Source organism: Paenibacillus guangzhouensis, assembly GCF_009363075.1.
Classification (GTDB): Bacteria; Bacillota; Bacilli; order Paenibacillales; family Paenibacillaceae; genus Paenibacillus_K; species Paenibacillus_K guangzhouensis.
The window spans coordinates 3,287,270-3,517,955 of record NZ_CP045293.1; the positions used below are offsets into that span (position 1 = coordinate 3,287,270).

The window sequence follows — 230,686 nt, forward strand, 5'->3', positions numbered from 1 at the left end:
TCAAGCGTACGGTGCAGACTATCGTATATTTACCCCACTTTATGTCATGGGTCATTCTGGCCGGCATTATGGTCAACATTTTCTCGCTCGACGGCATCGTCAATCAACTTGCCGGATTGTTCGGCGTTGAGCCCGTCATGTTTCTGGCCAGCAATACATGGTTTCGCCATATCGTGGTCTGGAGTGACGTATGGAAGGAATTCGGCTTTGGCACCATCGTCTATTTGGCCGCATTGACCGGGATCAATCCATCGCTGTATGAAGCGGCCGAAATCGATGGCGCTAACCGGCTGCATAAGCTTCGTTACATCACGCTTCCCGGCATCATGCCAACCATTATATTGTTGACGACACTTAGTCTTGGCAATGTGCTGAACGCAGGCTTTGATCAAATCTTCAATCTGTACAACCCGCTCGTCTACTCGTCCGGCGACGTCATCGATACGTATGTCTATCGTCTTGGTCTCGTTCAGATGCAGTACGGCTTAGCTACTGCCGTTGGCTTGCTTAAATCGGTCGTCGCGATCGTACTCATTGCGATCTCGTACAGATTAGCCTATACGTTCGCTAACTATCGTATTTTCTAACCATGAAAGGAGTGTGGCTATGGTCAGGTCGAATACATTAACGAGCCGGCTTGTCGACGGCATCATCTTGCTAGTATTGGCCATCATTGCACTGACTTCCCTCTATCCGTTGTGGTATACGATTGCGCTCTCGTTCAGCGATCAAGCCGCAGCGAACGCAGGCAAAGTGACAATATGGCCAAGCGGATTCAATTTAACCTCCTATCGGATTATTCTCGATGACGAGAAGTTTTTCCGGGCATTCGGAGTCTCGCTCAAACGGGTTCTGATTGGCGGGGCAGTTAATTTCTTACTAACCGTCATCATGGCCTATCCCTTGTCGCGAAGCGCCAAGCAATTCCCCGGCAGAAACATTTACATGTGGTTCCTCGTATTCTGCATGTTGTTCTCCGGAGGCCTCATCCCCTTATATATAACGATCACGACACTTGGGCTCCAAAATACGATCTGGTCGCTCGTTCTTCCAGGAGCCGTACCGATCTTTAACGTGATTCTGATCATGAATTTCTTCCGCAGTCTTCCGAAAGAATTGGACGAGGCCGCCGTTGTCGATGGCGCAGGGCCGTGGTATACACTCTTGCGCATATATATTCCGCTGTCGGTCCCTGCCATGGCCACCGTTACGCTGTTTAGCATCGTGGGACATTGGAATTCTTTCTTTGACGGGTTAATCTATATGAGTAAGCCCCAGAATTATCCATTGCAGACGTATATTCAACAACTGGTCGTGAATATTACACCGGACTTGATGAAAGAGATGACGACAGAGCAGTTGATTGAATTAATGAAGGCATCAAACAAGACCTTGAACGCGGCCAAACTGATGGTCGCCATGATCCCAATCTTGCTCCTATATCCGTTCTTGCAGCGGTATTTTGTCCACGGTATCGTATTGGGGTCGGTAAAAGAATAATCCATTCAACAAGGAGAGGAAAAAATCGTGGCAGCCTACAAAAGAGTTCATGTCATTTTCAAAACCCATCTGGATATTGGCTTTACCGATTTAGCGAAGCACGTCGTCGAGCGGTACATGGATCGATACATTCCACAGGCATTGGACTTGGCCGCGCAATTAGCCGCGGAAGAAGGAAATGTAAAATTCGTATGGACGACCGGTTCGTGGTTAATCCACGAATACTTGCGCACGGCACCTGTGGATGCTCGCAGCCGTATGGAGGAAGCAATACGCCAAGGCCGAATCGCGTGGCACGGATTGCCTTTTACGACGCATACTGAATTGATGGACGCCAAGCTGTTTGAATTTGGCTTGTCCCTTTCTAGGGATCTTGATCGTCAGTTCGGAAAAACAACCATCGCAGCAAAAATGACGGACGTTCCAGGGCATACTATCGGCATCGTCCCCATCTTGGCCAGACACGGCATTCAGTATTTGCATTTAGGCGTTAATCCGGCTTCCAAAAAGCCTCATGTCCCTGATGTTTTTGTGTGGCGAGCCGCCGATGGCTCCGAAATCATCGTCAATTATGCCGCGGATTATGGCAAGCCGCTAGAAATCGACGGACTGGAAGATGCCCTTTATTTTGCCCATACCGGCGATAACCACGGGCCTTCCAGCATCGAAGCTGTACGCGAATTGTTCGTTCAATTGCAGCAGGAATACCCAGGTGCGGAGATTATCGCTTCTACCTTGGATGCATTTGCAGAGAAGCTGCTCGCATTGAAGGACCGCCTGCCGGTCATCCGAGAGGAAATCGGTGATTCATGGATTCATGGAGCCGCTTCCGACCCATGGAAAGTGGCGCTGTATCGGGAGCTGCTGCGTTTAAGGGACAAATGGGTCTCTTCCGGTGCTTTAGATCCGGACAGTGAAGCATACGCCTTATTTTGCAACCGGTTGATGCTCATTCCCGAGCATACGTGGGGGCTGGACGAGAAGATTTATCTGGGCGATTACAGCGCCTACGCTGCGGCTGATTTCGCCGCTGCAAGAGTAAGCGATGCAGTCCAAGACACCAATACGCATAAATTTGCTTTACTGCAGCACATGGCAAAGCCGGGACGGACGTTCCGCTTTTTCGAAAGCTCGTGGCAAGAACAACGTGAATATATGGATCAGGCTTTGTCTGCATTGCCCCAGGAGCTGGTGCACGAGGCGCTGGCTGCCTTCGAACAACTGGCTTCGGAAAGCGGCGCCGCTTCGGATCTCAACGCGGAGAAGCTTGAATGGAATACTCGTTATGAATTAGGTTGCTTCCACGCCGCCTTCGCTCCGGATGGATCGATCCATCAATTGGTCGACCGGAACGGAAAAGTGTGGGCAAACGACGCTCACCGGATAGGAGCCTTTCGTTACGAGACGTTCGGCCAAGAAAATTATGACCGGTTCTATAAAGAATATTCTAGAGATCTAAGACTGCATTACATCTGGGCAGAACCTGATTTTGGCAAACCAGGCATGGAGTATGTGGAACCGCGACCGGAGCATACAAGTTACCAGGGGGCGCCGAGAACGATACGATTAGAGAAGCAAGCGGATCGCGATATAGTCCGTATCGAGCTGGCCATGGATTCGATCGTCTGCGAGCAGTACGGCGCACCTCAAAAAGTAATGATGGTCTATGCATTCCATAAGCAGAAACCACTAATCGATGTTGAACTTCACTGGAGCGGTAAATCTGCATGCCGATTGCCGGAGGCAAGCTGGCTCTCCTTCGTACCGCTCGTAGATAACCCAAATATGTGGAGGATGGATAAGCTGGGCGCTCTCCTCTCCCCATTGTCTGTTGTGAAGGACGGCAATCGCAACATGCATGCGGTTGAGACCGGACTCTACTACGAGGGCGCTGACGGAAGCTGCACGATCCGAACGCTGGATGCTCCCCTCGTATGTCCAGGCGAGCGACGGCTGCTTCAGTTCGATAATACTTTTGCTTCCCTCGACGGTGGATTTCATTTCAACCTGCACAATAATGTGTGGGGAACCAATTTCAGAATGTGGTTCGAAGACGATATGAAGTTCCGTTTCCAATTGGTATTGCAGTCGTTCAGTATGTAGTTTTAGGCGTTCACCAGCCTCCGTTTTAGGAAACGGCCTCGACATGTTCGAGGCTTTTCTTTTTCATCGACACATCTGCAATTTGGGGGTGTGACCGAAGATCGAAGCATAATATTTCAAAAATGACATTTCGTTTTCATGCGTTTGTAACACAATAGCTTTCAGATTTTACTATGATATAGGATGAGTTTTTAGCTTAAGTTTTGATATAGAAAACATGTGGTTCATACATGGTACAAGGAGAGGATCCAATATGAAGTTTAAATCTGTGAAAAAAGTTTGGGCTACTATTGCAGTCGCAGGTGTTGTCGGTCTTGGCGCGGGTTTGACGAATTCTCCGATTTTTCCGGCACATCAGGTAGATGCCGCGGCCGCAAACCAAGATAACTCCGCTTCCGAACATGCGCTCCAAACGTTAAAGAGCTTTTATAAACCCGCTTTGAAAGGCGAGTTTCCGGGAGCAGTAAGCAATCTTACCGTAGGAAAAAGCACCCGGAAAGAAGTCATTAAAGCGATCGGCGAACCCGAACAACCTAGAAAAAATGCAAGCGGTTATGACGTGTACAGCGCCAATATGGGCAATCCCGGCTATGCCATCACCTATAATAAATCTGATAAAATTCGCGAAATCCGTTATTTCGGTACCAATGTCGAGCGACAGACCAATATCGGCGGCATTACGATGAGCATGGTGAAGCAGCATTGGTTGGCCCCTAATTCCACAACAACGATCAAAAACGGAAAAGCAAAGCAAACCAAGTTCACATATATTCGCGGAAATTATAAAGTGGAGTTTATTTTCAACAGCAGCACCGATTTGGACCATATTAATTTGTTAGCCAAATAACCCTGTAAAGGGACTGATCCAGGGATCAAAACACCTAGCAAAGATAAGATAAAACCAGTTGTCGATATTGTATCGGCGACTGGTTTTTTCCGGATTCGGCAATCCAGTTAACAACAGGTACGCATACACCAGATAAAATGATAACCCGCCACAAGGACGGGTTATATGACGAAGACAGACAGCTTTATTATTAACTAATATATAAGCGTTTTAACTTTGAGGCGTTAAAACATAATTATTAAATTTATTTCATTTCCCAACTTGTTACCTTGACGATGGCAGCATCTGCACCTTTCAGATCTGTTTCACCTTGGCTCAATAAAGTACTCCACTGTTTAACACGATTCTTCCCATTAGGAGGTTGGTTGTAATCATTTGTATCTACAATCAAGGTACGCTTCGCGTAAAAATTAGTCATAAATGTCTTTTCATTCGTGCTGCTTCCGGACTTCGATAGAAGACCTTGAAGACTATTAGAATCGCCTGTAGCTCCATGATTCAAGGCTGCATCAACGAATGAACCAATGGTTAGTGCAGTATTAAAACCCCGTTTATTGGCTTGCTCAACACTGTATTTAATATAGACATTGTAGAAGGTCTTCCACATCGCTTCTCTCCACGCGGGATCATTTTGCAGCGCATTAATTTTCTTAATGAATACACTATCACTGTCTTTGATAACCAAGATGGAGCCATTCATGGAGCCATTAACGCCAATCCGCTTCAAAGCACCACTAACTGATGGATTGGATGCTCCTTTTACGCGGTCATATTCTATGAAGAGTTCAGGTCCATCCGGCCCGGTATCATTTGGACCACCCGTAGTTGCCCCGAATATACCTATGGTAAAGCCGCGTTTATCAGTTAGTCTCTCAGCATATCCATAATATTTGGTCCAATTCAGGTCATCCTGCTCCGGTTTGTTAATCAGTTTCATGATGTTATTCCATTGTTCACCGTCAAGCCCTGTTTTTGATTGTAAAAATTGGAGAGTTGCTGGAGAAAAATTGTCATCTGGGTTCGCTGCCGCATAACTTTTTGTTTGGAGTGGACTGGAGTATAGGCTAATACCAATGATAAAGCTCAATACGACCAATAAAGAAAATTTTAATTTCTTAGAACCTCTTTTAGTCATTAACAAATGAATCACTCCTCATTAAAATTTAAGCGCTTTAACTTTTAGATAGCAAGTTACCTCCTCATTTGGGAATATTCTACATCAAAGCAATAATTCCTTTTTAATTATACATATCACAAAAATATTATTTTATTCCATAATGAGGTATTTATAATTACTCTAAAAAAACTCCTACCAGATGATAAGATTCTCTGATAGGAGCTTATTGGATGAATCGTATTCAGGTCATCAGGTATGCTGGCTAGACAGATAAGAGACTACGGCGGCTTCGGCTTCGTCCAAATTACTTACGTAACCTTAGCTCCTATTCGTCCCGATCATCCTCAAAAAGCTACGCTGCATCAAAATTCTGACAGTTTGAATATCGGCCTCAGAATCTTGCGAATCCCAAAAGCAAATAAAGTCATTAATCCCGACAGATGTCCTCCGTTGTACACGACGATACCGACCGCCAATGAGCAGAAGCTCATTAGTAGCAGCCAATACTTCGGCGAGTAAAGCAGTGAAGATCGGCGCTCGTGACGAATCTTTTGCGGTTTCATACAGACATGTTACTTCAATGAAAAAGGCAGCTGACCGTTTGACCAACTGCCTCTATTTCATGATTCAACTATCGTGTCCCGTTAGCTTAACAATACTTCATCTAACCGACCTTCCATAGTTTTTGGTTGAATGATCTGATGCGTTTTTTGCTGCATTGTGTTTGATACCTCCAAGAAGAAACAAACTATTTTTCCACTCCCGGCTGTTCCGGCAGTCCCGGGGGCGAAGTCCGTTAGTTGAGAAAAGGCTGCCATGTGGCAGCCTTGATGCAAATGAACAAAAGTGTCCCATTAGAGCGGATCACCTTGTACGGCGCGACTATTTCTCCAACTCATAGTGGGTCGCGATAATGCCCGACTTGAGCGTTCGGCTGGACAGCAACTTGAGCCTGATTCTTTCGACGCCGCCGTCGAAGACCGATTTTCCGCTGCCTAGGACAACCGGACAAATCGTCAGTAGGAATTCGTCGATCAGGCCGAACTCAAGCAGCGTCTTCGCAGCCCCCGGGCTACCGAAGATAACGAGATTTTTACCAGGCTGCTCCTTAAGCGCCATGATTTCCTCTGCGATTTTGTCCTTGATCAGCATCGTATTGTTCCATTCCACCTTGTCCATCGTGCTAGAAATGACGATCTTCTTAACATCCTGCAGCCATTTAGCATGCTCCATACCGTGCCTCGACGCATTCGGATCATCCAACACAGTGGGCCAGTAGCTCTCCATCATCTGATACGTCGTACGTCCGTAAACGGGAGATCCGACTTCGGCTACGACCTCCTCGGCGTATTTCTCTAGTTCCTCGTTGTACGGAATCCAATCCAGTCCTCCGGTCGAATCTGACGCATACCCATCCAGCGACACGTGCATGAACAATACGAGTTTTCTCATGTCTGTTTCTCCTTCGATTTCGAATTAATCTTGTTCGATTTTTTGGCCGTTGTCCTGTGTTGTTTCCTGCTGTTACGTACACTATAAATCATTACGTTACGTAAGGTTCAAGGGGAAATCCGATTTTTTTGCAGACAACAATGTTACGCAAAACTGCCCGTTAGTTTAACAAAAAAAGGAGCTGCCTCCAAACAAGCTCCTATCGTGTCCCGTTAGCTAAACAATGAGCTTGTGATTAATTTTTATCTGAATCAGGGTGAAATTATTTTCGATGACAAAGAAATGATTGAAAATTCCTACTACACGTATTTTATTGTTCTCGTCCCCAAAAATGTGAGAATCCGCTGTCATAAAAATAGACTAGATGCGTGAACTGTGACGCCAACGAATCATTCTCAGTATGGAGGTAATTCGAACTTTCGGTAGGCACACAGTTAAGCCACTTGGACATTTTGCAGATACATTTAATCTTAAGAACTTGGCTTTTGTAAGAGCCATTACGAGTAATAGCAGAGTGATAAAAACTACTACATATCTTTTCTTGATAATCTCTTACACCTCCTAACAGAGTTCTCCCATTCTTTATGTAGTAGAACATAAAGCCAACTATAACTGCGATTAAAATAATATTCTATTTTATAGGTACATCTTTGTGAAAAGAAGTCTCTTCTCAGGTTGTAAAATTATTCCTTGTCATCTAAATTTATACTCACAAATATACTAATTCTCGATATGCTGTTCCGCCCTCATGTACAACCGAATCGGTAGCAAAGCGTCGATAATAGTCTACAATGTTTTCGTTCGGGTAAGCTTCCCCAAGGTAAATCGGCTCCATCTTGAAGCGGCATCGGCAAATGGAAATCCAAGTAAAGATCTGTTTTTGTTTTAGGACAAAGACAGGGGGGATGTATCCACGGCAATTACTGAATAGAAGCATACAATAAAAAAAAAGAATTTGTCTAGAAGGAGGATGAACAAATCGTTTATGAAGAGACAATCACAGTCAACAGCCACATCTTCATCATCACGTAAAAATAATTATTATCAGTTAGCATTTGTTTCAGCAATATTGCTCCTTATTTCTGCAATCATTGGCGTCTACCTTGCTTATCAAGATTTACAAGGTAATGCAAATGTAACTATCGTTGCATGAATTCATTAACTTTGCTTTGCGATTTCTCTTCGAATAATGATAGGTTTTGGAAAGCAGTATCATGATCTGCCGGTGTTGGATTTTTATTTGCCGTTGAATGGATATCGCTACGTTGGAATGCTACGGAAAATACAGAGCTGTCTAAATGTGAAAAGACCCTTGCTCTCAAGTGTTCTAACCATATTTTTTCATTACAAATCTTCAAGCTATCAAATCAGAGTAAAGGGAATAAAAAACCGCTCAACATATTCGTTAAGCGGTTCACTATTTCATTTTTCATTACTGACTGTTTTTCCCCTTCAATTGCTGATTGGCGATCCCTAGTCGTGCCAGCATCGGCTTGATGGTCAGCCCCTGAATGATCAAAGAGAACAATACGACACTAAAAGTGAGTACCAAGATCGTGTCTCTCCCCTCATAAGAGTGCGGCAAACTTAAAGCGAGTGCAATCGAGAGGCTCCCTTTTAAACCGCCCCAGTTCAGAACCGCGCTCCACTTTCTTGGAAAATGCCTCAATGGGAGAAGACTAGCGTAGACCGCAACTGTCCTACCTAACAGGACAATGACAATCGCAAGAATAATCGCTTGCCAAGTATTCGTGAAATCAATATTTTTAATTTCAAGCCCGATCATTAAGAAAATTAGAGAATTCGCAATTAACGTTATAACATCCCAGAAACTATCAATATTCATTCTCGTCGTATCTGACATCCCGATCTTAGCTCCATAACTCCCGAATATTGATATGAGAGGGTAGCTCCTTTGGAAAATCGTAGATGGTCTAAGACATTATTTTTAAGTTTCCACTGAGTGGGGATCCTGCTGCCCATCAATGTCGGCAGCCGTGTTGTAGTATTTATTAGTTATTGTCTCCCTTACCTTAAGCGTATCGGGGAACCAATTTTTATATCTGAGGCAACTTCGGTTTCATCAGTATCCGTTGTATCAATAGGTTTCTTTATGGCTCAAGGTTTAGCCTTCCCCCATTTTTGGAACAACAAAACTGACAATGGTGCCTTGATTCGGAACACTTCGGATTTGCAAACCTTTGCCTTTGCCATATAGTTGTCTCAATCTCTGGTTCGTATTGAACAAGCCGATTCCTCTCCTTACGTCCAACCGGCTGTTCAGGACGCGCCGCACCGTTTCCTCATCCATCCCTATACCGTTATCTGCAATCGAAATTTCCGCTTCATGTTCATTTTCGGTAATTTGGATATGGATTTCCCCACCTTCATAACGACTTAGTAGGCCATGTCGTATTGCGTTTTCGACAAGAGTCTGGATGCTGAGCGGGGGGACTTGCAAATGTACCCTTGGGTCAACCTCCCAGTGAATGTTAAATCTGTTCCCAAACCGTACTTTTTCGATATATAGATATGAGCGAACAAGACCAAGCTCATGCTCAAGCGGAACAAGCCGTTCCAAGTTTCTAAAGTCAAAGCTTGCCCGCAAGTAATGGCCGAATTCCTCAAGCAACGTGCTCATTTGATCATAATCGATTTCGCTGAGCGCAGCTATCGAGTTGAGTGTGTTGTATAGAAAATGCGGTTGAATTTGCGCCTGAAGCCATGCCGCTTCCATGCGTAGCCTTTCGCGTATCGATTGCTTCAATTCAGTCAATGCCCGTACTCTAGATTTCAATTCTACCGCATCAACTGGCTTCGTCACGTAATCATTGGCCCCCGAAAGGAACCCGATCTCTATATCTTCCGGTCTGCTGCGAGCGGTCAGGAGCAAGATGGGAAGCTCCGAGAGGGAAAATCGCTCTCGAACCAATCGGGACAATTCATACCCAGACATATGTGGCATCATAATGTCGGAAATGATCAAATCCCATTCTCTGGTATCCAGAATGGCAAGCGCGTCACGACCGCTTATAACTGTGACGACGTTATAATCTTCCAAAGCAAGGAGATTGCTCAATATATTTAAATTAACCGCATCATCGTCTATGACCAAAATGTTTGGCAGGTCCGAATCGGTCGTAGATTCCATGTCACAGCGAATACCAGAAACATCAGATACTGCCGCTTCAGTATAAACGGTCGATACCGAAGCGATCATTGCAGTCTCGCATTGCCTCCTGGATGCATCGGATATCTGCAATGTAAAGCTGAATACTGAACCTTGGCCTGGAATGGAGTTTACCTCCAACGTGCTTCCGTGCAGCTCCACCAGCTGCTTGCATATACTTAACCCGAGCCCGATCCCGTTTCCAATCGCCGTTATGCCAGAGTCTCCCTGCTCGTAAGGTGCAAACATTCTTTGCTGTGTCTCTAGATCTATTCCGATGCCAGTGTCGGTGACGATAATATTCGCCTTACCCTCCTTCACCTCGGCCTTAATTGTGATATGTCCTTGATCTGTATATTTTACCGCATTATGAAGCAGGTTGAACAAAATTTGAGTAAGCCGGTTTTCATCGGCCATGACACTAGAAAAGTTGGCCGGAATGTCGTTAACAATACGAATCGGCTTGCCTTCCGTCATGAAACGAAGCATATCGGTTACACCGGCTGCGACTCCCTGAATGCGGACACTCTCAATGTGCAGGCGAATACCATTCTCCTGAAGCAGTGTCATGTCAAGCAGATCATTGAGCATATATGACATTCGCTTGCCTACGGAAATGAGCAGCTTCATGTTCTCCCTATTTGTGTCGTCTTGATCGTTAATTCCGGTATCCAGAACGGTCTGGGCGATGTTAAGTATGCCATGCAGTGGATTTCGTAGCTCATGGGATGTGTTAGCCAGAAAATCGTCTTTCAGTTTGTCCGCTTTCTGCAGTTTCTCGGCGAGCTTCATCGTTTGGACGGATAAAAAGAAATAGCGTTTGAACCAGAAAGACGAAAAAGCGAGGAACGCAACGATCAGGTCGATCGGGTAATAGCCTGTAGCGAGCGGACCCTTAAGATAGCCCCCAATGATATTTGTCAAAATACAGATTAGACCAAAGACCAAATAAATGGCATTCTTATCACTCTTCAAGGTTGTATGTATCGAGAATATCAGAAGATACAAACACGCGATCAAATTAATACCGTAATATACTGACAATCCACTCAGGGCGTATCTGAGTGGCAGAAGCACAATTAGCAACACAGCAACCACACAGAAGTAGGAGAACCATCGGAACACCCTGTTCCCCGCATGTTCCAGCAAGATACTTTTGGTAAACTGCAGCAGAAAGGCGCCTACTCCAGTAAAGGATAGAAGGATCAGCTTAATGGACCACTCGTAGTTGATGATCGGCAGCCAATCCAGCAGAAGTTTATCGTCATCGAGCAGCGTCATAACAATAGCACTAACAACGAGCATAAAGAAGTAGATCAAAGATTTATTCCGCGTTCCGATTAAGTACAAAATAAGCACATATAAGGCATGCATCATCAGAACGACAAATACGACTAGCTGCATGTTCATGGAGAACCCAACTTCTTTTTCCACTGCATGTTCACTGCCGAACCTGATCGATCCTATCAGACCGCCTCTTTTACTGTTGTCATAATTTGCGACTTGTACGACAATATCAATTTCTCCTGAATCGGCTTTGAAAATAGCGGTGTAGGGCTTGCTTCGGGCAGTATACTGCTGCTTGTTCTTCGCCGGCTGGCCATCGCTCGCCAAAAGACGATCGTTCACATATAGTTCAGAAGATGTAGGCACGTTCGGAACGCGGATGCCATAATTTAATTCGTTATCCGGGTTGACCTTGACTCGCAGACGATAAGAGCCATAGCCGTAAGGCGAGTTGGCGGATAAAGATGAGCTCCAATCGCTTGGAACCTGAATGAACCTCCCCCCCTCTCCGGATGGGTTTGCGTTCGGCTCACTTTGTATCAAAAACTTGTCAGGATAAAACTCCCAATCTCCGTCTAATTTGATCGTGCGATTATTGGAAAAGTTGATACTGCGTAAATCTAACTCTCCCCGAACCGCACGAGGGTTATCAGGCGACGCCTGAAAAAAAGCCCAAATGATTCGAACTAGGATTAAGGTGATAAAGAGTAACCCTGTAAAAAAAACCACTTTTCTTTTCATCATCATAATCCTATCTATTTCGACAAAAAAAAGAAAATTCCTCTGGTTATAGCGATGTTGTTCTTATTGTATTGATCGTCGTTTCCTACGGGGGTAAATCAATCATCGAAAAGCCCATTCCATTTCGAAATAGACTCATTTTTTTCAGTTAATTGGTCCTGATCAAATTCTCTTGGAAGCCATAAACCTAACCTTGTATTTCCACCAACATATAGCCAAGTAGCCCAGACCTCTTCCTCATTATTATTAAATTGCCAATTATGATATCCCCATTGTTCCACAATCGGAAAACCCAGTTTCACATGCCAGAATTCAACAGCCAGACCCATGTTTTTCACTTCAAGCACTGCTTCTGATATTCCTTTAGATTTAATTTGCATGTTTTGACCGCCTTTAATTATCATTTCTCGCAGAATAGTATAATACCTGTTTCTCTAATGTCCATTAGCAATCCCCAAAATTTGTTATTTACTCAATCATAAAGGATTTTCATGAATAGAGAATCCGTACAATGCAGTAGGAACTTCTACAACTTTAGTCTAACGACCAGGTTAAGTTTTACTCCACTATCGTGCCCCATTAGCATGAAAGAATAAAAGAGGGTGCGTGGTGGCTACCGGCTAAATATTACCATATACAAATGAGGGATTAAATTACAGTCCGTAAGGAATGCGAGGCTGATGTGAAAGAATGGGGCGATTAGCACCGAAAGACTCGCCTCCGATTCATCCATAACCCAAAAAAGCCTCGGAGCGATCCGGGGCTGTCATATCAAATTTCTTAACGCATCCTCTGTGCCAAATTAGATAAATTTACTCAACCTAATTTTTAGCATATTTTAATTAGATAGGACTCTAATAAATTGTAAAGTGATGGGGACACCATTTTCTTGAACGCTATTTATTGTCAGGATACCTTCAGATACTTTATATACATTAAAGGGCTGTAGTATTCCGTTGATAAATAAATTCATGTAAGATACAGTATTCGGGTTCAATATTACACTGCTATCAAACTGAGTTAATCCATCCAGATTTGTGTAAGTATTCTTTACTCCATCAGACACCGTAATGTATTGGAATGTCTCCACTTTGAGAAACCCAGTTGTTGGTGGAGGTTGTGTGCTAGGAAATATGATAGAACAACCCAGTGGAGGGAATATCGAATAACTGGGAATACAGGAAGATGCTTCAGCATTATTTCGTATCCACGGCTTTGAAGTAATCCGAATTGCGCCACTTATCTCATTCATCTTTATGATTTACCTCCTAATGCTCATTAAAATAATCCATAATCCATTACCATCACCACATGATATGTATTTTCCTGTCCTTGGTTCTGTTTATGTAAAAATACAGGCTGTTCTAGGGGTAGACAAGCTACCCTAAGAACAACGCTTGTCCTACATTAATTTACAACAAATTCCACCAGTACTGGTGTTGCTGGATCAAGAACATCCCCGCCTGGAATTGTCAACGTCGTAGTCGTTGCTGTTGAAGTATTACCCTGTTGGAGCACACCATTAATATAAAGGTTGTAGTAAGAAGGCGAGGCAGGAAATGCCGTTGCAGCGACTCCTGTGTCATCTGTAAATGCAGTAGCTGCAATCGCAAATGTAGGCCCCGTTCCTGTTCCTGATGCTATTGTTGATGTAAATCTTCTACTCGCCATAAACGGTTTAATAATTGCCATTACTCAAACAACTCCATTCATTTGTTTTTACAACTCATCGAATGAAAAAACATTCAATAGACTTGCATATTATAGTAAATGCTAATCGTTTATGAGATGCTACTTTATTTCACAGGGTAGATTTATGGAATTTAAGAGCTTTGCAGAATAATGAAAACAAGTGCGATCATCATTGCCATCTTGTTTCTGCCAAAGAAAAACTAGCGAACCGATTATTGTGAAGTAGGTGTCATAAATCATTATGAAGCCATATTTACGTAAGTATGAACTTGCGGCTCGCCTAATGTAAACAGACACACCATTGGGAATTGGATCAGTGACTTTCGGGAATTTATACCACATTCAGCTCTGAAATCACATTTAATTGTGAATCAGTTTGTTCGTCTAATACGTCCATTATTAAAAGCCCTCCTGCCTTATCAATGAAAACAGCAGCTGATCGTTTGACCAGATGCCTCTATATCATGATTCAACTACAGTGTCCCGTTAGTTCAAATTAATTATTTAATTCTTCAGCAAGGAGAGAATATATTAAAATATCAGTAAATAGAGTACCGAAATAGTACGCTCTTAACAGACCTTCTCTTCTAAAATTATGTTTGTTCAATAAACTTATTGATGGATCATTTTCTGGCATTACCATGGCTTGAATACGATGCAGACCTAAATTAAAAACACTATGTAACAAATGAAAACACCATATAAAAAGATTGTTTTAATTCGTTCTCGTTTAATCTTAATACCTCCATTTTTCATTTCATCCCTGCTTATTCTCTGACTTTCAGTTTATAATATATAAAGTTCACTTAGTGAAAAAAATCATTATTAGTGCTAATTTCCTTCCTCATTTCCATGAGGATTACCACGTTATCCTGCCCGTTAGCGCAAAACGCGGCTTCCGAATTGTGCCGGCAGCCGCGTTGCAATATTTTATTAAGCTATCGTGTCCCGTTAGTTTAATAAACGACGCATACACAAGCTTATATCGGTAACCATTTTCCGTTGTACAAGACTGTCCTTCCCACGGGTTTTCTCACATGAACTCAGTCAAATTCTACAAGTGTTATTTCATAGATTAGACTTGCATACCGCTTCGCACCAAAACCACATGTAAAATCAAATTTCCTCATTGTCTACTTTTCCATTCTGTGACTGCACAGGGAATTCCATGACCGCTCTTAGGCCTCTTTGGTCCGAGCCACTTGCAAGAATGAGGCGCCCATGATGCGCCTTCGCAATCCTTGCCACCATCGGAAGCCCCAGGCCGTGACCTTGCTGATCAGGCCGTTTTCTCCTTGTTGAGTAGTGCAATTCGGTAATCTCCGCCAATTGCTCCTGTAGGATTCCTCGTCCACTATCTCTTACGATAAAGAGATAATGGGATCGGTCATTGGATAAAGAAGCTTCTATGATGATTTTGCAGCCCTGCGAGTTATGACGCACGCTGTTCTGGACAAGATTACTGATTGCCCGAAGAAGCAATTTCTCGTCCCCCTGGATCTGAACCGCTTCATCGGTCAGTTTCAATTCAATCACATAGCGGTCATCCAATCCGTTATTCAAAAATTCCGTGACAACCTGTCTTGCCAAAACCGATAGTCGGATGGGCTTCAAATGCATAGGCTGCATTTCATACTCGAGCATGGAGACCAAATTCAGGTCACTTACAAGTGAGCGAAGTTTCTCGCCTTGCCGCCGGATAATACCGGCCTGATGCCGCTGCTCCTTTGGCAAGTCTGAATGATCCTCCATTTCACTTGCATAACCGAGCACGAGCGAGAGTGGTGTCCGAATATCATGAGAAATCCCGGCAATCCAGTTGGAGCGTGCTTCATCCCGAGCTTGCAGCGCAGCTGTCTTGCTCTGAAGTATAGCTGACGCGGAATTAATGCTCTGGGCTAAATCACCGAATATACCTTTGGCATCCAACTGAACCGATTCTTGCTCCCTGGCTAGATTGTGAACGCCATCCACCAGAGGGCGTATCTTTCTTATGAGACGCGTGCCAATGACAACAGATATCAGCAGAGCCAAAGCTAAATTACAGAGTAGCAATAGTACAATCCGCAGAGGCAACGAACTTATCCAATCTGGAAGAAAATCCAATTGATATTTCCAGTGGCTTTCCTTGGGATACCCTACCACCATCAGACCATCCTTATGTTCCGACGTATAAACCGGATAATCCATAAGGTAATACCGCGAGAACTTGGCTACATCGACTAGACTGTAGGATTTAGGAACATCATGAGGTAGATGGTAGTCCCATCTCACATGACCTTTTTCACCGAGCAGCATGGCCCAGGCATCATTCTGCTTCAGAAGCTCGGTTGCCTGCTCGTCCAGTTGAAAGCTGTCATCCTGCTTCTCCAAGCCGTTGGCCACTTGCTTAACCATGCCTTCTGGGGACGGATGCTGGTAATTTTCTGTGAACACCAGCGTGCCCAAGAGTACGAAATTAAAAATAAGCAGAAATATCGAGATAAAAATGGTCGTGGCGACAAACCGGCGTAATATGCGAATAATTCCCTCCACTTAACGTATCTCCTTCACCAGCAACTTATATCCCAGTCCTCTGACGGTGAGAAGATGGATCGGTTTGGAGGGATCGAGCTCGATTTTTTCACGTACCCGCCTGATATGGACCATTAATGTATTTTCATATCCGTAGCTGTCATCTCCCCAAACGGCCTGACATAAGGCGTCACTTGTGACAATGCGATTCTGGTTTTCGTACAACTTTACAAGAATCGCATGTTCCTTTGCCGTCAATGGCAGCTCTTTATCATTCCTGTGCACAACAGCGCTATCCAGATCAATGATTTGTTCTCCCAATCGAAAAGCAGACAAGCGCTCCACCACGGGAGAGGAGAAGACCCGCTTTAGTATTACCATAAGCCGTAATACCAGCTCCCGCGGTAGAAACGGCTTCACAATGTAATCATCTGCCCCCAAACCTAGTCCAAGCAATCGGTCTTCATCCTCACCCCGCGCGGAGAGAAAAAGAATAGGAGTTTCCGAGAACTGTCTAATGGAAGACAGAAGCGAGAATCCATCGCCATCAGGCAGCATGACATCGAGAATCACGATATCCGGCTTGCCTGTGTGGCAGATCGATAGAGCTGAAGCACAGTCGGCTGCTGTGAAAATGCGGAAAAATCCCTCTTTTCTTAAAAATCTTTCTATCATAATTCTGATTTCCGGTTCATCATCTACAATTAATATTTTTTTGTCTTTTAAATTTTCCATGCTGCACCACCTGAATTTATTATACATGAACAGAGGGATTAGCTGTGTTTTTCAGATTCTATTTAAGGTTGGCGTAAGGTCTTCTAAAGATTAAGGAAAGGTAGATTCCTTACTGTTAAAACAGAGGGAAAAATTTAAAAAGACTTGAATGGAGCTGACTTTCTATGAGCGCATTAGCAATTGTGCAAACGCAAAATCTGTCCAAAACGTATGGGGAAATTCACAGTGTGAATAAAGTTGATTTACATGTACAGGAGGGAGAAATCTATGGGTTTCTGGGCCCAAACGGAGCGGGGAAAACGACTACGCTAAAAATGCTGCTCGGACTCATTAAGCCTACTGAAGGGACAATTAACATTTTCGGGGAAAGCATAAGCAAACATCGACCATCCATACTGCAACGTACCGGATCACTGATTGAATCTCCCTCCTACTACGGACATTTGACAGGGCTTGAGAATATGAAGGTCATGCAGCGCCTGCGGAACGTGCCAGATAAAAACGTAGATGAGGCGCTTCGTATTGTACGGCTGGAAAATCAGAAGAACAAAAAAGCTGAACAATATTCGCTAGGAATGAAGCAACGACTGGGAATCGCAATGGCCCTGCTGGCCTTTCCCAAGCTGTTGATCCTCGATGAACCGACGAACGGTCTTGATCCCGCAGGCATTGGTGAAATTCGGGAGCTTATCAAATCGTTACCCGAACGCTATGGAATAACGATATTGCTCTCCAGCCACCTTCTCTCGGAGATCGAACAGATCGCTACCTCAGTAGGCATTATCAGCGAAGGGAATCTGTTGTATCAGGGCAGTATGGACAGCCTGCGGCAAAAAAATAGAAACGCCATTTTTATGAAAACGGGAGACAATGCCAAAGCGGAGCAGCTACTATTCGCGCAAGGATACCGTCCAACACAAAGCGGAGGCCGGCTTGAGCTTAGCAATATTCAGGATTCGGAAGTGGCGGAAATGAACAGATTGCTTGTTGAGCATCAAATCGCTGTCACACGGATCGAGGAGCAGAAGAAAAGTCTGGAGGATATCTTCCTTGAGTTGACAGGAAAGGAGCGGAGCTTGTGATCAAGTTATTAGGACTGGAATATTTCAAAATCCGTCGCAAAAAAATATGGATTATGATTATCTTATTTCTTGTCGTAGAGATGCTGTGGGCTTTTATGTCCATTAGCCGGTCCATTGCGAGCAATCCGGATCACGCCGTTTGGGAATCTATTTTTTTTAGTATATCCTCCATGAATGGCTTTTTTATGCCGATTATTTCAGCCGTTGTTGTCTCGCGCATTTGTGATATGGAGCATAAAGGATCGACCTGGAAAATGCTTGTTGCTACCAATGTGGGACGCAGGCATCTCTACGCGGCGAAGTATATTAGCACCAATAGTCTGCTCCTGTATGGCATCTGTGTACAAGCTTTATTCATCATCGTGTTTGGGGTCATAAAGGATTTCCACGGTACGCTTCCTATTGATCTACTATTCCGGTTCATTGGGGGGACCCTACTGACAACTCTTGCTGTCACAGCACTTCAGCAATGGATTTCTTTTGCTATTAAAAATCAAGCGTTTGCGCTGTGCATGGGCATGCTAGGCAGTTTCATCGGAATGACCGCCGGATTATTTCCGGCTGCGATTAGACATATTTTTATCTGGTCTTACTATTTGGATCTCAGTCCGGTTACTTATCGATACGCCGAGTATGCGGGCGCCTATCTAGTACAGCCATTAAGCTTTGGAATTGTAGTGGGGGCGTTGATAATGACCGTCCTGTTCTATATCGCCGGGAACATCCATGTAAGCCGGCAGGAAATCTGAGGAGGAAAGTTGATGAAACGAAGTATTTCTGCTGAATGGCTCAAACTGCGTCATTCCCGGATCAGTCTTGTCATCGCTGTACTTCCAATCATAAGTCTGTTGATTGGATGTGCGAATTATTATTTGAACCAGGGCGCCCTGCAAAATGGTTGGTATAGCCTGTGGACCCAGGTCAGTCTGTTTTACGGTGTGTTTTTCCTACCTATTCTCATTGCCATCTGTTGTTCCTACATATGCAGACTGGAGCATTTAAACCGAAATTGGAATATGGTCATGACCTCTCCTGTATCAGTTACCAGTGTGTTTCTTGCCAAATGGATTGTCGTTAGCATTTTAATCTTGTTCGCGCAAGTGCTGTTCTTGGGACTCTACTGGCTTGCAGGTACCTTACTCTCCTTACCCGGGCCTTTCCCTGTAAAGACGATAGGTTGGACGATACGTGGATGGTATGCATGTATGTCTATTAGCGCTCTTCAATTGGGACTTTCGCTGCGGATCCGCAGCTTCGCCACGCCTATCGGCATTAGTCTCTGTGCGGTCTTTATTGGTCTTGGCATGTATATTGCCAAGCTCGGAATATTGTTCCCGTTCTCATTGCTCAACATTGGCATGCGTGTGATGAGTCAGGATAAGTTGACTGATCTGCAGATCTTTCTATTTTGGATGATCAATTTAGCTTTCATTATTATTTTTTCGTCGATGTCTATTCGCCGGTTGAAGAATAAAGATATCGTCTCATCCTGATTGCGCTTAGGAGGAATTTATAATGAAAAAAATGTTGCTAGTGCTGGGACTCATCATTGTGATTGGGACATGCTTGTGGATGTTCTTCTTCAACCCGGAGAAGCTGAATCCTGAGACTTCTGCGGGAAAAACAATCTATTATGCGATGATAACCGGACTTGGTGTGCAAGATGAGAATGGGCGTTATAAGTATGAGCTGACTTCCTATAATGAGGGAGGGAATGAAAAGAAGCTTGGTTTTTCGGCAGGAAAGCAATTGAGAGAAGGAGCTTATATTCAGCTATATCACACGTTGATTCGGGGCGTAACATACTGGGAAGAGGTTACCTTCGCAGAGTTGCCGAAGGCGGTTCAGGAGCAATATCAACAATAACAAGTTTTTTTGAGGCTGCCATAAGGCAGCCTTTAGTCATTCAACCAACGTTCTCCGTTAGCTGAATAAATAAAGATATTGATTCATGCCAGAACGTAGAAAGACCCACAAACGATGGTTTGCAGGGTCACTCCTCTTTCGTGGACTATTTCTCTTCGATTGGCGTATAAATCTCTAGCTCACTTTCAGGTGAAGTCGGATTAAATCTTTCGTCCATCAACTCCACTACCCAACCTTTACTATGTTTGTAGCCATTCTCATCAATCCAACGGTTAAGAGAACCATAAGCATCACCTATTTTCCAAATCTCACCTTTGTGCGTATAGACAGCATAAGTGCACACAGGAGTGGTCTGGCTTACCATTCCTTGTGGAATAGAACCAATCTCTGTGACTTGAGCGGTTGTATAGTAGGTTCCAAGGTTATCAGGTGCATAATTACCCGGTTCGTACAGAGCCAATTTTTCACCAGTTCGATTTTGGATTTCCTCCATACGACTTATTAAAGAGTCAAATGATTGCGGAATTACGGTTGGGTATTCTGAATACTTCGCTTCATGCCTGATTCCAACTGCTGAGAATCCTCTTTTGACCACTCTACACGTGTTATCTTTAACGCCTAGTTCGCTCATTTCGTTTCTCCTTTCGGTTTCATAAAGGCATAAAATAACATTTCGATTTATATCCATATTTTCCCTGCTAAAGCACATTTGATTCTCCAAAAAACTTGCCGTTACTTGTGGTACGGTTCACCGAGTATGATCTTTAGCTAACCTGCCCGTTACTTAAATGAAATCGTTTGACCAGCTGCCTCTATATTATGATTCAACTATCGTGTCCCGTTAGTTGAATCACTTGCTCACTTCATCGACTTTGCCAGCTTGACCATCATCTCCTTGTCGCGCTTCGATTCCGTTTATGTTCATTCTTTCTCTTCTTACATCAAATTTAAATTCCTTTATCTGTACTAGTATGGTTACGAACCAGAAAGCAAAACAGCGCCGATCGCAATGCCGGAAGAAGTGGCATGACGATGGCGCTTTTTTGTTATGCTTATAATTTATGATTTGCTTTGATAAATGAGTAGTGCATTGCTCAATTCACGACCAGGAGATGTTAGATAAGAACCTTGATAGTACAAACCGCTCGATGCCCCACCATCTAGTCCCATCGCTTGATACGCACCTGCCTGCAGCATCACTTGTGCCAGTTCCGTCACTTTCGCACCCGGTACGGTTACCAATATGAGTTTATGGTCTTTTGTTACCCCCACTGCACTGCGAGCACCGCTGTTGGTAAGAATCTTTGGATCCCTGAATCCTTCTGTTGCTGGATCAACTGTAACTTTTCCGTTTGTCACAAGCCGCGGACCCGCCTGCAGGGCACCATATACTTGTTCTTCCTTCACACGTATCTGAAAGTCTTTCCCTGACACTATTTCCACTTGATTATCTTTCGTGAACACCAAAACAGATCGGTTATCACCTGGACTCTTATTTACTACAGTTCCATTCTGCACGATATATCCAAATGGATTCTGTATCCCTGTGTTAGAATACGCAGCAAAATACGTTCCATTCATTGCTGCCACAGCATTATTAACTGTTGCCATATGCTTTAAAGAATCTACTGTTCCAATCTTGTTGTTAGCTACAGCAACACCTAACTGAATATCCTTGCTCAACAGATCGATTTGCAGGATCGTGGCTTTTATCTGTTTTTGACCGACATTGAACGTTTGCTGTTTCTTCGTTATTGGCTGTGACGATACCACGCGATCTAGTGAAATAATAGGCAATTTCGAGGGTTGTTCACCATTTTGAAAGACCAGCGTAGAACCAGATTTATCCCATTCCAAAGGTAGGTTCATCGCATCAATCATGACGCGAATCGGTACATAGGCAACTCCTCCGCGCACGAATGGTGCAGCATCTACCTGAATCGTGTTATCATTCCAAATTGCCGTCTTCTTTCCTATTGTGAGAATGATCTTATTCTGTTCCTTACTTACAGTAATCTCTTGAGCTTGCTCGTTCCAAGCCACACTATACTTCAATTGCTCACTCAAATAGCGGATTGGTACATAAGTTCGATTGGATTTTGTATCCATATAGCCATAATTTCGTATTCCCCCTGCTTCAGCGACTTGCTGCCACGGTCCTCCAGCCAGTAACAGCGTTACTCCCAATAACACTAGCCAACAGTTCTTTCTCATCTCTGTGTCTTCAGCTCCCCTTGCTTTCGATATACCCCACAATCAACAATATAGGTAATATTACTTATATCGACATTTGGAGAACATCTATTTATGCTCGACATAACGAAAAGCACCCCCTATAGTTTCCTTCGGTTTAAACAACAGGGTGTTTTTCCAATGTCTACTATAAGGGGTGCACTTCAAAAATGTCTGGGGCTTTTTTTGAATGGCGACATTCACTTCCTCACAAGCGCAGAAAAACAAATTCTAGCCCACGAAAAAGAGCGACACATACACCAATTACGGGTCGCTCTCATCCTAAATCCATAAACCCGCCTGGAAAACCCCATTGACCATTATCAGAACGTTTTTGCATCAGCACTCGATCTTCTTTATCAAAAACAAATGCACCCGCAACAACCATAATTACCTTCTCATTTCCTACCATTGACCTTAAATATTTTATGTAATCCATTTAAACAGCCCCCATATTTTTGTAAACCCCTAATTAAACAAAACTGCCCGTTAGTTGAACAAACTCAAAATTATTACTCGTTGTATAACCTAGACAATAAGTTAAATGTCGGACTTACTTCCCAGGTTTCATACGGAATAAAACATTTTGCACGCATCGCATCTAGTGTACGAGATTTTTGGTTTGGACGGGTTATATATTGGTCTATATTCGATTCATTTAACTCAACATATCTGGCTTCTATAATCTCTTCTGGTTGAATTTTTATTTCTCCACTCACATACTCAGCCTTAAAAACAACTGATAAAACATGCTTCGTTGCATTATAGTACACACCCGTAACCCCTAGAGGGCGGATTACAATCCCAGTCTCTTCAAGAAACTCCCTATAAACTGCTACATCTAAAGGTTCGCCAACCTCAACGTTCCCCCCTGGCATTTCCCAAGTATCTGAACGCCAATGTGTCCGTAGTAATAATACTTCACCTCTCTCATTCATAACGTAAGCGGAAACAGAAACAGTATGTTTTGGTTGTTCGTGTACCATGTAGTATCACCATCCGTTTAGAAATTCGTAAACAATTCCATATGTAGGGTTCGCGATACTTTTGAGCTATCCTGCCCGTTGGGTATCGTTGCTCTATCTTGCTCCATAGTTGAGAAAAGGCTGCCAAATGGCAGCCCTTTTAGTCTTGGAGATGAATTCATTTTTGAGCATACTTTTAGCGAAATTGACGACGTCCGATTTTACACCCTCAGCCCAAATCGAATAGCGCACTTGATTATCCGTATCCGTCCAATCTAAGTGGTCCTTCCCTTTTAACTCCGTTGTATAAACACATTCGATGCCACCGATTTCAATGGTTTCTGTTATTTTATTGGGATTGGAATCAGGAACAGGTGTCCCGTTGGTCGGCTGCGACTTCATCACAAATGTCGAGACAACCGAGACCTCTACTTTGTCTTTTACATACATGAGAACCGCACTAGATGCTTCGCCAACCTCTAATGACTTCGTGTACAAAGATTTGTTCCCTTGTGCCGCTTGTGCCTTCAACTCTTGATCTAACTTTTTATACAATTCTGATGATTCATCGGGGTTCTTGAGATATAGAACTCCTGTCTTGAACTTGTAACCTTTCGGCAAGTCTTTGGGCTTCGTGAAAAGAGGTGCGTTCATCTTCTTAGCTTTGGCCATATATTCATTGTAGTCTTTGAGAACATAACCCTTTCCTGCAAAATAAATCTGATTGAGCGGGTTAAATTTCTGATCCGCCACATAATAGGCAATGACTTGACCTGGCTTAAGACCAACATATAGCTGATTGATCTGATCTTGTATTGTCGCAGGCTTTTTATCCGCCGCCTTGATAAGTGTAGCAGAGACCCCATTATACAATTCTTTGTGCGCATTTGAGGGAGTCGATGCGTATACACTTACCGTTCCTGCAATCATCATTACCGCAGCGAGCGAAATAGCTGCTTTCATTTTCTTTCCTACCATATAAGTTTGAGCTCCTTTCGGCCATAAGGCCTTGCATTATAGGTTGCAATACATATAACACCCGATCAATCGGAAAAAGGGACATTTAGAATTAAAAAGAACAGAAACGATTTCTCTGCAATGTGAAACATTCCTACATATTGATTCGTTTATTATGGATGTATGAGATTAGATACGAATGGAGGAACTATAGTGAGAAAATGTTATCCGTTTCTTATTTCCGCTTTTCTACTGTCGGTTCTTGTCGTAGCGCCAACAACGATATTCGCTGCAGCGCCGGCAACATCACTAAACGTGTATATGAATGGGAAGCAACAGGAAGAGGTACTATTGTTGCAGGGTCGTACACTTGTACCATTGCGTGCCTTTGATGATCCGGCTCGGCTTAGTTATACCTATGATGCCAATTCGAAGACGGTCAAGATTACAAACAAGGTCAACAACGTGAGCATTCAATTAAGTGGTGGGGCTCAGGAAGCAATGATTAACGGGAAGAAAGTAAAGCTTGATGCGCAAGTAACCTTTAAGGGTGGTCGTACCTTTGTGCCTTTACGTTTCTTGTCTGAGAACTTGGGTGGTAGCGTTAGTTATGACAAAGTGGGCAATAAAGTCGTCGTTCGCACCCCTTCAGAGCAAGAACGATTCAAAACATTGATGAGCGGAGACTTGACGGAGGCACGAAAGATTGCTATTAGCCTTCCTATCATATATGGGAAGGACGCTCTTCAACCACAGGGCGAAGGATTTTCAATCAAATATACGTTTCCTAAGGGAGAAACTCTCCGTTATTATGAACAATATAAAGGGCTAATTAATTATGTTGAAATTAATGCGGATGGACTTGCGGAAGTAAAATGGCAAGGAGATGATCCACAATCGAATATAGGGCACCGCGAGAAAGGAAACAAACCAGCCGATCTAGGGGAAGCCGTCTATTTCATGGATAGCGTAATGTCCGATTACACGTACTATGGTACGATCGACAAATTGGGAAAGTCAACCGAACTAGGGCAACTCGACCGATCAAAGGAAAACAATAAAGGCAAAGTCATTGTCCCAATCAACGAAGAAAAAAGAATCGATGCGAGGACAAAATAGATTACATATCCTCGCTAGCATGCCAGCCCCCGACTGTAAGAAGTCGAGGGGTTTTCTTATTGGCTGTTCATTCCATTTCTGCCTAGATCAATAATAATCCCTATACCCTACAAATCATCAATTTGTTTCCATCAGGATCCTTCACGACGAACCAATGATCGTGCTGTATATCCGTAACGAGCTCCACACCGAGTTCTTTCATATAATCTAGTGAGCCTTGAAGATCTTCTGTTAATAACATAAAGGCTGGGGTCTCAATTGATGGTGCTCCGCCCGGCTGGTCGCCACCCCACATTGGCATGGTATCCAAAATAATCCCCGCCCCGTCCATCATTGGGATCGGGCATAGGTGACCATTCATAATTTGCGCATCCGCCTCATTCAGCCCTAGAACCCGGCAGTACCAGCTTCTAGATTTTTCAATATCCCGAACCGGGATGAAAATGCTTCCCACTTTGTTCATAACTGGGCTAGTTCTGGTCATTCCATCATTCATTTTCTGTTGCTCGATCATTGATTTCCCTCCATTTATCATTTTTAACGCTTTTGGAACCCCAACCGGTCGATAGTCTTCAATTAGTTCTTTACTTCTAGGCAATTGTCTCATGGTCCATCCTCCATTTTTATTTTAAGTAAATTGATGGGTACAAAGCACATCACTGTAACCGCCCACTCCATGTCCGTTTCCGATAATCCCTCTCCATCTTCACCAGAATCAGGTGGTATATAGTGGGCATACCAAGACCGTTCTCTATCTAACTCGTAATCGGGAGACGTAACAAGCCAGCGGTAAATCCGCTCGAGAACACCCGACATTGAACCGTAGGCTCCAGTAGTTAAGCATGCATACAGTCCGCCTTCCAAACTGGTAATTTGGTTCTCGTTCTCCTGAGAGAGCATAAAATCTTCCGGTGGAGCGATGTAGACTTCATATGTATCGCATTCATTCGTCGGCATGCCATAACTACAACTCATAAATACCTGAAGGCGTTTATCGCCAACAAACTCGTTACGGGCTAACCAATCAAGTGAAGCCTCATCGGCCCGTGCCACGCAGTCCACACCTTGGGCTCGAAAAGACACCACCCTTACTGATGGTCGTACCATTATTTGGATCGTCTCCGTCTTCTGTCTGCGCTTTACAGGAAGGTAAAGTTTCAAACGAACAATCTGACTGTTACATTGCTGGTACTCTTCCAAAAAACCATGCTCCCCGAGTTCGAACGTACTAAGTGGTAACCATTCCGATAATAGTCGGTTCCATGCAGCAACGATTTCGGAACCGGAACCTTTCGGTATACTTGTTACAGCATAAAGACCGCCCATTAGTCTAAAAGGCTGTATACCCTGGTGTTCCGCAGGGTACACTTTTTCACTAACAGCAACCATTTGGTAACCGTATGGATTCGCGCCTTCCAGATTGACATTCCAGCCAAACAGCCTCATTTGGCTTATGTCGAGCTTTGATAAATTGGCTCGGAATTCAGATAGAGAGGATTCTTCCAATCCATCCTCGCTTGAGGCGGAATACAAATAGCCGATTCCCATCATCGGGGCGAGCCGAATGACTTTTATGGATGGGAAGCGTTCGGATATCTCCCTTTCCTCTAAGTAGGTCACACGCTCAATCAGGCTAATCCGTTCGAAGCTGTAAATGAACTCGGCTCGCCGGTATAGGCCTGGAGTAAGGCCTGTGTTTCGCTTGAATGATTTTATGAAGGTCTGATAAGTATCAAAGCCACAGCGGAAACCGATGTCGATCGTTGTGAGATTGGTATGACGCAGGAGACATGCTGCCTCGCTTATTCTTCGCTTGCGTATGTATTCTTTGATGGGGTGACCTACTATGGCATAAAACATGCGATACAAATTGGGCACCGACATCACAGCTGCCTCGGCTATTTGCTCCAGCTCAAGTGACTCGACAAGGTGTTCCTCTATATAATCAATCGCACGTTGAACAGTTTCGACAGTATACATATAGACCCCCATGAATCTACTAACATTGAAGTGAATGTTTCCTTACGCTGAATTTATCATAGCAAATTGTTCCAATCATGAAGTGTATTTTTTTATCATTTTCTATTTTTTGTATCCGCATGAAAAACAAAGCGACGATAATTTGTGCGATCATGACGATAATATTCACCAAAACATGTATCATTTACGGATTGGGCTGTCAGCTTAAAGTGCGAGGAATGATGTTAGTTAGAAAAGGCAGCCGACGCAATGCGGTGACCCCTAAAAGTAAGAATCACTTAAGATTGAAGTAATAAAAAAGACAGGAGCTTTTGTTAAAGTTGAATCAGGTTGACAAGAGGAGTACATGTATATGACCTATATACTTCGTACCCATCAGTTAACAATAACCTATCATGGAAGAAAGTCGAATTGAGTGTCAGCAAGAAGAAGTTTTGATCTCATAAAGAAAGGACTGTCATTCAATGAAAAGAAGAGTATTACCATTGATACTCGTATTTATTATTGCATTTCAATTTCTACTTTCAGGCTGCCAAGCCACAGGAAGGACTGTAGAAGCAGCAGAAGTACCCACAAGACCTTTATCTATTACAGAGGTTAGTAAATTTGTAGAACAATTTTTACAGCAGGATAAAATCAAAAAGATGAATGTACCCGGGGGAGCTGTAGTTGTAGTCCAAGGGGATAAAATCTTATATGAAAAAGGATTTGGTTATGCAAATCTTGATAAAAAAATAGCCGTTAACCCTGAAAAAACGGTGTTCCTAATGGCCTCTACGACAAAATCGTTTACTGCCACCGCGATCATGCAGTTCGTTGAACAAGGAAAGATTGACCTAAACACAAATATCCAAACCTACTTAAAGGATGTCAAAATTGACAATCCATATAAAGAACCCATTACTGTGAAAGATTTACTAGATCATACAGCTGGATTTGCTTCAAGTGAAACACAAAAGGTTGATTTTGAAGAAGATTTAACAAAGATCCATCCCATGAGACCTTTTTTGCAATCAAATATGCCTCCAGTTGTGCGAAAGCCCGGGGAAGTGTACGTGTATGATAATTTTAATTATACTTTGTTGGGTTATATGGTCGAAAAAGTATCAGGTATGCCATTTGAACAATATATGAAAACACATGTATTTCAACCCTTGGAGATGAAAAATACCAGTCTCTATTTATCCCCTGAAATTCAGAAAAAACGCTCCCTCGAATATGACCCAAACGGCCATGTAATCCCTCCCTATACTTGGACACCTACGATTGATGGAGCGGCAGCGCTCAATGCAACACCTGATGATATTGCCCATTTTATGATTGCCCAACTGAATCGTGGCGTTTTCAAAAATAAACATATTCTTCAACCAAAAACTGTTCATGCGATGCAAGAATATCAATCTGAAATTCATCCTGCATATCCAGATACAACACTAGGGTTTGAAAATTCGATACTCACGCAAGACCACCATAATCAGCTCGTCATTTCTAAAGGAGGCGATGGGGAAGGTTTCAGCAACTTACTAACACTGCTACCTGAACAACAAGTGGGCTTCTTCATTGTAGGAAACATGCCTTCTGACATACGCCAAGAGTTTTATAAACAGTTCATGAATCATTTTTTTCCTACCAAGAAACAGCCAACGTATTTGACAACCCCTCAGGAAGAATTGCAGCGTTTTGCAGGAACTTTTGTAGATTTGCGTAAAGACTTTTTAATCACTCATATTACGCCACATGGTGATGGGGAGTTAGTACTTGAAAATAATATCTCTTTCATTAACGGCAATAATATTTATAAGCAGATTGATCCACTACTATTTATCAACGATGAAGGGCAGATGCTAGCTTTTAAAGAAAATCCAGATGGTTCGATTGCGTATATGAAAAATCTATTGTCTTATGCTCAAAAAAGTAAACTTCCATATTTCTCTGATGTCCAAAAGGATGATGCTTATGCACAACAAATCCGTAATGTGCAAGTGTCAAAACTGTTGCCTTCAACTTGGAAAGATCGGTTTGAACCGAATAAACCTATAACGTGGGGAGAATTTATAACCATGACGATGCTAGTACTAGAAGTCTCCCCTACGATTGAACCAGAACAAAGAAAAAATGGATCAATCACAGAAGAGGTACAAAAAGCAAAGGACATCGGGATTATAAACGCCCCTATCACAATAGATGCGCCGATCCAACGACAAGAAGCTGCAACTATTTTTATGAAAGCAGCCAAAAAACTTAGAATGCCAGAGATAGATATGTTAAATGCTCAGATAACAGGAGAAGTAAATGACTCATCGAAACAGGGAGTTAAGGCAATGGTAGCACTAGAATTATTTGGGCCTGAAGTTACTAAAACCGAATTAGGTGTCGATTACCATGCCAAACAAAAGATGCTTAGAAAAGAAGCCGCTGCATTAATTTCTGAAGCTATTTATAAGTTAGCGCCCTGATCACAAAATCAATCTCCAGAGCTCAATCGAAGGGAATACTAGAAAAAGTCACCAACATCTCATCCGAGTCTAAGGCTTATCCTCGATGAGCTTCCGGTTTTTCTCATTACTTTGCCGTAATTTCTCGTTCATGATATTGAAGCTGTCAGGTCAGTAAAGGGGTGTTTATACACGGTTGCAGCATCGGGATAGGTACCGGTGAGCAGGCCGATGTACGATGTATATCCTCGTATGAAACAACAAATAGTCCCTATCTTGTAAGAGAATTGGGACTATTTGTTCACTTTCTGGATCAACCATTAAGATGTCACTTTTTATTCCGCTTATTCCTTTTATTCTTACTTATTAGGAAAATAAGATAGACAGCTGCACCCAATAATACCACCCACATGCAAGCAGTTTTGACATAACCTACATCACTCATAAATAAGTTATTTCCATAATAAGTAGCCGAAAAGGCTAAGCACATCACACCGACAATCATAAACAATGCAGCGATCAACAGGTCTATTTTTTTCATGTTTATTCCTCCTGCATCGTCCGGAGAGCGAATTGAACTGTAAAACAAGTACCAATCCCCTCTTTACTGCTTACTTGAATCGTCCCACCCTGCAGCTTAACTAATTTCTTCACGATGGAAAGCCCAAGCCCAGTTCCACCTGTTTCTCTTGATCTTGACTTCTCCACCCGATAGAATCGATCAAAGATGTACGGAAGCTCATCTTCTGGAATTCCGATTCCTGTGTCTTCAACTGTGAAGGATACAGTATCAAACGTACTTCTCATATAGATTTGAATAGTACCCTGTTCCGTATAACGTATCGCATTCTCTAATAAATTTAGCACGATTTGCTCCACTTGCATGCTATCCCCACGAATTATCGAATCAGATGCAGATGGATGAACAACAAGTTCTAATCCTTTATCCTTCGCTTTCAAGGCTACTTTTTGTACCGCAAAGGTGATAATATCCTTCAAGTCGACTCGATCCATGTATAGACTGACCTTTCCCTCTTCCATCTTGGCCAGTTCAAACAGATCATCCACCAGATGTTGAATACGTATACCTTCTTGATAAATGATATCTAAATAGCGATCCTTCTCTTCTTCAGTTTCATATAAATGGTTTTTCACTACTTTTGCGTAGCCTTTCAAATAGGTAATGGGAGTCCGGAGTTCATGAGAAATGTTGGCGAAAAACTCTTGTCTTGTATCTCGGTACCGTTGTAAATCGGATGCTAAGTTATTGATTGCTACAGCTAGATCACCAATTTCATCTTTGCTATGAATCTCTAAGCGAGTTTCTAACTCTCCGATGGCTATTTTTTTCGTCGCTTTTTGCATAAGAATTAAGGGACGTGAAAAGAGTAGAGCCATAATCCAAGTGATTCCTATGGCGAACAAAAACGCTCCAATCCCTGAAAGGATCAGAAGATTGCGAACAGCAGCAAGGGATTTATCCATGCTTTGGGTTGAGGCCATCACATAAATAGCTGAAGAAACTGTATGATCTTTATAAATCGGTTGACCAATGACAAAAAAACGATTGCCTGACGGATCTTGGTGCTCTAAGTTAATAGACTGCCCTGAAAAAATCTTCTTCAAATCTTCTGAACGAATAAATGAACGATCTTCTGGATTATGTCCACCGGAATGAAGAGTTATCTCACCTACTCCGTTGATATAGAACATACTCACATTTGAAAAATCTGCAAAGGTAAGTATCATTTCCTCGGAGGAGTTCTCCGTAGTCTCTGCCATCGTTATGAAATGAGAGGTCATCTCCGTGACTTCCGTCCTCATTTCCTTGTAATAAAAGTTCGAAAACATCTGATATAGACTCACACCAAGAAAGAAGAGGACAATAAAAAAAACCGAAGCGATGACTAAACCTAGTTTCATCCCAATTCGATTTCGTCTCATTCCTCCCCTCCCTGCGCTGCGAATTTATAGCCAACGCCCCAAACCGTTTGAATAGGATTATAGCCAAGTCCTGAGCGCTGTAATTTTTCTCGTATATTTTTGATGTGCGTATCCACGACTCGTGCATCTCCCGAATATTCATAACCCCATAAGCGTTCAACTAACTCTTCACGTGAAAAAGATCGTTTTATATTTTGTGCCAGATAAAGAAGTAAATCAAATTCTTTAGGTGTAAAATCAATGCTTACATCATGAATATAGATTTCTCGAGCTTCAGGACTTATTCTAAGGTTTTGATGTTCTATCATCGTTTCTTGGAGTTTATTTAATTGATTGATCATGGAACGTCTCAGTAACGAATAGACACGTGCCAATAACTCTTCGGGTTCAAAAGGTTTCGTTAAATAATCATCTGCTCCAATACCTAGTCCGAGCACCTTATCCTTTGTTTCTGTTCGAGCAGTGAGCAGGATGATAGGTATGGTTTCTGTTTCCCTAATTGTTTTGCAAACCTGCCAACCATCCATACCAGGCATCATGACATCTAGTAATATCAGATCAAATGAATACTGCTTCATCATTGATAATGCCTCATAACCTGATGAGGCTTCCTTGACCTCAAAGCCCTCTTTCATGAGATAGATACGGATCAAATTCCTCATATTCCATTCGTCATCAACTAGGAGTATCTTAATTTTAGACAATATTTTCACCTACTTCTTATCAAATCTGTTCCCAATGTAAACCATTCGTAACATGAATTCAAGGTAATGTGTTTTTTATCGCTTAATATCCCTCTCATACTTAACACACCCGTTACATAAGCGGAAAGCCGTCAGCCACATTCGTAGGCAAACGGCACTCTGTTCGATTAATCTGGTGTTTTCTTATTATTTAATCTGTTTATCATTGGCATAAGAATCATATGCGATAGAGGACATATTAAGAGTAGACCCATCAATAGATAATTCGTTGGATTACCTTGATATGAATTAATAAGTACGATTAACATCACAAAAATGAATGGGAGTACACAACATAACTTCAACATCCAATTGTGTGATTTAGATCCATGCTCAATAGCATTCTTCGTACTGCTGTTTCCTTGATTATGATTTCCACAACAACTCATATTTCACACCACCTTTTGATAACGAACTTATCTTAATTTCTGAATATCAATTTTCATTTGCTCATTCTGAGCTTTCAATTCTTCTAACTCTCTTTGCATCTTCTGCGTCTCTTCTTGATTTCCTTTCCGCTGTTCGCCACTTCCATGTCCATGACCTCTACGCATGCTGAACATCATCACTATCATCATCAGTGGACAAGCTAAAAATAATAACCACGACCAATCCATCAGTATACCCTCCATTTCCAAAACGTAATCAATAACTGAATTGTAAATCAAGGTTGTGTAGAAATCGTGTTGATTCCATGGAGAATGCATGAGGTTGAATTCTACCTACACGATTCAACAATTGTTGGTCCTACCTTTTCAAATGTAAAAAGCCGACCACGAGAGTCGGCTCTTCTGAATTCGAGATCAGATTTGATATTTTAATAATTAGATTCGAACAATTCCTTTAAATCGATCCCAATTTAGTTTTTTGCATCATGGAGTTATTTTTCATCTTACCTTGGTTATTAGAATTTCCTCCACTTTGATGACAATTGTTGTACATCTGCTCTAACTCGGTATCATTGTAGTTAGGATGCATTTCTTTCATGAATGGAAGCATCTCTCTAAAGTTCCCTGGGCCAACTTCTGCCGCATAGGCAGCAGTTCCGATACCAAGTGCCAATACAGACGCACCGACGATAGCGATAAGTTTGGTTTTCATGGTGTTCACCTCCTTTCATAAGTACATATTGAGACGAAATCATACTTCATATCATCCCACTGTCCATCTACGGATGGAACGTTTTTTCTGGACAATCTGACTCCACCACTTCGATGCCGTAATCACGAACTCTAAGCAAGTCATAACCTCTATTCGTATGAATCTCAATCCACTGCGTCTCCTCTGTTAGCTTGACTGTTTTGTGTACTTTTCCATCTAATTGAATTTGTGCATATGTTTCCCCTTGGGAAATCTCTTCAGGGAAGAGTTGTAATGTACAGATACCGTAAATAATCGCTGCGACAATTAGTAGAATGGAGATGAAGATAACATCTCCTTTTTTAAATTTGATTTGATTCAACTTGCTCACATCACTTTATAAATCTCGACACCTTCAAGTTTTTGTTCTTTCCATTTACTACACATCAATCCACTCATAAAGAGGATACTAATAACGATAACAGCCATACTTGTCCATTGAGCTGCCGTCCATCCTAGAGTATACTTTGGCGTATCGCCTCGCATGAATTCCAAGAAGAACCGTCCAGCGCTGTAAAAGATATTGTAGGAAAGAAAGATAAATCCTCGCGGCCACTTTACATTTTAAGGCTTATTAAGATTGCGAATACGACGATATTCCATTGCATTTCATAGAGTTCAGCCGGCCATAACGGTTGAGACCCATACGTATCATAAGCCAGAGTACCTTCGGGAACAGCCCCGCAAGGAATCCACCGATTAACCCACCTTGAATGGAAAGACCTCCATTCCAAATTTGAAAAGCTTCAAGAACATGTTTGGCGTAATAATCTCCTTGAAAGAAGAGCACTTCCCACAAACGAGCCCCTACAATCCCACCTACGATGATATAGATCAATAGGTCAGAAAGGTGCTTTCGATAGACCGTACCCCGAGCAAGATAATAAGCAACGCATGAAGATAGAAAAATGGCGACTGCAATCATAAGACCGTATGAACGAATAGGGAAATTCCCGATATGAAATAAAATAACCTGCACGACTCGTAATCCTCCTAACTTCGATTCATGTCAAACCGTTGTTTCAATCTTACATAAAAAATATGTTGAATCTGTGAAGGTAGGAATTTTTATCATTTCGTCACATAAAACAGAAGCTTAACAATATAGACAAGTCTCTATTTGCTGATTATCTTTAGACTCACCTCATGGATAGGCCGTAAGATTTCAGAGAAACGATGAAGAAAATGTGTGGATTTATATGAATAGGATATATCTAAAAACTCCTGTAGCATAAATACCTACAGGAGTTTCATTTTAACTATTCTGGTTTGTTGCCCACACTCGGGTCAGGTGTATAGTTACTTTGGAAGTCTTTATACATGACATCGGTTACCATCCCTGCAGATGCGTGGTGCAGATCGTGGCAATGGAACATCCAATCCCCTGGATTATCCGCCTCGAAAGCCACAACATATTGTTCGCCTGGCTTTACATTAAGGGTATCTTTGATGACAGGCGTCCCTTCAAGTGGTATGCCATTTTTGCTTAGAACTTGGAAGAAATGTCCGTGAAGGTGCATTGGATGATCATCGGTCTTGGATTTATTCACAAAGGTAACCTTCACCTTATCCCCTTTCTTAACATTAATGTGATCTGTATTTGGGAATACCTTTCCATTTATGGTGTAAACCATCTCTCCATCCTTCATTTCGGTATTTAGATTCAGTAGCACGTCTTGATCAAAGGTTTGATTCAAGGAGAACTTCGTCTCGGCTTGTTTACCATATTTCATGAGATCAAATAGAGGTAACTTTTCAGATGCGTTCGATGCATCGGACTGTACGGTTGAACCTTCATATGCAATAATGGCTCTCATGTTTTTCACTTTATCGTCGCTTCCATGCTCTTCAAGCAGCCAAGTGCCAGGATTATTCGCTGTAAATTCTAAGTCGTATCGCTCACCTGGAGCGATAGCAATTCCTTGATCTGTAATGACAGCAGGACTATTCACAGGCTGTCCGTCTGAGGCAATTACCTTGAATTCATGCCCGTGAAGATGCATAGTATGTGTGATGTAACCCGCATTAATGAGGCGAATACGAACTTTGTCGCCCTCCTTAACAACTAGCTTCTCTACTGCATTACCGCTTTTCCCGTTGATCGTATATAGATCGTACATGCTCATATCGTGACCTTCCATACTTCCCATTTCACTCATGTTCATTTCGCTATGATCCGCATCATCATCTGTACCCATATTCATTTGACTATGATCCATGCCTTCCATGTTGCCCCTATCCATGTTGCTCATGTTCGTATCACCAGAGCTTACCCACTCATCAAGCATTAGCGTGTAATCCCGATCGTAGCTCTCGTTCGGATCTTCCACAATTAACGAACCGTATAGCCCTTTATCGAGCTGATTAACGCTATCTTGATGCGAATGATACCAGTAGGTACCTGGAATGGTGGCCTTAAATTCATACGTAAACGTTTTTCCAGCCACAACCGCATCTTGTGTTACCCCCGGAATCCCATCCATGTTATTCGGAACAGGATAACCATGCCAATGAATTGAAACAGGTTCCTTCAGTTCATTATTCAAATTAATTTTTACCGTGTCGCCTACTTTGACACGAATCTCCGGTCCGGGTACAGAGTTATTGAATGCCCATACAGGCAATGTCTTATCATCAGATACTTTCAGATTGCTTGCTTGTGCGGTAATGGTATACTCTTTTCCATCCACTTTAGGTGTTTCTTTCGTGAGCATATTGTTATCTGCAATGGATGGACCTTTTGTGGTATTCTGAGTGTTGCTCATATTCATTTTGGAATGATCCATTCCTTCCATGTCGTCCTTACCACTAGAATTCGAACATCCTGTTATTACGATGCTTATCGCACCGATCGCAAGTAATATTTTTATCTTCCCTGTCATTATCATGAACCTCCACTTCATTTTGATTGTTTGTTTACTTTAAACAAAAAATGTGTGGAAACGATGAAGAAATCCCAATTTTTAATAATTTCTATTTGAATAACTCATTTTATAATAAAAAAGTGAACTACCCTAAACCCGATTGGCTATCAACCCCGTCATTCGTATGTATATATCATAAAAACCCTGTACATATGTACAGGGTTACATCCGCGGCTGCCGATCCATGTCGGTAGCCGCGTCTTAGTTTCTATTAAGCTATAGTATCCCGTTAGTTTAATCTCTCTTCTCTGTTCACTATATGTTTAATGCCTTCAGTAAAATCTAACTCTTTTAACTCTGGAACAACAAACTGAGGAATTATTCTGTAATTATCAAGTTGTTCTAAGAACAGAATTTTGTTGTTGTGGATAATGGCAGCATATGCACGCCGGATCCCAGGGGCAATCGTAAAGAGGAATTCCTGCATGTTTCTGCGCCGGAGTTGTCAATTTTTTAAAATCTCCTTGCCTTTAGGTAGATATACGGTAAATATAGTACCTTCATCAGGCTGACTCGCAACGCGGATGAAACCGCCATGGGCTCTTACAAAATGATGGACGATGGATAATCCAAGCCCCGTACCGCCTGTATGCCGCGAGCGTGCTTCTTCTACGCGGTAAAATCGATCGAATAGGTGGGGCAACTCCTCCGCCGGTATTCCGATGCCGGTATCGATCACCGAGACACACGCAAAGAAAGCATTCCGATCAACGACCCGGTCTTCGATTTTAACCGTAATCTTCCCTCCACGAGGCGTATAACGAATCGCATTGGTCAGCAAATTAATGAAAACCTGCGTGATCCGTCTCGCATCGACCATCATGGTAACCGGTCTCGAATTCGTACAGAGGCGAATATCCAATCCGTTTTCTTCCGCTTCGTATCTCACGTCATCCACAATTCGTTCCAGGTGTGCAGTCAGATCGAGCGGTTTGTGATCGAGCAACAACCGGCCCGCTTCGGCGAGCGATAAGACATGAAGGTCGTCCACAAGCTGGTTGAGCCGGATGACCTCGTCATGAAGCCGAAGCAGCATTTCCGGCGAGATATGATGACCGGCCTGCTGATAATTTTCCAGTTTAAGCTGCATAACGGACAGCGGCGTGCGAAGTTCGTGAGCGACATCAGCCACCAACCGTCTTCGGGCTTCTTCAGCTTCACGCAGGCGCAACGTCATATCATTGAATGTTTGGGCGACTTTTCCGTACTCATCTTTCGTATCTACAGGTACTTTGACTTTCAGGTCACCCTGCGCCACGCGCTCTATGGCGGCTATAAGCTTCTTGAGCGGGTGGGTCAGAATCCCCGATAACCAAAAACTGAAGATCAACCCGATCGCGCCAAAAAAGAGCAAACGCATGCCATGCGTGGCTTGAAGTAGTGCGTCCAGCCGCGTGTTGCCAAGGAAATAAGATTTAAAGATTTCGAATTGCTCTTCCGGCGCGGAGCTCAAATAGTCGGTATAGATTTGTTCCCTTTGAAATTGATCGATCAAGTCGGCTGTGTAGACTTGCGTTGTCAGAGAGAAAGTGAAGCTTATAATGAGCACGAGCAGTACCATATAGGCAAATATTTTCATGCGGACCGTCATCTTCATGAACAACCACCGAATCGGTAACCGAAACCGTATACCGTTTGAATATAACGGGGATTGGCCAGATCATCTTCCAGCTTGCGGCGAAGATTCCGGATATGGGAATCCATCGTTCTTTCGTATCCCATGTACTCATCCTCCAAAGCAGCCTTTAACAATTGCAAACGGCTAAAGACAATGCCGGGATGTCCGGCCAGCATCAACAAAATTTTGAATTCGGTAGGTGTTAATTGGATTTCCTGACCGTCTTTGAATACCTGACATTTAGCCTCGGAAATGATCAAGTTGTCTCTTTCCAAGAACATCGACCTATCTTCAGGTCCGCGTAAGCGGCGAAGTAAAGCTCGGATGCGCGAAGCCAGCTCGCGCAAGCTGAACGGCTTCGTCAAATAATCATCCGCGCCGATTTCCAGACCGACAATTTTATCCGATTCATCCGATCGTGCCGTGACCATAATAATGCCACAATGCGAGGTTTGCCTTATTTCGCGGCATACGTCGATTCCGCTTTTCTCCGGGAGCATCCAATCAAGCACGACGAGATCAGGCCGTTCAGACCGGGCAATCATGAGCGCTTCCTTGCCGGTACAGGCGGTCAATACCCGGAACCCTTCACGTTGCAGATAGGTCTGCATCTCCTCCAGCATGCCCCGTTCGTCCTCCACAAGCAACAATTTCGCTTCCATTCCCATCACATCTTTCCCTTTAGTCTGCTTCCATTGACGAGAGTTATATCGCTTATCGAAATTATACCGTGATTTGGTAGGTCCTTAAAGAAATTCACGCAAAAAGAGCAAGATCTGCATAAGTTCTCGACATTTGTTGTGTAAACTGAATGTGAAAGGAGAGAAATCATCGTGAAAATAAAACTCATTTCATTCATTATCCTTTGTACATTTCTACTTGTGCCAACAATCGCCTTTGCTGAAGGGACTGGTGTTAGTTATGGTAGTATCACCCCTGGGCGGCTCTTGACTTTCGCGGCTGTGCTGATTGGGCTAAGCAGCGCACTTGTTGCTGGGATTGCTCTTGCCCGTCCAACCAATCGTTTTGCCACTGGTCAATGGCCTGTTCTGTCCATCGTGTTGGGTCTATTTTGTGTGCTTCTCTCCATGTTTCATCTAGCCGTTACGCCTGCTGGTTTTGGTGCTGGCAACGGGCGTGCTGGAGCGATCATAGCGATCGTGATTGGGCTGATCGGATTGGTGCTCGCTGGAATGGCTTGGTTCCGCTCTCTTCGTGACAAATAATTCGAATATTTTTTCTGATTCTTTTAAGAACGTGAAGTTAGTTTGTAAACTAATCATGAAAGGGAGGCTAGGCATGAAAATTAAACTCGTTTCATTTGTAATCCTTTGTACATTTTTACTTGTGCCGACGATTGCCTCAGCTGACTCAGCTGAACAAGTCTACGATTTTACTCCCGCACGAATCAAGATCCTCATGACCGCAGTGATGGGGTTGGGTAGTGTGGGCATCGCTTGGTTGTCTTTGGCCCGAGCCTCTGATCGTTCTGGCAAAGGTAATTGGCGAATTGCGACCCTCGTGGCCATCGCGTTGGCTTTGATTGCCTTTTTTATCGCTGGGCCGCATTTTGTTTACACTACCGGCGATATTGGTTCCGGTAACGGGCGAGGTGGTGCCGCCTTTGCCGTCATACTGTCGATCATCACGATCGTCCTCTCTGGAATGGCTTGGTTGGCCTCCCGATATCGCGCTAGCTGAACCGAAATACAAGCCATTAACCAAATAAGGGCTTGAAGTTTTACAGCATACAGGCCTTTTTTTACGCATGAAGGAATGAATAGTACGAGTTTGAAGCTCTCTATTATGAAGTGCCTCTTATTGTCATCCCACAAACCTCAGATCAACCTTTGGTCGCAAACCGATTGGAGGAACTTCATGCTGGCTATCGAATTGATCCGAACGAAGTGAGTGTAGAAAAGCTACAAGAAACAGTGCAAACAGTATGCAAGAGTAAAATAAACGTATCCATCAAGCCCCATCCAAGAGCATGGTTTTTGTTTTCTCTGAAAGAAATCCATGCAAAATAGAGGAAGATCTGCATAAGTTCTCGACATTTGTTGTGTAAAGTGAAAGCTAATATAGATTCAGTTTTGTAAAAACAATAAAGAGGAGGAATGAGCATATGAAAATGAAACTAGTTTCATTCGGAATACTCTGTGCACTTCTACTTGTACCAACGATTGCCTTTGCTGAAAATAAAGTCGGATATGTAATCACGACCGGGCGAATCTGGTCCACGGTAGTCGCGTTTGTGGGGCTGATGAACGCAATCTTTGCTGGGCTGTCTCTATCCCGCTTCATCCGTCGTATTGGCAATGGTGGGCGAAACGGGGCCATCTTATCCGTAGTGATGGCGCTGATCGTCATTGTCTATGCTTTAATTCATATGACCATGTTCCCTGGTGATTTCGGCACTGGCGACGGAAGAGCCGCGGCTGTCATCGCCATCGTGACGGGGATCATTAGCATAATTTTTGCTGGTACCACTCTGATCCGCTCCCGCCGTGCTGGCTGACCTAAAAGGGTTTGAATATCTTGATCTGAATTTTTCCTTAGGTAAAAGGTTATCTGGTTAATCCAAACCCAGATAACCTTTCTTTCTTAGAAGGCCCTCACAACGTATTGAATGAATAACAGATTTCAATCGATTTTTCACTACTCTCCCATCACTTTAAAGAAGTCCACGTAAACGGAGGAAAATCTGCATAAGTTCTCGACAATTGTTGTGTAAACTGAAAGCTGATATAGATTCAGTTTGTAAAAACAATAAGGAGGAGGAATGAGCATATGAAAATGAAACTAGTTTCATTCGGAATACTTTGTACAATTCTACTGATACCAACGATGGCTTCTGCTGAAATGGTTGGGGTGGTGATGAAATGACCATCGAACTACTCAAGGCCATCGTGGTCGTGGTAATAGGGCTGATCAGCGTAGTCATCAGTGGGGTGGCTCTGGCCCGTTCCATCGGTCTTTTCGGCAACGGCAACATACGAAACTGGGCCATCGTAGCCATCGTGATAGCTCTGTTCAGCATCTATGTCGGCGGGCGGCATCTTTTCGACGCCACTGGTTTTTTCGGCACTGGCTACGGGCAAGCTGGGTCCATCGTAGCCATCGTGTTGGGGCTAATTGGCGTGGTTCTCGCTTGTCTGATTCTAGTCCGCTCCCGTCGTAAAAAGCTGACCTAACACTATTGGATTCGGATTATTTGTTTCCTTCCCGGAATGGGGATAAGCCGCTTTGTTGTGTATAAGCTTGGAATATTATTAATGCGGCAGCACGTGATGGGCATTCAGGTTTGATAAGGAAATGTAGGCAAGCATCAATTATTGCCCACCCAGGTCCAACTTGATAATGCAGATCTATTATCAAAAATTTTTTGGTTAGTAACCAATATGGGGTGATGTGATGAGACTTATTGAAATAATACTACTGTTTGCCAATTTACTGGCTTTTTTTGCCTTGGTAATCCCATTGCAACGGCCAATACGGTGGGTACGATATCTGGCTCTCGTACCGTTGCCAATAACCGGTATTCAGGTACTGGTGGAGGGTTCGCGCTGGGGGATGATCCCAGCTTATATCATGAGTGGGATACTCTTCGTGGCCTGTCTAGCTAAAAATATTGTGCGAAAGCCTAAGCTTGGCGGAACAAGTATGATTAGGCGACTTGTTTCCGGTTCTGCTACTGGTCTAGGAGCACTGGGACTGATCGTTTCTTCCGCTCTACCGATTCTTATTCCTGTATTCCACTTACCACAACCGTCAGGACCTAACCAAATCGGTACATTGACCTATCATTGGGTAGATAAAACTCGCTCGGAGATTTTCACAGATAATCCCAATGATCGTCGTGAAATCATGGTACAGATTTGGTATCCAGCCAAAGGAAATCTATCATCGCCTTACGCTCCTTACATTCAGGAGACGGACTCCCTAGCATCACTTGCCCACTTGTTAGGTTTTCCGGGATTTATCTTTGATCAATTTAAATACGTTCAAACTCATGCTATTCCTTCTGCAACTGTGTCGACCGATGAGTCTAAATATCCAGTACTAATTTTTTCAGCTGGGCGTGGAGGTTTTCGTCAAGAAAGCACCCATATGTTTGAGGAATTGGCGTCACATGGCTACATTGTGGCTTCCATCGACCATCCTTACACCTCTAGCGGAGTCGTATTTCCTGATGGTCGTTTGATATCCCTCGACTCTCGCCTTCTTCCCGGGGCTCAGAGTGGTATACCAGCTGATCGCGAATTCTTTGACAACATTGTTATACCCTATCTCGCTAAGGATGTTATTTTTGCACTTGATCAACTCACCGCCTTAAACCAATCTGATCCGAGAAGAATCCTGACTGGACGATTGGATCTTAAGAACGTTGGTATGTTTGGACCTTCAATGGGTGGTCTTGTAGGTGCCGAAGCCAGTTACTTAGACCCTCGTTTGCGTGCCTTCATAGCAATGGATGTTCATATGCCTGCCAATGTGGTTCGTTCTGGTTTAAAGCAACCAACCATGTTTATCAGTCGTGAAGCTAAGTGGATGAAGATGGAAGGGTGGTCGAAAGAGGATATAGATAAAACTCAAATAACTATGAGGTCGGTTTACAAGAAACTGTCGAAAGACGGTTACTTAGTTTTGATACCTGGCACTTTTCACGTAAACTTTTCCGATGCGCCACTCTTCTCACCACTGATGTCGTGGGCAGGCCTAACCGGACCAATCGATGGAGATCGGGCAAACAATATTATTGATTCTTACACATTGGCGTTCTTTGATAAGTACCTAAAGGATATACCATCAAAACTACTTGATGGACCACCAAAACAATATCCTGAAGTGCACTTTGAAAAGAGGTGATTCTAGGTGGCACTAGGAAATCTTCTTGATCGCCTGATCGTCTACATGTATTAACGTTGGTCGTTCGGATGGAGGAAATAGGGGAGAACTCAGCAACCCCAGTTCATGATTATTATTTAGTGGCATCTGATGCAGTCAGTAAGCCGGAAAGCGTTAGACTTTAATTTTGTTATATCTAGAAAATCAGGACGAACATAGTTGGGTAGGTTGTCGAAAATGAAGGAGCGGATGGATGAGTTATTAAAATAAAAATATTAACAAATGTAGCCTGGCTATATTTGTTAATAGAGCGGATAATAAAATATCTGCTCTATTATCTTTACACTCTTCTGAAAAAATCAGTTATCCGGTCTTATGTTAATCAAATAATGTTCGAGTATTTGGTTTTATTTTTAGCGTTAATCTACCTGTTAGCGCAACGACGGCAGCCGATCGTTCTGGCCGGCTGCCGTCGTGTCATCATTGAGCTATCGTGTCCCGTTAGTTGAACAAACTGACTACAGCACCCAGGGGAGGTCCATTTTTATAATATGCGACCTAGTTATCCACATGATTATTCATTCAAATACGTCATTACCCTGTCCTGGATCAAATTGCTTACTTCCTCCGCCGACTTCTGTCCACTCATGTAAGTTCGTAATTCTTCCAAGACAAACGATTTAATCTTTATATCTCCTGCTGTATTTACCCCCGCTTCCTCCAGGAACCTTTTCAGTAGATTGATACGCTCATCCAACAATTTCTCGTCTGATCCATCGGGGAGCTCGATTTGACCATCCTGGATTTGTTGTTTCACTGTATTGAGCTCCTTTTCAGTCACTGCTTTATGAAGAGGGAATCCACTCATTTCAGGGGATGACTGCATTTCCTCCGACAATAAAAATTTCATGAACTCCCAAGCTTCTTGCTGAACCTTCGACTTGCTGTTAATCCCGAATGTTGAATATGAATCGAACGAACCTCCTCGAAATGTGCCGCTTTTGGTCGGTTTCCGCAACAGCTGCGTATTAGGCTTAAGAAGTTTGGGTAAAGATTCTTTCGGACTATTAAGATTAAGGTCGGTGAATAGCCCTTTATCAAGATCTGCAAGCTCTCCGTTACTAAGAATTCCCTCATCGTACATGGATTTGACTTGTTTCATTTTATCTATGAACATCTTAGAATCAAACTTCGCTTTGTGCTCTTCCGGTTGAACCAACTCTGAGTAGTTTTCTTCAAAAAAATCGTTCAGCAATTGCGTCGGAAATGCACTGATCATCCCGAAATAATCTGAATCGGCTTTCTCATTCACCTTCAATGTAAAGTTCTTGAAATCATCCCATGTCCAGGACGTATCATTAATGGATACGTTCGCTTTCTCTAGCAGATCGGATTTTCCTTGCATGGCGGAGGTTGAGAAAGAGACCGGCATCGCATAAAGTCCATCACCGGTTTGTGAAGCTTCCATTATATTTTTATAATACTGATTTTTATCGAACGCCGAATCTTTTGACATTAGCCCATATAAATCGACCAACATGTTTTTCTGAACGAACTTATCGACAGGTAGATATCCCATCGCGATGATGTCTGAAGCATTCCCTGCAAGAGCCTCAGTGGTAACCGTTTGAACGTATTTGTTCAAATCAATGTTCCCACCCCCTTCCGGCAAGCTAAGGTTTTCTTTGAAATCAATGTTAATATTCGGATGTGTCTCCTCGAACTTAAGTGCTGCCGTTTCCAGGAAACGATCCTTTTTCATTACGGAAATCGTAACTGTTTTCTTCTCACCCGAGACATCCTTACTTGACTCAGAACTGCCGCTTGCGCATGCTGACAACAATAAACATGTACCTAACAAAATAATTACGAATCTCTTCATATCGATCATCCCTTTCAATTCAATCGTATTCGATTACCATCCTGTAATGGATCGCTCGATTCTACAATGATGTCTTCACCAGGTGATAGTCCGTCAAGAATAATGATTTCATCCTCATTCTCTTCTCCTGTCTGCACATATACCTTTTGCGCCGTATACGTATTGCCGAGCGAACTTCGGTTTGCGTGAACGATAAATAGATAGCTCCCCTGTCCGTCCTTTTTAAGCAGGTTTTTGCGAATGAGAAGACCTTGCTCCTTCGCTTGTTTCATAACTTTCACGCTTGCCTGCTCGCCTCCTTGCAGTTTCCCTCCTGATACATCTACCTTGATGGACGCTTGCGTCAAGGTTCCGTTACCACCGGTTTCACCTCCCTGGCTACTTTCTTGATTACCACTGTTTCCCGACGGACCTGATTGAATGTCGGCAATCGAGCCTTTCAAGCGCTGAGTTTTGTTTCCCTTAATTTCAATGTCAACTTTATCCCCTATTAGCAATAGAGCGGCTGCATCTGCATTCGTCCCGAACGTGATTTGAAATCCTTCCTTACTATTGACAAGACTCAGAAGCGGCTGTCCTGGAGAAGCGCTCTCGCCCTTCTCAACCTTAATATCTTCCACTTTTCCGTCGAATGGAGCAGTGATTGTCCGTTTGCGAGCGATATCCCTTTTCATGCTTTCAATTTTACGCTGTGCCATGTCCCGATCCACTTGATCGATTTCTAAGTCTCGTTTAGCTTTACGTATCTCCTCCTCGTTCCCACTCCGCTGTGCCAAAACAAATTGCTCTTTCAACAAATCACGGTTCAAGTTCTGTTTCTTCAATTGATCTTCCGCATCGAGCAGCAGTTGCTCCGCCTCTGCACTGTCGAATGTAATAAGCACCTGTCCCTTTTTTACGGTGTCATTGTCGTGGACATGCAGGACAGCGACCCTTCCACCGCTGTCACTGCTCAATTCCTTCATCCTCCGTGGAACAATTACCCCGTTGCCTTCAATGCTATTGGATAATGCTTTCATTACTGCTCTATCTGTCGTTACTTTTGGCAGCGCCACCGTTTGGAGCGTATTGCTGAGCAGCGTCAGCAGCAACAGCACACTCATAAAAACCCCAAAAATGACTGCAATTACCCGATTTCGCTTGGCAGCATTTTTTTCGTTATGAAACTGCATCTCGTTCCCCCTTACCCTTTAATTCCCGACAACTGAATGCCTTCAATGAAATAACGCTCTGCGTATAAAAACAGCAGCAGCATCGGCATCATGTACACAACGGAAGCAGCGAAGGCTACACCACGTGCATCTGCACTAATCTTCGACAAGTATACTGATAACGGCTGCTTGAGATCATCTTGCAAAAAAATTAGCGGTTGTTCGACCATATTCCAATGATCAACAAACAAAAGAATAACGAGTGCTGCAAACGCTGGCTTTACCATCGGCATGATAATAGATAAAAAAATCCGAGCCTGACTGGCTCCATCAATTTTAGCCGCTTCGATATACGAATAAGGAATATTGAGCATGAATTGGCGGAGCAAAAATACGCCAAACGCTGCAAAAATCCCCGGCAAAATGATAGCCGCATTGCTGTTCATGAGTCCGAGTTTATCAATCACGATATAGTTGGGTACCAATGTCACTTGGAACGGCATCAGCATCGTAAGCAAATAAACCAGAAACAGCTTGTCCCGACCTCTAAACCGCAGCTTGGCGAACGCATAAGCCGCTAATGAGGCAACAATCGCTTGACCTGCTATGATCGGTACGACAAGAAGGACGGAATTCCAGAACATGTGTAGAAATGTAGATGTATGGATTAATACTTTTCCATATTGCTCTAGTGATACCCAATCTGGAATCAGCTTAATGTTGGCGAACTGATCGGCAGCATTGGCAGTCTTTCCAAGCGCGTCATAGTTCAACCTGATTTCCTGTTCCGTCATTAATGAATTGGTTACAGTCAACACGATTGGTGTAAGAAGAATAAGCGCAAAGGTGACTAGAAAAAGCGTCTTCAGTTGCTTGATAAGCATTGGTGCAATTTTCATAAATTCCCCTTTCGCTACCCATCCATGAAATTTCGAAATCTGCGTTCCATGGCAAAAAGTACACTTACGAGCAACAATATACTGCCAGCCGTTACAACGGCAGCGGCGGTCAGCTTCTGTATGTCCAATGATAAGAACATATTGTTCATGTAGTGTTGCAGCATATAGAGACTGTCATGCGGATAACTCCCGGCAATCAGGTAAGTCTCCCGGAACACCTTAAAGGAGTTCACAATGGACATCAGAACAACAAAGATAGTCGTTGGTAGCAGGTAAACTAACGTAATATTCGTGAACTTGCGGATGGTCCCCGCGCCTTCCACGTCAGCCGTTTCATAATAATCGTCTGGTATATTTTGCAATCCGGCTAAAAATAAGATGATATTATACCCAATATTCTTCCAAATGTAGACAACAATGACCACACCACGGGCCCACTCCGACTTCATCCAGTCAATGCGATCAATCCCGAAGCTATTCAAGATGGCGTTGAGCGTTCCATTCCAATCAAACAGCACTTGCCACACGAGAATAATGGAGGCTACTGGAACGACAAGAGGCATGACATATGCCGTACGCAGCCAATTGCGAATGTACACGTTATGATTCAACAGTATCGCGATAACAAGAGAAATGATAAGGATTAGCGGTACGCTTATACCGGTGAACCAAAGCGTATTGTTGACCGCTTTGTTAAATGATGCACTAGCGAACAATTGTTGATAGTTCGCAAAACCAGCAAAGGAACCGTCTGTATTAGCGTCCTGGAACGAGTACATGACGCCCATTCCAAAAGGAATCAAGTAAAAGATCGAAAAACCAATCAAGCTTGGTGCCAAGAAATATAAGGCGGTCGCTGTATCCTTGCTAAGCCACTGTCGAAATCTCATGCGAACCCCCCTTCTTTTTTTCACAGATGATGTTTCTTTCTCTGGGTAGTGTTATTAGCATAAGGGATCAACATGGAATTCATATGGAGTATATCTGGAGTTTATGTGGAGTCCATTTCAACATAAAAAAAGAGAAGCCCTAAAGTCAGGAATCTTCTCTTTGAAACTTCATTTGAAACAAAACGCCTTTTTCCGTATTTGTAATGGAATATTCAATATGGTGTACGTCCAAGATCTGCTTCACGATATATAAACCAAGTCCACTTCCGCCGGTATTGCGGTTTCTGGATTTCTCAATTCGGTGGAATGGTTCAAAGATTTCGCTTAGCTGATTACTAGGAATCGAAGCGCCTGTATTCAGTACTTGAAAAACAACATGATCCCTAACACTCTCCAAACGTATGAACACTCGCTCCCCGGATGTTGAATATTGAATAGCATTCTGAATGACGTTCGTTATTGCTTTTTCAATAAGATTGCGGTCTGCTCGAACCCATAAGGAATCCACGATATTCGTTTCAACCACCATTGATTTGTCATTGCTCGCATATTCAAGACGACGCATACTATTCTGTACGAGGTTCGATACATTTACTAACTCTAATTGGGGTTCGAATCCAGCGGATTCCAGCTTGAAAATGTTCAGCAGTTCATAAACGAGCTTCTCCATATCTTTCATAATGACATACGAACGCTGCAAATACTTGTCTCGATCCTTGTAAGCACCAATGTTATGAATCATCCCCTCAATTTGTCCCGAAACAGCAGTAATCGGTGTTTTCAACTCGTGGGACACCGTGGCGATGAATGCGCTGCGCTTGCCTTCTAATTCTCGCACCTTGTCAATCTCGATGGACAATTGTTGATTCGCTTGCCGAAGATCTGTCATCGATTCCTGCAAATTACACGACAGCCGGTTCAAGCTGCGGGACAGCTCGCCGATCTCATCATCGGAATCAATCGTACTGGTGCGTGTAAAGTCCAGATTGGCCATCCGTTCGGCCACGCGATTCATGTTAAGCAATGGTCGGGAAATCAATCGTGAATATATCGCAGCTCCAATTATCGAGATCAACAGTATGAGTACCAATACATAAGGCGCGAACTGAACCATCACTTGGGAAGCCTCATTTATGGGCTGAAGCGTGGCAGTCATGAGCAGCGTATATGTCCCCTCTTGTAGGGAAATTTGTCTTTCTTGGCTATAAACATCCTTGGTATGCTTTATTTTATCGATATTTATTGCGAATTTTAGATCCTCATCCCCAGTTACAATAGAAGTCAGAGGGACTGAATCAATATCAATGTCGGATTTTAGATTCTCTTCCCCAGTCAGAATAGAAGATAGAGGGACTAAAGGGAGATAAACGATACGATTGTTTTCATTCACCACGACTAATGAAACATTCTGCTGCATCGTAAAATTGTCCAGATCCTTTTTTGCATCAAGTAAGCTTTTCTTCTCCGTTTCCGAAATCAATTGATCCAGAGCCTTATTGAGCGTGTTCACTTTATACTGATGATAGAAAGTAGGAAGAAAGTAGTAGAAAATGACAAAAATGAGAAACGTACTTGCAATCAGCAACGCATTTGTAATAATAAATATCTTATAGGTAATTCCTTTGCGTCTTACTCTACTCATCAAATTTATATCCTATTCCTTTTACTGTTTTAATGTATGGAACCCCTATTTTTTTGCGTAAGTTTTTGATATGCGTATCGACGATCCGATCGTCCCCTAAGTATTCGAGTCCCCAAGCCTGATCCAGTAAAGCTTCCCGGGTAACAACGCGTCCATTGTTATCCAGCAGAGAACGAAGAATTTCAAATTCTTTGGTAGTCAATTCAATTTTTTCGCTGCCTACTAACACAGTATATCCATTTCTGTCTAACGCTACTTCTTTAAATCGAATAACGTCAGATTCGTTTACATTTGCCCTTCTTAAAGCGGCTTCCACTCGTTTGATAAGTATATTAAATGAGAATGGCTTTGTGATATAGTCATCTATTCCCAGATCAAAGCCTTTGATTTCATCGTACTCATCAGCAAGAGCCGTCAACATGATAATCGGCACGGATGGCGACTCGTTCCGGATCATTTTGCAAACTTGATACCCATCCATCTTGGGCAGCATCACATCCAATAAGATAAGGTCATATTCATGATCTTGAAATATGCGAATTCCATCCAGTCCATCGTCTGCAACGTCTACGATGTAATTTTGAGCGTTCAAAAACTCTTTGATCAGTTCCTGAATATCAAAATCATCTTCAATAACTAGTATTTTATTCATGTTTCTTAAACACCTCTACATCCAATTTCCATTCATGCATTCTATTATATATGCAGCCATTATAGTCCCTCAACTTAGCCAATAAATAGATTTTAACGTCCTGTAACAAACTGTTTCTTTAAATACGTCAGACTCTTTATATAAAAATCGCCCCAATAATAAAGACATAATAATTATGTAATAGTTACGTTATCCTGCCCGTTAGTTGAGAAAAGGCAGCTAAATGAATGGCTGCCGTTACTCTGTCTATTATTGATCTATCGCTCCCCGTTAGCGGAGTAGTCTTACATTTTACCTTATCAACCGAAAAAGAAATCAAGAACATTCGAACCGGCCGAAGATTGTTTATTGTAAAATTCGGAATACCCGCAATTTACGCAGTACACGACTACAAATTGATTGTGCTGAATATCGAACATTTTGGAAAGTCCTGTGCCGGTCATTGCTACTTCTTTCGTCCTTGCGTCTTTGCTTCCGCATTTAATACATCCCTTTTCACTCATACATCTATCACTCCCTAATGTTATTTTTCTTTTTACGTATCCAATGCTTGGAAGGTTGTGTAAATAAACAGAATAAGTTTAGGTGCTAAATCCAGAAAATCCGGTAATTTGATCGGCAGCCTCAATGTATAGTTATTGAGTTCTTAATCCTGGGATGGATCCTCATCCATGCCGACGGTTGAATCAAATACACTGTCCTGCGGAACGCTCGTTAGATCTAGCTTTCGCTTCACCTGGTCGTTGATCTTCCCATACCAGGCCTTAAAGGAATCATCTAACTGCTCCTCTCGATTACGATCCTCGTTCACATCCGAATCTACTTCGATATTATTACCTAATACCCCGTAGTTGTCTTTAGGATGAATCATATTTTACTTCAGCTCCTTCGTATATGGATTGAATTAAAATCCCCTGCAAAACCAATTTTATACATGGTATTACTTTTCCAGCTTCGGTGAATAAATTACTGTAAATCAGCCCTTCTGATATTGAACTATAGTGTCCCGTTAGCGTAATCCTCGTTCGTGCAGTGCCCTCAATATCTCATGTGCGATTACATTACAATCATTAGATTTCTTAAAGTCCTCTTCAAAGGCTTGGTAAAGTATATTATTTATTTTAGACGCAAGTTCTTCCGCATTGGTTGTGTAAGAGAGAGCCGTAACAATTTCACGAATTTCGCTTTCGTATTCATCATCAGGACAGTGAATTGCAAGTAAACCAATGGGGTCCCAATTGTCAATTATTTCTTTAACCACTGTAAACAGATTCATCTTTAACTCCCCCAAACCAAATACGCCAGCATTATTCACATACCATACTATAATGTGGCTGCTTTAATTCCGTTAACCTGTCCGTTAGCGCAACGCGGCTGCCGATCTATGCCGGCAGCCGTGTTTTAGTATATCTATTGAGCTATAGTGTCCCGTTAGTCATCTTAAGATAAGGTGTTCCCCGTCATTTTCATCTCTTATCCTCTCTATAACGGTGGAGCAGTTTTATATACTTTTTACTTGTTTTTCAAAGTACTCATTTTGCAGAACCCCCATATGAATTATGTCATGCCATTCACCATTTCTAAATAGACTTTGCCTACTATTTCCTTCCTCTTGAAAACCGATATTAGTGTACAATCGAATAGCTTTATCATTAAATGAAAATACTCTAAGGGAAACTCGATGAAGATTCATTTCGTAAAAAGCGAAATCCAGCAGTAATTTCACCCCCTCTGAACCATAACCTTTTCCCCAATATTCCTTTTCCCCGATGTCGATAATAAATTCAGCATTTCTATTTTTATAATCAATATTGACTAATGATACAATGCCAATTGGTGTTTCATTTCCTTTTTCAACCATGATGTAGCTTTTGGCTGTTTGAGATCCCAAAATAACATGATCTACAAAATCTTTAGTTGCATCCATCGGATAAACATCCAAGGATGGATTGGTGGAATGCATAACTTCTATATCATTTCTCCACTTGTGGTAAAGTTCTGTATCTTCCTTTGTCATCTTTCTTAATCTCACTCTTGATGATTCAAACAACATTACGATCACTCCTTATTTTGCGGATTTGGATTAATTAATTTTTCTAATGAGAAAAGTAAGACGGATAATTGATCCTTTACTTTTGTTTGTTCATGTCCAAGTTGAAACGTGTCCAACATTAAACCGTTTATAAACGATATGAGATACCTCGCAATAGAACGAGTAGATTGTTGAGGTCTAAATTCTCCTTTACGTATACCTTCATTTAATAATTCTTCTATAGCTTCAGTAGTTCGATTGTAGCGTTCAGAAATGTAAGGGAAATCATCTTTGTCATTTGCGTAATTAGATGATAAAAAGAATCCCGCCATTGCATAGAGTAATGTTTGGTCTATATTTTCAATATAAAATTGCTGTTCTTCAACCCAGTTTTTTAATTGTAGCCATAGTGAAACTTCATCTGATGGCACAAAATATTGAATGTCTTTTTGGTCATTATATTTTAATACCTCGATAAAAACGTGTTCAATATTATCAAAGTAACTATACAATGCACCTCTTGATATTCCAGCTTTGTCCATAATATCTTGCATAGATGTATGAACAAATCCTTTCTCGATAAACACCTTCTTGGCTGATTCCATCAATTCTCTTTTTCTCTCTTTTTTATATTCTTCGCTAACTTTTGGTGCCATAAATCCACCTCCATAACGATTGACAAATGGTATGCAATAAAATATACATCATTGTCGTTTTATATCATGAATTATACCGACACCAGTGTATATTTTCAATCTTCTCGAAATCATTGAGCTATTCTGCCTGATCGAGTAGGAGGCTACCCATTAGTTGAGTAGCCGACCTCTCACCCCACCGTACGTACCGTTCGGTATACGGCGGTTCAACCGTTTAAGTGCAATTGACGTAGTCGCTCGTACTGCGCAGGGAAGTCATAATACCCTGCCTGTGCGAGCTTTTCATTTGTAATAGAGCGATGCAGTATCGCGCTTCCAGCAATTCGCCAATATCCCAATCGAGTATTCCCCCATTGGTATGCTTGCCCCTCCGCTACCCCCAGCTTTCGCAAGTTCTGTACCTTCGTTCTCGGCTTCATCCACTGCTTCCAGATGTACATCCGCATTCGTCGTCGTAGCCATTCATTCCAGCTTTGCAGGATTCGCTTCATATCGGCTACATAAAAGTATCCGATCCATCCGCGTATGTAGACCTTTACGTTCTCCATAACCTGTCTAGCGTTCCTTCCTTGGCTTCGGCTTGTTAGCACTTTCAGTTTCTTCTTTGCCTTTGCAAGAGATTGCCTATGGGTACGGATATAGACACCGCTCCCGTTCTTCCCTAGAGCATAGCCAAGGAATTTAAAGTGCTTCTGGGCAAGTACGCTGACGACCTTACTTTTCTGTGCATTTATCGTGAGCTTCAATTTGTTCTCTAGGTACCTTCAACTGCTGAGCAATGGCTTGCTGGATAATGCGATCCACCACCGTAGGAATACCGAGCTTTCGCACGCCACTCCCATCCGGTTTAGGGATTTCTTTGCGCCGTACCGGGCTCGGTTTGTATCTCCCAGCCCGGATACTTTGTAGTAGTTCGTCTCTATTTTCTTGCAGCCACGAAAGTGCCGCCTCGACGGTCATTCCGTCAATCCCTGGCGCTCCATGGTTGCTCTTGACTCGTTTGTAGGCTTTGTTCAGGTTGTCCCTGTTTAGTATCCTTTCTAGCAAGTCCATTGCACCGTCTCTTTCTCTGCTTTCCCGAGTATCGATGCTCCGCGCTCCTGCATACTCTTCGTGTTCCACACTATCCCTTTGCAGGCAGCCCTTTCGGTATTCTGCTTTCATCGCACCAATTCTCCTTCGAGTAGATATTCAAGACTTACGATTGTTCAGCCCTTTCCGAGAAAAAAAACTTCCCGGTACTATGGCCTCTGCTGACTTCTCACAGCAAGCTTTACTCCGTCGTTCGGATTTTTTTTCCTACTCCACGTCTGTGAGATCTCCCCGGGTAAGAGCGATAACCTTCCCCTCATCTATCTGCCATATCTACATCATGGGATTCGGGCAGTATTGGACTTTGCTTTGGTAAGCAAGCTCGTCCGTCCCACGATGCCTTATATATGATTTCTGTTCGTCAGACCGAGGGTTTGCCTCCGGCTTCCTTCAGATTCCGCCTCACGGCGGACACCCTTGCCTTTAGCTAACAGTTCCTACTGCCAAGTCTGTAGCGGATTTTCACCGCCAAGTTATCGCCCATGCCGGGCGCACTTAGCACAACACGGCTGCCGATCCATGCCGGCAGCCGCGTTTAAGTTATTTTATTGAGCTATAGTGTCCCGTTAGCTTAATGTTCGAGCGCCGGACATCTACACGACGGGATTAGTAAGGACTCCTGTTTGTATGAAATTAGAACTTGAACTCCCATTTCAGTTTTTCATGCCAAACAACGCCTAATACCTGTTATGACTCCCGCATGACACGTTAGCGTAATGTAGCGTATTGCGACAGCCGCTCCTTATTCTATTGAACTATTGAAGTAACGGGTAGTTGTTCATATAAATGTATATTATTGGAGGAAAGGTGATGAAGGAATTTTCTAGAAGAATATCGAAATCCTAAACTTCGACTTTTAGTAATTTACACTGGGTTTTACCGCTTGGAAAAAGACCCTGAGCGGATTTTTATAAAATAGGATGAGGTGTCTAAAATGGCTTACAAATCAACCCACACGTTCGTAAACTTACCAGTAAAGGACTTGAACCGGACTAAGGAATTTTTCAGCAGTATTGGGTTTGAATTCAACCCCCAGTTCTCCGATGAAAATTCGGCGTGCCTAGTAATCAATGACAACACGTGTGTGCAGCTGCTAACGGAGTCGTACTTCCAGACATTCATCAATAAGCCGATAGCTGATGCCACCTGTGCCGCTACTGGAATTATCGCGCTTTCCGCGATTAGCAGAGCACAAGCGGACGAACTCGCGGATAAGGCACTAGCTGCAGGAGGCAAGCAGTCCAAAGAACCGGCAGACCATGGCTTCATGTACGTGAGAAGCTTCGAGGACCTAGACGGGCATCTGTGGGAAATTGCCTATATGGATATGGGGGCTTTCTCTCAGGAGTAAACATTTTGGTTAAAGGCTAAGCGATACAAACGATCAGCCTTTAACCGTGTACGCATGGCGAGTAACAGGGAGATCAAAGTAAACTGGTGTATCCGTTCAAAATATGTCGAGTGACAAAAACCACGCCCTCTGGACTCGAGATCTACAATTATAACCCTTTAAATTGAGGTTCTTCATTCTCCAATTGCTGTACGCGAGATGATACTTGTTCTACAACGCTTTGTGTTGTTTTTGCCGCATTCTCGAACATGGTTTTAGCTTCTTGGTTTTGCGTTTCAAGCGCAAATGATTCTAGACAAGCTTGAGCGCTTTTCAAGATTGCTAATGTTGTTTTTACTTGTGATCCGACTGTCACTACATCCTCCTCCATATTGCACATACCACACTAATTTATCCTTTTTAGAGGAATATATTCTTTTGTAGCAATCATCTATTGATCGCATATATTAAAAATGGGTCTCCCCTTCGAAGCATAGAAAACCTTATATGTAGCCATCAAAAATGCATGAACTCCGCGCCCATGCATTTTTGATGTGTTGATTGTGATTTGAACATCAAGGTGAATCGTTTTATATAGCAAAAAGATTAAAAGATTTGCAGGTGCTTTTTCGCATTCGGCAACTAGAGAAATTGCTGTACTTCGTGCATGGCTGAATCAGGAGTCCTAATTAATTCTTTCGCGTAGCAATTTTCCTGAATTGATCTGTTTTTCCCAAAATGCAACTCCCCTTTAGTAAGTAGGTATCACTACCTTTCCATGTATGAGATTTTTTATTTTTTCTTCTAATTTGCACATAATTATACGGATTTGGCGCATATATTTTATACCCTTTACCCCGACATCTATTTAAAAATGAGACATCTTCTCCTAATGACACATGAGGAAAACATACTCGATCGAAAACACGTCTTTTAAATAAGATGGTCCCTCCGGCAATTAAACTAACGAACTTATTTTGTTGTTTGGGAAAGCGAAGGATGAGCAGCTTTTCTGCTTCGAGATACGCAAGATATGCCCGTTTTCCTACAATATCAGCGTTAGATTGATGCAAAACCTTCATTTGTCCGGATAAATAATATGGTGAGTAGAAATCGTCATCATCAAACTTTGTGATGAACGGGTATTTCGTTTTGCTTACAGCAAAATTAAGACATCTACCTAAAGATTCTTTTTCCGGTATCTTATAGACGGAGACATTGTTATATTTCTGAGCAATTTTTCGATATTTGGCTAATTCCACGTTTTCTTTATTCAAGATAATAATCAGTTCTTTTACCGGATAAAGCTGATTATTGTAATTCTTAAGAATATTATAGAAGAAATGTGGGCGGTTAGTGCTTGTTATAATAGATACCCCTTGTAACCCGTTAGCAGCCCGACTCATCTCACTCACCTCCAAGTCAATCAATAACGGTATATGTTCAACCGATTAATTGTGCTTGTTTGTTTGTTACTGTATATAAAGAGATTTCTAACGGACGCGACGACTCTTTCTCTACTTTACAAAATAAGACTAAAGTCCGGCGCTTGGCCTTAAGCTAACGGGACACGTTTGTGAAATGGATAGATGGTTCAGACGCCATCTGAATCTCTATCTATTTATTTTTTTTGTTTAGAATAAACATTTTGCTCATGAGTCACAGCGTCATGCATTTCTCATTTCATTTTAAGAAAAGTAGGGTATATTTTAGTGAACATAACGATAGGGAGGATCAACATGAATATACGGGAAAATAAGAAACAGACGTGGATCCCAGCCAAAGAACAAATATGGGTGATTGCTGCAGTTACAGCATCCATATTGATTGTACTATGGGGACTCTGGAGCATGTTACATCTCCCGTCTACTACCCTCCACAACCGCCGATTCGAACATACGTTTAAGAACTATGGCTCGATTGCAAGATTAGCTTTATTCTTTGTGTTAGCTAATTATGTGCTTCTACTTATCGTCAAGCAGCATATATGGGATCGTATGGGCACCATAAAAAAATTGATCGTTTCCTTGCTCCGATTTGTTCGAAGGTGGCATACCCCTGTTGCAGTACTTGCCATCGCTTTTATTTTACTACATGTGGTTGCTGTCTTCATTTATGGTTTTAAATTTAATTTCACTGATATAAGCGGATTGATTGCGTTTTTAGTCTTACTTCCAGTGCCGATTTCGGGGTTGTTTCGATATAAGAGGCTAGATCGAAAGTGGCATCTGCGATCGGGGCTTGCATTTGCTGTTTTATTTTTGATTCACGCTTTTTTATAAGGCTATGTTAAATCCTATTGTTGATATAATGAATCAATGAAAACCGCCTTTGTAAAAAGGCGGTTATTTGAACTATCGTTATCCGTTAGCGTAACAAGAAAAACCAAGTCACATCAATTGAAGATCAAGAAGATCCAAATTATCGCGAATGAGGATCATTTTGTCCTTATAGTCCCAATGGCCGACCAAGTTAGGCAGCTTCGTCAGATTGTAGTCTTTATTCCACGCCAACAAGTTGTGGATACCTTCGAGCTTCTCGCGCTTCTTACTTTGAACAATGCCCGCAATGCGTTCTTCATAACGCTTCCAGATTCGCTCCTCCTGAACGGACAACGGCGTCATCAGTACGACGATCTTATCTGCAGCGGCATAACTCGGCTCTACCCACGACCTGTATACGCCTTCTACGATCCACGAATCGAGACCGATGATTTCTCTGAGCCGGCGGTCACGCTCATCCTCCGGTGCCTTTACGCCATATTCGTTAGATTGATGTTCCCAGAAAATATCGTCTAGATCGTAATGCGGGATCCGGAGCTTATCGCTCAATAACGCCGCGATATAAGATTTACCGCTTCCTGAGCCTCCGATGATATGGATTCGGATTGCAATCACCTCTTTCTTTCAGATTCTATTCGTGGAACTACCTATGTTGAGAGTATTTCGTCGTATTGTTAAAACTATCCTGCCCGTTAGTTGAAAAAGACAACCGATCACAAGTAGCCGGCTGCCTTCAAACTCTTTATTGAGCTACCGTGTCCCGTTAGCGTAATGATCAGCAATTCTTCTTAATGATACGGTTCGCGAATTATTCTAAGCACAAAGTTTTATATATTGAAATTAACCTATTATAATACTTAACGAGTTACTGTTATAGTCAAAGACTGTACGCCTAAGTTAGAGCACTACCTTGTGTACATTCATTTATAACTCCTGCACTGATGAATGGAGCTATCGACACCAGTGCTCTTTCACCTTCTTTCTCGAAGGCTTTCTTTGCACATTCGTCAATTACATCTTCACTTATAAATGGTGCTATTGACACCAGTGCACCTATACCTTCTTTTTCAAAGGCCTTTTTTGCACATTCGTCAATTACATCTTCACTTATAAATGGTGCTATTGACACCAGTGCACCTATACCTTCTTTTTCAAAGGCCTTTTTTGCACATTCATCAATTACATCATCACTTATAAATGGTGCTATCGACACCAGTGCATCTATACCTTCTTTTTCAAAGGCTTTCTTTGCACATTCGTCAATTACATCCTCACTTATAAATGGTGCTATCGACAGGAGATCGCTTGTTTCAACTCTGTTCTTTACATTCTCAAAAAATTCATCAACTTGCTCAGTTCTGAGTAATGGTGCAATTTCAGAAATCTCTTCGAAAGATATCTCAGTATGTTGTAAAAAATCCTTAGTTGTATTATCTAGCATATTTTGTAGTATTTGTGTCCCCTTGCCTTCGTCCAAAATCTCATCGATACTTACATCGAAAATTTCTTTGATCAGAGGAAGCTTAGAAATATCAGGCATCGTTTCTCCTCGTTCCCAATTACTCACTGCTTGATAACTGATTCCAAGTTTATCAGCTAGACCCATCTGGGTAATTCCCATTCTTTTCCTTAACTTCGCAATATTCCTGCCTACCTTTGACATATCAAACACTGCCATCACCCTTTTGTTCATGATACTTTTAGTGTATATATCACTTTCAATTTTGTATATCAAGTGATGCTTGAGTTACAGGACTCTCTACTGCTCGTTAGCATAATGTAACGTCGGCCTCGTATTTAGATTTCGAAATAATTAATTTACGCTCTGCCCTCATTTCCTCTAACAGATCATTCAAATCGCTCTCAAATACTTTTAATCTCGCGGAACAAAACCCGAACCATACTTATCTCGCATCTTCTTTTGAGTATCAATCGCCTCTTCATAAGAAGAACCAGAAACGATTAATAACGACAATTTCTTATTTTCTCCCCAATTACTCACAATATTTATATGTTCAAAATCGTCATCAAACCAGATCATACTTACAGTGACAATTTCCCCTGGCTTTGAGGGTTTATGATAAACAAGATTTCCCGAATGGATCCCATTATTTTTATCAAGTACATAGGTATCGAGAGTTCCATTCGCTTTAGTAAATTCTAAGTCATCAATCGTTACTGTGCCTTTGAATATATGTTGTTGAAACAAAGGTCGGTTCAATGTTCCTGATATTCTTATTGAAGTATTCTTGATGGAAGAAGGGTCGTTTTCGTAAAAACTTACAGCAGGGGAAACTAGATCCACCTTCTTAGGAAATTGATAGAAAACTAAAATGAGTGTTGTTATTATTCCTAAAACAATTATCAGAGATATTGTTACTTTAAATACTTTGGATCTCATAAATGCACCTTCTACTTTCAGGAAAATTCAATAAGATTTGTGCGAAGTCATTGGAACTAATCCTGTCCGATAGCGTAATTTCTTCTTAGCATGAGATCAATGAATCCTTAATTCTTGTATCTTATAACGGTCCCTGCAATAAGGTCATATACAGTTTGTTTATTTTTGCTCCATAATGGACTTATCAAATAGATCAGTACCAAAACGTAGACCACTCCCAATAATAAATAAACTAATGATTCCGGGTAATCAGAGGGAATTACCATGTGCCAAATGGTGAAATGGGCTAGTTCCCAAGGGACGAATTTAAGGGCAGAACGAAAAAGCGAAGAACCTAGTCCGATTGAGTGACCGTTAATTCCAGTCACCATAACCCCCACTTTTCTTTTCCCCCATGTCGCGTGTGATTTCGATCCCTCACATATGGCGAAATAAAGATATACAGGCAGTGTAATGAATAGAAAGCCAGTGACCTCGGCCAACAAAGGATTTGTCGTAAACAATGGAGTCAACAATGGCCGTATAAGAAAAGATACACCGATTAGCAGGATGATGTAGCCCGTAATGATAACATAATCCCATAAAAAGGCGATAATGCGGGTGCCTACAGATACACTTCTTAACTCTCCATGCGTATGCACAACTCTACCCCTCCTATACAAAATAAAGAACATAACACTATTTGTTTATTCGGGGTTTTTATTCCACTATCCTGCCCGTTAACTTAACGAAAAAAGCAACCGATCGATAATCGGCTGCCTTCTTGTTGCTTTTAAGCAATAGTGTCCCGTTAGCTTAATAATTCTGCGTATTTAGGAAGAGAATATACAACCCAATTATTTCGGGATTATGTCTTTCTTTATTGAACCGACCCACACATCTCCAACTTGAACACTATACGTTTTATCTTTTTCTCCAGAAAGATGAATTGATTCGACTTTGTAAGCCGTCCTTTTAATAGCTTCAAATTCACCTTCACTCATCCAGCCTTTCCCAATATTATCAATAAGGTCGCTCTCTGTGTAACATCACAATCAATATGTTGTTGCCAATCGAACATTTCTAATTTCTCTTTCAGGTACGTGTACTTATGAAAAGGAAACTGTTTTTCCCTCCTTGAAGACTGCCTAATTATTTCTACCCGTTAGCAAAACGCGGCTGCCGATCATGCCAGCAACCGCAATTTAATGATTGGCGATGTGTTAAAACAAAGTTGAAATTAAATAACTTTTACGGGAAGCCATTTTGACTTCCCTTAATTCGCTTTTAAAGAAATTTATACATCAATCATTTTTTATTTTCATTAAACGTAAATATGTTTTTTCAGCCATTGTCTGAAATACTGCAACTGTTCCTCAGAATGGAAATAGTGTTCTCCATTCTCCATTACTTGCAAATTACAGTTAAAACGTTTTTGAAATTCAGATACAACGTCAAACTCACATAAGTTATCTTCTGAACCATAGAGAATTGAAGTTGGATTATTCCAAGCAACAATGGGATGTTCTTTCACATAACAGTAGTAATCCCAATAGAGAGTTTGTCCAATAGGTGTAGAAATTTCTTTCTCTATTTTTAGTCTACTCTCACTTACGTTAAACCATGTCATCATATTATTTATGATACGTTCCATATTTACCACAGGAGAGAGAAACAAGCACTGCTTCAACGGCTCATGGCTATATTCTAATAGGCTAAAATATGCTCCCATGCTACAAGCAAAAATGCTTATATGATTTGATAACGATTTTGCATAGGTCATAATTGTATTAAGGTCTTGAACACAGTTTTGAACTTTGCAAGGATAAGTATCATCCTTACGGTCGCCATGTTGAGGCAAATCAAAACTAAGCACTTGATATCCTACTGCTGTTGCTTCTTCTGCAAATACAATAATCGAGTCATCTGCCTTATTTGACATGTTACCATGCACCACCACAAATAACTTATCTGATTTGTCACCCCACAAAATTGCTGGAATGTTTTCTATTTTAATATTATTTTTTATCATTACGATTTATCCTCCATGAAATGTATATATGGCTTTATTATAGTATATCTTCTATTTTCAACATCTATTTAAAACAATAGCCTGGTTGTGTCGAAATAATCTCTATACTCATCTCCAACGATCTTGTTTAACGAGAACAAGACGAGTACCTTCAAAGTCATTATTCTCTTGGTTCCCGTAAGCTTAATAAAGATTTGTATGTAAACTTGTACAATTGAATCGCGTCTCTCCCATGGACTCTAACTAATTTAGGCGGCTTAGCATAAACAATACCGATTTTTTCATCAACTTCGTTCAGGTTCAATCCTTTTCTCATCATAGCATTCTTCAAATGAGTCTCTCTACTGCTAGGGAATATTACGTAAGCAACACTTTTATTATCTGTCTTCAAGAGTTCGTCAATATCACTTGCCAGAATATCAAGGCTAATATCAAACGGCGGATCGCATACCACAATATCGAATTTCTTCATATATTTATTTTTCAACAGCTTCGTCAAACCTTTTTTTAAATCATACTTCACAAACTTTAGACCTCCATTTTCTCTAAAACGGCTATCCCGTTCGAAAAGTACTATGTTTTTGTTCAAGTTATGTGCGTACCGTGCTACGGATGGAGTCACCAAGCATGCAGTATAACTTTCACATAATTCAGCTAATCTTGCAGTTGTCTCGACCGAGAAAAAATACTGCATAAACTCGGAATGTTGGTTTAATAGAACATAAGATTCCGTATTGTTATAGGATAGCTCTACATATGGAAATCTTAAGTTATTTCTATGTGCATAAAGTCTGTCTATGTTGTTTGTATTCATTAATGATATAATATTTTTCTTATGAAATTCCAAGTCCATATCTTCATTTCTCTTCACGAATCTTAGCCATACGAAGCTGTTAGGAAACCTGGTGCTGCCAATATAGTAATGGTAATAATCATACTCCATCTGCAATCCTAAGTCTTGAATAAGGTTCCATAGCTTCAGGACCCAGCCTGGTTTTGAAAGAATCACTAATCTCCCGTCTTTTTTTAACAATTTGCTTGATTTCAATAATATTAGCTCGAAGTAATTAAACTCTTCTCCAACTTCAAGTATGAAACGATCGTCTGGTGCTTCCCATGAGCAATTAATCAGTTTTGCAGCATAACCTACTATTGCAGCATCAAAAGACTCTTCCCCATATTCTATAGGATCAGCATCAAAATCAGAGTAAATAGGCTGGGTAGATCGATAACCCGACAGTAGTTGATTTATGTTTCCCCATACCGAATGATAGACGTCGTTGTAGGGTCCTGTTGCTTCTATCACTAGCTTTTTCGGTGTGTAAAGATATGATACTAACAATGCTGCGACGCCCAAATGTGAGCCTATAGCAATCACATGGTCCGTATCCTTAATACAACCAAAGTTAACGAAAGATAAGGCTGCTTTTAATCCAAAAACATCTGAAGCGATTACATGTAAAGATTCGTGTTCATACATGATTTCCAATGCACTGATTACTTCTTCTTCATACGCATTTCTCCATACTTTATCCATTTGTTTAGGCCTCCTTTAAGTACAAGGCCTAACCATCGGTTTATTCATTTTTAAGAACAAAAAGGACTTCAAGCAATATCGCTCTTGTAGTCTCCCTAAAAATTCAGATATTAAATCATGAATCATTACGTTCTAAAGAGGTATGTCTTTTCATTGCTACCCTAAAAAGAAGTACACAAATAAACCTAATGGCTAGGCGTGTTTTCTTTGTCATTTTCAAATAAGAAAATGGGTTAGCAATGATATAAGATCATCGTGTACCTCCCTAGAAAAATAAATTCAAGATAATTCAAGTATAATAAGGGAAACGATAAATAATATTCCCAATACAATTTAGAGTCTTTCTTTACATAAAAAGAAAGCCACATCAGAATTTAGTCTAATGTGGCTTCTATCAATACCCAACGTATCTTTATTAAGCTATTGTGTCCCGTTAGCTTAACCGATATTACGCGCCAGGTCCGACTTACTTAGATTGTAATGGGGCTTGAACCCCGAAGCGTAGATACGATGTTATCTGATTACCTCTTCCTTGAATATCTTTTAATGTATCTTTTTTCACAATTCTTCTTTCAAGATAGCGTATTGATACGTATCCTGCCAGACAGGCTGTCCGTTTCCTGTTGTTTTAAAAAATACTTCCTTCATGAAAGTTCCTTCACGGCGCATCGATAGGCGTTCTAATAGTCTCCAGGAAGCAATGTTTTCAGGGTTACATAAAGCGATCACCCTACGTGCCCCTAATTCTTCAAAGCCGTACTTTAATATCCTTTGGCAAGCTTCTGTCGCATATCCTTGTCCATAATAATCAGGATTAAAAATATATCCAATCATCCATGTAAGGAATTCTCTGGGATCTTTCTGACTAAAATATACATGTCCAATCATTTTATTAGTATCTTTCAAACATACAGCCCAAAAAAGGTTATCCTTTGATCGTTCCTTCGCTATACTTTTGTAAATACATATGTAGGGTATTCGCGAAACTTTTGAACTATCCTGCCCGTAAGCGCAACGCTGCTGCCGATTCATACAGGCAGCCGCGTTTTATTATTAAGCTATCGTGTCCCGTTAGTTCAGCGACTGGTATCAATAAACACATTATATACAGTGCCATCGATGACATCTTGTGCTATCTCATTTAGTTCCTTTAAAGTAGTGTCATAAAAAAATTGATTATTTGATGGAGAAGTTTCCATTTTATTCAATAAAAACAAAGAGCGTTCTAATGATTCGATATCCCCCATCCTCTTTAGACGTTCTATTAATTTATCTTTATCTGCTCGTAATATTATATATCTTAATTCTACATTCAAATCGGAAATATGTTTACAAAACCAATCAAGTTCATCTTCAACTACAAAATCAATAACTACATTTAAGTCATTAATGATAAAATTCCTTGTTAATGCAAGGATGTTTTCCCATGTTTAATTCAATCGTTCTTCCCATGAAGGTTGTGATTCCCCCATAAACATATTAAGTAAATTATCGCCCTCAATAAGAACACATTGCTTGATATTTCTTGCAAGTTCTTTCGATGTCGTTGTTTTCCCAACTCATAATGGACCCGATATGAGATAAATGAGTTTTTTGTTTTTCTCTTGCAATCAAGTATCCTCCCAAGCAAAAAATTAATTCTTCTCTCTTTCAAAAAACATATTTCTGTTCCAAATTCTAGTGATGATTACACAATATTGTTTACGTTATCAATTACTGATAGGTTTCGAATATATCCATCCATATCCAACCCATAGAATCCTGCCCGTTAGCTCAATGACTACAAATATCAAAAGAACGACAATCGGATCATATTCTTGGCACTTATCGACAATCGTTACACTTTCTTGTCACTCGACATTAATTATGTCTTGAACCCGACGACTACAACTTATTTCGCAATTCTTTATAATTTCTAAGAAAAAAAGCCGAATGGAACGTTCTCATCCACTCAGCTCACAGGGCTATTTTACAATAATTTCTATAATATCACTTGCCGTTGTTCCACTTCCATTCACAAACTCACCGCGATATTGATAAATGCCAGGTGATTTCCCTGAAATTTGTGTAATGGCCGATTGAGCACTTGGCGTTTGTGAAGCTAAAGATTGCGTATCAATAAGCTCACCATTTTCATATAATCGATACTGTGCTGCGTTCGTGCCCCACCACATATTAGCAGTAATGGTATAGTTCCCATCTTGATCCCAGTTGTCACTGTACAATACTGGTTTGCCAGGATTCGCATCAGTCACGTTGACGGTGTGTAAATCACATGAAGTCGTTCCATACAAATTCGATAACTCACATGTATACACATAGGTTCCATTCGGCTTTCCTTGAATAGGAATCATGGAAGTCTGGGCAGCTGGCCAAACATCGTCCAGTGACTTCGTCTGGATCAATTGGCCATTCTCGTACAACTTATACATTGAGCCATTGTTGCCCCGCCACATATTCATCGTAACCTCATAATTGCCATCATGTAAGCCTGTCGCAACACCGCTATTATTCGAAAGTGTCGGTCTACCTGGCACCCCATTTGCAAGCTGCGCCCGACTATCGGAATGCCGTTCGAACTTGACTGCATCAGCCCTCGTGTAGATCATATCGGCAGGTAGAGTTGGCGGATCTGTCGTTGTCGGAGTAACCCTGGTTAATCGAACATACTCGCTACCGTCGCCAATAAAGTCGAATGTTCCTAGATTCACCCAACCCGATGAGCCGACGGTTGCATCGATATACGTGACCTCGGTAACCGACTGATGCTTCACTTCCACTTTGACTTTATTATCGTTCGCCGTCGTATGGACGAGCTTGTAGATGGAGACCGTATATTTCCCCTCTGGAAATTGACCTTTCCACGTCGCTGATGATCCTTGAACGATAGAGTAACGGGATTTAACACCAATTTTGTATCCGGCTAAATTACTCTGGCTCCAAGACCCTTCTGTCGTGTATAACCCCGTCGTATTCGTGCTGTCGACAATAACCGTTAGGTCCCTGATCGTTATGGTCAAAGTCGGTGTTGTTAAAGTCACCCCGTCAATCGTTACTGTGGCCCATACCTTAATGTGATCCGTTTCCCCATCGAGACTTAGAAGGGTCAACCTACCGCTGCTGTTCACTTCAGCGAGATCGGTTCGATTAACGAAATACTGCACGTTTGCTTGTGTCAGATCACCAATCAGTCCGTTATCCAAATAGCCGGTTACGCTCAGTTGTGCGGTTTGAGTCATTTGAAGTTCATCCCGATCCGACAGGATCACCGCAGACGCCAATTGCGGCATCTTGTTCGGGTCCACCCACATTATCGCATCGGCAACGACCCGTGACTTGTTGGCCTTATTGGTTAGTTCAACGTACCCGCTATCGCCTGCAGCAAAAGGATAATCCCCTAGGTGCACCCAAGTTCCATTCACTGTTGTCTCATCAACGGTAAACGTCTCGGAGCCCCCGTTATAATAAACGGTAAACGTGGCATTCGTTGCCCAATTTTCACTCGCAGCGGTAATTTGCGGAAGCTTGTAATACACACTGTAAGTAACGCTTTCCGGCAGCTCAGGCCGCCATCTCATTTTGCTTGTCGCTGTGCCGGCTGTCGATTTGGCATACACATAGTTATCATAGTAATAGTCGTTAGCCGTTGTATCCCGTATCCAGACGCCCTCTGTCTCCGCCTCCGTATTATCCACTATGATAGCTGAACCATCCTGCCAATCCGGTTGAACTGGCGCTGCCGTTACCTGATCAGACAGATAGAGTGTTCGCTTGCGGGTCTGTTTCCCGTCCGATTCCACATAATACGTGAAGGTTTGGGATAAATCGTTCACCCGTATCGACCATTCCATCGGATAAATTGTATCTGGGATCGTCGTATACGTCGCCCCGCCATCCAGGGAATAATGGATTGTCGCTGGTTTCGTCGTTTTGGCTTGCACATAAGCATCATAGGCCGTTTCGTCGGGCTTAACGATCAGCATGCCTTTAACCGCATCGATTGGACTGTGGATATCGAAGAAATAGCTTGCATCCGATGTATCAGCCGTTCTGACCTGGTGCAGCGGCACATCAATGTTGAGTCCTTCTACAATGATAGCGGTTATTCCCTTGCTCGAAACCGTGGCTTGAATGATTCCGCCTCTCATAACTGCTTGTTCTGGTGTGCCATTGTCGCGGATAATGGTTACGGTATAATCTTGAGCCGGGTTGAACCCAATGATTTGCGCATTCAATTCGATCGGAGTCTGAACTTCAGCTGATGATGCGTTGCTTAACCCGATGTAGAATTTATTTCCGCTCTCGCCCGTTATCCAGTTCAATTGAGGGTGGTTGGTCTGAATAATCCCCTTGGGCATCCAGAGCCAAACGTCGGAATTACCGTAGAAATAACCTGGTTTATTTCCATAAAGGTGATATTTGAACCATAAAAAATTCGTCTCGAATACGGAAGGAAATGTAATACGCCCGTTCGATTTCAACGATTGTTCGCTGATCAAATAATCCATTGTCTGCCCGAGCTGCCCCGGCATATGGTGATAATAGATGGATGTAGCCCCGCTTGGACCTTCCAGAGGAAACTCCGGTTCAAGTTGGCTAACGGCGAAGCCCTTATAGTAATAACCTGGATAGCTGGAATAACGTCCAATGATCGCATTATGAGCGATATCCTGCAGCAGTTTATCCCCTGTATAGAGCGACAATCTCAGCATGAAAGGAGCCTCCTGAGCATTCATCCGATAATAGCTGGTTGTACTTCCTGCTTCAAACGTCAATCCGCTCGGTGAAACAAGCCAACGCTCCGCTTGTACGCCTCCAGCTACATCTTCAGGGAGCTTGCTCCTCGGATATTGATATTTACCGCTTTCCGGCCAATGGAACGACTCCGCGTAATTATACGTCTCCGGCTGCGGAATCGTAACGGTACCTTCAGGAACCGGACGAGCAACGAACATGGTCGCGTACCGTTTGGCTTCCTTGTAAGCGGCATTCAAGTATTTGGGATCCTTCGTTTCCTCGTAAAGCTCCAAGATCTCCATCCACAGCTTGCTATAGTAATAAATGAACTCATTTTTACTCACATTCACGGATGCAGGCGTATCGATATGCTGCATGATATAGCTGTCGGCTGCATCCTTGGCAGCTTGCAAATACTTCGTCTCTCCCGTCATACGATACATCATCAGGGGCTGAATGACAGGACCCCGGTCTTTCTGGTCAGGATCACGCACGAGGTACTCTTCCTGTGCCAGCGCCTCAATTCCTGCCGAAGTGCCCATCATCTGATTAACAGCGGCAACGCTTGATACATCGAACGGCAGGGTTGCCATTTTCCATAATGACGGCACGCCGTACACTGACTTCTGCGTCGGCGACCATCCGATGCCATTTCGCGATACGCCATACTGGATGGACGGCAATGCTCTCGTATCGTAAAGCTGGTCATCCCCGGTCAAATAGTAAGCCCCGAGAAGAACCGCATTCGAGCTTGTTCGAACGCTATCTTCGTTCTCGATATCAATAAAGCCCTTGGCACGGCTCCACCATCCGCTAGGTGACGGGACAAAATTAACAGAGTCGTCCCCTTGCGGCTCAATCTTAAGCAGATCGATCATATTGAACATCGCGTCAGTAAGCGACTGATCGGCGACATTTTCTCGGTATGCCGAATAACCGTATTCATTGCGAAGAATATCCGTGTAGGACTCATACAGATTACTTTTTTGAGCGATAAGCCCCATATGAAATTGATATGTGCTTCCTGCGGTCATTTGCGAATAAGTCCCCAGCTGAGGAGCATAAAGAATCGGCTGAACGCTGCCTTCGTTGTTGACAAGACTCATCCCAAGCCGTTGTTGCGTAATGCCTCCCGTCGGTTCAAATTCAACCGGAAGCTCTTCCGACGGTACAAATACGCCATACGTCAAAGCGTTCCCCGCGCCGTCATTCTTCTCAACCAGACTCATCGGAGCGCTCAGCTCCCGCAAGCTTGTTGATTCCACTGTACCTACCATTTTGGCATGCGACCTGAAACCATTTAACACTTCATTGACGCCAGAGAGTAGCTCTGTTGTGAAGGACTGATATCCAATCACATAATTGCCATCCCGGCGAGGTGTAAAGGCGAAGGAAACATCTGGTTTGTCCCCTGCCATGGACCAGTTTACTTGTAAATCGTAATCGCTTCCATGCGAAGAATCAGTTAATACTGCCGTGTGAATGTCGGGAAAATGAATCTCGTCAAATGTAATCCAGCGTTTGTTCATCGTATCATAGTAATTGGTTCGACTCCCCGCATTCCCATCCAATAAAACCCATTGTTCTTCAAGTCTTTCCGCCACATTATTTATGGGTATCCAGTTCCCCGTGTCCGCGCTCTTGTAGAACATATCTCGAACAATGGATTTGCCTCCATCCCATGTAGCTTCATAGAAAGTCGCCTTATAGTTAGCGTTTTCGATGCTGCCTTTTTCCGTGTAACTGAGATTCGCCAATGTGCGGCTGCGCAGCGGAGGCAACGGTGGAGCTTGCTGCCGGATATTTCCTTCGAACTTGACCGCATCGGCCCGAGTAATAATCATGCCCGTCGTAGGTTGCATTCGAGTCAGCCTGACAAATTCGGTATCAGAACCGCTGAAATCATACTCCCCCAAATCAACCCATCCGACAGATGGGCCCGACGAGGGCCTCAGATCCATAAACATGACATCCGTAATCCCGTTGTGAACAATCTCAATCTTTACATTACTATCTGCTTTATCCGCCCAATCAAGCTTATTGAACGATATTCTCGCCGTTCCTGCTTCCAAGCGTGGATTCCAAGTGATGCTTCTTCCTACAGCATCCGTATATTGGGAACTGGAATTATTATATCCCTTCACGCCCGTACTTGTGGTCCAATAAGGAGCGGAATACCCGTTATTGGCATTACCTGAATCAACGGTGACGACGTTATCAACCGTGATGCTTCCATCATCAATGATGATCGTCTTATGCGGCTCCTTCTGCTGAATATTCCCATCGAACTTGACCGCATCAGCACGCGTAAGTATCGTGCTCGTGGTGCTGGTAGACCGAGTCAATTTAACGAATTCTTCACCAACCCCAGAAAAATAGTACTCTCCCAAATCAACCCATCCCGCTGGAGCGCCAAATGAAGGTCGCAAATCCATAAAGAGAACATCCGTTGTTCCATTATGAACGATTTCAATTTTTACATTGCTATCTGCCTTATCTACCCAGTTAAGCTTGTATAACGATATTCTCGCCGTTCCCGCTTCCAATCGTGGATTCCACGATATCGTTCTGCCTGCTGTACTCGTATATTTGGAACTGGAGTTATCATACCCCTTCACCCCTGTACTTGTGGTCCAATTCGGAGCCGAATATCCGTTGTTCTCGTTACCCACATCAGGTGTCACAACATCATTGATCGTGATGCTCCCGTCATCGATGATAATCGTCTGATACGGTAAGGCCTCCGCATAAGCGGTCCTTATTCCGACTAGGCTAAAAGGAACTACTATCGTCACGATGAAAACGATTAAGAAAAACAGCTTCCTTTTTATCATTCAACTCACAGCCTCCCTTAGATTGATAACGCTTTCAAAAAATATTGCCCTCCTTTGTTCGAAGATCGTGAAGAAGCACTTAGCCTGATCCTTCTGGCAAATCCCGCTCCGTCGTATTTATCATACATGTCACATCTCCGTGAAATTTCTTTCATTTCAAGAATTTCTTATAAGATTATAAGTAAAAAAAGAAACCTACATCATAACTAACCGCTCAACTGCAGTCAGATATGATGTAGGTCTTCCAAGTGGACAAAGCTTAATCATCCATTATAATGGCGGCTGCACCAATAACAACTTCCCTAGCTGGACCACCGTTTGATCATACCAATCTGGATGCTGCCGAACATGCTCTTTACTTCGTTCATTGCCGCATGCCTCAAACACGGCCGCTTTGTCTGTCTTCTCGGTATCGATTTCGAAACGAACCGTATGTTTCCCATTCGGGAGCTCCGGCAAGAATACATACTGATTTCGATTATGATCGTTGTAAAGTGTGAATCGATCGACAACAAAGGGTTCCCCGCCATCCACCGACACCTTCAATCTGCCAGAATCAGGCCCCCCGATATCGAATAGCCCGATATGGGTGCCCTCGAACTCCACCGTGATAGCCTCCCCAGGATCGACTGCTCGCCATAGGCCGGGGAACAACCAATTGTACTCGCGCACTAAAGCAAAATCATCGGGAGTCATGTAAGACCATCCTGCGGAAAAATGAGTAAGACGATCCAGTGACAGCATGGTCGCGTACTCCCAAGGATTAGCCGGGACCAACGGATTCTGAGGCAAGTGATGTTCCAACCTTCCCAGATGATCTCGAAGTTCGCTCATTTTCTCAAATGACCGGGTGATCGTATCCGTGTAAATCTGGTGTCCTTCGGGAATAGTCGGATGGATCGAATCATGCGTAAAAATAATGGCTCCTGGATTGGTCTGGTCTGCACTAGAGGTGAAAATGAGCTTTCCCTCGGACACCAATTGACTGACCGCTACGCCTAGATGAATCGAAGGAATACCGTAATAATCGGCCACTTCATCTTGCATGAGAGCCCCCTTCTGGTATTCCCCAGACTGAAATAGGGGCACATCCCGCTCCTTCAGCGTATAAACGAACAGGATATCGGTATGCCGGCTCTGCTTGCGGATCTGTCGGACAATTCCTTCGATCCGTGCCTTGGATTCGGGATCTCCGCCATCGTTACCAACAAATTCAACAAATACTAGATCAGGCTGATGACGCAGTACATCTGTCTCCAAACGGGCACAGCCGAGGTCCGATCCTGTCCCAGAAATGCCTGCATTCACAGAGCGGATATCCGCATTGGGATATTGCCTTCGAAGCCAATCCGCCGTCATGACCCTGTATCCTTCAGAACGCGTATTACTGCCGCCAAAATAGACGATTGTTACTGTATCCCCATTTTCCAACTTAGGAATGACATTAGGCAGCCCTCTTCGAGGGAATAATTCCTTCATCGCGACTTCACCTGACCTCACTTATCGTTTTAGGAGCAAACCATTTTACAGCAAACACTTCATAATAAGGAGAACCATAAGTTGCGCAGAAATTTATCCGGATTCGGGTTACACGTTTTGCATCCAACTTATGTTTATTCAACGTGAGATAATTTCCACGGATAATGATTTCACTCTCGGTTCCGTCTTCTAAAGTCAAGGTCACATCATAATCTTGGATAAGTGGCTCGATAGGATCGTCGAAATGCTCCAAATCCAACTGTGAATTGAAAACAAGATGAATTTCGTCTACATTTTTGGGGCTTGCAAAACAGAATTCCAACCATTCCTGTCCTTCCGTACGTTCAGAAATCCAGCCGTTCGGCAGACCATATGGTCTAGAGAAGCCGTTGACGACATTCTCAGGATTATACATATTCTGGGATGGTAACAGATCCTTGAAGCAAATGCTCTTATTGAATTTCTTTAGCCTGGACGGCTCTTCCGGCCTATAATGGAAGCTGACCGCTCCTGTCAATTTCTCTTCATTGCCGTATACGGCAAGGCTCGCTGTACCTTCCAATACGATGTAGATTTTGTCGTCAGCCGGCTTCTTGCAGCCCAAGTCTAGCATAATCCAGTCGTCATGACCGGCTGCAATAACCAAGCGGTAATCTTTCAACGCACTGGTGGGAATGTAGTTTTCCTTCCGTTCCCCGCCAAACAGCTTCACATGCAGCGTTTCCGAATGCTCGGACATATTTTTAATTTTGATCCGTACGCTTTCAGCCACGGATGTCTGAATCGGCAAGACCAAACATAACCCTTTCTCCAAGGAAATCTCTTCGGTTGGATGAAGATTGTCATAGCTGCGCTGAGACGAAGCACGAATAGTTAATCCGTCAGCGAAGTAAGGATCCAATTCCTCTTGAAGCCCTACAATCGTTTGCCCGTCTCGAAGCAGCATCGCCTGCAGCTCCCCCATATGAGCTTCGACGATGGCCGCGGGGTCTACCTCATATTTCAAGCATAACGAAGCAGCCGTGCCAACCGCCTGCCCCATACAACCGCAGGTTGCCATGACCCTTGTAGATCCGAAAGCCACATGGGTAGCACTGATGTTGCGACCAGCGAACATGAGATTAGGAATATTTCGTGAATATAAACTGCGGAAAGGGATATTGTACAATCCAGGCACGAAATTCCATGCTGTAGCCGGCCCCTCATCGTAGATGCCCTTATTCGCATGTAAATCCATATACCATCCTCCGACGGATACAGCATCTTCGAAATGCGGCTTTGCTGTAAGATCGTTCTGTGACAACATGTGTTCCCCTATAAACCGCCTCGACTCTCGCTTTCCCGGAATCGGACATACATAATCCAAGATGAGATTGTCTACATCATCAAATTCGCCGCTATTTTTGATATAATCCCAAATCCCATACACCAATTTCCGCAGTTCCAATGCGATGTCTTCATTATTCTTGATAATATCCAGATGTCCGCCGTATTCCAGCCACCACAATCCGCCAAGCCCGTTGATTTTTCTTGGAAAAACACGATGGTTTAAGCCTTTTCTAATACTATCGAAAAAGGGCAACTTCGTAATATCATACGCAAAGCCAGGCCTTTTGTATGGAACGGAATAGTCTACGTCACGGGCTTGAAACAAGATCGTATCGCCCATGGTGTAATGGTCCGCCACTTCAGGAGCCAATTCTTCGTTGTATTCATGCTTCGCTTCTCTCCCCCATCGGAAGTGAGCACCAGCTTGATATCCGACAATTCCATCTCCGGAGCAATCGATGTAGGTTCGGCTTTCAAAACGAAATTTTCTTTCGGAAGCCAATTGAAGGCCCTCCACCCATTTAATTCTACCGTTCTCCATGCCCGTTTCATGCACGCATGTATTCAGGAATAGAGAAATGTTAGTCTCATCATAGACCATATCCAACAAGACCGTATCCGAGAGTGAAAGCATAAGCTTCTTGTTGTATAACGGATTATAGTGAAAAATCTTCAACTTGAGTTCTTCCACTAACCCGCCCTCGCGTGCATAATAGGATGGACTGTTTCCAAGATATGCCGACCCGTTGATGTGAACCCTGACCTCGCTGCTCGCATTTCCTCCAAGAACCGGTCGATCATTAATAAGTGAAACCTGCAGCCCTTGGCGTGCGGCAGCAATGGCAGCGCATATCCCAGCAATACCTCCGCCTACGACGGTTACATCTGCTTTAATAAGCTCCATTTTGATAACCTCCATGATTAGATCCTTCTATCATGGTAATCTTTTTGATCCCCTATTTTTTACATGATTTAGCGAAAAATTCATACATTTTTTGCAACTTTATTTGGATGCATACCGTGTCATTTTTATCCGATATTGCTTAGGCGTATCACCCGTATATTCTTTAAATAATTTACAAAAATAACCTTCATTGACGATTCCCACTTCCTCGCACAATTCCAATAAAGAATAATCCTGAACATTTAACAGTTCGAGAGCTAATTGAATTTTTTTACGGTTGATGTAGCTGATCACGCCTTCGTTCATTGTTTTTTTGAATAAGCTGCTAAAATACGATGGTGCTAAATTCACTTCCTCGGCAATCGCCTCGAGCGTTAATCGCTGTTTGACGTTCTTTTCTATAAACTGCATGGCACTCATGATTTCTGCACGATGTACAAGTTGGCCAGCGTGTACATATTCGAATGTGAAGTCACCAATATAGGCAAGCTGCTCCCGAAAAGCCATAAAATCGATCGGAAACTCTGCTACTTCCGTAGTCAACTTGTTCCCCGATTTAAACTTCACTGTAATGTCTCTGTACAAGTCTCGCAGCATGGGTGCCATGATGGACTTATGGATTTTATGGTCCGTAACAAATTGGTTCCAATCAGCAAATTCTTTCTCCAGCTCTTCTTTGGAAACCTTTCTTTTCACCCAAGCAAGAAAATCAGCCAGTTTCTTCTGAAAGTCCTCTTTTCTGTCATTATGGTATTGGAACCGATGCACGGGCGTTTTGACTACTTTCTCGGTATGATAATAGAAATCGTCACTCACATTTTTAGCTTCCGTGTACGCCTGTTTGATAGATTCCCAGCCTCGGTGCGGACCTCCAAAAGCGACGGATACCTTTTGATTCAAATATTGATGCAAATGAGAGATGATCTGCCCCCCCAATGACTGGCAAGCATATTCTGTTTCCATATCACTGCGATTATTTTCCCAGGAAAGAAAGCCAATAAAACGATTATCGGATAGCTCCGCAGCTACACCCATGCCATCATTCATCACCGTTTCTTCGATGATATTCGTTATCGCATATTTCAAGATGTTTTGATCAGCGGCTGCATATTCGTTACGGAAACTTTCATACAGATTCATTTCAACAATGAAGCAGCAATAGTTGGCTTGAAAGAAATGGAACTGCATGCGATTGGCAAAATCCGATGCCCGATGAGAAGGAATTTCGCCTCTGATCAGCTCGTTAAAAAATTGCTTACGGACTCTATATTTATTTTCAAGCACGGATACGTTTAATGATTGAAATTCCGCTTCTTTTTTCTTAACCTCATTTAAAATCCCGGCTGCCTTATCTAAAGCTCGATTCAAATCCGCTTCCCTGAGCGGAACCTTTACAATGTACTCCAATACGTTGGCTTGAATAGCTCTCTGCGCGTATTCAAAGGATGAATAGGCGGTCAAAAGAATGTATTGGGTATGGGGAAGCTCTGGCTTTAGCTGCTCAATCATAGAAATTCCATCCATTCGCGGCATAACGATATCAGATATCACGATATCCGGCTTAAGCTTTACGATCTCCTCGATCCCATTCAGCCCATTATTCGCCTTTCCCACTAAAAGAAATCGCCTATCCCTAAGGGAGAGCTCGTTAAAAAACAATTCCAATCTCTGAATGATTAGATCTTCATCGTCCACAATGAAGCAGGTATAGTTTCTCACCATCATGCATCTCCTCTATACAAGTCTGCTGGGAATAAAGCGCGAACACGGGTTATTTCCTTAGGTATGCTTATGATTTGGAGCCCGAACTGTTCTCCGTAGTGAAGTCTTATTCGGCCATGAATATTATTTAATCCGATTCTTTTCCTTTTCACTTCCACATTACTCGGTTCTGATTTTAAAATATGTTTTATTTTATCCGTTGGAATTCCCTCGCCTTGATCTACGACTTCTATGATGACGATGCCGCCCTCTCTGTACGCATGAATCGTGATAGGGCCTTCGATCCCCCCTCCGTTATAACCATGGAAGATACTATTCTCCACAAGGGGCTGCAGCAGCATTCGAAAAACCGGAAAATCTAGTAACCCTGCTTCGATATTCTCAATCAATTGGAAGTTTCGGTTATAGCGGATGTTCTGGATCTCGATATAGTCCGATACATTTCGCAATTCCTGATGAAGTGATACCTTCTCCGAAGCGTCATCAATCCCGTATTCCAATAATGAAATGAGCGACCCAATCACCACATCTACTTTCTCTATTTGTCCGAGGCGTATAACATTGCTGATCGAACCAAGCGTGTTATACAGAAAATGAGGATTAATTTGAGACTGCAGTACTTGGATTTCCAGCTTTCGCTCAAGTTCATTATGAAGCTCCCCTCGCCGAATCAGTTCTACAATTTGCTGCAGCATACGATCGAAGGCTCGGGAAAGATCACCAAACTCATCGTTTCGGTTAATCGTTATTGTAGTTGTGAGAAAGCCTTGCTCCACCCGCTTCATTTTTGTTTTGAGCGCATAGAGTGGGGTCCTTATATATTTGGCAATAAAAAAGGAAATGAACAAACTTAAGAGAAGACCTCCAGCTAGAAGCTCGAAATAATAGGTTTCCAATCTGGACAAAGCAGCTATCAAGCGTGATTCATCATTGATCGAGATGATGGTCCAGTTGAATCTCTCCATCGGTTTTTTCAGCAGGGTGACCGGAATGCCATCCTTGGTATGCAGTTGAACGCTTGTTTCTGTCGTATCCAGAATTTGTTCCGCTGACGTTTCCCCGATTGAAAAAGTACGATCTTGATTATTCAGTGGTCCTTTATTTTCAGAAAATCCGGCAATGATTTTACCAGATGCGGTGATCATAGCCAGATTCATTTGTTCTTGTTTATTAATCTTAAACAAGGTTTCTTCCATGGCATTTAGATCCAAATCTACCGCAATGGCCATAGGAAACGGAGTGCCGTTCAGATATCGAACCATCGTAACTGTCCAGCCGGAGTACTTAGACTTGTAAGGATCACTGACAAATGTAGTCCTTCTGTTCTTGTCAGCCGCATCAAACAAAGGTTCTCTTTCCGATAAAGGTTCATCGAATATTCGGGTAGGTGTACTTCCGCCTAGAATGGATAAATCGCTTTTGATCAAATAAATATTACTGACGTAATTACTGTTGAGTTCATACAGCTCTCTTAATTGCTTTTTAATCACTTCCGGATTGTCAATATTGGCTTTCACCGATGTTTCGACCGAGAACAGGATCGTCTGGAAGGAAGAGAAATTAACCGTGAAATACTGATCAACCTTGTCAAGTATTTGATTGGTGTAATAAATATCATTAGTTCTTATTTCCTTTTGAACATAGCGATATGACAATTGGCTTATCAAGACGATGCAGCTTAACACAAACGCAAACACGATAAAAAATAATTTTAAAGGCAAGCTGATTCTTCTTCGCATCCATCATCTTCCTTTTAATTCCGTATTAAACTAAGAATAGCATATGACAATAAAGAGAGGGGCTACGAATAGCCACTCTCTTCGTTTATTTTACTTGATGATGCCGGCTTCTTTAAATTGCTTGATTGCTGTTTCCTTATATTTCTGCATGTCAAACTTAGTATCCAACGTTTGGAGGAAATTGTCCCAGTTGGAAAGCGGCTCTTTGCCCGTCATAAATTTGACTAAGCTTTCATTAATGAAACGTGTGCGGTCAGCTGCCAATGTATCGTTCGGGTCTTCAGTCAATAAATTCCCGGGCAAAGTAGGCGCCACGTATTTCTGATTGTTCTTAAAAGCTTCTGTCGTCTTAGGATTCTGGAAGCTGAAGTACTCCGCATCATCACCACGGCGCGGCATTCTATAATGATCGACCCACAGGTACTTTTCTTTCATTTCCTTCGATAATTCGGAGGTTTTATTTTTGATCTTGCCGTCTACCACATCCCAATGAATCCCTTTAATTCCGTATGCAAAATTCGGATAGGCTTCTTTGTCCGTAAAGAGATAATTCAGCATGGACAAGATCCGAATGATTTTGTCCTTATCCGCTTTCGCGGATATGGCCCATGAATTGCCTTGGAACGATTTTCTCTCTACAATTTGATCACCGTAAGGACCTTTCATTGGAGGAATGACGATCCATTCCGGCACTTCTCCACTAATTTCTTTCATTTTCTGCTGATAGTCCGGTTCCAGCCTACGGGCATCTCTTATCATGAAGCCAACTTTACCCTTAAATAACTTTTGGTCCAACAAATCAGGCGTATTCATCGTCACCCAGTCGGGGTCTACCACATTGGCTGCCATCATTTTATGAATGTATGCAAGCGCCTCTTTCATTTTAGGATCGATAAATAGGAATATCGGTTGATTATCTTTCACCTCAATGGCCGAGGGAGGATTGACGCCAAACATCCACATCAAGCTATCGAACCCATAGGTTTGCAGATTGCCTTCTTTATTCATACCGCCGATGAATCCGTACGTATCGTTCTTGCCATTACCGTCCGGGTCTTTCTCTGTAAAGGCTTTCATAACTTCAAAGAGTTCGTCAGGTGTCGTTGGCACTTCCATATTCAGCTTTTTCAGCCAATCATTGCGGATGAAGAAGCTTCGACTAATACCGTTTACATTATCATAACCTGGAACTCCAATCGTTTTTCCTTGGTAGGACATCGCCTCCCAGGAGTCACTACTAAAACGTTTCTGCAATTCAGGAAATTGATCCAGATACGGTGTCAAATCCGCAAGTACGCCTTGGTCATAATATTGCGCGAGATCAGCCCGACTCTTCAAAAAGATCAAATCTGGAATATCCCCGCCTGCAATGAGCGTATTCAGTTTGGTTGTTGATTGCCCAGCTTGAGGAATCATCATATCCAAGTCGATGTCCAATGCTTTTTCTAACTTTTGCCGTTGAATATCTTCTTCGCGTGGAGGTATCGGAGCAGCAGCATTGAAAGTACCTTGGTTAAACATCGTGATTTTCATTTTGTTCGTAGACTTACTAGCCTCGGATTGAGGACTGTTCGAAGCTGTCGGTTTAACTTCTTCTTGGTCCCCACATCCTGACAATAGCGTTCCCAGCCCAACAATAGCAGTCAGAACAAGTAATGAAATCTTTTTACGTTGCATATTGACCTCTCCTTTAGCTTGTATATATATTATCACGGTGTCCCGTAACAACCTAGATAAGAATAGCCTTTTAACCTTTAATCGAGCCTAGGAGCACACCCTTCGTAAAATGCTTCTGCATGAAGGGATAAACGATCAAAATCGGAACCGTCGTCATGACGACAGCGGCCATTTGCACAGCGAACTGGCTAACCGCACCGGAATTGGCCATCGAATCCGCGCTTTGTGTTGCGACGTTAAGCAGAATGTTGCGCAAGACAACTTGAAGCGGCATTAAGCTCGAATCATTTAAGTACACAATCGCATCGAAATAACTGTTCCAATGGCCCACGGCGTAAAATAAGGAAATGGTGGCAAGGACGGGCAAGGAAAGGGGTAAAATGATCCTCCAGAGCGACTGAAGTTCACTTGCGCCGTCTACCCTCGACGATTCCTCGATTTCAGCAGGCAATTGCTCGAAAAAGCCTTTGATGATCACCAGATTAAATGCGCTAATCAGATGCGGAATAATCAATACCCAAGGACTATTTAGAAGTCCCATCGAGCGGACTAACAAATATGTCGGAATTAACCCCCCACTGAACATCATGGTAAACACAATGAATATTAGAAACGGACTGCGTCCCGGCAAATATTTTTTGGATAACGGGTACGCCGCGAGTACCGTAAATAGCACATTTAACGCAGTACCTACAATCGTTCGAAACAACGTAATTTTATACGCCTGCCCTATGCCATGAGAAATGAATACTTCTTTATAGGCTGCAAAGGTAAAGGATTCTGGTAGAATAACAATCCCTCTTCTTAACACTTCTGATTCTGGTGTTACCGAAACAGCAACCACATATAAAAAGGGAAGTAAGCAGAGCAGTGATAGTAGAATAAGAATCGTATAAACGGCTGCTTGCCATACCTTTTCCCCGATCGTCAGCTTAATCATAGCTCATACCACCTCACCAAATTTGCCCATCGAATTTTTTGGCGATCTTATTCGCAGCCAACACTAAAATAAATCCGATGACAGCTTTAAACAACCCCACAGCAGTAGCCAAGCCAATCTTAAGACGCTCCAGCCCTTCACGGTATACCCAAGTGTCGATAATATCGATCTTCTCCTGGTTAAAACTGTTGGCAAACATGAAGATTTGGTCAAAACCAGCGTCCAGGATGTGGCTCAATTTAAGAATCAGCATCAGAATAATGACGCCTCGAATGCCGGGTAATGTGACATGCCAGAGCTGTCTCCATTTGGAAGCGCCATCCATTCTAGCCGCTTCATATAAGCTTGGATCAATCCCTGCTAATGCAGCGAGGTACAGTATCGCTCCCCATCCAATGTCCTTCCATATTTCAGATGAGATGACCAGCAGTCTTCCCCAAGCAGGTTCCGTTAAGAAGGAGATAGGTTGAACACCATTTTCCTTCAAAATCATATTAATAAGGCCATCTCCTGGGGCTAATAATGCCACCATCAATCCATAAACGATAACCCACGACAGAAAATGAGGCAAATAAGTAATCGTTTGTACGATTTTCTTGAACCATTGGGTATAAACTTCATTGAGAAGCAAAGCGAGTACGATGGGAGCGGAGAAACCGAACAATAACTTATACAGCGATATAATAATCGTATTTCTCATGATGTCCCAGAAATAAACGCCGTTAATAAAATCTGTAAAGTTTTTGAATCCCACCCATGGGCTATCCCATAGTCCCAAAGCCAGGTTATAGTTCTTAAAAGCAATAATGATTCCCGCCATAGGAATGTATTTGAATACGGCAAAGTAAACTAATGCCGGGAACAAAAGAATATACATCACTTTATACTTTTGTATCGTTCTTATCCATGAATTCCGCTTTTGGGAGCGGGGAATGGCGTCCGCTGCCAATTTCGCTTGCATATCCTCACCTCTTCTCTATTTATAGTTGTATAATAGCACCCCCCTATTGGATAAATTTCTGTAATTTCAAGAATTTCTTATAAGATATTAAGTAAGTACAGCCTTGGAAAATTCCAATACAATAGGCATGAAAAAACGGACGAGCGTGTCGTCACCGTTACTAGGCGATATCACTTGTCCGTTAATTATGTTTCATATTCACAGCAATCCAGGTAGGTTTGACACGTAACAATCAAGCCTACAGGCAAGATAAAGTCATTGTTCTATCTAACTGCCTGTTACATCAATGAAATCGGCAGCTGATCGTTTGACCAGCTGCCTCTATATCGTAATTCAACTATTGTACCCGTTAGCGTGACCTGACAAGATCTCCCCAAGGCGCATCATCGACTAAATATCGTACATCCGCATATGTTTGCCATGTTTGCCACGTTCCTTCAATCTGACTTGTAACAGGCGGGCCGATTGTAAAAAGGCTTGGCAGCTTCTTTTGTTTGCCTTGACTTATAGATGCAATCAGCATGATCTTTTTAATGCGCGGTCCGATCAATCCGTCGATCATGGCGACCAAGAGCAGCGATAAAAGGACCGATATATTAAGCCACATTTGAGACAACCCCATCTGGGTTATGATCATTAGCCAAACCCCAGTAATAATAAGTATGGCTCCACCAATTTTAGGCAGGATGGCCCCTGTAAATTCGACAATTGAACATTTCTCATCTAGTTCAATAACTTGCTGTTTTTTGTTGCGTAAATCCTCAAATGACGTAATTTGAACATGTAATGAATCAACAATCTTACTTAATGTCCACACAGTTCCACCGGGTTCCTCATTCCATTCAAACTGAGTCTTTGAAACAGGGTATGAGCTGAGTTCAGGAATAAGTGCATTCAGTGCCTTTAACATGTCATCAAGTGCATCGGTAATATAGCTTGTTGCGAAATATACGGTACTAGAGTTCATTTCAATACATCCATTAGCCCAACCAATTCCGGTTAGTTCATTTATTTATTATCCCTTTACACTGCAGTCTCTTCCGTAACTTCCCTTATTTTGAGCTGTTACTAGAGATTCAAACTGCTCAATTCTGCCACTAGGAATTTCAATTCGCTCTTGTTTATAATTTAAGTCTTGATAATTTCCTTGCTGTTTTTTCTGTTTCGATATTCAGCAATACTGCCCGTTAGTTGAGAAAAGGCAACCGATCACAAGAAGCCGGCTGCCTTCAAATGTCTTTATTGAGTTATAGTGTCCCGTTAGCGCAATCAATACCTCCAATTTAACTTACGTTCTGAGATAAATAACCATTACTTATTATCCACATCGTGAAGATATTGATTAAGCTCATTCAAATTATCTGTTCGAAATATTTCTTTTTCTGTATCGAATATAATATACGTGGGTAATTCATGAATATTTAAAGTTTGTAGCTCAACATCATTTGGTGTTCCGTTTTGATAGTAACCAGATATATTTTTGATATTCTTATCAAACACTTGTTGGAATTCACTTTCTTGTTCTTCATTGGTTCCTAATACAGCAAGATAATACTTACCTTCTTCAACAGAATGCATGGACGAAAGGTTTAAAGAAGGTGAAGGTTCGTTGCTTGCTTTACAACCCGATAGAACAATTATTGATAATAAACACAATAAATAAATTTTTTTCATACGGTACACCTCCTAGCCTAATTGGGACTCACACTTAATTCACCCAATATTTAGGACGTTACTATCTAACAAAGGTTGCGTTAAACTGCCCGTTAGCTTAACGCCTCTGATCAATCTGCATCATTTTATTATTGATAATCGTCCTCATTTACATAATACAATATATGTTCTTGTCTTCAATCGGCAACCGATATATGTTCTTGTCATTCGTTTTTGACAAGAACATATATCGTTAAAACAAAAAAAGCCGTTAATACGCGGCTTTTAAGCATACATGTTCTTGTCACCCGACAAATGCCCTTACAGGCCGCTGTCATACATGGCAATGATCTTGTCTTTGTCTTGCACGCTATTAATATCTTTAAAATCAGCGGCAGAAGTAAAGTCTTGTCCGGCCAAGCTGAGAGGCAGGGCAACGGCAGCGGACAGGGTAATGATTTTGGACGGCTTTCTCATAAATATCACCCTTTTGAAATAGTGTGTTTGTCAAACTTGCCATCATTGACGTACCTCCACTCAAAAAGGTTTATCCAAATGAAAATATCCATTTCATCTCCATTTGTTGTGATTCTTCAACCTAACCTAAAAGAGATTGATGGTGCCATAAATAATTGGCCCCATATTCTTACCTAAATTTAAATTAAATTATTCCATGCCCTGTTATGGTTTTGATTTCTAAACATTCTTCAATTCCATACTCGCCATATTCCCGGCCAATTCCTGATTGCTTATACCCACCGAAAGGTGCTTTCATTTCATGAACGGCTCCATTAATTAGGATGGTACCAGCATCAATTTTGGAAGCAAGTTCGTTTGCTTTATCCAAATCTCCGGAGTGTATATAGGCTGCGAGACCGTAAGCTGTATGATTAGCCATCTCAATGGCTTCTTCTTCAGTTTTATAAGTGAGAATCGCTTGAACAGGTCCAAAGATCTCTTCTTTCGCTATGGTCATATCTTCCGTTACATTCGCGAACAGCGTCGGTTTTACGAAATATCCACTTTCCAAACCATCGGGATGACCAAGTCCTCCAGTGACCAATTCGGCACCTTCGTCAAGTCCGATTTGAATATACCGCTGGACATTCTGGTATTGTTTTTCAGTAATAATTGGACCTAGTGTAGTCTCCTCTTGTGAAGGCATGCCCACTTTCACGGCCTCAAGTGCGGCTTTTGCCAACTGCTTGACCTCTTCCAAACGATGCTCTGGAACAAGAAGACGAGAACCGGAAATGCAAGCCTGCCCGTTGTTCGTAAGGGCTTGGCTAACTGCAATCGGAATAGCTTTGGCAAAGTCAGCATCATCCAGTACAACGATCGGGGACTTGCCCCCAAGCTCAAGAGTGACCCGTTTCATCGTATCTACCGCACCCCGTCGTATCTCCTTCCCAACACGAGTTGAACCTGTAAAGTTGATCATGGCGATGTCCTCATTACGGGTTAACTCAGCTCCGACCGTGTTTCCATAACCATTTACTACGTTTATAACACCTTTTGGGAGACCTGCTTGATGGAATGCTTCGACGATCTCATCAGTCTGTATAGCACTTAGTTCACTTGGTTTAATGACAACCGTACATCCGGCAGCAATAGCGGCAGATAATTTAGCTGTAATTTGAGAGTAGCTTGCGTTCCACGGGGTGATAATACCGATGACACCTATTGGCTCCGAAACGATTTTTGCTGAAGCGATATAGCGCGTGAACTCGAATTTCTCCAATGCTTGTTTGGTATCTAGGAAGTTATTAGCTGCAAGCTTTACGCGGCCAACAGCCATTTTTCGGGGTGCGCCATACTCATTGATGTTGGCCTCTACCATGCTGTCTATGTTGGCAAGGATAGCAGCATGTAATCTCTGAAGGATCTCAAGTCGTTCCTGAATGGATGAGAGTCTGAATGTCTTAAATGCTTCTTTCGCAGCGGCAATGGCTTTCTTTGCATCCTCTTCATTGCCAAGGATAACTCTGCCGATGACTTCTTTGCTCGACGGATTAATTAACACTTGCTCATCTGTCCCTAGGGGCTGAACAAAATCTCCGTTTATATAAATTCGATTAATATTTCGCATAATCGTATTCCTCCTGGTTAATTATTTTGACTCCGCAACTCGTGCTACTTGTGGTTGAACTCTTTTGGATACTAGAATCGATACAATTACAGATACTCCTAACAGGATGGAGATAATTAGAAACGTATCTCTTGTAGAAGAAAATCCAAAGAACGACGGCACTGCATTCATGAAGATTGGACAGATGAACTGGAAGGTATAAATACATGCCAACAAGATTGAAATTGCTGTTGTTAACCGCTCTTTAGGTACCAATTGAGCTGTTTTCGTAAAAGATATTGGGAAAAAGAACCCTTGAGCAAATCCTATTAAAAGTACAGCAATTGCAATCATCCATACATTTGTTGCATAACTTTCAACTAAAAATCCTAAACCATAGAGAACGATTCCGAACGTTACAATAAAACGACCGAATATTCGAGTTAACATTGGAAAGGCAAGTCCTGCAAGAAAAATGCTAAACAAGGATATTGCGGAAAAATAACCTACACTTGAAGCTGTACCAACACCAATTTCAGCTAAGTATAAAGACATGCTCGTTGGAATTGTAAAATAAAGTAGTATGTGCAGCCCACTTAATAAAGCAACTAGATAAAAAACAGCAGGAATCTTAGCTGTTGACGTGTTTTTCGTACCTTGAACTTGAACTGGAGGGAATTTCGGGAGAAATAAGACGACAAAGATCAGCAAGATAATTGCATAAGCGTAGCTTAAGAAAACACTTCTCCATCCAAATGAGGCTACAAATCCTCCAATCGATAGAAAAATAGCTCCACCAATTCCATTAATCGCAGTGACCCAACCATTCATTTTAGTCCGCTCATCGCCATGAAAATTCTCAGCTATGAGAGCATTAAATGTTGGAGAAATTATACCTATACTTAATCCAAGAATGGCTCTAAAAACCAATATGACAGGAATGGAGTTCACAATTGATGGTCCAATTCCTCCGATAATGTAAAGCACTAAACCTACAATAAGGATACTTTTTCTTGAAAATTTTTTGGCCAAAGTACTTGCGAAAAGTAACGTCGGCATAATAAATAATGAAGATAAGGTAACTACCCATTGAATGAGCAAGGAACTCGTATCTGGGAAGACGACTTTTAATAAATTGATTGCTGGAGCTGCTAGCATTGGTGCAAATGAGGCCGTAACTGCCAAGAAAAGTAAAGCAATTCTCGCACTTCGTTTCAATGTTACTCTTCCTTTCTCCTTGAAGTATGATTCCTATCCAAGACCTATAAATTTTTGATGTGTCATCCTCCTTCTGAACCTTTGGACTTGAAATGCACTGCCAACATGATTCATTATATACAAAAAACATCTATTTTGTCTATTATTAATATTTTGTATAAAATGTCTCGTTTAGCTTGAACCCATTTTCAGCTATCTATACTTCTTGTTTAATTTTAAGGGAATGATTTCGAAGGTGATAAGCGGTAATTGATCCAGTTATTCGTAACGGTGAGTTTGAAATCAGCGGTCAACAATCACTGTTGACGATTTCAAGTATCTTTATGGATTTAACAAAATGGGCGAATAATGTCTTTTTTATATTCAATGTTTATTGTATGGCTTCTGTCGTATATAATATAAAGAGAGCTTCAAAGGAGGAAGAACCGTGACCAAACCACTCTTGAGTCAGCAAGATAAATCGAAGATAAAATTACTTAAAAAGCTAATCTCCTCTGTCATGAAAGATGGTTTTCAAAATTTAAGGATGGATGATATTGCAAAGCATATGGATGTTAGCAGAGCAACGATGTACAAGCATTTTTCATCAAAAGAAGAAGTGATCGAAGGCGTTGTTGGGGTTTTTGTTGATTATATTAACGAACTTGAAGATCCCCAATTAGAGAATGACGAGAAATCTTTCGGAATCTGGTTTCAACAATTGTTTGAACAATCCATATCACTTGTTGGAAAGATTTCGGATGTGTTTCTAAAAGACCTTCAATCAGCTTATCCGGATTTATATGATTTGTTGAAAGGCACTCTAAATAAGCGCGAACAGCAAACTCTGAAGTTTTACCAATTTGGGAAAGACAAAGGAATTTTCAACCAAATTAATGAAAAATTCATTTTACTTCAAGATGATGTATTGCTTCGTGAGATCATAAATATTAAATATTTACTTTATAATCAAATATCCATTCAACAAGTTTTGCAGGATTATTACCAATTCAAGAAGGTTCAATTATTCAAACCAGAAAAGATGTCCATCATAGATGACTCTAACATACATCCAATCATCGACCACATTGTTGAAAAGTTTAATCGGACATTATGACAGGAGTACTTGTTATTTGATTGAAGTTTAATTATTTTCCGCAAATCATTTCATTTATGTATGTCTAAAAAGAGACTTGATTCAAGGTCTCTTTTTGATTTATAGATTGATATAATATGGATCCATTTCATTTAGAGCTATCCACGTTCAGCGAGTGTTTTATCTATGATAAAAAACAAAGCGCCCCGTAATAATACGGAACGCCATTATCCCTTCATCGCTTCGCCTTATAAACTCATGATACAGCTTCATGAGAGCCCGCTTCTCAATCCGTGACACATAACTCCGTGAGATCCCCAATTCCTTCGCAATCTCTCGCTGCGTGCGCTCCTCACCACCGGCTTCCCGTTTATTGGATATGTATTTCTATTCTACGACTTAGACTTTTTACCTTTCTCGATTGTATTAAACTGCCCGTTAGCTCAATAAAATGAGGATAAAAGATACAATAAAAAACCTGTTTTTTTAATCACTGGTAAATGACTATAAATTGTCTTTTACTGAAGGAGTGTTAAGAAATTTAGTTCCATCATATCTGATGTAAAACCTTATCCACTCCAGCTTAGTGCTATTGAACAGAGCAAGAGTGATCTTTGTGTTCTCCGTTTCCCACTTATAGTCATAAACGACGTTACGATTTTCGATAGCTTTAGCCTGACGGATATATCCGATGTTTCAGATGTGACCCATGTATTATTATTGCTACAACCAGAAAAAACCGTACCAACTAGCAATAGAAACAGCAAAAATTTCTTTTACACAGCGCACCTCATTAACTTGATTAGTAATATGAACATTTCACCATTAATGGTGAGTTTGGACATGTAGCATATATCATCGTGTATTTTCATTCTTGTCAGATATAATTCAATAAAATCTGTGCTCACACGGGGGAATCTTATGATTAAAAAAAGGGCTGTAGTCATCTCGTTCATAATCGGGAGTATCCTTTTATTTGTACTATTAATCCAGATAAATCAAGCCCAGGAATCAACCAAACTTGCTAGATTGCCGAATTATACAGAAATTCGTGGCCAGATCAATATTAAAGAGGGTATCAACTATGATAAGCAGCCATACATGGGGGCAAACGACGCTAAGGTAAAGGTAGTAATGTTTGCAGACTATAAATGTCCTGCCTGTAAGAACTGGGAACTAAATTTCCTAGATCAATTTAAAAGGGATTTTGTCAATACGGGAAAAGTAAAGTTGTACTTTATGAATTTTGCTTTTATTGATCGCGACTCAATTATGGCAGCCAGTGCCGGTGAAGCAGTTGCCAAGCAGAACATGGATCTATTTTGGCAATACCATCGAAAAATCTTTGAACATCAAGGGGATGAAAGCAAAATTTGGGCAACACCTGAGTATTTGCTTCAGTTAGCGGAGGGTATTAAAGGTATTGATATTAAGCAGCTCGAGCAAGATTTAAACGAACGTACATATATGCTTGACGTAAAAGAAGACTTTAAGATCGCCGGTTCACTCGGGGTAAATGGGACTCCTAAATTTATTATAAATGATGTATTGTTACCTACCTCGGATTATAATTACTTGTCTGAAGCAATCGAGTTGGAAATTGCAAAATAATAAACAACAAAAGAAGAGATAGCTGCCCACTAGCAATCTCTTCTTCTTTTTTTGTTATGAAGTTTTCTACATGGATTTTATTTGTTAAGCTTTTTGTTAGTGCTGCTTCCAGTCACCTTTATTTGACCCCTAATGTTAGCAATTAATCGACCACTCTAGCCCACTTTTTGGACAGACCTTAAGCCAAGCATTTGGCAAAACGCTCCGTAATTTGGATGCCTTTCTGCCAATCCGTTCCTCCATCTTCTAACGTCCAGCATGCCTCAAGCACGCCGCGTGCCACGCCCCACATTGCGATTCGCCGAGGGTCCAGGCTGAGGCGATCGGCCATAATCGCAATTCGCCTCCGTAGAACCTGCTCACAGTCTCCGCCTCGATCCTCATAATTAAGTAGATACTGAATAGTATCAAAATGGATGTCACCGATGATGCCTTTGGGGTCAATGACAACCCATTGATCTTCGAATTGACGAAGGATGTTTTCATGATGCAAATCGCCATGTAATAAGAAGCTCTCACTCGTGGTCGAAATGAGATATGCAAGGCATTCTTCCGCATTTTCCACCCAGCTTGCAGGCAGTGGCGCGGCAATGTTCACTTCGGAGAATCGCTCGCGGTATCGTTCAATTGCCACAAAGTGCTGCTTCAAGGATGGGTATTGACTCCCGATTGGTGCAGGAACGTGAAGGCGACTGAATACTTCGCAAAATATCTCCGTCGCACGCGTATCATCCTCAATTGTCGACAGTGGTGTACCAGGGACGGCAGCCTCCAGCAGGGCCACACCCAATATCTCGTCTTGATCTAATACATTGATCGCCCCCCTGCCCTTATAGGCTCGGAGCACACTAACTTCCCTAAAAAGTTCGTCCTTCATGAAGGATGATTTTAGGACTACTTGCTTCCCGTCACTGCGTTTTGCGCGGAGCACGAAGTTATAGGATAAATTAGAAAATGGATCCTCCGGGGTAAAACCGAAGCGGTTTGCACAGTCGGTAATCAATGCAGGCAGTGCCTTCGACCATGCAACGCCCTGCTTACCATGGAGTTCTTTCATTCTTTCAATAAAAGCATCAGGAATGACATTCACGCCGCATTGGCTCCTTTCAGCAAGTAGTCTACATCTTCACTTCTTTCGATATGAGAGATACAAAATCCTGTTTCAGCTCCTGCATTCCCCTACGTAATTGTAGCCACCTTTTCTAGGGAGTAACTCTTCAAAGTCACAAGCTGCAACAGCATTTAAACCGCTTGACCATAGACTCTCAAGAAACAAAGAAATAGACATAATGTATCTTTGAAATTCAACATTTCTATTTGGTTCAACTTCAAAATAATACCTTGAATGTAAAAATCCATCAGGGAAATCTAATCTTTGGATAGCGTCAAAATCATCGTTTTTTATTAAAGATAAATCCAATGTTTCATTCTTAATGTCGCGCCTCGTTTCGTCATTTCCATTAACCAATTTTTTGATTAAATGATACAAATACTCGTATTGCTCATCAGTATCAATAAAGATTTTACAGAAGGTGTCGTTCTCGATCATTGTATTGGCGAATCCTCTTTTATATATTTGATTATTAAATAATTCCATCAACTTCCGGAGTATCCTCCCCGTTAGTACAACGCGGCTGCCGATTCATGCCAGCAGCCGCGTTTATTTAACTATAGTGTCCCGTTAGCGTAATGACCTAGCCTGGTTCGTAGGAAATTTTTAGCCCAACACTAACTCAAAACGAGCGAAAATATCTTCTTCATACCACATCGTGAAATTAGTTCCCCATGTTGTGTTCAATAGTGTAAACGTAAATTTATTGTTGTCTTGATGGTATTTGTTGTTATAACTTAGATTGTTATTTGTTCCGATTCCCAAAAGAGGGGCATCAATAGGTTTAATATTGATTTTTTTATCGCTACCATCGTAAATTAACTCTTCAATCATGTGTTGCAACTTATTTCCGTGACCTACCACTTCAAAAGGTGAAATAACGGTTTCAATTTTACGAATCTTAGTTAAGTACGGCGAATTCAAACGTGGTGTAATGTCAAAAGAATAAATTTCTGGATAACGAATTGCATCTTTATCCTTTAATAAAAGTGCAATTTCAACTTTATCTCCAAATTGATATTTAACCTTTACAACTCTTGGAGCACCATACTCCTCCACAGCTCTTTGGCTATACTTTAAAGTTGCAATAATCGAATCATCTTCCTTAACTAATTTCACAACATGTGGTGTGAAATTTTCATTCAATTGAATACGTTTTTGAATTTCCATTCCTGGCTTTAAGAAGTCAATTGCCCACCAATTATGTTGTAATTCACGCAAATAGTTGTAACGTAGATTATCATAGTCATTTTGCCCAGCAATTGTATAGCTCAGAACCCCGAGTTTGTTGTCCTGATCAAAGTAAAGTGTTCCATCCTTTTCTAAGTGATTAATAGAACCATCGCTAGCAAACATAACTTGATACCCGTTTACCGAAATCAATTCTTCCAAACCACATTCAATACCTTGGTTTTCAAAGATATGATATGGAACTTCGATTAGTTTTTTAATGTTATTTTGATCTTTAGGCTCCAAACAAGCTATTGCACGATCAACGTTCTTGCGTTGTTCTTTCCATGAAGACTCATAAAATTTGTACGAACGATCCGTCCACTCATTATAAGTGAATTGCATTTCGCCAAGAGTTGCCTCTTTCACAATACTATAAGCGTAGGTTAAATCAAGATCGGTAATTTGGTCTGCACGACGTGCTCGCTCAAAGTCTTTCTTTTCATAATTCATATAGTCACTGAAATAGCGTTTGATATCCATTCCCCACGTATGCTCTGGCACTAACATCGCATAGAAATTCGCATCATCATTTTCTATTTTGTTATCACACATGTAATTCGTTAAAATCCGATAATCACGAATGATTTTCGGATCAGACATCAATCCGTGAATCCATGTGTCCCCAATCTCCTCTGTAATCACTGGGAGTTGGTCACGTACTTCCCAAATTTCATTTGCAAACTGATCCATTGAAGTCATTTCTAGCTCATAGTCTGGATACGTATCCGCCATTTTTGACAAGAAAGCGTTAATTTTCTCTTTGGTTCCAGGACCACTATTATCATGCGTATGCATAAACGCCAGCTTGTTATCCATGCAATCAATTCCGATTATGCCACCATAGTCGTCTGAATAAGAGACAATGATCTCACTTTCGCCATTCTTCCATAGAAATGTATCTGGCACTTCTGGAATGGAGCTCGAACCATTTACACCAATGTGTAGGAATTTAATTCCTTGACGATATAACGCATCAACAATCCCGATCGTATGTCCTGGAACGTCAGTCATCTTTGCGCTTGTTGTTTTGTATCCATAACGAGCATCTAACTTTTTGGAGATGGAAGTCATGTAATGTAAAGTTTGAGGTGTCATCGCTTCAGATTCAAACGTACACGGGATAGCATGCCAGCGAATGTAACCTTTCTTGATGGCGTCGTCTAGCTTTTTACAAGCTTCTTCATCCATGGTTTTGAAGTAATATTCTATAAGAAAGCTGCCTGTTGTCCAAACAAAGTCTTTGCCCTCTTTTCGTAAATCTTCAGCTAAAGTGATTGCGTTCTGAATGTACTCATGGCAATACTTGTGTAATACATTTTCCGCCAAATCAGTAAAACCAATGTCAAAATGAGTTTTGTTTACCACATAGATTTTTTTCATTTCTATAATCACGCCTTTCTTAGTCATAATACGTCGTGTAATAATTGCTTTCAGGCTTTTACTCCACTTTTGTTTTTACAAGGTTCGGCCATCTCCGCATATTGTGGGGTATTCTAAGTAATAATAGGTCATTCCATAAGTCTAGTATTTATTTTATAAGGACACATCTTTATAAAATCCTGACATTTTAATGTGTCTACCACCTGTTTCATACGATAAAATCTGATAAAACCAAATCAAACGCGAAAAAGTCATTCATACTCTAATTGAATTGTTTAATTAAACTGTCCGTTAGCTTAATCAGCGCCGAAAAGGAGGATCCGCGCCGTCTCCTTCTTCCGCATCCATCGTACCACGGGTGACTTTATAGATCATTCGGCACGAATACTGTCATTCAATTCGGAGTCCTTCAACGATTGCAAAGTACAGGCGTTTCTGTTCCGCAAGATGTTAGCTTAATCGGTTCGGGATTAACCGATCTGGTGAAGGTAAGCGTTCCTCAATTAACGACTTATTACGTGGAGGATAGCGCGAAGACAAGGATCGTTACGATGTTGATCGACCTCATCAATCACCCAGGTTCGGGAAAAAGAACTTACAACTTTACGGAATTCTCCCGATATGAAGGCGGAACTGCGTCGGCTAGAAAATCGTAAGTCTTATATCCCCTAGTTCGGAGGATCGCGAATACCTTTACAGTTGCCGCGTTGTGAGAAATCGGGGAAACCGACTATGTCGCCTATGAAATCCGGAGATATTGGGTTCCAATGCTCGATATCGGGGCAACCTCGTTCTAGGGAAACGTTCGATCCATCCCAAAGCGGCACCGATAGAAAATAGACAGATGACGTATTATAAATAAGGCCTCCATTCCCACTGCGTTTAAGTGGCAATGGAGGCCTTATACGTCAAGTCAGTTTTGAGATTCTGTACTGCCAGCACTGATTTTCTATACCAAATGAAAAATTCCTGTCATATCATTGATCCACCTGATTACCATGCCCTGTAACATATGTATCTCGGCTGTGCTTTTCTTGTCTTCTCTCTTCGTGCTGTCTCTTTTAGACTATCCTAGTACTATCACATTTACCATTTTTCATTAAACTATCCTGCCCGTTACTTCAATGAATAGAGGGACAGCTACTACAGTAACTGCTCTCTGGGTATTCAACAAATGTAACTCCGTTGGCTCAGTTTCTTAGTAGTGTGATTTTAAGTGACTTCAGCATTAGTATTCCATGTAAAGAACCTGGCACGACCAATTTGAATATTTTCTATTTAAATCCTCAAGAAGCTTTTTCATAATTACTGAATCCCTTGGCAGTACTTTCTTTACATTAGACCAACCAATTATTCATAAAGCTTTAGGCACCAAGAGTCTCTTTTAGGATTGTATGTAGTTCTTTACTTGTCTGAATTACACTTAAATCCATTTCAATTAATGCTGTTCGTTCCTCCATATTAAAACACCTCACTTTGAGTTCACTCAAAAGTCCTCGTTTCCACTATTTAATCCGTTAGCTCAAACCTTTTAGAAGCTATGTTCCATTTCATAAATAGATTGATATCATTGATTTGAATCCACTATTTTCCAGTTATATTCATGATTCACTAAGTACGATTGGTTTAACTATGTGTTTTTCCAACTGTCCTTTTGTTCTTGCAATATACGCAAGTCCTAAAACAGCATTGGCTCTAACAGCAGAGGATTCATGGCCCGCGAGTCGAGCGCAAACGTCTTGGGCAAATTTCCAATTAGAATGATTCTGTCCTACTGCAAGGGGAGGTTCTGTAGCTCTTCAAGCTGATTTCTATTTAGAATGTCCATCACTTCTTCAGTTGAGAGGTCATCGAGTGGTTTATATGTTCGTTTTTCGTCCATATATCTCATCCTATCCTTGAAGCTGAATAAATTCTCCTTTACAGTTCACTTCAACTCCTGTCCGTTAGAATAACGAAAAAAGCAACCGATCAATAATAGGCTGCCTTCTTTCTTTGATGCTATTAAACTATCGTCTCCCGTTAGTTGAACTAGCCTCACCAATGTTTTAACACTTAAATATATATAGCAGTTCTTATCTTACTAAGTAGCTATGCGAGCCACGGTCTCGAATTCAAAAAACAACATTTAATTTTCCATGTAGCATAAAGAGTACATTTCATAATTAATAAACAATAGCTTATCCCCTACCAATCCATAATTTCATATTTTGAATAATCAAAGGGAAAGGAGACGACTCAAATATGAAAATCCCAATGTCACTCTGTAGCCGATTAGCAACAATTTTAGGTGGTAAAGGAATGTCTGACGGTAAAAGTTGTTCAATTACGATCGATAGAAAACTGAACGCCAAAGTTCTTGGAAGAAATTATCAAACCGAACACGAAGTCACCATTCAATCGCTTAAAAATGGTAAAACACTAAACACGGCGGAAATCACCTTATTACAATCTGAAGTTCAACGTTTTAATGATGCCGCTAGAAAACGTAATTTTAAAGTAACTGCAATTCACAACCATTGGTTATTTGATAAGCCTAGACTGATGTATCTTCATCTTGAAATCATTGAAAATCCTATTGTATTCGCTCGAAAATTAAGATCAGCTTTAAATGTTCTGAAAAAGTAAACAAGTTGCTAGGCGTTCGGATTTAGTCTGAACGCCTCTTTTTTTTCGATCAGATAAATTAACCTTAACCTCTGCGCGATATACATTTCATTTAACTTTGCATTTCAGAATGCGAAACTGTTATACCGGAGACTTTTGGGTTCTTCCGCTATTGATTAACCAAAGATGAACAAAATACTCGATCACGGCTAAAAGTGCACCAATCAAAACAGCGCCTAAAAAGGTTACATATGCAGTAGTGAACCAGTTTGAAATAAAATACACAATAAGCACGGTAGCTGCAAAATCCATTAAGGTGCTAACCCACAATGTTCCCTTTTTTAGAAGAATGTACTCCATGAGTACTCCCACGATTGCTAAGATCAACCCTACGGTAACGGGCTGATAATAACCACTATATTCTATACCTGGAATTAACCAGGCAGACAAAATCATACCAATGGGACATATAAAAATTTTCAGTAATAAACTGGACATTTAACTCTCTCCTAATTCGTTATGGTATAAGTTTCCGTTTTTGACCTCATCATTATGATTGTGCTGGGGTAGTAATTGATAGTCATTATTTGACTAATAAATTGTTTTAATGCATTATTGACAAATTACGAAGCCTTATCAGGTTGTATTTTTAAAAAAACTAACAATCCTGCTAGGGCGTCAACTACGCTCATGACACCAAAATACCCATAAATCCTATCCATTTCATTCGTTGTTTACTTTTTCCAATTATTTTACCTCCGATAAAGGAAGCGGTACACAATACCGCAAGTGGAATCGCAAGCACTAATCCTTTGGTGACCCCGTTTACGTGATATTTACTTTCTAATTCTTCCGACAAGTAAAAAAGTATTTAGGAAACCGTGAATAGAATTACTTTTTTAGTATTTCTACCTTAGGGCCTTAAATTCAGGAAGGAATTTATATTCTTGATGTACTGAACCTTCGTATAGAACAGCCTCTATCACGATCTTTTACTTTAAACTGTTCAACAAAACTAGGGCTTCAAAACGACTTTAATACAATTGTCTTCTCGATTATTAAAGATCTTATAAGCATGATCCGCTTGATCTAGTGGCAAACGGTGCGTAATTATATCTTTTGGATCAAAGACGCCTGATGTAATTTTATTGAGTAGCTCTGGCATGTAATGTATCACGGGGGCTTGTCCCATCTTTAAAGTAATATTTCTTGCGAAAAAAGCCCCGAGCGGGAACAAGTTGTAGTTTCCTCCATAGACTCCGGTAATCTGTACCGTTCCGCATTTACGAACTGCTTTCGTAGAGATTTGAATGGGACCAAGTGTTCCGCCCTGCAACTTCAATTTTTGCTCTATATATTCGAGTGGTGATTTTTTGCCGTCCATACCAACACAGTCAATGATAACGTCGGCTCCTCCGCTCGTTATTTCCTTTAAATATTCCCCCATATCATCGTGTTGTGTAAAATCAAAGGTTTCAACATGATTTAATCGTTTTGCATGATGAAGCCTATATTGTAAATAATCTACTGCTATGACTCTTTTTGCTCCCTTCATCCACGCGAATTTCTGTGCCATCAGTCCAACAGGCCCGCATCCCAATACGATCACGGTGTCCCCTGATTTTACACCTGCATGATCAACGCTCCAATATGCTGTTGGAAGTACATCCGACAAGAAGAGTAAAGATTCATCTTCGAGTTCACAGGAAGGCGGAATCACGAAAGGTGTAAAATTCCCATAAGGCACTCGCAAAAATTGTGCTTGTCCCCCTGGATAATTACCGAACTTCTCTGAGTATCCGAAGTAACCTCCTGAATCATAATGTGGATTGCTATGATCGCATTGGCTCTCCATATTATGTTTGCAATAGTGGCATTCACCGCACGATACGTTGAAAGGGAGAACAACTCTATCCCCTTTTTGGACCTTAGTAACCTCAGGACCAACTTCTTCTACAATTCCCATCGGCTCATGTCCAATGATATAATCTTTTGGTAACGGGAAGTTCCCTTGATATAAGTGTAAATCCGAACCACATATCGCTGTCGATGTAATTCGCACTAAGATGTCGTCTCTTTTCTCTATGGTTGGATCCGGAACTTCTTTGACAACAATTTCTTTAGGACCCTGGTATGTAACAGCTTTCATAAATAATGCACCCCATTGTATTGGTATTTATCTTACTTTGTAAGAAACAACGTAATAATATACTCTCCTTTTATTGCATTATTTAACATGTGTATTTTCACTTTGCTTCAACCACTCTAATTATGGATTTAAAATTAAGAGGAGGTAACAAAAATGCCGTATCAATCTACTCAACAAATTAAAAACACAATTCAACAGCTAATTCATCAAACGGAGCAGGCAAGTCAGAATTACCAACGCTTGCTGCAACAGGAACAGCAAAATGCTCAGCAGTTAGAACAATTGGCTCAACGCGAAAGACAAGCAGCCAATACGATTCAAACGGCCCTTCAAGGACATCAGGTTGCTATCCAGCAACTACAATCAATGATCCAAGTCTGTAACCAACTCGAGAGTAACTCTAATAATTTCATGAATAACAACACACATATCGGATATAACCAGAACTATGCAGCTCAAACACATACAGGTTTCGGTTTCAATAACCAATTTTCTGATCATCGTTAAATCAAACAAAAAGAAGCCCTGTTGTTTCAGGGCTTTTTATCTGTACTTTGACTTACATTGATAAAGCTCGATGTGCATTTTGTACATCAGTTGCAAGCAATTCTATGCCGAAATCATCCATATTAGAAAAAAGCCTCGGATCACTCCAAAGTCATAATTTAGTACAATATTTAACATTTATTTTTTTTATTCTTCATGTTATTTTATTTAAGAAGATAGTTTCTTTCTTCATAACCTTTTATTCTTCTCCAGATGTTAATTCATCTGGAGTTTTTTAATCTAAATTTTGATTAATCTAATCAACGTTGTGTTGATTCACTTTACCTCGTCGCTGTCACATTGAACCAGAACAGAATTACCATTGTTAATATAATTATTACTTAGCTCTAATCTGTTATCGGCTTACAACTAATCCATTTAACTCCGTATCCTAACCACACCAAACTGAATAGGTTGAATGACCTCAGTTGAAGGATCAAATGTGATTAATATATACACCCCAAACTCCTTACCTTCTTTGCTTCTCAGCCATAGCTTGAATTTCTCTACTTTTTTGGCGTGAGTTCAGTACGACCAATGTGCTTATAATCAATTATGTCTGCTTTATATCGTTTTTGTGTTTCTTTTACTACCACTGTACCCCATTTTGCGTATTCAGGCGCCGCTTCCAACGAAACAGTAGAAGTAATAAACAGTGCTATTAGGCATTTCATCAATCTTTTTATAAGACAAACCTCGTTTTTAAACTATTCTGCCGGTTACCTTCAATGAAAACAGCAGCTGATCGTTTGACCAGCTGCTGCCTATCCCTTCTCTTAAAGCACACGAACAGCACACTTGAGGATTATTCAGTGGTAGTAAGGTTTATTGTTCTTCTGGTCTTTTGATTTGTAAAGGGGGAGGAATAAGCCAACCTTTTTCTTTATTCATTTGTAGAATACGACCACCTAATGCAGTTTTGGTGAGATGATATTTGGCAAATAAAGCGCCAATGTCTTCTCTAATGGATTGCCCCATGACTGTACTACAAGCAACAATACCCATAGATGTATCAGCAGCGATTTTTGCTGCGATTTCTGGGTCAGTGAATCTTGCGCCAATAGGAATATCTTCAAGGTTGGCTGGGGGTCTAACAGGTAATACAGGTGCAGGCGCAATTCCGTTATCAGTCAGTAATTTATCGCATTCTTTGATTTCCAACTCTGCTTGATTGATAAGATCTTCCAAGATTTTTTTAAGATCTTTATCACCAGCATGATAAGAGAATGCTTGGTAGCAAGATACAGAGCCGCGCGCTGCTACAGAAGCCATCCATACATTATAGATTTCACCAAAGTGCATTGGTTCATCTTTTGGATTTCCACTTAGAATACCCATTTATCTAACTCCTTTTTTTGTAATATACATTCTGACTAGGGGTGAGGAGATACACAACGATATTATCGACAACCACGAAACGTTATGTACCACAATATAATAACCTAAAAAAATTTAAGTATTCATATGTTGAATAAGCTAGGGAGGGGAAAGCCAGATGGGATTAAAGCAAAAAACCGGATTATGTGAGAATATAATCCGGGTACAATTTAAGATAATAGAACGTACAACAACTCACGAAATCACTTGTTAATTTTGCTCACCGAACAATACCATTGGGAATATTGTTCGGTGTTATAAACACAAAACAAATATCTAGAACATGACATCATTTATTGTTTTGTGACAACTATATGATACCCAATTTCAATTGAAATTATCATGATAGCAGGAAGTAGTGGGTTGGCTAGTGACAGAAAGACGGCTTTATATAAGATGGCTAATTCATGCTTCTTCGAAAGAAATATGGAATTTCTACACTTCTTCGAATCAAAACCAGCATTTTAGTTGAACCACAAAAAAAATGCGTGGAGACATTTAAGTTCCATGCATTTTTTATGAAAATCAGCATTGTAGATGGAGGACCCGCATCTTTTATATGCAAAAAGGAGGACTATGTTAAAACACAAGCCTCGCAATCTTTTCAGGAGGCAATCCTAAATTATTTTATCACGTTTTTACTTCTCAAAGTGGTTAATTGCTCGAATTGCTCTGGCAATGTCTGGAAGACTGTTAGCCAACGCATCTTCAGCACGTTCAAGATTCCCACGGGCAACAAATCGCTTCGCTGCTTTCAAATCCCGAATTGCTCCGTTGATCGCTAAAGTGCAGCTATTGCACGATGGGGCGGGGGCCGTCGCTCTCATTTAGAGTCCTCCTTTTGATTTGATTCTTCCTTTTCTTATATGACCTACCCTCGTTTTCCGCTCCGATCACCGCTTACTCAGTTTGCGCTCAGCGCGATTAATTCCACGAATTGCCTTGGCGATGTCAGGAAGGCTATTTGCAATCGCATTTTCAGCACGTTCAAATCGCTTTTGTGAAAGAAAGCGCTTTGCTGCTTGCAAATCCTTAATTGCACCATTGATTGCTGTGACTTCGGGAGTGGGGGGAGGGGGAAAGATATCCTTTACGGATACTGCCCTCTTGTTCTTTTTACATGAACACGCCATGAAATCTGCACCTCCTTCTTTTCGTTAACAGTAGATGCAGATTACAGGAATTTGGAATGGACGAAGTACATGTAGACAGCTTAAATTCGGTACATCTTTTTTCCTTTTGCCATCCTCCATTTCTTTTCATCTTATACTCGATATCAAAAGCGTTTTTTCACTTACGTGATACGAACCTTGGCAAGTGAAGTTAGACTAGCATATATTGCTTGACAAAGGAGGTGATACTATGCATTCTAAAAACAGTAAAAAAGTTAAAACACGCAAAGATAGTGTGATCATTTCGCAGCCAAGACCACCGTTTTGCTTCGAGTGTTCACAGTATGCCCAGACTGCAATCAATGGCGCTATAAAGGATTTACGAGCAGCAAAGCGATTTCTTTCCCTTGGGAGATTTGAGCGGGCTGAAACTGCTCTAGCTAATAGTCTCCCTGACATTGCCAAAGCAATTCGTAACATTAACCGTATAGAACGCCATTAGAAAAAGACGGTTTGCTTACTTATGGTAAACTGTCTTTTAAAAGGAGGTTTTTGACAATCATACCTCCATTAAGAATAATCCTCCCATTAGTATAGCTCCTCCCCCTAGGGACGTCTTTCGACGCCCCACAAGCAGTTTAGATCAAAAATTTCGCCTCACTTGTAGTGATGCAGATATAACTTTCTTATAAAAATTAGCGGGCTTCCGAAGCCTACTCGAAAATTGAAATTCAACTATCCTACCCGTTAGCGCAACGCGGCTGCCGATCGATGCCGGAAGCCGCGTTTTTGTATATTTATTAAGAGCCTAGCACCGTCACTCCACCTCTTCAGACGAGCACGAAGTACAGCAATTACTCTAGTTGCCGAACGAGAAAATGCACCCGCAAATCCTTTAATCTTTTTGGACTACTCGTTCGTTCTTCTTTTATCTAATATCTCATTTACCGGCTATATACGTTCTTATTTTAACTTAAGCTTAAATCGTTTGAATTATGAGAAAGGTACCATCGATATTATCTTTTACAAAATCTTCAAGACGCCGTAAAGGGTGCAGATTTCCCCTGCACCCTGGTTTACTACACTAAATAGTGGAACTAGTCCTGTTTATCTTGTTCATTTCCATTATTATCAACGGTATCGCCTACTTTATTACCCAGCGAAGCACCTACAATACCACCTACAACGGTTCCCACAGGACCCAAAGCTGAACCGACTACAGCCCCCATGGCACCACCACCCACTGCTCCTACTGCCTCCCCGGCACCTACATCAGAATCATCGTTTCGGTTACGGTCGTTGTTTTTAGCCATTTCTTTCACTCCTCATTTTGTGATATGCAACGCTGCTTAGCCTGCGTAACATCCCAAAACAAAGCTTTCCCTAACCTATATAAAACGATTCACCTTGATTCTAATTACTATTTCAACAGATCAAAAATGCATGGGCGCGGAGTTCATGCATTTTTGATGGCTACATATACGGTTTTCTATGCTTCGAAGGGGAGACCCATTTTTAATATATGCGATCAATAGATGATTGCTACAAAAGAATATATTCCTCTAAAAAGGATAAATTAGTGTGGTATGTGCAATAAGGAGGTGGATGTAGTGACAGTCGGTTCACAAGTAAAGACAACATTAGCAAGCCTGAAAAGCGCACAAGCCTGTCTAGAATCATTTGCGCTTGAGACCCAAAACCAAGAAGCTAAAACCATGTTCGAGAATGCGGCAAAAACAACACAAAGCATTGTAGATCAAGTATCATCTCGCGTACAGCAATTAGAGAATGAAGAACCGCAATTTAAAGGGTTTTAATTGTAAGCGTGATACAAATCAAAACACCTTCAAGTGGAATCTACTATGTCGTAAGATATAAGGACAATCTTGGAGGTGTTTTTGCCGTTGCAGCAAGAGTGAGTTATTCAAAAGAAATAAAGATGAAAACTATTGAGATGAAATTGGCTAGTGTTCCAGTGAAAGAGGTAATAGAGCGGTTCACTGCGTATGATATTAAACTATCCTGCCCGTTAGTTGAGAAAAAGCAACCTATCACATAGCAATGGATTGCCTGATTATTAATATCGAACACATTAGTTTTATTTTTTTTAATGAGCAAATAAAGTGCCGCGTTAGAGCAGCTCCTATGCACATGTTACCCGTTAGCATACCTTCTTGAAACAATTCGACAAAGTTGCACACTAATTTCTATAACAAAGGGAACCAAACAAACTACAAATACATATAGATGCCTATCGAGTTTTTATGACTATGTACTTGTTCGGTGCAGCTGTCGAGTCAATGCTGAACTTTTTTAGAAAACAACTTCTCTATCTTCCATGAACAGGATGCAAACATTTCCGCAAGCTTATGCTGCGAGGGAGGTAAGTAATTTGCCGTTTAAACCACATCCCAATAATACTGCTATTGTAATCACAGACCCACAAAATGACTTTATGAGTCCTGGGGGAAGAGGCTATCATCTGACTAAAGGAACTATTGAACGAAACAATACTATACAAAACCTTGAACTATTAATGAGAACTGCCATGAATAAGGGATATAAACTTTTCATATCGCCCCATTATTTATACCCTCATGATTATGGCTGGCAATTTACAGGAAATGAACAAAAGATGCTATTAGGTCTTAAAATGTATCAAGTGGCAAATGCGTACACACCACCGTCATTTGGAGCTGATTTTGTTCATTCTTTCAAACCTTATATTTTTGATAGAAGAACCGTCATTGCAACGCCTCACAAGGTTGCCAGCCCACAAACAAATGACTTGGAATATCAGTTACGACAACATAGAAAAGAGAAGATAATTATTGCAGGGGTGCTTTCCAACGTTTGTGTAGAGTCACATATGAGGCATCTAATCGAAACTGGTTTTGAAACAGCTGTTGTATACGATGCCACGGCAACAATTAGTGAAGAGGATTTTCAAGCTGCCGTTACCAATTATAAAGCATTTGCCAGTGCTACTTGGACGACACAGGAGGCTATTTCAAACTTATAAATCAGTATCCCCAATGGTAATTTCCTATACAACTTGTCCGAACTGTCACCAAGTGGTTGCTTGGTCAGAATAAGGGCTTGAAATAACGGATGAATTTAGATAGCACAACCCCCTCTAATCTGTTCGGAGGCTTATTCTTGCTTTGCACAAACATAAAGGAGCCATTTCCATTTCTTAAACTATACTCTGCATTAGTCATCAATCCTATCTCTCTAATGTGGATTATATATTTTTAGAATATCCATCAACACAGAAAGTGTTAAAAAGTCCAATAAGTATTGAACTACCCTACCTATACTTCAATGAAAACGGCGACTGATCATCTTGTCGGCTGCTGACAAGATGATCATATCGAGAATGTAATAAAGTTCTTATCATTAATGGTCCAGTTCTATGGAGTCTATATGCTTAAAATGGCTTCCTTACAACTTTGATGATGCGAGCACCACCGCGAATAAGTCTATTTGCTTGTTCACGGTTGATTCTTACTAGTACAGAAACATCAGTCGCATTTTCAACGTCAAATACCGAAAAAATTCGACCATTAGCGAACAGTACGCCTTTTAACTCTACTTTCTTAGTACGACTCGGTTTTGGAGGAGTTTTTTTAAATATCGTACGCATGACACCTGCTTTTATGAGACTTGCTGCTTGTTTTGCAGTCGTTCGAACACCGAATACCGGATCAATTTCAACTCCAGGTGCTTTTGCCTCCACCTCAACAATTAGAAAAAAACGATTCCCAATCTTTGCAATACTATTCGCTCCAATGGTTATCGGCGGTGTTTTTTTCGCCAAATTATATCACTCCCTCGAACTATCATATGGAGGGCATAATGTATTGGACCTAGACAATCGCCCAAGTATCATAAATTCTCGATCAGACCGTATTGCTGCATTAACCTGCACGTTTCTTCAGTTATTTCTTCTCTTTTTTCCAATCGAGCAAATCAATAATAATTTCCATTCAACATCCACATTTGTCCCCTTCATCCCCACGTCGTCCAACGTATTATGGTTACAAATATCAGAAGGAGGAACGATGATATGGCAGTAGTTCAAAATCACACCGTATCTAATCGCATTTCACTGGCAACTTTTGATAAAAATTGGAAAAGACTAGGTGTGTCGGATGGGCATGTAGTTTACCTTTCAACTGCGAACAAAGCAACTATTGAACTCCTTGTGAGTGGTATGAAACAAACAATAAAAAGAACGTTCACGAAAGGTTCAAGGATAATTGTTGTAAATGGGACATTCCACTTTCCACCCCATACACGAATGTAGAGAACGGCTTCCTTAAAAGTAATCATCAAGTTCACGGTAATCGAAAGCCAGGTACCATTCACTAAGAATGGAGTACTGGCTTTTGTTTGTTCCACTATTCTGCCCGTTAGCGTAGCGAGGCTGCCAAACGTTGCAGTATAGAACTAGTTCTTTATTGTTGCTTGGCCGAAGTCATGAAAGAAACACCCGACTACAATAGAGTGGGTGTTCCTATCCTCACTTGCCCTTCAACCACTGAAACGGTGTCGTATTGAAAAAAAGGTTCGGATTGACCTGCACATTATGCGCCCAAAAGGTGAAGTGCAGATGCGGACCTGTCGAGAAGCCTGTGGTGCCTACGAGACCGATGATATCACCCTGCTTCACCCGATCGCCCGCTTTTACGCGTAGTTCGGAGAGATGGGCATACTGCGAGAAAAGCCCCATTCCATGGTCGATGTAAACAGAATTTCCGGTTAGATACATGCTTTCGGCCAGTACGACTATACCGTCGTTGGTCGCTTTGATCGGGGTGCCTTCCTTCGCAGCCAGATCAATAGCCATATGGGCTCTGTCGTACTTCCCGTTCACATAACGGGTGTATCCATAAGGTGTCGTCAAGATCCCTTCAACCGGCTGGACGAAAGGGCTGTTAAAAAGAAACTCCGGCTCCGACTTGCTGCGTGCAAGATCGATTTTCTTATGATCTGCCTGAATCCGCTGCGTATCCTGACGCATGCTCTCCATTTGCTGTGTTACTTTCAGGTATTGTGTCTCGAACTTCTTCGCGTGAATCGTCAGCGTTTGATCGCCGATCGAATACTTCCCAGGCTTAGCCTCAATGGTTAAGGGAAGATAGGTGAAGTAACCGTCTCCAAAAGGCTCCAGGGTATACGTTTTACCCAACCACTCAACCTTCCCCGGCTTGTTATGGCGAACAAGGACGACATCTCCTGGTGCAGATGTTTCCGGCAGGAGTGTCCACTCCGAGTGGATTACGGATTTGGCGATATCGGCTGAAGCGTACATAGCCGCCTCCTTTTTCATACGAAGAAGCCGATCTTTCTCTTCGATCATGCTTGCACGAATGCCCGGTGTGACCTCATTGCTCCAGGTTTGTCCTCCATCTGCCGTCACCAATAATGGAGTCTGCAGCTCCTTTATATCCTCAACGAGTGCCCACCCGATCCGGTCCGTCAGAAATTGTGATTGTTTGACAAGAAATGCTTTAGATCCAACCGTTAGTGTGTCAGGCTGTGGATGCTTGCGCAAGTCAAGTAGTCCGAGCGTCACTGCATCTGCGACCACATTACCCTCAGTCGGATCGTTCGTCATACTTGCTTCCGCCTCCTGCCAATGCCCGCCTCCATCATCCGTCTTCACCACGCCGTCTTTATATCTCACCCAGCCATGTTCGAAGTCAAACATATGAAAATCAAGTACATTTTGATGGATAAGCTCCGCTGATTTCTGGTACATGGCATCCGCAGGATGTCCCTCTTTCTGATTAAGCGTTGGTGTCAATCCCGACAGATGTCTTCCGTTGTACACGACGATACCAACCGCCAATGAGCAGAAGCTCATTAGTAGCAGCCAATACTTCGGCGAGTAAAGCAGTGAAGATCGGCGCTCGTGACGAATCTTTTGCGGTTTCATACAGACATACTTCCCTTCACATGAGAGTATTAATGGTATCATCTTCTCCTAATCCAATTTTTAAGAGTCATGCTCCAATTCTATCATATAAGTAAATTCATGGTAATTTAACTATGCTGCCCCTTTAGCGGAACGAGGCTACCGATTCATGCTGGTAGCCTCGTCCTTTTTGTTTATTGTATTATCGTGTCCCTTTAGTTCAACACCCAAACTACATATTCAGCCCCGTGCCAAAGGGATAAAAAAACGAAGATATCTGCTCGATATTTCAATGGCAGATGTCTTTTTGGTTTTTTAAGGTTCGGCTTGGATGAGAAGCGTTAGTTCTTCAGTGGCCCTATTACCGAACAGCGCATTGTCACCGTTTTGTTAAAATTATAGCCCTATTGAGTCATGCTAAAAAAAGAATACAGACTAGGGTCCAGTGGCCGCCCCAACGATAGGCGAGTCTCTCTACCGAACCACAGACAGATGATTTGTTCATCTTAATTAGTTAAATTTATGGGTAAGCAATCTATCTTGAAGGAGTGAAGCAAGTGAAAACTGTATTACGCATTATTATCTATCTCATCGTTTTTGTCGTCGTCGTAGGGGGGATAGGCGCGGTCGGGTCCGTCAATACGATGAATGCCGGAATGTCGGTTTACGATAAAGCCCCCCTGCATTGACGGATTTGCAGGTACCGAAATATGACTCTAACAAACCGACGGTAGCCGTGCTTCTGGCGAACGAAGTGACAGAAGTGTTCGATTTTCTCGTCCCATACGAGATGTTTGCGATGACTGAAGCTTACAATGTATATGGCGTTGCCCCCGATCGCGAAATTAAATCACTAACCGGTGGACTCGATGTCGTCCCACATTATTCGTTTGACGAAATGGATGCGATGCTCGGCAAAAGCCCGGACATTATCGTCATTCCGTTTATGCCGATTTTGGATGAGAATAAATATGTGCCTGTCCGTGAATGGATTCGGAAGCACTCGGATGCCAAGACGACATTGATCTCCATTTGTAACGGGGCTGAAAACCTAGCGGATACCGGCTTGCTGAATGGTAAATCGGCCGCGACGCACTGGGGAGACATTAACAGGCTCATTAAAAAATATCCGAATATCCAGTGGGTGAATGACCGGCGCTACGTCCCACAAGGCAATATCGTATCTTCTGCCGGTCTGACATCGGGGATCGACGCTACACTATACGTCATCTCCAAGCAACTGGGCGAGGCGGCAGCGAAGAAAGTGGCGAAAGAGATGAACTATCCCTCTTTCGAGTACGTGACAAACCCGCAAATGAAACCGTTCGTTGCCGGGTTGAGCGATATAACGTACGTACTGAACAACGCTTATCAATGGAACAAAGTAAAGGCGGGCGTGCTGCTATATAACGGCGCCGATGAACTGGATTTGTCCGCCGCATTCGATACGTACGCCGCTTCCGGTACGACGACGACGTTAACAGTTTCTAGCGCGAACCAACCAATCGTAACGAAGCACGGCCTAAACCTAGTCGCGCGTTATCAGATAAAAAACGTGCCGAAGCTAGAGAAAATGATTGTCGTCGGTGCCGATGCCGAATCTGCAGCCGACGAAGACATCAACCAATGGAAGAACAGCGGCTACAGCACGAAACTGCTGTTCCTACACCGCGACGCGGCGGATCGGTTTGCAATGGATCCCGCATTCGAGGACTTGGCCGAGCAAGAGGATATCCAGACGGCGAAATTTGCCGCCAAGCGGCTCGAATATCGCGCCACCGACCACCTGAAGTTGGAAGGTAGCTCCTTCTCTTTTGAAGCGTTTGGCGTACCGGTTTTACTCGGCGTCTTGTCCTTAATCATCGCTTTTTTCATCAATCGTCGCTTCATCCGTAGGAAATAGAAATCGTCTGCAGATGATGAGCGTCTCGAGGGATGATTGAGTTTGTAAGACTCTGCTATATCGGGATAATCGACAATAATTCACTAATAACTAGACACGATAGAACAACGACAACAGGCTACCGGCTGAACGGTAGCCTGTTCCGCAACTATCCTGCCCGTTAGTTTAACGAGAAAAGCAACCGATCGATAATCGGCTGCCTTCTTGTTGCTTTTAAACTATAGTACCCGTTAGTACAAAAAATTAAAATATTGTCGGTACCAATCCACCGTCCATGCGGATCGGAGAACCTTTGAAGGCGGAGGCCATCGGGCTGCAGACGAAAGCAGTCAATCGGCCGATCTCCGCAGGTCTTATAAACCTTTGGATTTCGGATTGAGGCAGGTTCTTCGTCATAAAGTCTTTTTCTTTAGCCTCAAATGTCATCTCTTCGTTCAAATAAATGCTCTCGATGATCTGCTGCACGTTCTCAGAGAGGGTTGGTCCCGGCAGGATCGTGTTCACGGTAACCTCCGCTCCGCGGGTCAGCTTGGACAAGCTCTTAGACAACGACAACAGCATGGATTTGGTCACGCCGTATTGAGGCATCTGTCCAGAAGGCATGACGGCTTCCTCGCTCGCAATAAAGATAATGCGGCCGTATTCGCGGTTTAGCATAGAAGGCAAATAAAACTTGGTTAAGCCGTTAGCCGCGAGAACGTTCGTGCGGAAGTACTTCTCCCATACGGCATCGTCTACGTCGTTGTAGGACATGATCTCATAGATGCCCATGCTATTGACGAGAATATCGACGTGGGGGAACTTCGCGATTAGAGCTTCTCTTTGCCTCGCATCGACGAGATCGGCCGTTGCATTCCGAGGTTCCGTCTCCGGGAACATCGCTTGGATCTCCGCGACCGTGTGCTCTACGTCATCGTTGTTCCGACCATTTATGAGAACGTGAACGCCTTCTCTGGCAAGTTCAAGGGCAATCGCTTTTCCTATGCCTCTGGATGATCCCGTTACTAGAGCAGTCTTATTCTTCAATCCCATATCCATCTGTCTGCACTCCTTATGTCTAGGATAGAGATAATGATACTTAATTTCGCCTACTCGGTAACTAGCGAGGAGCGCCAATTCTCTTGCGCGACGCGCCAATTAGCGGGAGTCTCCCCTTCCCATGAGCGGAACGCGCGATAGAACGAATTCTGGTCCTCGTAGCCGACGAGAAAAGCGACCTCTTTGATCTCCAACGACGGGTCTGCCAAGTAAGCGAGGGCCTGCTCGTGCCTGGTTTGCGTCAGCAACTGCTTGAAGCTTGCGCCTTCGTCCGTCAGCCTGCGCTGTAAGGTACGATCGCTCATCCCCAGCTCGGAGGCTACGGTTTGAATGTCGATTCGCCCTCTCGTTAGGCATCGAGACAAGATCCACTTCACTTTATCGCTCATGGTGAGCTGGCTCTGTCGTTCATCCAGCGTACGTTCCAAAGCGGGAGTTAGAATCTCGAGAAGTTCTTCGTTGTACGACACGAAAGGACGGTCCAGATCGTCGCGATTCAACGTTAGCCGATTGCGGTCCGCCCTCGTCCGAACGCGGCAACCGAAATAACCTTCAAGGGCTTGAACGTCGCCCATGGGGTGTATGAATTCAACAGAGCGAGCTGTCAGATGACGGCCGGTACCCCGGCGCCCTAGCTCAAGCAGGTAGGCGAGCGTGATGCCGATAAGCACCGGCGGTCCGGGTTTCTCGCTATGCTGACACTCCAATTCAATTGAGCATTGCTCGCCTTCTTCCCGAATTTGCAAGTTTTCCGGAGGGCACATTTGCTTATAGCGCGCCATTCGGTTCAGCGCGTCCCGGTAGTCGCGAGCGTGGAAGGTCGCCAGGGCGGCCGGCGGATACTGAGCCGTCTTGTACGCGGTCGCAAGCTTGACAATTCCCGTAGCGGTGTCTCCGACTTGTTCAGAAAAGGCTTGCCAGATCGAGTAATATTGGGCAGTCGTGACGAACGGTTCGTTGATGACGGTTAGCGGTAGACGGGCTTGGCGCGCTACGTCAAGTGGTTCTACCCCTATTCCTCTCAGGCTTGTCCAGAAGCCTGACGCGATCTTGATACGGTCTGCGGAAGGAGCGTTCATGGCTGTCAACCTCCAAGGATAATGTCCATTGCAAATGGTCCACGGAGCCCGTGGACCATTGTTTCTTCTGATTATAGCTTAACCGTCAAGCAGCGTCATCTGTTCAATCATTTAACGCGTGCCATGAACAACATTCTTGGGGCTGACCTGATCGATTCGTTCAAGGGCCTCCTTCGTAAGAAGGACATCCGCCGCGGCTGCGTTTTCCTCTAGATACTTGATGCATTTCGTTCCCAGGATCGGCAGCACCCCATTCCCGTAAGTTTAATCGACATTTCGCGCTTGGGATTTATCCTTGTTTTCCAACTCCATAAGAAAGGATCTAGATAGACTAATTATTTGTTCTTTATAAATATCTAGCTTTTTCAACTTCTCCTTCAATGCATCTTGATTCCAAACTTATATTCAATCGGGAGTGGAATATCTAGCATTTCAGATAAATACCCATCAAAATCATAGGGAATAAAATCATATCCCGAAAAGTATAAACCTGATAATTCACGACATCCTTGATTGACTGGAATTGCTTCGTTTATGATGTCTCTTAATACTCTTCTAATTCTTTCATATGTTATTTCCTCAGAATATGTTTTTAACCATACTTCTTTTAATAAACTTTTCAAATTGTTCTTCGCATCTTTTTGTCTAAAATTAAAAGTTATTAGTTCATTAAAAAATGGGCTGGTTTTATCAGAGTCATAATTAGAGATTATATTGTAAAACCACGTTTCGATCTCAAAGAAAGAAATATCATCGTATATGAATCGATATACTTGCTCTGAAATATCGCGACCAGTATTCTGCAAAATGTTCTCCCCCAGAATGAAAATTATTGAGGATTAACTAATTTAGGAAAGAACTATTCGTTAAGCTATAGTGCCCCGTCAGTTGAAGAAATTAGGCACTTCGACTCGCTGCTGCTGTCACGTTATGATCTACCGATGGGGTACCCAACTACAACTTTTTTGCCCACTTTGTCATAAATAAAGTTCCCTCCTAGGTTCTCAGACAAAAAACGCAACGGCACAAAGATACGACCATCTTTTAAGGTTACTTGCGCATCCAGGTTCACTTTCTTTCCGTTAATAGTTGCTTCCTGCGCCCCGACACTTATCTGTATGCTCACTTGGTTGACCTTGTTAATAATATTGACTGTCTTCGATATGTAATCGAAGGTATAAATAAACTGAGTTGGATCATCAAATGCACGCAATGGCACTAGTGTGCGGCCCTTCACCACTAGCACATTTTCCTGTTGTTCCCCATTCACATAAACGTTAAGCGGTGTTACCGGCACTGCGGCGAATAACAGTATGTGCGCAGCTACAATAACCGTCATTATAAATGCGGAAATAAGAAACAATTTTCTCACTATAATTCCTCGATTCATATCTAATCTTCATACAACCAAGTCGGATTCATAATTAAAAAATGAATTGTACGTAAATCAACTTTTTCTAGGAGGACCTCCTCCTTCAATTCTTTGTGCTTCTTCCATCATTTCATTTACAACTGTACGACTATTGTTTGTGATTAGATGACTATCTGGTTGTGTTTCATGTATTTTCTTATCCATGGAATAACACCGCCACTATAAAAGATTCAGCAACTTCATTATACCATATATTGGAGCCCATATTCGTTGAATCGCTTCTACGCGAAGTCGGTCTATTGAAGTAACTACACGATTTTGAACTATCCTGCCCGTTGCTTCAACGAAGAAGGGAGCAGTTGCCACGGCGATCTGCTCCCTGTCTAATTCAACTATCGTTTCCCTGTTAACTAAATTTAATAGTCTGAATACACATATACCAAGTTCCCGTCTGTATCATAATATTCAAACCATCTCCCACATCCATCATCAGACTGTTCATTAGTTCTCACCCAATTGTTCCTAAACACAGAATAAGGCAACTAACTTGCGATGTTTAGTTTACACTTCTCCCAACATCCGAGTTTAAACACTTTTTTAAATTTGTAATTTTGTTGATATTTACTTTCTACGTGCTGATAGGGATCGTAATGTTTTGGCTTATCCGGACTGGGGAAGCATCCCGATACATTTCAATTTCATATGTTTCCTGCTTGGGAGCGAAAACCCGTACTTCATAGTAATCGTCCTGTTCGCTTCTCACTCGTGCTTCCCCGGAATCTATCCCAATGCCTTTATCGAAACGCTCCTGCATTTCGTGATTTGAAATTCCGTTGCTTCCGGCTTGCATTGCAAACAAAATGCCCAAACGCTTGTTATGATTGGAACTTTCCTTTTTAATTTTCAATCTCAAATAGCCTTTTTTGTAACCCGCCCCGGTTATCGTTAACTCTTGGTCTTTAAAGCGGACTTTCTTCGGATAAGATTCGTCTAACGTAAGGGTAAACGATCCGCCTGGGCTCTTTTCCGTTAACAACACTTGATCCAAGTGTAGCGTAAGAGATTTCACTGACTCGTCGAAGTAAGGGGACCCGGTAAACGTAAGCTTATTGCCATTCATCCGTTAAATACGGGGCTGTCCCGGAAAAGATGGTGAATATCCAGCGACATGACGCATTTCAGTAGTTCGGCCCCCCTCTCTTTTTTCAATACTGCTTCCAGCGGTGTTTTGTGTACGTCAGGAAGCTCTAGCTCGTCGATATTTCCCGAAACATTGGCGTGCCGGGACCTTTGTCTGACCAGATCCAATGCACGACAGGCCGCCAAATGATTGAACCAGGATTTGAAATTTCTTATTTTTTTCCTTTGATAATGGCTTGATAAGCTTCGTTCAGCGTGTTCTGTACTGCATCCTCAGCCAAGTGATTTGAGCGTAAAATAGCAGCGGATGTGCTATAAACTCGGCTCAGTAGAGGTTCCACCAGCTTGAAAAAAGCATCTTTATCGCCTTTCCGGCACAACTCAAACAATCGTTCTTCACTTTCCATTCTTTCAACTCCCAATAGTACTATACTATATAGGCGAACAGAGTGGAGGTTCGGTTCAGTGTTTGCGCAAAAAAACAGAAACGGCTCTTATGACCGTTCCTGCTTCCTGCACATGGTGGTTATTACTGGAGCTTAACCTTCATCTCCAGCTCGTTCAAAAACGTAACGGGCGTCATTCGCTTGGTCATCACCTGAAGCGGCACTTTGCGGTCAACCGCCGGGAATTCAAGCTCGTAGTGGTAAACGCCGTTTTTCACGCTGATCAATTCCTTGCGGCTGTAATCCATGGCCTTCCCATTTTCCAGAAGCCATGTTCCGACGTTTTGAATTGAGGCCGTCTTCCCTTCGATCGACAACGTAAGAACGGTCCGTTTCTTTTCGAATTTAACGTCCGTTACAGTCATGGTGCCGATCTTGCCTTGATCCAACTTAACCGGATAATTGTCCGATAGTTTCGCCGTTACGCTGGCTTTGTCCGAATACTTTGTACTTTTATCATCATAATTGCCTCCTACATAGGGCAAGATGATAAGTTCCTTCGGTTTGCCTTTTAAGGCGCCCAGTTTCTCTTTATAATAACGGTCAAACGTGCCGTCCGGCTTTTCTCGTCCTTTGTCTTCCGCCTGAATCCGATCGTAAATCCATCCGTTGCTGTCCATGACGAGATAGTTCATGATCATCAAATTGCGGTCAATTTCTGGATCCAGAGTCTCGGGCATGATCCGTGAAATGAGATATTCCGTCGACTGCGGCGTGGTCGTTAAAGATTCCAGTTCAAATACGGCTCCCCCGTATTCTTTTGTTATTGCCGGATTCAGCTTGAAGCCGGAGCTCACGGCACTTTGCCCGGCTTCCACTTGGGAAGCCGCTTGAACGGCATGCGACGACCAAGTTCCTCCGATTAATAACGCTGCACTTAATAATGCGATGGTTGTTTTTTTCATGATCATTTCCTCCTTTATCTGATGAGACGAAATACACATCTTGCTGCGCTTAGGAAGCGGACCGGGCCCGGAAAAGATGCGCTTGTTTCTTACACTATATAGGCGAAACAAAATGATATGAGGTTCATTTGTGAGGGATTAGTACCTGGTATGTGGAAGAATAAAACGGGTATTTCACTTGATATGCATAAAAAGAAACGGCCCTTGGGACCGTTTCTTCTTCCTCCGATATTTCAAATGATGCCTATAGCGGTAGCTTAACCCTCATCTCCAGTTCGTTCAAAAACGTAACGGGTGTCATACGCTTGGTCATCACTTTCAGCGGCAATTTACGGTCAACCGCTGAGAATTCAAGCTCGTAATGGTATACGCCGTTTTTCACGCTGATCAATTCCTTACGGCTGTAATCCATGGCCTTTCCATTTGCTACAAGCCATGTTACAACACTCTGAATCGAAGCCGTCTCCCCTTTGATCGACAACGTAAGAATAGTCCGCTTCTTCTCAAATTTTACGCCCGTTACGGTCATGGTGCCGATCTTCCCTTGATCCAGGGTCACCGGAAATTTATTCGTCAGCTTGGCCGTCACGTCATCTTTTCCCGCCGACTTTATGCTTGTACCTCCCACATAGGGCTTAAGAATGAGTTCCTTCGGTTTGCCCTTTAATGGCCACAGTTTCTCTTTATAATAACGGTCGAACGTGCCATCCGGCTTTTCGCGCATTTTGTCTTCCGCCTGAATACGGTCGTAAATCCATCCGTTGCTGTCCATGACGAGATAGTTCATTTCCATTATATTGCGGTCAATTTCTGGATCCAGAGTCTCGGGCATGTTCCGTGAAATGAGATATTCCGTCGACTGCGGCGTGGTCGTTAAAGATTCCAGTTCAAATACGGCTCCCCCGTATTCTTTTGTTATTGCCGGATTCATCTTGAAGCCGGAGCTCACGGCGCTTTGGTCAGCTTCCGATTTGGAAGCCGCCTGAATAGCTGGTGACGATAAGGCTCCTCCCAACAATAACGCTGCGCTTAATATCGCAATGGTCGTTTTTTTCATCATCATTTCCCCCTTATTTGATGAAACAGATACACATCTAGGCCCCGTTATATATTCGCACACCGGGATGATGTATTTTTTTGTTTCTACACTATAGGCGAAGAAAATAATTAGAAGGTTCATATATGCAACCAACGACATGGTAAAAAATGAAATCGTATTGACGACTTTACCATTGAACTTGCCAAAAAAGTTAAGCTATCCTGCCCGTTAAATCAATGAAAATGGCAGCTGATCGTTTGGCCAGCTGCCTCTATATCGTAATTCAACTATCGTGTCCCGTTAGCGCAACGACTTACTCTGTTGAATTTCGTGTTCCCCAACATAAAGTGGCATCAGAGAAGGCGGATCGTACCTTATCGCGGCCTTTAAACGACAAAATGGTGCCGATAGCCATAGCCCCATAGCCGCAACGAAATAATGAGCCTAATCCGACAGTGCCCGCATGATGTTGGATTTCGCCTCTGCCACAATCGCTTCATTCCCGTCATCGACCGCTTGCATTAAGATCAGTATGGGGATGTATACCGCGATCAGCCGCGCCAGCAGCTTCGTTTCCTCGTCCGCTCCTCCGTACGTTTCGAAAAACACGCCGCGAGCGTAAGGTGGTAAAAAGCTATAAGCAACGCTCAAATCGCAAGCCGGATGGCCTACGCTCAGATCGCCCCAATCAATGATGCCGGAAACGATCCCGTTCTCATTCACAAGCATATTTTTGAAATGAAGATCGCCATGTAGCAGTGCATTCACCGCCTCGACACGGTCCTTTTGCAGCCTGCTAATATACGCTTCGATCACACCGGACTCCTCCGGCGACAAGTGTTCAACCACCTTCGATAGAAAGCCCTCCAATTTCACTTTGCGCGATGCTATGTCCGTCAAGTTTCGATGATCTTGCTGAACTCCGCACTTCAGCGCCGCCTGCACCGGAAACTCATGCAATCTCCGCAAAAATTTCGCCAGCGTCTCTGCCGATAAAGCCCGGCGTTCTTCCGTCAAACCGATTGGGAAATCTCCTGGCACGTAGGCATAGCCAAGAAATGGTGCCGGGTATTCGTCACTTGCTTCGCCATAAAACAACGGTTTCGGATAGGGGATGGTCATATATGCCTCCAGCTTCGGCAGCAGCTTCCCTTCCATACGAATCGAGCCAACTGCAATCGTTCTTCTTGGAAACCGGAACACGTACTCGTCACCGATGAGAAAAACCGTATTGTCCCAGCCCCAGCCCAATCGCTTCACTTGCTTCGATGACAGCTGAGGGAATTGTCTGCCGATCAGCGTCCGCGCCTGCTCTTCGTTAACCTCCCACTCCGCATCCCATACATTCGTTCCTCCCATGAATTGTCTGCCTCCTCGTTCCTTACGTTATTTAGATGTTTACATTCCCTGGAAGTTACGCATAACTGACCGTTAGTTAAACAGGCTGCCGATCCATGCCAGCAGCCGCGTTTGAGTTATTTATTAAGCTATAGTGTCCCGTTAGCGTAATGAACACTACAATTAGTTTATATCGCCAACATAGCAAAGACTTGGTTTATTTCCGCTGGCGATTCTAAGTAATTGAGGGGCTAACTGCTTTGGATAAAACCGTAATTTTTCTAATTGATCAACCACAACCCATTCTATCCCGATCTGGTCTGGATCTGGATTTGGGGGAGTTAGAGGTATATCATTCTCGGACTGTATACTGCATAGAAAAATAGGGCTGACTATGTGTATATTTTTATTAGCTTCTGCATTCTCATGATTGGCTCCAATAAACTCTCTAAGGAATAATAACTCGTCAACGTTGACTGTTATACCAACCTCTTCGAATACTTCTCGGCACACAGCTTGCTCTATTGTTTCTCCAAACTCTTGTTTGCCACCTGGAAGGATGTAAGATACATCCCCGTCATCATCCTTTTTTTTGATAGTTAAAATCTTATTATTTTTTATAATGACAGCTTGAACACCCACGCTAACCTTCATCGCTCTCCTCCTAATTTCTTCTTAGTTGTAAACACTTCGTGGCAAATACATAAATTCCTTCGTAAGTCCTTATCCCCCTGTTTGTTGAGCATGTCAGCCTGTTATTTATATGAAAACTGCAGCTGATCATTTGACCAACTGCCTCAATATCGTAATTCAACTATCGTGTCCCGTTAGCTTAATGACTTGTGGCAACGGATCCCTGTATCATTTGATGAGTCTATGCCAACAAAATAGGACGAATAAGAGATCCGGATCCATTTTTGATTTTCAATGGAAGTGCTATAAAAATCCCCTAGAACACAATTTCAATCCATGCAAGATTTCTCAGCAGCCGATATTTCCGCTATTTGCTTCTTATTTTCTTTTAGGTTTTAATGATATACCTGTACTAAAAGCGGGATGGTTACCATCTCTATCAGATGTAATAATTTCCACTCCATCACGTCCGATACAGATAGCTATTCCCGCCATTGGGAAACTCAACTTTGTGGATGGTATTTTCAGTTCATTAATGCATCGAAAGTTTTACTTTCAGATTTCTGACACGCGCTTACAAGAACGGTGAACAATAACAAAATCAAAGCTTTTCCGATCCGTACCATAAGTGCTTGCCCCCTTAGACCATATCCTTTTGAATTTGACTTTTATTCGAGTTCACCTGTGAGTTTGTTTTTTTAATGATTGATGAAAACCCGCGTAGAAGAAATGCTGTATTGCTTTTCCGGAATCGCTCTGACGGAGAGCTTTCTTTTATTAATATGACAATAGATGACATAATTGAGATCTATAATGGGTGGTAGATTAACGAAAGGAGCAACAAATCATGAAGCGAAAAATAATTTTAGATTTAGCTGTTACTTTAGATGGGTTTATTGAAGGAAAACATGGTGAAGTTGATTGGTGCATTATGGACTCTGAGATGGGGTTTAATCATTTTCTAAATCAAATTGATACCATTTTGTATGGAAGAAAAAGCTATGATTTATGGGGACAATTTACTCCGGAACTTGAACATGCTGATTCTGAAAGAGAATTCTGGGAATTGGTTCATAGTAAAGAGAAATTTGTGTTTTCCAGGACGAAAAAGGGGACGGATAATAAAGCAATATTCATAAATGATAGTATTCTTGAAAAAGTAAATGAATTAAAGAATAAGCCTGGTAAAGACATCTGGCTATATGGTGGAGCAAGTCTTATTACAACTTTTATCAATTTAGGACTTGTTGATGAATTTAGATTATCTGTTCACCCTGTTGTTTTGGGAGAAGGAAAACCGCTGTTTGTGGATATAAAACAGAGATTGAATTTAAAAATCGTTAATACAAAAACGTTCTCCTCAGGTGTGGTACAACTAATTTATCATTTAGATGGGAACTAATCATATTGCACATTCCTATTATAAAATCGTTAGTTTCAGACTACAGCGGCGGCAAGTCTAAGACTTTTTTCCGATCTTCGATCGCCGCTTTTTCATTACACCGAAAGCTTAAAAAATAGAAATCCGAGGTGGCGAGGCTATGAAAGCCAATGATATCGTAATTGAAGGAGCACGCGAGAATAACCTTAAGAACGTGAATGTCCGCATCCCGAAGCAAAAAATCACGATCTTCACCGGCGTCTCGGGCTCGGGCAAATCTTCCCTGGTTTTCGACACCATAAGCGCCGAAGCTCAGCGTCAGCTTAACGAGACGTTTTCCGCATTCATCCGCAATCGGCTGCCCCGGTTTAGTCAGCCGGATACCGATCGCATCGAGAACTTGTCAACGGCGGTTGTGATCGATCAGAAAAAGCTCGGCGGCAACTCACGTTCGACTGTCGGCACGATCACAGATATTTATGCGATGCTCCGGTTGCTGTTCTCCAGAATCGGTAAACCTTTTGCCGGCAATTCACATGTTTTCTCGTTTAACGACCCGGCCGGCATGTGCCCGGAATGTTCCGGAGTTGGACAGGTGGTGCAGTTCGATGTGGATAAGCTGCTTGACAGGTCCAAGTCGCTGAATGAAGGCGCAATCCTGTTCCCCGTATTTAAGGTGGGGAGCTGGTACTTGAATACGTATATCCATTCCGGCTTGTTCGACAACGACAAGCGGCTCGCCGATTTTGCGCCAACAGAATGGGATACCCTCCTCCACGGCAAAGAAAGCAAGATCGTCTACCGAACCAAAGGCGGCGATATCAAATCGGATTATGAAGGTCTGCTGCCCAAGCTCACCCGCCTATATTTGAAGCGAGACAGCAGCGAGATGTCAGATGCCAAACGCGAAACCCTTAATCACTTTCTAACCTATAGCGAGTGCGACCTTTGTGGGGGAAGCCGGCTTAATCAAGCGGCCTTGGGCTGCCGGATTAACGGATACAACATTGCCCAATGCGCGGCGATGGAGATTGGCGAGCTCATACCTATGATTGAAGCCATTCAGGATCCCGTTGCCGGCCCGATGATTGACGGGATTCTGACACGGCTGAATCATTTGGTCTCCACCGGGCTGGAGTATTTGAGTCTGGACCGACAGACTGCAACCTTGTCGGGCGGAGAGTCGCAGCGCATCAAGATGGTCCGTCATCTGAGCAGCAGTCTTACCGACATGATCTACATTTTCGATGAACCGAGTGTTGGGCTGCATCCGCGAGATGTCCATCGTCTGAACGGCATGCTGGGCCAACTCCGGGACAAAGGGAATACTGTCCTCGTCGTCGAACACGACCGCGAAGTCATGGAGATCGCCGATTACATCATCGATGTCGGACCTCATGCGGGATCCAGCGGCGGAGAAATCGTCTACGAAGGCGACTTTGCGGGCTTACTCCGCGCGGATACCTTGACAGGACAATACTTGAAGCAAAGTCTACCCTTGAAAACTTCATCTAGGGTGCCCAAAGGTTGGATGACTGTAGCCGGAGCCAGCCTGCATAATCTGAAGGATGTGACAGTCGATATACCCGTAGGAGTGCTGACCGTGGTAACGGGGGTAGCTGGCTCAGGCAAAAGTACGTTGATTAACGGAGCATTCCTGCCGTCGCATCCGGAAGCAATTGTCATCAACCAGTCGGCCGTGGGCATATCCATCCGCTCCAATCCGGCCACTTATACGGGGATGATGGACGAGATCCGGCGGTTATTCGCAACCGCCAACAAGGTGAGCACATCGTTGTTCAGCTTCAACTCCAAAGGAGCCTGTTCCAACTGTCAGGGTCTCGGGGTGATATACACGGATTTGGCCTTTCTCGAGCCAATAAGGACGACTTGTGAAATTTGCGCGGGCAGGCGGTTCAGCGATGAAGTGCTAGAGTATAGGCTGAACGGGAAATCCATCAGCGACGTCCTCGCCATGACGGTACGGGAAGCTTCAGAGTTCTTCAGCGGGAAGGAGCTGCTCCGTCAATTGCAGACGCTGGGGGATGTGGGACTCGGATACGTGACGCTGGGTCAGCCTCTGAGCACCTTGTCGGGCGGAGAATGCCAACGCATCAAATTGGCCGGGGAACTTCACAAGGAAGGCAGTCTCTATGTAATGGACGAGCCGACAACTGGACTGCATATGTCTGATATCTCTCGTCTGATGGACATTACAAACCGCTTGGTCGACAGGGGCAACACGGTGGTGGTCATTGAACACAACCTGGATGTGATAAAGAGCGCAGACTGGATCATTGACATGGGTCCCGAGGGCGGTCATCAGGGTGGTCGAATTGTATTTGAAGGCACCCCTGTCCAACTCGTCGCTGCCGAGCATTCGATAACGGGGGTGTATTTACGCAAGGCAGAAATCGGCAAAGGAGCCTCTTTCTGACGGGGTACGTTGTAACGGACCCGATCAAGGATCGATTAAGCTCGGATAGATAGTATAATCATAAGATTAGAAGTAGGTACCGCGGCGACCTGCTCCTGATCTTTGAACTGGCAGGATAACGCAATGACAAGGATCTTGGGCTAGATGGCGATGCAAGCTTTTTTCAGTATGTCATATCAATTATCTAATATATTGATAAAATATGGTATAACGAAAACATTTATAATTAAATTATCCTGCCCGTTAGCTTAACAAGCAAAAAAGAGCCGACTCCAAGCAAGCTCCTCAATTCACGCGTCCCATTATAAACTAATCTATACCCTAGCCGCGCTTTTTTCTCTCTTTCTAACAATTGAGATGATGATAAAGTTAATCCAAGTAATTACGGGGATTGACATTACTAATATATATCGATCATGAAAATCAATTCCAAACAATCCTGATTCCTCGTCTAAGTGGTAGAGAAACCAGGAGACCATTCCCAATATTATCGCGTTAATAACAAAAGCAGAAAGCATACCTAACCATTTGTATTTTTTATTCCTCATTATCATGATAGATAAAGCGGTTGACATGATAAAAGAAAAAACAATAACAATGAAGTTCAACATTTTATTGTACACCTCCTACTACGATATTGGGTCGCCTATATAACATTCACGTGGTCGGCCAATCTCACAATCCAATAATACCATGTTTTGGAACTATCCTGCCCGTTAGCGCAACGCGGCTGCCGATCCATGCCGGCGGCCATGAGTTGTTTATTAACAGATGTATTTTTTGAATCACGCCCTGCTTATATAACCTTAAATCAAAAAGCCCGCTAATTATGCGGACTTTTATGCTACTCTATTTATTCTTCATATTAATTTTAAAACGATCCCCCTTATTACCACCAAAAACGATCATCCCACCTTCAGGTAGGACTACCGAATGATTGTTCGTTACCTTTGAAAAGTTCACAACCATTCCATTCGCGTCATAAACGGCAAATCCCCCACTTACCGGAGTCTCAACGTTCATGACTCGATTGGCTGATTTTCCATCAATTTTATACCATACAGCCTGACCACTTACTGGTATGCTGCAGAATGAATCATTCCCTTCATAAATGGGTTGAATCGCATCTTCTCTGATATAGGATTGTCCATCGATCACTAAATGCTCTGCATGGTTCACGTTATAGAAATTCAAATCAAAAGTATCTCTTCCCTTCATAATAGGAATACTCATTACGTTTATTGCTTTATTCTTATCAACAATTTTAGTACCGGATGCGTATCCATGGTTGATATCAACGGATATATTTTTGGCCACCAGTGCTTTAGTAAGATACATGCCTGAAGTTATCTTTTCATCCAAGGCGTAGTAACTTTTTCCATTTCTATCTTCCCATACCGTTTTAGTTGACTGATTTAGAGAATTAGAATCTAACTTTTGATATTCATACATCACCATAACCGTCTGACCGAGTCCTGGAATATTGATGTAAGCGTTAAGCTTTAAATAGGTTTTTCCATTCTTCGGTTGGTCAAAGCTTAGAGTTACATTCCCATCGTTGTTTTTGAATTGTCCATTGCCCGTATATATATATATTTGAGGCGGCAGCAATCCATTTCCTAGAGCTGGTAGATCAATCTCTCCGTTCTTTATCTCTAGATTTACCGTTTTACCTACGGCACCGTATAGTCCAGAGTAAGCAATCAAATCCGTTGGCATATCCACTTTCAATGGAGCTTCAAATGTTTTTTCAGGTAGGATCTCTTTAATGATGCCCTTGGCTCTTGCATATTCCAATAGAACATTCGATGCAAGCATACTATTGTACAAAGAACTCCCGCCCGATGACAGCACAGCTATAGAAATATCATGTTCGGGTAGGGTAGTCAAAGCCGCGTGATACATCAACGTATCTCCACCTTTATATAATGCGGTTATTCCGTAATCACTAAACGGTGCTAAACGGACGGCATCCCAACCAAGACCATAATTAACGGTGTTTGTCTCTTCAGAAACCCACACCCCTTTTCTATACTCATGACTTTGCATGGCCTTTGCTGACTTCTCAGATAAAATATCTGTTCGATTCCCGATTAATACTTCTGCGAACTTACTTAATTCCTCAGCTGTGGAGTAGATGCCCCCTGTCCCAAGGAGATTGGCATTCTCAACAGGTAAAGACTGGTCGATCCCTGAAAAATAAGTTTTTGTGAGCCTGTCTCTATCAAATGAATCACGTTGTGTTTTGGTTGAGGTTAATTGAAGAGGTTTGCTAATATAAGTTGCAAGAAATTCGCTATAACTTAGACCGCTCACTCGTTCAATCAAGAGTTCAAGCAGCTGAAAACCATTATTACAATATACCGAAAACTCGCCGGGGTTTGACTTTAAGTGTTCTGATTGTAATTTGATCAATAATTCATCATGATTTTTCGCATCTTGATCATCAAACAATACACTATTCGCATAGTGACTACCGTAAATTCCTGAAGAATGATTCATCAACATGCGTGGCGTAATCTCTTTATATCGTTCATCTGCCATTTTAAAGTCCTTGATATACGTGGTTAGCGGTTTATCAATATCAATTTTTTTAGAATCAGCTAGTATCATCGTTGCAACAGACACATACGTTTTACTTACCGAGCCAATTCCAAACATCGTGTCTTTGGTGATCGGACTTTTGGTCGCTTTATCGTATACACCAGCGCTATCGGATAGAACAATGGATCCATTATCCATAATTGCATATTGCAATCCACTTACACCATAATCAGACATGATCTTCGAAGCCAGCTCCTGTGCCTTTTCCTTTACAGTATCATGGTTCGTTTGAGCAAAAGCAGGGGTGACCGGTATTGCAATAAGTATAGCGGTCATGAATACAGAAACCATCTTCTTCATTAATAATTCCTCCTCGAATTCTTTCTAGATGTGACTTGCTGAATTCATCATACAAGGAAGAAGGCTGTTATATGAAAAATCACCCTGAAACGAAAAAAACAATCCCTAAACAACATGTTGTCTAAGGATTGTTCGTTTAAAATGGCAGTAGGACCATATTATGAAATACGTTATGTTTCGTCTCAATGGTCATATGACCACCGTACTTGTCGCAGATTCTAGCTATGTTTGTTAATCCAATACCATGAAATTCCGGGTTTGGTTTGTGGCTGTATAAGTGGGCAACTTCATTCTCCATATGATTCAAGATGTGAATGAGAAGGGTAGACTCGGTAGAATGTATTTTGATAAGCATGTACCTATCTTCTGCGATTTTCAACTTTTTAGAAGCTTCTATTGCGTTATCTAGCATGTTTCCAATGACAACACATAAGTCATAACGGTCAATAGGGACTTCTTGTGAACATAAGTTAAGCTTCGTATCTATTCTTATGCCATTGGCTTGTCCAATATTAAGCGTATTCGTGACAAGAGCATCGATAACCAGATTCCCCGTATTCACCCGGTGATAGGCTCCCTCGACTTTATTTAATGTCGTCTTAATATGTTCCATGGCTGCTGATAACTCATTTCGTTTAATACACTCTTCAATATACAGAAACTGTTGATTCGTATCGTGAATGATTCTTTTAATGGATTTGAAGCTGTGAACGACTTTTTCATAATTCGCATCCTGATAGTCCATCTGATGTTGCAACTGCGAATTCTCATGCATGAATTGAAATTTCTCAACGATATGATCAAAAATATAGACAATCATAACGTTTAAGAAAAGAAATCCAATAACGGAAATGAAAGAATAAACGTCCTTATAAGTTAGAATACTCAGCTGGTATATACTTACGATAGGAATAACCAAGAATAATACGTAGTAACGATTATCCAAAGATAAACTTCTGCGTTTTGCAACTAGTCGTATGATCAGAATGATCGCAAACATGATCACACAACCGAGTAAAATAGCTTTCGTGTTGGCTATTTGATCTTGTTCATTGACAGGATCAAAGCTAAAGTCAACTGAATCTATGGTATAAAAAAGATAAAGGGATAAAAAATTAGTGAGAGATATTAATACAGCGTAAAGTATTGAAAAAGTGAATATGGTTTTAAATTCTACTTTATAAGATAGCGAAAAACTAAATATCATTAGCAAGGTGAGAAACGAAGATAAAATAGGAGTGACGGGAATAACTAAATATAGGTAATCGAGCAACCCAAAGATAATGAAGTAAATGAATCGGTTTTGTTTTTTAGCTGATTTATCGAAAATCGAGTTGAAGAAAAAATTAACTTGAATACCCATCAGAAGTACAATGCTACAGACTATAAGAATATTATTTTGAATCATATCAATCGACCTTCATAATCATAAATTTGGTGTAAACATCTTTAACCTCTTTAATTTTAGAACGGCCTATGGGTAATTCCAACCCATTGGACATTAGAACAACTCCGCTAGCAAACTTCCTCACATGAAGCAAGTTAATAATGATGGAACGATGGATTTGCAAGAAGTTACAGTCTTTTAAGGCCACAGAATAATCTGAAATGGTGCCTTTGCTTTCATATGTTTGGTTCGTGGTCGTAAAATGCAGTTTGCTTTTTATGGTTAAACTCTTGGCAGCTTCAATACTAATAAGTTCATCATATTTTAATACGACTTCTTCATAGCCTGACTTGATGACCATAAACTTTTTATCAAGTGCTTGAAAGTACTGGTGCAGCCTGATGATTTTCTCTTCCAAGACCGAGGGTGCAATGGGTTTTATCAAATACTGGAATGTCATGACGTCAAAACTTTCCACCATATATTCGGGGTAGCTTGTCAGAAAGATAATTTGTTCATCCAGGTTATTTAGCCCTCTTATCTTATGGGCTGTTTGAATCCCGTTCATTCCAGCCATTTCAATATCCATAATTAGAATATGGAATGGAGTGTCATGGCGCTCATAATAGGATACCAATTGCTCTCCCGAGCCGAATAATTCGATTTCAAATTCTATATTTGTCTTTATCGACAAAGTAATCAGGATGCTTTTAACAAGCTCTCTTTGTTTCTCCTCATCATCGCAAATAGCCACTCTATACATAAATGATACACCCCTCATTTCCATTACCTTTATTCTAGAACTCTAAGTAAGCATGATACAACTTTTTGACTCTGTATAGATAACTTTTGGATGAAATGCAAATTTGAATCCCTCAATCACTTCTCACGTGATGAATGCCTAGAGACTTAACCTAATTTGTCTCAGAGTGGATCACAAAAAAAAAACCAATTCGGAGCATGATGTCCAAAGTATCTATGGTATGAAGGATGATCTCACTTTGTTTGGATGGTAGTACTAGTGTTATTTCACTAAATTGGAATCAAAACAAACATCGTCTAATCCTCGGTGAAACTAAACTGCCAGATAATAATAAAATGGAATTCTGTACGACAACTCCACAATCTTGACAGTTAGTGCAAAGAGGCTGCCGATCTATGACGGCAGCCTCTTCACCTTACTTAGTACTTTATCTATCGAGTAAATTGGTTATCGCTTTTGCAGTTTCGGCGCGAGTTGTTGTTGCCTTTGGATCAAATTTGCCTTTGTCGCGTCCTTGCATGAATCCGGCATTGACAGCCTTATTGACTTCTTCATTCGCCCACGAGGAAACATTTCGGGTATCCTCAAAATTGGCTAGCTTATCTTTAGATTCCAGTAAAATACCCTTCTTAAACTCATAAGCTCTTACAAGAAGCACAGCCATCTGCTCACGAGTGATCGTGGCATTGGGAGCAAAATGCGTGTCATCCATTCCTTGTATAATCCCAGCATGAACAGCCGCAGCTATTGCCTCAGAATACCATTGTCCTTTGGTTACATCGATAAAGGACGATTGTACACTTGTATTTGGGATGCCTAATGCACGAGCTAGCATGGATACGAATTGCGCTCGTGTTATAGGCTCAGCAGGTCCGAACTCTTGGCTTGCAACGCCTTCTATCACATGCTTCGCGCTTAGTACTCGAATCGAGTTATAGGCCCAATGAGTGGATGGTACGTCAATGTAAGTTTTATTGTATTCGAGTACCGCATATTTAGAATTGTGTGTTAAATCCGCTTCAAGGGTACCATTCGCCGCATTAACATTTCCTCCGATGTACTCCCATTGTTTCAAGGATTCGTTAAGGTTGTAAATGCCGAGCAGAGTAGTGTCAGCACCATTCAATTCCAACTTAAATCTTAATGTAACAGGTTCGTTAAAAACGACCAATCTGCTAGATTTTCCATCTTTGGTTTCGATCGTTAAATCAAACTCATAGAGAACGCCATTTTGCTTTATCAACGCTCCGCTTGCATGATTAGCAGCATCAATTAATGTATTTGTAACCGAAGATTCGATGCCCTTTAAAGTTACTCTAATCTGTGCATCCTTTGCCTCATCACCGCTTAATAGCTTAGAAAGGGCGATCAGAACAGAGGACGGGATCTCAATAGAATATCCATGGGCAGTAATGATGGCTCCTTTATTTACTTGCAAAAGCAGCTCGCCAGTATTCCCAGGCAGGTAAATGTAATCATTTTTGTTTAAGTCAACGGTAATATTGGCAGATGTTTCTGATTGTTTGATAAGATCATTCAACCCATTGGCAGATAACTGGTTGATGGATGGAAGGATTGGACCGATGGAAGGACTATTCGTGTTGACTATAGATGAAGATCCCTGCGTGCTGACTGTAGATGAAGGCCCATCCGTGCTCCTGCTACCGTTCGGAAGCTTAGCTTCTACTTTAAAGGTGTAAGTGGTATCAGGTGTTAGAGCCATTACATGGAAAGTATATACGTTGCCCGTTACTGTGGCTATTTCATTGGTCCCTTCATAGATTTTATAATCCAGAACTCCGCCATTAGCAGGTGTCCAATTCAAGTCGAGACTTGTTGTTGTCACGTTCGTTGCCATCAGGCTGCTGCCTTCCGGCCATACTGAACCACTGCCAAGGTCAACCATAAACGATGATTTCCATTGCACGGCATGATTGCCCGTAAGATCCGTGACATCAATCGTTAAAGAATGGCTGCCGTTTGTTAATGCGTATACGGAAGCTGTTACAGTCATGTTCGCTTCATTGTAACTATACGACAAGTTCTTGTTATCCACCTTGACGACAATCGAAGCTGGATCAATTCCGGAACCTACTTCTGTAAAAGTAGCAGATATGTTTGGCGACGCTGTCGTTACTGTCGCCCCGTTTGCCGGGCTCACCAATCCAATAGCCGGAGCTGTTGTAACAGGAGCTATTGCTGTTTGTTGCGTTGCAGCTGGTCCATTCGTAGTCCATGTGCCATTAGGGAGTTTAGCTTCTACTTTAAAGGTGTAGGTAGTAGCAGCTGTTAGATCCGTTATATGATAAGTGCTGCCTGTTACAGTTCCTAGCTCATTCGTGCCATTAAAAATTTTATAATCCGTCACTCCGCCGTTAGCAGGTGTCCAATTTAAATCGAGACTTGTTGTTGTGACGTTTGTTGCGGTTAGGCTGCTGCTAGGCGTCCAAGGCTTAGGGACTTCGACGATGAGCGCGTCGAGAATCGCAATCTTACCCATTGTTGCGTACGTTGATTGATTGATAACCTTGATCGTGTGTTTACCCCACGATAGACCGCTTGCGCGAAAGACCTGTTGCTGCGCTAGGCGGGTCGGTGAATAACAGTCGACTGACTTTTGCAGCATGCCATCGATGTACACGTCGATAATACCCATGTCGGTAAATTTCTCCGTCACAATCGCAATACCCGTTCCTTCGAACGTATATTCGAAATAGTCGCCTTGGGCAACAAAATAATGGATGTCATCCCCATAATCCCCGAGTCCTCGACGACTGTCCGTGCCATAATCCCCCACGTAAATAATGTCCGAATCTGTGTCATTAATCGTTATCAATCCGACACTCGGATCCGTAACGTCTAGCGTGTAGCTGCCCGACTGCCCTTCAAGGCTGACGGTCAACACGGTCATTCCCCATTTCAACGCCGTTACCCTTCCGTTCGCATCGATCGTTGCCACGGTCGGATCCGAGCTGCTGTACACGGCTCCCGTCGTAACCGGCTTTCGGCTGCCGTTCATGTAGACTGCTTCCGCGTTCAGTTGCATCGTTTCACCAACCTTCAACTCGCTAGCTCCCTGAAGCTCGATCGCCTTCAAGCCGGCGGTTCCGGCTGTTAGCGTAAACTTGTCGAGCAGCATACCTTTACCCGTCGGTTGACTGTCATATACGATGCGGAAGTTATGGATTCCTGCCGTTAATTTGATCCACTTGGACGAATTCACGAAGTTGCCGTCTCCGCCTGTATCCGGTACAGTAACCGAATTCGGCTCGCCATCCACTTCGAAGCGGAACATCTGGACTGCGTCCGAGGCAACCCGGAAATCGAAGAGATATAGACCTGTGTAGGGCACATACACGTTCTCATATCTGATGTAATCCTCTTGATTAAATGTACCTACGGCCGTTACTGATTGCTCGCCATCCCTGTAGGTACCTACTACAATACCAGTATCTTTTCCTGCCCATTCATATTCCTTATTCAGGTTCCACTGCATGTTATAATTTTCGGCTTCGATCGTCTTGCTGAAGCTACCTTGCAGGTTGAACTTCATCCAGTTCCAGACAATATTCGAATGGGCTTCCGTCCAGACAATCTTGATAGAGTGGCTGCCCGCCTCAAGCGATACATTAAAGTCCGACGTCTTCATTTTTTTCACGCCACCCGTATCCTCAAGACTCAGCTCCCCCGTCGCATCGACTCCGTCTACGAGCACCTTGAACTTCAGAGTGTCTGAGTTAACCGTGGAATACCTCATTTGGAACAAATAATTTCCAGTTCGCGGCACCTGTACCTGATCGTATTGAAGCCAATCTCCCGTGTCGATTACGGATACGCCAACCGTACCATCATCATTTATGGCATCGTTCGCAAACAGCCAAGTCCCATCCTGAAGGCTCGGCAATTCCGCCTGGATTTTGATCTCGTCGGGGTTAGCCAAAGTAAACCGCATCCAGTTCATAAAAAACCAACGGCCATCCTCTCTGACGACCTTCATCGTGTGCCTGCCCGAAGTAAGGGTGATTTGCCTTTCCAAGGTCCGGTATTTATTGTAGCCTCCCGAGTCAAGCGTTGTTATCGAACCGGTTACATCAGTTCCGTCTACCTCCACATGGAATTTATTCCCTTCTTCCGTTGAATATCGAAACTCGACCGTATAAGTGCCGCTAATTGGAACGTCTACGTTGCTATACTCTGCCCAATCTCCTGCATGCTCCATATATATGGCGCCAAATTCACCTTCCGGAGGCGGCGAAACTCCATAGGCCCCGCTAGCACCCGTGTAATCCTCGTTTTCCAACCGGAACTGGGCTCTAGGTGCCGGATCCTTATACGAGTCGCTGGAAGAAGCGATATTGACTGTTCCAATTGTATAAAATTTACCGTTTCCGTTCGGCATAGCTAGCGAGATTTTGGGGTTTCCAGCGAGATCGACCATGGCGATTTTCACATCGTAAGTACCTAGAGCCAACCCCTCCGGCAAAGTAAAGGAGGAAATGACATCATGATAGTCCCCTTTAAACCATCTCGTCTGGTCTAAAGTCGCATCCGTCCCGCTCCAAACCACGTCACCGGTGGATGGATGCGTGAAATTGACTTTCAGTGCATAAGACTTGGGACTGAATCCTGCCCCGTTATTGACCCAAGTTTGGGATAACGTAAAATTTCCGCCTGGTTTGACTTTGTCATTATAGGTGGCTTTCGGCATGACAAACCGGTATCCGGAATATCTGGCTAATGTAGTAAACCACTCGCCGTAAGCTGCCTTCATATTGTTCCAATCCGCAAAACTCGTATTGTTGATTCCCTGCAGATTCGAGTGGTAAGCTTCAATAGCGTTTTTCACGACCATACGTGGATTGTTCAGCATAATACCACTATCCCAACCTCCGCCTTCGGATACCTGTATGTGATCGCGACGCAATAAGCGGTTAATCCATACATTCTCGCTAACCGTACCGTAATCCATCCAAGGGAAAGCACTATTCACGGTATCGGACCGGAATCCCCAATTCTCGTTAGCGGCTGCATACTCAAACCCGAACGCTGTATAGCGCTTTGCTTGCGTATTCGCATCGGAATCAGAAGGGACTACGGCAGCGCCGGGATTCGGCATCATGACCATCGTGTTTGTGAAAGCATTTTTATAAATATCGATAATGCTTTCTAAGGTACGCTTCCGAGTGGCGCTGTCCGGCCATGGGAAGTTGGACGAATCATTCCAACCTGACCATTCGCCGAATAGGGAAAACGCTCTAAGATCAACCCAGGCCATGCCCGGGTTCGTATCGTATCGAGCAGCAAACGCGTCAATCGCTTCCTTAAGCTCCGTCAGAAAGATAGGGTCATAATAGATCGGCTGTTTGGCGGAATAGATTCCATTGTAAGGAGCCATTCTGAACGAAGCTCCTTTAACGTCAAAGAGCCATGCTGGCGGATAAATATACGGAAAAACACTGGGGTCGTTGGCGACATCCGGACTTTCGGACATCAGCAGTTGAAACTCTACCGTTTTCCCCTCGGCATTGATTCGGTTCATGAATGCGTCCAAGCGGTCCCAACTAAAACCATTGTCGGTCGGTTCAAAATCTGCCCAAGCGATCTGCAACCGCACGATATCCGCATCCGCCGGTATCTGCAGAGCCCCATTAATATAATCCGTTATGGCCGGGTCATTCGAGAATGTGTAGCCAGGAGATCCAGCAGGCTTAGGAGAATTGATATCAAAGGCTGTCCCGGTATAAGGATTTCCGTGAAGCACTTCGTGGGTGTCGTAGAAATATACCGTTTTTTCGGCAGCGTTTGCCTTATCAGAGAAGATCGTTAAACTAAGAGCACACATGCAAAACAATAGTAAATACCCGAGTTTTTTCATTCCAATCACTCCTCATTTGGGACAATTAGATGATCAAATCTTGATAACGGATGAGGCAGCCAAATTCCTCTCCAGAAGCAACGTACAAACGATTTCCCACGGCTGTGTGTAAAATGCATGAAATATAATGAATACTAGCCCACTCCGAGTCAATATTCTTCAAGCTTTCCGTCTCCTTGTTGACCCGCGGTCTGCCCAGATCCCTCAACCCTTCTCGAGGTGAGAAGGCGAATACGTGCCCGGCATCTTTCGGACCTCCGTAAATACCGGCAACCCGGTCTCCCGATATCCGGATCAATCCTCTTAACTCTCCTGTGGAATACAATCTTCCATAGCAAATCACGCTGGTTCTATCGGCTGAGAGGGTGTATAAAATACCATCGAATGTACCACATACAAGTGTTCCGTCGTCAAGCAAGGCAGATGTCGTAATCGTGGATTTGAATGCTCTGCCTTTGATGGCTTGCGAAAGAACGTCAAGTCTCTCCACATGCCCTGTGGATACCCTGTATCTGAGAATTTCGTCACCCCAACCGGACAAAATAATCTCATCCTCATTTAACTTGACAAGATGGCTCCAAACTTCCTGCAGACTGATATTCATAAGCTCGTCTGTTTTTGATTCAACAGGGTCGAACACGTATAATTTACCGTCCGAATCGCTTATGAGCAGCTTATCTTCTTGGATTAGACAATGAATCCTATTTAATTTTTTGTTTTCAAGCGCGATCACCTGTACGCAAGCTTTCTTTAACAAGTCCACTACAAGCAATCGATGATCGGAAGTCATGACGAGAATCGTATGATCATATCCATCGATACAGGAAACCGTACTACCTTCCGCATATAGCTCCTCGAATAATAAAGGCTCCGCGCATTCGAAGTTCATCTGCAGCAGATAAACGCTCTCGCTCCCCGTTATGCCATATACACTTCCATCCGTACCTTCTTTCATATGCTTCACTTTGGCGTTCTTCCATGAAACGAATCTATGTAATGGAAAAGTACTAATTACGTCCGCTTCCATATGCAGATCATAGATTCTATCATTATTCATATGCATATTGTGCAAGGTAATCGGTTTGATCTTAGCTAATGGCGCATCTTCCCCAGGAACCTGAATCCGTTTCGTATCAATGGCTAAAATATAGGGAGAGTGTTCACCGCATACCTCTACCATATGCAGCAGCCCTCGACGATCAAAGTGCATTTCGCAAATGTAGTAGGCCTGTTTACCGGAAGGTGAAATCAATCCAAGATTTTCAGGTTCCCCTCCCCCCAGAATATCCCACCTGACCAATCGCATCAATTCCGCGTCATGATAAGATTCCAAACCGTAATAGAGCACAAAGTTTTCGTCCGCCGCTAAACCTCCTATTGTATGAGTTAAATAAGGAGCCCTAGGCTGCTCCGGCCTTAAATGCACGAATCCATGCCTTACCGTCTCAAGGGTCTCGGGATACAGCTCAATGACATCACCATCGATATTAGAAATAAAAAGCAGGGTATCTCTAGGCGTGTTAAGTCCGAAAATAAGCATTCTCCTGTATTTGTTCCCAAATTCGGAGTGAAAGCTGACTTTCAAGTCTTCGATTGCATCCTTTTCGGGATCAAATCTCCATAGCTCACCCGTGTAAGCGCCACCATATATACGACCTTTGGCATCCTTAATTAGCCTGCAGGAGGCAAATTCACTGATTTTACCGTAATCTTTTACTTCGTTGGTTTCCAAATCTAGTCGGTAAAAATGTCCGCGCATGTACCCTGTGAAATAATAGTAGCGTTCATCATTACCCAGAATCCCGCCATATATGCTTTCCCTCGGAACAGGGATTCCCAATACACGGACGTCGTTCGAATCTGGATCGACAATCATTAGGATTGACCCCGGATAGCCTTCCCAAATATCTTCATAGTGTTGTTCAAACAGCCATCTCTTATGATTGGGAGCCGGTGCCGTATTGTGTGTAGCCATGATTAGCCTTCCGTCCGACAGAAAATCTAGCGACGTGTGAATTTTACTAGGTGGCATTTGTGCGGGATCAACGATCCATGCTTTGGCTACATCGCAAATCTCTCTTATATTCCCTGTATCCGGATAGTACTCGTACAGGAGAGCCGATACCGGGATGTCACCCTCACCGCATACGCTTACAAAGAATCGATCGTCCTTGGAGCGGCAAAAATCCCATGAGGCGTTATGGCCTTTTTCGTTCGGCAATTGCGTAAATCGGGTATGTTCATCCGGTATACCCGCCAATAAATTATGTTTCATTTCCTTGCAGCCTCCGATGCTCTCCAATTATGGAGGACCCGCATTGTGCGAATCCTCCCATGTTCTCACGGATATGAGCTTCTATTTTTTTCCTGCCCTATAAGCAGAAAATTGCTTTTGTAATTCCGAATAATACTTATCCCAGCCAGCTGCAGCCATTTCTTTTTTGGCAACTTCGATTCCTTTGTCATAGCTGATAACCCCTACCAAAATCGGTTTGATCCGCTCGTCGTATACGGAATCCAGCTTCGCTCTTTCCACTTTGACTGGTTCCATGTTGGGTGTAAAACCAAACGCCTTAGAAGGTATGGCACCGTTGTCCCATGTCTTGTTGATGGTTATGAAGCTATCTGGCACCGTCGTTTCATATCTCGGGAAATTCACGTTGAACAGCGCCCATTGATAGAAAAGCTCATCTTTATTGATCCTCTCCACTTTGTCATTTACGAGCTTGTAGTCTTTATCCTTGATCCCATAGGCGAAGAAATCGAAATTATCCAAGTTCTTCTGCATCAGATTCAGCACCATTGCCACTCTTTCGGCATTCTTGGAGTAGGCTGGCACCATGACAGCCGTGCTGGAGTAAGCGTTTTTAATTTTCGGCTTGTCAGGAGCGAACAAGAAGTCTTTAAGTTTGGCGTTCGGCACGTTCTTTTGCAAATTTGGCAATACCTCAACGATGTTGTTGCCCCCGCTTCTTCCCTGCATCCACATATATTTGCCAGAAGCGAACAAGTCCTGCGCAGCGGCCTTATTGGTCAAAATGTCCTTTGCCAACAAGCCGTTCGTATAAAGCTTGTTGAAAAAATCGCTCTGCGTCTTGAATTCCGGACTATCGATGAAGGAAACTAACTTGCCTTCCGATGCGTTCTCATCTGTCAAGAAATACTTCAGCCCCTGATCCCACGTATAGTTCTTGTCGGACAAACCTCGTAAATAAGGCTGTACGAAAGAAACCGTATTCGGCGTCGCATACATGTCTGGATGTTTTGCTTTGACAAGTGTGGCGAATGTATAGAGATCATCCATCGATTTGATTTCGCTCATGTTGACTTCTTCCAACAAATCCTGCCTAATGCTGATTGAGTAAGCGTTAGCAGATAAAGGAGCATACCCCATCGGGATCCCATAAAGCTTGTTATTGATCGTGAATTCTTCAAAATGCTGGGGTGTAAGATTCTTTTTCAAGTCCGGCATATATTTGTCAGCCAGTTCAGTCAAGTCGTAAGCTTCTTTCTTCTGTACAAGTTGGTTCAACCAGGTTGGATCTGTAAATGTGAAATCGAAATCTTGACCGGCGGCGAGCATCAATTCAATTTGTTGACCGGAGCCGTATGCCGACCATGGCATATACTGAACGGTCAATTCCGTGTTCAATTCGTCCTTCAGTTTTTTATTGACATCCGTCATAAAATCTTTCATCCGTGGAGATTCATCACCAAGCGCGACCATTTTAATTTTTTTAAATTCTGCCGGTCTGCCAGTACCGGAATCTGACGGTTTTGTCGATGATTGCGCTGATACACTCGGATTGCTGCTCGTGGGCGTATCCTTATTTGTCGTGCTACAGCCGACTGTAAGTAAAGTTAATACGGCAAGAGATAGTGAAGCGACAGCTATCTTTTTCATAAACGGTTGGCCTCCTTTTATTATCTTTCTAAATAAAAAACAAGTTGATATGTTAACATCGCAACTTTCGCATTGAATGGCGAGCTAAGGAATTCTCCGTCCTCCTTTGTCATGGGGGTCAATTTTACCGTAGCCAGCTAGCCTTTCACAGCCCCTATCACTACACCTTTGACGAAAAACCGCTGCAGGAATGGATAAACGAGAATAATTGGACCCACTGTTATGCATGTCAAAGCCATTTTCGTCGTCTGCAGGGGAACCTTGATTGCACTTGCCATGGCAGTGCCTTGATTGTTGCTAAGAAAATCGATATTAGACAGAACTGTGTATAAATAGAACTGAAGGGGATACAATTGTTGATTTGTCATGAACATCATTGCCAGGTAGAAGTCATTCCAGAAGGAAAGGGCATAGAACAAAGCAATCGTAACCATACCGACCCTTGCCACCGGGATGTAAATATGAAATAAGATACTGATATGCCCAGCTCCGTCAATTTTGGCCGCTTCGGCAATTTCAGGAGGCACGGTACTGAAAAAATTACGTAGTAGAAATACATAGAACAGATTCATGAGCGCTGGAACGAATAGAGCGAAAAGGCTGTTCGTCAGATGATAATATTTGGTTAGCAGAATGTACCAAGGCAAGATTCCGGCATTAAACACCAGAGGAATATAGGCAAGCACATTAAGCACATTTCTGTGTTTGAAGCCTCTCACCGAGGCCGCATAGGCATAGGTCGTCGTGACCACCATACAGGCGGCCGTCCCGACCACCGTGACGAATATCGTCACCAGATAGCCTGACATCACTTTATCGCCAAGTGAGGTGAAGATGTATTTATAAGCATCCAAGCTAAAGTGCTTGGGTAGAATCGCATATCCTTCCGCTACCACCTGCTTTTCGTCGGTAAATGACACACCAAGTACGATCAACAGTGGGTAGATGAAAAAGGCAGCAAACAGCACGATAATCATATACATGAATGCAACAGAAATCTTGTCAGACAGATTTGCTTTCAATGTAACGCCACCTCCTAGAAAATTTTATAGTCTTTATCGAATCTTCCTGCCACATAATTGAAAACGATTACAAGCACAAAACCGAAAATAGATTGGTACAGCCCTACGGCAGACGCCATCGCAAACTCACCGTTCTTGATAACTGACCGGTAAACGAACGTATCGATAATGTCGGTCGTCGAGAATAAAACCGGATTCAGATTCGTTAACCCAAGCATCATCGTTAGATCGCCGTAAAAGATTCTTCCTACCGCGAGCAGTGTCAGGATGATGATCGTTGGGCGAAGAAGCGGTAGTGAAATGCGGACCATTTGCTGCACACGGGTAGCGCCTTCAACAATGGCAGATTCATAATAGGAAGGATCAATGTTCCGCAAAACGGCATAAAAGATAATTGCATTATAGCCTGAAAACTTCCATATGCTGCTAATTGTCAGAATCACTGGCCAGTACTTCGGCTCCGAAAAGAAGTCGATCTTGGCAAACCCGAGCCATTGAAGCAGCTGTTCGACTGTTCCTTTGTCGTAATCGATGAGTGTAAGCAGCAAGCCGCCGGCCACCGCCCACGAGATAAAGTAAGGGAAGAAAGAAACCGATTGTGCCACCTTCAAAAACGTTTTCCCCTTGATTTCATTAAATAGCAAGGCCAGAATAAGTGAGATCGCTGTGCCAAATACGATGTAACAGCTGTTCAGCAGAACCGTGTTTTGCGTTGCTCTCCACGCTTTATCGAAGCTGCTGAAAAAAAAACGAAAGTTTTCGAAGCCCACCCAAGGGCTGCCGAATATCCCGTCCATGAAATTGTAATTTTTGAAGACGACCACGAGCCCCGCCATCGGCAAATAACAAAACATAAGCAAGTACATCAGGCCAGGTATCGCCAGTATATACAAGAGGCCATTCCCACCTATTTTGTTTCTTGCTTTACCCAATGCAGGTGCTTGATTCATTTTGGGCTGACTTCCTGTTTGCGAATGCATCGTCCACTTCCCCCTAGGTTAATATTCGAATATCATTGCTAGCCCCTTCAACCTACACGTCCTGCTTCTTTTTGACAATATCACTTTTTTATAATGCTTATAATTTTTTGACATTCACAGCTAATAATTATTTGACATCCTATAGAAGTCGCTGCAGCTACTTTTCGGACGCCTTCGATCTCTTGTATACTGATTGTCAGAGCGATATGTCGGGCAAAGGAGACCATTATGATCAGAAGCTATATTCCTACGGTCAAAGGGAACATCGTATTGATAAAGTTGTTTTTAAGTATTCTGAGCATTTCCACTTTTGCAGTCATTCTGATTGCTATATCCATTTTCTACTTATTTCAAAACAAGACGATTGAGGATCTGAATGTCGCAGATAACCTCGCCCTAACGAATATCCAGACACTATTGCATAATTACATCGACACGACCGAAAAAACGATCATCAGTACCTATCAAAACCCCTCCGTCAAGAAGCTCATTTACGAAAACAACACCGAATGGAACGATACGATGATCGCTACGGTCAATAATACGCTGGGTACGCTTTCCGCTTATTCGTTTATTAATTCGCTCTACCTGTTCGGAGAAGGCAATATTTTATTCAAGGCATCCAACTCAGGAATCCCGGAGGAGGAGGAAGGACGCATAACGAGAATGCTATGGACGGAAACCCCGGGGAAACCGATCCCCTGGACGTTCAAGCGAATGTCGGGAGACGCCCTGCATATCATATCCATCTTTATAGGTGAAAGATCGACAGGTAATCAAGGATATGACAGCGCTGTCATGATGAATGTCAGTATGGATATGATCCATCAAGCCATCTTTCCTGCAGCCTTATCCAAAGGCCAGGAAATTTACGTAGTCGATAAGAACGGAACTGTTCTTCTCCATAATGACATGGATCATTTCAATGCCGACGTTTCTCAAAAGCCATATATCACAAAAATGATGAAGGACAACAAGGATTCCGGTCATTTTACGACAACCGTCAACGACCGCAAATACAATTTGGGCTACATTCGTTCGCCGGAAGGCGATTATTATGTCGTCCACATGATGGAATATGAATTAAGCGTTCAGAAGCTGACTGGAGCGAGGAATACGATCCTCCTAATCGGTTTTCTCGTACTGTTGCTGGTTCTCCTGACATCGCTCTATATTTCCTATCGCATCTACTATCCCATTCATACGATTTTCAACCGAATTAGAGGGTTGTTCGGCGATATCCCACAAGTTTCTTCCAATCGTAACGAGCTCCAGGCCATGTCTAATGCCACAGCGAAAATCATCGAGAGGATGAACAGCTATGACAAGCAAGTGGAAAACAAGGCGGCGATGGAGATGTTCAATCTATCCCGAACAAGCATGAAAGGCGAAGAGATCGAAGATATTCTCAGAAGAATGAATATTTTAGCACAAATGGGCACAGGAGCCCCTCATGCCGTCATCGTTCTGAGAATAGGCAACCATCGACAATTCGAAGAAAACAACACCATACAAGCCATCGATTTTCAGCTTCATTCAATCGGCAATATCGTTTCGGAGTACATACAAAGCTGCGCTAGCTGCCATGTCTATGTCATTAATACCGAACATGCCGTACTTCTCGTTACGGGAGCCAAATTCGGCGAAATAGACTTGAATGCACTCCTTGAAGATGCTTCCCAAGCCGTTTATAACATACTCGGACTTGATATCACGATCGGAGTAAGCCCAATAACCCACCAGTCAACCGATCTTCCTGCACTTTACAAAGAAGCATACAGACTCACAAACTACCGTTTGCTGTTCGGAAAAAGGACCGTCATTTACGCTCGCATGGCGAATAAGGAGATCACAAACGAATCGCTGTCCCATTTATATATGACGGTAACCGAAGCTCTAAAGAGAACCTCGCTTCCTGATTACCTAGAGGCGCTGGATCGTTTATTCGCAGCCTGCAGCCTTTTGCGTTATGAAACGATTATCAGCCTACTGTCGCAGTTAGCCGTCGACATCGCCAAAATCCCCCAAGGCATTGGAGCCAAAAGCGCTGCCGATAACAATCCCGATTATTACGAGCTCTATGTCAAATTCGAAAAATTTGAGGATTTCTCTGCTTTTACCGATGCCTTTACGGTGCTGTATGAAGAGATATCCACCGTACTTGCCAATCTCAATAATACGAATATGCGAGACATCGCATCAAAAGCGATCGATTATATTACAAGCAACTATCATAATCAGGATATGACGGCTAACCTTATGGCGGAAAAGCTGAATATTACCCCATCTTACTTTAGCAAGATATTTAAAGAGTGTACCCGTACGACCTTTCCGGACTACGTTGCCAGCCTCCGGCTCGAAAAAGCCCGGGAACTGCTTCTTCAGGACTACAGTCAGGAAATCGTCGATATATCTGCCAAGGTGGGCTACACGAATGCTTCCTATTTTACGGCAGCTTTCAAGAAAAAGTACGGTATTACGCCTTCGAAGTACAGGGTGAACGTTCTCTATGATAGAGAAATAAATTCTAATTAGACAATTAATATTCAATTGCTCGGCGATTACAATACTCCGTTCAATCGTGCAAAGCTCTAATTCATGATAAACTGATTGGAATGAAGTCATGGGAATGGGGCATTGAAACGTAATTAGATTTTAAGTGGAAGCGGTACGAATCGGAGGTTATCTTGCTACGGTTAGTGATTTAGTAGAGATGATGGAAGAATCCCCCCATTCACCCCATTATATCATCCTGCCCGTTAGCCTAAACAAAAGCTGCCGGTCTTTTGCCGGCAGCCTTAATGGTGATTTTTGAGCTATCGTGTTCCTATAAATTGAAAACGTCGGGACTAAAATCCATTATCAGTTTGATTATTATTTAGTTCCTGCAACCAAATTTCTATTGTATCTCTTATTTCAAATCTGTCTTTGGATCGCTTTAATTTATATACTTTCCAGTTTTCATCGACCAGAACTAATTTATATTCGCCATTTAATCTACTGTCTGGATAACAGTATCCGTGAAATGATTAAGCTATCCTACCTTTTAGTTAAGTAACAGTTTACATAGGTACATTTTATCTTTTTATAATATAAAAATCCTAAAAGAACCGGCGGTAGAGTTCTCGTCGGCGTTCCCCACGCAGCTGGGCATAAATTTGAGTGGTTGATGCTTTTTCATAAGGCTTTAAACGGATTAATAAGGGTTGTATGATTACTTTCACCTCATATAAAAAAAAGAGTGAAGCACTTTATTATATTAAGCACTCCACTCTTGTCTTCATATAAAGTTACCCGCAGCGACTATATCCGCAATTCGTGCATGTCTTGCAGCCCTCGACATTAATCAGAGATGCCGAACCGCATGATGTACAGAGGTCACGCGACGTGTAAGCACTCGCATCATGAGCATGGTCAGCTTGCGCTGCCGCTTCCGGCTCTTCGACCGCAATTGTCGCCGCGATTGGCGCAATATGTTCCGAAGAAGCTGCGAGCTCATTACTCTCAATATGCGCTTCGAGCGCTTTGGCTACCGCATCGGCGATCGATTCTACGCGATTAACACCGAAGCCGATCGCACCGGATCCGCCAATACCCTTCAGATGTTTGATGAGAAGAGCTTCCTTCTGACCATGATCCCCGTACCGCAGGAACAAGGAACATACGCGGCCTAATGCTTCCGCCATCGCGAAGACGTCGGAGCCCGCTTTACCCACGTTCAAGAAGATTTCGCTCGGAATCCCTTCATTGTCGTTAATGGTAATGTAAGCCATACCGAATGGCGTATTAATCTTGTACGTCGCCCCACGCAATACTTGCGGGCGGCTCTTGTATTGTTTATCAAAGACTTGCTTGGTGCCCGCATCCACATTCACTGCAAGCGATTTGTCGAGTGTCGCAATCGCACCCTTCTCTTCCTTGGTCGCAGCTGCTTCTTCTTGCGTTGCTGCTTCTTTCTTCTCTTCCTTCTTCTCCGTCTGCAGCACCTGTACATCACGACTGCCGTCGCGATAGATCGTTACCCCTTTGCAGCCAAGATCAAAGGCCAGCTCATAGAGACGTTTCGTATCTTCAATCGTGAAGTCTGAAGGACAGTTCGCTGTCTTCGAGATGGAGCTATCCACCCAGCGCTGAATCGCTGCTTGCGAACGGATATGATCCTCCGCAGACAAGTCCATCGCCGTTACGAAGTAATCCGGCAAGGTCTCGCCTGGATGAGCATCGATCCAATCCTGCGCGATCGGTACGAACTGCTCGTCGAAGCCAAGACGGCTCTGGCGGTAGAATTTAAACGCAAAGTAAGGTTCGATCCCTGTCGATGTACCAACCATGGTCCCCGTACTTCCTGTCGGAGCTTGCGTGATGACCGTTACGTTACGCATACCTTTCTCGGCAATCGCTGCACCCACTTCAGGATAGACATCGACGATATTTTTCATGAATCCGCTCTGCATGAACGGTTCAAGGTCGAACGCTTTGAAAGAACCTTTCTCGCCGGCAATCTCTGCCGATGCGAGGTAGGATTCTTTGGCGATAAAGCCGTATAGTTTATCTAAGAATTCTAACGATTCTGGACTTCCATAACGAATCTGCAGCTTAATCATGAGCTCTGCAAGTCCCATCGTTCCGAGACCCACGCGGCGTTCTTTCTGCTGATTTTCTTTATTTTCTTCGAAATGATAAGGGGTCTTATCAATGACGTTGTCTAGGAACCGTACAGAGTAACGTGTTACGCGGCCGAGCTCAGCCCAATCGACGTCATGGTTCGCCTCATCATAGAACTTCGAGAGGTTCATCGCGGACAAGTTACATACACCCCAGCCTGGAAGACCTTGCTCACCGCACGGATTCGTACAAATGATCGGGTTGAAATACCAGCTGTTCGACATTTGGTTGTAGTATTCCATGAATACGACGCCTGGCTCAGCCGATTTCCAAGCCGATTCCATGATCGTATGCCATACGTCGCGAGCACGAACCGTATTGTAGTGGATGACGTTCTTGCCTAGCTTCTTCCACTTATCCATGTCGCCGTCCCAGATCTCATTGTATTCCGGATCCGAAGTATCCGGGAAGACCAGATCCCAAGTCAGATCCTTCTTCACCGCTTCCATGAAGCCATTGCTCACGCATACCGACAGGTTTGCATTCGTCACTTGCCCCATTGTCTGCTTGACGGTAATGAAGTCCATAAGGTCCGGATGCCAATCATTAATCATCAGCATGAGCGCACCACGACGACTTCCGCCTTGCTCGATCAAGCCTGTCGTGTAGCTGAACAATCCGCCCCACGATACCGCACCGCTCGACGAACCATTTACGCCGCGAACTATCGCGCGACGCGGACGCAGCGAGGATAAGTTAATGCCAACACCGCCGCCGCGTGCCATAATCTCTGTCATCTCGGACAATGTCGCCATAATGCCGCCGCGGCTATCTTTTGGCGAAGGAATCACGTAGCAGTTGAACAACGTTAATTCTTCACTTGCGCCTGCACCGGCTGCAATCCGTCCGCCCGGCACCAATTTCCAATCATCTAATATATATCTGAAGTTTTCCGTCCATTGTTTTTGTAATGCTGGAGTTTTCTCCACCGATGCCATTGCCGCTGCAAGACGATCCCACATTTCCTCAGGCGTCTTCTCAACGGTTAGAGTCAGCTTCTCAACTGTCGATTCGACCACTTCACCGCTGCGAGTTCTCACAGTCACGGAACGGCCTTCCCGCTTGATCACTTCCCCAACCTCTTTAGCTGGAAATTTCGGATCATCTTTGGTTAATACGAGGACGACATCTCCGACCTTCGTCTCGTTCGTATCTGCATTTTTCCACGCGTAACGATCCAAAAATATTTTCTCACTTAATCCTTCCAACCGCTGCTTATGCGTCGTACTCAACAAAAATAACCTCCTCTAGCATATTAACAATCCATAAACCTATGATTCCGCACAAAAACGCATATTTATTGTATGTAAAGTTTACAATATATTGTGTGCGTTAATCATTATACTATACCACATATTGTACTTTCTAATGGTGTGATGTGGAATTCCTGCCAAGAATCCGCAGCATGTCCCTTCAAGCTTCTTTTTTCTCTATCGCACGCTCTATTTCTAGACTTGCAATTCTTAATCCTTCCATTTGGAGAATATTGTAACCCAGTTATGAAGCCGCCCATTTTCGTCCATACTAACCAGAACAGTTCATGAATTTCTATAATTTTTTGCACATCATCACGAAGGAGCTAATCTCATCATGTCTATAAATTCTGTCAATACGTCAAGGGCCAAACCATCGCCTGTTGAGATGGAGTTCGATCGTGCCTGGTTCTCAGAATTAGAAGAACGCACAGCGAAGAACGGTCCTTGGGACGACTTTACGTTATTCAGTCTTCATTATGAAGCGGAACAATCTCAGGTGGTCTCCAGCTTCGACGAGTTGCAGTGCCTCACCCAATTGAACAATCTGAGTCCGCTCCCTCACCAAATCGAGACAGCGACGAAGGTCCTTCATGAAATGCGCGGCAGAGCCATCCTTGCGGATGAGGTAGGTCTTGGCAAGACCATTGAGGCCGGGCTCATTCTCAAAGAATATCTTGTTCGCGGCCTTGCACGCAAAGTGCTCATTCTCGTACCTGCTTCTCTCGTCCTTCAGTGGGTTCGCGAGCTGAATCAGAAATTCGGCATCGCTGCCGTTGCACAGAAAAAAGAGTACACATGGCACTATGACGTCGTCGTCGCGTCGATGGATACCGCCAAGCGCGATCCACATAAGGACCTGCTCCTGCAGAATGAATACGACATGCTCATCATTGATGAAGCCCACAAATTGAAAAACAAGAAAACAACCAACTATCAATTCATTACCCAATTGCGCAAAAAATATTGTCTTCTGCTGACAGCGACACCGATTCAGAATGACCTCAGCGAGCTCTATAATCTCATTACGTTATTGAAACCAGGACAGCTCGGCGGTGTCAGTGATTTTGCCGCGAACTTCATCGTGGATAAGCGGCTGCCGAAGAATGAGGACCAACTGCAGAGCGAATTGTCCAAAGTGATGATACGCAATCGGCGAAGCGATGGAAATATCGGATTCACCAGACGATTCGTCAAGAATGTTCCGTTAACGCTGTCCGATGAAGAAATGGCACTGTATAACGGCGTAACGGCCTTCGTCAAGGATCGCTATAACGAGCTTAACGGCGATATGAGCAGCATGCTCTCCCTCGTTACGCTGCAGCGTGAAGTATGCAGCAGTCGAGATGCCGTGTTCTTGACCCTCATCAATCTATCGAAAAAAATGCCGGAAGACTCTCCTGTCCATGCGAAGATCTGGGAGCTTGTGAATATGATCCGGCAGATCAAAGCCAATACCAAAGCTGAGAAAGCGCTCGAATTGATTGAAGAAATGAACGATAAAGTGATCATCTTCACCGAATACCGACAGACGCAGGATTACCTTCTGAATTTCTTCCGCAGCAAGAATATGGTGGCTGTTCCCTATCGAGGCGGTATGAATCGGGGCAAAAAGGATTGGATGATGGATTTGTTCCGTAACCGCGCGCAAGTGATGATTGCGACAGAAGCTGGCGGCGAAGGCATTAACCTGCAATTCTGTCACCACATGATCAATTTCGATCTGCCTTGGAATCCGATGCGCGTCGAGCAGCGAATTGGCCGCGTCCACCGGCTCGGGCAGACAAATGATGTCAAAATCTATAATCTCTCCACCACCGGAACGATCGAAGAGCATATCCTGAACCTGCTCCATGAAAAAATCAATTTGTTCGAGCTCGTCATCGGTCAGCTGGATGTCATCCTTGAACGGATGGAGAAGCAGGATTCGCTCGAGAAAAGGCTCTATAAAATGATGTTGGAGTCAAAATCGGATGAGGATATACGGGCGAATATGGAATCGATCGGCAAATCATTCCACGACATCGCCAAAACAGTTGCGGACAATGAGCCGTACATTCAAGAAGTACCACAGGAGGAAGCAAATTAAATGGTGATGAGCGCGAAGCAAGTCCAGCAATATGTTCTTCGCTATTTGGATGCGACGAACTGCCATTTGATCGAGAAGTCGCCGGGACACGTCATCGTGAAGTTATCGCCGCAGGCAGACCGTGAGCTTACGAATCGCCCATATTACTGGGGGTTCGTCGATCGTACAGGGACAGAGCCGGAGACGATGAAGTTTTGTTTTATTTTCGATAAGGACAAGATGCCCCCGCTGCCGCCAGATCCCCCGCCAGGACCCGGCTATATCGCCCATCGATTGCTGAAGGAAGAAGTCACGTACGGCAGTCGGAGATTGGATCAATTCTTCCAAGCTGCGAAGGCGGGCGGCTCTTATGTCAATCTGTTCGAATTGCCGACAGCAGAGCAGAAATCCTCCAACTTCTCGACCCCCTATGAGCAATGGCTTGGGGTGAATATGAAGGTCGAATTCGCTTGTGATATGAAGCGTGAAGAAATTCATTCGCTTGGGATCTCGATGGTGACAGGTGAGATACGTGAGCATTTCTGCGACGACATGTTAATACGTAAAATGACCCCGCGACTTCCGGCCAATGTTCACGTCCTGCGCAGCGCTCTAACCTTAACGAAAGCACGGAATCAGCTTGAGAGCTTCATTGAGAAGAAGATTAAAACGTACGATGACGCTTGGGCGATCGAGGCCAGAATTCGATTCGATGACGAAATTGCGCGGATTGACAGCTACTATGAGGGATTGCTGAAGACAGAAGACGAAGAAGTAAGGAAATCTGTAGAAGAACAATACGCTAATCGCAAGCAAGAACTGACATGGCAATATGAACCGAAGATCCGAATTTCCGTCATGAATTGCGGATTCTTTCATCTGCGGTCCTTCGCGAACCAATAACAGACGATTCTCGCTAAAACCTCGCAAAAATAGAACGGAGACAACGGCAGCACTGCCGACACGTTTTAACAACCTTTTCCAGGCTTGTCCGCTACAATAAGGAACATAAGATCATAATATGATAGCAAGAAGGTGATGCGCTCATGCAACCATCGCGATTTATTCGCATACTCTTGTCAACTTGTGCAACCGTTACACTGCTCATTAGCATAATTTTAACACCCGTATCGCCAGTCATCGCCGCGTCCGCTTCCGAAGTGACATCATCCGCTGATGCCGATTCGATACCAGCCATCGACCAACAAATGCTCGCTTCGCATGTAGAAGGCTGGATTCAAGATTTATCTAAGCATGCGCCGTTCACCGTCTGGAAAGGGGCGGAATATACCATCTCTCCCCTCGGTCCCGGCCTGCACAGTTGGCTCGTGCAGTTAACGAAGCAGAATAAGGAGCTCGGGTATCTTATCGTCAGTGCGACGGAGTCGCAGCAATTGACATTGTCCGAATATGGCGTCGGTCCAAGTCCGCTCTTCAGTACAAATACGCTGTACCTCTCTCTGGTGCAGCATGGTATCATTCCTTCATCGATCAAACGAAATCAACTTTTGACCACCGAACGTCTGCACATCCAGCGTTATTATCTACACCCGATGTTAGCCGTCTGGCGTGTCGAACCGCAGGATCAACCAGCGACCTATTACAATGCCAAGACCGGGGAGCAGCTCCTCATCACGGACCAAGAGTGGGACAAGCAAAAGAATACATTAAGCCAAGGATCACCCATGGAAGCTGGTATGCAAGAAGTCATTCAACCTAACAAAAATGCACAGCCTATCGCCTCCTTCGATCCATTCGAACGCATCAATTGGCTAACCCATGCTCCCCTCGAAATTAAAAACGCAGCAAATCTTTCTTCAAAGCTCGATCAGAAGGCCAGAATTACCTATGTATCGAATTGGTACCAAGACACCTATTTAATTCCGCTAGCCGTCTCGGGCTATCAGACTTGGGGGAACGTTACGTATATTATGGTTCATGACGAAGGAGCACGATGGATCCCATTCCAATCCCTAGCTGCTTACGGAAAATTCTATAAATGATCGTAGGATGAGTCCCTCGAATGGGGCTCATTTTTGTTCTATCTGGCAGACATCATACCGGACAGCTGCGCAGCATCCCTTCTCCAACGGTCGTACCACGCCGTACCACTGGTTTCAATCCCCTGCTGCAAAGTATGGAGCGTCCGCCAAGCTAACTCATACTGCTCTGACGTGATGACAGCCCGCTCTAGTGCTTCCTCCAGCTCCTCTGCATCCAAGACGATATGAACACCCGAGGGTAAGATGACAAGGTCTAAGAAGAGATCATCAAAATAAGGCACACCCTCAGACGACACGCCATTGCCTGCATGGATATCCACATAATGATGGACGAGCACACCATTCGGATCAATAACCGTCGTTACTGCGTAATTCGCATGGTTCGGAAAATATTGCAGCCATACATATTGATCATCCACGAGCCTATAGCGCTCAATCTCCGTATCCGGTTGATACCAAATCGGTTCTTCTACATCATCAAATTGGACGCGTGTGACATACCCCTGATAATCGTCTTCCTTCACAAGTATTTGACGATAGGTTACCCGCAGCTTCCGGTTCCAATCGGACAAGTCTGCGATTTTTCGCTTTATTTTCACGAAACCCCTCCTCCCTGTCTGTCCATTATATAACATGCAAGTATAAACAAACCCCGCTTTCCTTCAAATGGACGTTAACATTTCTTATCATTCAAAAAAAAGCACCAGCCTTCAACTTTTGGATGAAGGAGGTGCTTCTTCATGTACATGGCTTACTTTAAATGTTCCTTGTACCCATTTAAGAATGCTGTACGGGAGATAGCCGAACCATTTCAATACCCACGGCTCCCGTGTTTGACGATGCTGCTTACGAACATCTTTTGGCGTCTCCATATAGACAACAACTTGTTCGGTAATATATTTGACGAGCTCTTCACCTTTTTTAGCCATTGCTACCCCTCCTTGCTGAATTCCATACTCATAGCATGCTCCATTGGTACAAAAAATAAACTTAGCGCATCATTTCTTTCATTTTGCGCATCCTATGCAGGAAGCTTTTTCAAGGAGGATTTCATTTCATATGCCTATAACGAGACCATTACATCGCTTTCTTCTTGCCAGTGTTCTTGTCATTTTCAGCTGTCATACCTGGGCTTCATCTGCTGCTGCGGAACCCGCACCAATGAACGAAATTTTCACCCATCCTGTTATTGTTATTGATGTAGGACATGGCGGCATCGATGGCGGTACAAGCCACGAGAATATTCTAGAGAAGAATATCAACCTAGAGATCGGTACCCGCCTCTATCTGCTGCTGCAGAAGAACGGCATTCACGCCGTCCTGAATCGTACGGGCGATTATGCGCTAAGTGAAGATAATCATTGGCTGAACAATAAATCTAGACACCGCAGGGATCTTGCCCAGCGTCGTCAATTGACAGAAGAAATTCCGACCGAAATGCTCGTCAGCCTGCACGTCAATTGGAATAAAAATCGCAACCGCCGCGGGCCTGTTGTCCTCTATAAAGAAGAAGGCCGCAGTATTATGCTCGCGAACATTATTCAAAATGCGCTGAACAAACATTACGGCACCCATATGGAAATGCAAAGCGGCAAACCTTTCTATTTACTGCGTCGCGTCAATCAGCCTGCTGTTATTATCGAGACCGGGTTTATTAGCAACAGCGAGGACCGCCGCATGTTATGCGATCCGAAGGAACAGACCGCCATTGCCAATACCATTGCTGGCGCATTGCAATATTACTTATCGCTCTTGTGAGCCGTAGCGAATTCCGCCACTCTAACGAACTGGAACATCGATTTCATCTTCGGCAGCGAACCAGCAAGGATGGACGCTGTCGTTAAGCCTCCAGTACCAACATGGCCAATGACGATGCATTGGTCATGATTCTGCATGAACGCCTCAACTTTACGAACCTGACCTGAGATATGCTTCGCCGTGATGCTGTCATCCAGGAACATCTGGTTCTCTGCGATCGGAACCCCCAGTTCTCTGGCAATTCGCGGAGCAACGGTATGATAATTGGTATGGCTGTCGAGGAAGAACAACCCGCGTTCTTTGCAGACTTGGAGCACGACGCGCATCACGCGCTCATCCCCCGTTACTTTGGAGCCCATATGATTATTCATTCCGATGGCATGGGGGACTTCTTGTATCGCTGCCTCCACGCGTTTACGGATTTCTTGATCGGACATCGATGTCAAGATTGCTCCGGGACCTAGCCAGCTGGCCTTCCCAGACTTCGGCTCCATCGGCATATGCACGATGACATCATGGCCTAATTGATGCGCCATCTCGGCATCTTTTTTGGTTGTCGGTAAGAATGGCATGACCGCGACGGTGAATTTAATCGGCAGCTTGAGCATTTGCTCGGTTCCCTTCATGTTGTTACCGAAATCGTCAATGACGAGAGCGATCTTCTTCTGCTGCAGCGCTTGTCCTACGATATCCGGGTTTCCTGCTGCTGTGGCGGCCTGGGGAACACTATACATCACGCCTAATGCAATCGCCATGAGACAGGAAAACAGCCTGGATTTATATCCTCTACATATCATGAAGCTCCCTCCAATTTCAATGTTGAATATCTTCATTTTTTGATGGAAGCGTCCAAAGTATACAACCCAAACAAGCATCTCCAAGACTTGGCTTTTGATCTAACGGATTACCAAGAGACACGCAAAAAAAAGGCCCCTAAATTACTTATTCGTAATTTAAGGACCCGTTGATTGTATAAGATGGTGCGGTCAAGAGGACTCGAACCTCCACGATATTGCTACCACACGGACCTGAACCGTGCGCGTCTGCCAATTCCGCCATGACCGCATATGCGAATTACGTTGAATTCGGTAAGATTTATATTATCACGTTCGAACAACCACGTCAATAATTTTCCCCAATAAGGCGCTAGCGTTATGTCGATTCGTTAGCCCCGTACATGCGCCATTTTCGCCGGAATAAGCTCTCTTCGATTCGTTAGAGAGCGGGCGCGTCCTCGCTAACGAATCGAGGTGTGCTTATTCGGCCGAAATGGCTTGGTTTTGAGTTCTAACGAATCGTAAGATCGTTACTTAACCGAAATGCGTCTATTAGCAGGGCAAATAGCCCAAATAACGTTATGTCGATTCGTTTAGCCCCGTACATGCGCCATTTTCGCCGGAATAAGCTCTCCACGATTCGTTAGAAAGCGGGCGTCCTCGCTAACGAATCGAGGTGTGCTTATTCGGCCGAAATCGCTTGGATTTGGATTCTTAACGAATCGTGAGATCGTTATTTCGCCGAAATGCGTCTATTAGCAGGGCAAATAGCCCAAATAACGTTATTCGATTCGTTAGCCCCGTACATGCGCCATTTTCGCCGGAATAAGCTCTCTTCGATTCGTTAGAGAGCGGGCGTCCTCGCTAACGAATCGAGGTGTGCTATTCGGCCGAAATCGCTTGGATTTAAGTTCTAACGAATCGTGAGATCGTTATTTCGCCGAAATGCGCCTATTGGCAGGGCAAATAGCCCAAATAACGTTATATCGATTCGTTAGCTGCGTACATGCGCCATTTTCGCCGGAATAAGCTCTCCACGATTCGTTAGAGAGCGGATGTCCCCACTACAAGAATGAACGAACGCCGCCCCATGAAGAGACGGCGTCATTTTTTAATCAAACAGGTCCCCGAATACGTCCAGAACCGATTTTTTCTTCTTATGCTTATGATTATAATGTGGTTGATTGTGTTGGTTATATGGGTTGTGCTGGTTGTGCTGCTTATGCTGGTTGTGCGAATCGTGTCGATGTCTGTCATCATAGTCTCTTCGATCATGATCGTCGTGCTCATCATACCACTGATTGAAAGCTGGTCTGATTTCTCGAACGCCGCTTAGCAGCTTCTCAAGCTCTCCCCGATCAAGCCATACTCCTTTGCAGGTAGGACAGATGTCAATTAAGATCCCATCCTTCTCCACTTCACGCATTCGCGTATCATGACATACTGGACAATTCATTCATACACTCCCTTTCAATGCCTGCTCACACGCAGGGTTAGAGTATATTACGTTGTCCAAATCCAGCGGTTTCATTTATTCAAATGGATTGATCCGCTCGATTGTAAAGGGTGTAATCGAGTAGTTGCGGTCGAGCTTCACAATACGTTTATTCGGCCGTCTGATCATCACGGTTGCGTCATCCCAAGCAACAACAATCCCAATCACATCATTGATCTCGAGCGCATCGCGGACGACACGAACCTTCGTACCATCGAGCCGGTATTGATTCAGTTGTTCATCTGTTAGTGCTTCCATGTGTATTCTCCTTTGATATAAAATCCCATCATCATAAGAAAAAAGAGACCGAACAGCAAGCTGTTCCGTCCCTGTAGGTATAGGATCATTATTGTTCTACATGCTTCTTCAAATCATTCGTCTCAAACCAGTAATCTAATACCTTCGACGACATCACCCGATTTCTGACGTATGACACTTGATGCGGTGTGAATTGGTTGTTCCATTCATATCCGAGCTCATCGCATAATTTCACAATGGTGAGCAATTCCGACCAAGCAACATAACGTTTGTACCAGAAAAATTGAGGGTGTTCAATCATATAGGGATAAAGATCGTCAAATTCGGTATGCTTACAATCCAAGGCACGTTCAAAATGGACTTTCGCGTCAGTTAACTTCTTCATGAAAAATGCTTCAGAAACCTGTTCGTTCCCCATAGTTGGTCGCCTCCCTTCCCATATTCCTTATTATAAGTCAAAATCAACAGGGATGAAAGAGACTCTTTCGCCCAGGATTAATGAATTTACTCTTGAAAATGAATCTGCCCGTTCTCGAGAGAATTTATTTTCACGAGAGCTTCGAGCCTTACGCCTTGTTCACGAATCGATGATGCGCCATGCTGGAAGCATTTCTCGACCACGACGCCCATGCCTACGAGGGTAGCACCTGCACGCTCAACAATTTTGATTAGCCCACGAGCAGCATCGCCGTTCGCAATGATATCGTCAATGAACAGAATATGATCATCCGCATGAAGGAATTGACGCGATACCATAATATCCGTTACAATGCCCTTGGTAAAAGAAGGAACACGTTCGCTGTACGTCTCTGTATCCCCGACGAGCGTTTTCTTCCGACGAGCGAATACGAGCGGAACACCGAGCTCAGCAGCAACGACGAAGGCGATCGGAATGCCTGATGATTCCACCGTCATAATCTTTGTTACCTGTTGATCCCGAAACCTTGCAGCAAGCTCCTTCCCCATAACCGTGGTTAGCTGCGGATCGATTTGGTGATTGAGCATCGCATCGAGTTTCAATACCTGATCGGATAAGACAATACCTTCTTCTAAAATTCGCTGTTTCAACGATTCCATACGTTATACCTCCGAATGCGGATTATGTAAGTTAAGTTAACATACGTTTGAATTTCATTCAAGTAAAAAAATTACCCTATCATCCGTAACTTTTAGAACGAGATTTCGTCTAATGAAGTAGGACAGATACATAAATTTTCACTTAGGAGCATACCCAAATGAAAATACCGATAAAATGGATGTATGTTGGATTGATTATAAGTCTTGCCATTCTGCCTTCTTGCAGCAACATGATGGATTCCGCCTCACTGCCGACGGGTCAGACATCAACCAAAACACAACCTGCAGCAAACCAAGCAGCCGCAGGATCAACAGATCCGAATCAAGAATCCGGTGATCCGAATGATGCGATCGATCAACCAAGCAAGAAGAAGCTAGAAATCTCATCTTCCAAAGATTCGAAGGATTCGAAAGATAGCAAGGATTCGAATAAAGCAGCGAAGAAGCAGGAGGAGCCTGCCTTCGATCCGCAGAATCCCAAGCTAGTCGGCATTGCGCTATCCGAGTCTAAGTCAAAAGTTACGAACAAACTTGGCAAACCAAGCGATCAATATACAATGGACGATGTCGATGAACCGATTGAAGTCTATGAATACAATGGATTTTCCGTCGGATTCAATGTTTCGAACATGGTTGAATTCATTGAAGTGTATCAAAAAGAGGTCGCAACGGGAATTCGCGGGATTCGTATAAACCAGCATGCTGATCAAGTCATCAAAGCACTCGGCAAACCCGATCGCGAAACCGACTACGTCATTAGTTATAATGCCAAAGACGCTCTGCTCAAACTCGATGTTGATCCAATGACACATCTCTTACAATCAATAAAGTTGTTCCAGGTAACAAAAGCTGAGTAGATTAAGATCTACGCAGCTTTTTTTCGTCTAACGATTATTAATGCAATGACAAGAACAAGTATTGCAACAATCGAGATACTGTGAACTAAATGATGCCGCACAAAACGGTGAATCACAGGCCAATTGGATCCAACAAAACGGCCAAGGGTAACGAAGACGAAACACCAAATGATGGCCCCGCTCCCCGCAAAACATAAATACCTCATGAACGGTACGCGCGTAACGCCTGCAAAATAGCACGTCACATGTCGAATGCCTGGAATAAAGTAACCGAAGATAATGCTTAGACCGCCATATTTGTGGAACCAACGCTCAGCTTTGGCAAGACGTTCTGGAGGCAAATGAACCCACTTCCCATAGCGCTGCAAAAGACTGCTCCCGACTTTCCTGCCGACGGTATAGCTAATTAACATCCCCGTCATACTGCCTAGAAAACTCACAAGCAGAATCATGCTATATGAAAAATGTCCGTGAACGGACAAGCCGCCCACCGCAAGCATCAGGGTCTCGTCCGGCACCGGAACACCAACGATCCCTGCCGCCAGTAGTAGATACAAAGCTATATATCCATAGTCACTTAGAAAATGTAATGCTCCTTGCATGAGAAAACCCCTTCCATTCCCCATCCCCTTCATCTTTTCGAGTCATGTCCCATCGAAGCTCATCATAGGCTTGTAGAGAGGGACAAACTGCGTCATTGGAGGCGGAAGCTGCTTGAGAAATATCATCAAAGTATTACAAATTGCTTTTACGTACATCGGAACCATTGTCGGCGCTGGATTTGCAACGGGTCAAGAGATTTTGCAATTCTTCACGCAATACGGAAAATTCGCTCCCTGGACCATACTTATTGCGACAGTGCTATTTGTATGGCTTGGCACGAAAATTATGCTAATTGCTCACGAAATTCAGGCAAATTCCTATGAAGATCTGAATAAGCATTTGTTCGGACAGACGGCTGGGCAAGTCATAAGCTTATTCTTAATGATCGTATTGATCTGTGTGAACAGCATTATGCTCGCTGGAGCAGGCTCACTGTTCGTGGAACATTTTAATATCCATTATCAGACCGGGCTGCTCCTTACACTCTTCGCTACATTCCTGCTCCTGCGCAAAGGGATGAGCGCCATTCTGACCCTAAATTCGATTGTAGTACCGTTAATGCTCGTGTTCACGTTCTTAATTGTTCTAAATACGCTCGATTCCCCGTCGGCGAACCGTTGGATTACGCTCATTGTGGACAAGAGCTGGACAGCCACCTGGGCTGCCCCTTTTCTCTATTCTGCCTTTAATCTTGCCATGGCGCAAGCCGTGCTCGTCCCACTTGGGGCACAAATGCCCTCTCGCGGAGTGATTCGCGCAGGCGGCATCCTAGGTGGAATTGGTATTGGGTTTATGCTCTTATCGGGTCACTTTGCCCTCTCAGCTTATATGCCAGGCATTACACAATTTGAAATACCGATGGGCAATATCGCTTACCAACTTGGTCTATTCGCTCAAATGGTCTACCTATTATTAATATTCTCTGAGATCTTCACCACGTTCGTCGCCGATGTCTATGGTGTTACACTGCAAATCCAGCAGCGTATGCGCCTCTCGACACCCGTCATCACGCTGCTGCTCATGATTATCTCGTATCTCATCAGTCAATTCGGATTTAGCTCACTATTGTCCGTATTATATCCGCTATTCGGATTATTCAGCCTGGTCTGGCTTGTCATGATTGTATTAAAGAAACGATAAGTTCGCTTGCTCTGATTCCATACGCTGTATATCGGCATAAGGAAAATGCCTCTTCACGGCATCAACAATATGGGCATGACAAGTCATCAGAATAAGTTGGTGACGACCTGCAAGAGATTTCAGTATCCGCAAAGTCCGATCCAATCGGCCAGCATCAAAGTTCACGAACAAATCATCCAATAACAACGGCATATGGGGACGGCTCGCGAACGTCTCTGCAAGAGCGAACCGCATGGCGAGATACAATTGCTCTGCAGTCCCCCGGCTGAGCAGCGCACTGTCGATTAGTTTCCCTTGGGCTTGTTCAACAAGCATCCGTCGTTCGCCAAGCGGCGCGATGACCTTTACATATTTGCCTTCCGTCATTTCTGCAAAATATTGTGATGCAAGTCGAAGCACCTGCGGCTGCTTCTCGTCTTCGTAGATCCGTCTTGTTCGCCGCAAAAGGGTGTTGCAAATTGCATATACGGCATATTCCTCTGTGATCGATCGCAATTCAGCACGCTGCTCCTCCAATCGCTGGAGTGTATCCGCATGTTCGCTGCGCTGTCTAATTGCGTCAAGTTCATGGAGAAGGCGGCCTCGTTGCTCTTGCTTCTCTAGATAGATAACCTCATCCTGCTTCATCCGTTCTTCGGCATCCTGCATTCGCTGATCAAGCCGAACAGGATCATCGATCGTAAGCAGTTCAACCAGCTCTGCAGGGTGTTGCTCTACTCCCCCGCCAAGCTGATCTGAAAGATCACGATGCGTGGTCAGCAGATGTTCTCTGCGTTCCACCAGCTTCACATGGCGACGTAAACCTTCTTCATCCTCTGCGCCTGCTTCCTCGAACAAGAACCTCAATTTCTGATCGAGCTGATCTGTGCGATACACCAAATCCTCACGCATGGAAGTCAACTCTGCGAGCTGATCCTTTTTCTGACGCCATAGCCATTTTGCTTCAGCATAGCCATCCAATCGCTGTTTGTACGACCGCAATGCATACATCCGCTCTTCCGTACGATGCTGTGCGGATTCTTCGATAAGCGCTGCAATCGACACATCGTACGCGATGAACTGGTCTGATATATCTCTGCCTTTCAGTTGAAGGCGATCCATTTGCTGCAGCAAGGCCATCCCTTGCTCCGACCATTGCAACACTTCAAGCACCGCATCGGGAGACAACGATATTGGCAGCCCTAGGCTTGTTAACCAAGCCGACCAACTTCGGCGATGCCCCTCTTCCTCCTCCAGCTTCTGCTCCATGACCTCTTCCGTCTCTACCAATTGATCGCGTAGACGCTGCTCAACACGAAGATATTCTTGATATCTTTCAGTAAGATGTTTCTTCTCCTGAATCCATTGCAGCCAAGGTTCAACAGATTTCTGTAACTTGTCCATCTGATGCTCAATGTGTTGTTCCAAATCAAGGATGGTCGTAGACTCGGATGCGACCTGTGATGTTCGATCGGTTGGCGCTGCGATAAAGGCTTGAATCATCGTAAGAATGTTCATGCCGTGATTCCTTATTTCCGTATCGGAATCCAAACCTGATGACGCCATGTTGCCAGGGCGTAAACGTCCCCTTGCATGCCTCCGAGCCTGCTTCGATCCCCCCTGCATACTGAACAGGAGATACCCATCCAATATCAGAAGCATGACAAATGAACCGATAGCAAATGGCCATTGCTGTGCTATGACAAAAAATAATGGAATGGTAATGGTAAGAAGTAAGGCTCCCATTCGTATTTTAGCTTGTAATGCTCGCAGCTGCTGTGAAGAATGCTCCTGTGCTTGTTCTTCTGCTTCCCGCTGCGCTTGTACTGTTCGCCATGAGAGAAACATTTGATGCCATTTCTGAACGTCATGCTGCAGCTTGGTCCATAATCGCTGAGCCTCTTCCATGGATGTCGAACGCAAATGTGAATACTGTCTTCCACCGAGATCTTGATGAGCATCTAATTGCTGCTGAGCTGTATATACATCCGCCGATGCTGCTTCGAATTGCCGGCCAAGACGCACATTATCTGCATGAAGACCTTCTATGCGTCGGTCCGAAGCTTGTTGTCGTTCTCGCTCGGTTCGAACCCGCTCTCGCAGCTCAATCGTAGGCGCGAACTTCCTTAATTGCTCAAGGGTCCAGCTTGAATTAATCATCCGAAGCAACCGCTTAAGTTCACGCTCTGCTGCGTCATATTCCGATTGTATCTCCCGATATTCCAATCGCTTTGCATCCATCGACTCCGCCATATGAAGCAGCCGCTCAGCTTCGGGAAGATCATGCAATCGCTCGTCGTCGAAGACAAGTCCTGACATCTCCTCCTGCAGCTTCAGCATCGTTCGATCCGTCTGCTGCATCTGAAGCTCTAACGCATCACGTTCTATCGTAAGCTGCTGGGTTCGATTGACCGCATCCTCTGGAAAAGCTGCGAATACAGGCAATTCGGCAAGCTCCCGCTCAATGATTCTTGCTCGCTGCCATTGCTCACGCATCCCTTTTGCTCGCATCATGAGCGATAACTCCGCTCGACTTGACTCAAGCCTACTCGCAAGGTCTGCAATTTCGGCATCTGCTCGGTCCAACATCAAGACATGCTCATTATAACTCTGCAAATACGATTTACTTTTCCGAATATCCTTCTCCAGTTGATCCATCGCGAGTAGGAGTTTATTCATATCTTGATTCCGGCCCTTCGGACGGAACAGCTTGTCCATCTCTTGCGTTAGATTACGCTCTGCCTGCATCAGACTTCTGCCGCCGCCTATGCCTGCGTGATATAGGAATCCGCTTAGTTCCTCGGATTGAAGCGTTCGAAGCTCCTGCAGCTCCGTCAGCGATACGGCGAATAAACTACGAAATAGATCCGCGGATAACCCGCCTAAGAGCTCCCGTTCCAAGTCTTGCTGTGAGCAGAATCTGACTTGCCCCTGTGCATCGGTTACACGAATCGAGAGATTCTGCTGCTTGCCTTCCCCAGCAGCGCCTATCGGGGCATTGCCTGCGCTTGTGCGGTCATACCGCTCAATGACCCATTCCTTGCCCTCGGAATCCTGTAACATTAACCTTCCGCCGTGAAGACCGCCATACGCAGGTTCGTAGCGGTCACTCATATACGTACGCGAAGGAATGCCATATAACATCGCTCGAATAAATCCTAAGAGCGTACTTTTTCCAGCCTCATTATTACCATAAATCACCGTTACATTTGAATCCAACTTCATATGGACCTGGTGCTTCGATCCAAATCCGTTCATATAGAGGCCATGAATTCTCATGAAGCTTCGCCTCCTGCCCTCGGATCGTCCTCTTCCAACAGGACCGCCGCAAGCTCACGTGCGCGTCCGATCAGTTTTCGTCCCTCGTCCGAATCCTTCAATTCCTCGATTAGTAACCTCAGTCGGGCATGGCCTTGCATGGATTCCAACGCTTGATCCACGATCTCCTCATAGAGATCTTGTTCCAGCGTGGCCTGTCCAGCCATTCGAAATAATTCGCCGAGAAAGCTCTCCTGTTCGAGGATATGCTCCACGTCCACTTCCGCGCCAGAGTCTACTAGCAGCGATTCGAGCCAGACGATATCTCCTGTCTCCGCGTCTTCGGAAGCATCATACGACTCTTCTTCGCGAAGTACTTGCAGGAGGTCTTGCACAAAGCTACTCTGCTCCAGCTTCCGATGAAGAGCTCCACGTCCATTCAAAGTCAAGCGAAGGATCGACATACGTCCTTGCGATGCTTGCCTACATTGCTCCATTTGTTGTACCACACGTTCTTTCAGACCTTGCTCAGAATGAAGCCCTTCAATCGAGATCGATTCCGAATACCACCGAACATCATCCAGCGGAACGAAAGTGAGATGCGTCTGACGCTCCTCTGTGACTTGGACGATATAACAGCCCTTCGCCCCTGCTTCCTTCACGCTTCGTCCTTGGATGTTGCCAGGATAGACAATACATGGCTCTTGCTCATGCAAAATCTGACGGATATGGATGTGGCCTAAGGCCCAATAATCCATGCCGGATTGGATCAACTCTCGCTTCGAACAGGGCGCATAATTGTCATGCCCCGGATCCCCATCGACATTGCCATGCAGCAGTCCGATATGATAGAGTGAGCTGCCTGCAAGACGTTGGTAGGTTACAGCAACATTCTCATGCAGTGCCTTATGCGCATACGAAATGCCGCAGACAGCTGCGATCGCCTCAGCCTTGGAAGCATCCGTTTGTCCGCGTCGATAGACGATTTTCGTCTCTACTTCTTGCGCGCTTAAAAAGTGCACGGTATCAGGCCATGTTAATTCAGCATGCATCCCATCCTCAGGATCATGATTGCCATGAATGATATAGACAGGGATATGCGCAGCGGCCAAACGTTGCAATTCGCGCTGCAATCGAAGCTGTGCTCGCAACGAACGATCGGCTGAATCATAGACATCGCCGCTGCATACGACAAAGTCGACTTGCTCCCTCAGGGCAAGGTCAATCAAATTCGTAAATGCCGTAAAGGTCGAAGCGCGCAGCCTTTCCCGGATCGCATCCGGCACGTGGGACATCCCGCGAAAAGGACTATCCAAATGAAGGTCTGCGGCATGAATAAATCGAAAATCTGACAATACAGCTCCCCCCAAGACGACGTTTCTATCTAACGTTACGATTTTCGCTTCACTTGCAGATAAATATTTTTGAGTTCATTGACGACGCGCGTCAACGAATATGATTTTTTGGCTTTCTCCCATCCGGCTCGTGACAGCTGATACCGATAGACTGGGTCGATCATCATTTTCTCGAGCGCATCCGCAAGCGCCGACGGTTGATCCGGCGGCACCAACAGACCGTTTACGCCGTCTTCGATCTGCTCTGCGATTCCGCCGACATTCGTCCCGACGAGGGCAAGCCAGCATAGCGCAGCTTCGGCGAATACCGATCCAAATGCTTCGGCTCTCGATGGGAGGACGAAGATATCCGAGAACGGCATGAACTGTTCCGGATGCAGCATATAGCCGTAGAAAATGGTCTCATCATAAATATCAAGCTTCGCAGCGAGCTCCTCGAGCTCCGTACGGATCGGACCATCCCCTATGATGTGCAGGACATAAGAGTGTCCACGCGATTTGAGCTCTGCACAGGCTTGCAGGAGAATATCCATTCCTTTGGCTGGCACTAGCCGGCACACCGTGATCAGCTGAGGCACTTCATTCTCGTGAGAGATCGGCTTGAACCGACGCTCATCATAACCGTTCGGAATGACGATAATACGTTCAGGGTGATTCATATATGTAGACAGATACTGCTTGAACGACTCGGATACCGTCAGTATCTGATCCATATGATATTCAAGCTCGCGGTAAATCGACGTTAGGAATTGATGCTCGATCCCGCCATCTTCAATTTTTCCGTTCAAAATGAGTTCTCGCTCGTAGCTCGAATGGATCGTCATGACGACGGGCGTATCCGGGAACAGCTTCTTCAGGACAAGCGCTGCGATCGGATGATGCGCATGAATCACATCATACGGCTGCTTCAGGCGCATTCTAGACCACCATATATAATCTCGGATAGTCTGAATATATTTTTGCACCGTCGGGTTCTCCTCGTATAGGTGCCAATCGAATGTATCAAACGCAACTTCTTCATGCCCTTTGCAGCGGACGCGTTTGGGAATCGAAAATATTTCCATCTCCCAATTCGGCTTCTGAAACCGTTCCTGAAAAAAAGGAATCATAGAAGACACTCCGCCCGGTTGCTCTGGCGGAAAGAACAGAGCTTGTAACAGTTTCATATCATTGCCCTCCCAAATATGATATAGTAGCACGTAGATTAAAGAGGTAGTTCACAAAATCATCTTAGGAATCAAAACCAATCTTATCATAGAAAAATCGATCATTAATTGGAGTGTAGATGCATGTCAACATTGGCGAATTTCTTCACAGGTACGATCGGACAAGCCTTCTCGTCATCTTGCATTATATACATAATGTTCATCATGATCCTGCTGTCCATAAGAATGTATCGGAAACAAGGCAAAAAAGCTTACCTATATCTCATTTTCGGCTTTCTCCTCATTATGACATACCAAGGTTTGAACATCCATTTTAGCATAAATGAGGTCTTAAGAGCCCCCAAGATCAGCTATTTCGTTGAAATCTTGCAGACGTTATCGTTCATCATTTTGAACTTAGCGATCTATCAACTCTATAATCGCAACTCGCGGCGGACCGTTATTTATTGCTGCCTGCTCATTATGGGCATTCTCGTCTTGCCAACCGTTCAGCTGCTGGTAGACCCGCTGTTCTTAAGCGGTCCTCCTACGGATCATTTCACAGGCATCTGGCCGCTGCAGACTTACAATCTGGTGTTGTGCATCCTCTTTGGTCTGACGCTTGGCAGACGCATCAGACAGCAGCTTAAATATTATAGCAGTCTCGTGCTATACGGCATAATTCTGGCGCTCAATTTGATGGGAACCCACCTATTGACGAAGCCCTCGGCATTCCTTGAACTAACGCTTAATCTTTTGCCGATTGTATATTATACGCTGCTCTATTTTATTCTGTTCGACCGTGTTGTCGAGCTGCTGCAATCTGTCTATCGCTCCTCCATCACGGACGGATTAACGAGCTTGTATAATCGGCGATACTTCAACAAGGTCGCATCCCACTATATTCATGAGAATTTGCGGGTCAGCGTCATCTTCAGCGATATTGATAATTTCAAGAAGTTAAATGATACCGAAGGTCACCACCGGGCTGATGGCGTCCTGAAGCAGGTTGCGAATATTATGACGGAGGAGCTCGAAGGTATCGGCATTACAGGGCGTTATGGCGGGGAAGAGCTCGTTGCCCTAGTCGTAGACAAAGACGCCAAAGTCGAAGAAGTGGCAGAGACCATTCGGCGGCGCGTCGCTTCCGAGAGCATCGTCACAATTAGTGTCGGACACAGCACGCTTCGCAAGGGCGTAACGACGGAGGAATTAGTGAAGCAAGCCGACCAAGCAATGTATCACTCGAAGACAACAGGCAAAAATAAAGTTACGGCTTATGCGGACCTGCTCGGTCCAGCCAGTAAACCAGAACGGAAGACCCGCTTGGGATCCGCATAATGACTTCGTCGTCCAATACTATGCGGGAGGCTTTCAAGCAGAACGAATAAACAGAAATGTTAAAATTACATGCAAGGAGTTCACTATCACCAATGACGATTTCTTTACCCTTCACGTATATCGAACAAATGCGCACGCTCCTCGGTCAAGACGCGGAGCGTTTCTTGCGGTCTTATGACGAGACGCGAACGCAAGGATTACGAATCAATCCCTTGAAGACGGACTTCCACAGCAAGCTCACCGCTGAACTATGCAAGATGTACGAACTGGAGCCCGTTCCTTGGTGTGGGACAGGGTTCTATTACGGAGAACATCATCGCCCAGGCAAGCACCCTTATCATGCTGCAGGCTTGTATTATATTCAAGAGCCATCGGCCATGTCTGCTGTCGAGATGTTAGATCCGCAGCCCGGTGAGGTTGTTCTAGACTTAGCGGCAGCGCCAGGCGGCAAGTCCTCGCATATCGCCGGTAAAATGCAAGGTCAAGGGCTGCTTGTGGCGAACGAAATTCATCCTGCGCGCGCCAAAATTCTAGCCGAAAATATCGAACGCATGGGTGTGTCCAATGCGATCGTGACAAACGCGACGCCAGACGAGCTCGCTGCACGCTTCCCGTCATTCTTTGACCGGATTATGCTCGACGCCCCGTGCTCTGGGGAAGGGATGTTCCGCAAGGACCCCGATGCGATTAGCGAATGGTCCGAGGACCATGTCGTCATGTGCGCGGCGCGTCAGTGGGACATCCTGGAGCAAGCGGTGAAGATGCTGAAGCCAGGCGGCACCCTGGCTTACTCGACCTGTACGTTCAATCGACAAGAGAATGAGTTGATGATTGAACGTCTCCTGGCGGCGTTCCCTGCGTTCACACTAGTGGGAACGGAGCGCATTTGGCCTCACGAGCACCGCGGTGAGGGCCATTTTGTCGCCGTGCTGCGCGCAGCAGCCGGCGATAGCCTTGCCCGCGAGCCGCAGGCTGCGGGCGACGCGCACAGCGCGCACGGCCGCCGCAAGGCGGAGCGCGCGCCGCGCGGCAAGGGCCAGCCCGCCGCTCCCGCGGCGGCGGGCATGGCCCAATTCCTCGCGTGGGCCCGCGAGGAATTGCCCGGCTTCGCGCCGGGCCAGGGCGATGCGCTTCTCTTCGGTGAAGCGCTGTATGAGCTGCCGCAAGCGGGCGGCAGCTCCTTGTCGGCCGCGCAGCTTAGCGGCCTCCGCATCCCGCGTGCCGGCCTGCACCTCGGCACGATCCGCAAGAACCGCGTCGAACCAGCGCATGCGCTAGCGCTCGCCGTCAAACCGGAATGGGCGCGTCTTCACTATGACTACGCGCCAGATGCCCCCGAGATCGCCGCTTATCTACGCGGCGAGACATTGCCCGTGCCGCCGGATCACAAAGGTTGGGCGCTCGTGACCGTGAACGGTCTGCCGCTCGGCTGGGGCAAAGCCAGCGGCGGCCAGCTGAAGAATCATTACCCGAAAGGCTTGCGGCTGCCCTAAGCCATTCGAACGCACACGAAGCCCTGTCACTCCTTTACCAAGGAACGACAGGGCTTCGTATTATTTATTCCATGTTAATCCACTTCATTCTCGAACTGGATCTCATCGATCACTTCATTGCGGAACATCAAAGTCAAATGCAGCGCTTCATAATCCAGTGATTTATCCAACTCGCGCATGAGCAGCGTGCACATATTGGCACGATCCTCCGTCGTACCCGGAATCTCCAGTTCAATGAATCCGCTCAATCCATCTTCGCCAATATCTACGGTTGCAATGCCTACCGGAACGGCGCCGTAACGTTCGTGATGATAGATCGCATAGGTCAACACAAGGTGGTCGTCTCGCACCGGTTCAATGGAATAACCACCGAAGGTGTGCTCTGTAAATGAAGCATTCACGAATAGCTCAGGCTCTTCTTCCTCTTCGTAGTCTTCGTCGTCTTCCAATAGATCTTCATGCGTCAGCGCCATCGTCTGCAACTGCATATCACCGAGCTTCATTTCCAGATGAATGGTATCCATTAGCTGCTCATCCAGGTCACGGACGATCAACGCCGTCACCTGATCCATCTCTTCTTCACTCGGCAGCCTGTCCCAACGGACTTCGCCAATCGCATCCGCGCCATATTGTTTAACGACGGAGACGGCCAATAAGTCATCTTCCAAATCATAGACTTCATAGACGGTCACATGGCGGCCCGCGCTAATGACCTCAAGCCTTACGATTTCCTCATCGTCAAATGCCTCGATTCGCTCGAGATCAGGTTCGTCATCGACATCATCATCGGCTTCTTCGAATTCGATTTCTCGCTCTAATTCTTCCGGGTACCATTCATGGACCGTCGTCTGATCTTCAATTTCTTCACTCGTGGATACAATCGTCTCGAACGGACTATACGTGACGAATACATCACACTTCGGCGCCGCTAATGCGCCAGCAAGCCCTTGTACATATTGGGTAATGAATTCTAAGACTACGGGTTTCTCCGCGCGTGACAGGGAATCTTGCTCCAATTGAACAGAACCCGCCACCCGCTCCCCTTCGCGATAGATCAGCGAGATTGTTCCGACATATTGATGATTCAAGACGATATCATGCACTTCACCGCCGGATGTCTTCAGATCAGGTCGTAGGTTGATATTCATTCCTCCGTCACTCCTTCGCATGTTTTGCTTCCATACATTCCATTTCTAGGATTCCCTCCGAGCGCCGAACTATTCGATCGCCCAATTCTGAGAACTAGGGGTAAACGTCCAATCTTATAAAAATCAGCTACATACTATGGATTATTCGAAGATGGAGATATACACCCAGCCCCCTGGATCTTCATTTTCGCAGAAACAAGATATAAAGGAGGAATAATCAATGGGCGGAGTAGGCGGTGGATTTATCACTACTGCGAGTACAATTCTTGTTTTATTTATCTTGTTAGTTATCGTGGCATGTGCATGCCTCTAAAGATACAGCATCTAAATAGATGATTCGAGCTTGCATCATGTGGATTACGCTTGATCCCATGCACACGAAAGAGGCTTTCGCATCGTAGGCGACTACAATGGAATGCCTCTTTTTCTTTGTTCTAATCACAATATCTATAATGTAATATTCATTTACTCGTACCAATATCCTTTTAGGCCTAGCAAATACACTGTTGCACTGTTGCATGCATCATAAAAAGGCTGCGCCTTTGATCGAATCATGGCCCAGCCTCTTTGATGAGATACCGTTGTACTATAACTTATTTATTAAAATCAACCTTCTCCGTTTCACCTAGCGAAATGGTCGACTCACTTGGCTTCGTCTCTGCAATGACTTCACCGTTTCGGAACGAATAACGCACCGTCGCTTGCTTGCGAATCGCCTCATATTCATTCTCAGCCGATAAGATGATGAAATTGGCAGGTTTGCCTACTTCAATACCATAGCGATCTTCAATTTGCAGCGTTCTAGCGCTATTCTTCGTGATGAGGTCGATAGAATTCACAATTTGCTCGTAGCCCATGAGCTGTGATGCATGAATGCCCATATGCAGCACTTGCAGCATGTTGCCTGTACCGAGCGGGTACCATGGGTCGAAGATGTCATCATGTCCGAAGCAGACGTTCAATCCCGCTTCTTGCAATTCCTTCACACGCGTTAATCCTCTACGCTTCGGATACGTATCAAATCGGCCTTGCAGATGGATATTCACGAGCGGATTCGATACGAAATTCAGCGATGCCATCTTAAGCAGACGGAACAGCTTGTACGCATACGCATCATTATAGGACCCCATCGCTGTCGTATGGCTCGCTGTTGTCCGTGCGCCAAGTCCGCGCTCATACGCTTCCTTTGCGACAACTTCGAGGAATCTCGACTGCTCATCGTCAATTTCATCGCAGTGGATATCCACGAGCCGATCATATTTCTCGGCAAGGTCGAAGACGATCTTCATTGAATCGACACCGTATTCGCGCGTGAATTCGAAATGCGGAATGCCGCCTACGACATCCGCGCCCATCTTCATGGCTTCTTCTAGCAGCTCCGGTCCGTTCGGATACGATAGAATCCCTTCCTGCGGGAATGCAACCAATTGCAGGTCGACATACGGCGCCATTTCTTCTTTCACTTCTAACAGCGCCTTCAGCGCGACGAGATCCGGGTCCGTAACGTCCACGTGTGTACGCACATGCTGGATCCCTTGCGCAATTTGCCATTTTAACGCCGTCTTCGAACGACGCTTCACATCTTCGGCCGTTAACGTCTGTTTGCGTTCTGACCAGCGCTGAATGCCTTCGAACAACGTACCGCTCTGATTCCACGCAGGCTCCCCTGCCGTCAATGTCGTATCTAAGTGAATATGCGGCTCAATGAACGGAGGCAATACCAGATTTCCCGCTGCATCAACCACTTCTTGTTCACGCACAGCATTCGTCGCTGGCGAGATTTTCGTGAATTTACCTTCCTGGATTTCCAGATCCCACTGTCCTTCTTGTCCTCGAAGCTTCGCATTTGTAATGATCATATTCATTTACCCCTCTCTCCATTGTATCGTAATCGATTATTTATCCCCTCGTACTGGCAAACACTTCATTCCGATGACATAAATGATTGCTGTCCCAAGTAATCCGTTTATCGGCGGAACCCCAGGCAGCACATTGGCAACGACCACGCCGCCAGCCCATGCGATCAATGCCATCCAGTTCACTTGCTTGAAGGTCATATCTTCGAATTTGCCATATTTGCCACGTTTCAGAATGAAATAATCCGCGAGCAGAATCGCACCGATCGATGGCAGGGCTGTACCGAGCACCGTTAAGAAGCCAACGAAATTGTTGTACAGCCACATCGCTGCGATCGTTCCGAGTACGCCGTTGAACACGACGATCTTGTGCTTCGCAATTTTCGTAATGTTCGCAAATCCAAGCCCCGATGCATAGAGCGCATTCTCATTGGTCGTCCAAATGTTCAATCCAAGCACGATGATCGCCGGTAAGATCAATCCTTGCGCGAACATGACATCGGATATATCCGCTTTGCCATAAGCAATGGCGCCGACTGCACCGAACAAGAACATCAAGGAATTACCCAGGAAGAACGCAATGACGGTGGATACGACCGCCGAACGAGTCGTTCGTGCGAATCGTGCGAAGTCCGGTGTCAGCGTTCCGCCGCTAATGAAGGATCCAATACAAATCGTTAACGCTGCTGCAAGCCCCATCGCTTGTGTTGGTTGATGTGCGAACAACCCTTCCAAGCCGCCAATCGTATTCGTTGCTTCCACGACGGAGTAGCTGCCTAGAATCGCAATCGAAGGCACAGCGACGATGCCGAGTATAGCTAAAGCTTTGATCCCGTAAATCGCTGTAATCGTCATCAGCACGCCTGAGATCGCAATTAGCAGATAGACGTTCATGCCCGTTACCTTCTGTACGGGAACCGCGAACATCGCTACGCCGACGCCGAACCAGCCGACCTGCGTGAAGCCTAGCAATAAGGACGATAAATAAGATCCTTTGATTCCGAAGGCATATTTCGTAAGCAAATGTGTCGATAACCCCGTCTTCGCCGCAATATACGCGAGCGCTCCCGTATAGATGCCTAGGATCAAATTCCCTGATAAGACGACCCAGATAAACTGGCTGAATGTCAGTCCATTTCCAATGGCTCCACCCGACCACATGCTTGCCGAGAAGAAGGTGAATCCGAGCATCACCGCGAGAATTTTCCAAAAACCGTTGCGATTCGCCTGCGGTACAGGCCCAAATGAGAATTCCAAATCTACTTTTTCCATCATATCCTCCAGTATTCCTGTGGTGTAATGGATACCTGAAACATGCGAATTTGTGCATCAAAAAAGGCTTATTGCCGTCTCTGACAATAAGCCTCCATGTTCATAGAGAAGCAAGGGCCTCCTCGTGCGCACACGACTCCCTTGGTTCCTACAAACTCCGCTGTCCTTGTCAGCCTCACGGGACTGAATTAAAGGTACCCTATGAAATTGTTATCATTATGACAAAAAGTCGACACACCGTCAATGGTAATTATTTACGAATATGGTTTCGTAGTATTGCATTAGAGACAATATTTCACGAGTGCCATATGCACGCCGTCTTCATTATTGCTGAGCGTAATATCATCGGCTGCCGCTTTGACTTCTACTGGCGAATTATCCATCGCAACCCCTACACCCGCGAATTGCAGCATCGTAATATCGTTATAGTAATTCCCGATTGCGAGAATCGAACTGGATTCAATCTCACGACTTGCTGCGCAATGTTTGAGCGCATTTCCCTTCGAAGCTTTTGAATGCATAATATCAATGAAATAATCTCCGCTGCGAATGATCGTAAGCTCGTGCGTCCAAGTACTCCACTCCGCTTCCAGCTCGTCCATTTGTTCCTTCGTACCGAACGCCGTCAACTTGACCATCTGGTCTGTTAGCGAGCCATCTACAGGCAGCACCGAGGGGACGATATAGAATTTGCCGTACATAGCAAGCACTTCTTCCGTCAAAATATCTTCCCGCTCAACATACAGCTCATTCGCAGTGTTCAGATCAAAATGATAATTGTGCTCACGGCAATACGCCTTGAATGGGGCCAGCTCTGAATCAGCAATAACGTACTGATGAATGATCTTGCGTGTATCGGATTCCATCGTCACGGCGCCATTATGTGTAATGACGGTCCCCACGAGTCCTAATTCCTCCAATAGCGGAATGGTACTGCTCGGATTGCGTCCCGTACACAATACGATCTCGGCACCCTGCTTCGCGACCTCGAGTATGGATTCTCTCGTCTTCGCCGTCATCTCATGATGATCATTAATCAGTGTTCCATCCACGTCCAGTGCAATCATTTGAAATCGGTTCATATGCATTTGCTCCTATCTGTTCGGTCTTGAATCTACCTTTCTATATTTTCGGGGCTATTCCCGTTCTTGCTTGAGTCCTGCCAGCTCTTCGGCTGTCAGTTCACGATATTCGCCTTCCGCAAGCTCTGTATCGAGGGTTAACGTGCCCATGGAGATCCGCTGGAGATAGATAACCTTCTTCCCAACGGATTCGAACATGCGCTTAACTTGATGAAATTTGCCCTCTATGATCGTCAATTGGATTCTGGAGATCACTTCCGCTCCTGTTCGATCATGATGAAGAATCGTTAATGCCGCCGGTTTCGTAACGTACCCGTCATCCAGTGTCACACCCGCTTGAAAAGCCGTAATATCGTATTCCCCTACATCGCCAACAACATTCGCAATATACGTCTTCGGAACATGTTTGCGAGGAGATAACAGCTCATGCGAGAGCTTCCCGTCATTGGTTAATAGCAGAAGGCCTACCGTATCTTTATCTAGTCTTCCTACAGGAAACGGCTCAAAGCCGCGCTCCTCGTCTCCCAGCAAATCAATGACCGTCTGGTCATAGCGATCTTCCGTGGCAGAGATCACACCCGCAGGCTTGTTCAGCATGAGATAAATAAACTCTCGATAGTGAACGCGTTCGCCATCGAGCAGAATGATATCTTCTTCGGTCTGCACTTGCAGCCCTGTATCTTTGACCATACGGTCATTCACCGTAATTCGTCCCTGCTTGGCCCATTTCTTAATTTCACTGCGCGTACCCAGTCCCATATGACTTAGCACTTTATCCAATCGAATCGTCTTTTTCATCGCTCTAAGTCCACCTCCACCCTGCCGGGTATTCATTCTTTAACATGCCGTCGATCCATTTGCCCCATCCAACGGAATACCCGTCAACACAGATGAGTATATATCCCTTTGGCGCAACCTGATCATGTGCTCGCTGCACTCGCTCTTCCGCGATCGACAACGTCTCTCCACGCAAATAACGAACCGCTTCATCGGAGCTTGAATCCAGATTGATCCGTCTCACCGCCTCATGCGTATGCAGCGCGGTAGCCAGCGGATGCGACGGCTCGAATCGGTTTTTCTTCAACGTCCCGATGAAAAATCCCGGTCTGACGACCTTCAATCCAGTCAAACGATGCTGTTCAACAGGCGATAAATAGACATGTTGTCCGTAACGTACAAGCTCGCCTTGCAATTGAACGTTCAAATGGTCTCGTAAGAATTGCTGCACGAGTTCCTGTTCATCGGCAGTTAGTTTTGTTTTTGGTTCAGGCGACTTGCTTCGCTTATCTTTCTTGGCAGGCGTATCCTTTATTTCACTTTGGGATAGTTCAGATCCATCATGCTGCAGCACCGCTAGGAAATGACCTTCCCCCTCGATAAGGTGCGGCCATAGTCTTCCGGTACCGTTCACGGCTTGAATCGTCTCTTCGTCGAACGCTTTCCCCGATACATCGGTCAATGGTCGAATCCATTCCCCTTGTCCGGACGCGAAGCCGCTGCTGGCCGTGATTGGCGCGACGCGGAAATCAGGGTGAAGCTCCAGAAACTCTGCGATCATCGCTTCATTTTCTTCAGGAGAGAAGGTGCATGTCGAGTAGACGATACGCCCGCCTGGCGCGAGGAGCGAAGCTGCTGTTCGCAGGATATCGCGCTGCATCAGCACACAAGCCTCAACGGAATGCTTCTCCCATTGCTTTGCCATATCCTCATCCTTGCGGAACATCCCTTCCCCTGAACAAGGCGCATCGATCAATATTTTATCAAAGGCATGTTCGAACGTACGTGCGATCTCCTCCGGCAGCGCATTCAGTACGACGGCATTCCGCACACCATACAGCTCCATGTTTTTGGCGAGAGCTTTCGTCCGATCCGCGTTGTTGTCATTCGTCACGAGCAGGCCTGTCCCGGCAAGCTTGGCCGCAATCTGCGTCGATTTGCCACCTGGCGCTGCACATAGATCAAGCACGCGGTCATGCGCTTCAACCTCTAGCAATTCGACAGGTGCCATCGCGCTTGGCTCTTGAATATAATAGAGTCCTGCATGGTAGTAAGGGTGCTTGCCTGGACGTGCGTCTTCCTCCACATAGAATCCTTCCGTCGCCCATGGAATAGCCCGAAGCGCGAAGGGCGACAACTCCTTAAATTGACCAACGGCTATTTTTAGTGTGTTCACACGAACCCCATAAAATCTTGGCGCATCGTAAGAGGCCATAAATGCCTCATATTCCTCGCCCAACAGTCGCTCCATCTTCGTCCTGAATGCGAGCGGCAACGTTATTCCCATTCTGTATCATTCCTATCATGAAGTAATCTACCCTATTGACGGTTCAGAACATGTTAATATAAACTAACTGTAAACTTCACCTAATTATTTACAATCATGTGACGTTTCACCGCGTTAAATTCCAAAAATTTCTACTCTACATGTCGATTTGCCTCTATTAGCATTCACAGCTAAGAAAACTCACCGGAATACCTCTCATCAAGAGCACATACTTCAAGATTATACACCATTCTAGCGGATTTAACCTTCAAAACTGTATACCAACCAATCGAAACCATGCTGTTCCATATCAAAATGAGGTGACTTATGAGCGAACCCACTCCAACACCCTTGCTTGAGGTCGAGCATTTGCATGCTGGATTTCGTATTCAAGGAAAGATGTATCATGCAGTTGATAACGTCTCTCTGAAACTTCACGCCGGCAAAATTATTTGCATTGTAGGCGAATCCGGCTGTGGGAAGAGCGTGCTTTCTCTATCCATCATGGATCTGCTGCCGAAAGGCATTGGTACCGTCACAGAAGGACGTGTCCAATTCAATGGACGTGATCTTACGAAGCTATCCATGGAAGAGATGAACAAGATTCGCGGCAAAGAGATCAGCATGATCTTCCAAGAACCGATGACCGCGCTTAATCCTGTTTTCACGATCGGGTCACAGCTGCAGGAGGTCCTTCTTAACCACACAACAATGAACAAAAAAGAGTCTCGCGCACGTGTTATCGAACTTCTTAAGCAAGTTGGTATCTCGCGGGCTGACCGCATTGTGGATGAATATCCGCATCAATTGTCCGGCGGGATGCGTCAACGCGTCATGATTGCGATGGCCATTGCCTGCAATCCCAAGCTCCTGATCGCAGACGAACCGACGACAGCACTCGATGTCACCATTCAAGCTCAAATTCTTGAGCTTCTCAAAGATATTAAGCAGCACAGCGATATGTCCATCCTGTTCATCACGCACGATCTTGGCGTCGTCGCGGAGATGGCGGATGAAGTGATTGTCATGTACGGCGGACAGATTGTAGAGCAAGCCCCGGTTGCTGCAATCTTCCATGATCCGAAGCATCCTTACTTGCGCCTACTTTTGCAATCGATTCCACGAATGGAGGAAACCAAACATCGCTTAGAATCCATCCAAGGGATCGTTCCATCGCTCCGGAATATGCCGCGTGTCGGCTGTCGCTTCGCCGACCGCTGCCCATCTGTCATGGACCACTGCCGCACGGTAACACCGGAACTGCTCCCGCACACGGACGGCCATACGGTTCGTTGCTTGCTGTACCATGATGCATCCGCACGACATTCGGCACAGGAGGTGAAATCATGAGTCAATCGAAGCAATCAAGCGGGGCGCCCCTACTTGAAATTACGAATTTGAAGAAGCATTATCCCATTCTTGGCGGCATTTTTCGCAGACAAATCGGCAGTGTAAAAGCTGTTGAGGACTTGAGCCTAACGCTTCAATCGGGCGAGACCGTCGGCCTTGTCGGCGAATCCGGCTGCGGTAAATCGACGGCAGGACGCACCATTCTGCGGCTAACGGATCCAACCGCTGGATCGATTCGCTTCGAAGGTCAAGACGTCACCTCGATCCGCGGGGAGAAGCTTAGACAACTCCGCCAAAATATGCAGATGGTCTTCCAAGACCCCTTCGCTTCCCTCAATCCGAAGATGATGGTTGGACATATCGTGAGTGAACCGATTCGGAACTATAACCGCACCCCAGAAAAGTCACTCACAGAGCAAACCATTCAGCTGCTTGAACGTGTCGGGTTATCTGCTGAAGCCTATTACAAATACCCGCATGAATTCTCCGGAGGGCAAAGGCAGCGTATCGGCATTGCACGTTCACTCGCGCTCAAGCCCAAGCTCATCGTTGCCGATGAACCTGTCTCGGCCTTGGATGTATCCGTCCAATCCCAAGTCCTGAATTTGCTGCAGGATTTGCAGGATGAATTCCGATTAACGTATTTATTTATTGCCCATGACCTTAGTGTCGTGAAGCATATCAGTAACCGCATCGGCGTGATGTATTTGGGCAGTCTTGTCGAGATTGCGGCTACAGACAGCCTGTATCGTTCGCCTCTTCATCCTTATACCCAGGCTTTAATCTCTGCGATCCCTGTTCCAGATCCACTGAAGCGTAAGGAACGCATCGTATTGCAAGGCGATGTGCCTAGTCCGGCCAATCCGCCAACCGGCTGCGCATTCCATCCGCGCTGCGTGCATGCGACAACCATCTGCCGTGAAGTTCGCCCTCAGTTACACCAGGCTGCACCTGGCCACCAGGTCGCCTGTCATTTATACACGACATAAACAATTATTTATTCGAAGGAGGCGTTATACGATGAAGAAATTTCTAACACTCATGCTCTGCACATTCCTCGTCATTTCGTTACTCGCTGCTTGCGGCAGCACGAAAGAAGCAACGACTGAAAAGAAGACAGAGAACACAACCGAGCAAGGGAAGGACGCAACAACGGAGAATAAGACAGAGACGAAGACGGAACCGACGACAGAGGCAACAAATGATCAACCCAAACCAGGCGGTAAAGTTACATACGGTTATGGCCAGCCTTTCAAAGGGCTTCTGGAGTCAGCCTTCTGGCAAGGGCAAGATGACGGCTTGATCATAAGCGTCCTAGATGACAGTTTATTTAAGACAGGTGATGACCTGAAAAATTATCCTAACATTGCGAGCTGGACAGAATCTCCAGATCACAAAACATTTAAGTTTACGATCAAGCAAGGCGTCAAGTGGCATAATGGCGACGAATTAACCGTCGAGGACTGGAAATTCGCACTGGAAGTGATCGCACACAAAGATTATACAGGCCCGCGTTACTCGAACGTCGAGATGATCCAAGGGGTAAAAGAATACCATGAAGGCAAAGCAAAAGAGATTTCTGGGATCAAAGTCATTGATCCGTACAATATTGAAATTACAGTAAATAAAGCAGCTGTCAATACACTCGATAACCTATGGAGCTCGCCAATGAACAAGAAGTATTACGAAGGCGTTCCTGTAGCCAAGATGGATTCCAGTGACCAAGTTCGTAAGAAACCGATCGGTCTTGGACCATTCAAAGTGAAAAAAATTCAACCGGGTGAATTCGTTGAACTCGAGCGTTTCGATGATTACTGGCAAGGTAAACCGTACCTCGACACGATCATTTACAAGGTGATTGATGATAAACTCGCAACATCTTTACTGGAAAAAGGCGAAATCGACTATATGTCGCTGCCTAATTCGCAATACAAAGAAGCTGAGAAGCTTAAGAATATAACACTCACCAAAAATGATTCCCTATCCTACAGCTATATCGGCTTCAGCCTTGGACATTGGGATAAGAAACAAGAAAAAGTTGTCATGGATAAACCAAAATTCGCAGACAAACGTCTTCGTCAAGCGATGTACTATGCGATTGATGTACCTGGCATGATCGATGCTTTCTCCAATGGCTTAGGTACGCCTATCTACGCACCGATGCCAACCGTGAGCTGGGCGAAGATTCCGGACGATCAAATTACCAAATACGCATATAATCCAGACAAAGCGAAGCAATTGCTCGATGAAGCTGGATACAAAGATGTGGATGGCGACGGCTTCCGCGAAGATCCAAAGGGTAAGAAATTTACTATTAATTTCGACGCCATGCAAGGTTCCGAGATTGCGGAACCACGTGCACAATACATTCTTCAAATGTGGAAAGATGTAGGTCTGAATGCGAAGCTGAACGGTGGCGCTCTCAAAGAATTCAACCTGTTCTATGACTCGATCCAAAATGACGATCCATCCGTTGAGACCTTTATGGGTGCATGGGGACTTGCAAGTGACCCGGATCCATCGGGACTATGGACGGAAAAAGATGCATGGAACTTCCCTCGTTGGGTGAACGCGGAATCGGATAAGCTGATCGCAGAAGGTATTGGCGAGAAAGCATTCGATCCAGAGCAACGGAAACAAATCTATTATCAGTGGCAAAAAATTGTAAATGAAGAAGTACCAATGATCTTCCTATCTGCGCCGCAAGACGTTGCTGCAATAAACAATCGTCTGAAGGGCGTTCATCTGAACTCTTTCACAAGCAGCAACTTATTGGATGCACACTTATGGTGGGTGACAGACGGAAAATAGGAGTGAACGACCATGCTAACTTACTCAATCCGCAGGATCTTAGGTATGATCCCGCTCCTGATCATCATCTCAATCATTGTGTTTGGTCTTGCTAAAATGATGCCGGGCGACGCGCTCACAGGACAGATTGACCCTACGAATGCGACGCCTGAGTATCTCGCAGAAATGCGTGAGAAGTTAGGATTCAACGACCCAATTCCCGTGCAATATTGGAATTGGGTCCAAGGACTAGCCAAAGGTGACTTTGGCCAGTCCTTCATCCATAAGCTTCCAGTCTCCGAGATGATCGCGCAGCGGTTGCCGAATACGCTATTGCTAGCTGTCGTATCCTTGGTCGTCACATACACCTGTTCATTTATGATGGGCATCTATGCTGGCCGATATCCGAATACAATCGGAGATCGTTCTATTATCTCAGCGAACTATGTCGCGTATGCCATCCCTTCGTTCGTCGCTTCGATCATTGCAATTTATGTCTTTGCAATTAAGCTGGGATGGGTGCCGATCAGCGGTTCCGTTAGTGTTGGGGTAGATAGCAGCTTGATGTACGTACTCAGCAAGTTAAAGCACACCATCTTACCCGCACTGGTGTTAGGCCTCTTCAACACCGCAGCATATACGCAATTCCTGCGCAATGATATTATCGATAGCACGCGGAAAGATTATGTCCGAACGGCAATGGCCAAAGGAACGAGTACTTCCGCAATTTATAATCGACACATATTAAGAAATTCCCTCATTCCGATCGTAACCTTCTTCGGATTCGATATTGCAGGGTTGCTGAGTGGCGCAGTCGTTGTCGAGACGATCTTCGTCTATCCTGGGATGGGCAGTTTGTTCGTAAGCTCCATATCGAACCGTGATTATTCCGTCGTTATGGCCGTAACGCTCCTGCTTGCCCTCATGACCTTGCTAGGAAATCTAATCGCTGACCTCTTGTACGGTGTCGTTGACCCGCGCATCAGGTTAAGTTAGGAGGCGTCTAATGCTACCCGTACAACAACAGCGAAGCACTTCACCGTGGCGGCTCGCATTCGCCGAATTCCGCAGGAACAGGCTTGCCATTGCTTGTCTGATCTTCTTGTCGATCGTAACGGTTCTCTGTATTATAGCGCCGTGGTTAACGGCGTGGGATCCTGTCAAAATCAACATTCGGTTCATTAACAAGGCACCGTCAACTGAACATTGGCTGGGGACGGATAAAGGCGGCCGCGACATTGTCGCACGTCTGCTCTATGGCGGCCGAATTACCTTATGGATCTGCTTCTCGATTAGTATCATCGTAACGTTCCTAGGGACGCTTGTCGGCTCGATTGCTGGTTATTTCGGAGGTCGTGTAGACAGCCTGCTCATGCGCTTCACAGACCTCGTTCTTACATTCCCTTTCCTCGTATTCGTTATTGTATTAAAAGCGATCTTCCCAGACACGGGAATATCCGTCTTCATTCTCGTCGTCAGTTTCCTTGCTTGGGGAGGCGCAGCAAGACTTGTGCGAAGCAAAATTCTTGCCGAGAAAGAGAATGAGTATGTCTTAGCTGCCATATCGATTGGCTGCAAGCCTTCTACCGTCATCATTAAACATTTGTTGCCGAACGTCATTACGACCATTATCGTCCAAGCCATCTTAATCCTGGCCGGTATGATTACAGTTGAGACAGGACTTAGCTACCTAGGATTTGGCGTTCCTGCGAATATTCCTAGCTGGGGCAATATGATGTCAGACGCCATTTCACCAGACGTCATCAAAAACCAATGGTGGGTCTGGCTTCCTTCCGGCATTCTCATCACGGCTACGATTCTCGCCATTAATTTCCTCGGCGAAGGCTTGAAAGACGCATTCAATACGAAGAAGCCCTCCTAAACACGAAAGCACTAGCTGGAAGATTCCCTTCCTCGCTAGTGCTTTTTCTTGTTCAATTATGCCGTTACTACAATCTGATTTAGAAAAGCACGAATTTGCTTATCTAATCCTTTCGGATCCTCCAGCGGCAAATAATGCCCGCAATGCGGCATTTGATACGATAAGACGTGTGGAACCTGGCGCTTCACGTATTGCAAGCTTTTCATAATCGCAGGCAGCTCTTTATCCCCATGTAAGACAAGCCACGGTTGGCTAACCTCTTGAATTTGATTTTTCAATGTCTTACGAAATGCCTCAAGCTCGAGCATCTTCGATGGCTGCACAGCAAATGTATCAAAGTAAGGTGTCAGTTCCTCTTTGGAACTCCGTTCAAATGGAGATAATCCGCCATTAATCTTCATATCCTTCCGCGCCAAGATCTTCAGCATGGACATCTGTATGAGCGAATAAGGCTGCAGATTCGGCGAGATGGTCACGAGCCCCTTCACACGCGATTTATACTGCAAGGCCATACGTATCGCCTCTAAGCAGCCAGCGCCATGCCCAATACAAATCCATTCTTCATCCTCAGCCGCTTCTGCTTCATAATCCATTTGTTCTTGTCCAAGGGGTGGAAAGATCGCTACACACGCCGTAGCATAGCCCTGCTGCTCTAGAAAGCGCTGGAGCTGACCAAAGGTCTCAACCTTCATATTTAGCCCCGGAAACAACCATATCTTCGTATTCACTTGAATTCCTCCATCATGCTCTGAACTTCTGTCATAACCTCTAGCAACTCAGCATCCTCGATCTGAATTGTTAAATGGTAAAAAGGAAAAGGAGCCTGTTCCCAGCACTCCAATTGTAAAACATATTGCCTTGCTTCACGAACCAGACGACCCAGATGAATGCCAAGAATTTGTTCTGGATAAGGCACTAATTTCTCAATCCCAGCCGTGAACAATTTGCGAGAACCTTGTACATTCCCATTCTCGAAATGATACAAACCCACGGCAATTTGGAGCAAGCCTTGGCAGAGTGGGTGTCGACCCTCTTCTAACCAGAGCTCCTCCATGACTTCATGACATTCATAATAATCTCTATTCCAGTTGAAATGGATTAAGAATTGAATGTACAAAGGGTCATACATCATATTTCGTCAACAATATCATCCGGTTTCTTCTTCACGCGCACGAACGTATCTTCCACACGCTTATAGAGCTCTTTGATGCCTTCCTCATCCTCGTTCATCCAGAGCTCATTGAATTGCTGCTGGAACGAGATCGCTTCACGGATATGATGATGGAAGTACAGCTCCGAGATGTAGCTTAATATTTTGGTCGTAATATTAGACTTCTCTTCGAAGCTAATCTGTGCATCCAGAATCTCCTGACGGATACTGGACATCTCGTTATCGAGCACAAACGCGGCTTCGGCTGCCTTCTTCAACCGAACACGCATCTCACCCGGCAAGCTCTCACGATATTTATAGTTCAGCGAGTGTTCAATCGTCGCCCAGAAATTCATCGCGAGCGTTCGAATTTGAATCTCCGCTAGCACTCGCTTCTGTCCAAGCGCCGTCTGAACGGGATACTCAATGATCATATGGAAGCTGCGATAGCCGCTCTCTTTGTAATTCGTAATATAGTCTTTCTCATAGATCACACTTAAATCTTTCCGTTCACGAATATATTCAGCGACACGACGAATATCATCTACGAACTGACACATAATCCGTATGCCTGCGATATCCTCAATCCCCGTATCGATATTTTCCATTGCTACATTAAGTCGTTTCGCTTTATCGAGAATGCTGGAAATTTTCTTCACACGACCGGTCACGAACTCTATTGGTGCATACTCTTCACGTTTCTTCAATTCTGCACGCATCGTCTTGAATTTGACTTTTAATTCTTCCACGGCTTGTTCATATGGTAGTAAAAACTTTCCCCAATCTCTTCCGTCCATCAGAACGCCTCCTGTACTCAATATTCCGCCCTAGTTAACGATGGTCCGCACCCACTGCTTCGGAAATATGGGCATATCCGTCTCTTCTTAACAATTCCCTTAATCCTTGATGTAATTCGCGATTAATGCCTGGTCCTTTATAAATCAAAGCTGTATAAATCTCTACCAAGCTTGCACCAGCGCGAATTTTATCGTACGCATCTTGGCTCGTGAATATGCCACCCGAACCAATGATTGGCAGTCTGCCTTCCGTCTGGCTGTATATGCGGCGGATAATCTCCGTCGATCGGTCGCGCAGCGGCTTACCGCTTAGGCCTCCCGTTTCCTTCTTATTCGCATGCTCAAGACCTTCCCTAGAGAGGGTTGTATTCGTAGCAATAATGCCCGCAACACCGCTCTCAGCGATCGTAGCGATCATATACTCGAGCTCTGCGTCATTGACGTCAGGCGCAATTTTGACGAGTACCGATTTTGGCTCACTCGCAGTCTTCGCTGCTTGCCGATCCCGCTCTTCCGTCACAGCCTGAAGCAGTTCCTTCAGCTCGTTCCCATGCTGCAAATTACGCAGATCCGGCGTATTCGGTGAACTAATGTTCACGACAAAGAAGTCCGCTTCCGTATACAAGTCACGGATTAATGATTGGTAGTCCTCTGCTGCATTCTCGTTCGGTGTTACTTTATTCTTACCAATATTGACGGCAACAGGGATTCTCCGTGATTTGAGGGATGCGAACCGTGCCTTCATCGCTCGCGCACCTTCATTATTGAAGCCCATTCGATTGATTAACGCCTCATCCACTGGCAAACGGAACAACCGCGGTTGGTCGTTGCCCGCCTGTCCCTTCGGGGTTACGGTTCCGACTTCCATAAACCCAAATCCGATCGAAGAAAATCCTGCAATTGCTGCGCCGTTCTTATCTAGTCCTGCCGCTAGACCAATCGGATTCGGGAAATGAATTCCGAATAAATCCACAGCGAGATCTGCCGTTTCTTGCACACCGTACATTCCCCGCATGATCGCTAAAGCTCCGGGAACCTTATTCCCCATCTCTAGTCCGCCTATAGTGAAGTGATGAGCTTTCTCCGCATCCATCCTGAATAAGTACGGCTTTACAATTTTTGAATAAAGCAAGTTGTCCACTCCGTTCTCATCTATACGTCGTTCCATTGTCCTACAAATATTTTATCCGTTTCCGTCAAAAAAGGAAAGTCTGTTCGCCCTTCAAAAGCACGAAACCCTAGATATTCGGCAGGAAAACGATTACAATAGGCTTATATCTATTACTTTATTGATAAAGAGAGGTTGAACCACAATGTCTACAAAAAGAAAACCCCCGACGATGACGCATAAGCCGAAGGAAGAGGTTAATAAGAAAGCCATCATTTGGACAGGTGCTATTTTCGTTATTCTTGTTGTCATTGTAGCTGTTCTGATCCTAATTCAATAGATTTCTGCAATTTAATCTAACCATTTATAGACTTTATGGGGATTCGTCTGATTCTGGCCTTGCTGCGGTCTAACCTTAAAGGGTTGCTGCGCTTTAACAAGATCATCAGGTAGAATTCCCTTTTTAATGATCACTTTTGTCCCTAAAGGGACCAGATCGAACAATTCCTCCACATCCGCTTGACGCATCCGAATACAACCATGGGATTCGTCTTTGCCGATACTCGACGGCTCGTTCGTACCATGAATCGCATAGAGCGTATCCGATAACGTCATCCCGCGGCTGCCAAATTCACCATTCGACTTCCCATTGGGATTCTTGACCTTCTCGCTAATTTCGAAATTGCCTTCCGGTGTCTGATCCCCGCCAAGCCCGACCTCATAGCTTCGCCAGATGACACGTCCCGATACGACGGCAAGCCGATGATTCTGCTTATCGATGACGATCTTATATGGCTCTTGGAAGATCATGTCGGCGGAGGCGGGTGACATATTGACGGTAAGCGTTGGATTCTCGCGATCGATTGCCTGCTTCTCCTTCACCGTCTCCGTTCGAAGTTTCCCTTGTCCTCGAATGACCTGACTCTTACGCAAAGGCTCGAATAAATTTCGCATATTCGGTGTCTGGCCAGCCATCACGTTGCGCGGATAGGAATCGGTTAGATCCGTCATTTGGGCTGGCTGCTTGCCGTTCTGCTTCTGATACCCGATCACCCCAGACCGTAACGATTGAATCTCTTCCATTTGAACAGCCCATTTGGCAATATAAGAGCGTGTCGCACGCGGAATATCAGGGGTGCAATCACACACGGCAGGATCGAAGACTTGCACATCATATGTACGCTCACTGGATGAAGTGACACTTTTTTCTTGCTGCTTCAATTCCCCCAACAATTGCGGTTGATGGGACCATAACAGCCAAGAGCCTCGCTGCTCCAGCTCGAGAACAACCGCTTGCTGGCCCGGATTGCCCTGGATCATATGGGAAGCAATCGATTGCTGCCATGCCCCGTCAGCCCCGTCTTTCTCTCCCACAATGTAGATCATAGGCTGCTCTGAAGGCTTCTGTGGTTGGTTGACTTCTAACGCGAGCTGTAGGTCCGTTGGATCTGCCCCCGGTGCACCGGAGATCCCGCATATCAGTAATAACATGAGCGCAATCAGGGTCCATCTGCGTCTTGTGATCCGTTTGCGTTGCTTCTCAATAAGCTGTCGTTCTTTCTCAGCGGCCTCTAACAGCCACTTTGCTGGAATTTGTGTATGTTCAAATGCCTCATAGACATCCCCTGCCTGATTGAAGCAATAATTCGCTTTGCCTGTCTGCCCCGTTGCCTCATACTCCTTACCTAACAGGTACCATGCCATGCGGTTGTCGGGATGGGACTCTACGTATCTTTTCAGAAAAAGAATATCTTTCATGATGTCTCCCCTTCCTCTGGATTCCCTACCTTATATATCGGTATTTCACCTCAATCCTTGCACCGCTGCAAATATCTTCAGAACGAAAAAACTCCAGCCCAAAAGGACTGGAGTCTCATGTGTAAGTTGGATTCTATGATAACGAATACGGATTAGTTAAATGGTGTGTCCGCAATTTTGATAGAATCTGTTGGGCAACCGTCTGCTGCATCTTGAAGATCATCGTATAGATCCTCTGGGATTTCAGTTGTTCCCGTATTGTTGTCCCCATCAAAAATAACTTCTGCGATACCTTCATCATCATAATCATAAATATCTGGTGCTGTTGCACCGCACGCGCCACAGGCGATACAAGTATCTTTTTCAACCCAAGTGAATTTTGCCACGGCCAATTTCCCTCCTGTTATAGGTCCAATCTTCATTACCCTCACCAATCAATATAATACAAAAACGAGCTAATTTCAAACAGTTTGTCATTATTTTCTAACCAAGCTGCCTATTCTATTCATTCTTGCTCATTATTCTCCTGCCGCCTGAAATCCATCTGCAAAGAGGTGCCGCGAATTCGATGATTTCGGATCAAAGCTGAGGGATCATCCGTCAACATACCAGCGGTCAATACCGCATTCTCGCCAAACTTATCTCTTAGTTTATCCATCGCCACATTAAGTTGATCCTTCTTGGGCTGCTTCTCATAATCGAACAGATCGAGTTGGATTGCTGTCTCTGACTTGGGAACGAGATTCTGCAGCGCTACGCCGAGCAGTCGGACAGGCATGTAAGCTGGCCAGTGACGATCGAACAGCGCACAAGCGTCACGATAAATTTCATCCGCTGTATCGGTCGGAATATCACGTGTCGAGGACCTAGTGATCGTCTTCATATCCGGCGTGCGGATCGTAATCTGGATTGTCTTCGCCATCAGCTGCTGTCTGCGCATTCGCCGTCCCACCTGATCCGACAAATTCAAGAGCACGCGATGCGCTTCATTGCGGCTCGCGATATCATTTGGCAGCGTCGTCGTATGACCGATGGATTTGCTCTGCTCCCGATCCGGATTCACGGGGGATTCATCGATCCCATTTGCAGCTTGCTTCAGCCACGTACCGACGACGCCAAATGCATCCAGCAGCTTCCTCTCATCCGCCTGAGCCAGCTGCCCAACCGTATAAATCTGCAGCTTTTTCAGCTTCTGTGCCGTCTTCTCGCCGACGCCGAATAAACTGTTGCAAGGCTCCTGCCAGAGTACTTTAGGCATGTCACGACGTCTCAGAACGGTAATGCCATTCGGTTTCTTCATATCTGAGGCCATCTTGGCGAGCAGTTTATTCGGTCCAATACCAATAGAACAAGGAAGCGATAATTGATCTTTAATTCGCCGCTGCAGCTCTTCCGCAATCTCTAACGGTGTGCCAAATTGCTTCGATCCGGTGATATCCATATAACATTCGTCAATCGACATCGCTTCGACAAGCGGCGTATATTCACTCGTGAGTTTCATGAACGCATTCGAATATCGACGATATAAATGAAAGTCTGGCTGAATAATAATTAATGAAGGACAAATCTTGAGCCCCTGGCGCACTTGCATCCCCGTTCGAATCCCGAGTTTGCGGGCTGCATAGGAGCAAGTCACAATGATTCCTTTGCGCAGCTCGATACTTCCAGCAACGGCTGTCGGCCGATCTGCATACAAATGAGGCTCCTCCGCCGCATGCACAGAACAGTAGAAGGCATTCATATCGACATGAAGAATGACGCGCCCTTTTTCAGGATAAAATTGCTCTGTATTCGATCTCAATGGTCTCACCTAATTTCTGTAAGCTTCATCCATCTCAATTCAGCATACCCTGCCATTTCAAGGAGGGTCAAGTTCACGGAAGTAGAAAAATATTGAATTTTCCATCTACTTTCTACCAATAGCGTATGTTATAATTAGAAATTATACTTTCTAGAATGATATCAATACTTTCCTAAAGGAGGCCCTCTCATGTCAACGGCAATTTCAATCTTCGATACGACACTGCGAGATGGTACGCAAGGCGAAGGGATCAGCCTCTCCGCTGATGACAAGCTCAAAATCGCAAAAAGACTCGACACCTTTGGTGTTCATTATATTGAAGGCGGTAATCCGGGCAGTAACGGCAAAGACATTGAATTTTTCAAACGTGCAGTGAATTTGAATTTACGAGCGAAGCTCACGGCCTTCGGCAGCACAAGACGGAAAGACTCGCTGGTCGAGCAGGATGCCAACTTGAATCGCATTGTAGAATCTGGCGTGAAAGCGGCAACTTTAGTCGGGAAGTCATGGGATTTCCATGTGCATACGGCACTACAGACGACGCTCGAAGAGAATCTCGCGATGATCTACGATTCCATCGCATTCCTGAAGCGCAATCATCTAGAAGTTATTTTTGATGCGGAACATTTCTTCGATGGATATAAGAATAACCCTGAATATGCTGTTGCTGTTCTCAAACGCGCGCAAGAGGCTGGAGCAGATTGGGTTACGATGTGCGACACCAATGGCGGCACGTTGCCAACCGAAGTGTTCGATATCGTAAGTCTCATCTCGAAGGAGCTGACAGCTAAGCTTAGTATCCACACCCATAATGATTGTGAATTAGCCGTCGCGAACTCCCTTGCCGCTGTGCAGGCAGGCGCTAGACAAGTACAAGGTACAATCAATGGCTATGGAGAACGCTGCGGCAATGCTAACCTCTGCTCCATCATTCCTAATCTCCAGCTGAAAATGGGGTACAATTGCATTCCAGAAGAGCAAATGAGTCAATTAACGAATGTCGCACGTTATGTCAGCGAAATTGCCAACGTGCATATGCCTGTGAATCAAGCCTATGTCGGTAACGCTGCCTTCGCACACAAAGGCGGCATTCACGTCTCGGCAATTCTACGCGATTCACGCACATACGAGCATATTGTCCCTGAATCTGTCGGGAACAAGCAGCGTGTCCTCGTCTCCGAGCTCGCAGGACAGAGTAATATCATGTCACGGGCGCAAGAACTTGGCATCGAGCTGGATTCGAATAACCCAACGACGAAGGATGTCATGAACAAGATCAAAGACTTGGAACACCAAGGTTATTCCTTCGAAGGCGCGGATGCCTCCCTTGAATTATTGCTCCGGCAAGCGAATGGCGAGATGACAGAGCTGTTCACACTTGAATCCTTCAAAATGACCGTGGAGAAAACGGCCGACCATCCGGTTGCATCGGAAGCCATCGTCAAGATCCGAATTGATGATGAGAGCATTTATACGGTCGCAGAAGGCAATGGTCCGGTGAATGCGCTTGATAATGCATTGCGCAAAGCCTTACTTCAACATTTCCCTACGCTCAAAGATATGCATTTGTCAGACTATAAAGTTCGGGTAATGGACGACCAGGATGCGACGTCCGCGAAAGTACGCGTATTGATCGAATCCACTGACTTTAATAACCGCTGGAATACCGTTGGTGTCTCCGGCAATATTATCGAAGCCAGCTGGGAGGCGCTTGTTGACAGTATACGTTATGCCTTGCTTGGACAGACGAAGGTGGAAGGTATACCGGTTCCCGAACCGCAGCGCTATGGTCTCGTGAACCACTAATCTGTTGCAATACAATACGAAACCCTCAATCTCACTTCGAGCTCGAGGGTTTTTTGGTCTATATGACACATCGTCAATCCGCGATGACATTCTGTATCTTTTCCTCCAACGTTTTGGCAGGTACGACACCGAGTGTAATATCCCGGATAACGCCGTCTCGATCGATGAGAATATTCGTCGGGAACGCAATTCCTTTGTAGAGCTTGAATTGATCACCCTTCATGTCCATCAAGATTGGATTCGTGAGCTGATATTGTGCAACGAATACCTTAGCATTCTCAACCGTATCTGTCGACGTTACGTTCACCGAATAGAGATCCAGCTTCTCCTTATATTGCTCAGCTAACCGCTTTAAGTCAGGCGCTTCCTCTTGGCACGGCTCGCACCAGGATGCCCAGAAATTAATCATCGTTACTTTATCTCGTTTGCCGCCGACTGAATACGTTTTCCCATCCAATGCTTCGAGTTCAAAAGCAGGAGCCAATTTATTCAACATGGGAGCCACTTCTGTCGACGTAGCCGAAGTTTTCCCATTCACGGGACGATCTTTTTTGTTATCATTCTGATACAATGCAATGGTCACTAACAGCACAATAACAACCAATAGCCATAAATTCTTTCTCATCCGTCATTTACCCTTCTTGTGGATTCAGATTTAGATTCATTGCGTACAAAATCTTTACCATCTATTGTACCCTCTTTTTCCTCATATTTTCAAACCTTACCAATCTTTTTTTGCATGCGACACCGTGGACCCGGTAACAATAATGGCACATGACATCCAAATCACCCGAACCGAACACTAATGAATTTTCAGAAAGGTTGGGAAGAATGGCCACCAAAACCAAGTCCAAAAAGCTTCTTTCCATCTCATTCGAGAGCGAAATTGAATCAAGTTCGAATCAGCATGGTTCATCCGGAACCAAAACAGACCCTTCCCAAAATGCAAAAGGGAGCGTGTGGAAATATATCGCTTTAGCCAGTATTCCACTCGTTCTGGTGCTTGGAAATTCCATGCTTGTGCCGATTCTGCCGCAGCTTCAGTCCCAACTGCATATTTCGCAATTTCAGAGCAGTCTGGTGATTTCTATTTTTTCCATCGCCGCAGCGCTTATTATCCCGCTCGTTGGTTATTTATCAGATCGTTTCTCACGAAAAGCCATTATGATTCCTGCGCTAATTGTTTATGGCGGTGCGGGCATTCTTGCTGGATTTGCTGCAGCATGGGGCTCCTATTCGTGGCTGATAATCGCACGTGCGATTCAAGGGATAAGCGCAGCCGGTACGGCTCCTATTGCGATGGCACTGGTCGGGGATTTATTTAAAGACGGGGAGGAGAGCAAAGCGCTCGGATTAATTGAAGCATCGAATGGCGCAGGGAAAGTTGTAAGTCCGATCCTCGGATCGCTTCTTGCTTTAATTGTTTGGTATGCAGCTTTTTTCGCATTTCCGATTTTCTGCGGCATATCACTCGTGATGGTTATTTTTCTCATCAAGGAACCCAAAAGAAAAAGTGAACCATTGCCACTAAAACCCTATTTGCATAAAATCGGATCGATCTTGAAAAAGAAAGGCCGTTGGCTCATTACATCTTTTTTTGTCGGCTCACTCGCCTTATTTATTCTGTTCGGAATCTTGTTCTATCTGTCCAATATTCTGGAGAAAAAACCGTATCAGATCGATGGGGTTGTGAAAGGTCTTGTCCTTGCCATTCCACTTCTTGGCATGGTGACGACTTCGTACATTTCGGGTAGTGTAATCAAAAAAAGCGGGGTTCTTATCCGTTGGTTCGTCAATATTGGCCTTATTGTGATGACGGCATCGCTCGCCCTGGCCATTTTTTTCAACAAAAATATATATGTATTTATTGGGCTGCTTACGCTCAGCAGCATTGGAACGGGGTTGTTATTGCCTTGTCTGAATACTATGATTACAGGGTCCGTTGAGAAGGGTGAACGAGGCATGATAACCTCACTCTACAATAGTTTGCGATTTCTAGGGGTAGCGTTCGGTCCGCCATTATTCGGCTGGATGATGGGCATCTCACATGCAACGATCTTCATTACCGTGTCTGCCTTGTCGCTGATTGGTCTTGGGCTTAGCTTCTTCCTCATTAAGCCCGATGCAACGGTCAAATAATACGATACAGCCTAGTCATAGGTAATTCGAGGTATACTTGATCGACCTTAGCAGTCTTCGTCTGAGCAGCAGCATGAAACAAGAGGTTACGAACACTTCAAGCATCATGGAGCGAATATTCTGCTGAAACTTTGTGAAGTCGGCCTTCAACTCAGGCAGCTGAGGGATCGCGAGCAATTGCAGCTTAATGCTGCGTTTGGCCGTCATAAACCCGTCTTTCTGCGAGCCTTTAAGCAGTAATTCATTTGAACCAATCGGCGCACTGGCATTTTCAACGAACGCGATAGGAATAAAAATAGACAACAGCAAAATCATGCTCATCCAACAGGTGAGTGTGATTTTTTTGCTCTTATGCTTCATTTTTGTTCCTCCTCTCCGCTAAAATGATCGCCGATTACAATACGACTTCGATTTATGAAGCTCCTATGAGGGATCTTCTACCCTCTTCACTTCAGTCTTCGCTGCAAGCTGCTTCTTATAATTGCGATCCAACTTGAAGATGCGATTCAAGAAATTGTAGACATGCTTCGATTCTTTCGTTAAGAGCGGTCCTAAGATCGCTAAGATTAACACATACAATGCCGAGAACGGCTGCAAAATCGGAAGCAATCCCCCTGCTTTCCCCAAGTTTGCGATAATAATCGAGAATTCTCCGCGCGATACGATCGTAAGACCGATGTTCGACGATGCTTTGGGTGATAATCCTGCGCTTCGACCTGCGAGCATCCCTGCCACGTAGTTCCCAATTAACGTAATAACGACGGCTCCGAGGGATAACCAGACTGCGCCACCCAGTGAGAACGGATCAATCGTTAATCCGAAACTGAAAAAGAATAATGCCCCGAAAAAATCACGGAACGGCAAAATCAAATGCTCAATTCGCTTCATATGCTCCGTCTCTGCAAGCACCAACCCGACGAGCAGTGCTCCGATAGCTTCAGCTACGTGGATCGTCTCCGAGAACCCTGCCACAATGAATAGAAGGGCGAATACGGCGAGCAAGAACAATTCGTTCGAGCGAATATTGAATAGTTTATTGAGTAAAGGCAAAGCTTTGCGTCCGACGACGATAAATAACAGCATATATCCGAGCGCAATCGCCGCAGATAACAATACACCGCCGATGGAGCTCGCACCGCTAAGCACAAGACCCGATAGAACCGAAATATAGACGGCAAGGAAAATATCCTCGAACATAATGATTCCTAGAATCATCTCAGTCTCTGCATTCGCTGTACGCTTCAAATCAACCAATACCTTGGCTACAATCGCGCTGGAAGAAATACTCGTAATTCCGGCGATAATTAATACCTCTTGCAGCGGCAATCCCGCACCGAATCCAAAAAGAAGACCGAGCGTAAAGTTAATGACAATATAGATCGTTCCGCCGATCGCAATGGATTTCCCCGCCTTAATCAAACGTCCTACCGAGAACTCAAGACCCAGATAGAACAATAAGAACAGTACGCCTAATCTTCCAAGCAGCTCGATTAATTCGGCGCTATGAATAAACCGAAAATCAAAATTACCAAACTTAGGTGCGTGAGGTCCTACAGCCATTCCTACAAGAATATAGAAAGGAATGACCGAGAACCTGAGTTTTGTAGATAACAAACCAGCAAGCGCAATGAGCGCAACAGCTAGGCCGAGCTCTAAAACAACATGCTCCATCCCATCACTCTCCGTTCATTAAGATTTGTTTCAAATTCATAATTTGTTGGCGCTCCCCTGCTACGACTAGCGTTGAGTGGGCTTTCAGCACACTATCAGGTCCTGGATTAATAATCCGTTCATTGTCTTTGCCGAGCATCGCGATGATTGTCGCACCGGATTGATGGCGTACGTTAATCTCCCCAATCGTCTTCCCGACACAGACGGCATGCGGCTCAATTTTGTACCATTCAATAATAAGCTCATCAAGCGCAACCTCAATTTTCTCCAGCGCCTTCGGCTTATATGCCAACCCTCCGACGATTCCAGCAATTTGTCTTGCCTCATCATCATCCAGTGTGATCATGGAGATGCTGTCATCTGGATCCTCATGGTCGAAGTGATACAGTTCCCTCCTCCCGTCATCATGAATGATGATGACAAGCTTATCTTCGCTGCGGGTTTCGATCACATATTTGTGCCCGATCCCTGGAAGATCGCAATCTCTGATTTGCTTCATTCACATTACCTCCAAGCTAAAAATTTTATACAACAGTAATATTATATCATAAAACTACCCCTAATCCCCAGCAAGATGCTCAGAATGAATAGATTTCCATGTACAAGCTAGGAGAAAAATATCATCATCGGTGATCGTTTAGCGCCTTCAGCCCATCCCTCACAACGCCTCCGCTTGTACGAACAATCCTTATTCTCTACATTTTGGATATTCTCATGCATACAAAAATACACCCCGATCAGGGGTGTATTCGTCTTACATCATCGATTTAGGAAGAGCTTAAGTACGCATACAACTCCGATAACGTCGTGACATGACGCTCTCGCATTTTCCCCACGTACTGTGACCATAATGATGCGGTCATTCGGGCATCTTCTAATGCATGGTGCCGTGTTGTCACCTCGATTTGATTCATGACGAGCAATTCATCCAGCGTATAATTTCGCTTCTCCTTTTCCAACCATTTAGCGACCAGCATCGTATCCACTAACCGATGGGACCAACGAGCACGCCATATTTTCCAGAAGGCAGCGACGATGAAGGCTTTGTCATGACCACTGGCATGAGCGATCAAGATATCAGATCCGACAAATTGCATGAATCGTTGGAGCGCGGTGGCCAGAGGCAGCCCCTCCTGCAGCATTGTATTCGTGAGTCCCGTTAACTGTTCAATTTCAGGCGGGACGGTCTGATTCACTTGAACCAACTCATAGAACGACGCATCGGAAATGATCGTCTCGCCTTTGACCCGTATGGCACCAATCGACATAATCTCATCGCCATGATCCGGCAAAAAACCCGTCGTCTCCAGATCGAATACAACAACTGATAACTCTTCCAGTGGAACGTGCAATACATTCGGTTTACGCTGCTCTTTTAACGTGTTGCGCATAAATGCGATTTGTTCCGCCTTCGCATGAGGCACACCTATAATAGAAGAAAAAGCTGAGGAAATTTCCCCTCTTTTTAGCGCACTCCACCAGCTGCCCTCCGTTGATCCCCGATCCTTCATCGTTCATTCCTCATCTGCGTTCGGATTTGTCGATTCAAATACCGCTGTAAATGCTGGACAACCTGCAGCTCCTTCTTCAATGATCTAACGACATCTCGCGTTAAATCCGATTCATCCAAATAGCCGTGGCTCACATATTCGTTATTCTCCAAGACAAATGGAATCATAGCCCGCCTTGCTAACACCGAGCGAAAAGCCTGCTCGCATGAACCAAGAAGTTCAGTATCCTTGAACCCGCTCTGCTTCAAATAGAGGAGTCGTTGCCACGTGTTAGGCGTCTGTAATGCATGCAGTGTATCTTCATCTCCCTTCAGCCCCGTTGTCATTGCAAGGTAACGGATGCCGTTGACGAGTGGAATGTACGCCCCATACTTCAGATTTAACCCGCCAGCGAATTCTCCGAACCGTTCCCGAATAATCTGACCGAACGAATTCATCGACACTTTATAATACAGTGTGTTACGAAGCATCGCTTCTGCAATGCCATCCGTATTTCTGACCAGCTGGGTATATAAAGAACGCCATTCAGACGCTAAGTCAAAATCGCCATATACCGGACGCATATCCGAGGCAATCAGCAAATAGCGGACATGCTCCCAAGTCAACTCGCCTAGCCATAGGCTGAGCTGTTCTTCCCATTGCTTCATCGTCTTACGCCATAACGCATTGCTCGTCAGCACTTGCCCCTTGCACCTTGGGAAGCCGAGCATTCGCAAATGCTCTACGATGACGTCCGAGAGATGCGCGAAATATTCGAACACCGTACGATCCGCAGCATCCTCGAGAATCATGCCATGATCCTGGTCGCTCCATTGGGCTTGTTCGCTTCTTCCACCACTCCCGAATAATACAAACGCGTAACGAGCAGGAGGAGATCCCCATCCTTCTTGAACGAGCAGTTCTTCGCATTGCCGTACCGTTTGCGCCATGAGCGCATCATGCCATCGATTCAACTGTTCATTCCAGTCGAGCACTTCACTTGAATTCATCGTTTGGCTCCAAGATGTCTGCCATTGATCACGAACCAGGCGTAACGTGTGAATTGATGTTGATGCCCGCAATGCTTCTATCGCATCTCTCATTTGCTCCATCCATCTACCCCCAACCAGAATCTGACGTCATATTTCATAACACGAAAAAGATACTTTAGCTGAATTATATCGAACAACATGAAGATGAACAAGCATATTTCTGTTAAAATATGTGTATGCATAACAAACAGCTCTCACACATGTCAAGTTTCATCACCTCGTTTTCCATTGTAAGCGCATCAAACCATAACGTTTGACTGTATACTTTGATGTTTAGTATGATTATTATATAGCAATCTGAAAAAGCGAGGTGCCTAACATTGGACACAATCAAAATGTATCGCATCAGCGAACTAGCAAGAGCAGCAAATGTAAGCCTGCGTACGATCGACTACTATACGAAGCTTGGCTTAATCGAACCTGAGCAACGCTCTAGCAGCAACTATCGTCTCTATAACGATGAAACCTTAATTCGATTACAGCGTATTAATCAGATGAAGCAAGAGAAGTATACGCTTGACGAGATCAAACAAAGCTTGAACGAATGGAGCAAAGTGACGCGCGAAGAAGAAGTATCACAGCGGCTAACTTCACTCCAGATGCATATGGCGCAATTAGAACGCGAGGTGAAGGAGCTAAGTCCAGTCATTGAACAACTGAAGCCGCGACAAGCGAAGAATCTGTTCAAGAACCTGACACCGCAAAGCGCCGCAGTCATTGAAGCGTTACTGCTGCTGCTCAGCAAAAATTCAATTATGTAATGACAATAGGAGGGCTATAACAATGACATTATCAACCTTTATGTACATTCCGATCTTGCTAGCCTTTATTTTAACAATATGGGCACAATTCCGGGTCAAAGGAACATTCAACAAGTGGTCTGAAGTCCAGACACAGAGCGGACTTACAGGTTATGAAGCTGCAAGACGTATGCTGGATGCCAACGGGCTGCATGACGTGCCGATCGAACCTGTTCGCGGCGCATTGACGGACCATTACGATCCGATCGCTCGCGTCGTCCGCCTCTCCGAGCCGGTCTACTATGAGAATTCGATCTCGGCCGTATCCGTTGCCTGTCACGAAGTAGGCCATGCGATCCAACACCAACAATCGTATTCGATGCTGGTGCTTCGCCACCGGATGTTCCCATTCGTGAATTTCGCATCGGGTATTGCACCATTCTTGCTGCTTGCCGGCTTCTTATTCGACTTCATGAACCTTGTCGGTCTCGGGATTATTTTCTTCTCTGCTGCCGTAGCTTTCCAAGTGGTCACACTGCCTGTAGAGTTTAACGCAAGTAACCGAGCCCGTGATATTATGATCTCTGAAGGCTTCATTACCAATGATGAAGAACGAGGCGTTGCCAAAGTATTGAACGCTGCTGCACTTACTTATGTCGCTGCTGCACTTCTATCACTCCTAGAGCTTCTGCGTTACATCTTAATATTCGTGAACAACCGCGACTAATACCAAGAAACTTCGTCCTATACTGGACGAAGTTTTTTTGCAGGCATAGAGAAAACTCCCATCCGCCTTAATGAACGGAATGGGAGTTCTCTTTATTTTCGAAGAATTGTATCAAAAAGGCGTAGAACACTGCCGCTACGGGTGATAATTTATCATCAATTCGACGGATGAGGCCAATAGGACGCACAACCTTCGGCTCCCGAATGCGTACTCTTGCCGGTTCCAGCTTCTGTGTCTGAAACAAGGCCATGTCCGGAAGCAAACTCACGCCCATCCCCGCCGCAACAAGCCCACGGATCGTATCTGTCTCTTCCCCTTCGAAGCTAATCTTCGGCGAGAACCCAGCCTGCTCGCAAGCATCCCATACAATCGGCCGCAAGGAGTAGCCTTGGCTAAACAATACGAACATCTCGTCTTTTAACTGTTCTAATACAATGGATTCTTCACCCGCAAGCGGATGATTGGGCGGCACGATAGCCGACAATTCCTCCATCAACACAATTTGACCTGTAACCTGTTCTGACTCATCTGGAAAGGGAGAAATGAAGGCCAGATCCGTGTCTCCTGAACTGACATCCTTGATCAGCGATGCGTAATTCCCCTGCTTCAGACGAAATTTCACATTCGGATGAATCTTTCGAAATTCAGAGACAACTTCCGGTATGAGATGAATACCCAAGCTATGCGGAAATCCCAGACGGACTTCTCCGCAATTCGGGTCATGGAACTCATGAACTTCCTGAACGGTTCGCTCTAACGAGCGCAGTACCGCTTCTACCCGTTTATACAGAAGTTGACCGACTGGGGTTAACTGAAGATTACGCCCCTTCTGTATAAATAACTTTACGCCAAGCTCCTCCTCTAACTGATGAATCTGCCGGCTGACCGCCGATTGCGCCACATGCAGCTCTTCTGCCGCTTGAGTGACGTGTTCTTTCTTTGCTACTTTCACAAAATAATACAACTGCCTTAATTCCACTGATGTACACTCCGTTCTTGGCGTCGATACAGCTACTGTACCATGCCGCCCATGTGCTTTCAATGAAAAAATGTAATCGTCTTCACAGCCTTAGCTTGCGGATGAAGCCGTAGAGGACAAATCCAGCGACAAGCCCGCCAAGATGCGCCCACAAATTCACACTCGCCACCATGACGGAATAGACGATCCCCATCACGAGCAGCATATAGACCGTCTGCCTGGACTGAGGATCCAAAAGCGAACGCTGCAGCAGGACAATAAACAGATACGCGCCATAAATCCCGTAAATCGCGCCTGAGGCGCCTGCAGACAACGTTGGACCATTCGCCATCATATCGCTGATTACATTGCCTAACAGGCCGCTGAAGAGGTAGAACAACGCATATTGCCATGAACCAAGCAACCGTTCGAGCGGCGGAGCGAATACGAATAACGCAAACATATTAAACAATAAATGGTCGAAGCCAATATGAACGAACATCGCCGTGAAATAACGCCAATATTCCGTAGCATAATGTGAATCATTCAGCATCGCTCCATATTTCAGCAACGTCATGGCATTCGTAGATCCGCCATCAAATGCCATCAGGATGAATACCGCAATATTGGCGAGCAGCAGCACCGATGTTACGGGGTAGAACCGCAAATAACTCTTGAAATTCTCATAACGAATAAAAATCATGTTTCATCACCATTCCCTAAATATATTGTAAAACAATTAGACAATTTCGACTCAAAACATCTATAATAAATTTTGGAAGATATCTAAAGGAGGCAAAATCCATGGCACAAGAACGTACAGTAGCATTCAAAGGAAACCCGATTACACTTATCGGTCCAGAACTTAAAGCAGGCGACAAAGCTCCTAACTTCACATTGAGTAAGAACCTACTCGAAGAAGTATCACTTCAAGATTATGCAGGCAAAATCAAGCTGATCAGCGTTGTTCCTTCCCTTGATACAGGTGTATGCGATGCTCAGACGCGTCGTTTCAATGAAGAAGCGAGCAAACTTGGCGACAATGTTACTATCCTTACGGTCAGTGCTGACCTTCCGTTCGCACAAGCTCGTTGGTGCGGCGCTGCAGGTATCGACAAAGTTATTACATTGTCTGACTACAAATCCAACAGCTTCGGTGAAGCTTACGGCGTATTGATCAAAGAATTCCGCTTGGATATGCGTGCTGTATTCGTTATCGATGCGAATGACACCATTACATATGTAGAAGTGCTTGGCGAAATGACTGAGCATCCGAACTATGAAAATGCGATCGCAGCGGTTCAAGCGCTTCTGTAAAAAGAGCGATAATACGTAGTACGTAAAAAGCGAGCGAAGGTTCCCCTTCCTCGCTTTTTTGTCTATTCCTATATAAGATTCAGGCCGAGCCTGAAACGTCATTAGCTTGTCGTTTTATAAGATGATAACTTCTTATCAAGAATCGCGAACAACTCCATGATGACACGATAATTGGATCCGAGATCCCCCATACCGCCGCGCGATGCCGAGAAAATATCGACTGCAGATTTCGTTGGTCCTACAGAAATAACAGACACGGTAATGTCCATCGTTCTGCCCGTAACCGTTCTTTTCTCCAGCGTTATTTCACCAACAGAATGCACTTCGTGAAGCAGCTTGTACCCTGGAATTTTCTTCAGTGTGGATACAACTTCCTCCCATGCACGATCTTTGGATAAGTTATAATAGTGCGATTTCAATTTAGGGTCTTTGGCACGATCGCCAGTTGCTTCATAACTGCGCAAGATGCCGATTAGAGCTCTTTTGAGTGACAACGAACTTCCTCCCTTATATGTACACAAACCCGCAAATGCCGTTCGATTTCTTATGCTTCTGAACCTACTCTCGCAGGTGGGTGTCCGCAGAGCTGCCTTTGAAGTCCCAGTGAAGGGCATGTCAGCCGCAACTCGATTTGAACTCCCTAGAAACCGTTATTGGTTCAAAACAACGTGAAATCGAACGAACACCGCAGGATGTAACACCTATTATAGTACCTTGCAGTCCAAAAGTAAACTAAGTGGCCGGCTTGTCCTCGCTTAACGCAGCTTCCGCTTCAGCCTCTTCCTTCTCAGCCTTCTCCAGTGCATCCTTCTCCATCTGCTGCTGCATCTTCAAGTAAATCAAATGGAAGTTATAGAATGCGAACGTTGCAACGATACTTCCGGTAAAGAAGATGATCAGGAACGGATATTTCAAGCTGAAGTATCCAAGAATCCCTGCGCCAAGTACAGTTGTAATGGAACGAATTGGACGGATGACCGTCAGCAGAACAGCATTCTTAAGCAGTTGTAGCGTTTTCATATGATAGTGCACGATCATCGAGAAGAAATTGAACATCGAGATCAGCAAGACGATTAGCAATACGACCATGACGATCCCAACGAATTGGAAGCCTTTCAATTGGGTCATATACACTTGCAAATCAACATACATAATGACAGCGAGTAAGGTGTAGAAGATCCCACCGATCATTGCTTGCACATAGTTCTGCTTGTACCCTTTGAAGAATGTCGAGAACAGCTTAACATCCGTCTCGCCCATCACCCATTTGCGTGCGACAGTGAACATCGCTGCGGTTGCAGGGAAGAACGTAAATGGAGCTACAATCCCCATCGCCCAGTTCATTGTAATCGACTCATTCACTAGGTTTTGTTGAACCACTAACAATTTCGTAAACGCGAAGAACAAGAAAGGGGACGAACACAAGATCCACAGTAGATTGATGGCCGATAAGCGCATAATCCATTCCGAGATCCGATATAATCCTCCCATAACGCCTTTAAATTCCAAACAAATTACCTCCTCAGCAAATCATCAATGCTTGTATATGTATAACTATAATACAAATGGCCTACTATTTGCTACCGCCTATTTTACATGGGCTTGGGTAGTGGTCTAAACGGCTGGCACCTAATTGCCATAGGATATACAGTAATCCCCCATCATTATGATTTTAAAAGGAGGTTACAGTATGGGCTGCGGCGGTTTTGGTTTTACATCTGTAGGTTCAATTTTGGTTCTGTTCATTCTGCTCGTCATTGTTAGCCGAGCTTTCATCTAAGAACGATGTAAATCTATGGCGTACAGGCAAGAAATATAAGAACAGTAACATATCTTTAACTTTCTTATATTCAAAAAAAAGACGAAGCCTACGCTTCGTCTTTTGCATCATTCTATACGTCGCTCGTGCTCTCCGAACGGTTCGACGGTCTGCGACCTTCGCCATTGTTCGTACGCGGTCTGCGTTCGCCTTCGCTGCCTGTGCGTGGCTTACGGTCACCACCGCGGTAACCATTGCCTTCTCCACCACGGGAATAGCCGCCATCACGGCTGCCATATCCGCCTTTGGAATAACCGCCAGAACGGTTACCATCACGACCGCCATCACGGCCTCCGTCACGACGGTACGAAGAACCTTCTCTATTGCCGCCACCTTGACGGTTGAAGCCATAGCCAGACGGTCTGCGTCCGCTTGTACGGATGTCTGGTTTACGACGTTTTGCGCGGATCGGCTCCTCTGGCGTTAATTCAATCACAGCATCTTTTTTCTCACCTGTGAGCAATTTAATAGCCGCCGATAGCAATTGTACGGAATCATATTGTTCAAGCAACTGAATCGAGATCGCTTTGAACTCGTTGTAATCTTCATTCTGAACGATTTCAAGAATACGTTCAGCTGTAATGCGTTGTTTACCTTCGATCGCTTCAGCAAGACTTGGCAATGGCTTCTTCGGAATGCGATGTCTTGTCACTTTCTCGATGAAGTGCAAGTGATCGATCTCACGAGGTGTTACGAAGGACCATGCTGTACCTTCTTTACCTGCACGGCCTGTACGTCCAATACGGTGTACATAGCTCTCAGGATCTTGCGGAAGGTCAAAGTTCACAACGTGGCTTACGCCGCTAACATCAAGTCCACGCGCTGCAACGTCTGTTGCCACGAGCACATCAATGCTGCCGTCACGGAATTTACGCATTACCGTATCGCGTTGGTTCTGGGACAAGTCACCATGAAGCCCATCTGCCGAGTAACCACGCTTCTGCAACGCTTCGGACAATTCATCAACACGACGCTTCGTACGTCCGAATACAATCGCAAGCTCTGGTGATTCCATATCGAGCAAACGGCTAAGCGCTTCGAACTTCTGACGCTCATGGACTTCGATATAAGCTTGGTCGATAAGCGGAGCGCTGACTTGCTTAGGAATAACCGATACATGCTCTGGGTTCTTCAGGAATTGCTGCGCAAGCTTCTGGATGTTCGGAGGCATTGTCGCCGAGAACAACATCGTCTGACGTTCATCCGGAACGAGCTTCAAGATCGATTGAATATCTTCCATAAACCCCATGTCGAGCATTTCATCTGCTTCATCCAAGATCACGGTCTGTACATCATCAAGCTTAATCGTCTTACGATTGATATGGTCGAGCAAACGTCCTGGTGTACCGATAATGATTTGAGGCTTTTTCTTCAATGCGCGGATTTGGCGAACGATATCTTGTCCACCGTAAATTGGTAGGGAGCGAGTACCTTTGAAACGCGCAAGCTTCGCAATCTCTTCCGATACTTGAATCGCTAATTCGCGTGTGGGTGTCATGATCAACGCAACGATGCGATCTTCTGTCACTGGAATTTTGTTGATGAGTGGAATACCAAATGCTGCCGTCTTACCTGTACCTGTCTGTGCCTGTCCAATTAAGTCTTTTCCTTCCATTGCAAACGGAATGGATTTCGATTGGATCGGTGTGGATTCTTCAAATCCAAGTTCCGTAATTGCCTGAAGCAGCTTCGCGTCCAAGCCAAAATCTGTAAAGTTCGTCAATATAGTTCATACTCCTTCTTTATCTTGGGGGGTAGTGGACATTCCCCATCCTAAACTGTATCCTTAAGTAGCGAAAAACATTTTGTATGCGATCCCCTGTATTTCAATTCTTATGCATATATAATGCACAAATCCAACTGCAAACATCGTCACAGTTGGAAAATAATCCCTACTCAAGAACATCTAATATATTATATCACAAATTAGATGGAGAATACCAGCGACTAACTTAGCAAATTACTACATATGAGGTGAATATCACTTGAAAAGAGTATGGGAAATCGCTTCCATGATCATTGGAGCATTTTTTATAGCGGTTGGGTCGAATATGTTCATTATACCCCACCAAATTTTGAGTACCGGCTTGAGCGGACTCGCGATGATAACAGGTTATTTTACCAATTGGAATATCGGGATCTTATATTTGATCTTCAACGCTCCGATTCTCATTGCAGGATGGTTCATTCTCGGGAAGCGGTTTATCTTCAATAGTATGGTGTCCGTTATAGCGGTCACCTGGTTCATGCAAATATTACCGGTATATCAATTCAATGACACCCCCATCTTAGGTGCCGTGTTCGGCGGTTGTCTCATCGGATTTGGCGCTGGCATTTCCCTCCGAATGGGCGGTTCCTCCGGCGGGTTTGATATCGTTGCTTCCATTATTTCCAGATACCGCGACATTCAACTTGGGATGATGATCGTCGGACTGAACGGATTTATCATTATCGCCCTCGGTTACATGAAGGATAACTGGGATCTGGCCTTGTACTCCATGCTCTCCGTCTTTATTACGGGAAAAGTAATGGATGTGATCCATATAAGCCATATTAAAGTTACAGCCTTCATTATAACGAATGAGACCGAGTTGATGCTGGAAAAGCTGCTGGGCCTGCCGCGCGGTGTCACCGTCATCAAGACGAGAGGCGCTTATTCCGAAGTCGAGAAAGATATGCTCATGACCGTAACGACGCGATATGAACTAGCTGAGCTGCAGAACATCATCAAATCCGTCGATAAGAAGGCTTTCGTGAATATCGTCGAGACGGTTGGTGTAATGGGCGCTTTCCGCAAACGAAAACCATAAGTGTCGCTACTTTTTCTCGGAAACATGTGTTATAATGAAAATTGGATTTGAAATGGAAATCATCATTTGGCATAGTTTTCAAGGTTTTTACCCTTTGTTTCACGATGTACAGCTTTTCCGAACTCGTAATCATGATTTCGATGAAAGGGTGATCGCTGTGGAAATGGAAACGGTAAAACTGTCCGAGATTGTGTTAAAATGGTACCCTGATCTGATTCCGTTCCTTCGTCAGAACGAGCTGGATCGCAACATCGTACTACGGGACGGTATGAACATCTTAGGCCCGGGAGATGCAATGGAGATTATTCATTACAGCATCTGTGATAATCAAAAAAATGGTTATATTCATTAAGCAGCTCCCCTGTCGGTGTGTCTCACGTCGGCAGGGGAGTTTTTTCTACAAAATCCTCCATCCTACCCTATAACGAATCTCTCTTTTTCGCTATAATCTAGTTATAGTGTAATAGCGTCTAAGAGGAGAGTGTCCCTTTCATGAACATCCTATGGTCCTTATTGCTCATGGCCCTGAGCACATTTAGCCCCCCGTCACAACCGCACCAAGACTCTAGCAAATCACCTATGCTGCAAGCTGCACTGCAATCTATGTATGCTGAAGCCTATCCAAGCGGACAAGTGTCAAATCCCTTGGCTTCCCTGGATCCACAGCAGAATGCACCTAAAGTCAAAGGCGTCTATGCAACCGCATACAGCGCTGGCGGCGAACGCCTAAATTCATTGCTGCAATTGATTGACTCGACGGAGCTTAACGCGATGGTCGTTGACATTAAAGATGACTCTGGATATATCACCTATAAGACGGACAATGCGAAGTTAGCGCAGCTCGGCTCCCCGAAACCCTTCATCAAAGATATTCATGGGTTCATGGAGACACTTAAGGAACATCAGGTGTATCCTATCGCACGGATCGTTGTCTTCAAAGACACCGTCCTCGCGAAGAAGCATCCAGAGCTCTCATTCGTTAAATCCGATGGTTCCGTATGGGCAAATGGAAAAAAAGACAGCTTCGTCAACCCTTACAGACAAGAAGTCTGGGACTATAACATCGAACTCGCGAAGGAAGCCGTAAAGCTCGGATTCCGTGAAATCCAATTTGACTATGTCCGGTTCCCGGAAGGCTTCGAGAACAAAGCCAAATCACTTACATACACAACCAATGATAAATCTCGTGTGCAGATCGTTGCCGATTTCGTCGATTATGCGAAGCAGCAGCTCGCCCCACTTGGTGTGCGCGTATCCGTAGATATCTTCGGTTATGCGGCATCTGTTCCTGCTGCGGAAGGCATCGGACAAGATTTCGTGAAAATATCCGAGCATGTGGACGTCATCTGCCCGATGGTCTATCCAAGCCACTACACGACAGGTTGGTTCGGCGCGAAGAATCCTGATCTCGAGCCTTATCGCACAATCAAAGGCTCCATGGAGGATACACACAAGAAGCTCGCCCCTCTCGCTGAGAAGAAACCGATCATCCGTCCGTGGATCCAAGACTTCACAGCAAGCTGGCTGGGCAAAGGCCATTACACGAAATATGGCAAGCATGAAGTCGAAGAACAAATTCGCGCCTTGAAGGATACCGGTATCGATGAATTCCTCCTCTGGAATGCAGGCAATCGTTATACCGGTGATGTGAAGTATTAATATGACAACTTAAAGATACCCATGTGAAGCCCTGTATACCCTATGCGTTCAGCTGGTATGCGGGGCTCTCTACGTATCAGCTTACTTATGATGCGTCTCGATGACGTAACCTGCGCCCTTATCCAATCTTTTCTTCTCTAGAATACTAACCTCAATCTGTGCTGGTGAGGATAAGAAATGGCGATCCATGTGTGAATCAACATAAGAAAATGCTTTCTCATCCGTCTCTGCGACGACAATGAGATAGACAAGCTGATCTGCCAACTCAATTTCAATTCGATACAAGTACATCTGACAAAATACCCCTTCCTACTCCCTATCCTTATTATCCCGATGAGGATTATATTCATTATATTGAAAAACCTCCCAAAAAGCTTGTATAAATTTTTTAATCTGCCCATACAAAAAAGACTGCCCCTCTGTCATTCTCCGAATGACATCAGAACAGCCTCTCTTACTTATTACTTCATATTATTTCGAAAGACGAAGCGCAAGCTCGTACAATTCCATATCGAATGCTTTCTTCGTATTTACAACCGTATCAATATCCGTCATAACCAATTCGCCTTTGATGACGCCGCAGGATTTGCCGGACTCGCCTTCCATCAACATACGTACCGCATAATCGCCAAGACGGCTTCCTAGCACACGGTCATTATGTGTTGGGCAGCCGCCCCGTTGAATATGGCCAAGAACCGTTACACGCGCATCCACGTCAACACGTTCCGTAATGCCTTTCGCGATATCTTCACCGCGTCCAACACCTTCCGCTACAATGACGATACTGTGGCGTTTGCCATGTTCGAAGTTGTCTTTCATACGGTTCGCAACATCATCAATGCTGAATGGTACTTCAGGGACCAGAATCGTCTCAGCGCCGCTTGCAAGCCCAGCATACAACGCGATATCTCCGCAATGACGTCCCATGACCTCAACGATCGAAGAACGCTCATGCGAGCTCATTGTATCGCGCAGCTTATTTACAGCATCTACAACAATCCCTACGGCTGTATCGAATCCGATGGTGAAGTCTGTAAATGCAATATCATTATCAATAGTGCCTGGTAAGCACATCGTTTTAATCCCTAATTTGCTAAGTTTGTTCGCGCCTTGGTATGATCCGTCTCCACCGATCACGACTAAGCCGTCGATGCCATATTCACGAAGAATATCCGCACCTTTTTGTTGGCCTTCAGCCGTCATGAACTCTTTGCAACGAGCCGATTGAAGGATCGTTCCACCGCGTTGGATAATGTCACCCACACTGCGCAAATCCATCGAACGGATCTCTTTGTTCAATAATCCTTGGTAACCGCGTTGAATACCGAACACTTCGATACCGTAGTACAACGCGCTGCGCACGACTGCACGAACAGCCGCGTTCATCCCTTGAGAATCTCCCCCACTAGTAAGAACTGCAATTTTTTTAACTGCTGACATAATCCTTATCCTCCTTAGAAAATCCATCTTGTCTCTATCTATGATTTATGTTTACGTATCCAAAGACTGTTCACCCAGAAAAATAACCGTGTTAACGGGCTTTTCCGCATAAGCCGTTTGGAGACGGATTTCACATGCTGCTGACTCGACACCTTCGGGTCTGATAAATATAACGCAAGCAATCCCTCTATCACCATACGATGGAACTGCGAATCAGGCAAGTGTTTTACATCTTCTCTTGCCCCTTCGACGACCATAACCATCCGTTCATATAAGGTCTCCTGCTCATCGTAGTAGTTGCAGAAGTTCAAATCCCCACCCAAACGATCCTCTTCTTGATCAATTAAGTAATCGAGCAAAATATGCAAGCCGCATACATGCGGGAAATAAGCTCTTCGAATATCACTCGCTTCACGCACAGTAAGATCTGCTCTAGTCGCCGCAGCGAACAACATGAATACACCTAACGTCGAGCCCGTCGCCGCAGCGAATTCATTCCAATATAAATGAGGAGATTTATTCCGATGCTTCTCCCACCAAGTGGTTAACTCTGATTCTCTAAGATCGTGACGTATATGCTTGTACACTTGCAAATCAACATAAAGGCCCACCAATTCCTCGAGATAAGGCATGACTTTGCCATACGAAGGAAGCTGCCTGATGCAGTGTTGGCAAGTTGATACGAGATCATGCAGGTAGCCATCGTCTTCGTGCTCCGGATGGTGTTCGTAATAATTTTGAAGAGAAGCTTCGGGGTTAATCGCATCTAACATCGACTGATGAAGCTGCCGAAAATCAACAGGATCCATCGAGGTGCTGCGATCACACAGATTATCCAAGTAATCGCTGATCGTCTGAAACGCCACAATAAGTGGGATCAGTACATCTTTTTGCGATATATCCAGGGCTGCGTACACCGCTCCACCTTGACAATGGAACTGCTTGGTCGCAATGCTCGCAAGCGCTTGTCTACGAAGCTCTTCATCAGTAATCGACTCCGCTTGCTCCTGCCAATAACCAAGGGACTGCTTAACGCCTGGCAAAATAACACGATACACGCGGATCATCAGCTGTATTGGATTAAGTGGTGCGGTGAATTGTCGCTGCTGTGTTAGACTCAATACGGGGTGCCTCCAAAAATGCATTCATTTTCATGTGAATCATTCCTATTATAGTACGATCAAGCATAATGCACAAACCGCTGCACTACGCGTGCCTTCTTGTTCGGACCTCTTGATTCGTGCGATACCATAAATGCAGATCATTTATTTGACTCGCAAGCTCTGCGATCTCCGAATTCAGCTGGCAGCTGATCTCGAAATTTTCTTCTTCAAATAATTGTGACTGCTTACGATTAATGATACGCTCCCGCTCGATAATCCGATTCGGGATCTTCCCACGGATCCATTCCCAGTGAACCAGGATCGCTTCTCGCTCAGATACACTGTATTGTTCCCACGCCAGAGCAAGTGCAGGCACATGGATACCTAACCGCTCATCAAATTGAAAGACATTCTCCATCTCTATCTCCTCCATGAAAAAAGAGTCTAATAGTAAATGTACCACTCGCCACCACGGAAATCTATAATATTCAGCACAGTTGCAAAAGAGCATTCCAGAACCCTACCGCTGGTGCTATACTTATAGTTATTTCGATACCCATTCTAGATTGGAGTTCTCAGCATGTTCAGACCAACCGGATCCCCTCGGATGCAAGATTTTCATTGGCTGCGAATGTTCGTATTCTCACTCTATACGACCACGTCGCTCATCACAGCCTTTTTCCCGCTCTATTTCAGCGGCATTGGATTTTCAAATGTTCAGATCGGCTTTATTTATTCTATTGGACCCTTAATCTCGATATTCTCGAACTTGATCTGGGGAATCGCCAGCGATAAATTCCGTACCATTAAGAAAATTATGTTGATTCTGCTTGTTGGGCAACTATTTATGGTCCTTCTGTTAACGCAGTCTACCTCATTTGCCGTGATTTGCATCCTGATGTTCGTATTTAATTTCTTTTATTCTCCAATCAACCCCTTAGCGGATACATGGGCAATCATGACGATGCAGAAGCGCGGAAAAAATTTCATGAGTATTCGGATTTATGGCTCATTCGGGTTTGCGATTGCATCCCTCGTGCTTGGCTTCATCCTGAAGCAGACCGGCGCTCATATTACATTATGGGTATGCCTTCTCTTGACCGGATGTTCCCTGCTCATCGCTTGCTTCGCAACAGACCAGCAAGGGGCTGCCGCCAAGAAAATGGAGCTTGGAGGGTTGCTAGATATTCTGAAGCAGCGCGAAGTCGTATGGTTCTTCCTATTACTGCTCATGGTCGCGGTGTCACACCGCTTCAATGATGCGTTCATCTCTCCTGTCTTGCGGGGCATGGGTGCCGATGAGACGATCATCGGCTGGGCCTTATCCGCATCATCGCTCAGCGAGATTCCCGTCTTCTTCTTGCTAAGCAAATACGGCTCGAGATTCAAGGAACTTCCGCTCTTGTCGATCGCAAGCTTCATGTACGCTGTTCGCTTCTTGCTCATGAGCTTCGTGACCGATCCGGCATGGGTCATTGTTATACAGCTTATGCACAGCATCACCTTTGGGATCTACTTCTTCACAGCCGTGCGCTATGTGACGAACATTATTCCGGAGGAATTTCGTGCGACAGGCCTTGCGTTCTTCACGATCATTTGGTCCTCCATCGCAGGGCTAATCAGTGGATCCGTTGGCGGAACTCTGCTCGATATGAGCAAAGAAACGTTATACATGACCGGAGCTAGTCTCGCATTTATCGGCGCCATTGGCTTTATGACGCGTTATTTGGTCGCAAGAGATCAATAATCGATGCGAAATTCCTTGCTTTTTCCAATCATCGGGCTATAATGATAAAAGGATTTAGGACCAAGTAATAAAGGCGGGGAATATCATGGATTTCGAACAACTCAAAGCAATTATTCATGGACGTCGAAGCGTCCGTAATTACACCGATCAATCAGTCGCGATTGCAGATATCGAAGATCTCATTGATTGTGCGCGTTATGCTCCAAGTGATACGAATTCACAGACTTGGGAGTTCATCGCCATTACGAATAGAGACCTGATCAAACAAATTGAGCAGATCACATGGGATCAACTGCATGCCCTTGCTGCCGTATCGGAGACGAAAGGGTTGAGCCGCGAGGCGCGCTTGCTCGTGAAGTCTTTCGGACCTTATGCAACAGCGTTCTCCAATGCGCCTGTCTTGATCATCTGCCTCGCAACGCCATACAACTCGAAATTCCGTGAGAAAATCTTCGACCCGATTGAACTTGCTTCGGAGAACGTATGGGCAGAAGAAGGCATTAAGAGCAGCTGCCTAGCGACGCAGAACCTAATGCTCGCAGCGCATGCCAAAGGGCTTGCGACATGTCCGATGACAGGGCCTGTCCTGCTCGCGGAACACCAGCTTAAGGAATTGCTCGAGATTCCAGACGACCGTCAAGTCAACATGGTCATCTCACTTGGCTATCCAGCTGATCAACCTAGCAAGCTGCCGCGGAAAGACGTACAAGACATTTTACGTATCATCGAATAAATCAATGGGAAGACCCCTGTTATCGTCTGATCGCAGGGGTCTTATTTTGTAGCAAGCACAAAAAAACAGATCCCAGAATGAACTGAAATCTGTGTGATGCACATGCATGGCGCAATGTATAATCAATAATAAATTATAATTTCGTTACGCTAGCCGCTTGTGGACCGCGGTTGCCTTGGGTAATCTCAAATTCAACCGATTGGCCTTCTTCTAGAGTCTTGAAACCTTCGCCTTGGATCGCGGAGAAATGAACGAATACATCGTCGCCGCCTTCCACTTGAATAAAACCGTAGCCCTTCTCTGCGTTAAACCATTTAACTGTTCCTTTCAAATGAACAACCTCCTAATATGCCGCCTTTAATGGCGATTATTTATATTATATCCGAAATTTTGGAAATGTTCAACGAAACTTTTTGATCTCAAGAAACTCGGATGAGCCCGGTATGAAAGGCAATTGGCTGGTTTGGAAGGACACGGCGTGACCCTCTTGCCTAAGTGACTGAATGAAGGATTTCATCGCGGGATAATCGGCCCACTGAAGTGATTTCAACGGATAGATTAGCACCCTGCCTCCTTTCGCACAGACACGCAATAATTCATGAATGGCTGCCAAGTGGAACGCTTGATCGAATTGATCTGCATATAAGAAAAGAAAATGACTGCACAACACATGCTGAAAGGAATCGTCCTCAAAAGGAAGTTCGGGCAATTTCGCAAAGGTATAATGTAACGGATTGCTTCGATAATCGGCAATGAATTGCTCCGCTGATTTTATTCGTCTTTCGCGGTGCTGGTCTGGGTGTCCATAGAAGCTCCAATCGAAGGATTCCTGAATTCTCGTCAGCTTCGCGGTCGAGGTCTCAATCTCTTCTGCTGCATATCGCATCAAATACTCCGCATCATAATGAAATAGCGGGTCTGCAGCGATCGTCTTATACCCTCTGGCATTCGCTTCCGCGGTGAAAGACGAGGCACCGCCCGCAACATCCAGAATACTTCCTTGTCCAAGCTCCGGCTCCGTCAGAGCGAACATGCGCACATACTCTTCATACGAACGACATGTCATGGCTACCCCTTGCTGTTCATAAGCTGGATAAATACTCATCTCATCCACTCTCCTCAGACTCATCTCAACTCATCTCATCAGCCGCATTTGGCTTGGATCTAAATTACCATCATCAACCAAATAGAGCAAGATGAAATTTGACTTACCATTTGCTTTATATCGCGCTGTACGTTATCATTTTACACAAAACACCGTAACAAGAACTTACCAGAAGAACGGAGCTTATTCATGATCAAAAAACATGTAATATACAAAAAAGACAAGTGGAATATGATTACAGTAGAGGTCCAAGGCAAGTATATTGTCCTTCGCGAAATTTCGGACCAATGGGGCGAAGAAACGCATACGTTCTTAAGCCGTCCTGCCCTCATGAACTGGGTGAACAACCGTTTTCCCAAATCCGAATATATGGACAACTTGGAAGAGTGGAATGACATGATGGCGAACTTTAGACAAGTCTAAGCTAAGCTTGTGAAATGAGGTGATCCCCATAGACTCAACAAGTATTCTCATCTTTATCATTCTAGCCTTCTCGCTGGGTGCCATCCTTATTATGAAGAAAGATTCAATTCCTGCGCCGCTGCGTCGGGTCATGGCTATCATTACGATTCTTCTCGTGGCATTTGCATTTTTCTTAATCGTGTACAGTGCATTCTATCTAGGTTCAGCTTAAAACATTGATAATCGACAGGCATCAGGGTCATACTATGGACAAATTTTACGGCGCAGGAGTGATCTTGTGAGACGAGGAATTTGTCTTTTATTCATTACATGTCTCTTGCAACAGACTGTCATCCCCATCGCGGCCAGCACTCCTGCTGAGCCCGCCCATTCTATCAAACCGAGGAGGATTCCAATGAGTCAAGTCGTTAAGCGTCAGGATGTACCCAAAGAAGATCAATGGAAGTTAGAAGATTTATTCGCTTCACAAGAGGCTTGGGATCAAGAATACAAGCTCGTGAAAGAACAGCTCGGCAAAGCATCCTCCTATCAGGGCAAATTAACGGATGCCACCGCAGTCAAAGGTTGCTTCGACTTAGAAGACGAGATTTCACTACATACAGAGCGGCTCTATGTGTATGCGAACATGCATCATCATGAAGATACCGCTGAACCTACATACCAAGCATTATCCGAAAAATCCAAGAAACTTAGCGTTGATGTCGGTGAGGCACTATCATTTATTACCCCGGAAATATTATCATTGTCTGATGAGCAGCTCGATCTTCTCATTAATAATGCCGATCTCAGCAAATATAAATTTACACTCACAGAAATGAAACGGCAGAAGGCACATGTTCTCTCCAAAGCAGAGGAAGCCTTGCTCGCACAAGTCGGCAATATTTCGCAAGCACCGAATACAATTTACGGCATGATCAATAACGCGGATATGAAGTTCCCGAAGATCAAGGATGAGAAAGGCGTGGAACGTGAATTAACCCACGGCAGTTACATCCAGTTCCTCGAGAGCGATAATGCAGAGGTGCGCAGAAATGCGTTCAAAGCGGTCTACGAGACGTATGGCAAGCAAAAAAATACGATTGCAGCCACACTGAATGCCAATGTCAGCAAGAACGTCTTCTACGCACGTGCTCGGAAGTATCCATCCGTCCTGGAGATGTCGCTCTATGGTGATAACATACCAAAAGAAGTGTATACGAATCTCATCGATACCATCCATGAGCATTTGCCGCTCATGCACCGCTATATGGAGCTGCGCAAGAAATTGCTGAAAGTCGATGAACTTCATATGTATGATTTATTCGCACCGCTGGTCGAAGAGTTCAAAATGGATATTACCTACGAACAAGCCAAAGAAATGGTCAAGGAAAGCTTAAAGCCATTAGGCGATGATTATCTGAACAATCTGCAGCATGGATTCAACGATGGCTGGATCGATGTCCACGAGAATGAAGGCAAACGCAGCGGCGCATACAGCTGGGGCGCTTACGGTACGCACCCTTATGTGCTCTTGAACCACAAAGACAATCTCAACAGCATGTTTACGTTAGCCCACGAAATGGGTCATGCGCTGCACTCTTTCTATTCCGATACGAACTTGGAATATCGCGATGCGCAATATACGATCTTCTTGGCTGAGGTTGCTTCTACCTTGAACGAAGCCTTGCTTATGAACTACATGCTGAAGAAGGCCGAGAACGATCCCAAGATGAAAATGTACCTGCTTACGTATTATGCGGATCAATTCCGTACGACCGTCTTCCGTCAGACGATGTTCGCGGAGTTCGAGAAAATCATTCACGAGCGTGCGGAGCAAGGCGATGCGTTAACACCGCAGGAACTCTCCAAGATTTATTACGATCTGAACCTGCAGTATTATGGTAAAGGCATGGTTGTCGATAAAGATATTGAGATGGAGTGGGCACGTATCCCTCATTTCTACACCAGCTTCTACGTCTATAAATACGCGACAGGCTTCTCTGCCGCAACAAGCTTTGCGAAACAGATCCTTGATGAAGGCGCACCTGCCGTTGAACGCTATCTTGGCTTCCTGAAGAGCGGCGGCAGTGACTATTCCATCAATATTCTGAAGCGCGCTGGGGTTGATATGTCCTCGCCGCAGCCAATTCGAGAAGCGATGGATGTGTTCAAGCAATTGATCGAAGATATGGAGAAGCTCACGAGCTAATTGGACCCGAAAACGAATTAACTCTATTGGAACAAAATCCCTTGCCCGTTGCGGCAAGGGATTTTATACTATAAGGTACGCTGATGCTTAGGAGGATTCATATGAAGATTCAATGGTCATTAATACTGGGACTCGTATTTGCACTTATTACAGCGATCTTTGCTGTCATTAATGTAGATCCCGTCCAAGTGAATTTATTATTCGGTGTCGTTCAAGTCCCGCTGATTCTGCTCATCTTGGGATGTACTTTACTAGGCGGTCTCATCGTCGGTTCCTACGGGATCTATCTGCAATACCGACTACAGCGCAAGCTAAAGGCGACCAAAGCAGAATTGCAGCATGTTATTGATGCAACCGGCTATACATATCCAGAATCACCAGATGCGTTATCATCTGCACATCCATCTAACCCAGACGAGGAGAAATCGAATCATGAACCTACCCTTTAACCAAGACTATGTCCTTGATTTTCTTGAAGAAATTCTAAATACACCGAGTCCAACGGGCTACACGCACCATATTATGGCACGCATCGAGGCTGAAGCGCGGGCGCTTGGCTTCGAATTTGAACGCACGAAGAAAGGCTGCGGAATCATTAGCGTTCCTGGGAATGATCCATCCCGAACCATCGGGCTGACCGCCCATGTCGATACGCTCGGCGCTATGGTTCGTTCCATCAATGCGCGTGGAACACTCCGCATTACGCCAGTCGGCGGTTATATGATGAACGCGATTGAGAATGAGTACTGCACCATCCATACGCGCGACGGACGGATCTATAGCGGAACAATCCTAACAACCCATCCATCGGTTCACGTCTACAGTGATGCGCGTGACTTCAAACGTGACGAAGCGAACATGGAAGTGCGAATCGATGAACTCGTCCATACCAAGGAAGACGTCCTGAATCTCGGCATTCGGACAGGCGATTACATCTCGTTCGATCCTCGCGCGGTCATCCTCGATAACGGCTATGTGAAATCTCGCCATTTGGATGACAAAGCAAGCGTCGCTGCACTGTTCGGCATTCTGGAATCCATCCACCGCGACCGCTGGACGCCTGCTTATAATTTGAAATTGATCATTACCAATTATGAAGAAATTGGACACGGCGGTTCCTATATTCCGGCGGAAATCGATGAATTGATTGCGGTCGATATGGGTGCAATGGGAGACGATCTTGCATGCACCGAGCTTGATGTATCGATCTGTGCCAAAGACTCCTCCGGCCCTTATGATTACGGCATGACGAGCAAATTTATCCGGCTTGCTGAACGCGAGCAGATCCAGCACGTCGTTGATATTTACCCTTATTACGGCTCAGATGCATCTGCAGCGCTTCGCGGCGGCAATAACATTAAGGCTGCGCTCATCGGGCCTGGTGTTCATGCCTCCCATGGTATGGAACGCACGCATATTCAAGCCGTCATGAATACAGCCAAATTGCTTGCGGCTTATGTAACCGAGACGGAATAAGATTGCGGGCGTAGAAGTCTTCAGGAGGTGTCCGGGTGCAATTCCCTATGAAACGGTTCCAGTGGAGCAAGATCCGTGTTCGCACGATCCTGTTCATCCTGGCATGCATACTGATTCTAGCGATGAATCTCTATTACTTCGTCCTGTCGAAAGCTAATTACACGTACAGTCAAGTGACCGCAACGAACGGGATATCCTTGCATGTGCTTCGTACGACACCTGATCATATTCAGTTAAAAGCGATAGACAGCAATGTAACCGAAACGGATCATATCGGGATCAACGGCGGCTTCTTCTATGGACAAGACATCTTGTCTATCGCTGTGCAAAATCATCTTCCTGTGAAGGACAAACCTCGCGCTTATGGTTCAGGTTGGTATAATACGAAATATGATCGCGGCACCTTGATCTGGGACGGCTATCTGAAGCAGTTCTCCGTCCAATCAGTTAAATCCGCAGATGAGCTGGATGTTTTTGACCGCAGCCAATATTGGGCACAGGGCGGCGTCAGTATGAATCTGGCCAACGATTATATTTGGGGCCTTCTGATCTATTATCAGGCGCTCCCTGCTGCCCATGAAGCCAGACTACGGAGTGGACTTGTCTATGACAAGATGAATCAGTTATATCTCATCGTTACCGAAGTGCCCTGCACGGCGGAACAACTCCGTCAAGCGATTCAGGAACAGATTGCTCCAGGACAATTCAAGGAGGGCATCTTCCTAGACGGGGATGGCTCGTCTCAGCTTGCTTCGAAACAAGCTAAGCTTGCGGGGGATGAACGCAAAGTGCTCCAGATGATAAGCATTGAATAATAGCGTGGCTAAAGACTCCTATTGAGAAAACCTCTACCGAAACCTTTCGAAGATGAGCGACTGCGATCAGATGGGGGTTTATCGCCAATCAGAAAGTTTAGGTTCTAGCAGTTCAAAAACTTATACTTTCTGATGTGTTCAAAAAACAGAGCAAGTCCTTAGGACTTGCTCTGTGCTATTTTATCCGCTAGTTCGTTCAAGTAGGTCCAACGCTCCATGAGCTCCTCAAGCTGTTCTTCAAGCTTCCGCTGCTCCTCTAAAAGCTCCTGCAGGCGAGCGGAGTCACTGAAGGCCTCTTCCATCTGCTTTGCGACCGTCGCAAGCTTCTGCTCCGTCTTCTCAATGACACCGTCGATCTCATCATATTCCTTCTGCTCTTTGTAGCTGAATTTCAAGCGTTCTTGCTTCTCACGCTTCGGTTCGCTCGTTTGCTCACGCGTCCCTGAATTTCCGTTGCCGCTGCCGCCGCTACTAGCACTCGGACTCTCACCATACTTGGCCATATATTCTTCGTATTCGGTGAAATTGCCGACATGATGACGAATCTTCCCATCACCTTCGAAGGCAATGATCTTCTCGACCGTCCGATCGAGGAAGAAGCGATCATGAGATACGACAAAGACGACACCGGAGAAATCGTCCAAATAATCCTCCAGGACAGTCAAGGTCTGAATATCCAGATCATTCGTCGGCTCATCCAGCAGCAATACATTCGGAGCACTCATGAGCACGCTGAGAAGGTACAGCCTGCGCTTCTCGCCACCAGATAGCTTGGCGATCGGTGTCCATTGCATGGTTGGCGTAAAGAGGAATCGCTCCAGCATTTGAGCAGCTGTAATCGAACTGCCGTCTGCCGTCTGAACAACCTCGGCGATCTCCTTAATATATTCAATGACACGCATCGATTCATTCATTTCTTGATTCTCTTGTGAGAAGTAACCGAGCTTCACCGTCGGCCCCATCACGATGCTGCCTTCATCGGGCGTAATTCGGCCGGCGATCATATTCAGCAAGGTCGATTTCCCGCTGCCGTTCGGACCAATAATCCCCACTCGATCCTCTCGAACCGCAATATACTCAAAATCACGAATCAATTGCTTGCCTTCGATTTGTTTCGATAAATGCTCGATTTCGAGAATTTTCTTCCCTAATCGAGACGATGCCACGGAGACATCTACCTTACTGTTCTGTTTAGGCCCCTCTAGCTCCTGCAGCTTCTCGAAGCGATCGATCCGCGCCTTCTGCTTCGTTGTCCGCGCCTTCGCTCCGCGACGGATCCATGCCAGCTCATTGCGAAGCAGATTCTGGCGCTTCTGCTCGGATGCGAGTTCCCGCTCTTCCCGCTCGGCCTTGAGCTCCAGGAACCTGGAATAGTTCGCTTCATAGCTGTAGAGCTGCCCATGATCCAGCTCGAGCATCCGGCCAACCACCCGATCTAAGAAATACCGATCATGGGTAATCATGAGCAAAGCCCCTCTGCGCTTCTGCAAATACTGTTCTAACCAAATCACTGAAGCATGATCTATATGGTTCGTCGGCTCATCTAGAATTAATAGATCGCAAGGCTGAATCAATGCCGCCGCCATGGCGACCCGCTTGCGTTGGCCACCGGATAAGGTACCTACCTTCGCATCGAAAGCGGTGATGCCAAGCTTGGACAACACCATCTTCGCTTCGCTCTCGAGCTGCCATACATTCAGTCGGTCCATCTCGTGACTCCAATGAATCAGCTTCTGCTGCAATGCCTCATCGTTTGGCGCGAGCTCCACCTGCTGCATCGTCTCGGTATAGGACCATACGGTCTTCATCTCCGGCGAATCCCCGCGGAATACTTGCTCAAGCACCGTCGCATCCGGGTCAAATGCAGGATTCTGTGCTAAATATTGAATGCGCACCCGATTCCCGATGGCGATCTGACCTGAATCCGGTTGTTCCAAGCCTGCGATCACTTTGAGGAACGTCGACTTTCCTGTGCCGTTTACGCCAATGATGCCGATCTTTTCCCCTTCCGAAATGCCGAAGGACACGTCTTTGAACAACACTTTTTCCCCGTAGCTTTTCGATATATTCTCAATCGTTAGTATATTCATGCCTCGTCCCTACTTTATCCGTATTCTGTACCTATGTATTCTACCACAAAATCACGCCCATGAAGAAGTAATGGCCTCCATACCATGTTTTCTTCCATAAACATAATAAAGTCCCGACACAGCACGATCGTGCTCGTCGAGACTTTATTCCTTGCCTATGACGCAACGGTTGTTGTCTTCTTTTGTGGTCCCGTAAGTTTATGAAGCGATAGGATCTGCCAGCTATTGCATACCACGAGCGGGATCAGCATGTAGAGGATATACTCCATCCGATTAACCGATAGCGACGGCAGCAGCTCCAGCACCGTAATTACAATCATGAAGAACATGGTCGGCACGATCGCATGCTTGTTCGTCAGTTTTACTTTCCAGATCGTAATGATCACACCAACAGCAAGAATAAGCAGCGGCAATCCAAGATACCCGAACGCATGGTCACCCTCACCGGCGAACTTCTTGAACCGAATAAAGAATAAATCAAACAGGGTGAGCAGTATAAAGAATACTTGGATCCCAATCCAGACGTTCATGCGATTCTTCAAGATCCCGAGAATATAATACCTTCCGAATACGAAGGCGATAAACCCAATAATACTCGTGAACGCAATCGAGAAGATCCCGAGCAATAGCGAAGATAATTCATATCCGCTAAACTCGTCGTCAATAAAGATAAACCCTGGATCCAAATATCTGAGCACTCCCCATGTTGTGATACCGGTCAACACGCCAATAAGCGTCGTTGTCCAGCATAAGTAGAAGATTCTCTTAATCATGCGTATATCCCCTCGCGAGCGAATAAGCGTGCATTAGAACGAGATGACACCGTATCCCATGCACACAATAAGTGCAAGCAGAATAACCAAGATAATCCAGAACATCATCGTCGGTTGGTTTCTGCGCAGACGACCCATAATCATTTCCATCATGCCGATTAATCCAATCGCCAAGATCCCTTTCACGATGTACATGAGCGGGAAGTTCAACTTCACGAGCATGCCAATCCCCGAGATGAGCATAATCAAATAGAACAGACGTGTGATCATCGGTGTTACTTTCTGACGTTTGAAGATACAGCTAATGACGAAGAACAGCACGAGAATTGCCCACGAACCAGCATGGGACTGATAAAAAATATTAAACACATCCATGTTAAAACCCTCCTATTCTGTATTCGCTATCATGTTAGACTATGTATTGTTAACGCATATCATCTAGATTGTACGTTTGATTATAATGAAAAGCAATTCCATAACTGAAAATGATCGATTTTGTTCACAAAATGATGAAACAATCCCTACATTCGCACGCATATCTTGTGAAAAAGATCATAGTCTGTACCAAAAAAGGCTTCTGTACCGGATCATCCGGTACAGAAGCCTCCTCATGAACTTAGGGTTGCATCCCTAACTGTCATTATGCTTGCCCAATAATGTTTCTTGCGATCCACACGCCTGCCGCACCTGCTTGTGCAAGCCCGCGCGTAATCCCCGCTCCGTCTCCGCCGCAATACAAGCCTGGAATTTCCGTCTCGAACGATTCTGACAGCTTCGGACGTGCCGAGTAGAATTTCGCTTCAACGCCGTAGAACAAGGTGTGCTCGGATGCAAGGCCTGGCGTCACTTTGTCGAGTGCCTCAACCATTTCGATCAAGCTCTTCATCGTGTTGTATGGAAGCACTAGTCCAAGATCACCAGGTACGGCTTCCGTGAGCGTCGGCTCCAAGAAGCCTTCGCGAATCCGATTTTCTGTGGAACGTCTGCCGCGCAGAATATCCCCATATTTCTGAACAATGACGCCGCCGCTCGATAGATCGTTCGCCCGTTTACAAATCTCACGCGCATATTCATTCGGCTTATCGAATGGATCTGTAAAACGGTGTGAGACCAGCAGAGCGAAGTTCGTATTCGCCGAGCCAAGCGCTGGATCCTTGAATGAGTGACCGTTCGCCGCCATGACACCGCTGTGGTTCTCGACGACCACGTGTCCGGATGGATTCGAGCAGAATGTTCTTACGCGTGTGCCTACCGACGTGTTATAGATGAACTTTCCTTCATAGAGGTGCTCGTTAATCTCGCGCATCACTACATCCGATGTCTCCACGCGTACGCCCACGTCAACTTGGTTGTTGAACATTTTGATCTTGCGTTTCTTCAGCACTTCCGTGAGCCATGCGGAACCGTCGCGGCCTGGCACGATAACGACATGATCAGCTTTGTACTCTGTTCCGTTCTTCAATACAACACCGCGCACTTGCTTCGTTTCTTTATCCGTAATAATGTCATCAACTTCTGTCTTGTACATCATGTCGATCTTATCCTTCAAATATTCGAAGATCGATTTCAGAATCTCAAGATTCTGCTCTGTACCCAAGTGTCTAACTTGTGCGCGCAACAGCTTAAGTCCTGCCGCATAGCCGCGCTGCTCAATATCACGAACGATATCCGTTGTCGGATCCGTAATCGACTCGGTTGCACCATGATCAAGGTTGATCTGGTCCACATATTTAATCAAGTTCAATACTTTAGATGGGCTTAAGTAATCAGTCATCCAACCGCCGAATTCCGTCGTTACGTTGAACTTACCGTCACTGTACGCACCCGCTCCACCGAATCCGCTCGTAATCGAACATGCTGGCAAGCATCCGGCAAAATCCTTCTTCCCTGCTGGTGGCGGGCAGAGTTGGATTTTCTCCTCGAGAATCGGGCAACGCCGACGATAAATGTCATGACCTTTATCGATTAATAATACGCGAAGCTGCGGCGCCTTCAGTGTTAATTCATAACATGTAAAAATACCTGCTGGCCCTGCTCCTACGACAATTACATCATATTGATTACTCATGTCATCCTCCTAAGTACATGTTGTCTTCGCTTCATGGTAACAACACAAAAAAACCTGTCCAACGAATGGGGGTACGACAAATGCCCCATTCGTAGACAGGAATTTACGGCTCCTTGTAGAGACCCTCAGTCCATATCACTGAGGATATACGAATTGATTCAAATTTATTCATGTTGATATGGATATCGTAACGGACAACAACGAATATGTCAAGCGTATGGCGTGAATATTGTTCGTGTTTTTCAGAAAACAGGAAGATCACCCATGAATACAAGCTATATAAACTTCGTAAATTCCGAATATTAATAAAAATACCGAGATTGCTTGGTACATAAGGGATCTGCATTTCACCAAAGATCTGTTATGATATTAACCATAATGCACTACTCCCAATACAATGCTAGCGAGGTACAACCATGCATAAATACCATCCATATCTCACGCTATCCCGGCAAGAATGGGCACAACTCATGCTGCAAGATCGACCAGTGATCACCCCACAACATTTAGAGCAATTAAGGTCGTTGAACGATCAGATCACCATCGATGAAGTGCAAGAGGTTTATTTCCCCTTGGCTGCATTTCTCCATCTCCAAGCCGAGGCTGCGAAGCAGGTCAAGGCTGCCGAAGCTCAATTCTTGCAAAAGCCGGTATCCGACGCGCCTTATATTATCGGGATTGCAGGCAGTGTTGCGGCAGGCAAGAGCACAACCGCAAGACTGCTGAAGGCCATCTTATCTACATACGAGGGTTATGCCAACATTGATATTGTTACGACGGACGGCTTCTTGTATCCAAATCATGTGCTCGAAGCGAAAGGGATCATGGACAAGAAGGGCTTCCCGCAAAGCTATGATATTCGCAAGCTCATCCAATTCCTAACCGATATCAAGTCAGGGAAGCCGGAAGTGACCGCTCCCATGTATTCGCATCTCAGCTACGATATTCTGCGTGATGAAGTGCAGACCGTCCGTAAGCCGGCGATTCTCATTATCGAAGGGATTAACGTATTGCAGGTGAATCGCGGGGCATCCGTCTTCGTTAGCGACTTCTTCGATTATTCAATCTTCGTCGATGCAGGCGTTCATGACTTGAAGAGCTGGTATCTAGACCGATTCCGCATGTTAAGGAAGACCGCTTTCCTCAATCCGCAATCATACTTCCATCGTTATGCCAGCCTAAGCGAAGAAGAATCCTTGCAGATGGCTTCGAATGTCTGGCGTAACATCAATGAGCTCAATCTGACAGAGAACATCCTGCCGACGAAAGCGCGCGCGAAACTCATCCTTGAGAAGGGCGCAAGCCATACGGTCCAGAAAATTCATCTCCGAAAATAGTTAGCTCATCAACAAAAACAGGCTGTCTTCCGTCATTTACATGACTTGAAGACAGCCTGTCTGTTCTATACGCCTGCCACGAACAGCAAAATGATAGCGACCAATCCGCCGGCGCAGGAGCTTATCCAATTCACTTGATCATTATTCATCCATGAGAGCCCTCGTGTTCGATTCGTTCGCACACCGCAATGGTCCTTCCGTTCGACCATTTTCCCGCATTTTGGGCAGCGATACATAACCTGGCAAGTCGCTCCCATGATCGAATCTGTGAATGCACCTGCCGTTCCGCCGATCCATCCCATCAGCAAAAAGAGGTAGATCGGGACGCTTTGCTGTATAGGAGACAGCCAGTCCAATGCTGCTGCGCATACACCAATAAATAGACCGCCGCACATGGCAGCGCCTGTTCCCAGCGCCGATACGCCTCCTGACGTCCCCGTCGGGATACGTCTCCACGTGAGGATGGAGCGCGGCTGTGAACGGCTTAGGCTGCCGATCTCCGTGGCCCACGTATCCGCCGTCACCGTGGCCATGACGCCGACGAATGCCGCGACAATGATGGGATCCGGATGGATCGCGAAGGCAATACACAGGAGCATGCCGATCCCACCGTTAGCGAACACTTGCCCAGCGTCCCGACGCCCTGATTTCTCGTAAGCCGCTTCATAGGTTTCTTTGGCACTCTTCTTCACGTGCGACATCACACTCGAAGAGACAAAAAATGCGAGTAGAATCCCATACCAGAGCGGACTTCCCATGGCGAAAAAAATCGTTCCCATCAGGATAGCTGCGAGCATCCCCGACGAAGATAACGAATTTCGTTTATAAGCCGAATAAGCAACGAGCGCACTGCAACCGAATCCAATCACCCAACTCCACATGCTTCAATCTTCCCCTTTATTCCTACGCGATGATACATGAATCTAGTCTGTTGTCCCCATAGAAGAGTTCCAGCTTGTCCCCTGCCACTGCAGCTCCGACCCCTGCTGGCGTACCCGTGAAAATGATGTCGCCTTTGCCGATCCCATAATGCATGGCAACAAAATCCACAATGGTCTTCACATCAAAAATCATATCTCGCGCATTACCGCGCTGGACTTCCACACCATTCTTCAGCAATACAAAATCATGCTCCGGCAGCGCATCGACGCCTGGGAAAGCGATATAAGGCGTAATGGGCGCAGAATTGCGGAAAGCCTTCGCCGCCGTCCATGGGTGGCCTTTCTGCTTGCATACGGTCTGAACATCACGAAGCGTAAAATCGATCCCGAGCGCCATGACATCGATCAGATCATCCATGGACATGCCCGGTTCATAATCGCGGCCGATCCGAATGACCAGTTCTGCCTCATAATGAAGCTCTCCTTGATCCTTCGGCATCGTGATATGCTCACCATTCATTGGGACAACCGCATGCGTCGGCTTCATGAAGATCATCGGCTTCGTTGGTACCTCATTCCCAAGCTCTGCCGCATGTAGACGATAATTCCGACCTACACAGTACACATTCTGAATCATCGATTGCATCTTATTCCTTTTCCCCTTTTCCAATAGCTGAATCCCAGCGATCCGGATAATTCGTACAAATCATCACATCCGGATGCAGCTCAGCAACATGTAAAATGTCTTTCGTATGATTGCATGTCCATGCCATCATGCCAATTCCCTGCTGCGCCAGTGCAGCAGCGCTCTGCTTGGTGAACAATGGATAATATAAAGACAGAAAATCCGCTCCCAGTGAGCGGCACACCGCGGCATAATCCGCACTCGGCATCTCTGTAATCAGTCCGACTCGTAATTGTGGTGCAAGCCGCTTCACCCGTTGAACAACGCTGGGTTCGAACGACGTCAACACAACATCATGCTGCAGCGTATAGCGATAAATCAAATCAATGACCGCTTCTTCCAGTCCAGGATACATATTCCCTTGCGTCTTCAGTTCAATGTTCATCCGAAGTCGACCACCTGCGATATCGAAGACTTCTTCTAAAGAAGGGATCTTCTCCCCAGCATAAGCTGGAGAGAACCACGAACCTGCATCTAATTGTTCAAGTTCTGCATAGTTTTTTTCCCGCACGAGCCCTTGGCCGTTCGTCGTACGCTCTAGCGAATAGTCATGTATCAAGACGGGCACGCCGTCCTTGCTTAACTGTACATCAAATTCAATCCAAGATATGTATGGTTCAGACATCGCCAGCTGTATCGCCGCTAGCGTGTTCTCGGGTGCTTTGGATGACCAACCGCGATGTGCGACACAACAATTTCCCCCTAAGTACATGCCATGCTCCTCCTTACCTCGTACGACTGATCGTACCAATTCGCCCATCCTGACGAACTTCAGCGCCTAACGGGTGAGACAACGTAGAAATCCGCTTCAACAGCTTCGAACCCGCCGATTGATCCATCGGTACAGCCTGACCGAGATTCGCATGGAACGGCAACATTTGCAGCGCGCAGCTGCCATCGCGATTCAGCGTAACTTGCAGAACGGCTGTCTCCCAGGTCATCGGATTACTCGAACGGGTAAATACGAAATTACCGAGACTATATGCAATCCATTTCCCTTTGTACTGCTCGAACCCTTGAAGCACGTGCGGATGGCTGCCGATAATCAGGTCTGCCCCGGCATCAACATACTCGCGTGCGAGCTGCTTCTGTACGGCGTTTGGTTTGTCTGCTCTCTCAACCCCCCAATGCACCGTCACAATGACGAAATCAGCCTCTTTTCGGGCTTGAGCGATCTTTGCGCGCGCCATAGCTGAATTATAGGTCTCAGCCACCCCAGGGTTTTTCCCTTTTGCGAACCAACTCGTTTTCGGCAGAACACGGGAAAACCCTAATAATGCAATGCGTTTTCCTTTGCATTCCACATAGGCTATCTTGAATGCCTCTTCCTCGTCCTTACCAGCGCCAAAATATCGGATACCTGCGGCGTCCAAATGTTTGATCGTATCCATAAGACCTGACACGCCATGATCGAGTACATGGTTATTCGCAAGCGTCACCATTTCGATGCCTGCCTTGCCAAGAGCTCCCGCTGAGCTCGGCGCCGATTTGAACACAAATTGTTTGTCTTCTGCGGGCGTGCCACCTGACGTAATGGGTGTCTCCAGGTTCGCGACCGTTAAGTCATCCTGTTCGAACATCGACTTCACATAATGAAATGGATAATCATCACCGTTCTTGTTGATCAATTCTGCGACCTTGCCCGACATTTGGATATCACCAACGAATGATAGCTTAATGCCGTCTTGGTCAGGCAATACGACTTGAGCGTTGGCTTCCTCTGCAGGCTCCACAGCAGGACCGTCGCCCGTCTGTTCTACGCCGTCATCCCCGACTTGGTCACCTGATGGAAGATCCGATTCCGTCGTGCCAGCGGCAGGATCGACGTTATCCGCATCTTCCTCAGCATTGGATTCCACGCCGTCACTCGGTTCCTCTGTCACAAGATGCTCTTGCGTCTGCACCGAGCCGCGATCGTTCCCCGCCTCCGCCTCCAGCGGATTGCCTTGGAACTTAAAGACGTATACCCCCACTAACCCTGCGATAAGCAGCAGCATGACCAGATTCAGCGTCAACAAGGTACGGATCTTACGCCTTCTTCTCGATTTTTGTGCCCGATGGGCATCTGATCTTGAGATATACATAGATTCTCCTCACGTATTTTTTCAGCAAAAAAAGCACTACTCATCCCATTATATCAATATTCCAGGATAGAATAGTACTTTTTCAAGAAAGATGTAAGTTTATTCATCAATTGGCAGGGATTTTCACCCATTCTACCATACGCGCAGCTGCATCCCGGCCTTGACGGATGCAATCAGGCAACCCGACGCCCTCATATCCCGAACCGACGATCTCCACGCCTGGAAGCTTGTCCGATAGTTCACGCCGAAGGCTTGCAAGCGCATCTAAATGACCAACCGGATACTGCGGCATCGATTTCTTCAATCGCGTAATCTCGGTGAAGAGCGGCTCTGCTTGGATACCGATGATCTCTCTTAAATCCTTGCGAACGAGCGCAGCGAGCTGATCATCCGGCAAGTCCACATTCTGCTCCTCGCCTTCGCGGCCCACATAACAACGGATTAACACTTTCCCTTCCGGCGTTGAATGGGGCCATTTGTTCGAAGTCCATGTGCAAGCGGTAATGTTGCGTTTCTCCTTGCGCGGAATGAGAAATCCTGAGCCATCCAGCGGATTCGGAATATCGGCTGCATCGAACGCCATGACGACATTCGCAACCGAGATATACGCCAATTGATCCAACATGGTCGTATCAACGTAAGGCGTGAGTAGAGGTCCAGCCGCGAAGGTAGGTGTCGCAACCAGCACCGCATCTGCAACAAGCGGCTCCCCTTCATCCAATACGACGCGATAACGAGGGGACGTCTGATCCTGATGGTCCACAAGTTCAATCGCCGTTACGCCCGTATTTGGGAGCAGCTCTGCCTTGGTATGCAAATCATGCACAAGCGCATGAACCAAGGACTGCAACCCTTGCCTGAACGTCAAGAACATACTTTTGCGAACCGCATCGGTCTGACCCGGCAAGTTCAACGGCTTCGAAGACGACACGCTCGACTTCATACCGCGAATTAGACTGCCGTGCTTCTGCTCAATTTCTCCGAATTGCGGGAATGTTGATTGAAGGCTCAGCTTGAACGTATCCCCAGCGTAGATACCCGCAAGCAGCGGTTCGGCGATATTCTCCAGCACTTCTGAGCCAAGACGACGCGATAAGAACGAACCTAGGGACTCATCACTCTGTTCGGTGCGCTTCGGAATGAACAGGTCCATTCCGGCTCTAAGTTTTCCTGCCACTGAGATGAGTCCGGTCTTGAGAAATGGCGTAATCTGCGTCGGAATCCCGAGCGATAATCCCGGGGGCATCTTGTGCAGCTTCCCATGATGCATAATGTACGTCTGCTTCTTATCCGGACTTGTCGCGACGAGTTCGTCCTCCAGCTCTAATTCACGGGCGAGGTCAATCATTGGTAATTTCCGCGCAAGGAAAGAGTCCGGCCCTTTCTCGATCACAAAGCCGTCCCGATGCAGCGTCATAATCTTGCCGCCGAAGCTCGCTTCCTTCTCTATCAGGGTTACTTTCAAATCAAGCCCCTGCTCTACCCCGTATTTATGCAAATAAAAAGCGGAGCTCAGTCCGCTTATCCCTCCGCCAATGACAACAACGTGACGAGACGCTGTGTTCACCATGGACGGTCACTTCCCCTCTAGTTGTTGATGCACCACATCCGCAAGTGTTGCAATGTAGAGCGGATCGGTGTTGAGTGATGCCGTACGTTCCAGATGAATGCCTAACTCCGCAGCCACTTGCTGCGCCTCTATATCCAAATCATACAACACTTCCAAGTGATCGGATACGAAGCCGATCGGCGCCACGAGCACCTGCTTCACCTGTTCCTCTTGCACCAGGGTGTGGAGCGTATCCAGCACATCCGGCCCAAGCCATGGAACAGACGTCTGCCCAGCACTCTGCCAAGAGAACTGCCACTGCGTCAGTCCTACGCGATCTGCAATGGCTCGGGAAGTCGCTAGGAGCTGATCTGGATAGGGATCGCCCATCTCAAGAATTTTTGCAGGAAGGCTGTGTGCGCTGAACAAGACTCGAACGTCACGTTTCGCTTGCTCCAGCTCCCCGAATTTACGCAATGCATCTTCAACACGCTGAACCAATGCATCCAGCAGGAGCGGATGCAGATGATAATCTTGGACGAACGACATCGCAATGCCCTTCTCTTCGGCTTGGGCCTTCGCCCGTTGAATATACCCGCCTACGCTCATGATCGAATAATGCGGTGCGAGAACAATGCCGACAGCTTGCTGAATGCCGTCCTGTGCCATCTGTTCAACGCCTTCCTCAATCAATGGGTGGGCATGCTTCAAGCCTTGGTAGCAGACGAATGTCACATCGTCACGACCGTATTCGCGATTCAGCATCTCTTCTAACGCTTCGACTTGACGATTCGTATTCTCACGCAGCGGGAAGAACCCGCCTACGATTTTCTCATAGCGGTTAGTAAGCTCTTCTAGCTGCTCTGCCGTTGGCGGATGCCCGCGGCGAATATGCGTATAATAAGCTTCCACTTGATCTAGACTTTCAGGCGTGCCATAGGACATCACCAATACACCAATTTTGTTCTGTGACATATTCCTTATCCCCCTCTGTGGATGCCTTAGCCTCTTGCGCGAATCGCTTCACGCGAATAGGCATGGATATAATCCGTTAAATGTTTCAATGCATCCAGTGATGCCTCAGGGAACAATCCATGGCCCAGATTGAAAATATAACCTGGCTGCTGAATCCCTTCATCAATCAACTGTCTTGCGCGTTCTTCGAGCACATGGATCGGGGCGGTGAGTAAGAATGGATCCAAATTCCCTTGAATGGCAAATTTCGAACCCACGCGTGCTCTCCCTTCCGTAAGGGATACACGCCAATCCAATCCGATCACATTCGCTTCTAAATCACGCAATGTCGGCAGCAATTCCCCGGAGCTCACCCCTGGGAAGTAGATTTTCGGCACATCCACTTCGCTTAGCGAAGCGAAAATCCGCTTAATCGTAGGCAAAACATAATGTTCGAAATCCTGTGGCGCAAGCGCCCCTACCCAGCTATCGAACAATTGAACGGCTTTCGCCCCGTTCGCGACATGCGCTTTGAGATAAGCAATAACCATATCTCCTAGCTTATCCATTAAGGCAAACCAAACCTCTGGCGCACTATACATCATTTGCTTCGTTAAACGGTAATTCCGTGAAGGTCGGCCTTCAATGAGATAGCTCGCGATCGTAAATGGCGCCCCTGCGAACGTGATAAGCGGCACTTCGAGTTCGCGATCAAGAATTCGAATCGTCTCGAGAACATGCGAGAGATCGCCTTCCACATCAATGGGACGCAGCTTCGCTACATCCTCAGCCGTACGGATCGGATTATGTATGACTGGACCTACATTGGCAACAATATCAAAATCAATTCCAATTGAAGCAACCGGATTCATAATATCTGAATATAAAATGGCCGCGTCCACTCCGAGCTTGCGGATCGGCATTAATGTAACTTCCGCAGCCAGTTCTGGCTGTTTGCAAATTTCGAGCAAGCTGTATTTCTCTTTGATTTTGCGGTAATCCGGGTCGTAACGCCCTGCTTGTCGCATGTACCAGACAGGAAGCTGATCGACCTCTTGCTTCAGGCATGCTCTTAGAAACCGGTCATTCGTAATCATGTCAATTCTCCAATCTACCCTAATATCAATAAGTTCATTATGCCCTTTTTCATATAGTGTCTCAACCTATCTCGAATCACTCCCTATGACAATTCAATGACAATCGTCACGCACGAGTAACCTCCCCTGATTCGTCCATTACTGCACCTTATGCTATAATTTCCAATACAGGATCGTTCGAAACCCGTCTACAGATTTATCTATCATCTTAGAAAGGAGTGATCCCTGCCATGCAACAATGGAAAGTCAATCTTGTCGTTCTCTGGGTCGGTCAATTCCTCGTCAATGCCGGCATGACGATGATTATTCCCTTCTTGTCGCTCTACCTGCAGCATGATCTCGGTCTTTCTGACCCGCATCAAATCGGCACATGGGCCGGATTCATCTTCGCCGCGAATTTCTTGACATCATTCATATTCCAGCCGATCTGGGGCAAGTTCGCCGACAAATATGGACGGAAAATGATGCTGCTCCGCTCGGGGTTCGGCATGGCGATCGTCATGGTCCTCATGGGCTTCGCACAGACGCCATTCCAGCTCTTATTGCTGCGTCTATTGAACGGGACGATCTCCGGCTTCAACCCTGCAGCGATTTCGCTTGCCGCATCTTCTACCCCGAAGCAGCGTATGGGATTCGCCATGGGCATGCTGCAATCCGGACAAGTTGCCGGAACAATCTTAGGACCGTTCATTGGCGGCCTGCTCGCAGATACGATCGGCTACCGTCCCATTTTCTACATTACTGGCGCACTCATCTTTGCTGCTTCCTTCGTCGCTACCTTCTTAATTAAAGAGAAATTCAACCGTGAGGAGGCCGCGAAGAAGCCCGACATTTCGGTTATCGCCGGATTCATGCAGCTTACCAAATATCGTCCGCTTATGGCCTTATTCGCCGTGACCTTCTTGCTGCAATTCGCGATGATGGGGCCGATGCCGCTCATGCCACTATATGTCCAAGAGCTGCACGGTACGAGCGTTAATCTTGCCTTCTGGGCCGGATTCGTCAGCTCCATCACAGGGATATCCAATATGATCGCTTCCCCCTTGCTTGGCAAGCTAAGCGACCGCATCGGGTCCAATGGGATTCTGTTCTTCTGCTTAATCGGTGCATCCGTCACCCTGATCCCTCAGGCTTTCGTCGGCAGCGTCTGGCAGCTGATCTTATGTCGGTTCATCCTCGGGATGTTCATGGGCGGTCTATTGCCTTCCGTGAATTCACTCATCCGCAAATATACACCGGATGGCATGGAGAGCCGCGCCTACAGCTTTAACAGCAGCACGCTTGCGCTCGGAAACATGCTCGGTCCGATCATTGCCGGCGCATTATCCGGAAATATTGGCATACAAGGCATTTTCATTTCCTCCGGGATTCTGCTGCTCTGTAACGGGCTGTGGGTATGGATGACCTTATATCGCAACACTCGCGTGAAAGGCACTACATAACTACTTTCCAAACATATCCATGCTGCACGAACATGTCAAAAGGGTTGCCCCTGCGATGAATGAAACATCGCAGCGAGGCAACCCTTTTATGATCTTATAAGGTTGTTCAAAAAGTCATCATTTGATCACGAAGTCATTCAAGAACCATAATCGACATCGAATCTTGCGTTCACCTTCGAAGAGTTTGCGCTTACGAAGCATGTTTCCTTCGGAAACATTTCAGGTACTCATTTAGGTTTCGCCTAAACTCCGTTCCTCTGAAAGTTTTTCGAAGAAAAACTCGCTACGGAAGCATAGACCCTTCAGGTTCTCGCAACCTCAGCATATGCTTACGATGCTAGTTTTCATAGAAAACTTTCAGGTACTGAAATGCCGACTTTTTGAACATGCACTTATGGCGAGTTATTGTGCGGTCAGGATAACGGGTCCCTCTGCCGTAATCGCAATCGTATGCTCGTATTGGGCAGACAAGCCGCCATCCTTCGTTCTTGCCGTCCATCCATCGCTATCCAGCTTGCTCCGCCAGTCTCCCGTATTGAGCATCGGCTCAATCGTAATGACCATGCCTTCCTTCAGCCGTGTACCGCGGCCCGCAGGCCCGTAATGAAGAACTTGCGGTTCTTCATGCATCACTTGGCCAATGCCGTGACCGATAAATTCGCGTACGACCGAGAAGTTATTCGACTCCGCATGCACCTGGATCGCATTCGCAATATCGCCAAGACGGTTGCCAATGACCGCCTTCTCAATCCCTTTATACAAGGACTCTTCCGTCACGCGAAGCAATTGATCGGCTTGCTCGGATACGTTCCCTACGCGGTAAGACCAAGCAGAATCCGCTAACCAGCCATTCAAGTTCACGACCATATCGATCGTCACGATGTCCCCGTCTTTAAGCGCCTCCGGTTTCGGGAACCCATGGCAGATCACGTCATTTACCGAAGCGCATGTTGCATAAGGATAGCCGTTGTATCCCTTCTGCTCCGGCGTTGCACCATGTTCAAGAATGAATTTCTCTGCAAATTTATCAATTTCCTGTGTCGTAACCCCAGGCTTGATCATCTTCGCGATCTCACGATGGCACGCAGCGAGAATTTCGCCTGCCGCTTTCATGTTCGCAATTTGTTCTTTTGTCTTAATCGTAATCATCTCACGCGCCTCCTGTCATTTGTATAGTGTATTGAAATTGATCGATTTTAGCAAATGAACTCGCCGCCTACTTACTTCACCATGGCAATGGCAAGCCCATCATAGGCAGGCAGCATCGTACTCATGAGTCGCGGATCTTGCGCAATTCGTTCATTGAACTGTCTAACGGCTTGAACAGCT

At 44.5% G+C, this 230,686-nt stretch carries 215 protein-coding genes, 1 tRNA gene, 1 other RNA gene, 7 pseudogenes and 1 riboswitch (2 of these 225 cut by a window edge); of the genes and pseudogenes, 68 read left to right on the forward strand and 156 right to left on the reverse strand.

From position 1 onward, the window contains the following. The 4 genes from GCU39_RS14775 to GCU39_RS14790 form a co-directional block, all read left to right on the forward strand. Positions 1-587 carry the 3' portion of an ABC transporter permease gene (locus tag GCU39_RS14775; protein WP_152394227.1) on the forward strand. It extends 304 nt beyond the left edge of the window, so the window shows 587 of its 891 coding nt (coding positions 305-891); the start codon falls outside the window, past its left edge; the stop codon is at positions 585-587. A 19-nt stretch (positions 588-606) separates the two neighbouring features. Next, complete coding sequence (locus GCU39_RS14780; RefSeq protein WP_152394228.1) at positions 607-1,500, forward strand: carbohydrate ABC transporter permease; 894 nt, start codon at positions 607-609, stop codon at positions 1,498-1,500. 27 nt (positions 1,501-1,527) lie between these two features. After that, entirely contained in the window at positions 1,528-3,603 is a 2,076-nt protein-coding gene (locus GCU39_RS14785; protein ID WP_152394229.1) for a DUF5054 domain-containing protein, read from the forward strand. Between the two features lie 253 nt (positions 3,604-3,856). Beyond that, positions 3,857-4,450: a YjgB family protein gene (locus tag GCU39_RS14790; RefSeq protein WP_152394230.1), complete on the forward strand. Its 594-nt coding sequence runs from the start codon at positions 3,857-3,859 to the stop codon at positions 4,448-4,450. A gap of 244 nt (positions 4,451-4,694) precedes the next feature. On the opposite strand, the gene GCU39_RS14795 is transcribed toward GCU39_RS14790, so the two are convergent. Both GCU39_RS14795 and GCU39_RS14800 read right to left on the reverse strand, forming a co-directional pair. Then, on the reverse strand, positions 4,695-5,585 hold the full coding sequence (locus tag GCU39_RS14795; protein WP_152397255.1) for a chitosanase: 891 nt from the start codon (positions 5,583-5,585) through the stop codon (positions 4,695-4,697). Positions 5,586-6,449: 864 nt separating this feature from the next. Continuing rightward, entirely contained in the window at positions 6,450-7,019 is a 570-nt protein-coding gene (locus GCU39_RS14800; RefSeq protein ID WP_152394231.1) for a dihydrofolate reductase family protein, read from the reverse strand. 985 nt (positions 7,020-8,004) lie between these two features. Between GCU39_RS14800 and GCU39_RS14805 the strand changes: the two genes are divergently transcribed. Beyond that, positions 8,005-8,172, forward strand: a complete 168-nt coding sequence (locus GCU39_RS14805; RefSeq protein WP_227793579.1) for a hypothetical protein — start codon at positions 8,005-8,007, stop codon at positions 8,170-8,172. Between the two features lie 279 nt (positions 8,173-8,451). On the opposite strand, the pseudogene GCU39_RS14810 reads toward GCU39_RS14805, so the two are convergent. The 7 genes and pseudogenes from GCU39_RS14810 to GCU39_RS14845 all read right to left on the reverse strand — a co-directional run. Next, positions 8,452-8,913 (reverse strand): annotated as a pseudogene (locus GCU39_RS14810) (cation:proton antiporter domain-containing protein); the annotation flags it as partial. Positions 8,914-9,144: 231 nt separating this feature from the next. Continuing rightward, complete coding sequence (locus GCU39_RS14815) at positions 9,145-12,018, reverse strand: hybrid sensor histidine kinase/response regulator (protein WP_227793580.1); 2,874 nt, start codon at positions 12,016-12,018, stop codon at positions 9,145-9,147. Positions 12,019-12,314: 296 nt separating this feature from the next. Next, positions 12,315-12,596 (reverse strand): VOC family protein, encoded by a 282-nt coding sequence (locus GCU39_RS14820; protein ID WP_152394234.1) that lies wholly within the window; start codon positions 12,594-12,596, stop codon positions 12,315-12,317. Between the two features lie 458 nt (positions 12,597-13,054). Then, positions 13,055-13,468, reverse strand: coding sequence for a DUF4183 domain-containing protein (locus tag GCU39_RS14825; protein ID WP_152394235.1), 414 nt, complete (start codon positions 13,466-13,468; stop codon positions 13,055-13,057). A gap of 155 nt (positions 13,469-13,623) precedes the next feature. After that, the gene (locus GCU39_RS14830) at positions 13,624-13,908 is read right to left on the reverse strand and encodes a DUF4183 domain-containing protein (protein ID WP_152394236.1); all 285 of its coding nucleotides are present in this window, start codon (positions 13,906-13,908) and stop codon (positions 13,624-13,626) included. Positions 13,909-15,024: 1,116 nt separating this feature from the next. After that, positions 15,025-16,443: a sensor histidine kinase gene (locus GCU39_RS14840; RefSeq protein ID WP_152394237.1), complete on the reverse strand. Its 1,419-nt coding sequence runs from the start codon at positions 16,441-16,443 to the stop codon at positions 15,025-15,027. Further along, positions 16,444-17,157, reverse strand: coding sequence for a response regulator transcription factor (locus tag GCU39_RS14845; RefSeq protein WP_152394238.1), 714 nt, complete (start codon positions 17,155-17,157; stop codon positions 16,444-16,446). It lies immediately after the preceding gene. 164 nt (positions 17,158-17,321) lie between these two features. Between GCU39_RS14845 and GCU39_RS14850 the strand changes: the two genes are divergently transcribed. The 4 genes from GCU39_RS14850 to GCU39_RS14865 are packed head-to-tail and all read left to right on the forward strand — an operon-like array spanning position 17,322 to position 20,105. Then, complete coding sequence (locus GCU39_RS14850) at positions 17,322-18,239, forward strand: ABC transporter ATP-binding protein (RefSeq protein WP_152394239.1); 918 nt, start codon at positions 17,322-17,324, stop codon at positions 18,237-18,239. Further along, on the forward strand, positions 18,236-18,988 hold the full coding sequence (locus GCU39_RS14855) for an ABC transporter permease (RefSeq protein WP_152394240.1): 753 nt from the start codon (positions 18,236-18,238) through the stop codon (positions 18,986-18,988). The genes GCU39_RS14850 and GCU39_RS14855 overlap by 4 nt, the downstream gene beginning before the upstream one ends. A 12-nt stretch (positions 18,989-19,000) precedes the next feature. Beyond that, positions 19,001-19,732, forward strand: coding sequence for an ABC transporter permease (locus tag GCU39_RS14860; RefSeq protein ID WP_152394241.1), 732 nt, complete (start codon positions 19,001-19,003; stop codon positions 19,730-19,732). A 22-nt stretch (positions 19,733-19,754) separates the two neighbouring features. Then, positions 19,755-20,105, forward strand: a complete 351-nt coding sequence (locus GCU39_RS14865) for a YxeA family protein (protein WP_152394242.1) — start codon at positions 19,755-19,757, stop codon at positions 20,103-20,105. A gap of 145 nt (positions 20,106-20,250) precedes the next feature. Here the strand turns inward: GCU39_RS14865 and GCU39_RS14870 are convergent, their stop codons facing one another. From GCU39_RS14870 to GCU39_RS14890, 5 genes and pseudogenes are all read right to left on the reverse strand, one after another. Further along, positions 20,251-20,736: a GyrI-like domain-containing protein gene (locus tag GCU39_RS14870; RefSeq protein ID WP_193726932.1), complete on the reverse strand. Its 486-nt coding sequence runs from the start codon at positions 20,734-20,736 to the stop codon at positions 20,251-20,253. 428 nt (positions 20,737-21,164) lie between these two features. Beyond that, positions 21,165-22,214 (reverse strand): phosphodiester glycosidase family protein, encoded by a 1,050-nt coding sequence (locus GCU39_RS14875; RefSeq protein WP_227793581.1) that lies wholly within the window; start codon positions 22,212-22,214, stop codon positions 21,165-21,167. A 403-nt stretch (positions 22,215-22,617) separates the two neighbouring features. After that, positions 22,618-22,776: pseudogene (locus GCU39_RS14880) on the reverse strand (NUDIX domain-containing protein); the annotation flags it as partial. A 73-nt stretch (positions 22,777-22,849) separates the two neighbouring features. Continuing rightward, positions 22,850-23,323, reverse strand: a complete 474-nt coding sequence (locus GCU39_RS14885) for an NUDIX hydrolase (protein ID WP_152394245.1) — start codon at positions 23,321-23,323, stop codon at positions 22,850-22,852. A gap of 93 nt (positions 23,324-23,416) precedes the next feature. After that, positions 23,417-24,280, reverse strand: a complete 864-nt coding sequence (locus tag GCU39_RS14890; RefSeq protein ID WP_193726933.1) for a hypothetical protein — start codon at positions 24,278-24,280, stop codon at positions 23,417-23,419. Between the two features lie 192 nt (positions 24,281-24,472). Between GCU39_RS14890 and GCU39_RS14895 the strand changes: the two genes are divergently transcribed. Next, positions 24,473-25,378, forward strand: coding sequence for a copper amine oxidase N-terminal domain-containing protein (locus GCU39_RS14895; protein WP_193726934.1), 906 nt, complete (start codon positions 24,473-24,475; stop codon positions 25,376-25,378). Between the two features lie 100 nt (positions 25,379-25,478). On the opposite strand, the gene GCU39_RS14900 is transcribed toward GCU39_RS14895, so the two are convergent. Both GCU39_RS14900 and GCU39_RS14905 read right to left on the reverse strand, forming a co-directional pair. Further along, positions 25,479-25,892, reverse strand: a complete 414-nt coding sequence (locus tag GCU39_RS14900) for a VOC family protein (protein ID WP_407671715.1) — start codon at positions 25,890-25,892, stop codon at positions 25,479-25,481. 89 nt (positions 25,893-25,981) lie between these two features. Next, a complete protein-coding gene (locus GCU39_RS14905) occupies positions 25,982-27,358 on the reverse strand; it encodes a helix-turn-helix domain-containing protein (RefSeq protein WP_193726935.1) in 1,377 nt (458 codons plus the stop codon). A 464-nt stretch (positions 27,359-27,822) separates the two neighbouring features. On the opposite strand from GCU39_RS14905, the gene GCU39_RS14910 reads away from it, so the two are divergent. Further along, the gene (locus GCU39_RS14910) at positions 27,823-29,814 is read left to right on the forward strand and encodes a serine hydrolase domain-containing protein (RefSeq protein WP_152394249.1); all 1,992 of its coding nucleotides are present in this window, start codon (positions 27,823-27,825) and stop codon (positions 29,812-29,814) included. A 307-nt stretch (positions 29,815-30,121) separates the two neighbouring features. On the opposite strand, the gene GCU39_RS14915 is transcribed toward GCU39_RS14910, so the two are convergent. From GCU39_RS14915 to GCU39_RS14960, 11 genes are all read right to left on the reverse strand, one after another. Continuing rightward, positions 30,122-30,334 (reverse strand): hypothetical protein, encoded by a 213-nt coding sequence (locus tag GCU39_RS14915; RefSeq protein WP_152394250.1) that lies wholly within the window; start codon positions 30,332-30,334, stop codon positions 30,122-30,124. A 2-nt stretch (positions 30,335-30,336) separates the two neighbouring features. Next, positions 30,337-31,575 (reverse strand): sensor histidine kinase, encoded by a 1,239-nt coding sequence (locus GCU39_RS14920; RefSeq protein WP_227793582.1) that lies wholly within the window; start codon positions 31,573-31,575, stop codon positions 30,337-30,339. A 158-nt stretch (positions 31,576-31,733) separates the two neighbouring features. Further along, on the reverse strand, positions 31,734-32,399 hold the full coding sequence (locus GCU39_RS14925; RefSeq protein WP_265333543.1) for a response regulator transcription factor: 666 nt from the start codon (positions 32,397-32,399) through the stop codon (positions 31,734-31,736). 497 nt (positions 32,400-32,896) lie between these two features. Further along, positions 32,897-33,097, reverse strand: coding sequence for a DUF2933 domain-containing protein (locus GCU39_RS14930; RefSeq protein WP_152394253.1), 201 nt, complete (start codon positions 33,095-33,097; stop codon positions 32,897-32,899). A 226-nt stretch (positions 33,098-33,323) separates the two neighbouring features. After that, on the reverse strand, positions 33,324-33,581 hold the full coding sequence (locus tag GCU39_RS14935; RefSeq protein ID WP_152394254.1) for a hypothetical protein: 258 nt from the start codon (positions 33,579-33,581) through the stop codon (positions 33,324-33,326). 67 nt (positions 33,582-33,648) lie between these two features. After that, on the reverse strand, positions 33,649-33,951 hold the full coding sequence (locus GCU39_RS14940; RefSeq protein WP_152394255.1) for a NusG domain II-containing protein: 303 nt from the start codon (positions 33,949-33,951) through the stop codon (positions 33,649-33,651). Next, the gene (locus GCU39_RS31980) at positions 33,948-34,115 is read right to left on the reverse strand and encodes a hypothetical protein (protein ID WP_265333524.1); all 168 of its coding nucleotides are present in this window, start codon (positions 34,113-34,115) and stop codon (positions 33,948-33,950) included. Before GCU39_RS31980 ends, GCU39_RS14940 begins: the two co-directional genes overlap by 4 nt. A gap of 79 nt (positions 34,116-34,194) precedes the next feature. Further along, positions 34,195-34,599 (reverse strand): prolipoprotein diacylglyceryl transferase, encoded by a 405-nt coding sequence (locus tag GCU39_RS31985; RefSeq protein WP_227793583.1) that lies wholly within the window; start codon positions 34,597-34,599, stop codon positions 34,195-34,197. 280 nt (positions 34,600-34,879) lie between these two features. After that, entirely contained in the window at positions 34,880-36,502 is a 1,623-nt protein-coding gene (locus GCU39_RS14950; protein WP_152394256.1) for a multicopper oxidase family protein, read from the reverse strand. 487 nt (positions 36,503-36,989) lie between these two features. Next, positions 36,990-38,141, reverse strand: a complete 1,152-nt coding sequence (locus tag GCU39_RS14955) for a sensor histidine kinase (protein ID WP_152394257.1) — start codon at positions 38,139-38,141, stop codon at positions 36,990-36,992. Beyond that, positions 38,138-38,824, reverse strand: coding sequence for a response regulator transcription factor (locus GCU39_RS14960; protein WP_152394258.1), 687 nt, complete (start codon positions 38,822-38,824; stop codon positions 38,138-38,140). Before GCU39_RS14960 ends, GCU39_RS14955 begins: the two co-directional genes overlap by 4 nt. Positions 38,825-38,995: 171 nt before the next feature. On the opposite strand from GCU39_RS14960, the gene GCU39_RS14965 reads away from it, so the two are divergent. The 3 genes and pseudogenes from GCU39_RS14965 to GCU39_RS32535 form a co-directional block, all read left to right on the forward strand. Continuing rightward, positions 38,996-39,388: a DUF6223 family protein gene (locus tag GCU39_RS14965; protein WP_152394259.1), complete on the forward strand. Its 393-nt coding sequence runs from the start codon at positions 38,996-38,998 to the stop codon at positions 39,386-39,388. Between the two features lie 73 nt (positions 39,389-39,461). After that, entirely contained in the window at positions 39,462-39,863 is a 402-nt protein-coding gene (locus GCU39_RS14970) for a DUF6223 family protein (RefSeq protein WP_152394260.1), read from the forward strand. A 110-nt stretch (positions 39,864-39,973) separates the two neighbouring features. Next, a pseudogene (locus tag GCU39_RS32535) lies at positions 39,974-40,060 on the forward strand (hypothetical protein); the annotation flags it as partial. A 22-nt stretch (positions 40,061-40,082) separates the two neighbouring features. Here the strand turns inward: GCU39_RS32535 and GCU39_RS32540 are convergent. After that, positions 40,083-40,130 (reverse strand): annotated as a pseudogene (locus GCU39_RS32540) (hypothetical protein); the annotation flags it as partial. Between the two features lie 157 nt (positions 40,131-40,287). Here GCU39_RS32540 and GCU39_RS14980 point away from each other — a divergent pair. The 3 genes from GCU39_RS14980 (at position 40,288) to GCU39_RS14990 (ending at position 43,031) form a co-directional block, all read left to right on the forward strand. Next, positions 40,288-40,680, forward strand: a complete 393-nt coding sequence (locus GCU39_RS14980) for a DUF6223 family protein (protein ID WP_152394261.1) — start codon at positions 40,288-40,290, stop codon at positions 40,678-40,680. Positions 40,681-41,044: 364 nt separating this feature from the next. After that, entirely contained in the window at positions 41,045-41,356 is a 312-nt protein-coding gene (locus GCU39_RS14985) for a DUF6223 family protein (RefSeq protein ID WP_227793584.1), read from the forward strand. A gap of 220 nt (positions 41,357-41,576) precedes the next feature. After that, on the forward strand, positions 41,577-43,031 hold the full coding sequence (locus GCU39_RS14990) for an alpha/beta hydrolase family protein (RefSeq protein WP_152394262.1): 1,455 nt from the start codon (positions 41,577-41,579) through the stop codon (positions 43,029-43,031). Between the two features lie 553 nt (positions 43,032-43,584). On the opposite strand, the gene GCU39_RS14995 is transcribed toward GCU39_RS14990, so the two are convergent. The 13 genes from GCU39_RS14995 to GCU39_RS32005 all read right to left on the reverse strand — a co-directional run bounded on the left by GCU39_RS14995 (position 43,585) and on the right by GCU39_RS32005 (position 53,978). Further along, complete coding sequence (locus GCU39_RS14995; RefSeq protein WP_193726937.1) at positions 43,585-44,892, reverse strand: ABC transporter substrate-binding protein; 1,308 nt, start codon at positions 44,890-44,892, stop codon at positions 43,585-43,587. Between the two features lie 14 nt (positions 44,893-44,906). Then, on the reverse strand, positions 44,907-46,064 hold the full coding sequence (locus GCU39_RS15000; protein WP_152394264.1) for an efflux RND transporter periplasmic adaptor subunit: 1,158 nt from the start codon (positions 46,062-46,064) through the stop codon (positions 44,907-44,909). A gap of 11 nt (positions 46,065-46,075) precedes the next feature. Then, entirely contained in the window at positions 46,076-46,942 is an 867-nt protein-coding gene (locus GCU39_RS15005) for a carbohydrate ABC transporter permease (protein ID WP_152394265.1), read from the reverse strand. Between the two features lie 14 nt (positions 46,943-46,956). Beyond that, the gene (locus tag GCU39_RS15010; RefSeq protein ID WP_152394266.1) at positions 46,957-47,832 is read right to left on the reverse strand and encodes a carbohydrate ABC transporter permease; all 876 of its coding nucleotides are present in this window, start codon (positions 47,830-47,832) and stop codon (positions 46,957-46,959) included. Positions 47,833-47,977: 145 nt separating this feature from the next. Beyond that, positions 47,978-49,474 carry a sensor histidine kinase gene (locus tag GCU39_RS15015; protein WP_152394267.1) on the reverse strand — a complete coding sequence of 499 codons (1,497 nt, stop codon included), beginning with the start codon at positions 49,472-49,474 and terminating at the stop codon, positions 47,978-47,980. Further along, the gene (locus GCU39_RS15020; protein ID WP_152394268.1) at positions 49,467-50,126 is read right to left on the reverse strand and encodes a response regulator transcription factor; all 660 of its coding nucleotides are present in this window, start codon (positions 50,124-50,126) and stop codon (positions 49,467-49,469) included. The genes GCU39_RS15015 and GCU39_RS15020 overlap by 8 nt, the downstream gene beginning before the upstream one ends. Positions 50,127-50,425: 299 nt before the next feature. Next, positions 50,426-50,629, reverse strand: a complete 204-nt coding sequence (locus GCU39_RS15025; protein ID WP_152394269.1) for a zinc ribbon domain-containing protein — start codon at positions 50,627-50,629, stop codon at positions 50,426-50,428. 143 nt (positions 50,630-50,772) lie between these two features. Beyond that, the gene (locus GCU39_RS15030) at positions 50,773-50,997 is read right to left on the reverse strand and encodes a hypothetical protein (protein ID WP_152394270.1); all 225 of its coding nucleotides are present in this window, start codon (positions 50,995-50,997) and stop codon (positions 50,773-50,775) included. Positions 50,998-51,135: 138 nt separating this feature from the next. Next, positions 51,136-51,402 (reverse strand): DUF1871 family protein, encoded by a 267-nt coding sequence (locus tag GCU39_RS15035; protein WP_152394271.1) that lies wholly within the window; start codon positions 51,400-51,402, stop codon positions 51,136-51,138. A gap of 225 nt (positions 51,403-51,627) precedes the next feature. Then, entirely contained in the window at positions 51,628-52,179 is a 552-nt protein-coding gene (locus GCU39_RS15040) for a GNAT family N-acetyltransferase (RefSeq protein WP_152394272.1), read from the reverse strand. 5 nt (positions 52,180-52,184) lie between these two features. Beyond that, positions 52,185-52,814 (reverse strand): TetR/AcrR family transcriptional regulator, encoded by a 630-nt coding sequence (locus tag GCU39_RS15045; protein WP_152394273.1) that lies wholly within the window; start codon positions 52,812-52,814, stop codon positions 52,185-52,187. A 206-nt stretch (positions 52,815-53,020) separates the two neighbouring features. After that, the gene (locus tag GCU39_RS32000; RefSeq protein ID WP_265333544.1) at positions 53,021-53,404 is read right to left on the reverse strand and encodes a group II intron maturase-specific domain-containing protein; all 384 of its coding nucleotides are present in this window, start codon (positions 53,402-53,404) and stop codon (positions 53,021-53,023) included. A 124-nt stretch (positions 53,405-53,528) separates the two neighbouring features. Beyond that, positions 53,529-53,978: a reverse transcriptase family protein gene (locus GCU39_RS32005; protein ID WP_227793586.1), complete on the reverse strand. Its 450-nt coding sequence runs from the start codon at positions 53,976-53,978 to the stop codon at positions 53,529-53,531. A gap of 862 nt (positions 53,979-54,840) precedes the next feature. Here GCU39_RS32005 and GCU39_RS15055 point away from each other — a divergent pair. Beyond that, the gene (locus tag GCU39_RS15055; RefSeq protein ID WP_152394274.1) at positions 54,841-55,257 is read left to right on the forward strand and encodes a VOC family protein; all 417 of its coding nucleotides are present in this window, start codon (positions 54,841-54,843) and stop codon (positions 55,255-55,257) included. Between the two features lie 148 nt (positions 55,258-55,405). On the opposite strand, the gene GCU39_RS15060 is transcribed toward GCU39_RS15055, so the two are convergent. After that, a complete protein-coding gene (locus GCU39_RS15060; RefSeq protein WP_152394275.1) occupies positions 55,406-55,612 on the reverse strand; it encodes a DUF1657 domain-containing protein in 207 nt (68 codons plus the stop codon). A 313-nt stretch (positions 55,613-55,925) separates the two neighbouring features. Then, positions 55,926-56,642 carry a glycosyltransferase family 2 protein gene (locus tag GCU39_RS15065; RefSeq protein ID WP_152394276.1) on the reverse strand — a complete coding sequence of 239 codons (717 nt, stop codon included), beginning with the start codon at positions 56,640-56,642 and terminating at the stop codon, positions 55,926-55,928. A gap of 333 nt (positions 56,643-56,975) precedes the next feature. On the opposite strand from GCU39_RS15065, the gene GCU39_RS15070 reads away from it, so the two are divergent. Then, positions 56,976-57,518 (forward strand): hypothetical protein, encoded by a 543-nt coding sequence (locus GCU39_RS15070; RefSeq protein WP_152394277.1) that lies wholly within the window; start codon positions 56,976-56,978, stop codon positions 57,516-57,518. 108 nt (positions 57,519-57,626) lie between these two features. Here GCU39_RS15070 and GCU39_RS15075 read toward each other — a convergent pair whose 3' ends face one another. From GCU39_RS15075 to GCU39_RS15170, 22 genes are all read right to left on the reverse strand, one after another. Next, positions 57,627-58,133, reverse strand: a complete 507-nt coding sequence (locus GCU39_RS15075; protein WP_152394278.1) for a P-loop NTPase family protein — start codon at positions 58,131-58,133, stop codon at positions 57,627-57,629. A gap of 277 nt (positions 58,134-58,410) precedes the next feature. Beyond that, positions 58,411-59,211, reverse strand: a complete 801-nt coding sequence (locus GCU39_RS15080) for a helix-turn-helix domain-containing protein (protein WP_152394279.1) — start codon at positions 59,209-59,211, stop codon at positions 58,411-58,413. A gap of 180 nt (positions 59,212-59,391) precedes the next feature. After that, the gene (locus GCU39_RS15085; protein WP_152394280.1) at positions 59,392-59,919 is read right to left on the reverse strand and encodes a hypothetical protein; all 528 of its coding nucleotides are present in this window, start codon (positions 59,917-59,919) and stop codon (positions 59,392-59,394) included. Between the two features lie 107 nt (positions 59,920-60,026). Beyond that, entirely contained in the window at positions 60,027-60,560 is a 534-nt protein-coding gene (locus GCU39_RS15090) for an RDD family protein (protein ID WP_152394281.1), read from the reverse strand. A 195-nt stretch (positions 60,561-60,755) separates the two neighbouring features. Beyond that, on the reverse strand, positions 60,756-60,902 hold the full coding sequence (locus GCU39_RS31535; RefSeq protein WP_193726938.1) for a hypothetical protein: 147 nt from the start codon (positions 60,900-60,902) through the stop codon (positions 60,756-60,758). 320 nt (positions 60,903-61,222) lie between these two features. Next, entirely contained in the window at positions 61,223-61,930 is a 708-nt protein-coding gene (locus GCU39_RS15095; protein ID WP_152394282.1) for an alpha/beta hydrolase, read from the reverse strand. A gap of 160 nt (positions 61,931-62,090) precedes the next feature. Further along, a complete protein-coding gene (locus GCU39_RS15100) occupies positions 62,091-63,467 on the reverse strand; it encodes a protein-lysine N-methyltransferase (RefSeq protein ID WP_152394283.1) in 1,377 nt (458 codons plus the stop codon). A 558-nt stretch (positions 63,468-64,025) separates the two neighbouring features. Continuing rightward, positions 64,026-64,499, reverse strand: a complete 474-nt coding sequence (locus tag GCU39_RS15105; RefSeq protein WP_152394284.1) for a GNAT family N-acetyltransferase — start codon at positions 64,497-64,499, stop codon at positions 64,026-64,028. A 44-nt stretch (positions 64,500-64,543) separates the two neighbouring features. Continuing rightward, positions 64,544-64,783: a metal-sensitive transcriptional regulator gene (locus GCU39_RS32010; protein ID WP_227793587.1), complete on the reverse strand. Its 240-nt coding sequence runs from the start codon at positions 64,781-64,783 to the stop codon at positions 64,544-64,546. A 648-nt stretch (positions 64,784-65,431) separates the two neighbouring features. Then, positions 65,432-70,999, reverse strand: a complete 5,568-nt coding sequence (locus tag GCU39_RS15115; RefSeq protein ID WP_152394285.1) for a golvesin C-terminal-like domain-containing protein — start codon at positions 70,997-70,999, stop codon at positions 65,432-65,434. A gap of 309 nt (positions 71,000-71,308) precedes the next feature. Next, complete coding sequence (locus tag GCU39_RS15120) at positions 71,309-72,517, reverse strand: SGNH/GDSL hydrolase family protein (RefSeq protein WP_152394286.1); 1,209 nt, start codon at positions 72,515-72,517, stop codon at positions 71,309-71,311. Positions 72,518-72,524: 7 nt separating this feature from the next. Next, a complete protein-coding gene (locus tag GCU39_RS15125) occupies positions 72,525-74,765 on the reverse strand; it encodes an FAD-dependent oxidoreductase (protein WP_193726939.1) in 2,241 nt (746 codons plus the stop codon). 84 nt (positions 74,766-74,849) lie between these two features. Continuing rightward, complete coding sequence (locus GCU39_RS15130) at positions 74,850-76,445, reverse strand: response regulator (protein ID WP_265333526.1); 1,596 nt, start codon at positions 76,443-76,445, stop codon at positions 74,850-74,852. Positions 76,446-76,471: 26 nt separating this feature from the next. Then, positions 76,472-78,211 (reverse strand): sensor histidine kinase, encoded by a 1,740-nt coding sequence (locus tag GCU39_RS15135; RefSeq protein ID WP_152394287.1) that lies wholly within the window; start codon positions 78,209-78,211, stop codon positions 76,472-76,474. Positions 78,212-78,301: 90 nt separating this feature from the next. Next, positions 78,302-79,888: an extracellular solute-binding protein gene (locus tag GCU39_RS15140; protein WP_152394288.1), complete on the reverse strand. Its 1,587-nt coding sequence runs from the start codon at positions 79,886-79,888 to the stop codon at positions 78,302-78,304. A 70-nt stretch (positions 79,889-79,958) separates the two neighbouring features. Further along, entirely contained in the window at positions 79,959-80,828 is an 870-nt protein-coding gene (locus tag GCU39_RS15145; RefSeq protein WP_152394289.1) for a carbohydrate ABC transporter permease, read from the reverse strand. Positions 80,829-80,841: 13 nt separating this feature from the next. Continuing rightward, positions 80,842-81,789, reverse strand: coding sequence for an ABC transporter permease (locus GCU39_RS15150; protein WP_152394290.1), 948 nt, complete (start codon positions 81,787-81,789; stop codon positions 80,842-80,844). Positions 81,790-82,138: 349 nt separating this feature from the next. Beyond that, positions 82,139-82,756 carry a hypothetical protein gene (locus GCU39_RS31540; protein WP_193726940.1) on the reverse strand — a complete coding sequence of 206 codons (618 nt, stop codon included), beginning with the start codon at positions 82,754-82,756 and terminating at the stop codon, positions 82,139-82,141. A gap of 344 nt (positions 82,757-83,100) precedes the next feature. After that, complete coding sequence (locus tag GCU39_RS15160; protein ID WP_152394291.1) at positions 83,101-83,463, reverse strand: hypothetical protein; 363 nt, start codon at positions 83,461-83,463, stop codon at positions 83,101-83,103. Between the two features lie 300 nt (positions 83,464-83,763). Further along, positions 83,764-83,928, reverse strand: a complete 165-nt coding sequence (locus GCU39_RS31545; RefSeq protein WP_193726941.1) for a hypothetical protein — start codon at positions 83,926-83,928, stop codon at positions 83,764-83,766. 175 nt (positions 83,929-84,103) lie between these two features. Continuing rightward, positions 84,104-85,531, reverse strand: a complete 1,428-nt coding sequence (locus GCU39_RS15165) for an aldehyde dehydrogenase family protein (protein WP_152394292.1) — start codon at positions 85,529-85,531, stop codon at positions 84,104-84,106. A 21-nt stretch (positions 85,532-85,552) separates the two neighbouring features. Beyond that, positions 85,553-86,728, reverse strand: coding sequence for an MFS transporter (locus GCU39_RS15170; protein WP_152394293.1), 1,176 nt, complete (start codon positions 86,726-86,728; stop codon positions 85,553-85,555). 427 nt (positions 86,729-87,155) lie between these two features. Between GCU39_RS15170 and GCU39_RS15175 the strand changes: the two genes are divergently transcribed. Next, on the forward strand, positions 87,156-87,824 hold the full coding sequence (locus tag GCU39_RS15175) for a TetR/AcrR family transcriptional regulator (protein ID WP_227793588.1): 669 nt from the start codon (positions 87,156-87,158) through the stop codon (positions 87,822-87,824). Positions 87,825-87,983: 159 nt separating this feature from the next. Here GCU39_RS15175 and GCU39_RS15180 read toward each other — a convergent pair. Next, positions 87,984-88,169 (reverse strand): annotated as a pseudogene (locus GCU39_RS15180) (sigma factor-like helix-turn-helix DNA-binding protein); the annotation flags it as partial. 555 nt (positions 88,170-88,724) lie between these two features. Here GCU39_RS15180 and GCU39_RS15185 point away from each other — a divergent pair. Next, positions 88,725-89,414 (forward strand): DsbA family protein, encoded by a 690-nt coding sequence (locus GCU39_RS15185; RefSeq protein ID WP_152394294.1) that lies wholly within the window; start codon positions 88,725-88,727, stop codon positions 89,412-89,414. A gap of 178 nt (positions 89,415-89,592) precedes the next feature. Here the strand turns inward: GCU39_RS15185 and GCU39_RS15190 are convergent, their stop codons facing one another. From GCU39_RS15190 to GCU39_RS15200, 3 genes are all read right to left on the reverse strand, one after another. Continuing rightward, positions 89,593-90,504 (reverse strand): aminoglycoside phosphotransferase family protein, encoded by a 912-nt coding sequence (locus GCU39_RS15190; RefSeq protein ID WP_152394295.1) that lies wholly within the window; start codon positions 90,502-90,504, stop codon positions 89,593-89,595. A gap of 72 nt (positions 90,505-90,576) precedes the next feature. Further along, the gene (locus tag GCU39_RS15195; RefSeq protein ID WP_227793589.1) at positions 90,577-91,014 is read right to left on the reverse strand and encodes a 1,4-dihydroxy-6-naphthoate synthase; all 438 of its coding nucleotides are present in this window, start codon (positions 91,012-91,014) and stop codon (positions 90,577-90,579) included. A gap of 117 nt (positions 91,015-91,131) precedes the next feature. Next, the gene (locus GCU39_RS15200; protein ID WP_152394296.1) at positions 91,132-93,165 is read right to left on the reverse strand and encodes a DUF5054 domain-containing protein; all 2,034 of its coding nucleotides are present in this window, start codon (positions 93,163-93,165) and stop codon (positions 91,132-91,134) included. Between the two features lie 389 nt (positions 93,166-93,554). Here GCU39_RS15200 and GCU39_RS15205 point away from each other — a divergent pair, with 389 nt between their 5' ends. After that, positions 93,555-93,794: a substrate-binding domain-containing protein gene (locus GCU39_RS15205; protein ID WP_193726942.1), complete on the forward strand. Its 240-nt coding sequence runs from the start codon at positions 93,555-93,557 to the stop codon at positions 93,792-93,794. A 1,588-nt stretch (positions 93,795-95,382) separates the two neighbouring features. Further along, a complete protein-coding gene (locus GCU39_RS15220) occupies positions 95,383-95,766 on the forward strand; it encodes a DUF1259 domain-containing protein (RefSeq protein WP_152394298.1) in 384 nt (127 codons plus the stop codon). A gap of 120 nt (positions 95,767-95,886) precedes the next feature. Here GCU39_RS15220 and GCU39_RS15225 read toward each other — a convergent pair whose 3' ends face one another. The 3 genes and pseudogenes from GCU39_RS15225 to GCU39_RS15230 form a co-directional block, all read right to left on the reverse strand. After that, positions 95,887-96,243: a hypothetical protein gene (locus GCU39_RS15225; RefSeq protein ID WP_152394299.1), complete on the reverse strand. Its 357-nt coding sequence runs from the start codon at positions 96,241-96,243 to the stop codon at positions 95,887-95,889. 196 nt (positions 96,244-96,439) lie between these two features. Beyond that, positions 96,440-96,616: pseudogene (locus GCU39_RS32545) on the reverse strand (MFS transporter); the annotation flags it as partial. A 144-nt stretch (positions 96,617-96,760) separates the two neighbouring features. Continuing rightward, positions 96,761-97,894, reverse strand: a complete 1,134-nt coding sequence (locus GCU39_RS15230; protein ID WP_152394300.1) for a zinc-dependent alcohol dehydrogenase — start codon at positions 97,892-97,894, stop codon at positions 96,761-96,763. A gap of 153 nt (positions 97,895-98,047) precedes the next feature. Between GCU39_RS15230 and GCU39_RS15235 the strand changes: the two genes are divergently transcribed. Beyond that, positions 98,048-98,401 carry a hypothetical protein gene (locus tag GCU39_RS15235; RefSeq protein WP_152394301.1) on the forward strand — a complete coding sequence of 118 codons (354 nt, stop codon included), beginning with the start codon at positions 98,048-98,050 and terminating at the stop codon, positions 98,399-98,401. 417 nt (positions 98,402-98,818) lie between these two features. Here the strand turns inward: GCU39_RS15235 and GCU39_RS32290 are convergent, their stop codons facing one another. From GCU39_RS32290 to GCU39_RS15255, 5 genes are all read right to left on the reverse strand, one after another. Next, the gene (locus GCU39_RS32290; RefSeq protein ID WP_265333545.1) at positions 98,819-98,929 is read right to left on the reverse strand and encodes a YqzG/YhdC family protein; all 111 of its coding nucleotides are present in this window, start codon (positions 98,927-98,929) and stop codon (positions 98,819-98,821) included. A gap of 17 nt (positions 98,930-98,946) precedes the next feature. After that, positions 98,947-99,114 (reverse strand): YqzG/YhdC family protein, encoded by a 168-nt coding sequence (locus tag GCU39_RS32295; protein WP_265333546.1) that lies wholly within the window; start codon positions 99,112-99,114, stop codon positions 98,947-98,949. Positions 99,115-99,265: 151 nt separating this feature from the next. Beyond that, a complete protein-coding gene (locus GCU39_RS15245; protein WP_152394302.1) occupies positions 99,266-99,778 on the reverse strand; it encodes a DUF3231 family protein in 513 nt (170 codons plus the stop codon). A gap of 677 nt (positions 99,779-100,455) precedes the next feature. Then, positions 100,456-100,644, reverse strand: coding sequence for a hypothetical protein (locus GCU39_RS31550; RefSeq protein ID WP_193726943.1), 189 nt, complete (start codon positions 100,642-100,644; stop codon positions 100,456-100,458). Positions 100,645-100,710: 66 nt separating this feature from the next. Then, positions 100,711-100,950, reverse strand: coding sequence for a hypothetical protein (locus GCU39_RS15255; RefSeq protein ID WP_152394303.1), 240 nt, complete (start codon positions 100,948-100,950; stop codon positions 100,711-100,713). Positions 100,951-101,179: 229 nt separating this feature from the next. Here GCU39_RS15255 and GCU39_RS15260 point away from each other — a divergent pair, with 229 nt between their 5' ends. After that, positions 101,180-101,431, forward strand: a complete 252-nt coding sequence (locus GCU39_RS15260; protein WP_152394304.1) for a hypothetical protein — start codon at positions 101,180-101,182, stop codon at positions 101,429-101,431. A gap of 595 nt (positions 101,432-102,026) precedes the next feature. Here the strand turns inward: GCU39_RS15260 and GCU39_RS15265 are convergent. Further along, a complete protein-coding gene (locus GCU39_RS15265; RefSeq protein WP_152394305.1) occupies positions 102,027-102,242 on the reverse strand; it encodes a glycine zipper domain-containing protein in 216 nt (71 codons plus the stop codon). 297 nt (positions 102,243-102,539) lie between these two features. Between GCU39_RS15265 and GCU39_RS15270 the strand changes: the two genes are divergently transcribed. The 3 genes from GCU39_RS15270 to GCU39_RS15280 all read left to right on the forward strand — a co-directional run bounded on the left by GCU39_RS15270 (position 102,540) and on the right by GCU39_RS15280 (position 103,951). Then, positions 102,540-102,746 (forward strand): DUF1657 domain-containing protein, encoded by a 207-nt coding sequence (locus GCU39_RS15270; RefSeq protein WP_152394306.1) that lies wholly within the window; start codon positions 102,540-102,542, stop codon positions 102,744-102,746. An 8-nt stretch (positions 102,747-102,754) separates the two neighbouring features. Beyond that, positions 102,755-102,988: a hypothetical protein gene (locus tag GCU39_RS15275; protein WP_152394307.1), complete on the forward strand. Its 234-nt coding sequence runs from the start codon at positions 102,755-102,757 to the stop codon at positions 102,986-102,988. 333 nt (positions 102,989-103,321) lie between these two features. Continuing rightward, the gene (locus tag GCU39_RS15280; RefSeq protein WP_152397261.1) at positions 103,322-103,951 is read left to right on the forward strand and encodes a cysteine hydrolase family protein; all 630 of its coding nucleotides are present in this window, start codon (positions 103,322-103,324) and stop codon (positions 103,949-103,951) included. A gap of 408 nt (positions 103,952-104,359) precedes the next feature. On the opposite strand, the gene GCU39_RS15285 is transcribed toward GCU39_RS15280, so the two are convergent. Then, complete coding sequence (locus GCU39_RS15285) at positions 104,360-104,749, reverse strand: hypothetical protein (protein WP_152394308.1); 390 nt, start codon at positions 104,747-104,749, stop codon at positions 104,360-104,362. A 249-nt stretch (positions 104,750-104,998) separates the two neighbouring features. Here GCU39_RS15285 and GCU39_RS15290 point away from each other — a divergent pair, with 249 nt between their 5' ends. Beyond that, positions 104,999-105,238 (forward strand): hypothetical protein, encoded by a 240-nt coding sequence (locus GCU39_RS15290; protein WP_152394309.1) that lies wholly within the window; start codon positions 104,999-105,001, stop codon positions 105,236-105,238. Between the two features lie 216 nt (positions 105,239-105,454). On the opposite strand, the gene GCU39_RS15295 is transcribed toward GCU39_RS15290, so the two are convergent. After that, on the reverse strand, positions 105,455-106,873 hold the full coding sequence (locus tag GCU39_RS15295) for a M23 family metallopeptidase (RefSeq protein ID WP_227793590.1): 1,419 nt from the start codon (positions 106,871-106,873) through the stop codon (positions 105,455-105,457). A 536-nt stretch (positions 106,874-107,409) separates the two neighbouring features. Here GCU39_RS15295 and GCU39_RS15300 point away from each other — a divergent pair. Next, positions 107,410-108,755: pseudogene (locus GCU39_RS15300) on the forward strand (DJ-1/PfpI family protein). A 243-nt stretch (positions 108,756-108,998) separates the two neighbouring features. Here the strand turns inward: GCU39_RS15300 and GCU39_RS15305 are convergent. Together GCU39_RS15305 and GCU39_RS15310 are read right to left on the reverse strand one after the other, a co-directional pair. Then, positions 108,999-109,793 (reverse strand): SDR family NAD(P)-dependent oxidoreductase, encoded by a 795-nt coding sequence (locus GCU39_RS15305; RefSeq protein WP_152394310.1) that lies wholly within the window; start codon positions 109,791-109,793, stop codon positions 108,999-109,001. A 50-nt stretch (positions 109,794-109,843) separates the two neighbouring features. After that, positions 109,844-110,872 carry a helix-turn-helix transcriptional regulator gene (locus GCU39_RS15310; RefSeq protein WP_152394311.1) on the reverse strand — a complete coding sequence of 343 codons (1,029 nt, stop codon included), beginning with the start codon at positions 110,870-110,872 and terminating at the stop codon, positions 109,844-109,846. A gap of 21 nt (positions 110,873-110,893) precedes the next feature. Between GCU39_RS15310 and GCU39_RS31555 the strand changes: the two genes are divergently transcribed. Beyond that, positions 110,894-111,085, forward strand: coding sequence for a hypothetical protein (locus tag GCU39_RS31555; RefSeq protein WP_193726944.1), 192 nt, complete (start codon positions 110,894-110,896; stop codon positions 111,083-111,085). A gap of 164 nt (positions 111,086-111,249) precedes the next feature. Here the strand turns inward: GCU39_RS31555 and GCU39_RS15320 are convergent, their stop codons facing one another. From GCU39_RS15320 to GCU39_RS15355, 9 genes are all read right to left on the reverse strand, one after another. Beyond that, positions 111,250-111,678 (reverse strand): hypothetical protein, encoded by a 429-nt coding sequence (locus GCU39_RS15320; RefSeq protein ID WP_152394312.1) that lies wholly within the window; start codon positions 111,676-111,678, stop codon positions 111,250-111,252. 122 nt (positions 111,679-111,800) lie between these two features. Then, the gene (locus GCU39_RS15325; RefSeq protein WP_193726945.1) at positions 111,801-112,211 is read right to left on the reverse strand and encodes a copper amine oxidase N-terminal domain-containing protein; all 411 of its coding nucleotides are present in this window, start codon (positions 112,209-112,211) and stop codon (positions 111,801-111,803) included. A gap of 108 nt (positions 112,212-112,319) precedes the next feature. Continuing rightward, entirely contained in the window at positions 112,320-112,448 is a 129-nt protein-coding gene (locus GCU39_RS32300; RefSeq protein ID WP_265333527.1) for a hypothetical protein, read from the reverse strand. A 424-nt stretch (positions 112,449-112,872) separates the two neighbouring features. After that, a complete protein-coding gene (locus tag GCU39_RS15330; RefSeq protein ID WP_152394314.1) occupies positions 112,873-113,292 on the reverse strand; it encodes a hypothetical protein in 420 nt (139 codons plus the stop codon). A 304-nt stretch (positions 113,293-113,596) separates the two neighbouring features. Beyond that, entirely contained in the window at positions 113,597-113,791 is a 195-nt protein-coding gene (locus tag GCU39_RS15335; RefSeq protein WP_152394315.1) for an RNA polymerase sigma factor, read from the reverse strand. A 122-nt stretch (positions 113,792-113,913) separates the two neighbouring features. After that, positions 113,914-114,735 carry a DUF5643 domain-containing protein gene (locus GCU39_RS15340; protein WP_152394316.1) on the reverse strand — a complete coding sequence of 274 codons (822 nt, stop codon included), beginning with the start codon at positions 114,733-114,735 and terminating at the stop codon, positions 113,914-113,916. A 244-nt stretch (positions 114,736-114,979) separates the two neighbouring features. After that, on the reverse strand, positions 114,980-115,798 hold the full coding sequence (locus tag GCU39_RS15345; protein ID WP_152394317.1) for a DUF5643 domain-containing protein: 819 nt from the start codon (positions 115,796-115,798) through the stop codon (positions 114,980-114,982). 420 nt (positions 115,799-116,218) lie between these two features. After that, positions 116,219-117,133 (reverse strand): phosphotransferase, encoded by a 915-nt coding sequence (locus GCU39_RS15350; protein ID WP_152394318.1) that lies wholly within the window; start codon positions 117,131-117,133, stop codon positions 116,219-116,221. A 162-nt stretch (positions 117,134-117,295) separates the two neighbouring features. Beyond that, positions 117,296-117,766 (reverse strand): NUDIX domain-containing protein, encoded by a 471-nt coding sequence (locus GCU39_RS15355; protein WP_152394319.1) that lies wholly within the window; start codon positions 117,764-117,766, stop codon positions 117,296-117,298. 826 nt (positions 117,767-118,592) lie between these two features. On the opposite strand from GCU39_RS15355, the gene GCU39_RS15360 reads away from it, so the two are divergent. Beyond that, a complete protein-coding gene (locus tag GCU39_RS15360; RefSeq protein ID WP_152394320.1) occupies positions 118,593-119,147 on the forward strand; it encodes a dihydrofolate reductase family protein in 555 nt (184 codons plus the stop codon). A gap of 139 nt (positions 119,148-119,286) precedes the next feature. Continuing rightward, the gene (locus tag GCU39_RS15365; protein WP_152394321.1) at positions 119,287-121,563 is read left to right on the forward strand and encodes an ATP-binding cassette domain-containing protein; all 2,277 of its coding nucleotides are present in this window, start codon (positions 119,287-119,289) and stop codon (positions 121,561-121,563) included. Between the two features lie 849 nt (positions 121,564-122,412). On the opposite strand, the gene GCU39_RS15370 is transcribed toward GCU39_RS15365, so the two are convergent. The 8 genes from GCU39_RS15370 to GCU39_RS15405 all read right to left on the reverse strand — a co-directional run bounded on the left by GCU39_RS15370 (position 122,413) and on the right by GCU39_RS15405 (position 138,398). Continuing rightward, entirely contained in the window at positions 122,413-124,467 is a 2,055-nt protein-coding gene (locus GCU39_RS15370; protein WP_152394322.1) for a serine hydrolase domain-containing protein, read from the reverse strand. 136 nt (positions 124,468-124,603) lie between these two features. Then, positions 124,604-125,875 (reverse strand): sensor histidine kinase, encoded by a 1,272-nt coding sequence (locus GCU39_RS15375; RefSeq protein ID WP_152394323.1) that lies wholly within the window; start codon positions 125,873-125,875, stop codon positions 124,604-124,606. Between the two features lies 1 nt (position 125,876). Next, positions 125,877-126,617, reverse strand: a complete 741-nt coding sequence (locus GCU39_RS15380; RefSeq protein ID WP_152394324.1) for a LytR/AlgR family response regulator transcription factor — start codon at positions 126,615-126,617, stop codon at positions 125,877-125,879. Positions 126,618-127,044: 427 nt separating this feature from the next. Next, complete coding sequence (locus GCU39_RS15385) at positions 127,045-132,492, reverse strand: carbohydrate-binding protein (protein ID WP_152394325.1); 5,448 nt, start codon at positions 132,490-132,492, stop codon at positions 127,045-127,047. Between the two features lie 25 nt (positions 132,493-132,517). Then, entirely contained in the window at positions 132,518-134,767 is a 2,250-nt protein-coding gene (locus tag GCU39_RS15390) for an NHL repeat-containing protein (protein WP_152394326.1), read from the reverse strand. Between the two features lie 81 nt (positions 134,768-134,848). Further along, complete coding sequence (locus GCU39_RS15395; RefSeq protein ID WP_152394327.1) at positions 134,849-136,396, reverse strand: ABC transporter substrate-binding protein; 1,548 nt, start codon at positions 136,394-136,396, stop codon at positions 134,849-134,851. Positions 136,397-136,533: 137 nt separating this feature from the next. Continuing rightward, entirely contained in the window at positions 136,534-137,418 is an 885-nt protein-coding gene (locus GCU39_RS15400) for a carbohydrate ABC transporter permease (protein ID WP_152394328.1), read from the reverse strand. A gap of 14 nt (positions 137,419-137,432) precedes the next feature. After that, positions 137,433-138,398: an ABC transporter permease gene (locus GCU39_RS15405; protein WP_227793591.1), complete on the reverse strand. Its 966-nt coding sequence runs from the start codon at positions 138,396-138,398 to the stop codon at positions 137,433-137,435. 228 nt (positions 138,399-138,626) lie between these two features. On the opposite strand from GCU39_RS15405, the gene GCU39_RS15410 reads away from it, so the two are divergent. After that, a complete protein-coding gene (locus tag GCU39_RS15410; protein WP_152394329.1) occupies positions 138,627-140,933 on the forward strand; it encodes a helix-turn-helix domain-containing protein in 2,307 nt (768 codons plus the stop codon). A gap of 755 nt (positions 140,934-141,688) precedes the next feature. Here GCU39_RS15410 and GCU39_RS15415 read toward each other — a convergent pair. After that, on the reverse strand, positions 141,689-144,295 hold the full coding sequence (locus tag GCU39_RS15415; protein ID WP_152394330.1) for an adenosylcobalamin-dependent ribonucleoside-diphosphate reductase: 2,607 nt from the start codon (positions 144,293-144,295) through the stop codon (positions 141,689-141,691). Between the two features lie 358 nt (positions 144,296-144,653). On the opposite strand from GCU39_RS15415, the gene GCU39_RS15420 reads away from it, so the two are divergent. The 3 genes from GCU39_RS15420 to GCU39_RS15430 all read left to right on the forward strand — a co-directional run bounded on the left by GCU39_RS15420 (position 144,654) and on the right by GCU39_RS15430 (position 148,387). Further along, positions 144,654-146,405: a DEAD/DEAH box helicase gene (locus GCU39_RS15420; protein WP_152394331.1), complete on the forward strand. Its 1,752-nt coding sequence runs from the start codon at positions 144,654-144,656 to the stop codon at positions 146,403-146,405. A gap of 6 nt (positions 146,406-146,411) precedes the next feature. After that, a complete protein-coding gene (locus GCU39_RS15425; RefSeq protein WP_321575640.1) occupies positions 146,412-147,287 on the forward strand; it encodes a YqhG family protein in 876 nt (291 codons plus the stop codon). 143 nt (positions 147,288-147,430) lie between these two features. Further along, the gene (locus GCU39_RS15430) at positions 147,431-148,387 is read left to right on the forward strand and encodes a hypothetical protein (RefSeq protein ID WP_152394333.1); all 957 of its coding nucleotides are present in this window, start codon (positions 147,431-147,433) and stop codon (positions 148,385-148,387) included. 38 nt (positions 148,388-148,425) lie between these two features. On the opposite strand, the gene GCU39_RS15435 is transcribed toward GCU39_RS15430, so the two are convergent. Then, positions 148,426-148,986: a ribonuclease FAU-1 family protein gene (locus GCU39_RS15435; protein ID WP_193726946.1), complete on the reverse strand. Its 561-nt coding sequence runs from the start codon at positions 148,984-148,986 to the stop codon at positions 148,426-148,428. Positions 148,987-149,097: 111 nt separating this feature from the next. After that, positions 149,098-149,316, reverse strand: a complete 219-nt coding sequence (locus GCU39_RS15440; RefSeq protein WP_152394335.1) for a YqzE family protein — start codon at positions 149,314-149,316, stop codon at positions 149,098-149,100. A 130-nt stretch (positions 149,317-149,446) separates the two neighbouring features. Between GCU39_RS15440 and GCU39_RS15445 the strand changes: the two genes are divergently transcribed. Next, positions 149,447-150,145 carry an N-acetylmuramoyl-L-alanine amidase family protein gene (locus GCU39_RS15445; RefSeq protein ID WP_152394336.1) on the forward strand — a complete coding sequence of 233 codons (699 nt, stop codon included), beginning with the start codon at positions 149,447-149,449 and terminating at the stop codon, positions 150,143-150,145. Here the strand turns inward: GCU39_RS15445 and GCU39_RS15450 are convergent. The 6 genes from GCU39_RS15450 to GCU39_RS15475 all read right to left on the reverse strand — a co-directional run bounded on the left by GCU39_RS15450 (position 150,127) and on the right by GCU39_RS15475 (position 153,751). Beyond that, positions 150,127-150,942, reverse strand: coding sequence for a divergent polysaccharide deacetylase family protein (locus GCU39_RS15450; protein WP_152394337.1), 816 nt, complete (start codon positions 150,940-150,942; stop codon positions 150,127-150,129). The genes GCU39_RS15445 and GCU39_RS15450 overlap by 19 nt on opposite strands. Positions 150,943-151,123: 181 nt before the next feature. Beyond that, a tRNA-Leu gene (locus GCU39_RS15455) sits at positions 151,124-151,210 on the reverse strand. A gap of 822 nt (positions 151,211-152,032) precedes the next feature. After that, positions 152,033-152,377 (reverse strand): TFIIB-type zinc ribbon-containing protein, encoded by a 345-nt coding sequence (locus tag GCU39_RS15460; protein WP_152394338.1) that lies wholly within the window; start codon positions 152,375-152,377, stop codon positions 152,033-152,035. Positions 152,378-152,452: 75 nt separating this feature from the next. Further along, the gene (locus GCU39_RS15465; RefSeq protein WP_152394339.1) at positions 152,453-152,674 is read right to left on the reverse strand and encodes a hypothetical protein; all 222 of its coding nucleotides are present in this window, start codon (positions 152,672-152,674) and stop codon (positions 152,453-152,455) included. Positions 152,675-152,762: 88 nt separating this feature from the next. Beyond that, complete coding sequence (locus GCU39_RS15470) at positions 152,763-153,092, reverse strand: hypothetical protein (RefSeq protein WP_152394340.1); 330 nt, start codon at positions 153,090-153,092, stop codon at positions 152,763-152,765. An 86-nt stretch (positions 153,093-153,178) separates the two neighbouring features. Then, on the reverse strand, positions 153,179-153,751 hold the full coding sequence (locus GCU39_RS15475; protein WP_152394341.1) for a xanthine phosphoribosyltransferase: 573 nt from the start codon (positions 153,749-153,751) through the stop codon (positions 153,179-153,181). Between the two features lie 158 nt (positions 153,752-153,909). On the opposite strand from GCU39_RS15475, the gene GCU39_RS15480 reads away from it, so the two are divergent. Continuing rightward, positions 153,910-154,608, forward strand: coding sequence for a hypothetical protein (locus GCU39_RS15480; RefSeq protein WP_152394342.1), 699 nt, complete (start codon positions 153,910-153,912; stop codon positions 154,606-154,608). An 8-nt stretch (positions 154,609-154,616) separates the two neighbouring features. On the opposite strand, the gene GCU39_RS15485 is transcribed toward GCU39_RS15480, so the two are convergent. Continuing rightward, positions 154,617-155,210, reverse strand: coding sequence for a DedA family protein (locus GCU39_RS15485; protein ID WP_152394343.1), 594 nt, complete (start codon positions 155,208-155,210; stop codon positions 154,617-154,619). A 112-nt stretch (positions 155,211-155,322) separates the two neighbouring features. Between GCU39_RS15485 and GCU39_RS15490 the strand changes: the two genes are divergently transcribed. Further along, positions 155,323-156,351: a YkvI family membrane protein gene (locus GCU39_RS15490; RefSeq protein WP_152394344.1), complete on the forward strand. Its 1,029-nt coding sequence runs from the start codon at positions 155,323-155,325 to the stop codon at positions 156,349-156,351. On the opposite strand, the gene GCU39_RS15495 is transcribed toward GCU39_RS15490, so the two are convergent. From GCU39_RS15495 to GCU39_RS15505, 3 genes are read right to left on the reverse strand one after another with little or no spacing between them, the layout of a single operon-like run. After that, the gene (locus tag GCU39_RS15495; RefSeq protein WP_152394345.1) at positions 156,337-159,609 is read right to left on the reverse strand and encodes an AAA family ATPase; all 3,273 of its coding nucleotides are present in this window, start codon (positions 159,607-159,609) and stop codon (positions 156,337-156,339) included. The genes GCU39_RS15490 and GCU39_RS15495 overlap by 15 nt on opposite strands. Continuing rightward, entirely contained in the window at positions 159,606-160,943 is a 1,338-nt protein-coding gene (locus GCU39_RS15500) for a metallophosphoesterase family protein (protein ID WP_152394346.1), read from the reverse strand. Before GCU39_RS15500 ends, GCU39_RS15495 begins: the two co-directional genes overlap by 4 nt. 35 nt (positions 160,944-160,978) lie before the next feature. Then, positions 160,979-162,109, reverse strand: a complete 1,131-nt coding sequence (locus tag GCU39_RS15505) for a glycosyltransferase family 4 protein (RefSeq protein WP_152394347.1) — start codon at positions 162,107-162,109, stop codon at positions 160,979-160,981. A gap of 123 nt (positions 162,110-162,232) precedes the next feature. Between GCU39_RS15505 and GCU39_RS15510 the strand changes: the two genes are divergently transcribed. Together GCU39_RS15510 and GCU39_RS15515 are read left to right on the forward strand one after the other, a co-directional pair. Further along, entirely contained in the window at positions 162,233-163,429 is a 1,197-nt protein-coding gene (locus GCU39_RS15510; RefSeq protein ID WP_152394348.1) for a GGDEF domain-containing protein, read from the forward strand. Between the two features lie 92 nt (positions 163,430-163,521). Beyond that, complete coding sequence (locus tag GCU39_RS15515) at positions 163,522-164,922, forward strand: RsmB/NOP family class I SAM-dependent RNA methyltransferase (RefSeq protein WP_152394349.1); 1,401 nt, start codon at positions 163,522-163,524, stop codon at positions 164,920-164,922. Positions 164,923-164,996: 74 nt separating this feature from the next. Here the strand turns inward: GCU39_RS15515 and GCU39_RS15520 are convergent, their stop codons facing one another. Next, complete coding sequence (locus GCU39_RS15520; protein ID WP_152394350.1) at positions 164,997-166,070, reverse strand: hypothetical protein; 1,074 nt, start codon at positions 166,068-166,070, stop codon at positions 164,997-164,999. A 220-nt stretch (positions 166,071-166,290) separates the two neighbouring features. Here GCU39_RS15520 and yjcZ point away from each other — a divergent pair, with 220 nt between their 5' ends. After that, positions 166,291-166,383 (forward strand): sporulation protein YjcZ, encoded by a 93-nt coding sequence (yjcZ, locus tag GCU39_RS15525; protein WP_152394351.1) that lies wholly within the window; start codon positions 166,291-166,293, stop codon positions 166,381-166,383. Between the two features lie 280 nt (positions 166,384-166,663). Here yjcZ and GCU39_RS15530 read toward each other — a convergent pair whose 3' ends face one another. The 5 genes from GCU39_RS15530 to GCU39_RS15550 all read right to left on the reverse strand — a co-directional run bounded on the left by GCU39_RS15530 (position 166,664) and on the right by GCU39_RS15550 (position 172,564). Continuing rightward, positions 166,664-167,929, reverse strand: coding sequence for a cytosine deaminase (locus GCU39_RS15530; protein WP_152397264.1), 1,266 nt, complete (start codon positions 167,927-167,929; stop codon positions 166,664-166,666). Between the two features lie 36 nt (positions 167,930-167,965). Continuing rightward, complete coding sequence (codB, locus tag GCU39_RS15535; protein WP_152397265.1) at positions 167,966-169,198, reverse strand: cytosine permease; 1,233 nt, start codon at positions 169,196-169,198, stop codon at positions 167,966-167,968. A 281-nt stretch (positions 169,199-169,479) separates the two neighbouring features. After that, positions 169,480-170,280, reverse strand: coding sequence for a Cof-type HAD-IIB family hydrolase (locus GCU39_RS15540; protein WP_152394352.1), 801 nt, complete (start codon positions 170,278-170,280; stop codon positions 169,480-169,482). A 54-nt stretch (positions 170,281-170,334) separates the two neighbouring features. After that, positions 170,335-171,078 carry a pseudouridine synthase gene (locus GCU39_RS15545; protein ID WP_152394353.1) on the reverse strand — a complete coding sequence of 248 codons (744 nt, stop codon included), beginning with the start codon at positions 171,076-171,078 and terminating at the stop codon, positions 170,335-170,337. 4 nt (positions 171,079-171,082) lie between these two features. Further along, positions 171,083-172,564, reverse strand: a complete 1,482-nt coding sequence (locus GCU39_RS15550; RefSeq protein WP_152394354.1) for an RsmF rRNA methyltransferase first C-terminal domain-containing protein — start codon at positions 172,562-172,564, stop codon at positions 171,083-171,085. A 306-nt stretch (positions 172,565-172,870) separates the two neighbouring features. Between GCU39_RS15550 and GCU39_RS15555 the strand changes: the two genes are divergently transcribed. Genes GCU39_RS15555 through opp4C form a run of 5 tightly spaced genes read left to right on the forward strand, consistent with a single transcriptional unit; the run spans position 172,871 to position 178,565 of the window. Further along, the gene (locus GCU39_RS15555; protein ID WP_152394355.1) at positions 172,871-173,893 is read left to right on the forward strand and encodes an ABC transporter ATP-binding protein; all 1,023 of its coding nucleotides are present in this window, start codon (positions 172,871-172,873) and stop codon (positions 173,891-173,893) included. Next, the gene (locus tag GCU39_RS15560) at positions 173,890-174,882 is read left to right on the forward strand and encodes an ABC transporter ATP-binding protein (RefSeq protein WP_152394356.1); all 993 of its coding nucleotides are present in this window, start codon (positions 173,890-173,892) and stop codon (positions 174,880-174,882) included. The genes GCU39_RS15555 and GCU39_RS15560 overlap by 4 nt, the downstream gene beginning before the upstream one ends. 31 nt (positions 174,883-174,913) lie before the next feature. Beyond that, positions 174,914-176,704, forward strand: a complete 1,791-nt coding sequence (gene opp4A / locus GCU39_RS15565; protein ID WP_152394357.1) for an oligopeptide ABC transporter substrate-binding protein — start codon at positions 174,914-174,916, stop codon at positions 176,702-176,704. Between the two features lie 12 nt (positions 176,705-176,716). Next, positions 176,717-177,679 carry an oligopeptide ABC transporter permease gene (gene opp4B, locus GCU39_RS15570; protein WP_152394358.1) on the forward strand — a complete coding sequence of 321 codons (963 nt, stop codon included), beginning with the start codon at positions 176,717-176,719 and terminating at the stop codon, positions 177,677-177,679. 10 nt (positions 177,680-177,689) lie between these two features. Beyond that, positions 177,690-178,565 carry an oligopeptide ABC transporter permease gene (gene opp4C, locus GCU39_RS15575; RefSeq protein ID WP_152394359.1) on the forward strand — a complete coding sequence of 292 codons (876 nt, stop codon included), beginning with the start codon at positions 177,690-177,692 and terminating at the stop codon, positions 178,563-178,565. Between the two features lie 56 nt (positions 178,566-178,621). Here the strand turns inward: opp4C and GCU39_RS15580 are convergent, their stop codons facing one another. Genes GCU39_RS15580 through GCU39_RS15595 form a run of 4 tightly spaced genes read right to left on the reverse strand, consistent with a single transcriptional unit; the run spans position 178,622 to position 181,644 of the window. Further along, positions 178,622-179,293, reverse strand: a complete 672-nt coding sequence (locus GCU39_RS15580; protein WP_152394360.1) for an alpha/beta hydrolase family protein — start codon at positions 179,291-179,293, stop codon at positions 178,622-178,624. After that, positions 179,290-179,697 (reverse strand): DUF309 domain-containing protein, encoded by a 408-nt coding sequence (locus tag GCU39_RS15585; RefSeq protein ID WP_152394361.1) that lies wholly within the window; start codon positions 179,695-179,697, stop codon positions 179,290-179,292. The genes GCU39_RS15580 and GCU39_RS15585 overlap by 4 nt, the downstream gene beginning before the upstream one ends. After that, complete coding sequence (locus GCU39_RS15590) at positions 179,694-180,512, reverse strand: GTP diphosphokinase (protein ID WP_152394362.1); 819 nt, start codon at positions 180,510-180,512, stop codon at positions 179,694-179,696. Before GCU39_RS15590 ends, GCU39_RS15585 begins: the two co-directional genes overlap by 4 nt. 34 nt (positions 180,513-180,546) lie before the next feature. Continuing rightward, positions 180,547-181,644, reverse strand: a complete 1,098-nt coding sequence (locus tag GCU39_RS15595; RefSeq protein WP_152394363.1) for a quinone-dependent dihydroorotate dehydrogenase — start codon at positions 181,642-181,644, stop codon at positions 180,547-180,549. Positions 181,645-181,825: 181 nt separating this feature from the next. On the opposite strand from GCU39_RS15595, the gene GCU39_RS32305 reads away from it, so the two are divergent. Beyond that, positions 181,826-181,960, forward strand: a complete 135-nt coding sequence (locus GCU39_RS32305; protein ID WP_018755790.1) for a hypothetical protein — start codon at positions 181,826-181,828, stop codon at positions 181,958-181,960. An 11-nt stretch (positions 181,961-181,971) separates the two neighbouring features. Here the strand turns inward: GCU39_RS32305 and GCU39_RS15600 are convergent, their stop codons facing one another. The 3 genes from GCU39_RS15600 to GCU39_RS15610 form a co-directional block, all read right to left on the reverse strand. Beyond that, a complete protein-coding gene (locus tag GCU39_RS15600; protein ID WP_152394364.1) occupies positions 181,972-183,378 on the reverse strand; it encodes a L,D-transpeptidase in 1,407 nt (468 codons plus the stop codon). Between the two features lie 152 nt (positions 183,379-183,530). Further along, positions 183,531-183,764 carry a ferredoxin gene (locus GCU39_RS15605; RefSeq protein ID WP_152394365.1) on the reverse strand — a complete coding sequence of 78 codons (234 nt, stop codon included), beginning with the start codon at positions 183,762-183,764 and terminating at the stop codon, positions 183,531-183,533. Between the two features lie 119 nt (positions 183,765-183,883). Continuing rightward, positions 183,884-185,119 (reverse strand): DNA polymerase IV, encoded by a 1,236-nt coding sequence (locus GCU39_RS15610; RefSeq protein ID WP_265333547.1) that lies wholly within the window; start codon positions 185,117-185,119, stop codon positions 183,884-183,886. Positions 185,120-185,368: 249 nt separating this feature from the next. Between GCU39_RS15610 and cimA the strand changes: the two genes are divergently transcribed. Continuing rightward, complete coding sequence (gene cimA / locus GCU39_RS15615) at positions 185,369-186,985, forward strand: citramalate synthase (RefSeq protein WP_152394366.1); 1,617 nt, start codon at positions 185,369-185,371, stop codon at positions 186,983-186,985. A 73-nt stretch (positions 186,986-187,058) separates the two neighbouring features. Here cimA and GCU39_RS15620 read toward each other — a convergent pair whose 3' ends face one another. Beyond that, positions 187,059-187,610 carry a TlpA family protein disulfide reductase gene (locus GCU39_RS15620; protein WP_152394367.1) on the reverse strand — a complete coding sequence of 184 codons (552 nt, stop codon included), beginning with the start codon at positions 187,608-187,610 and terminating at the stop codon, positions 187,059-187,061. 206 nt (positions 187,611-187,816) lie between these two features. Between GCU39_RS15620 and GCU39_RS15625 the strand changes: the two genes are divergently transcribed. Next, positions 187,817-189,124 carry an MFS transporter gene (locus tag GCU39_RS15625; RefSeq protein ID WP_152394368.1) on the forward strand — a complete coding sequence of 436 codons (1,308 nt, stop codon included), beginning with the start codon at positions 187,817-187,819 and terminating at the stop codon, positions 189,122-189,124. A gap of 15 nt (positions 189,125-189,139) precedes the next feature. Here the strand turns inward: GCU39_RS15625 and GCU39_RS15630 are convergent, their stop codons facing one another. The 5 genes from GCU39_RS15630 to GCU39_RS15650 form a co-directional block, all read right to left on the reverse strand. Then, positions 189,140-189,484 (reverse strand): hypothetical protein, encoded by a 345-nt coding sequence (locus GCU39_RS15630; RefSeq protein ID WP_152394369.1) that lies wholly within the window; start codon positions 189,482-189,484, stop codon positions 189,140-189,142. Positions 189,485-189,547: 63 nt separating this feature from the next. Continuing rightward, positions 189,548-190,795, reverse strand: a complete 1,248-nt coding sequence (locus GCU39_RS15635; RefSeq protein WP_152394370.1) for a cation:proton antiporter — start codon at positions 190,793-190,795, stop codon at positions 189,548-189,550. 4 nt (positions 190,796-190,799) lie between these two features. Further along, a complete protein-coding gene (locus tag GCU39_RS15640) occupies positions 190,800-191,294 on the reverse strand; it encodes a cation:proton antiporter regulatory subunit (protein ID WP_152394371.1) in 495 nt (164 codons plus the stop codon). Positions 191,295-191,562: 268 nt separating this feature from the next. Then, a complete protein-coding gene (locus GCU39_RS15645) occupies positions 191,563-192,306 on the reverse strand; it encodes an exonuclease domain-containing protein (protein ID WP_152394372.1) in 744 nt (247 codons plus the stop codon). Next, on the reverse strand, positions 192,303-193,397 hold the full coding sequence (locus tag GCU39_RS15650) for a DUF294 nucleotidyltransferase-like domain-containing protein (protein ID WP_152394373.1): 1,095 nt from the start codon (positions 193,395-193,397) through the stop codon (positions 192,303-192,305). The genes GCU39_RS15645 and GCU39_RS15650 overlap by 4 nt, the downstream gene beginning before the upstream one ends. 275 nt (positions 193,398-193,672) lie before the next feature. On the opposite strand from GCU39_RS15650, the gene GCU39_RS15655 reads away from it, so the two are divergent. After that, positions 193,673-194,098, forward strand: coding sequence for a MerR family transcriptional regulator (locus GCU39_RS15655; RefSeq protein ID WP_152397267.1), 426 nt, complete (start codon positions 193,673-193,675; stop codon positions 194,096-194,098). A gap of 22 nt (positions 194,099-194,120) precedes the next feature. Further along, positions 194,121-194,804, forward strand: a complete 684-nt coding sequence (locus GCU39_RS15660; protein ID WP_152394374.1) for a zinc metallopeptidase — start codon at positions 194,121-194,123, stop codon at positions 194,802-194,804. Positions 194,805-194,871: 67 nt separating this feature from the next. Here GCU39_RS15660 and GCU39_RS15665 read toward each other — a convergent pair whose 3' ends face one another. Together GCU39_RS15665 and GCU39_RS15670 are read right to left on the reverse strand one after the other, a co-directional pair. Further along, positions 194,872-195,783 carry a glutamate biosynthesis transcriptional regulator GltC gene (locus GCU39_RS15665; RefSeq protein WP_152394375.1) on the reverse strand — a complete coding sequence of 304 codons (912 nt, stop codon included), beginning with the start codon at positions 195,781-195,783 and terminating at the stop codon, positions 194,872-194,874. An 82-nt stretch (positions 195,784-195,865) separates the two neighbouring features. Beyond that, entirely contained in the window at positions 195,866-196,465 is a 600-nt protein-coding gene (locus GCU39_RS15670) for a rhomboid family intramembrane serine protease (RefSeq protein WP_152394376.1), read from the reverse strand. A 101-nt stretch (positions 196,466-196,566) separates the two neighbouring features. Between GCU39_RS15670 and tpx the strand changes: the two genes are divergently transcribed. Next, positions 196,567-197,079 carry a thiol peroxidase gene (gene tpx / locus GCU39_RS15675; RefSeq protein WP_152394377.1) on the forward strand — a complete coding sequence of 171 codons (513 nt, stop codon included), beginning with the start codon at positions 196,567-196,569 and terminating at the stop codon, positions 197,077-197,079. A 101-nt stretch (positions 197,080-197,180) separates the two neighbouring features. Here tpx and GCU39_RS15680 read toward each other — a convergent pair whose 3' ends face one another. The 3 genes from GCU39_RS15680 to GCU39_RS15690 all read right to left on the reverse strand — a co-directional run bounded on the left by GCU39_RS15680 (position 197,181) and on the right by GCU39_RS15690 (position 198,588). Continuing rightward, complete coding sequence (locus GCU39_RS15680) at positions 197,181-197,573, reverse strand: DUF1499 domain-containing protein (protein ID WP_152394378.1); 393 nt, start codon at positions 197,571-197,573, stop codon at positions 197,181-197,183. A 22-nt stretch (positions 197,574-197,595) separates the two neighbouring features. Next, positions 197,596-197,776, reverse strand: a non-coding RNA gene (ssrS, locus tag GCU39_RS15685) — 6S RNA. A gap of 35 nt (positions 197,777-197,811) precedes the next feature. After that, positions 197,812-198,588 (reverse strand): YesL family protein, encoded by a 777-nt coding sequence (locus GCU39_RS15690; protein ID WP_152394379.1) that lies wholly within the window; start codon positions 198,586-198,588, stop codon positions 197,812-197,814. Positions 198,589-198,769: 181 nt separating this feature from the next. Here GCU39_RS15690 and GCU39_RS32015 point away from each other — a divergent pair, with 181 nt between their 5' ends. Further along, complete coding sequence (locus GCU39_RS32015) at positions 198,770-198,859, forward strand: YjcZ family sporulation protein (RefSeq protein WP_407671546.1); 90 nt, start codon at positions 198,770-198,772, stop codon at positions 198,857-198,859. Between the two features lie 112 nt (positions 198,860-198,971). On the opposite strand, the gene GCU39_RS15700 is transcribed toward GCU39_RS32015, so the two are convergent. Continuing rightward, positions 198,972-200,621, reverse strand: a complete 1,650-nt coding sequence (locus GCU39_RS15700; RefSeq protein ID WP_152394381.1) for a degradosome RNA helicase CshA — start codon at positions 200,619-200,621, stop codon at positions 198,972-198,974. A gap of 262 nt (positions 200,622-200,883) precedes the next feature. Here GCU39_RS15700 and GCU39_RS15705 point away from each other — a divergent pair, with 262 nt between their 5' ends. The 3 genes from GCU39_RS15705 (at position 200,884) to GCU39_RS15715 (ending at position 203,367) form a co-directional block, all read left to right on the forward strand. Further along, positions 200,884-201,708, forward strand: a complete 825-nt coding sequence (locus tag GCU39_RS15705; RefSeq protein ID WP_227793219.1) for a YitT family protein — start codon at positions 200,884-200,886, stop codon at positions 201,706-201,708. Between the two features lie 163 nt (positions 201,709-201,871). Further along, positions 201,872-202,060 (forward strand): hypothetical protein, encoded by a 189-nt coding sequence (locus tag GCU39_RS15710; protein ID WP_152394382.1) that lies wholly within the window; start codon positions 201,872-201,874, stop codon positions 202,058-202,060. 140 nt (positions 202,061-202,200) lie between these two features. Next, on the forward strand, positions 202,201-203,367 hold the full coding sequence (locus GCU39_RS15715; RefSeq protein WP_152394383.1) for a putative glycoside hydrolase: 1,167 nt from the start codon (positions 202,201-202,203) through the stop codon (positions 203,365-203,367). An 81-nt stretch (positions 203,368-203,448) separates the two neighbouring features. On the opposite strand, the gene GCU39_RS15720 is transcribed toward GCU39_RS15715, so the two are convergent. The 4 genes from GCU39_RS15720 to GCU39_RS15735 all read right to left on the reverse strand — a co-directional run bounded on the left by GCU39_RS15720 (position 203,449) and on the right by GCU39_RS15735 (position 206,328). Further along, positions 203,449-203,658 (reverse strand): DUF3906 family protein, encoded by a 210-nt coding sequence (locus tag GCU39_RS15720; protein WP_152394384.1) that lies wholly within the window; start codon positions 203,656-203,658, stop codon positions 203,449-203,451. A gap of 180 nt (positions 203,659-203,838) precedes the next feature. Then, the gene (gene pfkA / locus GCU39_RS15725; RefSeq protein ID WP_152394385.1) at positions 203,839-204,807 is read right to left on the reverse strand and encodes a 6-phosphofructokinase; all 969 of its coding nucleotides are present in this window, start codon (positions 204,805-204,807) and stop codon (positions 203,839-203,841) included. 38 nt (positions 204,808-204,845) lie between these two features. Then, entirely contained in the window at positions 204,846-205,928 is a 1,083-nt protein-coding gene (locus GCU39_RS15730) for a tetraprenyl-beta-curcumene synthase family protein (protein ID WP_227793220.1), read from the reverse strand. An 85-nt stretch (positions 205,929-206,013) separates the two neighbouring features. Next, on the reverse strand, positions 206,014-206,328 hold the full coding sequence (locus GCU39_RS15735; protein ID WP_152394387.1) for a hypothetical protein: 315 nt from the start codon (positions 206,326-206,328) through the stop codon (positions 206,014-206,016). Between the two features lie 162 nt (positions 206,329-206,490). Here GCU39_RS15735 and GCU39_RS15740 point away from each other — a divergent pair, with 162 nt between their 5' ends. Then, complete coding sequence (locus tag GCU39_RS15740) at positions 206,491-207,657, forward strand: MFS transporter (RefSeq protein ID WP_152394388.1); 1,167 nt, start codon at positions 206,491-206,493, stop codon at positions 207,655-207,657. 85 nt (positions 207,658-207,742) lie between these two features. Beyond that, complete coding sequence (locus GCU39_RS15745; RefSeq protein WP_152394389.1) at positions 207,743-208,390, forward strand: nitroreductase family protein; 648 nt, start codon at positions 207,743-207,745, stop codon at positions 208,388-208,390. A gap of 133 nt (positions 208,391-208,523) precedes the next feature. On the opposite strand, the gene GCU39_RS15750 is transcribed toward GCU39_RS15745, so the two are convergent. Further along, entirely contained in the window at positions 208,524-208,721 is a 198-nt protein-coding gene (locus tag GCU39_RS15750; protein ID WP_018755821.1) for a cold shock domain-containing protein, read from the reverse strand. 69 nt (positions 208,722-208,790) lie between these two features. Further along, positions 208,791-209,495, reverse strand: coding sequence for a class I SAM-dependent methyltransferase (locus GCU39_RS15755; protein ID WP_152394390.1), 705 nt, complete (start codon positions 209,493-209,495; stop codon positions 208,791-208,793). Between the two features lie 189 nt (positions 209,496-209,684). Between GCU39_RS15755 and GCU39_RS15760 the strand changes: the two genes are divergently transcribed. The 6 genes from GCU39_RS15760 to GCU39_RS15785 all read left to right on the forward strand — a co-directional run bounded on the left by GCU39_RS15760 (position 209,685) and on the right by GCU39_RS15785 (position 214,397). Beyond that, on the forward strand, positions 209,685-209,918 hold the full coding sequence (locus GCU39_RS15760; RefSeq protein WP_152394391.1) for a hypothetical protein: 234 nt from the start codon (positions 209,685-209,687) through the stop codon (positions 209,916-209,918). A 28-nt stretch (positions 209,919-209,946) separates the two neighbouring features. Then, positions 209,947-210,129 carry a hypothetical protein gene (locus GCU39_RS15765; RefSeq protein WP_152397269.1) on the forward strand — a complete coding sequence of 61 codons (183 nt, stop codon included), beginning with the start codon at positions 209,947-209,949 and terminating at the stop codon, positions 210,127-210,129. Positions 210,130-210,312: 183 nt separating this feature from the next. Continuing rightward, complete coding sequence (pepF, locus tag GCU39_RS15770; RefSeq protein WP_152394392.1) at positions 210,313-212,106, forward strand: oligoendopeptidase F; 1,794 nt, start codon at positions 210,313-210,315, stop codon at positions 212,104-212,106. A 101-nt stretch (positions 212,107-212,207) separates the two neighbouring features. Then, entirely contained in the window at positions 212,208-212,555 is a 348-nt protein-coding gene (locus GCU39_RS15775) for a LapA family protein (protein ID WP_152394393.1), read from the forward strand. Then, a complete protein-coding gene (locus tag GCU39_RS15780; protein ID WP_152394394.1) occupies positions 212,539-213,582 on the forward strand; it encodes a M42 family metallopeptidase in 1,044 nt (347 codons plus the stop codon). The genes GCU39_RS15775 and GCU39_RS15780 overlap by 17 nt, the downstream gene beginning before the upstream one ends. Before the next feature lie 35 nt (positions 213,583-213,617). Further along, a complete protein-coding gene (locus GCU39_RS15785; protein WP_152394395.1) occupies positions 213,618-214,397 on the forward strand; it encodes a hypothetical protein in 780 nt (259 codons plus the stop codon). A 158-nt stretch (positions 214,398-214,555) separates the two neighbouring features. On the opposite strand, the gene GCU39_RS15790 is transcribed toward GCU39_RS15785, so the two are convergent. The 4 genes from GCU39_RS15790 to GCU39_RS15805 all read right to left on the reverse strand — a co-directional run bounded on the left by GCU39_RS15790 (position 214,556) and on the right by GCU39_RS15805 (position 219,328). Then, the gene (locus GCU39_RS15790) at positions 214,556-216,487 is read right to left on the reverse strand and encodes an ABC-F family ATP-binding cassette domain-containing protein (RefSeq protein WP_152394396.1); all 1,932 of its coding nucleotides are present in this window, start codon (positions 216,485-216,487) and stop codon (positions 214,556-214,558) included. A gap of 155 nt (positions 216,488-216,642) precedes the next feature. Then, positions 216,643-217,260, reverse strand: a complete 618-nt coding sequence (locus GCU39_RS15795) for a KinB-signaling pathway activation protein (RefSeq protein ID WP_152394397.1) — start codon at positions 217,258-217,260, stop codon at positions 216,643-216,645. Between the two features lie 33 nt (positions 217,261-217,293). Continuing rightward, a complete protein-coding gene (locus tag GCU39_RS15800; RefSeq protein ID WP_152394398.1) occupies positions 217,294-217,635 on the reverse strand; it encodes a DUF1516 family protein in 342 nt (113 codons plus the stop codon). A gap of 265 nt (positions 217,636-217,900) precedes the next feature. Then, positions 217,901-219,328: an NAD(P)/FAD-dependent oxidoreductase gene (locus GCU39_RS15805; RefSeq protein ID WP_152394399.1), complete on the reverse strand. Its 1,428-nt coding sequence runs from the start codon at positions 219,326-219,328 to the stop codon at positions 217,901-217,903. A gap of 72 nt (positions 219,329-219,400) precedes the next feature. After that, positions 219,401-219,500, reverse strand: a riboswitch (purine riboswitch). Between the two features lie 244 nt (positions 219,501-219,744). On the opposite strand from GCU39_RS15805, the gene coaA reads away from it, so the two are divergent. After that, a complete protein-coding gene (gene coaA, locus GCU39_RS15810; protein WP_152394400.1) occupies positions 219,745-220,665 on the forward strand; it encodes a type I pantothenate kinase in 921 nt (306 codons plus the stop codon). A 65-nt stretch (positions 220,666-220,730) separates the two neighbouring features. On the opposite strand, the gene GCU39_RS15815 is transcribed toward coaA, so the two are convergent. From GCU39_RS15815 to hemE, 7 genes are all read right to left on the reverse strand, one after another. Further along, complete coding sequence (locus GCU39_RS15815; RefSeq protein ID WP_152394401.1) at positions 220,731-221,546, reverse strand: DUF92 domain-containing protein; 816 nt, start codon at positions 221,544-221,546, stop codon at positions 220,731-220,733. Between the two features lie 22 nt (positions 221,547-221,568). Continuing rightward, positions 221,569-222,192 carry a fumarylacetoacetate hydrolase family protein gene (locus tag GCU39_RS15820; protein WP_152394402.1) on the reverse strand — a complete coding sequence of 208 codons (624 nt, stop codon included), beginning with the start codon at positions 222,190-222,192 and terminating at the stop codon, positions 221,569-221,571. A gap of 1 nt (position 222,193) precedes the next feature. Then, positions 222,194-222,943, reverse strand: a complete 750-nt coding sequence (locus GCU39_RS15825; protein ID WP_152394403.1) for a glycerophosphodiester phosphodiesterase — start codon at positions 222,941-222,943, stop codon at positions 222,194-222,196. A gap of 13 nt (positions 222,944-222,956) precedes the next feature. After that, positions 222,957-224,315: a CapA family protein gene (locus GCU39_RS15830; RefSeq protein WP_152394404.1), complete on the reverse strand. Its 1,359-nt coding sequence runs from the start codon at positions 224,313-224,315 to the stop codon at positions 222,957-222,959. Between the two features lie 106 nt (positions 224,316-224,421). Beyond that, positions 224,422-225,882 carry a protoporphyrinogen oxidase gene (gene hemY, locus GCU39_RS15835; protein WP_407671717.1) on the reverse strand — a complete coding sequence of 487 codons (1,461 nt, stop codon included), beginning with the start codon at positions 225,880-225,882 and terminating at the stop codon, positions 224,422-224,424. A gap of 9 nt (positions 225,883-225,891) precedes the next feature. Further along, positions 225,892-226,839 (reverse strand): ferrochelatase, encoded by a 948-nt coding sequence (hemH, locus tag GCU39_RS15840; RefSeq protein ID WP_152394406.1) that lies wholly within the window; start codon positions 226,837-226,839, stop codon positions 225,892-225,894. Positions 226,840-226,865: 26 nt separating this feature from the next. Next, positions 226,866-227,915 carry a uroporphyrinogen decarboxylase gene (hemE, locus tag GCU39_RS15845; protein WP_152394407.1) on the reverse strand — a complete coding sequence of 350 codons (1,050 nt, stop codon included), beginning with the start codon at positions 227,913-227,915 and terminating at the stop codon, positions 226,866-226,868. A 230-nt stretch (positions 227,916-228,145) separates the two neighbouring features. Between hemE and GCU39_RS15850 the strand changes: the two genes are divergently transcribed. Continuing rightward, positions 228,146-229,357: an MFS transporter gene (locus GCU39_RS15850; protein WP_152394408.1), complete on the forward strand. Its 1,212-nt coding sequence runs from the start codon at positions 228,146-228,148 to the stop codon at positions 229,355-229,357. Positions 229,358-229,759: 402 nt separating this feature from the next. On the opposite strand, the gene map is transcribed toward GCU39_RS15850, so the two are convergent. Together map and GCU39_RS15860 are read right to left on the reverse strand one after the other, a co-directional pair. Next, a complete protein-coding gene (map, locus tag GCU39_RS15855; protein WP_152394409.1) occupies positions 229,760-230,506 on the reverse strand; it encodes a type I methionyl aminopeptidase in 747 nt (248 codons plus the stop codon). A gap of 71 nt (positions 230,507-230,577) precedes the next feature. Continuing rightward, a protein-coding gene (locus tag GCU39_RS15860) for an O-methyltransferase (RefSeq protein ID WP_152394410.1) crosses the window boundary here: on the reverse strand, positions 230,578-230,686 show its 3' end. The gene runs 524 nt beyond the window's last position; 109 of the gene's 633 nt are visible here — the last part of the coding sequence; the start codon falls outside the window, past its right edge; its stop codon occupies positions 230,578-230,580.

Excerpts from the sequence above, each read along its gene's own strand:
- GCU39_RS14780 (WP_152394228.1), top strand. The coding sequence starts at position 607 with ATGGTCAGGTCGAATACATTAACGAGCCGGCTTGTCGACGGCATCATC.
- GCU39_RS14790 (WP_152394230.1), top strand. The coding sequence starts at position 3,857 with ATGAAGTTTAAATCTGTGAAAAAAGTTTGGGCTACTATTGCAGTCGCA.
- GCU39_RS14795 (WP_152397255.1), bottom strand. The coding sequence starts at position 5,585 with ATGACTAAAAGAGGTTCTAAGAAATTAAAATTTTCTTTATTGGTCGTA.
- GCU39_RS14800 (WP_152394231.1), bottom strand. The coding sequence starts at position 7,019 with ATGAGAAAACTCGTATTGTTCATGCACGTGTCGCTGGATGGGTATGCG.
- GCU39_RS14805 (WP_227793579.1), top strand. The coding sequence starts at position 8,005 with ATGAAGAGACAATCACAGTCAACAGCCACATCTTCATCATCACGTAAA.
- GCU39_RS14820 (WP_152394234.1), bottom strand. The coding sequence starts at position 12,596 with ATGCAAATTAAATCTAAAGGAATATCAGAAGCAGTGCTTGAAGTGAAA.
- GCU39_RS14825 (WP_152394235.1), bottom strand. The coding sequence starts at position 13,468 with ATGAATGAGATAAGTGGCGCAATTCGGATTACTTCAAAGCCGTGGATA.
- GCU39_RS14830 (WP_152394236.1), bottom strand. The coding sequence starts at position 13,908 with ATGGCAATTATTAAACCGTTTATGGCGAGTAGAAGATTTACATCAACA.
- GCU39_RS14845 (WP_152394238.1), bottom strand. The coding sequence starts at position 17,157 with ATGGAAAATTTAAAAGACAAAAAAATATTAATTGTAGATGATGAACCG.
- GCU39_RS14850 (WP_152394239.1), top strand. The coding sequence starts at position 17,322 with ATGAGCGCATTAGCAATTGTGCAAACGCAAAATCTGTCCAAAACGTAT.
- GCU39_RS14860 (WP_152394241.1), top strand. The coding sequence starts at position 19,001 with ATGAAACGAAGTATTTCTGCTGAATGGCTCAAACTGCGTCATTCCCGG.
- GCU39_RS14865 (WP_152394242.1), top strand. The coding sequence starts at position 19,755 with ATGAAAAAAATGTTGCTAGTGCTGGGACTCATCATTGTGATTGGGACA.
- GCU39_RS14870 (WP_193726932.1), bottom strand. The coding sequence starts at position 20,736 with ATGAGCGAACTAGGCGTTAAAGATAACACGTGTAGAGTGGTCAAAAGA.
- GCU39_RS14875 (WP_227793581.1), bottom strand. The coding sequence starts at position 22,214 with ATGGATACAAAATCCAATCGAACTTATGTACCAATCCGCTATTTGAGT.
- GCU39_RS14885 (WP_152394245.1), bottom strand. The coding sequence starts at position 23,323 with ATGGTACACGAACAACCAAAACATACTGTTTCTGTTTCCGCTTACGTT.
- GCU39_RS14890 (WP_193726933.1), bottom strand. The coding sequence starts at position 24,280 with ATGGTAGGAAAGAAAATGAAAGCAGCTATTTCGCTCGCTGCGGTAATG.
- GCU39_RS14900 (WP_407671715.1), bottom strand. The coding sequence starts at position 25,892 with ATGATCGAGCAACAGAAAATGAATGATGGAATGACCAGAACTAGCCCA.
- GCU39_RS14905 (WP_193726935.1), bottom strand. The coding sequence starts at position 27,358 with ATGTATACTGTCGAAACTGTTCAACGTGCGATTGATTATATAGAGGAA.
- GCU39_RS14910 (WP_152394249.1), top strand. The coding sequence starts at position 27,823 with ATGAAAAGAAGAGTATTACCATTGATACTCGTATTTATTATTGCATTT.
- GCU39_RS14915 (WP_152394250.1), bottom strand. The coding sequence starts at position 30,334 with ATGAAAAAAATAGACCTGTTGATCGCTGCATTGTTTATGATTGTCGGT.
- GCU39_RS14920 (WP_227793582.1), bottom strand. The coding sequence starts at position 31,575 with ATGGCAGAGACTACGGAGAACTCCTCCGAGGAAATGATACTTACCTTT.
- GCU39_RS14925 (WP_265333543.1), bottom strand. The coding sequence starts at position 32,399 with ATGAGGAATTTGATCCGTATCTATCTCATGAAAGAGGGCTTTGAGGTC.
- GCU39_RS14930 (WP_152394253.1), bottom strand. The coding sequence starts at position 33,097 with ATGGATTGGTCGTGGTTATTATTTTTAGCTTGTCCACTGATGATGATA.
- GCU39_RS14935 (WP_152394254.1), bottom strand. The coding sequence starts at position 33,581 with ATGAAAACCAAACTTATCGCTATCGTCGGTGCGTCTGTATTGGCACTT.
- GCU39_RS14950 (WP_152394256.1), bottom strand. The coding sequence starts at position 36,502 with ATGACAGGGAAGATAAAAATATTACTTGCGATCGGTGCGATAAGCATC.
- GCU39_RS14955 (WP_152394257.1), bottom strand. The coding sequence starts at position 38,141 with ATGAAGATGACGGTCCGCATGAAAATATTTGCCTATATGGTACTGCTC.
- GCU39_RS14960 (WP_152394258.1), bottom strand. The coding sequence starts at position 38,824 with ATGGAAGCGAAATTGTTGCTTGTGGAGGACGAACGGGGCATGCTGGAG.
- GCU39_RS14970 (WP_152394260.1), top strand. The coding sequence starts at position 39,462 with ATGAAAATTAAACTCGTTTCATTTGTAATCCTTTGTACATTTTTACTT.
- GCU39_RS14980 (WP_152394261.1), top strand. The coding sequence starts at position 40,288 with ATGAAAATGAAACTAGTTTCATTCGGAATACTCTGTGCACTTCTACTT.
- GCU39_RS14985 (WP_227793584.1), top strand. The coding sequence starts at position 41,045 with ATGACCATCGAACTACTCAAGGCCATCGTGGTCGTGGTAATAGGGCTG.
- GCU39_RS14990 (WP_152394262.1), top strand. The coding sequence starts at position 41,577 with ATGAGACTTATTGAAATAATACTACTGTTTGCCAATTTACTGGCTTTT.
- GCU39_RS14995 (WP_193726937.1), bottom strand. The coding sequence starts at position 44,892 with ATGAAGAGATTCGTAATTATTTTGTTAGGTACATGTTTATTGTTGTCA.
- GCU39_RS15000 (WP_152394264.1), bottom strand. The coding sequence starts at position 46,064 with ATGCAGTTTCATAACGAAAAAAATGCTGCCAAGCGAAATCGGGTAATT.
- GCU39_RS15005 (WP_152394265.1), bottom strand. The coding sequence starts at position 46,942 with ATGAAAATTGCACCAATGCTTATCAAGCAACTGAAGACGCTTTTTCTA.
- GCU39_RS15010 (WP_152394266.1), bottom strand. The coding sequence starts at position 47,832 with ATGAGATTTCGACAGTGGCTTAGCAAGGATACAGCGACCGCCTTATAT.
- GCU39_RS15015 (WP_152394267.1), bottom strand. The coding sequence starts at position 49,474 with ATGAGTAGAGTAAGACGCAAAGGAATTACCTATAAGATATTTATTATT.
- GCU39_RS15020 (WP_152394268.1), bottom strand. The coding sequence starts at position 50,126 with ATGAATAAAATACTAGTTATTGAAGATGATTTTGATATTCAGGAACTG.
- GCU39_RS15025 (WP_152394269.1), bottom strand. The coding sequence starts at position 50,629 with ATGAGTGAAAAGGGATGTATTAAATGCGGAAGCAAAGACGCAAGGACG.
- GCU39_RS15030 (WP_152394270.1), bottom strand. The coding sequence starts at position 50,997 with ATGATTCATCCTAAAGACAACTACGGGGTATTAGGTAATAATATCGAA.
- GCU39_RS15035 (WP_152394271.1), bottom strand. The coding sequence starts at position 51,402 with ATGAATCTGTTTACAGTGGTTAAAGAAATAATTGACAATTGGGACCCC.
- GCU39_RS15040 (WP_152394272.1), bottom strand. The coding sequence starts at position 52,179 with ATGTTGTTTGAATCATCAAGAGTGAGATTAAGAAAGATGACAAAGGAA.
- GCU39_RS15045 (WP_152394273.1), bottom strand. The coding sequence starts at position 52,814 with ATGGCACCAAAAGTTAGCGAAGAATATAAAAAAGAGAGAAAAAGAGAA.
- GCU39_RS32005 (WP_227793586.1), bottom strand. The coding sequence starts at position 53,978 with ATGAAAGCAGAATACCGAAAGGGCTGCCTGCAAAGGGATAGTGTGGAA.
- GCU39_RS15055 (WP_152394274.1), top strand. The coding sequence starts at position 54,841 with ATGGCTTACAAATCAACCCACACGTTCGTAAACTTACCAGTAAAGGAC.
- GCU39_RS15065 (WP_152394276.1), bottom strand. The coding sequence starts at position 56,642 with ATGAGTCGGGCTGCTAACGGGTTACAAGGGGTATCTATTATAACAAGC.
- GCU39_RS15070 (WP_152394277.1), top strand. The coding sequence starts at position 56,976 with ATGAATATACGGGAAAATAAGAAACAGACGTGGATCCCAGCCAAAGAA.
- GCU39_RS15080 (WP_152394279.1), bottom strand. The coding sequence starts at position 59,211 with ATGAACAAAAGGGTGATGGCAGTGTTTGATATGTCAAAGGTAGGCAGG.
- GCU39_RS15085 (WP_152394280.1), bottom strand. The coding sequence starts at position 59,919 with ATGAGATCCAAAGTATTTAAAGTAACAATATCTCTGATAATTGTTTTA.
- GCU39_RS31535 (WP_193726938.1), bottom strand. The coding sequence starts at position 60,902 with ATGAGTGAAGGTGAATTTGAAGCTATTAAAAGGACGGCTTACAAAGTC.
- GCU39_RS15095 (WP_152394282.1), bottom strand. The coding sequence starts at position 61,930 with ATGATAAAAAATAATATTAAAATAGAAAACATTCCAGCAATTTTGTGG.
- GCU39_RS15100 (WP_152394283.1), bottom strand. The coding sequence starts at position 63,467 with ATGGATAAAGTATGGAGAAATGCGTATGAAGAAGAAGTAATCAGTGCA.
- GCU39_RS15105 (WP_152394284.1), bottom strand. The coding sequence starts at position 64,499 with ATGAATCGGCAGCAGCGTTGCGCTTACGGGCAGGATAGTTCAAAAGTT.
- GCU39_RS15120 (WP_152394286.1), bottom strand. The coding sequence starts at position 72,517 with ATGAAGGAATTATTCCCTCGAAGAGGGCTGCCTAATGTCATTCCTAAG.
- GCU39_RS15125 (WP_193726939.1), bottom strand. The coding sequence starts at position 74,765 with ATGGAGGTTATCAAAATGGAGCTTATTAAAGCAGATGTAACCGTCGTA.
- GCU39_RS15135 (WP_152394287.1), bottom strand. The coding sequence starts at position 78,211 with ATGCGAAGAAGAATCAGCTTGCCTTTAAAATTATTTTTTATCGTGTTT.
- GCU39_RS15140 (WP_152394288.1), bottom strand. The coding sequence starts at position 79,888 with ATGCAACGTAAAAAGATTTCATTACTTGTTCTGACTGCTATTGTTGGG.
- GCU39_RS15145 (WP_152394289.1), bottom strand. The coding sequence starts at position 80,828 with ATGATTAAGCTGACGATCGGGGAAAAGGTATGGCAAGCAGCCGTTTAT.
- GCU39_RS15150 (WP_152394290.1), bottom strand. The coding sequence starts at position 81,789 with ATGCAAGCGAAATTGGCAGCGGACGCCATTCCCCGCTCCCAAAAGCGG.
- GCU39_RS31540 (WP_193726940.1), bottom strand. The coding sequence starts at position 82,756 with ATGAACTCTAGTACCGTATATTTCGCAACAAGCTATATTACCGATGCA.
- GCU39_RS15160 (WP_152394291.1), bottom strand. The coding sequence starts at position 83,463 with ATGAAAAAAATTTATTTATTGTGTTTATTATCAATAATTGTTCTATCG.
- GCU39_RS15165 (WP_152394292.1), bottom strand. The coding sequence starts at position 85,531 with ATGCGAAATATTAATCGAATTTATATAAACGGAGATTTTGTTCAGCCC.
- GCU39_RS15185 (WP_152394294.1), top strand. The coding sequence starts at position 88,725 with ATGATTAAAAAAAGGGCTGTAGTCATCTCGTTCATAATCGGGAGTATC.
- GCU39_RS15200 (WP_152394296.1), bottom strand. The coding sequence starts at position 93,165 with ATGACTAAGAAAGGCGTGATTATAGAAATGAAAAAAATCTATGTGGTA.
- GCU39_RS15220 (WP_152394298.1), top strand. The coding sequence starts at position 95,383 with ATGAAAATCCCAATGTCACTCTGTAGCCGATTAGCAACAATTTTAGGT.
- GCU39_RS15225 (WP_152394299.1), bottom strand. The coding sequence starts at position 96,243 with ATGTCCAGTTTATTACTGAAAATTTTTATATGTCCCATTGGTATGATT.
- GCU39_RS15230 (WP_152394300.1), bottom strand. The coding sequence starts at position 97,894 with ATGAAAGCTGTTACATACCAGGGTCCTAAAGAAATTGTTGTCAAAGAA.
- GCU39_RS15235 (WP_152394301.1), top strand. The coding sequence starts at position 98,048 with ATGCCGTATCAATCTACTCAACAAATTAAAAACACAATTCAACAGCTA.
- GCU39_RS32295 (WP_265333546.1), bottom strand. The coding sequence starts at position 99,114 with ATGAAATGCCTAATAGCACTGTTTATTACTTCTACTGTTTCGTTGGAA.
- GCU39_RS15245 (WP_152394302.1), bottom strand. The coding sequence starts at position 99,778 with ATGGGTATTCTAAGTGGAAATCCAAAAGATGAACCAATGCACTTTGGT.
- GCU39_RS31550 (WP_193726943.1), bottom strand. The coding sequence starts at position 100,644 with ATGAGAGCGACGGCCCCCGCCCCATCGTGCAATAGCTGCACTTTAGCG.
- GCU39_RS15255 (WP_152394303.1), bottom strand. The coding sequence starts at position 100,950 with ATGGCGTGTTCATGTAAAAAGAACAAGAGGGCAGTATCCGTAAAGGAT.
- GCU39_RS15260 (WP_152394304.1), top strand. The coding sequence starts at position 101,180 with ATGCATTCTAAAAACAGTAAAAAAGTTAAAACACGCAAAGATAGTGTG.
- GCU39_RS15265 (WP_152394305.1), bottom strand. The coding sequence starts at position 102,242 with ATGGCTAAAAACAACGACCGTAACCGAAACGATGATTCTGATGTAGGT.
- GCU39_RS15290 (WP_152394309.1), top strand. The coding sequence starts at position 104,999 with ATGGCAGTAGTTCAAAATCACACCGTATCTAATCGCATTTCACTGGCA.
- GCU39_RS15295 (WP_227793590.1), bottom strand. The coding sequence starts at position 106,873 with ATGAAACCGCAAAAGATTCGTCACGAGCGCCGATCTTCACTGCTTTAC.
- GCU39_RS15305 (WP_152394310.1), bottom strand. The coding sequence starts at position 109,793 with ATGGATATGGGATTGAAGAATAAGACTGCTCTAGTAACGGGATCATCC.
- GCU39_RS15310 (WP_152394311.1), bottom strand. The coding sequence starts at position 110,872 with ATGAACGCTCCTTCCGCAGACCGTATCAAGATCGCGTCAGGCTTCTGG.
- GCU39_RS31555 (WP_193726944.1), top strand. The coding sequence starts at position 110,894 with ATGTCCATTGCAAATGGTCCACGGAGCCCGTGGACCATTGTTTCTTCT.
- GCU39_RS15325 (WP_193726945.1), bottom strand. The coding sequence starts at position 112,211 with ATGACGGTTATTGTAGCTGCGCACATACTGTTATTCGCCGCAGTGCCG.
- GCU39_RS32300 (WP_265333527.1), bottom strand. The coding sequence starts at position 112,448 with ATGGATAAGAAAATACATGAAACACAACCAGATAGTCATCTAATCACA.
- GCU39_RS15335 (WP_152394315.1), bottom strand. The coding sequence starts at position 113,791 with ATGGAAAGTGAAGAACGATTGTTTGAGTTGTGCCGGAAAGGCGATAAA.
- GCU39_RS15340 (WP_152394316.1), bottom strand. The coding sequence starts at position 114,735 with ATGAAAAAAACAACCATCGCATTATTAAGTGCAGCGTTATTAATCGGA.
- GCU39_RS15345 (WP_152394317.1), bottom strand. The coding sequence starts at position 115,798 with ATGATGATGAAAAAAACGACCATTGCGATATTAAGCGCAGCGTTATTG.
- GCU39_RS15350 (WP_152394318.1), bottom strand. The coding sequence starts at position 117,133 with ATGGGAGGAACGAATGTATGGGATGCGGAGTGGGAGGTTAACGAAGAG.
- GCU39_RS15355 (WP_152394319.1), bottom strand. The coding sequence starts at position 117,766 with ATGAAGGTTAGCGTGGGTGTTCAAGCTGTCATTATAAAAAATAATAAG.
- GCU39_RS15360 (WP_152394320.1), top strand. The coding sequence starts at position 118,593 with ATGAAGCGAAAAATAATTTTAGATTTAGCTGTTACTTTAGATGGGTTT.
- GCU39_RS15365 (WP_152394321.1), top strand. The coding sequence starts at position 119,287 with ATGAAAGCCAATGATATCGTAATTGAAGGAGCACGCGAGAATAACCTT.
- GCU39_RS15370 (WP_152394322.1), bottom strand. The coding sequence starts at position 124,467 with ATGAAGAAGATGGTTTCTGTATTCATGACCGCTATACTTATTGCAATA.
- GCU39_RS15375 (WP_152394323.1), bottom strand. The coding sequence starts at position 125,875 with ATGATTCAAAATAATATTCTTATAGTCTGTAGCATTGTACTTCTGATG.
- GCU39_RS15380 (WP_152394324.1), bottom strand. The coding sequence starts at position 126,617 with ATGTATAGAGTGGCTATTTGCGATGATGAGGAGAAACAAAGAGAGCTT.
- GCU39_RS15385 (WP_152394325.1), bottom strand. The coding sequence starts at position 132,492 with ATGAAAAAACTCGGGTATTTACTATTGTTTTGCATGTGTGCTCTTAGT.
- GCU39_RS15390 (WP_152394326.1), bottom strand. The coding sequence starts at position 134,767 with ATGAAACATAATTTATTGGCGGGTATACCGGATGAACATACCCGATTT.
- GCU39_RS15395 (WP_152394327.1), bottom strand. The coding sequence starts at position 136,396 with ATGAAAAAGATAGCTGTCGCTTCACTATCTCTTGCCGTATTAACTTTA.
- GCU39_RS15405 (WP_227793591.1), bottom strand. The coding sequence starts at position 138,398 with ATGCATTCGCAAACAGGAAGTCAGCCCAAAATGAATCAAGCACCTGCA.
- GCU39_RS15410 (WP_152394329.1), top strand. The coding sequence starts at position 138,627 with ATGATCAGAAGCTATATTCCTACGGTCAAAGGGAACATCGTATTGATA.
- GCU39_RS15420 (WP_152394331.1), top strand. The coding sequence starts at position 144,654 with ATGTCTATAAATTCTGTCAATACGTCAAGGGCCAAACCATCGCCTGTT.
- GCU39_RS15425 (WP_321575640.1), top strand. The coding sequence starts at position 146,412 with ATGAGCGCGAAGCAAGTCCAGCAATATGTTCTTCGCTATTTGGATGCG.
- GCU39_RS15430 (WP_152394333.1), top strand. The coding sequence starts at position 147,431 with ATGCAACCATCGCGATTTATTCGCATACTCTTGTCAACTTGTGCAACC.
- GCU39_RS15440 (WP_152394335.1), bottom strand. The coding sequence starts at position 149,316 with ATGGCTAAAAAAGGTGAAGAGCTCGTCAAATATATTACCGAACAAGTT.
- GCU39_RS15445 (WP_152394336.1), top strand. The coding sequence starts at position 149,447 with ATGCCTATAACGAGACCATTACATCGCTTTCTTCTTGCCAGTGTTCTT.
- GCU39_RS15450 (WP_152394337.1), bottom strand. The coding sequence starts at position 150,942 with ATGATATGTAGAGGATATAAATCCAGGCTGTTTTCCTGTCTCATGGCG.
- GCU39_RS15460 (WP_152394338.1), bottom strand. The coding sequence starts at position 152,377 with ATGAATTGTCCAGTATGTCATGATACGCGAATGCGTGAAGTGGAGAAG.
- GCU39_RS15465 (WP_152394339.1), bottom strand. The coding sequence starts at position 152,674 with ATGGAAGCACTAACAGATGAACAACTGAATCAATACCGGCTCGATGGT.
- GCU39_RS15470 (WP_152394340.1), bottom strand. The coding sequence starts at position 153,092 with ATGGGGAACGAACAGGTTTCTGAAGCATTTTTCATGAAGAAGTTAACT.
- GCU39_RS15475 (WP_152394341.1), bottom strand. The coding sequence starts at position 153,751 with ATGGAATCGTTGAAACAGCGAATTTTAGAAGAAGGTATTGTCTTATCC.
- GCU39_RS15480 (WP_152394342.1), top strand. The coding sequence starts at position 153,910 with ATGAAAATACCGATAAAATGGATGTATGTTGGATTGATTATAAGTCTT.
- GCU39_RS15485 (WP_152394343.1), bottom strand. The coding sequence starts at position 155,210 with ATGCAAGGAGCATTACATTTTCTAAGTGACTATGGATATATAGCTTTG.
- GCU39_RS15495 (WP_152394345.1), bottom strand. The coding sequence starts at position 159,609 with ATGAGAATTCATGGCCTCTATATGAACGGATTTGGATCGAAGCACCAG.
- GCU39_RS15505 (WP_152394347.1), bottom strand. The coding sequence starts at position 162,109 with ATGAAACTGTTACAAGCTCTGTTCTTTCCGCCAGAGCAACCGGGCGGA.
- GCU39_RS15510 (WP_152394348.1), top strand. The coding sequence starts at position 162,233 with ATGTCAACATTGGCGAATTTCTTCACAGGTACGATCGGACAAGCCTTC.
- GCU39_RS15515 (WP_152394349.1), top strand. The coding sequence starts at position 163,522 with ATGACGATTTCTTTACCCTTCACGTATATCGAACAAATGCGCACGCTC.
- GCU39_RS15520 (WP_152394350.1), bottom strand. The coding sequence starts at position 166,070 with ATGAATATCAACCTACGACCTGATCTGAAGACATCCGGCGGTGAAGTG.
- yjcZ (WP_152394351.1), top strand. The coding sequence starts at position 166,291 with ATGGGCGGAGTAGGCGGTGGATTTATCACTACTGCGAGTACAATTCTT.
- GCU39_RS15530 (WP_152397264.1), bottom strand. The coding sequence starts at position 167,929 with ATGATCATTACAAATGCGAAGCTTCGAGGACAAGAAGGACAGTGGGAT.
- codB (WP_152397265.1), bottom strand. The coding sequence starts at position 169,198 with ATGGAAAAAGTAGATTTGGAATTCTCATTTGGGCCTGTACCGCAGGCG.
- GCU39_RS15540 (WP_152394352.1), bottom strand. The coding sequence starts at position 170,280 with ATGAACCGATTTCAAATGATTGCACTGGACGTGGATGGAACACTGATT.
- GCU39_RS15545 (WP_152394353.1), bottom strand. The coding sequence starts at position 171,078 with ATGAAAAAGACGATTCGATTGGATAAAGTGCTAAGTCATATGGGACTG.
- GCU39_RS15550 (WP_152394354.1), bottom strand. The coding sequence starts at position 172,564 with ATGGGAATAACGTTGCCGCTCGCATTCAGGACGAAGATGGAGCGACTG.
- GCU39_RS15555 (WP_152394355.1), top strand. The coding sequence starts at position 172,871 with ATGAGCGAACCCACTCCAACACCCTTGCTTGAGGTCGAGCATTTGCAT.
- GCU39_RS15560 (WP_152394356.1), top strand. The coding sequence starts at position 173,890 with ATGAGTCAATCGAAGCAATCAAGCGGGGCGCCCCTACTTGAAATTACG.
- opp4A (WP_152394357.1), top strand. The coding sequence starts at position 174,914 with ATGAAGAAATTTCTAACACTCATGCTCTGCACATTCCTCGTCATTTCG.
- opp4B (WP_152394358.1), top strand. The coding sequence starts at position 176,717 with ATGCTAACTTACTCAATCCGCAGGATCTTAGGTATGATCCCGCTCCTG.
- opp4C (WP_152394359.1), top strand. The coding sequence starts at position 177,690 with ATGCTACCCGTACAACAACAGCGAAGCACTTCACCGTGGCGGCTCGCA.
- GCU39_RS15585 (WP_152394361.1), bottom strand. The coding sequence starts at position 179,697 with ATGATGTATGACCCTTTGTACATTCAATTCTTAATCCATTTCAACTGG.
- GCU39_RS15590 (WP_152394362.1), bottom strand. The coding sequence starts at position 180,512 with ATGGACGGAAGAGATTGGGGAAAGTTTTTACTACCATATGAACAAGCC.
- GCU39_RS32305 (WP_018755790.1), top strand. The coding sequence starts at position 181,826 with ATGTCTACAAAAAGAAAACCCCCGACGATGACGCATAAGCCGAAGGAA.
- GCU39_RS15600 (WP_152394364.1), bottom strand. The coding sequence starts at position 183,378 with ATGAAAGATATTCTTTTTCTGAAAAGATACGTAGAGTCCCATCCCGAC.
- GCU39_RS15610 (WP_265333547.1), bottom strand. The coding sequence starts at position 185,119 with ATGAATGCCTTCTACTGTTCTGTGCATGCGGCGGAGGAGCCTCATTTG.
- cimA (WP_152394366.1), top strand. The coding sequence starts at position 185,369 with ATGTCAACGGCAATTTCAATCTTCGATACGACACTGCGAGATGGTACG.
- GCU39_RS15620 (WP_152394367.1), bottom strand. The coding sequence starts at position 187,610 with ATGAGAAAGAATTTATGGCTATTGGTTGTTATTGTGCTGTTAGTGACC.
- GCU39_RS15625 (WP_152394368.1), top strand. The coding sequence starts at position 187,817 with ATGGCCACCAAAACCAAGTCCAAAAAGCTTCTTTCCATCTCATTCGAG.
- GCU39_RS15630 (WP_152394369.1), bottom strand. The coding sequence starts at position 189,484 with ATGAAGCATAAGAGCAAAAAAATCACACTCACCTGTTGGATGAGCATG.
- GCU39_RS15635 (WP_152394370.1), bottom strand. The coding sequence starts at position 190,795 with ATGGAGCATGTTGTTTTAGAGCTCGGCCTAGCTGTTGCGCTCATTGCG.
- GCU39_RS15640 (WP_152394371.1), bottom strand. The coding sequence starts at position 191,294 with ATGAAGCAAATCAGAGATTGCGATCTTCCAGGGATCGGGCACAAATAT.
- GCU39_RS15645 (WP_152394372.1), bottom strand. The coding sequence starts at position 192,306 with ATGAAGGATCGGGGATCAACGGAGGGCAGCTGGTGGAGTGCGCTAAAA.
- GCU39_RS15650 (WP_152394373.1), bottom strand. The coding sequence starts at position 193,397 with ATGGAGCAAATGAGAGATGCGATAGAAGCATTGCGGGCATCAACATCA.
- GCU39_RS15655 (WP_152397267.1), top strand. The coding sequence starts at position 193,673 with ATGTATCGCATCAGCGAACTAGCAAGAGCAGCAAATGTAAGCCTGCGT.
- GCU39_RS15660 (WP_152394374.1), top strand. The coding sequence starts at position 194,121 with ATGACATTATCAACCTTTATGTACATTCCGATCTTGCTAGCCTTTATT.
- GCU39_RS15670 (WP_152394376.1), bottom strand. The coding sequence starts at position 196,465 with ATGATTTTTATTCGTTATGAGAATTTCAAGAGTTATTTGCGGTTCTAC.
- tpx (WP_152394377.1), top strand. The coding sequence starts at position 196,567 with ATGGCACAAGAACGTACAGTAGCATTCAAAGGAAACCCGATTACACTT.
- GCU39_RS32015 (WP_407671546.1), top strand. The coding sequence starts at position 198,770 with ATGGGCTGCGGCGGTTTTGGTTTTACATCTGTAGGTTCAATTTTGGTT.
- GCU39_RS15710 (WP_152394382.1), top strand. The coding sequence starts at position 201,872 with ATGGAAACGGTAAAACTGTCCGAGATTGTGTTAAAATGGTACCCTGAT.
- GCU39_RS15715 (WP_152394383.1), top strand. The coding sequence starts at position 202,201 with ATGAACATCCTATGGTCCTTATTGCTCATGGCCCTGAGCACATTTAGC.
- GCU39_RS15720 (WP_152394384.1), bottom strand. The coding sequence starts at position 203,658 with ATGTACTTGTATCGAATTGAAATTGAGTTGGCAGATCAGCTTGTCTAT.
- pfkA (WP_152394385.1), bottom strand. The coding sequence starts at position 204,807 with ATGTCAGCAGTTAAAAAAATTGCAGTTCTTACTAGTGGGGGAGATTCT.
- GCU39_RS15735 (WP_152394387.1), bottom strand. The coding sequence starts at position 206,328 with ATGGAGAATGTCTTTCAATTTGATGAGCGGTTAGGTATCCATGTGCCT.
- GCU39_RS15740 (WP_152394388.1), top strand. The coding sequence starts at position 206,491 with ATGTTCAGACCAACCGGATCCCCTCGGATGCAAGATTTTCATTGGCTG.
- GCU39_RS15745 (WP_152394389.1), top strand. The coding sequence starts at position 207,743 with ATGGATTTCGAACAACTCAAAGCAATTATTCATGGACGTCGAAGCGTC.
- GCU39_RS15755 (WP_152394390.1), bottom strand. The coding sequence starts at position 209,495 with ATGAGTATTTATCCAGCTTATGAACAGCAAGGGGTAGCCATGACATGT.
- GCU39_RS15760 (WP_152394391.1), top strand. The coding sequence starts at position 209,685 with ATGATCAAAAAACATGTAATATACAAAAAAGACAAGTGGAATATGATT.
- pepF (WP_152394392.1), top strand. The coding sequence starts at position 210,313 with ATGAGTCAAGTCGTTAAGCGTCAGGATGTACCCAAAGAAGATCAATGG.
- GCU39_RS15775 (WP_152394393.1), top strand. The coding sequence starts at position 212,208 with ATGAAGATTCAATGGTCATTAATACTGGGACTCGTATTTGCACTTATT.
- GCU39_RS15780 (WP_152394394.1), top strand. The coding sequence starts at position 212,539 with ATGAACCTACCCTTTAACCAAGACTATGTCCTTGATTTTCTTGAAGAA.
- GCU39_RS15790 (WP_152394396.1), bottom strand. The coding sequence starts at position 216,487 with ATGAATATACTAACGATTGAGAATATATCGAAAAGCTACGGGGAAAAA.
- GCU39_RS15795 (WP_152394397.1), bottom strand. The coding sequence starts at position 217,260 with ATGATTAAGAGAATCTTCTACTTATGCTGGACAACGACGCTTATTGGC.
- GCU39_RS15800 (WP_152394398.1), bottom strand. The coding sequence starts at position 217,635 with ATGGATGTGTTTAATATTTTTTATCAGTCCCATGCTGGTTCGTGGGCA.
- GCU39_RS15805 (WP_152394399.1), bottom strand. The coding sequence starts at position 219,328 with ATGAGTAATCAATATGATGTAATTGTCGTAGGAGCAGGGCCAGCAGGT.
- coaA (WP_152394400.1), top strand. The coding sequence starts at position 219,745 with ATGCATAAATACCATCCATATCTCACGCTATCCCGGCAAGAATGGGCA.
- GCU39_RS15815 (WP_152394401.1), bottom strand. The coding sequence starts at position 221,546 with ATGTGGAGTTGGGTGATTGGATTCGGTTGCAGTGCGCTCGTTGCTTAT.
- GCU39_RS15820 (WP_152394402.1), bottom strand. The coding sequence starts at position 222,192 with ATGCAATCGATGATTCAGAATGTGTACTGTGTAGGTCGGAATTATCGT.
- GCU39_RS15825 (WP_152394403.1), bottom strand. The coding sequence starts at position 222,943 with ATGTACTTAGGGGGAAATTGTTGTGTCGCACATCGCGGTTGGTCATCC.
- GCU39_RS15830 (WP_152394404.1), bottom strand. The coding sequence starts at position 224,315 with ATGTATATCTCAAGATCAGATGCCCATCGGGCACAAAAATCGAGAAGA.
- hemH (WP_152394406.1), bottom strand. The coding sequence starts at position 226,839 with ATGTCACAGAACAAAATTGGTGTATTGGTGATGTCCTATGGCACGCCT.
- hemE (WP_152394407.1), bottom strand. The coding sequence starts at position 227,915 with ATGATTACGAATGACCGGTTTCTAAGAGCATGCCTGAAGCAAGAGGTC.
- GCU39_RS15850 (WP_152394408.1), top strand. The coding sequence starts at position 228,146 with ATGCAACAATGGAAAGTCAATCTTGTCGTTCTCTGGGTCGGTCAATTC.
- map (WP_152394409.1), bottom strand. The coding sequence starts at position 230,506 with ATGATTACGATTAAGACAAAAGAACAAATTGCGAACATGAAAGCGGCA.